The organism is Paenarthrobacter sp. NPDC058040, from assembly GCF_042885775.1.
Taxonomy (GTDB): Bacteria; Actinomycetota; Actinomycetes; order Actinomycetales; family Micrococcaceae; genus Arthrobacter.
This window is the reverse complement of sequence record NZ_JBHVRN010000003.1, coordinates 112,698-330,192: the sequence shown is the minus strand read 5'-3', so window position 1 is coordinate 330,192 and position 217,495 is coordinate 112,698. Positions and strand designations below refer to the sequence as shown.

At 63.6% G+C, this 217,495-nt stretch carries 216 protein-coding genes, 5 tRNA genes and 1 pseudogene (1 of these 222 running past the window's edge); 150 read left to right on the top strand and 72 right to left on the bottom strand.

The window, feature by feature from the left end; translation table 11 throughout:
* Positions 1–150: 150 nt before the first annotated feature.
* The 3 genes from ACFVSJ_RS06185 to ACFVSJ_RS06175 form a co-directional block, all read right to left on the bottom strand.
* Positions 151–492 (bottom strand): type II toxin-antitoxin system HicB family antitoxin, encoded by a 342-nt coding sequence (locus tag ACFVSJ_RS06185; RefSeq protein WP_387435184.1) that lies wholly within the window; start codon positions 490–492, stop codon positions 151–153.
* Positions 479–751: a toxin HicA gene (locus ACFVSJ_RS06180; protein ID WP_387435183.1), complete on the bottom strand. Its 273-nt coding sequence runs from the start codon at positions 749–751 to the stop codon at positions 479–481. Before ACFVSJ_RS06180 ends, ACFVSJ_RS06185 begins: the two co-directional genes overlap by 14 nt.
* 380 nt (positions 752–1,131) lie before the next feature.
* Positions 1,132–1,317, bottom strand: a complete 186-nt coding sequence (locus tag ACFVSJ_RS06175) for a hypothetical protein (protein ID WP_387435182.1) — start codon at positions 1,315–1,317, stop codon at positions 1,132–1,134.
* A 56-nt stretch (positions 1,318–1,373) separates the two neighbouring features.
* On the opposite strand from ACFVSJ_RS06175, the gene ACFVSJ_RS06170 reads away from it, so the two are divergent.
* The 3 genes from ACFVSJ_RS06170 to ACFVSJ_RS06160 all read left to right on the top strand — a co-directional run bounded on the left by ACFVSJ_RS06170 (position 1,374) and on the right by ACFVSJ_RS06160 (position 2,965).
* The gene (locus ACFVSJ_RS06170; RefSeq protein WP_387435181.1) at positions 1,374–1,616 is read left to right on the top strand and encodes a helix-turn-helix domain-containing protein; all 243 of its coding nucleotides are present in this window, start codon (positions 1,374–1,376) and stop codon (positions 1,614–1,616) included.
* Between the two features lie 73 nt (positions 1,617–1,689).
* Positions 1,690–1,932, top strand: coding sequence for a hypothetical protein (locus ACFVSJ_RS06165; protein WP_387435180.1), 243 nt, complete (start codon positions 1,690–1,692; stop codon positions 1,930–1,932).
* 421 nt (positions 1,933–2,353) lie between these two features.
* Positions 2,354–2,965, top strand: coding sequence for a hypothetical protein (locus ACFVSJ_RS06160; protein ID WP_387435179.1), 612 nt, complete (start codon positions 2,354–2,356; stop codon positions 2,963–2,965).
* 365 nt (positions 2,966–3,330) lie between these two features.
* On the opposite strand, the gene ACFVSJ_RS06155 is transcribed toward ACFVSJ_RS06160, so the two are convergent.
* Positions 3,331–3,648: a hypothetical protein gene (locus tag ACFVSJ_RS06155; RefSeq protein ID WP_387435178.1), complete on the bottom strand. Its 318-nt coding sequence runs from the start codon at positions 3,646–3,648 to the stop codon at positions 3,331–3,333.
* A gap of 319 nt (positions 3,649–3,967) precedes the next feature.
* On the opposite strand from ACFVSJ_RS06155, the gene ACFVSJ_RS06150 reads away from it, so the two are divergent.
* The gene (locus ACFVSJ_RS06150) at positions 3,968–4,150 is read left to right on the top strand and encodes a tyrosine-type recombinase/integrase (protein ID WP_387435220.1); all 183 of its coding nucleotides are present in this window, start codon (positions 3,968–3,970) and stop codon (positions 4,148–4,150) included.
* Positions 4,151–4,231: 81 nt separating this feature from the next.
* Here ACFVSJ_RS06150 and ACFVSJ_RS06145 read toward each other — a convergent pair whose 3' ends face one another.
* Positions 4,232–4,723, bottom strand: coding sequence for a YajQ family cyclic di-GMP-binding protein (locus ACFVSJ_RS06145; protein ID WP_387435177.1), 492 nt, complete (start codon positions 4,721–4,723; stop codon positions 4,232–4,234).
* Between the two features lie 200 nt (positions 4,724–4,923).
* Here ACFVSJ_RS06145 and ACFVSJ_RS06140 point away from each other — a divergent pair, with 200 nt between their 5' ends.
* Positions 4,924–5,190 (top strand): hypothetical protein, encoded by a 267-nt coding sequence (locus ACFVSJ_RS06140; protein ID WP_387435176.1) that lies wholly within the window; start codon positions 4,924–4,926, stop codon positions 5,188–5,190.
* Between the two features lie 129 nt (positions 5,191–5,319).
* Positions 5,320–5,401: transfer RNA gene (locus ACFVSJ_RS06135), tRNA-Tyr, on the top strand.
* Positions 5,402–5,448: 47 nt separating this feature from the next.
* On the opposite strand, the gene ACFVSJ_RS06130 is transcribed toward ACFVSJ_RS06135, so the two are convergent.
* Both ACFVSJ_RS06130 and ACFVSJ_RS06125 read right to left on the bottom strand, forming a co-directional pair.
* Complete coding sequence (locus ACFVSJ_RS06130) at positions 5,449–6,216, bottom strand: potassium channel family protein (protein ID WP_387435175.1); 768 nt, start codon at positions 6,214–6,216, stop codon at positions 5,449–5,451.
* 44 nt (positions 6,217–6,260) lie between these two features.
* Positions 6,261–6,482: a hypothetical protein gene (locus ACFVSJ_RS06125; RefSeq protein ID WP_387435173.1), complete on the bottom strand. Its 222-nt coding sequence runs from the start codon at positions 6,480–6,482 to the stop codon at positions 6,261–6,263.
* A gap of 179 nt (positions 6,483–6,661) precedes the next feature.
* Between ACFVSJ_RS06125 and ACFVSJ_RS06120 the strand changes: the two genes are divergently transcribed.
* Positions 6,662–7,261: an acyl-CoA thioesterase gene (locus tag ACFVSJ_RS06120; protein WP_387435218.1), complete on the top strand. Its 600-nt coding sequence runs from the start codon at positions 6,662–6,664 to the stop codon at positions 7,259–7,261.
* On the opposite strand, the gene ACFVSJ_RS06115 is transcribed toward ACFVSJ_RS06120, so the two are convergent.
* From ACFVSJ_RS06115 to ACFVSJ_RS06105, 3 genes are read right to left on the bottom strand one after another with little or no spacing between them, the layout of a single operon-like run.
* Entirely contained in the window at positions 7,258–8,058 is an 801-nt protein-coding gene (locus tag ACFVSJ_RS06115; RefSeq protein WP_387435172.1) for an ABC transporter permease subunit, read from the bottom strand. The two genes, ACFVSJ_RS06120 and ACFVSJ_RS06115, sit on opposite strands and share 4 nt — an antisense overlap.
* Positions 8,051–9,061: an ABC transporter ATP-binding protein gene (locus ACFVSJ_RS06110; protein ID WP_387435171.1), complete on the bottom strand. Its 1,011-nt coding sequence runs from the start codon at positions 9,059–9,061 to the stop codon at positions 8,051–8,053. The genes ACFVSJ_RS06115 and ACFVSJ_RS06110 overlap by 8 nt, the downstream gene beginning before the upstream one ends.
* Entirely contained in the window at positions 9,027–9,734 is a 708-nt protein-coding gene (locus ACFVSJ_RS06105; protein WP_387435169.1) for a TetR/AcrR family transcriptional regulator, read from the bottom strand. Before ACFVSJ_RS06105 ends, ACFVSJ_RS06110 begins: the two co-directional genes overlap by 35 nt.
* 246 nt (positions 9,735–9,980) lie before the next feature.
* On the opposite strand from ACFVSJ_RS06105, the gene ACFVSJ_RS06100 reads away from it, so the two are divergent.
* Positions 9,981–11,723: a GDSL-type esterase/lipase family protein gene (locus ACFVSJ_RS06100; RefSeq protein ID WP_387435167.1), complete on the top strand. Its 1,743-nt coding sequence runs from the start codon at positions 9,981–9,983 to the stop codon at positions 11,721–11,723.
* 162 nt (positions 11,724–11,885) lie between these two features.
* Positions 11,886–12,266 carry a thioredoxin family protein gene (locus ACFVSJ_RS06095; RefSeq protein WP_387435165.1) on the top strand — a complete coding sequence of 127 codons (381 nt, stop codon included), beginning with the start codon at positions 11,886–11,888 and terminating at the stop codon, positions 12,264–12,266.
* Between the two features lie 93 nt (positions 12,267–12,359).
* Here ACFVSJ_RS06095 and ACFVSJ_RS06090 read toward each other — a convergent pair whose 3' ends face one another.
* The gene (locus ACFVSJ_RS06090; RefSeq protein ID WP_385665677.1) at positions 12,360–12,638 is read right to left on the bottom strand and encodes a putative quinol monooxygenase; all 279 of its coding nucleotides are present in this window, start codon (positions 12,636–12,638) and stop codon (positions 12,360–12,362) included.
* An 83-nt stretch (positions 12,639–12,721) separates the two neighbouring features.
* Here ACFVSJ_RS06090 and ACFVSJ_RS06085 point away from each other — a divergent pair.
* Both ACFVSJ_RS06085 and ACFVSJ_RS06080 read left to right on the top strand, forming a co-directional pair.
* Positions 12,722–14,394 (top strand): annotated as a pseudogene (locus ACFVSJ_RS06085) (AMP-binding protein).
* A 132-nt stretch (positions 14,395–14,526) separates the two neighbouring features.
* Positions 14,527–15,447 (top strand): endonuclease domain-containing protein, encoded by a 921-nt coding sequence (locus ACFVSJ_RS06080; RefSeq protein WP_387435163.1) that lies wholly within the window; start codon positions 14,527–14,529, stop codon positions 15,445–15,447.
* 68 nt (positions 15,448–15,515) lie between these two features.
* Here ACFVSJ_RS06080 and ACFVSJ_RS06075 read toward each other — a convergent pair whose 3' ends face one another.
* Positions 15,516–16,490, bottom strand: coding sequence for a DNA-3-methyladenine glycosylase family protein (locus ACFVSJ_RS06075; RefSeq protein ID WP_387435162.1), 975 nt, complete (start codon positions 16,488–16,490; stop codon positions 15,516–15,518).
* Between the two features lie 131 nt (positions 16,491–16,621).
* Here ACFVSJ_RS06075 and ACFVSJ_RS06070 point away from each other — a divergent pair, with 131 nt between their 5' ends.
* The 6 genes from ACFVSJ_RS06070 to ACFVSJ_RS06045 all read left to right on the top strand — a co-directional run bounded on the left by ACFVSJ_RS06070 (position 16,622) and on the right by ACFVSJ_RS06045 (position 22,979).
* Complete coding sequence (locus ACFVSJ_RS06070; RefSeq protein WP_387435160.1) at positions 16,622–17,020, top strand: VOC family protein; 399 nt, start codon at positions 16,622–16,624, stop codon at positions 17,018–17,020.
* Between the two features lie 60 nt (positions 17,021–17,080).
* Positions 17,081–18,466, top strand: coding sequence for a cystathionine beta-synthase (locus ACFVSJ_RS06065; protein ID WP_387435159.1), 1,386 nt, complete (start codon positions 17,081–17,083; stop codon positions 18,464–18,466).
* Between the two features lie 49 nt (positions 18,467–18,515).
* Positions 18,516–19,685: a cystathionine gamma-synthase gene (locus ACFVSJ_RS06060; protein WP_387435158.1), complete on the top strand. Its 1,170-nt coding sequence runs from the start codon at positions 18,516–18,518 to the stop codon at positions 19,683–19,685.
* A gap of 4 nt (positions 19,686–19,689) precedes the next feature.
* Positions 19,690–20,994, top strand: a complete 1,305-nt coding sequence (locus ACFVSJ_RS06055) for a glycosyltransferase 87 family protein (RefSeq protein WP_387435157.1) — start codon at positions 19,690–19,692, stop codon at positions 20,992–20,994.
* Between the two features lie 150 nt (positions 20,995–21,144).
* Positions 21,145–21,657 carry a winged helix-turn-helix transcriptional regulator gene (locus ACFVSJ_RS06050; RefSeq protein ID WP_387435155.1) on the top strand — a complete coding sequence of 171 codons (513 nt, stop codon included), beginning with the start codon at positions 21,145–21,147 and terminating at the stop codon, positions 21,655–21,657.
* The gene (locus ACFVSJ_RS06045; protein WP_387435153.1) at positions 21,654–22,979 is read left to right on the top strand and encodes an MFS transporter; all 1,326 of its coding nucleotides are present in this window, start codon (positions 21,654–21,656) and stop codon (positions 22,977–22,979) included. The genes ACFVSJ_RS06050 and ACFVSJ_RS06045 overlap by 4 nt, the downstream gene beginning before the upstream one ends.
* A gap of 72 nt (positions 22,980–23,051) precedes the next feature.
* On the opposite strand, the gene ACFVSJ_RS06040 is transcribed toward ACFVSJ_RS06045, so the two are convergent.
* The 4 genes from ACFVSJ_RS06040 to ACFVSJ_RS06025 are packed head-to-tail and all read right to left on the bottom strand — an operon-like array spanning position 23,052 to position 27,617.
* Positions 23,052–24,218, bottom strand: coding sequence for an acyl-CoA dehydrogenase family protein (locus ACFVSJ_RS06040; protein ID WP_387435151.1), 1,167 nt, complete (start codon positions 24,216–24,218; stop codon positions 23,052–23,054).
* The gene (locus ACFVSJ_RS06035; protein ID WP_387435149.1) at positions 24,215–25,744 is read right to left on the bottom strand and encodes an APC family permease; all 1,530 of its coding nucleotides are present in this window, start codon (positions 25,742–25,744) and stop codon (positions 24,215–24,217) included. Before ACFVSJ_RS06035 ends, ACFVSJ_RS06040 begins: the two co-directional genes overlap by 4 nt.
* Entirely contained in the window at positions 25,741–26,949 is a 1,209-nt protein-coding gene (locus tag ACFVSJ_RS06030; protein WP_387435147.1) for a glutathionylspermidine synthase family protein, read from the bottom strand. The genes ACFVSJ_RS06035 and ACFVSJ_RS06030 overlap by 4 nt, the downstream gene beginning before the upstream one ends.
* A gap of 2 nt (positions 26,950–26,951) precedes the next feature.
* A complete protein-coding gene (locus ACFVSJ_RS06025) occupies positions 26,952–27,617 on the bottom strand; it encodes a Tat pathway signal protein (RefSeq protein ID WP_387435145.1) in 666 nt (221 codons plus the stop codon).
* 150 nt (positions 27,618–27,767) lie between these two features.
* On the opposite strand from ACFVSJ_RS06025, the gene ACFVSJ_RS06020 reads away from it, so the two are divergent.
* The 9 genes from ACFVSJ_RS06020 (at position 27,768) to ACFVSJ_RS05980 (ending at position 36,461) form a co-directional block, all read left to right on the top strand.
* Positions 27,768–29,270 (top strand): ATP-binding protein, encoded by a 1,503-nt coding sequence (locus ACFVSJ_RS06020; RefSeq protein WP_387435144.1) that lies wholly within the window; start codon positions 27,768–27,770, stop codon positions 29,268–29,270.
* On the top strand, positions 29,267–29,941 hold the full coding sequence (locus ACFVSJ_RS06015) for a response regulator (RefSeq protein WP_387435143.1): 675 nt from the start codon (positions 29,267–29,269) through the stop codon (positions 29,939–29,941). The genes ACFVSJ_RS06020 and ACFVSJ_RS06015 overlap by 4 nt, the downstream gene beginning before the upstream one ends.
* Positions 29,942–30,062: 121 nt before the next feature.
* Positions 30,063–30,719, top strand: a complete 657-nt coding sequence (locus ACFVSJ_RS06010; protein ID WP_387435142.1) for an MOSC domain-containing protein — start codon at positions 30,063–30,065, stop codon at positions 30,717–30,719.
* Between the two features lie 395 nt (positions 30,720–31,114).
* Complete coding sequence (locus ACFVSJ_RS06005) at positions 31,115–33,187, top strand: DEAD/DEAH box helicase (RefSeq protein ID WP_387435141.1); 2,073 nt, start codon at positions 31,115–31,117, stop codon at positions 33,185–33,187.
* Between the two features lie 98 nt (positions 33,188–33,285).
* Positions 33,286–33,744: a LysM peptidoglycan-binding domain-containing protein gene (locus ACFVSJ_RS06000; RefSeq protein WP_387435139.1), complete on the top strand. Its 459-nt coding sequence runs from the start codon at positions 33,286–33,288 to the stop codon at positions 33,742–33,744.
* Between the two features lie 117 nt (positions 33,745–33,861).
* Positions 33,862–33,933 (top strand) — tRNA-Thr (locus ACFVSJ_RS05995).
* Between the two features lie 59 nt (positions 33,934–33,992).
* Positions 33,993–34,066, top strand: a tRNA-Met gene (locus ACFVSJ_RS05990).
* An 83-nt stretch (positions 34,067–34,149) separates the two neighbouring features.
* Positions 34,150–34,806, top strand: coding sequence for an NAD(P)-binding oxidoreductase (locus ACFVSJ_RS05985; RefSeq protein WP_387435138.1), 657 nt, complete (start codon positions 34,150–34,152; stop codon positions 34,804–34,806).
* 83 nt (positions 34,807–34,889) lie between these two features.
* Positions 34,890–36,461 carry a Na+/H+ antiporter gene (locus ACFVSJ_RS05980; RefSeq protein WP_387435137.1) on the top strand — a complete coding sequence of 524 codons (1,572 nt, stop codon included), beginning with the start codon at positions 34,890–34,892 and terminating at the stop codon, positions 36,459–36,461.
* Between the two features lie 3 nt (positions 36,462–36,464).
* Here ACFVSJ_RS05980 and ACFVSJ_RS05975 read toward each other — a convergent pair whose 3' ends face one another.
* Positions 36,465–37,697 carry an ROK family protein gene (locus ACFVSJ_RS05975; protein WP_387435136.1) on the bottom strand — a complete coding sequence of 411 codons (1,233 nt, stop codon included), beginning with the start codon at positions 37,695–37,697 and terminating at the stop codon, positions 36,465–36,467.
* A 231-nt stretch (positions 37,698–37,928) separates the two neighbouring features.
* Between ACFVSJ_RS05975 and ACFVSJ_RS05970 the strand changes: the two genes are divergently transcribed.
* From ACFVSJ_RS05970 to ACFVSJ_RS05950, 5 genes are all read left to right on the top strand, one after another.
* A complete protein-coding gene (locus ACFVSJ_RS05970; RefSeq protein ID WP_387435135.1) occupies positions 37,929–39,200 on the top strand; it encodes an ABC transporter substrate-binding protein in 1,272 nt (423 codons plus the stop codon).
* Between the two features lie 21 nt (positions 39,201–39,221).
* Positions 39,222–40,136, top strand: a complete 915-nt coding sequence (locus tag ACFVSJ_RS05965; RefSeq protein WP_387435134.1) for a carbohydrate ABC transporter permease — start codon at positions 39,222–39,224, stop codon at positions 40,134–40,136.
* Positions 40,136–41,047 (top strand): carbohydrate ABC transporter permease, encoded by a 912-nt coding sequence (locus tag ACFVSJ_RS05960; RefSeq protein WP_387435133.1) that lies wholly within the window; start codon positions 40,136–40,138, stop codon positions 41,045–41,047. The genes ACFVSJ_RS05965 and ACFVSJ_RS05960 overlap by 1 nt, the downstream gene beginning before the upstream one ends.
* An 85-nt stretch (positions 41,048–41,132) precedes the next feature.
* The gene (locus tag ACFVSJ_RS05955; RefSeq protein ID WP_387435132.1) at positions 41,133–42,887 is read left to right on the top strand and encodes a glycoside hydrolase family 13 protein; all 1,755 of its coding nucleotides are present in this window, start codon (positions 41,133–41,135) and stop codon (positions 42,885–42,887) included.
* A 10-nt stretch (positions 42,888–42,897) separates the two neighbouring features.
* On the top strand, positions 42,898–43,851 hold the full coding sequence (locus ACFVSJ_RS05950; RefSeq protein WP_387435131.1) for an aldo/keto reductase family oxidoreductase: 954 nt from the start codon (positions 42,898–42,900) through the stop codon (positions 43,849–43,851).
* A 92-nt stretch (positions 43,852–43,943) separates the two neighbouring features.
* Here the strand turns inward: ACFVSJ_RS05950 and ACFVSJ_RS05945 are convergent, their stop codons facing one another.
* The 4 genes from ACFVSJ_RS05945 to ACFVSJ_RS05930 all read right to left on the bottom strand — a co-directional run bounded on the left by ACFVSJ_RS05945 (position 43,944) and on the right by ACFVSJ_RS05930 (position 47,763).
* Entirely contained in the window at positions 43,944–44,867 is a 924-nt protein-coding gene (locus tag ACFVSJ_RS05945) for a TauD/TfdA dioxygenase family protein (protein ID WP_387435130.1), read from the bottom strand.
* Positions 44,868–44,936: 69 nt separating this feature from the next.
* Positions 44,937–45,842 carry an ABC transporter permease gene (locus ACFVSJ_RS05940; RefSeq protein ID WP_387435128.1) on the bottom strand — a complete coding sequence of 302 codons (906 nt, stop codon included), beginning with the start codon at positions 45,840–45,842 and terminating at the stop codon, positions 44,937–44,939.
* The gene (locus ACFVSJ_RS05935) at positions 45,842–46,729 is read right to left on the bottom strand and encodes an ABC transporter ATP-binding protein (protein ID WP_387435126.1); all 888 of its coding nucleotides are present in this window, start codon (positions 46,727–46,729) and stop codon (positions 45,842–45,844) included. The genes ACFVSJ_RS05940 and ACFVSJ_RS05935 overlap by 1 nt, the downstream gene beginning before the upstream one ends.
* Positions 46,730–46,731: 2 nt before the next feature.
* Positions 46,732–47,763, bottom strand: coding sequence for an ABC transporter substrate-binding protein (locus tag ACFVSJ_RS05930; protein ID WP_387435125.1), 1,032 nt, complete (start codon positions 47,761–47,763; stop codon positions 46,732–46,734).
* A 380-nt stretch (positions 47,764–48,143) separates the two neighbouring features.
* On the opposite strand from ACFVSJ_RS05930, the gene ACFVSJ_RS05925 reads away from it, so the two are divergent.
* The 6 genes from ACFVSJ_RS05925 to ACFVSJ_RS05900 all read left to right on the top strand — a co-directional run bounded on the left by ACFVSJ_RS05925 (position 48,144) and on the right by ACFVSJ_RS05900 (position 52,342).
* The gene (locus tag ACFVSJ_RS05925) at positions 48,144–49,007 is read left to right on the top strand and encodes an HpcH/HpaI aldolase/citrate lyase family protein (protein WP_387435123.1); all 864 of its coding nucleotides are present in this window, start codon (positions 48,144–48,146) and stop codon (positions 49,005–49,007) included.
* An 18-nt stretch (positions 49,008–49,025) separates the two neighbouring features.
* Positions 49,026–49,946: a DUF2797 domain-containing protein gene (locus ACFVSJ_RS05920; RefSeq protein WP_387435122.1), complete on the top strand. Its 921-nt coding sequence runs from the start codon at positions 49,026–49,028 to the stop codon at positions 49,944–49,946.
* Positions 49,947–50,032: 86 nt separating this feature from the next.
* Positions 50,033–50,257: a DUF3188 domain-containing protein gene (locus ACFVSJ_RS05915; RefSeq protein ID WP_387435120.1), complete on the top strand. Its 225-nt coding sequence runs from the start codon at positions 50,033–50,035 to the stop codon at positions 50,255–50,257.
* 60 nt (positions 50,258–50,317) lie between these two features.
* Positions 50,318–50,779, top strand: coding sequence for a MaoC family dehydratase N-terminal domain-containing protein (locus ACFVSJ_RS05910; RefSeq protein WP_387435118.1), 462 nt, complete (start codon positions 50,318–50,320; stop codon positions 50,777–50,779).
* Positions 50,779–51,213: a MaoC/PaaZ C-terminal domain-containing protein gene (locus ACFVSJ_RS05905; protein WP_387435117.1), complete on the top strand. Its 435-nt coding sequence runs from the start codon at positions 50,779–50,781 to the stop codon at positions 51,211–51,213. Before ACFVSJ_RS05910 ends, ACFVSJ_RS05905 begins: the two co-directional genes overlap by 1 nt.
* Positions 51,214–51,274: 61 nt before the next feature.
* A complete protein-coding gene (locus ACFVSJ_RS05900; RefSeq protein ID WP_387435115.1) occupies positions 51,275–52,342 on the top strand; it encodes a UDP-N-acetylmuramate dehydrogenase in 1,068 nt (355 codons plus the stop codon).
* Positions 52,343–52,354: 12 nt separating this feature from the next.
* Here the strand turns inward: ACFVSJ_RS05900 and ACFVSJ_RS05895 are convergent, their stop codons facing one another.
* Positions 52,355–52,834: a hypothetical protein gene (locus ACFVSJ_RS05895; protein WP_387435114.1), complete on the bottom strand. Its 480-nt coding sequence runs from the start codon at positions 52,832–52,834 to the stop codon at positions 52,355–52,357.
* An 86-nt stretch (positions 52,835–52,920) separates the two neighbouring features.
* Here ACFVSJ_RS05895 and ACFVSJ_RS05890 point away from each other — a divergent pair, with 86 nt between their 5' ends.
* A complete protein-coding gene (locus ACFVSJ_RS05890; RefSeq protein ID WP_387435113.1) occupies positions 52,921–54,069 on the top strand; it encodes a winged helix DNA-binding domain-containing protein in 1,149 nt (382 codons plus the stop codon).
* A 79-nt stretch (positions 54,070–54,148) separates the two neighbouring features.
* Here ACFVSJ_RS05890 and asd read toward each other — a convergent pair whose 3' ends face one another.
* The 10 genes from asd to ACFVSJ_RS05840 form a co-directional block, all read right to left on the bottom strand.
* Complete coding sequence (asd, locus tag ACFVSJ_RS05885) at positions 54,149–55,291, bottom strand: aspartate-semialdehyde dehydrogenase (protein ID WP_387435112.1); 1,143 nt, start codon at positions 55,289–55,291, stop codon at positions 54,149–54,151.
* Positions 55,292–55,396: 105 nt separating this feature from the next.
* A complete protein-coding gene (locus ACFVSJ_RS05880; RefSeq protein ID WP_387435216.1) occupies positions 55,397–55,618 on the bottom strand; it encodes an NF038396 family protein in 222 nt (73 codons plus the stop codon).
* Between the two features lie 19 nt (positions 55,619–55,637).
* Positions 55,638–56,237 carry a dihydrofolate reductase gene (locus ACFVSJ_RS05875; protein ID WP_387435111.1) on the bottom strand — a complete coding sequence of 200 codons (600 nt, stop codon included), beginning with the start codon at positions 56,235–56,237 and terminating at the stop codon, positions 55,638–55,640.
* Positions 56,234–57,037, bottom strand: a complete 804-nt coding sequence (locus tag ACFVSJ_RS05870) for a thymidylate synthase (RefSeq protein ID WP_387435110.1) — start codon at positions 57,035–57,037, stop codon at positions 56,234–56,236. Before ACFVSJ_RS05870 ends, ACFVSJ_RS05875 begins: the two co-directional genes overlap by 4 nt.
* Complete coding sequence (locus ACFVSJ_RS05865; protein ID WP_387435109.1) at positions 57,034–57,432, bottom strand: GntR family transcriptional regulator; 399 nt, start codon at positions 57,430–57,432, stop codon at positions 57,034–57,036. Before ACFVSJ_RS05865 ends, ACFVSJ_RS05870 begins: the two co-directional genes overlap by 4 nt.
* Positions 57,429–59,072, bottom strand: a complete 1,644-nt coding sequence (locus ACFVSJ_RS05860) for a hypothetical protein (RefSeq protein WP_387435108.1) — start codon at positions 59,070–59,072, stop codon at positions 57,429–57,431. Before ACFVSJ_RS05860 ends, ACFVSJ_RS05865 begins: the two co-directional genes overlap by 4 nt.
* A gap of 71 nt (positions 59,073–59,143) precedes the next feature.
* A complete protein-coding gene (locus ACFVSJ_RS05855) occupies positions 59,144–60,112 on the bottom strand; it encodes an NUDIX domain-containing protein (RefSeq protein ID WP_387435107.1) in 969 nt (322 codons plus the stop codon).
* 8 nt (positions 60,113–60,120) lie between these two features.
* Complete coding sequence (locus ACFVSJ_RS05850) at positions 60,121–62,370, bottom strand: RNA degradosome polyphosphate kinase (RefSeq protein ID WP_387435105.1); 2,250 nt, start codon at positions 62,368–62,370, stop codon at positions 60,121–60,123.
* A 104-nt stretch (positions 62,371–62,474) separates the two neighbouring features.
* The gene (mshD, locus tag ACFVSJ_RS05845; RefSeq protein WP_387435103.1) at positions 62,475–63,446 is read right to left on the bottom strand and encodes a mycothiol synthase; all 972 of its coding nucleotides are present in this window, start codon (positions 63,444–63,446) and stop codon (positions 62,475–62,477) included.
* Between the two features lie 206 nt (positions 63,447–63,652).
* Positions 63,653–64,351: a response regulator transcription factor gene (locus tag ACFVSJ_RS05840; protein ID WP_216925061.1), complete on the bottom strand. Its 699-nt coding sequence runs from the start codon at positions 64,349–64,351 to the stop codon at positions 63,653–63,655.
* Positions 64,352–64,615: 264 nt separating this feature from the next.
* Here ACFVSJ_RS05840 and ACFVSJ_RS05835 point away from each other — a divergent pair, with 264 nt between their 5' ends.
* The 7 genes from ACFVSJ_RS05835 to ACFVSJ_RS05805 all read left to right on the top strand — a co-directional run bounded on the left by ACFVSJ_RS05835 (position 64,616) and on the right by ACFVSJ_RS05805 (position 70,737).
* A complete protein-coding gene (locus ACFVSJ_RS05835) occupies positions 64,616–65,350 on the top strand; it encodes a permease (RefSeq protein WP_387435102.1) in 735 nt (244 codons plus the stop codon).
* Between the two features lie 166 nt (positions 65,351–65,516).
* A complete protein-coding gene (locus ACFVSJ_RS05830) occupies positions 65,517–66,116 on the top strand; it encodes an FABP family protein (RefSeq protein WP_387435101.1) in 600 nt (199 codons plus the stop codon).
* Positions 66,117–66,173: 57 nt separating this feature from the next.
* Positions 66,174–66,896, top strand: coding sequence for a flavodoxin family protein (locus ACFVSJ_RS05825; protein WP_387435100.1), 723 nt, complete (start codon positions 66,174–66,176; stop codon positions 66,894–66,896).
* Between the two features lie 52 nt (positions 66,897–66,948).
* Positions 66,949–68,034 (top strand): YgfZ/GcvT domain-containing protein, encoded by a 1,086-nt coding sequence (locus ACFVSJ_RS05820; RefSeq protein WP_387435099.1) that lies wholly within the window; start codon positions 66,949–66,951, stop codon positions 68,032–68,034.
* On the top strand, positions 68,031–68,456 hold the full coding sequence (locus tag ACFVSJ_RS05815; RefSeq protein ID WP_387435097.1) for an ankyrin repeat domain-containing protein: 426 nt from the start codon (positions 68,031–68,033) through the stop codon (positions 68,454–68,456). The genes ACFVSJ_RS05820 and ACFVSJ_RS05815 overlap by 4 nt, the downstream gene beginning before the upstream one ends.
* A gap of 120 nt (positions 68,457–68,576) precedes the next feature.
* Positions 68,577–69,206, top strand: coding sequence for a PadR family transcriptional regulator (locus ACFVSJ_RS05810; RefSeq protein WP_387435095.1), 630 nt, complete (start codon positions 68,577–68,579; stop codon positions 69,204–69,206).
* Positions 69,190–70,737: a DHA2 family efflux MFS transporter permease subunit gene (locus ACFVSJ_RS05805; protein WP_387435093.1), complete on the top strand. Its 1,548-nt coding sequence runs from the start codon at positions 69,190–69,192 to the stop codon at positions 70,735–70,737. The genes ACFVSJ_RS05810 and ACFVSJ_RS05805 overlap by 17 nt, the downstream gene beginning before the upstream one ends.
* A 66-nt stretch (positions 70,738–70,803) precedes the next feature.
* On the opposite strand, the gene ACFVSJ_RS05800 is transcribed toward ACFVSJ_RS05805, so the two are convergent.
* From ACFVSJ_RS05800 to ACFVSJ_RS05780, 5 genes are all read right to left on the bottom strand, one after another.
* A complete protein-coding gene (locus tag ACFVSJ_RS05800; protein ID WP_387435092.1) occupies positions 70,804–71,553 on the bottom strand; it encodes a GNAT family N-acetyltransferase in 750 nt (249 codons plus the stop codon).
* A gap of 9 nt (positions 71,554–71,562) precedes the next feature.
* Entirely contained in the window at positions 71,563–72,588 is a 1,026-nt protein-coding gene (locus tag ACFVSJ_RS05795; protein WP_387435091.1) for a 6-phosphofructokinase, read from the bottom strand.
* Between the two features lie 188 nt (positions 72,589–72,776).
* Positions 72,777–73,025, bottom strand: a complete 249-nt coding sequence (locus ACFVSJ_RS05790) for a PspC domain-containing protein (protein ID WP_387435090.1) — start codon at positions 73,023–73,025, stop codon at positions 72,777–72,779.
* A 2-nt stretch (positions 73,026–73,027) separates the two neighbouring features.
* Positions 73,028–73,429 carry a hypothetical protein gene (locus ACFVSJ_RS05785; protein ID WP_387435089.1) on the bottom strand — a complete coding sequence of 134 codons (402 nt, stop codon included), beginning with the start codon at positions 73,427–73,429 and terminating at the stop codon, positions 73,028–73,030.
* A gap of 1 nt (position 73,430) precedes the next feature.
* Positions 73,431–74,942, bottom strand: a complete 1,512-nt coding sequence (locus ACFVSJ_RS05780) for a PspC domain-containing protein (RefSeq protein ID WP_387435088.1) — start codon at positions 74,940–74,942, stop codon at positions 73,431–73,433.
* Between the two features lie 125 nt (positions 74,943–75,067).
* On the opposite strand from ACFVSJ_RS05780, the gene ACFVSJ_RS05775 reads away from it, so the two are divergent.
* Together ACFVSJ_RS05775 and ACFVSJ_RS05770 are read left to right on the top strand one after the other, a co-directional pair.
* Positions 75,068–76,561: a PspC domain-containing protein gene (locus ACFVSJ_RS05775; protein ID WP_387435087.1), complete on the top strand. Its 1,494-nt coding sequence runs from the start codon at positions 75,068–75,070 to the stop codon at positions 76,559–76,561.
* On the top strand, positions 76,558–77,232 hold the full coding sequence (locus tag ACFVSJ_RS05770; protein WP_387435085.1) for a LuxR C-terminal-related transcriptional regulator: 675 nt from the start codon (positions 76,558–76,560) through the stop codon (positions 77,230–77,232). Before ACFVSJ_RS05775 ends, ACFVSJ_RS05770 begins: the two co-directional genes overlap by 4 nt.
* Positions 77,233–77,352: 120 nt before the next feature.
* Here the strand turns inward: ACFVSJ_RS05770 and ACFVSJ_RS05765 are convergent, their stop codons facing one another.
* Complete coding sequence (locus tag ACFVSJ_RS05765; RefSeq protein ID WP_387435084.1) at positions 77,353–78,582, bottom strand: pyridoxal phosphate-dependent aminotransferase; 1,230 nt, start codon at positions 78,580–78,582, stop codon at positions 77,353–77,355.
* A 255-nt stretch (positions 78,583–78,837) separates the two neighbouring features.
* Between ACFVSJ_RS05765 and ACFVSJ_RS05760 the strand changes: the two genes are divergently transcribed.
* The 9 genes from ACFVSJ_RS05760 (at position 78,838) to rplL (ending at position 85,353) form a co-directional block, all read left to right on the top strand.
* Positions 78,838–78,910, top strand: a tRNA-Trp gene (locus ACFVSJ_RS05760).
* 80 nt (positions 78,911–78,990) lie between these two features.
* Positions 78,991–79,272, top strand: a complete 282-nt coding sequence (gene secE, locus ACFVSJ_RS05755) for a preprotein translocase subunit SecE (protein WP_387435083.1) — start codon at positions 78,991–78,993, stop codon at positions 79,270–79,272.
* Positions 79,273–79,383: 111 nt separating this feature from the next.
* On the top strand, positions 79,384–80,220 hold the full coding sequence (gene nusG / locus ACFVSJ_RS05750) for a transcription termination/antitermination protein NusG (protein ID WP_387435081.1): 837 nt from the start codon (positions 79,384–79,386) through the stop codon (positions 80,218–80,220).
* A gap of 129 nt (positions 80,221–80,349) precedes the next feature.
* Positions 80,350–80,781, top strand: a complete 432-nt coding sequence (gene rplK, locus ACFVSJ_RS05745; protein ID WP_144659403.1) for a 50S ribosomal protein L11 — start codon at positions 80,350–80,352, stop codon at positions 80,779–80,781.
* A gap of 145 nt (positions 80,782–80,926) precedes the next feature.
* A complete protein-coding gene (rplA, locus tag ACFVSJ_RS05740; protein ID WP_347108088.1) occupies positions 80,927–81,634 on the top strand; it encodes a 50S ribosomal protein L1 in 708 nt (235 codons plus the stop codon).
* A 112-nt stretch (positions 81,635–81,746) separates the two neighbouring features.
* Positions 81,747–82,856 (top strand): GNAT family N-acetyltransferase, encoded by a 1,110-nt coding sequence (locus ACFVSJ_RS05735; protein WP_387435079.1) that lies wholly within the window; start codon positions 81,747–81,749, stop codon positions 82,854–82,856.
* A complete protein-coding gene (locus ACFVSJ_RS05730) occupies positions 82,835–84,004 on the top strand; it encodes a GNAT family N-acetyltransferase (RefSeq protein ID WP_387435077.1) in 1,170 nt (389 codons plus the stop codon). The genes ACFVSJ_RS05735 and ACFVSJ_RS05730 overlap by 22 nt, the downstream gene beginning before the upstream one ends.
* A gap of 292 nt (positions 84,005–84,296) precedes the next feature.
* Entirely contained in the window at positions 84,297–84,899 is a 603-nt protein-coding gene (gene rplJ, locus ACFVSJ_RS05725; protein WP_387435075.1) for a 50S ribosomal protein L10, read from the top strand.
* A gap of 76 nt (positions 84,900–84,975) precedes the next feature.
* Positions 84,976–85,353: a 50S ribosomal protein L7/L12 gene (rplL, locus tag ACFVSJ_RS05720; protein WP_387435074.1), complete on the top strand. Its 378-nt coding sequence runs from the start codon at positions 84,976–84,978 to the stop codon at positions 85,351–85,353.
* 118 nt (positions 85,354–85,471) lie between these two features.
* Here the strand turns inward: rplL and ACFVSJ_RS05715 are convergent, their stop codons facing one another.
* Both ACFVSJ_RS05715 and ACFVSJ_RS05710 read right to left on the bottom strand, forming a co-directional pair.
* Complete coding sequence (locus ACFVSJ_RS05715; RefSeq protein ID WP_387435073.1) at positions 85,472–85,954, bottom strand: aminoacyl-tRNA deacylase; 483 nt, start codon at positions 85,952–85,954, stop codon at positions 85,472–85,474.
* 14 nt (positions 85,955–85,968) lie between these two features.
* A complete protein-coding gene (locus tag ACFVSJ_RS05710; RefSeq protein ID WP_387435071.1) occupies positions 85,969–87,168 on the bottom strand; it encodes an acetyl-CoA C-acetyltransferase in 1,200 nt (399 codons plus the stop codon).
* Between the two features lie 388 nt (positions 87,169–87,556).
* On the opposite strand from ACFVSJ_RS05710, the gene rpoB reads away from it, so the two are divergent.
* The 8 genes from rpoB to ACFVSJ_RS05670 all read left to right on the top strand — a co-directional run bounded on the left by rpoB (position 87,557) and on the right by ACFVSJ_RS05670 (position 104,442).
* Entirely contained in the window at positions 87,557–91,063 is a 3,507-nt protein-coding gene (rpoB, locus tag ACFVSJ_RS05705) for a DNA-directed RNA polymerase subunit beta (protein ID WP_387435070.1), read from the top strand.
* A gap of 103 nt (positions 91,064–91,166) precedes the next feature.
* Positions 91,167–95,066: a DNA-directed RNA polymerase subunit beta' gene (locus ACFVSJ_RS05700; protein ID WP_387435068.1), complete on the top strand. Its 3,900-nt coding sequence runs from the start codon at positions 91,167–91,169 to the stop codon at positions 95,064–95,066.
* Between the two features lie 433 nt (positions 95,067–95,499).
* A complete protein-coding gene (gene rpsL, locus ACFVSJ_RS05695) occupies positions 95,500–95,874 on the top strand; it encodes a 30S ribosomal protein S12 (RefSeq protein ID WP_009358312.1) in 375 nt (124 codons plus the stop codon).
* 1 nt (position 95,875) lies between these two features.
* Positions 95,876–96,346, top strand: a complete 471-nt coding sequence (rpsG, locus tag ACFVSJ_RS05690) for a 30S ribosomal protein S7 (RefSeq protein WP_021472399.1) — start codon at positions 95,876–95,878, stop codon at positions 96,344–96,346.
* Positions 96,347–96,415: 69 nt separating this feature from the next.
* Positions 96,416–98,530: an elongation factor G gene (gene fusA, locus ACFVSJ_RS05685; protein WP_387435066.1), complete on the top strand. Its 2,115-nt coding sequence runs from the start codon at positions 96,416–96,418 to the stop codon at positions 98,528–98,530.
* Between the two features lie 235 nt (positions 98,531–98,765).
* Positions 98,766–99,956, top strand: coding sequence for an elongation factor Tu (tuf, locus tag ACFVSJ_RS05680; protein ID WP_224088318.1), 1,191 nt, complete (start codon positions 98,766–98,768; stop codon positions 99,954–99,956).
* A gap of 150 nt (positions 99,957–100,106) precedes the next feature.
* Positions 100,107–104,291, top strand: coding sequence for a hypothetical protein (locus ACFVSJ_RS05675; protein ID WP_387435064.1), 4,185 nt, complete (start codon positions 100,107–100,109; stop codon positions 104,289–104,291).
* Positions 104,292–104,316: 25 nt separating this feature from the next.
* Positions 104,317–104,442, top strand: coding sequence for a hypothetical protein (locus ACFVSJ_RS05670; RefSeq protein ID WP_387435063.1), 126 nt, complete (start codon positions 104,317–104,319; stop codon positions 104,440–104,442).
* 18 nt (positions 104,443–104,460) lie between these two features.
* Here the strand turns inward: ACFVSJ_RS05670 and ACFVSJ_RS05665 are convergent, their stop codons facing one another.
* Entirely contained in the window at positions 104,461–105,894 is a 1,434-nt protein-coding gene (locus tag ACFVSJ_RS05665) for a GH1 family beta-glucosidase (protein WP_387435062.1), read from the bottom strand.
* A gap of 385 nt (positions 105,895–106,279) precedes the next feature.
* On the opposite strand from ACFVSJ_RS05665, the gene rpsJ reads away from it, so the two are divergent.
* The 28 genes from rpsJ to map all read left to right on the top strand — a co-directional run bounded on the left by rpsJ (position 106,280) and on the right by map (position 124,740).
* On the top strand, positions 106,280–106,588 hold the full coding sequence (rpsJ, locus tag ACFVSJ_RS05660; protein WP_003803825.1) for a 30S ribosomal protein S10: 309 nt from the start codon (positions 106,280–106,282) through the stop codon (positions 106,586–106,588).
* A gap of 17 nt (positions 106,589–106,605) precedes the next feature.
* Positions 106,606–107,256 (top strand): 50S ribosomal protein L3, encoded by a 651-nt coding sequence (gene rplC / locus ACFVSJ_RS05655; RefSeq protein WP_387435061.1) that lies wholly within the window; start codon positions 106,606–106,608, stop codon positions 107,254–107,256.
* A gap of 4 nt (positions 107,257–107,260) precedes the next feature.
* Positions 107,261–107,878 carry a 50S ribosomal protein L4 gene (rplD, locus tag ACFVSJ_RS05650; protein WP_387435060.1) on the top strand — a complete coding sequence of 206 codons (618 nt, stop codon included), beginning with the start codon at positions 107,261–107,263 and terminating at the stop codon, positions 107,876–107,878.
* The gene (gene rplW, locus ACFVSJ_RS05645) at positions 107,875–108,180 is read left to right on the top strand and encodes a 50S ribosomal protein L23 (protein WP_021472408.1); all 306 of its coding nucleotides are present in this window, start codon (positions 107,875–107,877) and stop codon (positions 108,178–108,180) included. Before rplD ends, rplW begins: the two co-directional genes overlap by 4 nt.
* Positions 108,181–108,209: 29 nt before the next feature.
* A complete protein-coding gene (gene rplB, locus ACFVSJ_RS05640) occupies positions 108,210–109,049 on the top strand; it encodes a 50S ribosomal protein L2 (RefSeq protein ID WP_021472409.1) in 840 nt (279 codons plus the stop codon).
* A 12-nt stretch (positions 109,050–109,061) separates the two neighbouring features.
* Positions 109,062–109,343 (top strand): 30S ribosomal protein S19, encoded by a 282-nt coding sequence (gene rpsS, locus ACFVSJ_RS05635; protein WP_011775591.1) that lies wholly within the window; start codon positions 109,062–109,064, stop codon positions 109,341–109,343.
* A gap of 38 nt (positions 109,344–109,381) precedes the next feature.
* A complete protein-coding gene (gene rplV, locus ACFVSJ_RS05630; protein ID WP_021472410.1) occupies positions 109,382–109,747 on the top strand; it encodes a 50S ribosomal protein L22 in 366 nt (121 codons plus the stop codon).
* Positions 109,748–110,569, top strand: coding sequence for a 30S ribosomal protein S3 (gene rpsC / locus ACFVSJ_RS05625; protein WP_387435059.1), 822 nt, complete (start codon positions 109,748–109,750; stop codon positions 110,567–110,569).
* Complete coding sequence (gene rplP, locus ACFVSJ_RS05620) at positions 110,570–110,986, top strand: 50S ribosomal protein L16 (RefSeq protein WP_003803795.1); 417 nt, start codon at positions 110,570–110,572, stop codon at positions 110,984–110,986. It abuts the gene before it with no gap.
* Between the two features lie 2 nt (positions 110,987–110,988).
* Positions 110,989–111,309 carry a 50S ribosomal protein L29 gene (gene rpmC / locus ACFVSJ_RS05615; RefSeq protein ID WP_021472413.1) on the top strand — a complete coding sequence of 107 codons (321 nt, stop codon included), beginning with the start codon at positions 110,989–110,991 and terminating at the stop codon, positions 111,307–111,309.
* Positions 111,306–111,602 (top strand): 30S ribosomal protein S17, encoded by a 297-nt coding sequence (gene rpsQ / locus ACFVSJ_RS05610; RefSeq protein ID WP_144659419.1) that lies wholly within the window; start codon positions 111,306–111,308, stop codon positions 111,600–111,602. Before rpmC ends, rpsQ begins: the two co-directional genes overlap by 4 nt.
* Positions 111,603–111,955: 353 nt before the next feature.
* Positions 111,956–112,324, top strand: coding sequence for a 50S ribosomal protein L14 (gene rplN, locus ACFVSJ_RS05605; protein WP_003803789.1), 369 nt, complete (start codon positions 111,956–111,958; stop codon positions 112,322–112,324).
* A gap of 3 nt (positions 112,325–112,327) precedes the next feature.
* Entirely contained in the window at positions 112,328–112,687 is a 360-nt protein-coding gene (rplX, locus tag ACFVSJ_RS05600; RefSeq protein ID WP_141281625.1) for a 50S ribosomal protein L24, read from the top strand.
* Positions 112,687–113,265, top strand: a complete 579-nt coding sequence (gene rplE, locus ACFVSJ_RS05595; RefSeq protein ID WP_144659421.1) for a 50S ribosomal protein L5 — start codon at positions 112,687–112,689, stop codon at positions 113,263–113,265. Before rplX ends, rplE begins: the two co-directional genes overlap by 1 nt.
* Before the next feature lie 78 nt (positions 113,266–113,343).
* Positions 113,344–113,742 (top strand): 30S ribosomal protein S8, encoded by a 399-nt coding sequence (gene rpsH, locus ACFVSJ_RS05590; RefSeq protein WP_387435056.1) that lies wholly within the window; start codon positions 113,344–113,346, stop codon positions 113,740–113,742.
* An 18-nt stretch (positions 113,743–113,760) separates the two neighbouring features.
* Positions 113,761–114,297 (top strand): 50S ribosomal protein L6, encoded by a 537-nt coding sequence (rplF, locus tag ACFVSJ_RS05585; protein WP_347108069.1) that lies wholly within the window; start codon positions 113,761–113,763, stop codon positions 114,295–114,297.
* Positions 114,298–114,300: 3 nt separating this feature from the next.
* Complete coding sequence (gene rplR, locus ACFVSJ_RS05580; RefSeq protein ID WP_387435054.1) at positions 114,301–114,684, top strand: 50S ribosomal protein L18; 384 nt, start codon at positions 114,301–114,303, stop codon at positions 114,682–114,684.
* 29 nt (positions 114,685–114,713) lie between these two features.
* Positions 114,714–115,385, top strand: coding sequence for a 30S ribosomal protein S5 (gene rpsE / locus ACFVSJ_RS05575; RefSeq protein ID WP_387435052.1), 672 nt, complete (start codon positions 114,714–114,716; stop codon positions 115,383–115,385).
* A gap of 2 nt (positions 115,386–115,387) precedes the next feature.
* Positions 115,388–115,594 carry a 50S ribosomal protein L30 gene (gene rpmD, locus ACFVSJ_RS05570; RefSeq protein WP_347108066.1) on the top strand — a complete coding sequence of 69 codons (207 nt, stop codon included), beginning with the start codon at positions 115,388–115,390 and terminating at the stop codon, positions 115,592–115,594.
* Complete coding sequence (gene rplO, locus ACFVSJ_RS05565) at positions 115,594–116,076, top strand: 50S ribosomal protein L15 (RefSeq protein WP_347108065.1); 483 nt, start codon at positions 115,594–115,596, stop codon at positions 116,074–116,076. Before rpmD ends, rplO begins: the two co-directional genes overlap by 1 nt.
* 184 nt (positions 116,077–116,260) lie before the next feature.
* Positions 116,261–117,571 (top strand): preprotein translocase subunit SecY, encoded by a 1,311-nt coding sequence (secY, locus tag ACFVSJ_RS05560; RefSeq protein ID WP_387435051.1) that lies wholly within the window; start codon positions 116,261–116,263, stop codon positions 117,569–117,571.
* A gap of 5 nt (positions 117,572–117,576) precedes the next feature.
* Positions 117,577–118,146 carry an adenylate kinase gene (locus ACFVSJ_RS05555; protein WP_387435215.1) on the top strand — a complete coding sequence of 190 codons (570 nt, stop codon included), beginning with the start codon at positions 117,577–117,579 and terminating at the stop codon, positions 118,144–118,146.
* Between the two features lie 113 nt (positions 118,147–118,259).
* Positions 118,260–119,309 (top strand): 3-oxoacyl-ACP synthase III family protein, encoded by a 1,050-nt coding sequence (locus ACFVSJ_RS05550; RefSeq protein ID WP_387435050.1) that lies wholly within the window; start codon positions 118,260–118,262, stop codon positions 119,307–119,309.
* 29 nt (positions 119,310–119,338) lie between these two features.
* Positions 119,339–120,100, top strand: a complete 762-nt coding sequence (locus tag ACFVSJ_RS05545; protein WP_387435048.1) for a glycosyltransferase family A protein — start codon at positions 119,339–119,341, stop codon at positions 120,098–120,100.
* On the top strand, positions 120,097–121,284 hold the full coding sequence (locus ACFVSJ_RS05540; protein ID WP_387435046.1) for a cytochrome P450: 1,188 nt from the start codon (positions 120,097–120,099) through the stop codon (positions 121,282–121,284). Before ACFVSJ_RS05545 ends, ACFVSJ_RS05540 begins: the two co-directional genes overlap by 4 nt.
* Positions 121,274–122,971, top strand: coding sequence for a class I adenylate-forming enzyme family protein (locus tag ACFVSJ_RS05535; RefSeq protein ID WP_387435045.1), 1,698 nt, complete (start codon positions 121,274–121,276; stop codon positions 122,969–122,971). Before ACFVSJ_RS05540 ends, ACFVSJ_RS05535 begins: the two co-directional genes overlap by 11 nt.
* Positions 122,968–123,879, top strand: a complete 912-nt coding sequence (locus ACFVSJ_RS05530) for an NAD-dependent epimerase/dehydratase family protein (RefSeq protein ID WP_387435044.1) — start codon at positions 122,968–122,970, stop codon at positions 123,877–123,879. The genes ACFVSJ_RS05535 and ACFVSJ_RS05530 overlap by 4 nt, the downstream gene beginning before the upstream one ends.
* Before the next feature lie 33 nt (positions 123,880–123,912).
* Positions 123,913–124,740 (top strand): type I methionyl aminopeptidase, encoded by an 828-nt coding sequence (map, locus tag ACFVSJ_RS05525; protein ID WP_387435043.1) that lies wholly within the window; start codon positions 123,913–123,915, stop codon positions 124,738–124,740.
* 63 nt (positions 124,741–124,803) lie between these two features.
* On the opposite strand, the gene ACFVSJ_RS05520 is transcribed toward map, so the two are convergent.
* Genes ACFVSJ_RS05520 through ACFVSJ_RS05510 form a run of 3 tightly spaced genes read right to left on the bottom strand, consistent with a single transcriptional unit; the run spans position 124,804 to position 128,072 of the window.
* Entirely contained in the window at positions 124,804–126,150 is a 1,347-nt protein-coding gene (locus ACFVSJ_RS05520) for an ABC transporter substrate-binding protein (protein ID WP_387435042.1), read from the bottom strand.
* Between the two features lie 51 nt (positions 126,151–126,201).
* Positions 126,202–127,098, bottom strand: coding sequence for a carbohydrate ABC transporter permease (locus ACFVSJ_RS05515; protein ID WP_387435041.1), 897 nt, complete (start codon positions 127,096–127,098; stop codon positions 126,202–126,204).
* Positions 127,095–128,072 carry a carbohydrate ABC transporter permease gene (locus ACFVSJ_RS05510; protein WP_387435040.1) on the bottom strand — a complete coding sequence of 326 codons (978 nt, stop codon included), beginning with the start codon at positions 128,070–128,072 and terminating at the stop codon, positions 127,095–127,097. The genes ACFVSJ_RS05515 and ACFVSJ_RS05510 overlap by 4 nt, the downstream gene beginning before the upstream one ends.
* Before the next feature lie 223 nt (positions 128,073–128,295).
* Here ACFVSJ_RS05510 and ACFVSJ_RS05505 point away from each other — a divergent pair, with 223 nt between their 5' ends.
* The 8 genes from ACFVSJ_RS05505 (at position 128,296) to ACFVSJ_RS05470 (ending at position 133,586) form a co-directional block, all read left to right on the top strand.
* Entirely contained in the window at positions 128,296–129,276 is a 981-nt protein-coding gene (locus ACFVSJ_RS05505; RefSeq protein WP_387435038.1) for a P1 family peptidase, read from the top strand.
* A 196-nt stretch (positions 129,277–129,472) separates the two neighbouring features.
* Positions 129,473–129,694, top strand: a complete 222-nt coding sequence (gene infA, locus ACFVSJ_RS05500; protein WP_011775571.1) for a translation initiation factor IF-1 — start codon at positions 129,473–129,475, stop codon at positions 129,692–129,694.
* A 69-nt stretch (positions 129,695–129,763) separates the two neighbouring features.
* A complete protein-coding gene (gene rpmJ / locus ACFVSJ_RS05495) occupies positions 129,764–129,877 on the top strand; it encodes a 50S ribosomal protein L36 (protein ID WP_011775570.1) in 114 nt (37 codons plus the stop codon).
* Positions 129,878–130,073: 196 nt separating this feature from the next.
* Complete coding sequence (gene rpsM / locus ACFVSJ_RS05490; RefSeq protein ID WP_021472434.1) at positions 130,074–130,451, top strand: 30S ribosomal protein S13; 378 nt, start codon at positions 130,074–130,076, stop codon at positions 130,449–130,451.
* 51 nt (positions 130,452–130,502) lie between these two features.
* Complete coding sequence (gene rpsK / locus ACFVSJ_RS05485; protein WP_021472435.1) at positions 130,503–130,904, top strand: 30S ribosomal protein S11; 402 nt, start codon at positions 130,503–130,505, stop codon at positions 130,902–130,904.
* A 138-nt stretch (positions 130,905–131,042) separates the two neighbouring features.
* Entirely contained in the window at positions 131,043–132,053 is a 1,011-nt protein-coding gene (locus ACFVSJ_RS05480; RefSeq protein WP_347108054.1) for a DNA-directed RNA polymerase subunit alpha, read from the top strand.
* A 66-nt stretch (positions 132,054–132,119) separates the two neighbouring features.
* Complete coding sequence (rplQ, locus tag ACFVSJ_RS05475; RefSeq protein ID WP_387435036.1) at positions 132,120–132,677, top strand: 50S ribosomal protein L17; 558 nt, start codon at positions 132,120–132,122, stop codon at positions 132,675–132,677.
* A gap of 18 nt (positions 132,678–132,695) precedes the next feature.
* A complete protein-coding gene (locus ACFVSJ_RS05470) occupies positions 132,696–133,586 on the top strand; it encodes a tRNA pseudouridine synthase A (RefSeq protein ID WP_387435034.1) in 891 nt (296 codons plus the stop codon).
* A gap of 125 nt (positions 133,587–133,711) precedes the next feature.
* Here the strand turns inward: ACFVSJ_RS05470 and ACFVSJ_RS05465 are convergent, their stop codons facing one another.
* The 9 genes from ACFVSJ_RS05465 to ACFVSJ_RS05425 form a co-directional block, all read right to left on the bottom strand.
* Entirely contained in the window at positions 133,712–134,590 is an 879-nt protein-coding gene (locus ACFVSJ_RS05465; protein ID WP_387435032.1) for a type II secretion system F family protein, read from the bottom strand.
* Positions 134,591–134,599: 9 nt separating this feature from the next.
* The gene (locus tag ACFVSJ_RS05460) at positions 134,600–135,541 is read right to left on the bottom strand and encodes a type II secretion system F family protein (RefSeq protein ID WP_387435030.1); all 942 of its coding nucleotides are present in this window, start codon (positions 135,539–135,541) and stop codon (positions 134,600–134,602) included.
* 2 nt (positions 135,542–135,543) lie between these two features.
* Positions 135,544–136,995, bottom strand: coding sequence for a CpaF family protein (locus ACFVSJ_RS05455; protein ID WP_387435028.1), 1,452 nt, complete (start codon positions 136,993–136,995; stop codon positions 135,544–135,546).
* Complete coding sequence (locus tag ACFVSJ_RS05450; protein WP_387435026.1) at positions 136,992–138,191, bottom strand: CpaE family protein; 1,200 nt, start codon at positions 138,189–138,191, stop codon at positions 136,992–136,994. The genes ACFVSJ_RS05455 and ACFVSJ_RS05450 overlap by 4 nt, the downstream gene beginning before the upstream one ends.
* The gene (locus ACFVSJ_RS05445; RefSeq protein ID WP_387435025.1) at positions 138,188–138,955 is read right to left on the bottom strand and encodes a Flp pilus assembly protein CpaB; all 768 of its coding nucleotides are present in this window, start codon (positions 138,953–138,955) and stop codon (positions 138,188–138,190) included. The genes ACFVSJ_RS05450 and ACFVSJ_RS05445 overlap by 4 nt, the downstream gene beginning before the upstream one ends.
* A gap of 53 nt (positions 138,956–139,008) precedes the next feature.
* Positions 139,009–140,043 (bottom strand): pilus assembly protein TadG-related protein, encoded by a 1,035-nt coding sequence (locus ACFVSJ_RS05440; protein WP_387435024.1) that lies wholly within the window; start codon positions 140,041–140,043, stop codon positions 139,009–139,011.
* Positions 140,031–140,438, bottom strand: coding sequence for a TadE/TadG family type IV pilus assembly protein (locus ACFVSJ_RS05435; RefSeq protein WP_387435023.1), 408 nt, complete (start codon positions 140,436–140,438; stop codon positions 140,031–140,033). The genes ACFVSJ_RS05440 and ACFVSJ_RS05435 overlap by 13 nt, the downstream gene beginning before the upstream one ends.
* Before the next feature lie 105 nt (positions 140,439–140,543).
* Complete coding sequence (locus ACFVSJ_RS05430; protein WP_387435022.1) at positions 140,544–140,738, bottom strand: Flp family type IVb pilin; 195 nt, start codon at positions 140,736–140,738, stop codon at positions 140,544–140,546.
* Positions 140,739–141,081: 343 nt separating this feature from the next.
* Entirely contained in the window at positions 141,082–141,726 is a 645-nt protein-coding gene (locus ACFVSJ_RS05425) for a prepilin peptidase (protein ID WP_387435021.1), read from the bottom strand.
* Between the two features lie 283 nt (positions 141,727–142,009).
* On the opposite strand from ACFVSJ_RS05425, the gene rplM reads away from it, so the two are divergent.
* From rplM to glmM, 3 genes are all read left to right on the top strand, one after another.
* Positions 142,010–142,453 (top strand): 50S ribosomal protein L13, encoded by a 444-nt coding sequence (gene rplM, locus ACFVSJ_RS05420; RefSeq protein WP_347108042.1) that lies wholly within the window; start codon positions 142,010–142,012, stop codon positions 142,451–142,453.
* Positions 142,454–142,490: 37 nt separating this feature from the next.
* Entirely contained in the window at positions 142,491–142,997 is a 507-nt protein-coding gene (rpsI, locus tag ACFVSJ_RS05415; protein ID WP_387435019.1) for a 30S ribosomal protein S9, read from the top strand.
* Positions 142,998–143,122: 125 nt separating this feature from the next.
* Positions 143,123–144,487 carry a phosphoglucosamine mutase gene (gene glmM, locus ACFVSJ_RS05410; protein WP_387435018.1) on the top strand — a complete coding sequence of 455 codons (1,365 nt, stop codon included), beginning with the start codon at positions 143,123–143,125 and terminating at the stop codon, positions 144,485–144,487.
* Between the two features lie 75 nt (positions 144,488–144,562).
* Here the strand turns inward: glmM and ACFVSJ_RS05405 are convergent, their stop codons facing one another.
* Both ACFVSJ_RS05405 and coaA read right to left on the bottom strand, forming a co-directional pair.
* Positions 144,563–145,348, bottom strand: a complete 786-nt coding sequence (locus ACFVSJ_RS05405; protein WP_387435213.1) for a D-alanyl-D-alanine carboxypeptidase family protein — start codon at positions 145,346–145,348, stop codon at positions 144,563–144,565.
* A 79-nt stretch (positions 145,349–145,427) separates the two neighbouring features.
* The gene (gene coaA / locus ACFVSJ_RS05400) at positions 145,428–146,399 is read right to left on the bottom strand and encodes a type I pantothenate kinase (RefSeq protein ID WP_387435017.1); all 972 of its coding nucleotides are present in this window, start codon (positions 146,397–146,399) and stop codon (positions 145,428–145,430) included.
* A 139-nt stretch (positions 146,400–146,538) separates the two neighbouring features.
* On the opposite strand from coaA, the gene glmS reads away from it, so the two are divergent.
* From glmS to ACFVSJ_RS05360, 8 genes are all read left to right on the top strand, one after another.
* Positions 146,539–148,422: a glutamine--fructose-6-phosphate transaminase (isomerizing) gene (gene glmS, locus ACFVSJ_RS05395; protein WP_387435015.1), complete on the top strand. Its 1,884-nt coding sequence runs from the start codon at positions 146,539–146,541 to the stop codon at positions 148,420–148,422.
* Positions 148,423–148,426: 4 nt separating this feature from the next.
* Positions 148,427–148,774 (top strand): holo-ACP synthase, encoded by a 348-nt coding sequence (locus ACFVSJ_RS05390; protein ID WP_387435014.1) that lies wholly within the window; start codon positions 148,427–148,429, stop codon positions 148,772–148,774.
* An 18-nt stretch (positions 148,775–148,792) separates the two neighbouring features.
* Positions 148,793–150,370 carry an NAD(P)H-hydrate epimerase gene (locus ACFVSJ_RS05385; RefSeq protein WP_387435013.1) on the top strand — a complete coding sequence of 526 codons (1,578 nt, stop codon included), beginning with the start codon at positions 148,793–148,795 and terminating at the stop codon, positions 150,368–150,370.
* A 70-nt stretch (positions 150,371–150,440) separates the two neighbouring features.
* Positions 150,441–152,726: a glycogen debranching protein GlgX gene (gene glgX, locus ACFVSJ_RS05380; RefSeq protein WP_387435011.1), complete on the top strand. Its 2,286-nt coding sequence runs from the start codon at positions 150,441–150,443 to the stop codon at positions 152,724–152,726.
* On the top strand, positions 152,723–155,035 hold the full coding sequence (gene treY / locus ACFVSJ_RS05375) for a malto-oligosyltrehalose synthase (protein WP_387435010.1): 2,313 nt from the start codon (positions 152,723–152,725) through the stop codon (positions 155,033–155,035). Before glgX ends, treY begins: the two co-directional genes overlap by 4 nt.
* Before the next feature lie 62 nt (positions 155,036–155,097).
* Positions 155,098–156,861 carry a malto-oligosyltrehalose trehalohydrolase gene (gene treZ / locus ACFVSJ_RS05370; RefSeq protein WP_387435008.1) on the top strand — a complete coding sequence of 588 codons (1,764 nt, stop codon included), beginning with the start codon at positions 155,098–155,100 and terminating at the stop codon, positions 156,859–156,861.
* A gap of 83 nt (positions 156,862–156,944) precedes the next feature.
* Positions 156,945–157,982, top strand: a complete 1,038-nt coding sequence (mgrA, locus tag ACFVSJ_RS05365; protein ID WP_387435007.1) for an L-glyceraldehyde 3-phosphate reductase — start codon at positions 156,945–156,947, stop codon at positions 157,980–157,982.
* 168 nt (positions 157,983–158,150) lie between these two features.
* Positions 158,151–159,236 (top strand): inositol-3-phosphate synthase, encoded by a 1,086-nt coding sequence (locus ACFVSJ_RS05360; RefSeq protein WP_387435006.1) that lies wholly within the window; start codon positions 158,151–158,153, stop codon positions 159,234–159,236.
* A gap of 162 nt (positions 159,237–159,398) precedes the next feature.
* Here the strand turns inward: ACFVSJ_RS05360 and ACFVSJ_RS05355 are convergent, their stop codons facing one another.
* On the bottom strand, positions 159,399–161,087 hold the full coding sequence (locus ACFVSJ_RS05355; RefSeq protein ID WP_387435005.1) for a formate--tetrahydrofolate ligase: 1,689 nt from the start codon (positions 161,085–161,087) through the stop codon (positions 159,399–159,401).
* Between the two features lie 71 nt (positions 161,088–161,158).
* Complete coding sequence (gene mshA / locus ACFVSJ_RS05350; RefSeq protein ID WP_387435004.1) at positions 161,159–162,403, bottom strand: D-inositol-3-phosphate glycosyltransferase; 1,245 nt, start codon at positions 162,401–162,403, stop codon at positions 161,159–161,161.
* An 82-nt stretch (positions 162,404–162,485) separates the two neighbouring features.
* Here mshA and ACFVSJ_RS05345 point away from each other — a divergent pair, with 82 nt between their 5' ends.
* Entirely contained in the window at positions 162,486–163,004 is a 519-nt protein-coding gene (locus ACFVSJ_RS05345; protein ID WP_387435003.1) for a GNAT family N-acetyltransferase, read from the top strand.
* Here the strand turns inward: ACFVSJ_RS05345 and ACFVSJ_RS05340 are convergent.
* Positions 163,001–164,386 (bottom strand): 6-phospho-beta-glucosidase, encoded by a 1,386-nt coding sequence (locus ACFVSJ_RS05340; protein WP_387435002.1) that lies wholly within the window; start codon positions 164,384–164,386, stop codon positions 163,001–163,003. The two genes, ACFVSJ_RS05345 and ACFVSJ_RS05340, sit on opposite strands and share 4 nt — an antisense overlap.
* A 46-nt stretch (positions 164,387–164,432) precedes the next feature.
* Between ACFVSJ_RS05340 and ACFVSJ_RS05335 the strand changes: the two genes are divergently transcribed.
* From ACFVSJ_RS05335 to tsaD, 6 genes are read left to right on the top strand one after another with little or no spacing between them, the layout of a single operon-like run.
* Complete coding sequence (locus ACFVSJ_RS05335) at positions 164,433–165,527, top strand: carbohydrate kinase family protein (RefSeq protein ID WP_387435001.1); 1,095 nt, start codon at positions 164,433–164,435, stop codon at positions 165,525–165,527.
* Between the two features lie 50 nt (positions 165,528–165,577).
* Positions 165,578–166,819: an alanine racemase gene (gene alr, locus ACFVSJ_RS05330; protein WP_387435000.1), complete on the top strand. Its 1,242-nt coding sequence runs from the start codon at positions 165,578–165,580 to the stop codon at positions 166,817–166,819.
* Entirely contained in the window at positions 166,816–167,391 is a 576-nt protein-coding gene (gene tsaE / locus ACFVSJ_RS05325) for a tRNA (adenosine(37)-N6)-threonylcarbamoyltransferase complex ATPase subunit type 1 TsaE (protein WP_387434999.1), read from the top strand. Before alr ends, tsaE begins: the two co-directional genes overlap by 4 nt.
* Positions 167,391–168,062, top strand: a complete 672-nt coding sequence (gene tsaB, locus ACFVSJ_RS05320) for a tRNA (adenosine(37)-N6)-threonylcarbamoyltransferase complex dimerization subunit type 1 TsaB (RefSeq protein WP_387434998.1) — start codon at positions 167,391–167,393, stop codon at positions 168,060–168,062. Before tsaE ends, tsaB begins: the two co-directional genes overlap by 1 nt.
* Positions 168,062–168,574: a ribosomal protein S18-alanine N-acetyltransferase gene (gene rimI / locus ACFVSJ_RS05315; RefSeq protein ID WP_387434996.1), complete on the top strand. Its 513-nt coding sequence runs from the start codon at positions 168,062–168,064 to the stop codon at positions 168,572–168,574. The genes tsaB and rimI overlap by 1 nt, the downstream gene beginning before the upstream one ends.
* Complete coding sequence (gene tsaD / locus ACFVSJ_RS05310; RefSeq protein ID WP_387434995.1) at positions 168,571–169,689, top strand: tRNA (adenosine(37)-N6)-threonylcarbamoyltransferase complex transferase subunit TsaD; 1,119 nt, start codon at positions 168,571–168,573, stop codon at positions 169,687–169,689. Before rimI ends, tsaD begins: the two co-directional genes overlap by 4 nt.
* 49 nt (positions 169,690–169,738) lie before the next feature.
* On the opposite strand, the gene ACFVSJ_RS05305 is transcribed toward tsaD, so the two are convergent.
* Positions 169,739–170,890, bottom strand: coding sequence for a glutamate--cysteine ligase (locus tag ACFVSJ_RS05305; protein WP_387434994.1), 1,152 nt, complete (start codon positions 170,888–170,890; stop codon positions 169,739–169,741).
* A gap of 146 nt (positions 170,891–171,036) precedes the next feature.
* On the opposite strand from ACFVSJ_RS05305, the gene ACFVSJ_RS05300 reads away from it, so the two are divergent.
* The 3 genes from ACFVSJ_RS05300 (at position 171,037) to ACFVSJ_RS05290 (ending at position 173,223) form a co-directional block, all read left to right on the top strand.
* Entirely contained in the window at positions 171,037–172,167 is a 1,131-nt protein-coding gene (locus ACFVSJ_RS05300) for a GTP-binding protein (protein WP_387434992.1), read from the top strand.
* Positions 172,168–172,191: 24 nt separating this feature from the next.
* The gene (gene ykgO / locus ACFVSJ_RS05295) at positions 172,192–172,314 is read left to right on the top strand and encodes a type B 50S ribosomal protein L36 (protein ID WP_021472472.1); all 123 of its coding nucleotides are present in this window, start codon (positions 172,192–172,194) and stop codon (positions 172,312–172,314) included.
* Between the two features lie 78 nt (positions 172,315–172,392).
* Positions 172,393–173,223: a shikimate 5-dehydrogenase gene (locus ACFVSJ_RS05290; RefSeq protein ID WP_387434990.1), complete on the top strand. Its 831-nt coding sequence runs from the start codon at positions 172,393–172,395 to the stop codon at positions 173,221–173,223.
* On the opposite strand, the gene ACFVSJ_RS05285 is transcribed toward ACFVSJ_RS05290, so the two are convergent.
* Positions 173,220–174,452 (bottom strand): SAM-dependent methyltransferase, encoded by a 1,233-nt coding sequence (locus ACFVSJ_RS05285; RefSeq protein ID WP_387434988.1) that lies wholly within the window; start codon positions 174,450–174,452, stop codon positions 173,220–173,222. The genes ACFVSJ_RS05290 and ACFVSJ_RS05285 overlap by 4 nt on opposite strands.
* Before the next feature lie 68 nt (positions 174,453–174,520).
* On the opposite strand from ACFVSJ_RS05285, the gene ACFVSJ_RS05280 reads away from it, so the two are divergent.
* The 9 genes from ACFVSJ_RS05280 to ACFVSJ_RS05240 all read left to right on the top strand — a co-directional run bounded on the left by ACFVSJ_RS05280 (position 174,521) and on the right by ACFVSJ_RS05240 (position 188,347).
* The gene (locus tag ACFVSJ_RS05280) at positions 174,521–174,943 is read left to right on the top strand and encodes a hypothetical protein (RefSeq protein WP_387434987.1); all 423 of its coding nucleotides are present in this window, start codon (positions 174,521–174,523) and stop codon (positions 174,941–174,943) included.
* Positions 174,944–175,135: 192 nt separating this feature from the next.
* Positions 175,136–175,432, top strand: a complete 297-nt coding sequence (gene groES / locus ACFVSJ_RS05275; protein ID WP_011775524.1) for a co-chaperone GroES — start codon at positions 175,136–175,138, stop codon at positions 175,430–175,432.
* A gap of 86 nt (positions 175,433–175,518) precedes the next feature.
* On the top strand, positions 175,519–177,132 hold the full coding sequence (gene groL / locus ACFVSJ_RS05270) for a chaperonin GroEL (RefSeq protein WP_387434985.1): 1,614 nt from the start codon (positions 175,519–175,521) through the stop codon (positions 177,130–177,132).
* Positions 177,133–177,303: 171 nt separating this feature from the next.
* Positions 177,304–178,932: a LuxR C-terminal-related transcriptional regulator gene (locus ACFVSJ_RS05265; RefSeq protein WP_387434984.1), complete on the top strand. Its 1,629-nt coding sequence runs from the start codon at positions 177,304–177,306 to the stop codon at positions 178,930–178,932.
* 209 nt (positions 178,933–179,141) lie between these two features.
* Complete coding sequence (locus tag ACFVSJ_RS05260; protein WP_387434983.1) at positions 179,142–180,269, top strand: flavin-containing monooxygenase; 1,128 nt, start codon at positions 179,142–179,144, stop codon at positions 180,267–180,269.
* A gap of 264 nt (positions 180,270–180,533) precedes the next feature.
* Positions 180,534–182,597 (top strand): acyltransferase family protein, encoded by a 2,064-nt coding sequence (locus tag ACFVSJ_RS05255; protein WP_387434981.1) that lies wholly within the window; start codon positions 180,534–180,536, stop codon positions 182,595–182,597.
* Positions 182,597–184,663: an acyltransferase family protein gene (locus ACFVSJ_RS05250; protein WP_387434979.1), complete on the top strand. Its 2,067-nt coding sequence runs from the start codon at positions 182,597–182,599 to the stop codon at positions 184,661–184,663. The genes ACFVSJ_RS05255 and ACFVSJ_RS05250 overlap by 1 nt, the downstream gene beginning before the upstream one ends.
* A gap of 212 nt (positions 184,664–184,875) precedes the next feature.
* Positions 184,876–186,387, top strand: a complete 1,512-nt coding sequence (guaB, locus tag ACFVSJ_RS05245; protein ID WP_387434978.1) for an IMP dehydrogenase — start codon at positions 184,876–184,878, stop codon at positions 186,385–186,387.
* Between the two features lie 91 nt (positions 186,388–186,478).
* Positions 186,479–188,347, top strand: a complete 1,869-nt coding sequence (locus ACFVSJ_RS05240) for an ABC transporter ATP-binding protein (protein ID WP_387434976.1) — start codon at positions 186,479–186,481, stop codon at positions 188,345–188,347.
* 11 nt (positions 188,348–188,358) lie between these two features.
* Here ACFVSJ_RS05240 and ACFVSJ_RS05235 read toward each other — a convergent pair whose 3' ends face one another.
* Genes ACFVSJ_RS05235 through ACFVSJ_RS05225 form a run of 3 tightly spaced genes read right to left on the bottom strand, consistent with a single transcriptional unit; the run spans position 188,359 to position 190,578 of the window.
* Entirely contained in the window at positions 188,359–189,009 is a 651-nt protein-coding gene (locus ACFVSJ_RS05235; RefSeq protein WP_387434974.1) for a hypothetical protein, read from the bottom strand.
* Positions 189,010–189,014: 5 nt separating this feature from the next.
* Positions 189,015–189,644, bottom strand: a complete 630-nt coding sequence (locus tag ACFVSJ_RS05230; RefSeq protein WP_387434973.1) for a hypothetical protein — start codon at positions 189,642–189,644, stop codon at positions 189,015–189,017.
* 49 nt (positions 189,645–189,693) lie between these two features.
* Positions 189,694–190,578: a WXG100 family type VII secretion target gene (locus tag ACFVSJ_RS05225; protein ID WP_387434971.1), complete on the bottom strand. Its 885-nt coding sequence runs from the start codon at positions 190,576–190,578 to the stop codon at positions 189,694–189,696.
* Between the two features lie 170 nt (positions 190,579–190,748).
* Between ACFVSJ_RS05225 and ACFVSJ_RS05220 the strand changes: the two genes are divergently transcribed.
* From ACFVSJ_RS05220 to ACFVSJ_RS05190, 7 genes are all read left to right on the top strand, one after another.
* The gene (locus ACFVSJ_RS05220) at positions 190,749–191,885 is read left to right on the top strand and encodes a GuaB3 family IMP dehydrogenase-related protein (RefSeq protein ID WP_387434970.1); all 1,137 of its coding nucleotides are present in this window, start codon (positions 190,749–190,751) and stop codon (positions 191,883–191,885) included.
* A 103-nt stretch (positions 191,886–191,988) separates the two neighbouring features.
* A complete protein-coding gene (locus tag ACFVSJ_RS05215) occupies positions 191,989–193,743 on the top strand; it encodes a glycerol-3-phosphate dehydrogenase/oxidase (protein ID WP_387434969.1) in 1,755 nt (584 codons plus the stop codon).
* Positions 193,744–193,806: 63 nt separating this feature from the next.
* Positions 193,807–194,295, top strand: a complete 489-nt coding sequence (locus tag ACFVSJ_RS05210) for a PTS sugar transporter subunit IIA (RefSeq protein WP_387434967.1) — start codon at positions 193,807–193,809, stop codon at positions 194,293–194,295.
* 64 nt (positions 194,296–194,359) lie between these two features.
* Positions 194,360–195,220 (top strand): SURF1 family protein, encoded by an 861-nt coding sequence (locus ACFVSJ_RS05205; protein ID WP_387434966.1) that lies wholly within the window; start codon positions 194,360–194,362, stop codon positions 195,218–195,220.
* Positions 195,217–195,717, top strand: coding sequence for a DUF3817 domain-containing protein (locus tag ACFVSJ_RS05200; protein ID WP_387434965.1), 501 nt, complete (start codon positions 195,217–195,219; stop codon positions 195,715–195,717). Before ACFVSJ_RS05205 ends, ACFVSJ_RS05200 begins: the two co-directional genes overlap by 4 nt.
* A 109-nt stretch (positions 195,718–195,826) precedes the next feature.
* Entirely contained in the window at positions 195,827–197,416 is a 1,590-nt protein-coding gene (gene guaA / locus ACFVSJ_RS05195) for a glutamine-hydrolyzing GMP synthase (RefSeq protein ID WP_387434963.1), read from the top strand.
* Between the two features lie 148 nt (positions 197,417–197,564).
* The gene (locus ACFVSJ_RS05190) at positions 197,565–201,776 is read left to right on the top strand and encodes an AAA family ATPase (protein ID WP_387434962.1); all 4,212 of its coding nucleotides are present in this window, start codon (positions 197,565–197,567) and stop codon (positions 201,774–201,776) included.
* A 14-nt stretch (positions 201,777–201,790) separates the two neighbouring features.
* Here ACFVSJ_RS05190 and cpaB read toward each other — a convergent pair whose 3' ends face one another.
* The 3 genes from cpaB to ACFVSJ_RS05175 form a co-directional block, all read right to left on the bottom strand.
* Entirely contained in the window at positions 201,791–202,534 is a 744-nt protein-coding gene (gene cpaB, locus ACFVSJ_RS05185; protein WP_387434961.1) for a Flp pilus assembly protein CpaB, read from the bottom strand.
* Positions 202,535–202,598: 64 nt separating this feature from the next.
* Positions 202,599–202,868, bottom strand: a complete 270-nt coding sequence (locus ACFVSJ_RS05180; protein WP_387434959.1) for an FmdB family zinc ribbon protein — start codon at positions 202,866–202,868, stop codon at positions 202,599–202,601.
* 146 nt (positions 202,869–203,014) lie between these two features.
* Positions 203,015–203,614 carry a 5-formyltetrahydrofolate cyclo-ligase gene (locus ACFVSJ_RS05175; protein ID WP_387434958.1) on the bottom strand — a complete coding sequence of 200 codons (600 nt, stop codon included), beginning with the start codon at positions 203,612–203,614 and terminating at the stop codon, positions 203,015–203,017.
* 103 nt (positions 203,615–203,717) lie between these two features.
* Here ACFVSJ_RS05175 and galU point away from each other — a divergent pair, with 103 nt between their 5' ends.
* The 12 genes from galU (at position 203,718) to ACFVSJ_RS05115 (ending at position 212,009) form a co-directional block, all read left to right on the top strand.
* The gene (galU, locus tag ACFVSJ_RS05170) at positions 203,718–204,650 is read left to right on the top strand and encodes a UTP--glucose-1-phosphate uridylyltransferase GalU (protein WP_387434956.1); all 933 of its coding nucleotides are present in this window, start codon (positions 203,718–203,720) and stop codon (positions 204,648–204,650) included.
* 6 nt (positions 204,651–204,656) lie between these two features.
* Positions 204,657–205,283: a GNAT family N-acetyltransferase gene (locus ACFVSJ_RS05165; protein WP_387434955.1), complete on the top strand. Its 627-nt coding sequence runs from the start codon at positions 204,657–204,659 to the stop codon at positions 205,281–205,283.
* A gap of 152 nt (positions 205,284–205,435) precedes the next feature.
* Positions 205,436–206,305: a hypothetical protein gene (locus tag ACFVSJ_RS05160; protein WP_387435212.1), complete on the top strand. Its 870-nt coding sequence runs from the start codon at positions 205,436–205,438 to the stop codon at positions 206,303–206,305.
* Positions 206,306–206,311: 6 nt separating this feature from the next.
* Complete coding sequence (locus ACFVSJ_RS05155; RefSeq protein WP_387434953.1) at positions 206,312–207,112, top strand: SDR family oxidoreductase; 801 nt, start codon at positions 206,312–206,314, stop codon at positions 207,110–207,112.
* 37 nt (positions 207,113–207,149) lie between these two features.
* Positions 207,150–207,222 (top strand) — tRNA-Ala (locus ACFVSJ_RS05150).
* A 46-nt stretch (positions 207,223–207,268) separates the two neighbouring features.
* Positions 207,269–207,706, top strand: a complete 438-nt coding sequence (locus ACFVSJ_RS05145) for a VOC family protein (protein WP_387434951.1) — start codon at positions 207,269–207,271, stop codon at positions 207,704–207,706.
* Between the two features lie 93 nt (positions 207,707–207,799).
* Complete coding sequence (locus tag ACFVSJ_RS05140; protein WP_387434950.1) at positions 207,800–208,336, top strand: PadR family transcriptional regulator; 537 nt, start codon at positions 207,800–207,802, stop codon at positions 208,334–208,336.
* Positions 208,337–208,341: 5 nt separating this feature from the next.
* Positions 208,342–210,048: an ABC1 kinase family protein gene (locus ACFVSJ_RS05135; RefSeq protein WP_387434948.1), complete on the top strand. Its 1,707-nt coding sequence runs from the start codon at positions 208,342–208,344 to the stop codon at positions 210,046–210,048.
* Positions 210,049–210,085: 37 nt separating this feature from the next.
* Positions 210,086–210,601, top strand: a complete 516-nt coding sequence (locus ACFVSJ_RS05130) for a universal stress protein (protein WP_387434946.1) — start codon at positions 210,086–210,088, stop codon at positions 210,599–210,601.
* Positions 210,598–211,053 carry a fluoride efflux transporter FluC gene (locus ACFVSJ_RS05125; RefSeq protein WP_387434944.1) on the top strand — a complete coding sequence of 152 codons (456 nt, stop codon included), beginning with the start codon at positions 210,598–210,600 and terminating at the stop codon, positions 211,051–211,053. Before ACFVSJ_RS05130 ends, ACFVSJ_RS05125 begins: the two co-directional genes overlap by 4 nt.
* Entirely contained in the window at positions 211,050–211,421 is a 372-nt protein-coding gene (crcB, locus tag ACFVSJ_RS05120) for a fluoride efflux transporter CrcB (protein WP_387434943.1), read from the top strand. The genes ACFVSJ_RS05125 and crcB overlap by 4 nt, the downstream gene beginning before the upstream one ends.
* Before the next feature lie 57 nt (positions 211,422–211,478).
* Positions 211,479–212,009, top strand: coding sequence for a ferritin (locus ACFVSJ_RS05115; protein ID WP_387434941.1), 531 nt, complete (start codon positions 211,479–211,481; stop codon positions 212,007–212,009).
* Between the two features lie 33 nt (positions 212,010–212,042).
* Here the strand turns inward: ACFVSJ_RS05115 and zapE are convergent, their stop codons facing one another.
* Genes zapE through ACFVSJ_RS05095 form a run of 4 tightly spaced genes read right to left on the bottom strand, consistent with a single transcriptional unit; the run spans position 212,043 to position 215,166 of the window.
* Positions 212,043–213,212 (bottom strand): cell division protein ZapE, encoded by a 1,170-nt coding sequence (gene zapE / locus ACFVSJ_RS05110; RefSeq protein ID WP_387434939.1) that lies wholly within the window; start codon positions 213,210–213,212, stop codon positions 212,043–212,045.
* Entirely contained in the window at positions 213,209–214,204 is a 996-nt protein-coding gene (corA, locus tag ACFVSJ_RS05105) for a magnesium/cobalt transporter CorA (protein WP_387434937.1), read from the bottom strand. Before corA ends, zapE begins: the two co-directional genes overlap by 4 nt.
* Positions 214,205–214,214: 10 nt before the next feature.
* A complete protein-coding gene (locus tag ACFVSJ_RS05100) occupies positions 214,215–214,640 on the bottom strand; it encodes a DUF1761 domain-containing protein (RefSeq protein ID WP_385665657.1) in 426 nt (141 codons plus the stop codon).
* A 10-nt stretch (positions 214,641–214,650) separates the two neighbouring features.
* A complete protein-coding gene (locus tag ACFVSJ_RS05095) occupies positions 214,651–215,166 on the bottom strand; it encodes an Lrp/AsnC family transcriptional regulator (RefSeq protein ID WP_387434935.1) in 516 nt (171 codons plus the stop codon).
* A 170-nt stretch (positions 215,167–215,336) separates the two neighbouring features.
* Between ACFVSJ_RS05095 and ACFVSJ_RS05090 the strand changes: the two genes are divergently transcribed.
* Complete coding sequence (locus ACFVSJ_RS05090; protein WP_387434934.1) at positions 215,337–216,569, top strand: MFS transporter; 1,233 nt, start codon at positions 215,337–215,339, stop codon at positions 216,567–216,569.
* Between the two features lie 13 nt (positions 216,570–216,582).
* On the opposite strand, the gene ACFVSJ_RS05085 is transcribed toward ACFVSJ_RS05090, so the two are convergent.
* On the bottom strand, positions 216,583–217,089 hold the full coding sequence (locus ACFVSJ_RS05085; protein WP_387434933.1) for an Lrp/AsnC family transcriptional regulator: 507 nt from the start codon (positions 217,087–217,089) through the stop codon (positions 216,583–216,585).
* A gap of 52 nt (positions 217,090–217,141) precedes the next feature.
* A protein-coding gene (locus tag ACFVSJ_RS05080) for a TMEM175 family protein (RefSeq protein ID WP_387434931.1) crosses the window boundary here: on the bottom strand, positions 217,142–217,495 show its 3' portion. 285 nt of this gene lie beyond the right edge of the window; only the last 354 of its 639 coding nucleotides appear in the window; its start codon lies off the right edge, out of view; the stop codon is at positions 217,142–217,144.

Below are 217,495 nucleotides of genomic sequence, written 5' to 3'. Positions count from 1 at the left end.
TTATATTTATTCCCCTACCACATAAACAATAACTCTTTCACAAAAACTCCTTCGAGCATTTTGGCACTAGTACTAACTTAGCCCACAACACCCGCGGGGGCGCCCCCCGCTTCTCGCGGCCCCCCCCCCCGGCCTGGTTGCCCGTTATTACTACCCGGCGAGGCGTTCCACCAGGTATCGGTTCAGCGAGACACCTTGCTCCTGGGCGAGAATGACGAGCTGGCGATGCTTTGCGGGTGAAACCCGAACTCGAAGATTGCCGCTGAACTCACGCTCAACCAAGGGAACTGGTACTTGCTCACCCTCGCTGATCATGTCTTGTACTACTTCGTTGACCAGCTTTTCAAGACCGTGTAGAGCCTCGTCCTTGTCCGCGGCCAGCCAGGAAAGCGAGGGGAATTCCGTAACCTGCGCAACGTACTCCCCGTCCTCAGGGGACCAGGTCACGGTGTAGCGGTAGTGTGCCACCTTTGGTACTTCAGTTGTCGTCATCATCGTCTGCCTCCTCTGCTTCTCTGAGCCTGTCGATAGCCTGTATGACCTGCCGCACTTGGTACGGCTTCGCCTTGCCATGATCATCCTGGATATTCACCCGGGGGTCGCCTGGCCATGGCGTCTTGAAGACGTAATGGCTACTGCCAGAGTTTCGGGGTTCCCCGAAGTACTTCCTCGCGAGCTTTGCCAGGTCTGCGAAGGTCATGTTCTTCGGAGAATTGCGGGCTGCGGCTTCTATGTCCTCAACTCTGACCATGCACAATGGTCCCATTATTGGGACCAACTTGCCAAGGAGTCCAGAGTGGCTTGAACACCCAACCTCTCTGGCTAAACCGCGGGGAAGAAGCAAGAAAGAGGGCCGCAGGGAACAACGATGATCCTTGCGGCCCTCTATGAACGCTCGGGAGCGTGACGTCCCCGATAAACCTCGAGCGGGACTTAGCTGCGGAAGTTCACGAACTGAGGGTTGATGTTTGGCCGACCTTGGCTTGCGTTGCGGGCCCTTAGACGGCGGGGTTTTCGTCGTTGGTCGGCGTACCCCAAGGCCGGCCGCTTTGGGGTCTCTTGCGGACTTTTTGCGGACTAGACGAAGGATCTATCTCCCGACATGGTGTTCGACATGAAGTCGGGTGGCCGCTACGGTCGCTCGGTGGGAAGCGACTGCAGCCACTCGTTGAGCTCATCCGTGAGGATCACGGGTTTTGAGTTGGCGTAGCGCGCAACAAGGCCGTTGGCGCGCACTGCACGACGGATCGTGTCGATGCTGTAGCCAGTCGCTACAGCGGCTTCCTCGAACGAGTAAGCAAGTTTGGGGATGCTCATGGCATTGATCGTAGCGACAGGGCCCCTTCGAGCATTCGGCGAATATCCTCGATGGCATGAATACGACTCCAATGCTGACAGCGGCCGAGATCGCCGCACGGTTGAAAGTCTCCACAGAGACAGTCCGTCGAATGTGTCACGCGGGCAAGTGGCCCCATAGCAAGATCGGAAGGTTGTTCCGCTTTACAGAGGAGCACTACCAGTCCATCATCGCTACTCCCGGACCGCGGCCACCGTACACCCAGGAGCAACGGGTGGAAGTTGCCCGGGCGCTGCGAATCCTAAGTTCAAGAGAATGACTGCCCAGATTGTCGGTGCCGTTTGGCAAGATTGAGGTGTCCACTCACAATTAGATTTTGAAGGAAGAATCCCGTGCCAAACTTAATCGAGACTTTCACCTCGTCTCCGTACAAAACGCGGCGCTATCGCATCAAGGCCACCGGTGAAATAGGAACCGGTGTTGCCAGCAGCAACGGCGGTAGGAACGTCGGCCGCCTCGCCACGATCGGCGACAAGCTCAACATCTCGGTCATCGATCTGTGCCTAGATGCCACCGGCGAGATCCGCACGTTCAGGGCTGACGTAGTGGAACAAATCACCGAGGAAGAGGCCTGAACATGACGACTGCTGAGCAGGTCCCCGATCTGTGTCCGCAATGCGACGGCGATGTCCGCTTGCGCCCCCAGGTTGAGCAAACTCTCGGGAGCCGGGCAAAGGAATGGCGCTGCGCCAAGGGCTGCATGAGTTGGGGCACCGTTCGCTAGGCTTTGTCACACTATTTCCTTGCAAATAAAGGGAAGTAAGGTCATTCGAAAATTGAGCCGCACCACCCGCGGGAGCTTTTTCTGTGGGGGTCAAAAATGCCCTGCAAGCAAGCGGTGCAGCGGTCAAAATAGCTCCAAGAGCTTCTCAGTGACAGTCGAGCGCCCTGCGTGGGCAACCTCGGGGGAGATTTTCGCTATCGTTGGAGGGGCGACGCGACGAGGCAGGAGGAGGGGATGTCCCCGGGGTCAGAGTCGTCATAGATAATTGCACAATGACTGAGTTTGTTTCCCTTTCGTCGGCTGACGGCGAGCTCTATGCAGATCAAATGGAACGAATAAAGGCACGCATAGACGCAGCATTGGAATTCCTCCAGCAGCCACCCGTCTATGCGTCTGTCGAATCAGGCCTCTTACAGTTAAGATTAGCCCTTGAAATGGTCGCGTTGTCATCGCTGGTCACCAATAGGAAGGCCGTGGAAGCTGTGTCAACAGCTTTCGCAAAGAAGGAACACAACGACGCGTTGAAACTTGTACGGCAATTGAACCCGGAATTCTGGCCAGTTCCCTTCACACGAATCCCGAACGATACAGGTGAGCCGATCGAGATGCGCGCCCTCACCAGCGGGTACCTTACCGAGGATGAGTATCTGCCGACATGGGGTCGTCTGAGTGCGTGGTTGCACGCCTCGAATCCATATCAAAGCATGCCGGAACCGTCCGAGGGGGCGGCATTCGGATTGCAGGTAGCTGACAAGTTGATTGCTCTTCTCAACCAACATTATTTGTACTTGTTAGAACGCGGGGAGGGCGTGGCCTGCATAATGAATGAGTCCACTTCAGGCAGGGTGCTCGTCACTGGATTTGTGCGCGCTCAGATCAATTGACGATGCGCCGTGAGTGAGGGATCCGGCAATGCGGAAAGCTTTCCACACCTGGGCGCCTCGGAAACCGCTCTAGCAAAATGACCCCCACCCTTGCAGGGGTGGGGGTCATTCATTCTGCTACGGGAGTTCGGGATACCGGGACTTCATGTAGGCGTGGACTGCGTTTCGATCCGAAAGGCTCAGCTGGGTAGGCCAATAGATGAGCTCTCGGACGAATGAGACTTGCCCGGCGGTTGCAGACCCGAAGTAGATGCCACCGAAACTGGGGACTGTCGTGGCGCCGGTGGGGTCTGTGACTTCCGTAGAGTCGGCTCGGATGATGTACGAGAACCCTGCATCTGCCGCTTGGCAACGAGCATGAATACTCAGCCATCATGGTTGATACTTGTCGGCGTCGCACCGCCGGACGATCTTTGGTAATTGCCTGTTGCGGCGCGTCCCATCGTGGTTCCGGTCATGGCTGCGACGTCGGTGACTCCCGCGGCGGCTTTGAATACGGCAGCGATGGTCATGGGCCGCTGCGTCGTGTGGACTGGGTTGAGGAGTCGGCCGCCGGCGCCGGTTCCGCCTGGGGAGTAGAGGTTCCGGACTCCGTTCTCCGTGCCCAGCGTGACGGCTGGGGTGCCGCCTGCGTTGCTCAGGGTGGCGCTGAAGGTCGCCCCTGACTGGTTTGCGCCGTTCATTTCCGTGTGCGCCTTCGCTGGGCTGCGCCTGGGAGAAGCCGCCGTCCTGGCACTAGGGGACGTGGACTTCCTGCGCCGAACGATCTGTGTCTCCCGACAGATCCAAGGGAGCACCAAGGCGGAAGCCCAAATTGTCCCGCCAAAACACGGTTCAGAGCGCGTTGTTTACTTAGCGGAAGAACATATCCAGGAGCTTGCGCAGCATGTTCAGGAAGTCGGCGTCTTCGGCAAGGAGCAATAGCTCTTTGGGTACGGAGGGTCGTACTTCAATCGCAACTCCGCGGCTGACCGGTGGAAGCAGGTTCGAGAGGCATCCGGCATCGACGCATTCACCCTTCACGATTTGCGGCACTTCTACGCCTCCGGACTCATCGCGGTTGGCTGCGATGTCGTGACCGTCCAGAGGGCCCTCGGCCACGCGGCGCCGTCAATCACCCTGAATACTTACTCGCACTTGTGGCCGACTGCCGAGGACAAAACGAGGACCGCAGGATCAGGCTGATCGCTGCGGTCCTCGGAGATTTTGCGGACTCTGTGCGGACTACCGGGACAAACGCCCAGTAATCACGCGGTCAGATCCGTCTTAGCTGCGGAAGTTCACGAACTGCAGGTCGGCTTCCTCGAACTTCTTCAGGATCGCCATGGTTTCCTGCAGGTCGTCGCGGGACTTGGAGGTGACGCGGAGTTCGTCGCCCTGGATCTGGGACTTGACGGACTTCGGGGCTTCCTCGCGGATGATCTTGTTGATCTTCTTGGCGATGTCCTGCGCAATGCCTTCCTTGATGCTGCACTCCAGGCGGAATTCCTTGCCCGAGGGGAAGGGCTCGCCCTGATCCAGGGACTTCAGTGAGATGCCGCGCTTGATCAGCTTGGACTGGAAGACGTCCAGGACGGCCAGGACGCGGTCCTCCGAGTTGGCCTTCATGAGGATCTTCTCGCCGCTGAAGTCGATCTCCGCGCCGACGCCCTTGAAGTCGTAGCGCTGCGCGATTTCCTTCTGCGACTGGTTGAGCGCGTTGGCGACCTCTTGCTTGTCCACCTTGCTGACGACGTCGAATGTTGATTCGCCTGCCATGACTCTCCTTAGGTTGGGGGCCCGGTAAGGGCGGTTTGTCTGCCATCAAGCCCTGTTTGTCTGCCCTCAAGCCTAGTACGGAAGCGCCTTGGTGGGGCGGGAGTTACCTTTCACAGTTCGCTCACAGCACACGCATGGTTGGAACCGAGCCGGCTGTCCGAGAGTTGTACCAGTTGGAAAAGCCACCCCTGGAGGTAAGCATGAGCAACAAGGCCGTCCACTACGTCAGCAAGTCCGCATCCGCTGCGGCCGGCTCCATCGGCACGGCTGCGGTAGCCGCGGCAAGCGCAGTGGCCGCGGCCGCCGTGGCAGCGTCGATCGTCCTGAGCCCGGTCCCCAATGCCGCAGCACGGATGGACGGCGTTCACGCGGACCTGCAGCGGGCCGTGGAGCTCAACCAAATCACCGCAGAGCAGGCCGCGAAGTTTGAAGCGAAACTGGCTGGCCGGATCCTCGGCGAAGCCTGAAAATCCGGGCATTTCGGGACCTTCCACCCTCGATTAGATTCTTCGCAGAAACTTCTGTAAGGTTGTCTCTGCCTTCGGTTACCGGATCGAAAGAAATGGTCTTCCGGAAGTGATCTTCTTTTGAAGTTCGGCAGATTACCCGAGCGGCCAAAGGGGGCTGACTGTAAATCAGCTGGCACTGCCTACGGGGGTTCGAATCCCTCATCTGCCACCCAAACGGGAAATCCCCGGAACTAATGGTTCCGGGGATTTTTTGCGTCAAAGCTGCGGTCCACGCCCCGTGCTTTCACGCAGTTCGGCGATCTCCCCGCGCAACGCCGTGATCTCGGCAAGGAGCTTGGCCATTTCGGCGCGAACGGGCTCCTCCGCCGCGGCGGCTTTCTCCCCCGCAGCCGCGGCGACGTCCTCGGCGTTCTCTTCGATCCGCTGCACCAGCCATGAGGCAATCGACGCCGTGACAATACCCAGGACGGCGATGCCGCTCATCATCAGGGCCGCTGCGACAATGCGGCCAATCGGCGTCACAGGGTAGAGATCGCCGTAACCGACTGTGGTGATGGTGGTGATGGCCCACCATAGCGCGTCGCCAAACGTCACGATCTTCGCGTCCGGCGCTCCTTGTTCCACATCCAGGACGGCGAGCGCGCCCACCAGCACCAGCATGGCGGCGGAGCCGGCCACGTAGGTGGCGATGCGTCCACGAAGGGTTTCCCCGACCGTCCGGTGCAGCACCGAAAGGAGGGTGACCAGCCGGAGCAGCCTGAGGGGCCGGAAGAAGGGGAGCGCCACAATCAGGAGTTCGTGGAGGTTCCAGACAAACCATCGCTTGCGGTCTTCGGCGAGCCACAGGTTGGCGATGTAGTCCAGGGCGAAGATGCCCCAGGTGATCCACAGGATCACTTCGAAGGGTTGGGCCGCGGCGCCGTCGACGCGTCCAATGACCTGCCAGGCGTAGGCGGCCAGGAAGATCAGGGCCGTGATCATGAGGGGCCACTCGACGAGGTCCCGGTATCGCGCTTGCGTCATACGGGAATACTAGTCACGGCGGGTCCCGCCCGGACTTGGTGGCTTTACGCCGCCGGAGTTTCCAGCCAGTAGCCGTCCAGGTGATGGACCAGTTGGCGGCCCAGGCCACCCTTCAGTTGGATCCACAGCGTGCTGCGGTCATCGGTCATGCCGTCGATGGTTCCTTCGATCCGGTTGCCGCGGGCGTCGGCGAGGATCACTTCCTGGCGGATGGCGAGCTCGGGCCAGACGTCCCCGCCTGCCGTGGTGGTTTGCAGTGCGCTCAAAGGAGCCCCCCTGTTTTGTTCTGCGAGTTCATGAGTTCCAGATATTGTGCACGGTTTTCGTGAACCTGCGGTAAACGTTTGTGCAAACGTTGGACATAAAGCGGTCTTGACTGGCGCGCTCGGTCCGCCTGGTGGATGCCCCTGTCCGCAGCAGGTTACTCATGGGTAACATGGAGGCCATGCACTTGCTTCTCCGCACGATCATGCTGCTTTTCACGTCCGCCAAGCGGTCGCCACTGGGTGTTTGGGACACCTCGTCCCTGCCGTTGCGCGTTCTGCCCACTGACATCGACATAGCGATGCACGTCAACAACGGCATGTACTTCTCCCTCATGGATCTGGGCAGATTCGACCTCATGGTGCGCAGCGGCATCTGGCGGAGGATGCGCAAGCGCGGCTGGAGCCCGGTGGCCGCGGGCGAGACCATAGCGTTCCGGAAGTCGCTGCAGCTATGGCAGCGCTACACCGTTGAGACCCGCATCATCGGCTTGGACACCAAGGCCATCTATTTTGAGCAGCGCATGGTGGTGGACGGCGAGATTTATGCCCGCGCGCATATCGCCACCCGGCTGGTCAGCAAGGGAAAGCCGGTCAGCCAGGAGGACATCATCGCTGAGTTCGGGGCTCCGCCAGCGGACTTGGAACTTCCGGACTGGATCCACGAGTGGCGGGAAAACAACGCCCTCCCGGGCGCCCGTCGTCCGGCCCCGCACGCATGGGACCTGCCGGACGTCCGCGGACAACAACGCATCCAAGGCAAGAGTCACCGCCAGGGCTAGACCCCCACGTCGCGGCGCTGCAGGGCAAGGGCACCCACGGCGATCAGCGCGGCAGAGATGCCCAGAAGCCCGAACGCGGCTCCCCAATCCGCGCCGTTGGTCACGGGCGAATTGCCGTAGGCCCAGTGGTAGGGCGAGAGGTTCAGCAGCCATTCCATGTTCGGGCTCTGCCGGCCCACCGCGTTGAAGACGTAGCCCAGCACGGCGATGGCGGCACCCGCGGCGATCCCGTAGACCTTCCGGCCGGTCAGCGCCCCGACGCACAAGGCGGCGGTGCCGCTGAGCAGCGCCAGGGCCGCGAACAGCACCACGGCTCCGGCGAGATGCCCGACGTCGATCCCCAGTTGGGCTGGCCGGTTCAGTACCAGGACCAGGACGAAGACCAGCAGCGCCAGTGCCGCCACCCGGACGATCAATGCCAAGGCCCGTTCCAGGACCACTTGGATGCGTGTGACGCTGTGTGCCAGCGTGAGTTCCAGCAGTCCGGATTCCTCGTTGCCGCCAACGGCCGATGCGCCCCAACCCACCGAGGCCAGGGACATGAGCAGGAAGCCGATCAGTCCGAACAGGGTGGCCTGCGTGTAGCCGGTTCCAGTGGCGATTTGGTCGTAGTTCAGGGCCTTGGTCATTCCGCGGGGCAGGGCATCGATCATTTGCTGCATCTGCGAGCTGCCACCGATCGACGGGTAGAGCGGCAGGTAGAGCATGATGGCGCCAGTCAGTCCCAGCCCCCACGCGATGGTGGAGCGCCAGGAATCCGTCAGGGCCTTGGTAAACAGGGGCAGGATCCTAGGCATGGTGGGCTTCTTCCTTGGGTGCGGCGCTGCTGCCCGTCGCCGCCGGTTGTTCCGGTAAATGATGGCCGTTGCCGTTGTAGTGGCCCGTATAGAGCGTGAGTACCGCTTCTTCCAGGTCGGGCTCCTCCAGCACCAGGTCGGTGAGTTCCAACCTGGCCAATTCGCGGATCAGCGGTTGGACCTGGCCGGAAAGGCTGGCGGTGGCCTCCACCGCAGGGCGGGAGGCGCCGTCGGCGGTCACTTCCCGCAGTACCACGTTGGCGACGCCCGGCACCCGTGCCAGCAACGCGCCGACGTCGTGCGTTTGCGTTCCGGAGGCTGTGAACTTCAGCTGCCGCACGGCTGCGTTCCGCAGCGCCTCCACGGTGGAAATGGTGACGATGCCGCCGTCGCGCAGGATGGCCACGGCGTCCGCAGCTTGTTGCACTTCGCTGAGGACGTGGGAGCTGAGGAAAACGGTGGCGCCGCCGTCCACGGCTTCGCGGACCATGGCGTGGAACTCCTGTTGGACCAGGGGATCCAGGCCACTGGTGGGCTCGTCGAGCACCAACAGTTCAGGCCTGTGCATGAACGCCTGGAGCAGTCCCAGCTTCTGCTTGTTGCCCTTGGAAAGCTTGCGGGTCTGCCGGTCCAAGTCCAGGTCCAGCCTGTCCGCCAGGGCCTTTACATGGTTGCGGTCCACTGGGCCGCTGATGGCCTCGAAGTGCTCCACCACGCGGCGGCCCGTGGTTCGGTTCTCCAGATGCAGTTCACCCGGCAGGTACCCGATCCTTCGCCGCAAGGCTGTTCCTGCCCGCCTCGGGTCCTGGCCGAGCACGGAAATGGTTCCCGCGCTGGGGCGGATGATGTCCAGCAGGCAGCGCATGGTGGTGGTCTTGCCCGCGCCATTGGGCCCGATCACGCCGAACACAGTCCCGGCGTCCACGGCGAAGTCCAGTCCGTGCAGGACCTCGCGGTGGCCGAACTTCTTACGCAACCCCTCGACGACGATTGCCTGGGTCACGGGGCATGCTCCCTTCGGTGGTGCTTGGTTGTTGTTGGAGGGCTTCGCGGGCCGATTCGAGGAACCGCGAATCTGTGTAGAAGCCGTGGGTGTAGATGTCCAGGGCGGGCAATGTCAGGTGCCGCAGCAGTTCCGGGCCGATGCCGTGCGGTTCGGAGACTGGAGTGCCCAAGACCCGGGAAACGTGCCGGCCCAGCATCAGCATGGACAGGCTGTTTGATGCGATCACCACGGCAGTGGCCCGGACGTTCTCGAATTTCCGGATGGTGCCTGCTGTGATGCCGGAGTGGATGATGTCCTCCGTTTGGCTGACCACGCCGTCGAAGAAGGCATCTCCGGCGTCCGATTCATCGCCGAGGGACTGCCGGATGTAGGCAATCTCGTCCGCGTACTCGTGCGGGTTGTTCAGGTAGTCCTGGATGAGGAGCCGCGTGGTCCCGGGATCTGTCTTCTCGCGGCCCTGGCTGGCTGTTTGGGCCAGGACGTGCTGGTCGCAGACTTCGCGGAGGCCTGCCTTGCTGCCGAAATGATGGATGACCAGGCCGGGGCTTACTCCTGCCTCCGCTGCCACCGAGCGGACAGTGGCGCGGGCAAAGCCGTCCCGGCCGAACAGGCCGATGGCGGCGTCCCGGATGCGGGCCCGGGTGGTTAAATCCTCTGCGGTTGAACGCATGTTTCAAACACTAAACACTTGTTCAATGCACCGCAAGAGGCTGCGAAAAATAACGATGTTGCACCAATGGCCGCGTCGCAGTTTTGGTGATGGCCGCCGTCGAACATACTTGCCTGACTGTGTCCGGTGGGGAGGCAGCAGCCGGGCGTTTCGCCCAAGTTTTTATGGGGTAGCAGTATGGGTTCCACAGGGTCAAAAGTTGGCCATGCCCGACGCAGGCTTTCGGTCTGCGCAAGCATTCTTTTATTGGCAGGGAGCCTGTTCGGAGCAGCTGTTCCGGCATCGGCCACGGACACATCGACGCCGGCTGTGGCAGGTGCCATCGGCCAGTTGTACAACACCAGTACCTGGGCCCGCGGAGTTCTGCTCCGGCCGGTGGCTGCCGAGGAGTGCATCAGCACGGGCTGCGTCCAGAGGTTCGCAGGCGGGGACGTCGCCTGGTCGGCCAGGACCGGCGCCCGGGTGGTAGTCAACGGGCCGGTGCGTTCGGCATGGTGGGACGCGGGCGGACCTGCCGGCTACCACGGCTACCCGGTGGCCGACACTGCTACTGGCCTGCGCAATGGCGGCTCCAAGCAAATGTTCGAACGCGGCGCCATCAGCTCTTCGCCCGTGACGGGCACCCAGCGCACCACCGGTTCCATCCACCTGGCGTGGACCCGGGCCGGATCAGAAAGCGGCTATCTCGGCTACCCGGTGATTGGAGAGCGCACGGGACTGCCCGACGGCGGTGCGTACCAGGCCTTCGAACGCGGCTTCATCGTGTGGTCGGCGGCCAGCGGGGCGCATCCGTCCATGGGGGCCATCCGTGAGCGTTGGCGCCAGACCGGGCTGGAAAGCGGTGAGCTGGGCTACCCCACCACGGATGAGGCCACCGGACTCAGGAATGGCGGATCAGCCCAGCAGTACCAGCGGGGAACCATTGTGTGGTCACCTGCCACTGGCGCCCGGGTGTTGACCGGTGCGGTCCGGGCCTACTGGTCATCCACCGGCGGACAGAATGGAGCACTCGGGTATCCCGTGGGCGAGGAAAACCGCCAGGCGAACTTTGTGTACCAGCAGTTCCAAGGCGGCACGGTGTATTGGTCCGCGGCAACGGGGGCACACTCCACCACCCATGGAGACATCCACAACCGCTACGTGGCTCTTGGCGGCGGTGCGGGTCGGTTGGGGCTTCCGTTGACGGACAAGCTGCCGCGGGCCGGGGGACTGGTCCAACAGTTCGCCAACGGTTGGCTGGTCTGGGGTCCCGCCACGGGAACCCGGATCGTGGGACACTCCACCTACAAGGTGTGGTCCGCGAACCCGGGTGACTTCGGCTGGCCCGTGCGTGACACCTGGACCGATTCCAGGGGAGACCACGTCGCGTTCCAGAAGCTGGAGACCATCTGGAACCAGGCCACCCAGGAGCTGTACTCGGCCGAGGCAGTGGATGCTTCCACTGCGGTGTTCCTGGGCGATTCGCAACTGGACCTGGATTCGTGGGGCGAACAGGGTGCCCGCGCGGCAGGCTTCCCCCGGCAGGTGGTCCGCAGCATCGGCGGGATGGGCTACGTCTCCGGGAGCCCGGTCGGTTCAGCGACGGACGCCGTGCTCTCAGACCGGATCCTCCTTCCCCAGGGAAACCCCGGCGTGATTGTGGTGAACCTGGGCGGCAATGATGCCCGGATCATGGCCACGGACGCGGCGATCCTGTCCCAGGCCAACAAGCTGTGGGATGAGCTTCGGCGGAAGTACCCGCGCAGCACCATCGTGATCAACGGCGTGCTGTCGCGCTACGATTCCAGCCATTTCCAACGCCGGTGGGTGGATGGCATGTTGATGCGCGAGGCTGCCCTCCGGGGCTGGCCGCACATCTCCATGGCCGGCACCGCCACCATCGCCGGGGCCGACGGAAACTACCTCGACAACATCCACATGAACCAGATTGGCCACAACAAGGTGGCGCCGCTCTATGCCTCGGCCCTGCGGTACGTCCTGGGCAGGTAAACATCCCCGTTGCGGGGCCCGCTTTGCGTCCTTTGACGCGCAGATGGCGCGCACAGCGGGCCTCGCAACGGAGTATGCGGTGTGGTTATTCCCGGTGACGCGTGCAGCGAACACAAGACCCCCGCACGGGACTTCCAGACCATGGTCGCGTACGGTGGAATCATGGCTACAGTTGACATCACTGGAGAACAGTTCGCACAGACCATTGAGGGCAACGACATTGTCCTGGTGGATTTTTGGGCTGCATGGTGCGGCCCGTGCCGCCAGTTTGCCCCCGTTTACCAGGCGTCGTCGGACAACCACTCCGACGTCTTCTTCGCCAAGGTGGACACCGAGGCTGAGCAGCAGCTCGCCGCCGAGGCCGGAATTACCTCCATCCCCACCCTCATGGCCTTCCGCGAGAAAGTCCTTGTCTTCTCGCAGCCTGGTGCCCTCAACGGCCCGCAGCTGGAGCAGGTCATCGAGGCAGTCAAGGGCCTGGACATGGACGAGGTCCACGCCCACGTCGCCAAGCAGCGTGCCGCGCAGGCCGAGGAAAACTAATACTTCTTGCGGCGGTTCGTGAAACCGCCGGAAACGCATCGAGGTCGCCGGAAAAATCCGGCGACCTCGATGCGTTTGCGGCGAAAGGGTGTATCAGAGGCGTTCCAGCTGGACCGGCTCGGCCAGCAAGGCGCTCAGGGATTCGTTCAGGTCCTGGACGGCGATGCCCTTGGAATGCTTCTCCAGCAGTTCCTCGGACTCCCAACGCTCGGTCAGGACGAGCTTCTCCTCGGTGGCTTCGGTCAGTTCGTAACGGATGCAGCCGGGCTCGTTGACCACCTCATCGATCGCGATCTCAAGGGCGAGCTTCACGCGGAAAAATTCGCCGTCGTTGGGGATGAACGTTGCCTGCAGGTCGATGGGTGCACTCATGGCTTCAACACTACCGGGAGGACACGGTCACCTTTGAGCTGTTTACGGTTCTGTTGCGACGGCCGGCTTGGTAGCGTTCCGTCATGTTGTCCTACACCGCCGGAGACACTGACGTCCCGCTGCTCGAAGAGACCATTGGCGCCAACTTTGAACGGGTAGCGGCGCAGTTCCCGTTGCGGGATGCCTTGATCGAGGCGGCAGCGTCGCCGGGTGGGGAAGCCCGCCGCTGGAGTTACCAAAAGCTGAACGACGACGTCGATCGCCTTGCCCGCGCGCTCCTCGCCTTGGACGTCGCGAAGGGCGACCGGATTGGCATCTGGAGTCCCAACTGCGCCGAGTGGACCATCCTTCAATATGCCACCGCCAAGGTCGGTGCTGTTCTGGTCAACGTGAACCCGGCCTACCGAAGCCACGAGCTCGAATTCGTAGTGAAGCAGAACGGCATGCGGATGCTGGTAGCTGCTCCAACAGACAAGAACAGCGACTACGTCGGCATGGCCCGCGATGCCGCGCGTTCATGCCCGGAGCTCAAGGAAGTGGTGTTCCTCCCGGGTGATCCGCTCCTTGGCCTGCGCTACGGCATTCCGGAAACCAGCCACGAACGTACGCCGAACTGCTGACCCGGGCTGACGCCGTCGGGCCTTCCGCACTGCATGAGCGGATGGCAGAGCTGGACCCGCACGATCCCATCAACCTCCAGTACACCTCCGGAACCACGGGGTTCCCCAAAGGCGCCACGCTGACCCACCACAACATCCTCAATAACGGGCACTCCATAGGGAGGCTCCTCGGGTACACCGAACACGACCGCGTGGTGATTCCCGTGCCGTTCTACCACTGCTTCGGCATGGTGATCGGGAATCTCAACGCCTTCAGTTTCGGGGCGGCCACCATCATTCCGGGAAGGGGCTTCAATCCGTCGGCCGCGCTCGAAGCTGTGCAGGACTTCGGCGGGACGTCGTTGTACGGAGTGCCCACCATGTTCATCGCAGAGCTCGCGCTCGCTGATTTCGACTCCTACGATCTTTCGACGCTCAGGACCGGAGTCATGGCGGGCTCTCTGTGTCCCATCGAGGTGATGCGCCGGGTGATCTCTGAAATGCACATGGTGGATGTGGCCATTTGCTATGGCATGACCGAGACCTCGCCCGTATCCACCATGACCCGTGCCGGCGACACACTGGAACAGCGGACCACCACGGTGGGCCGGACCATGCCGCATTTGGAGAGCCGGATCATCGACCCCCTGTCCGGCGAAGTGGTGGAGCGTGGAATGATCGGGGAACTCTGCACGCGCGGCTACGCGGTGATGGACGGCTACTGGGGGCAGCCGGACAAGACAGCCGAGGCGATCGACGGCGACGGCTGGATGCACACCGGCGACCTCGCGCGCATGGATGAGGATGGGTACCTCGTGATCGAAGGCCGGATCAAGGACATGGTGATCCGCGGCGGGGAAAACATCTACCCACGCGAGATCGAGGAGTTCCTCTACCTGCATCCCTCCATCCAGGATGTCCAGGTGATCGGGGTTCCGGACGCCAAGTACGGCGAAGAGCTCATGGCCTGCATCATCCTGAAACCAGGCGCGTCTGTGCTTACCGCGGAGGACCTGGCGGAGTATTGCCGGGGAAAGCTGGCCCACTACAAGATCCCCAAGTACGTGGACATCCGGGAGAGTTTCCCCATGACGGTCTCGGGGAAGGTCCGGAAGATCGACATGCGCCAGGAAGCGGTGACCCGCCTCCACCTCTAAAAGCAACGCGGGGTCACTTACGGCCCATGTTTAGGGCCTTTATGGGCCCTGAGTGACCCCGCGTTGCCTTGCTCGCACCTGGCCCTGTGGATAACGCGGTCTGGCCCCTCTCCTGCAGACACACTGGAAAGCATGGTCCGAATCAATCCGCTGCCCGATGGACTCCGGTACAGGGCCTTCACCACTTACGAGTCGAGGAAACTCGGCGTTCCCGCCAAGAGGCTCAGGGCAAAGGATCTTGCCGACGGCGGTCGCCTGATCCATGTGCCAAACGGGAGTGAACTCGACTTGCTGGAGCGGGCACGAGTTGTCACGGCTGCGACGCCGGGCGCCTGGATTTCGCACGCAACTGCCGCTTTGCTGACCGGACTGGGGCTACCACCGTGGATGGATGACGAACGTTCCATCCATCTCAGCAAGCCACACACTTTGCCCAGGGTCCGCCGGGCCGGCGTGACCGGACACCGAGTGCGTGTATTCCCTGGGGAGGTCATGGAGTTCCAAGGCATACCGGTGTCCGGGCGTCCCCGGACATGGCTGGACCTGGCGAAGGAACTTCCTCTCAACTATTTGATTGCTATGGGAGACCAGTTGATCCGACAGCCGCGTCCCTCGCTGGAGCTGCGCGTGGAGCCATACGCCTATGTGTCCGGATTGCGTTTACTGATTCGCCAGCATCCAAACCTTCAGGGAGTGGAGAAGGCGAGGCTTGCGTTGGATGAGATGCGGGTGGGGGCCGATTCATATCCCGAGACATTTCTCAGGCTCGCCATGCGGGACGCCGGTTTACCCGAACCGGAACTCCAGGTACGGGTGAATCAACACGATGACCGTTCTCCGGCTGCCGATCTCGGTTATCGACGCTTCAGAATCGCCATCCAATATGATGGCGCCCATCACCGCACGCGGGAGCAGCAATCCAGGGACATCAGGCGGGACGAGGCTTTCTTGAGTGCTGGCTGGTCCTATTTCAAGGTGAACGCGGATGACCTCGCAGAGGATTTCGCCGGGGTCATCTCCAGAATCAAGAAAGCCAAATTACGGTCCCCCTAGGGGCAACGCGGGGTCACTTACGGCCCATTGCGGGGCTAAACATGGGCCGTAAGTGACCCCGGGTTGCTTTAGTGGGAGCGGTGGTCCTGGACCGTCATCCTCGGACCGAAGGTGGGCTTGCGGAAGCCACTCAGGTAGAGCATCCGGACCAGGCGCTGCCGTTGGCCCTGCCAGGGTTTGAGCAACTCAAGCATCCCGGCGTCGTCGGTCTTGCGGCCTGTGAGTGCGTAGCCCACGTAGGCGGCCAAGTGGTAGTCGCCCACGGAAATCGAATCGGGGCAGCCGTGCGTCCGTTGCACCACTTCTGCGGCCGTCCAGATGCCGATGCCGGGGATGGTCTGCAGCTTGGCTCCGGCCTCCGCCGCGCTCAACGCACCCAGCCGTTCAAGCGCGACGGCGGACTGCAGCGCGCGCATCACGGTTGCCGAACGCTGTGGGCCGACTCCCGCTTTGTGCCACTCCCACGACGGGACGGCCAGCCACTGCCGCGCGGTGGGCGGGACAAGGAGGCCCTGCGGAGCCGCCTTGCCCGGAGCCTTGGTTCCGTAGCGGTACATCAAGTACCGGTACCCACGGCGTGCCTCCAAGGTGGTGACCTTTTGCTCCAAAATGGTGGGCACCAGGGAGTCGACCACACGCCCGGTGGAGGGGAGCCGCAAAGCCAGGTTCCGGCGTCGTGCTTCAGTCACCAGGCGGGGGAGGGTGGCATGGAAGGTGGGTTCGTCGAAGGCCGACCAGTCATCGACGGCGCCCAACAGGCGGGGGACACCGGCGATGGCGTCCTCCGCTCCCGGTCCCCAGGCCTGGGCGTCCACGAAGGCATCAACTCCCAGTCCTCCGGCTGACAGCCGCAGGGTGACCGGGCCGGATCCCGTGGAAAAGGCGAGCCAGAACCCGCTGGGGTGGGCCGCGAACGAGGGATCGCCGTTGCCGCGCTGGAGCGGAAACAGGGTTTGATCGAGGCGGTACGAGGTTCCCGGATGCCACCTGAGCGATGCGTCCGCCGCGGCGGCAACAAGCGCCGGAGCTTCTGCAATGGTCATGTTTTCATGGTCCCACGCCCGGCTGACAATAACGTCAACGCCGGGCCTTACCGTCGCCCCGGGACGGGTCTAGACTCCCTGTTGTGGCGTGGGTGGGCCGCGCCCGAACCCTCACCAAAGGAGCGCCAACCATGGCCGCAATAGTGCACTTCGAGATCCCCACCGATGACAAGGAACGGGCCAACACCTTCTACCAGAGCACCTTCGGCTGGAATCTCAGCCCCATGCAGGGCATGGATTACACGATCGCCCTCACCACGGACTCGGACGAGCAAACGGGAGCGCCGAAGGAACCGGGGGCCATTAACGGCGCTTTGTTCCCTCGAACAGACAACCTGAAAACCCCCATCCTCACCATCGATGTTGACGATATTGACGCCGCGCTTGGCCAGGTGGAACAGGCAGGAGGATCGGTGGTGCAGGGCAAGGACGCTGTTCCAACCATGGGGTGGTACGCCTACTTCAAAGACACGGAGGGCAACATCCTGGGACTCTGGCAGACAGACCAGTCCGCGGGAAGCCCGTCCTGAGCGGCATGAGGCCCGCGACCGGTGCGGGACGTGCGCGGGGCAGGCGGTAACTTTGTACCTATGAAGTACGCCCAGTCCGTGTTGGACCTCATCGGCAATACGCCGCTCATCAAGCTCAACCACATCACGGACGGGATCAAAGCCACAGTCCTGGTGAAGCTCGAATACGTCAACCCCGGCGGATCCATCAAGGACCGGATCGCCGTGAAGATGATCGAGGAGGCGGAAAAGGACGGCCGGCTCAAGCCCGGTGGAACCATTGTTGAACCGACGTCCGGCAACACCGGAGTGGGCCTGGCGCTGGTCGCCCAGCAAAAGGGCTACAAGTGCGTCTTCGTGGTGCCGGACAAGGTTGGCGAGGACAAACGGGCGGTCCTGCAGGCTTATGGGGCCGAGGTCGTGGTGACGCCCACGTCCGTCGCCCCTGACAGCCCGCAAAGCTACTACGGCGTGTCCGACCGCCTGGTCCGGGAGATCCCGGGTGCCTTCAAACCGGACCAGTTCTCCAATCCCGCTGCCCCGGGCAGCCACTTCGAGTCCACCGGCCCGGAGATCTGGCGCGACACCGACGGCCGTGTCACGCACGTCGTCATCGGTGCCGGTACTGGCGGCACCATCACCGGCACCGGACGGTTCCTGAAGCAGGTTTCGGCTGACCGGCCAGAGTCCGACGGCGGCCGGGTCAAGGTCATCGGCGCTGACCCGGCGGGTTCGGTCTACTCGGGCGGAACCGGACGACCCTACTTCGTTGAGGGTGTCGGCGAGGACATGTGGCCTGACAACTATGACCGGTCCGTCCCGGACGAGGTCATCGCCGTCTCCGACGCGGATTCCTTTGCCATGACCCGACGCCTGGCCCGTGAGGAAGGGCTGCTGGTGGGCGGCTCCTCCGGCATGGCGGTTGTGGCGGCGCTGCAGGCTGCCAAGGACCTGGACGAATCCGCCGTGGTGGTGGTGATCCTGCCGGACTCGGGCCGTGGATACTTGGCCAAGATTTTCAACGACCAGTGGATGCGTTCGTACGGCTTCCTGTCCGGCGGCGAAGAAGCCTCGGTTGGGGAAGTCCTGAAATCGAAGACCGGGGAAATGCCGGACCTGGTCCACATCCACCCCAACGAGAGCGTCCGCGACGTCATCAACATCATGAACGAGTTCGGCGTCTCCCACATCCCGGTCCTGTCGCAGGAACCTCCCGTGGTGATGGGCGAGGTTGTGGGCGCCGTCGATGAGCGCAGCCTGACCAGCAAGCTCTTCCGCGGCGAGGCGAAGCTCACGGACAAGATCGCCGAACACATGGGGGAGCGCCTGCCCGTCATCGGCTCGCTGGAAACCATTTCCGCGGCGCGCGAGCTGCTCTCCGACGTCGACACCGTCATGGTCACATTCGTCGGAGCGCCTGTGGGCATCCTGACCCGCCACGACCTGCTCGCGTACCTGAGCAACTAATTCACGCTTTCCGCCGACCAGAGCCACCAGCACTGAAAGAGGAGCCAACATGCCTGCCAACAACAACGCGGGGTTCAACACGCGCGCCGTCCACGCCGGCCAGGACTTCGAACCCCGTACCGGTGCTGTGGTCCCGCCGCTGCACTTCAGTTCCACCTACGCCCAGGACGGTATCGGCGGCCTCCGCTCAGGCTACGAGTACGGCCGTGGCGGCAACCCCACCAGGGATGCCCTGCAGGAGCAGCTCGCGGCCCTCGAAGGTGGAACCGCGGCGTTTTCGTTTGGTTCCGGCCTCGCAGCCGAAGATTCGCTGATCCGGGCCATTGCCCGCCCGGGTGACCACATCGTCCTGGGCAACGACGCCTACGGCGGCACCTACCGGCTCATTAACCGCGTCCTGGGCGACTGGGGCATCGGCAACACCCCCGTGGACATGTCCGACCTCGACGCCGTTGCACGCGCCGTGGCCGCGAACAAAACCCGCATTGTGTGGGTGGAAACGCCGTCCAACCCGATGATGAAGATCACCGACATCGCGGCCCTCGCCGAGGTAGCGCACGACGCCGGTGCCCTCCTGGTGGTCGACAACACCTTCGCGTCTCCCTACTTGCAGACCCCGCTCGACCTGGGTGCCGACGTCGTGGTCCACTCCACCACCAAATACATCGGCGGTCACTCCGACGTGGTGGGCGGCGCCATTGTGGTGAAGGATGCGGAGCTGGCCGAAAAGATCGGCTTCATCCAGTTCGCCGTCGGCGCTGTGTCCGGGCCCATGGATGCGTTCCTGACCACCCGTGGCCTGAAGACACTGGGCGTGCGGATGGACCGGCACAGCGAGAACGGCCAGGCGGTGGCGGAATGGCTGTTGACGCGTCCCGAGGTGGAAGCCGTGCTGTACCCGGGTCTTCCCGACCACCCGGGCCACGAGCTCGCGGCCAAGCAGATGAAGAAGTTCGGCGGCATGGTGTCCGTCCAGTTCAAGGGCGGCGAGGCGGCTGCACGCGCGGTGGCCGAAGCGACCACCGTGTTCACCCTCGCGGAGTCCCTGGGCGGGATCGAGTCCCTCATGAACTACCCGTCCGAGATGACGCACGCCTCCGTCAAGGGAACCGAACTGGCTGTCCCTGTGAACCTCCTGCGCTTGTCCTGCGGCATCGAGGAGTCCGAGGACCTGATTGCCGACCTTGAACAAGCCTTCGCAAAGATCAGCAACGGCTGACATCGTGGCGTCTTCTTCACCTGCAGTTTCCCAACCGCTTCCGGCCTCGACGGTCAGGCGCGGCTGGGCCCTTACCGTTGCGGCCGCGCTCACCCTGGCTGTGGCTATCTGGTTCCTGTACACGGACTATGAGCCGGCGCTCAACGACTTCGAGGTCTACTACTACGGCGGTGGACGGGTCCTCGAAGGGGGCGACTTGTACTCCGTCCGGGATGGCCTGCCGTTTACGTACCCGCCCTTTGCCGCGCTCCTGTTTACAGGGCTTGCCGCGTTGGGCTTTTTCGGCGGCAGCCTGGTCTTCATCCTCGCCGCACTGTTTGGGGCCGCCGTGGTAGCTGCCTGGCTGGCCCGGCACTACTTCTTCGGCCTGACGTCCTGGCGTACGGCGCTGGCCGACTACCGGTTCCGGACCACCGCTTTGTTGGGAACCGGGGCCATCCTGCTTCTGGGCCCGTGGCGCGATACGTTCGTCTTCGGCCAGATCAACATTGTGTTGATGGGCGTGATCCTGGCCGATTTCGCCCTGCACGGGAAAGCCCGCGCAGGATTGATCCGCTGGCCGGCCGGCTTGCTGATCGGCATGGCAGCGGGTGTGAAGCTTACCCCCTTGGCCTTCGGCCTCTACTTCCTGGTGCGCAGGGACTTCAAGGCCTTGGGGTGGATGGCCGCCGGGTTCTTTGGTTCGATCGCCCTTGCCTGGGCAATCCTGCCCCAGGCGTCTTTGGCGTTCTGGACCCAGATCCTGCCGGACACCGGACGGATCGGCGGGCCGGGGTACGTGGACAACTTGTCCCTCAAGGGTTTCCTGATCCATTTCGGCATGCCGGATTCGTCCACCACGAGCTTGGTCTGGCTGGTCCTGTCCCTGGGCTTGGCTGCCCTGGCCGCGCTGATCATCAAGTGGGCAGTGGACGTCGAGGAGAACTTTGTGGCCGTATCCGCCACCGCTTTGTTGATGCTCCTTGTCAGCCCGGTCTCCTGGTCCCACCACTGGGTGTGGGTTGCCGTCGCCTTGCCCAGCATGGCCTTCGCGATGCACCGCGTGCCGTCCCGCAACGGCCGGATGAGGACCGCGGGTTGGATCATCGTGGCCTTCTCCACCGTCGCCTTCTACATGACTCCCAAGAATCTCGCCGTGTGGGCGGGGGCTGCTGAATGGGGCAAGGACCCGCAGACGCAGTGGCAGCTCATGGTGTCCAGCCTCGGTGTGGTCTGCGGGATCGCGATGCTGGTTTATTGGGCGTTCGCTTACCACCCCTCGCGGGCGGGTTTGCGGAACCAGTTGCCGGCTGCGGCCCGCCGGACTTAGTCTGCGGGCGTACCGTCACCACCTCCTTTGCCCAGGCAAACCGCTGAATTCAACCACACTTGGTTGTTTCTGGCTCCTGAACCAGCCAAAGTCGGTGCCAGCGGCCCGCCAGCCTAGCTTTCTTTAGAAAAGTCAGCTACGTTTCAGGGTATGCCTCTGCGATCTGACTGGTCTGCCCGCACGTGCAGCCTTGCCCGTGGCCTCGATGTCCTCGGCGACCCTTGGGGGAGCCTCGTCCTCCGCGAGGTCTTCTTCGGCAACGGACGCTACGACGCCATCAAGAAGCGCCTGGAAGTGGCGGACAACGTGCTGAGCAAACGGCTCGGCTGGCTGGTGGAGTCCGGACTCCTGGCCCAGCGGCCTTACAGCGATGGCAACCGGACCCGGCAGGAGTATGTCCTCACGCCCAAGGGGGAGGACGCACTGCCGGTACTGAACGCCATCATCATCTGGGCCGAGAAACACCTGGATGCCCCCAACGAGGTCTCCCACATGCGCGTGATCCACACGGATTGCGGTAAGCCGACCTCTTCCGCCGATACCTGCACCCATTGCGGCGCCCGACTGACGGCCGCAAACACGAGCTGGCACAGCCTCAAACGCAGTGACGGACCCGTTCCGCTGGCTGTCGCCCCCGCATCCGGAACGGAGATCCCCGTATGACTGCCCCCGAAACCACCGAGGTCCCCACCGTCAAGCGTCGGCGGCTGCACCCGGCCTGGATCGTCGCTGCCGTAGCGTTCCTTGCCCTGGTCGGAGCAGCCGGCTTCCGTGCAGCTCCCGGCGTCCTCATGGTGCCGCTGCAGCAGGAGTTCGGTTGGTCCACCACGGTCCTTTCCTTGGCGGTGAGCATCAACCTGGTCCTGTTCGGGCTGACTGCACCATTCGCTGCGGCCTTGATGGAACGGTTCGGCATCCGCAAAGTCACCGCCATAGCGCTGTGCCTGATTGGCTTGGGCTCCGCACTGACGGTCTTCGTCAACCAGTCCTGGCAGATCCTGCTGACGTGGGGCCTGCTGATCGGCCTCGGCACCGGTTCCATGGCCTTGGTCTTCGCCGCCACCATTGCCAACACCTGGTTCGCCAAGAGCCGCGGCCTGGTGATCGGTGTCCTCACCGCCGGCAGCGCGGCAGGCCAATTGGTCTTCCTTCCCCTGATCGCCGTGTTGGCGCAGGACCCCGGTTGGCGCGGCGCCTCGCTCCTTATCGCTGCCGGCGCGCTGGCGGTTGTACCGCTGGTGCTGCTGTGGTTGCGGAACTCGCCGTCCGACGTCGGCGTCCTGCCTTATGGGGCCGAAGAAACCACGACGGCGGATACCCCCGTTACGAACCAGGCATCGGTTCCGGAGGGGTCACCCAACGCGGCCGTCAGGGCGCTCCAGGTCCTCAAGCGTGCCAGCAAGGTCCGTACCTTTTGGGCCTTGGTGGCCGGTTTCGCGATCTGCGGCGCCACCACCAACGGCTTGATCGGGACCCACTTCATTCCGTCGGCGCACGATCACGGCATGCCAGAAACCACGGCGGCGGGTTTGCTGGCCGTCGTCGGAATCTTCGACATCGTGGGGACCATCGCGTCAGGTTGGTTGACCGACCGCTTCAACCCCCGGGTTCTTCTTGCTGTCTATTACCAGTTCCGTGGCATCGGCCTGCTGGTGCTTCCGCTGCTGCTTGGCTCCACGGTTGAGCCGAGCATGATCATTTTCGTTGTGGTCTATGGACTGGACTGGGTGGCCACCGTGCCTCCAACAGCCGCGATCTGCCGCCAGATGTTCGGCGCCGACGGCTCGGTGGTGTTCGGTTGGGTATTCGCCGCCCACCAGCTTGGTGCCGCGGGTGCTGCCCTCCTGGCCGGGTACATCCGCGACGCTACTGGGCACTACAACTACGCCTGGTTGGGCGCAGCCGCGATGTGCACGGTGGCTGCCGTGATCAGTGCGACCATCCGGAAGGACGCCGCCCGCAAGGAGCCGGTGGCCGTGTCCTGACCACGTTGTGGGGCCTGCTCTGCGCTGCATGCCTCCCGGAAAACGCGTAGAGCGGTCCTCGCAACGGCTGCACTAGCCGCGGAACGCCCCAATGCCCGTAATGTGCTGGCCAAGGATCAGGGTGTGGACCTCATCGGTGCCTTCGTAGGTCCGGACGGATTCCAGGTTGTTCGCATGCCTGAGCGGTGAGTAGTCCATGGTGACCCCGTTCCCGCCCAGGATGGTGCGGGCTTCGCGGGCGATCTTCAGGGCTTCCCGGACGTTGTTCAGTTTTCCCATGGAGATCTGCTGCGGTTCCAAGCGGCCCGCGTCCTTTAGCCTGCCCAGATGGAGGGCGAGCATCGTTCCCTTCTGGATTTCCAGGACCATGTTCACCAGCTTCTCCTGCGTGAGCTGGTAACCCGCGAGGGGTCGACCGAACTGCAGCCGCGTGCCGGCGTAGGCAAGGGCAGCCTCGTAGGAATCCCGGGCGGCGCCCATCGCTCCCCAGGCGATTCCGTAACGGGCTTCGTTGAGGCAAGAGAACGGTCCCCGAAGTCCTGTGGCACCCGGGAGGACGGCATCCGGAGCCAGCTTGACGGCGTCGAACCTGACATCGCACTGGATGGATGCGCGCATGGAGAGCTTCGGCTCGATCGGTGTGGCGGTGACGCCACGCGTCCCGGCCGGAACCAGGAAACCGCGGATGCCGTCGTCGGTCCGGGCCCACACCACCATGACGTCGGCGATCGATGCCAGCCCGATCCAGCGCTTGGCGCCATCCAGCACCCAGCCGTCCGCCGTTTGGCGTGCGGAAGTGGTCATGGCCGAAGGGTCCGAACCCGCCGTCGGCTCGGTCAGGGCGAAGCAACCAATGAGCTCACCCGCTGCCATCCGCGGCAGCCACTGCTCTTTCTGTTCTTCCGAGCCCCACTTGTGGATGGCCGTCATGGCGAGCGAACCCTGGACCGAGACGAACGTGCGGATGCCGGAGTCGCCGGCCTCCAGTTCCATGGAGGCCAGGCCGTATTCGACGGCGGTCCGTCCCGGACAGCCGTAGCCCTCCAGGTGCATGCCCAGAACGCCAAGCTCTCCGAGCTCGGGAACGATTTCGCGGGGAAACTCAGCCGCTTCATACCAGCGCGCGATGTTCGGCTTGATGCGCTGGACGGTGTAATCCCGTACCTTCTCGCGTAGCAGGAGCTCGTCGTCGGTCAGGAGGGAATCCAGGTCAAGGACGTCTGAAGCGGAAGGGCTCATGCTATTCGCCCCGCACAATTTCCCATGTCAGCGTGCTTGCCGGTGAAGTAGTCGCGCGTGGCCGGAGCGAAGCGGCACACGACGGCCAGCACCACGCCGAGGAGCAGGAGGAGTACACCGCTCACAAACGCACCGCCGATGCCGAAGATCTGTGTATCGCCATAGGCGGGATCCCACATCTGAACCGCCGAGACGAAGAATGCCACGGTCAAAGCCACTGCTCCGAGGAACGGCAGGATGCCACGGAACCACAGGTTGCGGGCTGATTCACGGAGCGTGGAACGGAAGAACCACACGCAAGCGAAACCGGTCAGGGCGTAATAGAACGCGATGAACAGGCTGATGGCGCTGATGGAGTCGGCCAACAGGTCCTCGCTGAGGAAGCTCATTGCGACGTAGTACACCACGGCTGCGATGCCCATGAACTGGGTGGAAAATCCCGGTGTCTGGAAGCGTTCGTGGACCTTGCCGAAGCGGGCGGGCAGGGCCCCGTGGACTCCCATGGAGAGCGTTCCGCGGGCGGTGGGAAGAATGGTGGTCTGCGTGGACGAAAGCACGGACGCCAGCACTGCCACCACGATCAGCCAACCCCACGGACCCAGCACCACGTCCTTCATCGCCAGGAACACATCGTCCTGGTTGGCGGAGTTGCCCAGCCCGATCCCGTCCGTGCCGATGGTCGCGTACATCATCACCAGCAAAGCCATGGAAACGTAGATGGCAACCAACACGAACGACGAGATCACCGCGCCACGGCCGGGCGTCTTGGTGGGGTTCTCGGTTTCTTCGTTAAGAGCCAGGCAGGTATCCCAGCCCCAGTAAATGAACAACGCCAGGAGCACACCGTGCACAACAGCGCTGGGGTCGTTGAAGGCCCCAACCGGGTTGAACCACTCAAAGTCGAAGGCCTGGCCCTCCGGTGCTCCGCCTGCGATCCGGATAATGATCGCCAAGGCAAAGATGCCCAGGGAGATGTACTGGACGTAAGTCAGGGTCCGTTGGACGTGCTCACCCAAGCGGATGCCGCGGTGGTTCACGAAAGTCATGAACGCGATGAACAGCACACCAGTGGCCGTGACGATCCACGTGTTTTCGGCCAAGGAACCATCGCCGATCAGGAGCCACAGATACTTCCCGGCAATCTGCGCCAAGTTGGCCAGGACCACGATGCCGGCGAGGGCCACACCCCAGCCGCCCAGCCATCCCGCCCAAGGACCAAACGCCCTGCGCGCCCAGATAAACGTGGTGCCGCAATCCGGCATGGCGCTGTTCAGTTCGCGGAAGGCATAGGCAATGAACAGCACAGGAATGAAGCCCAGCACCAGGATCAACGGTGTGTAGTTGCCATTCACCGCAACAATGAGTCCGAGGGTCGCCGCGAGCGAATAGACGGGCGCCGTTGACGCCAATCCCAGCATGACGGAGTCGCCGAGGTCCAGGATTCCGGCCCGCAGGCCCTTGGAAGGAACGACGGCGGTGCGGTCACCGCCGGGGGCGCCTCCCGGCGTCGAGGTTTCAGTGCTCATAATGCGGCTCCAAAGAGGGAAGTTGAGGGTGCGCTCTGGGGTGCGGGGGCGTCGATGGTGTTGGGTACGAAGCGGCAGAAGTAGTCCGTGATGGGCCCGTCCGATTCGCGGATCCCGCAGCCCACGGATTCGCCGTCAACTACCCACAGGCCAAGGACCGGGTGGTTTCCGTCGAAGTCGGGGAGGGAGTGGTACTGCTGGTAGCACCAGCCTTCGCGCCCGTAGCCGCCGGGCTGGGTGATATCGATGCCGGGAGCGTGGATGCGGATGTTGTCACCTTCGCGTCCGTGAAGCGGCTTGGCCACCCATTCCTTGAGCGGGCCGGGATCGCCCAGATACGCAGGGAGCAGATTCTCGTGGCCGGGGTAGAGGTGCCAGAGCGCCGCCAAGAGGGCCTTGTTGGAGAGCAGCATCTTCCACGCGGGCTCAACCCACCGAGGATTGTGGGCCCTCTGCAGAAGGCGGTGGCCGAAGGGCTCCTTCATCATCAGTTCCCACGGGTACAGCTTGAACATGGTACTGATCATGAAGTTGTCCAGGTCCACGAACCGGTTCAGGTTGGGGTCCCAGCCGATGTCCGACATGTTGATGCCGATGGTGGTCCAGCCACCCTGGCTGGCAACGTCCCGCATGTAGGCCGCGGTCATCCAGTCCTCGCCGGACTCCTCGGCCTCGGAATGCGCCACATGAAGGGTGCTCATGCCCGTGCGGAACTGCAGCTTTTTCCACTGCCTGATCAGGGCTTCATGGATGCCGTTCCACTGGTCCTTTTCGGGGAACACGTCCTGGAGCCAGAACCACTGGGCTACGGCCGCCTCGATCAGGCCGGTGGGAGTGTCCGCGTTGTACTCCAGCATCTTCGCCGGTCCGCCCTGGCCGTCATAGATGAAGTCGAAGCGGCCGTAAATGTCCATGTCTCCGGCCTGCAGCGACTCGGCCGCGAGGTCCAGGGCCTGCCTGCCGATGCCGATGTCTCCCATTGCACCGGTCGCCAGGTACTTCGCGGCCTCCAAGCACATGAGATGCATGTCCTCGGCGGTCTTCTCGAGCGTCTCCACCTCGTCCATGGTGAACTCGTAGTAGGCCGATTCGTTCCAGTATTCGATTTTCCGGCCATCGGGCATGGTGGTGGTGGAAAAAACCAGGCCCTGTTCTTCGATCTTCTTCTTCCAGTCCGGACGTGGCACGGAGGAGAATCGCCGCACGCCTAGCCTCCCGAGCTTCCGCCGCTTTTCGAGCTGCTGCCGAAGCCGCCCCGGCTCACGGTGCCGCCCTTGGTGCTGTAACCCGTGGAGGTCTTTGCTCCTTGGGGCACAGTCTTGGTTGCGCTGGGGTACGAACTGCGGTTCTGGCCAATGGCAGGCACACTCGCGCCGCGGGAGTAGAAATACCAGGCGTACACGCCCGAACTCCTGCCGGCCGAGCTGCTGTTGTTGCATTGATCGTCATCGACGCGCTCGCCGGTTTCCTCGTTGAAGCACACCTGTGCGTAATCGGCCTCAGCCTCGTTGCTGGCCACGATCGCCGTAATGGTTCCTGCCAGCAGGGCCGTGACGCCCAGGCCCACGACGACGGTGCGGCGCTGCGACCGCTTCTTACGCGCCGCCGCGTCGCGTTCTTTGCGTTCGCGCTCCTTTTCGAACGGGTCCACTACCGGCAGCGGCCCGCCTGGTCGCTGGGCTTTTCCGCTGTCGGGCTTCGCTCCGGCCGGAGCCCCTTCGGGGAGAGGGTTGCTCAGTTCCGGGTGGAGTTCGGGTTTCGGCACTTGCCACGGAGGTGGCTTGGGGGCGTTGTTGCCCGCGCCGGGCCCACCGTTGGCGCCCTGTCCATCGGCATTGGTGCCGGCGCCTTCAGGGCCTTCTTTCGGGTCCATGTGTATCCCCCTGGATAGACCGTAGGAGTGTCCGGCGCGCGCCGGAGCGGAATTCTGAAAGCAAGCCTAGTCCTTGCGGTGGTCGCGGGCACTGATGACATTGCCCGGTGGGTAGAACTACCCGTCTGCCGAACGTGCAAGGATGTAGCCATGCCAGCAGCCGACACCCACAGTGACGACGCCGAGGGTTTGCTGCTGCGGCTCCCGCCGGTGCGGGGCATCGGACGACGCCGGGTGCTCAGCGGCCTGGTCCTGGCCCTTTTGCTGCCTCCCGCCGTCGAACTCCTGGTGACGGTCCTGAACTTCCGCAACTTCTCCATGATCATGCTGTTGCAGCTGGCGGTTGCGGTGGCTGTCGCCGCCATCGGGGGACTCTGGCCCGCAGTGGTGGCGGCCGTGCTGGGCAGCTTTCTCCTTAATTACTTCTCGGCGGACCCTGTTGGCTCCCTTTCCATCGCCGATCCAACCACGTTGTTCACCGTGGTCGTTTTCCTTGCCGTGGCGTGTGGCGTCGCGCTCGCCGTTGGGTTGGCCACCCGCCGGGCCCAGGAAGCAGCCCGCTCCGGTGCGGAGGCCACGGCCCTCAGCGCATTGGCCCTCCGGATCCTCAGCTCGGACGGCAGCCTTGAATCCTTCCTCGAGAAGGTACGCGGCAACCTGGGAATGGAGGCCGTCACGCTGCTGGGCGCCGTCACTCCAGCCGCGGCCGGAGTTCCCGCCACGTGGCGGGTCCTCGCGAGTGCCGGCCCCAATCCGCCGGTAACCCATGCCGCCGCCGACCATGCCGCCGTCGTCGATCCCCACTACACGCTGTTGTTGCGCGGAGGTCCGCTGACGTTGCAGCACCAGCGGCTGCTGGCCGCTTTCGGCGCGTTCGTGGTGGCGGTGCGGGAGCGCCAGCAACTGGTGAAAAGCCGCAGGGACAATCTCCGGCTTGCCGAGGGCAACAAGATGCGGACCTCCATCCTGCGCGCGGTCTCCCACGACCTGAGGACGCCGCTTGCGGGTATCAAGCTGGCCGTCAGCAGCCTGCGTCAGGAGGATGTGCATTTCCCTCCGGAGGTGGAGCGCGAACTGCTGGAAACGATTGAAAGCTACGCAGACCGCCTGGACCACCTGGTGGATAACTTGCTGGACATGTCCCGCATAACCGCTGACGCCGTCAACCCGCTGCTCACCGGAATTGCGTGGGCGGAAGTGCTGCCTGACGCTCTCCGCGGCGTCCCGGCGGACAGGCTGCGCAACGAACTGCAGCCAAACCTCCCGCCGGTGCAGGCCGACGCGGGGATGCTGGAACGCGTGGTTGCGAACATTGCCGAGAACGCGGTGAAGTACGCTGCCGGTTCCGACGTTGTCCTGACGGCGCGCACCGGAGCGGGCATCACGGTGGGGGATACTCCGGCCAGCGAACTGCGCATCGTGGACCATGGCAGGGGAGTGGGCCAGGCTGAGGTGCTGGAGATGTTCCAGCCATTCCAACGCCTTGGGGATTCTGCCGGTGGCGGCCCCGGCGTCGGGCTGGGTTTGGCGGTGGCCAAGGGCTTCACCGAGGCAATGGGCGGCACACTGCGGGCGGAGCCGACGCCGGGTGGCGGCCTGACCATGGTGGTCACCCTTCCGCTGTGGACCGGCCACCAGGAAGGCATGGAATGACGCGGGTCCTGATCGTCGAGGATGAAGCCCAGATTGCCCGGGCCATGCAGATCACCCTGCAAGCCCACGGGTACCAGGCGTTTTCGGTGGGGACAGGGGCAGATGCCCTTGCTGCCGTCGCCAAGGAGAACGTGGACATTGTGGTCCTGGACCTCGGTTTGCCGGACATGGATGGAGTGGAGATCATTCGCCGCGTCCGCGGCTGGAGCAGCATGCCCATCATCGTGCTCTCGGCCCGGCACGCTTCGGAAGACAAAGTGGAAGCGCTCGACGCCGGTGCGGACGACTATGTGACCAAGCCGTTCGGTCTCGATGAGCTGCTCGCGCGGCTGCGGGTCGCCTCGCGCAGGCTCGTCACTTTGCCTGAGGAACCGATGCTCGCGACAGCCGATTTCATGGTGGACCTCGCCGGGAAAAAGATCATTAAGGACGGCGCCGAGGTCCGCCTCACGCCTACCGAGTGGAACATTCTGGAGCTGCTGGTCCGGAACAAGGGCAAGTTGGTGAGCCAGCAGCAGCTCCTGACACAGGTGTGGGGGCAGGCCTACGCGAAGGAGACCCAGTACTTGCGTGTCTACATTGCGCAGCTCCGGCGGAAGCTGGAAAGGGACCCCGCGGTGCCACGGCACCTGCACACCGAGGCAGGGATGGGCTACCGGTTCGATCCGTAGCCTTTCGGGATTCCCCGGTCCGACGCATGGCCGGGGAAAGGGGGGTGGCGAGAGAGGGATGGCCGGAAGGGGTGGTTTGGTGAGAGAGCGTCCGGGGGTGGGGTTCCGTAGACTGGTCCCCATGATCACAGCGTCACTCCTTGCCGTTTGCCGAGTCCACCAACTGCTGCCGGATCCGGAAGGCAGTGTGGGCGTCACCGCGATCGACAAACGCGCAGTGGAAGGGCCGGTCAAGGTCCACAAGCTGGGTGTCCACGGGGATGTCCAGGCCAGCCGCAAGGACCACGGCGGAGAGGACCAGGCCCTCTACGCATACTCGCAGGATGACGCGGACTTCTGGGCCGCTGAACTGGGGCGCGAGCTGCCGCCGGGAGTCTTTGGCGAGAACCTCCGCGTTGCGGGCATCGATGCCACCGGAGCGGTCATCGGGGAGCGGTGGAGGATCGGCCTGGACCTGGAGGTCGAAGTGACCTCGCCGCGCGTCCCGTGCGCTACGTTCCAGCGGGTGCTGGGGGAGTCGCAGTGGGTGAAGCGCTTCACCGCTGAAGGTCGGGTGGGGACCTACCTGCGCGTGATCAAGACGGGGAGCATCTCGGCCGGCGATCACGTCCACCGCCTGTTCGTTCCGAAGCACGGCATCACGGTGGGCCAGTGGTTCAGGGAACCGACCCCGGAGATGGTGCAGACCTTGCTGGACGCCGAAGCTGACGGGGAGATCCGCTTGCAGGACGAGTACCACTCCGAGTTTGAGAAGGTCTTGCGCCGCAACGGCCTCTGATCGGCGGCCTTCAGCACGGCGCCGGAGAGGAGTGTGCGCAAGCTCTCATGGCTGCCGGTGCAGTACAAGTCGCGGTGGACCCGCGTCGTGCCCTACACTGGATGTATCCCCCACTCCGGAATTCCCTTTATCCTGCCCAATTTTTGAGGCAGGACTGGTAAGTGTTGGGGCCCGCAAACTGTGTGCGGGCATTTTCATAGGGAGCGCCGGCTAAAGAAAACGCTGTACAGACTGCTGGGATAGCAGCCAAGAGATGCAGCGCGAAGTCCTGCCATGGGATTGCGATAGCGCCGGACTTCTGCGAAAGCAGGGCACCCTTGCCGGGCTTTCGCGTGTACTGCGGCCAAGCCCAACCGGGCCGCGCCGACGCCCTATGGATGAGGAATTTCCCCCAGATGTCAGAAACTCTCAACGAGAACCTCGACGCTACGAACGCTGAGCCTGCCGAAGCAGCAGAGACCACAACCGAAGCCCCGGCAGCCGCCCCCGCCGCCGTCGAAACCGCCGCACCCGCCCCTGAGGCAGAAGAAGAGGAAGGCGTCCGCTTCTCCGATCTCGGCCTTGACGGCCGCGTCCTCGCAGCCCTGCAGGATGTTGGATACGAGAAGCCGTCGCCCATCCAGGCCGCTACCATCCCGCTGCTCCTCGAGGGCCGCGACGTCGTAGGCCTGGCCCAGACCGGTACCGGCAAGACCGCAGCGTTCGCTGTACCTGCCTTGTCCCGCCTTGCCGAACTTCACGACCTCAACGGTCCTTCCCGCAAGACCCAGGCCCTGGTCCTGGCGCCGACGCGTGAACTCGCACTCCAGGTCGCGGAAGCCTTCACCTCCTACGCCAAGCACATGGACGACTTCACCGTCCTGCCGGTCTACGGTGGTTCGGCCTACGGCCCGCAGCTTGCCGGCCTTCGCCGTGGCGCGCAGGTTGTTGTTGGTACCCCGGGCCGTGTGATCGACCACATCTCCAAGGGATCCCTGGACCTGTCCGAACTCCAGTACCTGGTGCTGGACGAAGCCGACGAGATGCTGCGCATGGGCTTTGCCGATGACGTGGAGCAGATCTTCCAGGAGACACCGGAGACCCGCCAGGTGGCCCTGTTCTCCGCGACCATGCCCGGCCAGATCCGCCGCATGTCCAAGCAGTACCTGAACGATCCCGCAGAGATCTCGGTCAAGTCCAAAACCTCCACGGGTTCCAACATCCGCCAGCGCTACGTACAGGTCATGGGCCCGCACAAGCTGGACGCGATGACCCGCATCCTCGAGGTGGAAGAGTTCGACGGCGTTATCGCCTTCGTGCGCACCAAGATGGCTACCGAGGACCTCGCCGACAAGTTGAAGGCCCGCGGCTTCCAGGCTGCCGCCATCAATGGCGACATTCCGCAGCAGCAGCGTGAGCGCACCGTTGACGCCCTGCGTGAAGGCCGCATCGATATCCTGGTGGCCACTGACGTCGCCGCCCGTGGCCTCGACGTGGAGCGCATCAGCCACGTAGTGAACTACGACATTCCCCACGACACCGAGTCCTACGTCCACCGTATTGGCCGTACCGGCCGAGCAGGCCGCAGCGGTGACGCGATCCTCTTCATGACCCCGCGCGAGAAGTACTTGCTGCGCGCCATCGAGAAGGCCACCCGCCAGTCCGTGGAGCAGATGCACCTGCCCACGGCTGAAACGGTCAACTCGCTGCGTCTTGGCAAGTTCGCGGAGCGCATCACCGAAACCCTCGAGTCCGAGGACGTTTCGATGTTCCGCGACCTGATCGCTTCCTACGAGGAAGAGCACAAGGTCCCGGCTGCGGAGATCGCCGCGGCGCTGGCCGTCATGGCGCAGGGCGGCCAGCCGCTCCTGGTCAAGGATCTTCCGGCTGCCCCCGAGTTCCAGAAGCGCGAACGGTCCAAGGACGGCTTCGGCTCCCGTGGCCCGACCCGCCCGCTGACCGAAGGCAACGCCACGTACAGGATCGCCGTCGGACGCCGCCAGCGCGTCATGCCGGGCTCAATCGTTGGCGCCATTGCCAACGAGGGCGGCATCTCCTCGTCCCAGATCGGTGGCATCGACATCCGTTCGGACCACTCCCTGGTGGAGCTTCCGGCGGACCTCAGCCCTGAGCAGCTGCGGGCGCTCTCCCGTACGCGCATCGGCGGCGAGCTGATCCACCTCGAGCTGGACTCCGGCCGCAAGCCCAACCGTGACGGCGATCGCGGCGGTTACTCCGGTGGCCGCGGTGGTGGCAACTTCAAGGGCAACGGTGGCTTCAAGAAGGAATTCCGTCGCAACGACGGCGAGCGTTCCTCGGCAGACCGCGGAGGCCGCTCGTACAGCGACCGTACGTCCGGCAGCTACGGCGACCGTGACCGTGGCCAGTCCAGTGGATCGCGCTTCGGCGGTCACGGCGACGGCGCCCGCAAGCCCCGTGGTGGCGGCGAGGGCGGCCACCGCGACTTCAACCGCAAGGGCAAGTGGTAAACACCCAGCAGCATCCTGACCGAGGGGTCGGCTTTCGAGCCGGCCCCTCGGCCGTTTAACGGGTTCCCTGCCACAGGCGCCCGCCGTACCATCGAGCCATGGGATTCCTGGACAACGTGAAGAAGAACTTCGGCAGGGGACAGAAGACTCACGCTGCCGGGGAGCCGGCGGCTCGTCAGGCAGCGGAAGACGCTGCCGCCGTCGGGGTTTCCGCTTCGGGCACAGCGGCCGCTGAAGCCGCGGCAGCCCAGGCAGCCGTTCAACAGCAGGCGGCCACCTCCGCGGCCGCCCAGGAGGCGCACGACGTCGGGCTGGGGCCTGCGGACCCGGAAGTACGGCAGGCGGCCCAGGACGCAGCTGTGGAGGCCGCAGCGGCGGCTGGACAGGCCGGCCGGGTGGCCCCGAGGGTCACGGAGGTTGTGGTTGAGCCGGGGGACACCATGGCCGGCATCGCAGCCCAGTTCAACGTGGACCTCGGAGCCCTGATCGCAACCAACGCAGACAAGGTGCCAAACCCCGATGCGATCTACCCCGGACAGGTCCTGCGGCTGCCCTGAGTTGCTTCGATGTGGAACAGGAAATTGGCCCGTTCGCAAATTGTGTCGGGCCCGTTTTTCCCCGCCGTTGCGCCGATTTGTAGCTTCGGAAAACGTCCGGTAGAGTATTTACTCGTTGCCCCCCTAGCTCAGTGGTAGAGCGCGTTCTTGGTAAGAACGAGGTCACCGGATCGATTCCGGTGGGGGGCTCTGGATGAGGGCCTGCGTCAAGGCGGTTTGACCGGCTGACGCAGGCTTTTCTCATCCGTGGCGGTGTAGCTCAGTTGGTTAGAGCGCACGACTCATAATCGTGAGGTCGGGAGATCGAGCCTCCCCACCGCTACAAGGCAAGACCCCGCAGATTCTGTCTGCGGGGTCTTTTTTGTTGCCGGGACGTGTCCGGCCGATGTGGGACAGAATGGGTGCATGAGCCGAATTGCAATCATTGGCGGCCACGGCAAGGTGGCCCTGCACTTGTCCCGGATTCTTAGTGGCGAAGGTCACGATGTCACGTCGTTCGTGAGGAATCCCGATCATGTGGCAGATGTCACGGAAGCCGGGGCTGTCGCCGAGGTACTGGACGTGGAACATTCGACGACGGCGGAACTCGCCCAGGCGCTCAAAGGCCACGACGCTGTGGTCTGGTCGGCGGGTGCCGGGGGAGGCGATCCGGCACGGACCTACGCAGTTGACCGGGATGCCGCCATCCGCTCCATGGACGCCGCTTCGGAGGCCGGCACCGCCCGGTACGTCATGGTCTCCTACTTCGGCGCCTCAAAAAACCACGGGGTTCCCGAAGACCATGGTTTCTACGCCTACGCGGAGGCCAAGGCCGCTGCCGACGAGTACCTGCGGAACACCGGCCTGGACTGGACCATCCTAGGTCCCGGTTCTTTGACCGGGGACGCGCCCACGGGCTTGATCGAGGTGGATCCAGCCGATCCCGGCAACGGTACGCAGACCTCACGGGCCAATGTGGCACTCGTGGCCGCCGCGGTCCTGGAGCTTCCGCAGACAATCGGGCGCACCATCAGGTTCAAGGACGGCACCGTGGACGTGGTGGACGCCCTGACTGGGGAATGAGTCCGGGCCCCGGGATATGTTTGTAGGGAACTTTTGCGGACTGCTGCGCGAAAGGGCCACACAACATATGGGGAAGCGGGACTATGGATCAATTGGCGCTCATTGTCGGATTGCTGCTTGCAACGGTCGTGGCAGTTGGTTTGGGGGACAGGCTCCGGCTGCCCTACCCGGTGCTGATGCTGCTCCTGGCCGTCGCGCTGACTTTTATCCCGGGCTTTCCCGAATTTGAGATCTCCCCGGAGTTGATCCTGCCCATCTTCCTGCCGCCCTTGCTGTTTGCAACGGCCCAGAAGAGCTCGTGGGCGGTGTTCCGGGTGCGGTGGCGGACGTTGCTGCTGATGGCAGTGGCTTTGGTTGTGGTGTCCACGGCAGCCGTGGCCGGCGCGGCCTGGCTCATGATCCCGAGCATCGGCATCCCGGCAGCGATCGCCCTCGGCGCCATGGTGGCCCCGCCGGACCCTGTAGCTGTGGAGTCGGTGGCAGGACGTGTCCACATGCCGCGGCGCTTGATCACTACCCTTCAAAGCGAAGGCCTGTTCAACGATGCCGCCGCAATCGTGATCTTCCAGGCAGCAGTCGCGGCCACGCTGGCGGGCAGTGAAGTGGGCCCGGGGGTGATCGTCCAGTTTGTCATTGGTGCCGCCCTGGCTGTGCTGATTGGCATAGCCATGGGTTGGCTGACCAAGGTCATCACCAAACTCGTGGCTTCCATGGTGGCCCGCAGCGCAGTCACCTTGGTGGTGCCTTTCGCCGCCTACATCCTCGCCGAAGAGCTGCACGCCTCAGGTGTGGTGGCCGTCGTCGTGACTGCGCTGGAACTGCAGCGCCACGCCCGGCCGCAGGACGCCGCCGAGCGGGTAACCCGGAATGCTTTCTGGGACGTTGTGGAACTCCTTGCCACCGGTCTTGCCTTCGGCTTGGTGGGGCTGGAGATCCGCCATGTCATCAGGGACGAAGGGACGGCCATCTTTGGCATGATCGGCGTGGCTGTCGTGATCTGCGTGCTGGTGTTCGTGGTGCGGTATCTCTGGCTTGGGTTGCTCGCGCTCACGGGAAACCGGCGCAAGGACCTTCTGCAGCCAACCACGCCCAAGGAAGTCCTGATCCTGACATGGTGCGGCATGCGCGGGCTTGCCACCTTGGCTCTGGCGTTGGCGCTGCCGCTCACGTTGCCGGACGGCAGCGATTTCCCTGCCCGCCATGAGATCCTGGTCATCGCCTGTGCCGTGCTCCTGGCTACCTTGGTTGTACCGGGCCTGACGCTTCCGTGGCTCATGCGTGTCCTGAAGGCCACAGAGGATGGTACACACGAGAAGGATGCGGCGCGTTTGCTGGCCAAGCGTGCGCAGACGGCCGCAGTGGCCGCGCTCAAGGAGCATGACCTCATGAAGGAGCTGCCTCCGGAAAAGGTGGCCTTGGTCAAGGACAAGATGCGCCGCCTGCACGCGGAACTGCTTGACGGGACCCTGAAGAACGAATCCGCCGCGGAGAAGCGCGAGCGTGGCAGGGAGTTGGCCATTACGGTACAGACCATTGCTTTGGACGCTGCGCGGCTGGAAGTGGTGCAGGCCCGCAATGAGCCGGGGACGGATCCTGAGGTTGCAGATCGCGTGCTCAGGCAACTGGACCTCCGGACCATGTCCATGCCGGAGTAGTTCTTACTCCGGCGAAAGTTCAGGCGCCCGTTGCCGCAGCGACGAGGGAGAGAGATCCAGCGCGTGTTCTTCCACGTAGTCCAAGGCGTGGCGGATCGCCCCGAGGGACACAATGCCTTCGCCGAGGATAGAGGTTGCGAGCCGAGGGGGAGTGAAGGTGTAGTCCGGGAGATGTTCAGCGATGCCGGGGATCAGCGTTTCGGCGGAGGCCGCCACTCCACCTGCAATGACAACGAGTTCAGGGTTGACCAAGGTGCTGATGGTGCCGATGACCTTGGCCATGCGAAGGGCCACGGTCTGCAACGCGCTTTGGGCCGTCGCATCACCCTCGGCTGCGGCAGCGAAGACCATTTCGGCCGTCAGGGCCTCGGGATCTCCTCCACACAGCGTCCGGAGCTTGGTGTCGGCCTTGCTCCCGAGCGCTTCGCGGCCCGCCAGGACGGCTGAGTGGGCTATGCCGTACGTGTTTCCCACGCCGTCGACGTTGTTGAGGAATCCCAACTCTCCGAAGCCACCCACGCGGCCGTGGAGCAGGCGTCCCGATTCCAGGATTCCGGACCCCAGGCGGTCCCCGGCGAGCATGACCACCAGATGGTCCACTCCTTGGGCTGCCCCCTGCCACCGCTCAGCGAGGGCTGCGAGGTTGGCATCGTTCTCGAGGAGCACGTGCCAGCCATGCCGCTCGGATACGATCCGGCGAACATCGAAGGATTTCCAGAATTCCTGGACGGTGAGCACCTCACCATCCCTGCTGACAGGCGCGGCCACGCCAACAGAGACGGCAAGTACGGAATCAGCCGAAACGCCGGCCTTGTGGAGGGCGTCGGCAGCGATCTTGTCCAGGACATCGGCCCGTTCGGCAGCAGAGACGTTGTATGTCCGGAACGGCATGGTCACTTGGGACAAGGGAGTCCCCGCCATGTCGGCAACAATCGCAGTGATCTTGTTGGCCCCGATGTCGATTCCCAGGACGCTGGCAGCACCGACGTCGAAGACAAACCGGCGCGCTGGCCGTCCCTTGACGTAGTCGCCGGCGCCGCGCTGGTTTTCGAGCTCCTGTAGCCAGCCCAGCCGCACAAGTTCATCGCAAATCGAGATGACCGTGGCCCGTGACAGTCCGGTCAAGGCCATCAATTCGGTACCCGTGACGACGCCCGATCCCCGCATTGCCTTGAGCATGGCCCCGGCATTGACCCTGCGGACCAACTGTGTTGACGGCGCGGTTTCAGTCAGCATTCGGTGCTCCCAACTTTCCCGGCCGCCCGTAGGAGAAGTATCGGCCTCTCTAAATTTAGTACATAAATTTAGACTTCGCCGTATTACGACTGCGGGCTTGACCATGTGGCGCCGCTCACAGAATACTTGCGGCAGGTAATAAATTTATCTCCTATCTAAATTCTTGGAGTGATGACGCGCGCCGTCACCCCAGTACCTTGCGGCGCAGGGGCCGCACGACGAAAGGACTACGTGTCTGTGAAAGTGACACGCAAGAAACGGATGGCGGCCATGGTCTTGGGCCTGGCTTTGCTTGCCGGCCTCCTATCGGGTTGTGCCGGAGACCAAGGAAAAGAGACGATCCGCTTCACCTTCAGCAAGCGGGAGGCGATCGGCTTCATGACAAAACTCGTAGCCGACTACAACGCCTCGCAAAGCCACACGGAAGTGGTGCTGGATACATCGGGAGTGGACGTGGTGTCAGCCAGCTTCGTCCGGGGGAATCCGCCGGACATTGCCTTGGCGAACTACAACATGGAAACGTCCCGCTTCGTCCAGCGCGGCGCTTTGAGCGATTTAGCGGGCACCGAAGCAGCCTCCCGGATTCGCGAAGACCTGCAGCCGCTGATGGACCAGTACGGTTCCTATCCGGACCGGACCAGTGCCTTGCCGTATTCGGTGATGGCGTCCTCCGTGATCTACAACAAGGAGATTTTCGCTGCCCACAACATCGCGGTGCCCAAGACGTGGAGCGAACTGATCGCGGCCTGCGAAGCCCTGAAAGCTGCTGGAGTGACGCCGTTCTATGCCACGTGGAAGGACGACTGGACCATTGCCCAGGGCTGGTTCGACTATTCGGTGGGCGGCCAACTGGACACCCTCGGCTTCTTTGACAAGCTGGCAGCAGAGGGCACCGACGTCGGGCCCGGTTCCGAAGCGTCATTCCAAAAGGACTTCGACCAACCCGTGGCGAAGATGCTGACGCTCGCCGGGAACTACGTCAACAAGGACGCTTCCAGCCGGGCCTACGGGGATGGCAACCTCGCCTTCTCGCAGGGCAAGGCGGCGATGTACCTCCAAGGGCCATGGGCCTTCAGCGAGGTGGCCAAGACGGCTCCCGACCTCAAGCTCGGAACATTCCCGTTGCCTATGACGGATAACTCCGAGGACCTAAAAGTCCGCGTAAACGTAGACCTCGCGGCGTGGATTCCGGAAGGCTCCAAGCATAAGGAAGCGGCTCGGGAATTCCTCGAGTACTTGTACCGGCCGGAGATCATCGAGGGATACAACAAATCCCAGCTGGGTTTCACCCCCACCAAGGATGCCTCGGCAACTCCGGACTCCAGGATTGCAGGGATGGCCGGGTACTACGACGACGGCAAGGTCTACCAGGGTCCGTCCGTGCTGGTTCCAAAGACCATCCCGATCATGAATTACACGCAGTCGCTCGTCTTTGGAGCAGACCCCGCCTCCACCCTCCGCACACTCGACGCCGATTGGGCACGCCTGGCGTTCCGCCAGTAGCACATCAAGGGAGCCAGAATCATGTCCACCTCCATCCCGGCCCTCTCCGCCAAGCCTGGCAGAGGAACGCGCCGCGCCTCGCGGCGGGTCGAGCCGATCTATTACCTCTTCCTGCTGCCGAGCCTCGTCCTGTTCACGTTGGCCATCACGATCCCCGGCATTATCGGCATCTTTTTCAGCTTCACCGACTCCATTGGAATCGGCGACTGGGAGTTCACCGGCTGGACGAATTACATTGCCATCTTCAGCGATCCGGCTATCCTGCAGAGCTACCTGTTCACGTTCGGGTTCTCGATCGTCACCGTGATCGCGGTTAACGTGATCGCCTTCCTGCTGGCTGTGGGCCTCACATCGCGCATCCGGATGAAATCGGCGCTGCGGACCATCTTCGTCATTCCCATGGTGGTGTCGGGCATCATCATCGCCTACGTCTTCAACTTCCTGTTCTCCAACTCGCTTCCGATGGCCGGTGCTGCCGCCGGAATCCCCTGGTTGGAGACCAGCCTGCTGGCCAACCCGGATCTGGCATGGATAGCGATCGTTGTGGTCACTGCTTGGCAGGCCGTTCCGGGTTCGCTCCTTATCTACATCGCGGGACTGGTTGCAGTACCCGGCGACGTCTACGAAGCGGCAGACCTCGACGGTGCGGGCAAGCTCCAGCAACTGCTGAAGATCACGCTCCCGCTGGTTGCCGGCTACGTGGTGATCAATGTGATCCTCGGGTTCAAGGGCTTCCTCAATGCGTACGACATCATCGTCGGACTCACCAACGGCGGGCCCGGAACCTCAACCCGAAGCATCGCGATGACCGTCATCACGGGCTTTAACGGGGGCGACTACGCCTACCAAATGGCCAACGCAACCATCTTCTTCGTTGTCGCCATCCTTATTTCCCTCCTGCAGCTTTCGGTGACACGCGGACGGAGCGCACTCTGATGACGAAGCAAGCCACCCTCGAAACTGCCGTGCGGCAAACAGGGCCCGCTCCCGCCGTCGGGAGTTCCCGGCCTGCCGCGAAAGCCAAGCCGGAACGGATCAACTGGTCGGGAACCACCGTCCTTATCCTGTGTGCAGTAACGGTTCTGCTGCCCCTGTATGTCACGGTGTCCATGGCCTTCAAGACCCAAGGCCAAGCCGTGGACGGCAATGCCTTCTCCCTGCCCGCACCGTTCAGCCTGGACGGTTTCATCCAGGCCTGGACCTTGACCAACTTCCCCGTCGGTGCGGCGATGTCCTTGCTGGTCACCGCCGGGACGGTAGTGGCCACCATCGTCCTCGCCGCTTTCGCCTCCTATGCGATCGTCCGCAACTGGGACCGACGCCTGTTCCGGTACTCGTTCTTCTACCTGTTGGCCGCAATGTTCATCCCGTTCCCCGTCGTGGCGCTCCCGCAGATCCAACTCACGGGTCGCCTGGGACTGGACAATCCGCTGGGTGTGATCCTGCTGGCCACCATGTTCCAGCTCAGTTTCAGTGTGCTGCTCTTCACGGCGTTCCTCCGCTCGATTCCGATGGAGCTGGAGGAGAGCGCCAGGATCGACGGCGCCACCACATGGCAGACGTTTTGGAAGCTCATCTTCCCCTTGCTGGCGCCGATGAGCGCCACTGTGGGGATCTTCGCCTTCCTGTACGCCTGGAACGACTTCATGATGCCTTCGCTGATCATTTCCGATCCGGCCCTGCAGACGCTTCCGGTGCGGCAGAGCCTCTTCCAGACCCAGTTCAGCAACAACTACCACGTGTCCTTCGCCTCCTACCTGATGGCGATGGCGCCGGCGATCGTCGCCTACCTGTTTACCCAGCGCTGGGTCATGGCCGGCGTCACCCAGGGTGCCGTGAAGGGCTAAGCGGGCGTAGCGCTGTTGACCTCCCGCGCCAGGCGTCAGATACTGGTTCGGGAACTAAATTTAGAATCTAAATCAAAGGAGTTTCGTGAGCACCTCCGCCACCAAGGCAAACCTGTCCCACTCCGAGCGCATGGCCGATCCCAACTGGTGGCGCCAAGCGGCGGTGTACCAGATCTACCCGCGCAGCTTCTACGACGCCAACGGGGATGGGCTTGGTGACATCAAAGGCATCACAGCCAAGGTCCCCTACCTGAAGGAACTTGGCGTCGATGCCGTGTGGCTGAGCCCGTTCTACCCTTCAGCGCTGGCCGACGGCGGCTACGACGTGGATGACTACCGCAATGTGGACCCCAAGCTCGGAACGTTGGAAGACTTCGACGAGATGGCTGCTGCCCTGCACGCTGCCGGCATCAAGCTCGTGGTGGACATTGTCCCCAACCACTCCTCCGACCGCCACGAATGGTTCAAGGAAGCGCTGGCCTCGCCCAAGGGCTCAGCGGCACGCAACCGCTACATCTTCCGGGACGGCAAGGGCGAGAACGGCGAACTCGCGCCGTCGGATTGGGATTCAGTTTTTGGCGGTCCGATTTGGGAACGCATCACTGAACCGGACGGTACCCCGGGTCAGTGGTACATGCACATCTTCGCCAAGGAACAGCCGGACTTTAACTGGGAGAACCCGGAGATCCGCGAAGACTTCCTCAAGACGCTGCGCTTCTGGTCGGACCGCGGCGTGGACGGCTTCCGCATCGATGTGGCCCACGGCATGGCCAAGGACCTGTCCGAACCCATGCCCATGAAGGCAGACCTTGCGGCCAAGGCACACAACACCGATGGCTTCATAGACGGCTCGCACCCCTTCTGGGACCGCGACGAGGTGCACGAGGTCTACGCCGAGTGGCGCAAGCTCTTCAACGAGTACAACCCGCCCCGCACCGCCGTGGCCGAAGCTTGGGTCCACGAGTCCCGCCGTGCGCGTTACGCCAGCCCCGAGGGCCTCGGCCAGGCGTTCAACTTCGATCTCCTGCAGTCCGACTTCGATGCAGCGTCGTTCAAGAAGATCATCACGGAAAACCTGCTTGCCGCCAAGGAATCGGGTGCTTCCTCCACGTGGGTCTTCTCCAACCACGATGTTGTCCGCCACGCGACGCGTTACGGCCTGCCCAAGGGCGGATCCGTGGCCCAGGGAACCAACGCGGCACAGGACATCACCGGTTCCGAACCCAAGGGCCAGGACGGCAAGGGCTGGCTGCTCGAGGGTGCTCCTGCGGAAGAGCTGAACATTGAGCTCGGCCTCAAGCGTGCGCGCGCGGCATCGCTGCTCCTTCTGGCGCTGCCCGGCTCGGCCTACCTGTACCAGGGCGAAGAACTGGGCCTTCGGGAAGTCACCGAAATTCCGGACTCCGAACGCCAGGACCCTTCCTTCTTCCGGAACAAGGGCGTGGAGATCGGCCGCGACGGCTGCCGTGTCCCGCTTCCTTGGACCCCGGAAGGATCCTCATTCGGCTTCGGAGCAGGAACTGCGCACCTGCCGCAGCCTGCCTGGTTCAAGGACTACGCCGTATCCATCCAGGATGGCGTGGACGGTTCCACTCTGGAGCTGTACCGCAAGGCGCTCCGCCTCCGCAGCGAGCTCCAGACCGATGAGGAACTTGAATGGGTTGAAACCGGCGACGCCGACGTCCTGCACTTCAGCCGCCCTGGCGGCTGGGAGACGGTGACCAACTTCGGAACGGAGGCATTCGAGCTTCCGGCCGGGTCCGTCGTCGTCAGCAGCGGCCCGTTGGAAGACGGAAAGCTGCCCGCGAACACCACCGCTTGGGTCGTACGGAACGCGTAGCCCACAAACGATGGACATTGCGAACGGGCGGGGACGCCTCATATACGGCTGCATGGGCCTCGGCGGTCCATGGGAGGGTACCTCCTATGCTGCCGCGGACATCGACCAGGCAGCTGACGTCATCGACGCTGCCTTGGAAATCGGCATTGAACTGTTTGACCATGCCGATATCTACCGCAGCGGCAAGTCCGAGGCCGTCTTCGGGGAGGTCCTTGCCCGTTCGCAAGGTCTGCGCGACAGGATCCTGCTGCAGACCAAATGCGGGATCAGGCTGGGGGAGCGCGGGCTCGATACCCACTACGACCTCAGCCGGGAAGCCATCCTGGAGCGGGTCAACCAGAGCCTGAAGAGGCTCCAAACGGATTATGTGGACGTCCTCCTGCTGCACCGGCCGGATCCCCTCATGGACGCGCGCGAGGTGGCTGACGCCGTCGGGCAGTTGATGGCGGAAGGCAAGGTGCGGCACTTGGGTGTGTCCAACATGTCGGGTGCGCAGATCGGTTACCTGCAGGACCGTTTGGAGACGCCGATCGTTGCCAACCAGCTGGAGATGAGCCTTGCGCGCCGAGATTGGCTGGAAAGCACTGTGCTGGTCAACAATCCCGAGGGCCTCGACTACAGCTTCCCGCATGGAACGTTGGAGCATTGCATGGCCAACGGGATTGAGTTGCAGGCCTACGGCTCCCTTGCCCAAGGCCGCTACACGGGAGCGGGACTGGAATCACCGGCCGACGCCGCAACAGCCGCAATGCTCGACCGCCTGGCGGAGGACAAGGGCACCACGCCGGAATCGGTACTCCTGGGCTGGCTCATGAAGCACCCTGCCAAGATTTCGCCGGTGGTTGGCACTACCAATCCGAAACGGATCAAGGCCTGCGCCGACGCCGCAGCAACAGCGGCCAACATGTCCCGCGCAGAGTGGTACGGGCTCTGGACTGCGGCCCGCGGATCAAACATCCCTTAAACCCAACTGAGTCGCAGTAGTGCGCGTTACGGGAGCTCTAAACGCGCTTAACTGCGACTCAGTTGGGTTACAACAGCAACACATAAGACCCCCTAGGACAGTTCGGCCACTACGGAATACGTGCTCGAATCGCCCTGGATCGACTGGCTCAGCTTGCCGTCGATGCTGACCGGAATATCACCGGCAATGGTTACGCGGTTGAGCTTACGGGGCTGGCCGTCGTAGTTGTCCGGGGCGTAGTGCTGGGTGATGCGGTTATCGAACAAGACCACCTGGTTGGGCTCCCAGTTCACCCGGACCACGTTCTCCGGACGCGTCACGTAGGCCTGCAGCAAACGGATGATGTCCTTGGACTCCGTGTTGGACAGCCCCACAATCCGGAGCCGCTGTGCGAAGCCGCCAATGAACAGGCCGCGCTCGCCGGTCAGCGGGTGGACACGGACCACCGGGTGCGCGGTTTCAAACTTCAGCCGGGTGAACTCCTTGCGGCGTTCCTCGGCGTTGGCGTGCTCCAGGTTCTTGGGAACGGAGTAGTCGTAGTCGTTGGTGTGGATGGCCCAGAGGTTATCCGCGAAGTTCCGCAGTTCCTCCGGAAGGTCCTGGTAGGCACCTGCCGAGGAAGCGATCAACGTCTCGCCACCGTAGGCCGGGAGATCGATGCTGCGGAGCGTGGAAGCCTGCGGCGGGTTCACCACGAACGTGACGTCCGTGTGCCAGTTGTTGGCCGAGCCGTTCTCGCTGTCCACGGGCAGGACGTTCTCTTCGCCCTCGACGGAGGCCACGGTTGGGTGTGCCTTGGTCAGGGGTCCAAAGTGCGAGGCGAACTTCACCTGGGCTTCGTCCGTGAGGATGTTCGCTTCACGAAATACCAACGCCTTGTGCTCGTTGAGGGCAGAGCGGATCTGGGCCACGGTCTCCGCGCTGAGGTCTCCACTCAGATCGAGGCCACGGACCTCGGCGCCGATGCGTGAGCCGAGCTTCTTGAACTCGAGCTTGGTTTCGGTAATGACGGTCATGGGTTTTTCCTTTTCATTTCGGTGTTGGTGTGGCGGATGCCACGGGTCAAGCAGATACGGGTCAAGAGATCAGGCTGCGCCCGCGCCCACGGCGGTCCGCCAGCGGGAGAAGTGTCGTTCCAGGGCCACCAGGGCGAAGTTGACGGCCAGCCCCAGCAGGGAGACAGTGAGGATGCCCGCGTACATGTCCGGGATGAGGAAGCTGCTCTGGGCGTTGACAATCAGGTATCCCAAACCGGCCTTCGCGCCAACCATCTCGGCCGCGATCAGCACCAGGATGGACGCCGTTCCCGCCATCCGGATGCCGGTGAAGATCGTCGGCACCGCCGAGGGCAGGATGACTTTCTGGAACAGCCGGAAGTTGTTCAGCCCCAGGGACCGTGCAGCCCGGATGAGGAGCGGATCCACGGTTTTCACGCCGGCGATCGTGTTCAGCAGGACGGGGAAGAACGCTGCGTAGGCCACAATGCTGATCTTCGATTCCTCGCCGATGCCCAGCAGGAGCGTGAACACCGGGAGCAAGGCCAGGGCGGCCGTGTTGCGGAAGAGTTCCAGCAGTGGGTTCAGGACCGAGTTGAGTCGTCCGTACCAGGCAATCAGCAAGCCCAGCGACACACCCGCCACCAAGGCCGCGCCGAAACCTGCCACCGACCGGGTCAGACTGGCCGCGATATGGCCTTGGATGGTCCCGGCTTCGAACAGCTTGCCCCATGCGGCCAGGACTTCGTGCAGCGGCGGCAGGAATACCCTGGTGGACGGGCTGGCCAAATACGTCGGTCCGAGCTCCCACAGCAGCAGGAAGGCAAGGACTGCCGCGGATTTCCATATGGCGGAACCGGCAACTGCGGTGGCCCGACGCACCAAGGCGGGGACCGGCGTCGTGCGTTCAGTCGCCGAAGGGACGGAACGTTCGACGGCGGCAGCCGGCTGGGGCGCGACAGTTGCGGTTTCTGCCTGCGTGAGGGTGGTTGTCATCAGGCTGCGCTCCTCTCGGGAGTGGTTGCGGGTTCGTCGGGGGCACTGCCGTCTGGCAGGATCTTGCGGTGGCCGGCATCCTGCGCCCGCCGGACTTCGTCATGCAGGAGTGTCCAGACCTGGTGGCGGTGCTCCACGAAGGCAGGGTTGGAGCGGATGTCCTCATCACCGTCGCGGTCCGGAATATCGATGTCCACGATTTCCTTGAGCCGGCCCGGCCGGGCGCTGAGAACCGCAACCCGCTGGCCCAGGTACACGGCCTCATCGATACCGTGCGTGATGAAAACGATCGTCTTGCCCGTGGCCTTCCAGATCCGCAGCAACTCGTCCTGCAACTGCTCGCGGGTTTGTGCGTCCAGGGCAGCGAAAGGCTCGTCCATGAGGAGCACGTCCGGTTCGTAGGCCAGGCTGCGCGCGATGGCCACGCGCTGCTTCATGCCGCCGGAGAGTTCGTGCGGGAACCTGTCTTCGAAACCCGCAAGCCCTACCAACGCCAGGTACTCCTTGGCTTTCGCTGCGCGCTCGCGGCGGCTGAACTTCCTGCCGTCCGGCCCCTTGCCTTCCAATCCGATCGAGACGTTGGCCGAGGCCGTCCGCCATGGGAACAGGGCGTACTGCTGGAACACCACGGCACGGTCCTTGCCTGGGCCGGTGACGGGTTGGCCATCCACCAGGACGTCCCCGGACGTAGGCGTGGAGAGGCCGGCCAGCAGGTCCAGCAGCGTGGTCTTGCCGGATCCACTGGGTCCCACCAAGGTGAGGAACTCGCCGGCCCGGACATCCAGGCTGAGTCCATCGATGGCCGTGAGGCGGGTGGCCGCCGCACCCTTGGTGGCCCGGACAGTGAACTCCTTCGTGACGTTGCGCAGGCTGATTTTTGCCGTCATGGCTATCCCTTCTTCGCGAGATCGTTGAAGTCGTTGGTGTAGTACTTGGACGCCGTCAGCTTGCCCTTGAGAATGCCCGAGGAGTTCAGCCAGGCCTCCCAGCGGGTGAAGTCTTCGTCCTTGATCACTCCTGCGTCCGGTACGCCGGGGCTCTTCCAGAACTTGAGGTTGGCAGTGCTCTCGTTGCGGCCGCGGCTTTCGATGATCTTGGTGAAGCGTGCAATTACTTCTTCACGCGGTGTTTCCGCTGCCCACTTGATGGCCTTGGCTACGCCGGTGGTGAAAGTCCGGGTGGTGTTGGGGTTCTTCTCGATGAAGTCGTTGCGGAGGACGATCTGCCCGCCGGCGAAGTTGCCGAACAGTTGGACATCGCTGAAGAGTGACCGCAGTCCGCCTGCTGCAATGGCGTGGTCCTGCAGGACGCTGCCGAGCGTTCCTGCGTCCACCTGGCCGCGTCGGATGGCTTCCTCGGTGTCGTTCGGAGCCAGCGGAACCAGTTGGACTTGCTTGATCTCGTCCTGGCTCAGGCCGTTCTTTGTCAGCCAGGTGTTGATGACAGCCTCGTGGTGCGCGCCCAGGGTATTGACCGCGATCTTTTTGCCGATCAGGTCCTTGGGACCTTTGATATCGCTCTCAGCCTTGACGTAGTAGCCGCTGAAGGTTTTCTCGTCCGAACCGTAGTAGTTCACGACGCCCTTCACGGGGGCTCCGGCCTCGATCAGCTTCACCACTGCGCCGGAGAAGGCGCCGCCGAAGTCCGTCTGGTTGGTCGCCGCGGACTGGATATCCTGCGGACCGCTGGTGGTGTTACCCACCCAGTTCAACTTCAGGTCGCCAAGGTAGCCCAGGTCTGCGGCCAGCTCGGGGAAGGTCACGTTGTTGGCCGAGCCTTGGTAGCGGAGTTCCTTGACTTCGGTGCCGGCCTGATTGGCCTGGCCGCCTTGTCCGGCTTCGGCTGAACCGCCGCAACCAGACACCGTCAGCGCTAGTACGACGGCGGCCGCGACGCTCAGGAGTGGCAGTTTCAGTTTCATGGGAGCTACTTTCAGGTGGTTGGTTTGGGGTTGGGGTAACCGTCTGTGAAACGGCTTGGGAACGATGAAAGCCCATATCGACGGCGGCAGGGAAGTGATCGGGTAACGGCCGGAAACGCTGGGCAACAGCGGGCAACGCAACGAAATGCGGGGCCATTGAAGGCAACCAGGAGACACAAAGTACCCGTATTGAGCCCTGTGAAGCCTGTGTTCCGGCAGGTGACCTCCGGCGAAGCCACGGCCGAAAGCGACTGGTGCGTACCGGCGTCGGGCAGTCATACTGCTGGACCCCACAGCATTCGGGGGTTTAGTTCGTATTGATCCTCACAACCGGGCGCAATTCTTCGCTCCGTGGGCCGGTGGGCGGATACGGTAGATACATGACGTCTAGCATCGCCGCCGAGTCCGTTCGGCCTACCCGCAACATTCCTGCCGATATCGCCCGTTCCTGGCTCCTCGTGAACGCCATGAAAACAGAGCTTTTCGACGAATCCGCAGGCTCCCGGGCAGACGCCATCATCCTGGACATCGAAGACGCCGTTGACCCGTCACAGAAGGACACTGCCCGCGAGAACGTGGTGAACTGGCTCGCCGCCGGTGGCCAGGCCTGGGTGCGCATCAACGATGCCACCAGCCCTTTCTGGGCCGATGACCTCGCAGGCCTGCGCGGCACCCCGGGTCTGCTCGGCGTCATGCTGGCCAAGACCGAATCCGCGGACCAGGTCACCGAGTCCTACCACCGCATGGACGGCAAGACCCCCGTAATCGCGCTGGTTGAGTCGGCACTCGGCATCGAGGAGGCCAACCACATTGCCCGCGCTCAGGGTGCGTTCCGCCTGGCTTTCGGTTCCGGCGATTTCCGCCGCGATACGGGCATGGCAGCAACACCCGAGGCCATGGCCTACCCCCGTGCCAAGCTCGTCGTCGCCAGCCGCGTTGGAAACCTTCCGGGCCCCATCGACGGACCGACGGTGGGAACCAACCACCCGATCCTGCGCGAACAGACCGGCATCACCGTGACCATGGGCATGACCGGCAAGCTCTGCCTGGCGATCGACCAGACCACCGTCATCAACGAGGTCATCAGCCCCACGCCATCGGACGTCGCCTGGGCCACGGACTTCATGAACGACTTCGAAGCCAACGGCCGCGTCATCCGCGACGGCTCCGACCTGCCGCGTTTGGGCCGTGCAGAGAAGATCATGAAGCTCGCGGTGGCTTTCGGCGTCCAACCGTCCCTCTAGGGCGCTGGTCCGCTGAGCATGCTGGTCCACGGCGTCGTTTGGGACTCTTCCTCCCCGGTGCTGCGGCTCCACACCCCGGCGGGGGAGTTTACAGAGATTGCGTTGGCCCAGGGATCATCCCTGGGCCTGCGCGTTATCGCCGGTTTGTGGTGCCTCGGCCACGTCAAGGTACACGGACCAGGGAAGCGGACGCACGTCCCGTGCCGCTCGGGGTCTCCGGCAGAACGGGGCAAACAGTGCGGCGCCTGCTTTGCCAAGGACGATCCCCGGCTCATGCACGACTTCCATCGCGGAGGCTCCGTCCCGGCGGGGCTCCGGGCCTACCTCATGCAGCCGCACTGGCTCTACGTTGCCACCTTCGCCAACGGTGCCACCAAGATCGGCACCGCGTCCGCCCAGCGTAAATGGAACCGGCTCGCCGAACAGGGCGCTGTGCACGCCTCGTATGTGGCGAATGCCGAAGACGGCCGTGCGGTGCGCCTGCTCGAAGACCTCGTGACCAGGGAATTGGGGCTCGTCCAACAAGTCCGCTCCGCAGCCAAGGCGGCCTCCCTCGTGGAGCCGCGTTCCGGCGTCGAACTCCAAGCAATCAACCGGAAGCACGCCGTACGGGTGCGGGAGCTGCTCGGCGGATTGGCGATGACGGGCTACACCGTGGTGGACGAAGAGTGGGAGCGCCCGGCTTTGGCCGACGGCCTCTGCACTGCCCGCGCCGCCGGCGCCGTGCGGCACCCCTATCCAGCAGCGTTCGACGACGGCGGGCACGGACTGCGCGTCCGCTCGCTCTCTGGGGCGATCGCCTTGGCTGGCCTTCCGGATGCTGCCGGTGTTGAGGTGGAGGGCAGCTTCGTGGCCGACCTCGGCTCCCTGAAGGGCCGCAGGATCGAGCTCGGCGATCATGTCACCGAGATCCCTGCCCTACAGGATTCCCTGTTCTAACCCCGTTGTGTGGCCCGCTTTGCGGGGTATTTTGTGGTTTTGGGCCGTAGAGCGGGCCCCGCAACGCACGCCGGTAGACTTGAACGGTGCTGAACGAATTCTGGGCCACCGCCTCTACCGGTTACAAAGCGCTGGTCTTCAGTGCCATGGGCCTCATCGCCGTCGGACTCATCCTCTCCATAGCCGGCAACACCTCCGGTAACCAGGGCCTGGCTGTGGCTTCCCTTCCGGTCATCGGGCTGGGGCTGGTGCTCCACGTGGTGGGCATGGTGGTCCGCGGCCAAAAGATCCGCAAGAGCTACAAGAAATAACCGCTTCATCAGGCGGTATCCAACCTGCGGCCACACCCGGCAGGCCGATAGGGTTGGACCATGAGTATCAATCCGGACCTGCAGGGGCGAAGCTACCCTGCCGCAGAGGTTTACGACGTCGGCCGTGAAAAGATCCGCGAGTTCGCGAAGGCCGTGAAGGCCACCAATCCCGCGCACTTCGACGTTGAGACAGCACGGGCACTTGGCCACAGCGACCTCGTGGCGCCGCCGACGTTCGCCATCATCATTGCCCAGCGCGCTGACGCCCAACTGGTGGAAGACCCTGAGGCCGGGATCGACTTCTCCCGTGTGGTCCATGCCGACCAGCGTTTCACGCACCACCGTGCCATCGTGGCAGGCGACCGGCTGGTGGCCGAGCTCCACGTGGACGGTGTCCGCGCCATGGGCGGCGGCGCCATGATCACTACGCGCTCGGAAATCTATGCGCTGACCGACGGCGACGGCCGCGAGAAAGTCGCCACCACCACCTCATCCATCCTGGTCCGCGGAGAGGGACAGTAATGCCCAAGTTTGAAGACCTGGCAGTCGGCCAGGAAATTGGCACCCGCAGCATCGAGGTCACGCGCCAGGACCTGGTCAAGTACGCCGGTGCCTCAGGTGATTTCAACCCGATCCACTGGAACGAGGCCTTCGCCACGTCGGTAGAGCTTCCGGGTGTCATTGCCCACGGGATGTTCACCATGGGTTCTGCCGTTCAGTTGGTGAGCGACTGGGCAGGCGACCCTGCCGCCGTCGTCGATTACCAGACCCGCTTCACCAAGCCAGTCCTGGTCGCCGACACCACCGGCAGCGAAGAGGCAGGCGCCGTCATCGACGTCACCGGTGTGGTGGGAGCGCTCGACGCCGAGGCACGCACCGCCCGCATCGACCTCACCGTGGTTGCCGCTGGGCAGAAGGTCCTCATGAAATCCCAGGCAGTCGTGAAGGTTTCCTGAAACAAGGCCATACCCCCACGCTGCGGCGGAGGGCGTACCCAATCCCCGTTAGGCTTGATGGGTGACCCAGACGCTGCTTTCCGAACTGACCACGGCTGCCGTCGGCGGCCCCGCAGGTACTTACGTTGAGGCCCGCACCGAAGCTGAAATCATCGACGCCGTGCGCTCGGCTGATGCTGCGGGGGAGAAGCTGCTGATCATCGGCGGCGGATCCAACCTCCTCATTTCGGATGAGGGTTATCCCGGAACAGTCCTCAAGATTGCCTCGGAGGGACTCACCGTGGACTCCGAGGACAGCTGCGGTGGAGTCTCCGTGGTGGTCCAGGCCGGCCACAACTGGGATGCGCTGGTGGAGCATTCGGTCCTGCATGCCTGGTCCGGCCTCGAAGCGTTGTCCGGCATTCCGGGGGCCACGGGTGCCACACCAGTGCAAAACGTGGGCGCCTACGGTGCCGATGTTTCACAGACCATTGCCGCCGTGCGGACGTGGGACCGCCAACGCAACGCCGTGCAGACCTTCACCAATTCAGAGCTGAAGTTCGGCTACAGGGATTCCATCCTCAAACAGACCACCGTCGAGGGGTCGCCGCGATACGTGGTGCTGACGGTCGAGTTCCAGTTGGCCCTCGGGAGGATGAGTGCTCCGATCCGGTACGCCGAGCTCGCGAAGGTGCTCGGCGTCGAAGCCGGAAAGCGCGCCTACTCCAACGATGTCCGCCGGGAAGTCCTGAAGCTCAGGGCGTCCAAGGGCATGGTCCTTGACCCTGAAGACCGCGACACGTTCTCTACGGGCTCGTTCTTCACCAATCCGATCGTTCCCGCGGAGCAGGCTGCGGAGCTACCGGAGAACGCCCCGAAGTACCCCGCGGGGACGGATGGACTGGTGAAGCTTTCCGCGGCCTGGCTGATTGACCAAGCAGGCTTTACCAAGGGTTTCGGCCTGGATGAGTCAAGCGTCTCGGGCGGGCGGGCATCACTGTCCACCAAGCACACCCTGGCCATCACCAACCGCGGCTCGGCCTCCGCGGCAGACATGGTGGCGATCGCGCGCGAGGTGCGTGCCGGCGTCGTCGATCGCTTCGGGATTGAACTGCACCCGGAACCGTTGCTCATCGGGGTGGCGCTGTAACGCTCTAAGTCGCTAGCGGACGCGCCGCTCCGCGATGGGGAGAACCTTGTTGAGGAGAAGGAACGTCAGCCCGCAACTGACTGCCCCGAGCAGGAAAATCTGGCTGAAGGCGATGCTCTGCGGGGACGGCCCGCTGGGCAGGAAGAGCCCGGCCGCGGCGAACCCGACCAAACCAAGCAACATGACAATGGAGCCCAGCAGGAAACTGCGGACCTGCGCTGCGGCCGCCGGATAGAACCATGGTTCGGGGGCGTCGTCGTCGCGGTCGGAGACTGGCTGGCTCACGGCCGCGGTGCCGATCAGGAGGGCCGCGGCGGCGGTGGCGATGAGTCCGGCCAGCTGGATTCCCTGCATGGAAGGGGACAGGCTCACGCCCGTGCCGACTGCAACGATCAGTCCGGCGCCAAGCCCAATGGCGGTGCAGCACCAACCGGCGGCGGCAAGCCAACGGCTAAGCGGCCGCACCAGAGGGGCAAGATCACCAAAAAGCATGAAGCCATCCTAGGAAACGGTTCTGGAAGACCGCTGGGAGGCGCGGCAAGGTTCCCTGTGCCCCGGGAAGGCCCATAGGATGAAGCATGCCTGCGAAGCCGCTTTCCTCCAGCACGCTGTCCGTCCCGCCGCAGGTCATGGGCCGTCTGCGCATGGTCAGCCAGGGCCTGTTGGGCGGCGGGTTTCCCTCGGTTCCCGATGCTGTCCGCTGGATGACCGCCACGCAGGCGCAGGACCTTGGCCACGCGTTGTGGGCAGTGGGGCAGCGTGTGCCCGGGATAGCGGCTTCCCATGTGCGGGCTGCCCTGGATGCAGGGACCATCGTCCGTTCATGGCCCATGCGCGGAACCCTCCACCTGCTGGCGCCCGAAGACCTGCGGTGGATCCTGGCCATTACCCGTCCCCGCCTCATGAAGTCGCTGACCGCACGGCACCGGGAACTTGGCATCACCGCCGACGACGTGGGCCACGCCCGGGACATCGCCCTCAAAACCATGGACACGCTGAAGAACAGTGAAGGTTCAACCGGTGCCAGTCGTGAACAGCTCTTCGAGGCATTCGAGGAAGCCGGGCAGATCACCAAGGCCCAGCGAGGCATCCACCTCCTCGGCAGCCTCTGCCAGGAAGCATGGCTGGTCCAAGGCCCCATGGCAGGCACCAACGGCAGGGTAGGCGTCCAGCAGCTGTTCGTGCCCTTCGACGAGTGGATCAAGGAGTCCCGGGACCTCGACCGCGCGGAAGGCATCGCCGAACTCCTCTTGCGCTACATCCGAAGCCACGGCCCTGCCACCATCCGCGACTTCGCGTGGTGGAGCCAGGTGCCGCTCGCGGAGGCCCGGAAGGCCCTGGGCACAGTGCAGGAGCAGATGGTGGAACTCGCTTTCGACGGGACCAGCTACTGGCTCTCGCCGGAGACTGCCGCAATGCTCGACGCCGGTGTCCCCGGCTCCCGCTCGTTGCTGGCTCTGCCCGGGTTCGATCAATACCTGCTCGGATACCAGGACCGGAGCCTGGTTCTGGATCCTGGGCATGCCGAACTGGTGGTTCCGGGCCGGAACGGGGTGTTCAAACGGATCATTGTTTCCGGCGGCTCCGTGGTGGGGACGTGGGCGCGGGCGGGCAACGGGAAAGCAGCGGACGTGGTCCCTGAGCCTTTCAACGGTCAACTCGGTCCGGCCGCCGCCCGTTCCTTCCAGGCGCAGGGCAGGGCCTTCGCGAAGTTCATGGCGGGCTAGTGCCTTAACGTCGAAAACCCGCTCTTCCGTCGCTGCGCAGCAACGGAAGAGCGGGTTTGGGACGTGAATGCGGTGGAGCCTAGAGCTTGCCCGTCACAATGTTCAGCATGCGGCGCAGCGGCTCGGCTGCACCCCACAGGAGCTGGTCTCCGACGGTGAAGGCGCTGATGTACTCCGGGCCCATTTCGAGCTTGCGGATGCGGCCCACCGGGATGTCCAGCGTGCCGGAGGCTGCCACGGGGGTCAGGTCCGCCATGGAGGCTTCCTTGGTGTTGGGCACAACCTTGGCCCACTCGTTGTCCTTGGCCAGGAGGTTTTCGATCTCCGTGACGGACAGGTCTTCGCGGAGCTTCAATGTCAGTGCCTGCGAGTGCGAACGCATGGCGCCGATGCGGACACACAGTCCGTCCATCGCGATGTGTTCCTTGCCCGCGGCGCCCTTGGACGTGCCGAGGATCTTGTTGGTCTCGACTCCGGCCTTCCACTCTTCCTTGGACTGGCCGTTGCCGAGGTCGGCATCGATCCAGGGAATCAGCGAGCCGGCAAGCGGAACGCCGAACTGCGTGGCGTCCACGCCGGTGCGCTGGGTGGCGAGGACCTTGCGGTCGATCTCCAGGATGGCCGAAGCCGGGTCCTCGAGTTCGCTGCTGACCTCGTTGTTCAGGGTGCCGAACTGGTTCAGGAGTTCGCGCATGTGGCGTGCGCCGCCACCGGAAGCAGCCTGGTACGTCATGGACGTACCCCACTCCACGAGGTTGTTCTTGAAGAGGCCGCCCAAGCCCATCAGCATGCAGGAAACCGTACAGTTTCCGCCGATGAAGTCCTTCACGCCGCCGGACAGTCCGGCATCGATGACGTCGCGGTTGATGGGGTCCAGCACGATGATCGAATCGTCATTCATGCGCAGGGTGGAGGCGGCGTCGATCCAGAGGCCATCCCAGCCACGGCTGCGGAGTCCGCCGTGGACCTGCTTGGTGTAGTCGCCGCCCTGGGCGGTGACAATAATCGGCAGCTTGGCAAGCGTCTCGATATCGAACGCATCCTCGAGGTTACCGGCCCCATCAGCGAACGACGGGGCGGCACCTCCTGCGTTCGAGGTGGAGAAAAATACCGGGTTGATGTTGGCGAAGTCGTTCTCTTCCTGCATGCGGTGCATCAGGACGGAGCCGACCATGCCACGCCAACCGACCAGTCCAACGGACGGATTAGCTGCTGTAGTCATTCACCCAGTCTAAACTTTCGGACCCGGCCACCGCTGTTGGTTACGTCACCCGCACAACGTACGACGACGACACCCGCCACAGCGTCCGGAGGCACCGAAACGGAGCTACTGTCCGGCGTCGTGCTCCTGTAGCAGGGCTGCCTTCCGGGCACGCAGGGCGAAGAATGAACCGAAGGCGAAAACTTGCGTGACCACCACGAGGACGATGATGCCGGGGATCTTGTTGCCACCGATGATCATTGTCAGCCCCACGATTGCCGAGAGCAAAGCGAAGAGCGGCAGCAGCATGTAGCCCAGCACGAAGAGGGTTTCGGGTTTCTTGAGCATTGCCTGCATGTCCTGGTTCCTAGCTTTCAGTCCGGCGCCACGAGGTGAACCGGTAGTTCGTGCCGTTGTTGGCGGTGAGCCAGCCATCGGCCGGTGCCATGGTGTCAAAGGTCCAGTCGTCGCCGAGTTCCGGAGCGAAGGTGTCGCCTTCGAAGTCGGCGTCGATGATGGTGATGACCGCGAGGTTGGCCAGGCCCATGGATTGATCGAAAATTTCCCCGCCGCCGATGATCCACACTTTCTGCCCGCCGGGCGCGAACTGGGATTCGAGGAGGGCATCGTCCAGGGAGGACACCACGGTGGCGCCTTCAGCCTCGGGCGTCGATGCCCACTCCTCGTTGCGGGTCACCACGATGTTGGTGCGCCCGGGCAGGGGCCGGTACTTGTCAGGGAAGGATTCCCACGTCTTCCGGCCCATGATCACCGGGTGGCCGGTTGTGAGCTTGCTGAAGTGCTTCAGGTCCTCCGGCAGGTGCCAGGGCATGCTGCCATCTTTGCCGATCACGCCATTCTTGGTCTGCGCCCAGATCAAGCCGATGCCGGTCATGGCAGCAGCGGTTTCCTGGGTGAAGATGACGCCGGGAAGCTGCACGTTCGTCTCTTCTGATGGCGTGCTCATACGGCGATCGGCGCCTTGATGGTGGGGTGGTGGCGGTAATTGACCACCTCGAAATCGTCCAGTGTGTAGTCGAAGATCGAGTCGGGCTTCCGCAGGATGTTCAGCTGCGGGTACTCGTACGGCTCGCGGCTGAGCTGCTCCGTCACTTGCTCCACGTGGTTGTCGTAGACGTGGACATCCCCGCCGGTCCAGACAAACTCACCGGGCTCCAGTCCCAACTGCTGGGCCACCATGCGCGTGAGCAGCGCGTAGGAAGCGATGTTGAAGGGGACGCCCAGGAACGTGTCTGCCGAGCGCTGGTACAGCTGGCAGGACAACTTGCCGTCCGCAACATAGAACTGGAAGAAGGCGTGGCACGGCGGCAAGGCCATGTCCTTGAGTTCGGAGACGTTCCACGCCGACACAATGTGGCGGCGTGAGTCGGGATTGGCTTCCAGGCCCTTAATGAGCTCGGAGATCTGGTCGATGTGGCCGCCATCGGGCGTGGGCCAGCTGCGCCACTGGACCCCGTACACCGGGCCGAGTTCGCCGTCGGCGTCCGCCCACTCATCCCAGATGCTCACGCCCTGGTCCTGCATCCACTTCACGTTGGAATCGCCGCGCAGGAACCACAGGAGCTCCACTGCGACGGACTTGAAATGGATGCGCTTGGTGGTGATGAGCGGGAAGCTGGTGGCCAGATCGAACCTCAGTTGCCGGCCAAAAACGCTGCGCGTTCCGGTCCCGGTGCGGTCCGACTTGTGCGTGCCATTCGCCATGACATCGCGCAGCAGGTCTTCATAAGGGGTGGGAATGCTCACGAGTCCAGCTTACTTGTTTGGGCAAGCCGAGCCCGCAGCAGATCGATGAGTGTCTGCTCACGGACTCTCGCCTCCCGAGCCGCCCGGATCAATCCGTCGACGGCGGCCATGACCGCCGCGTCGCTCGCGCCTGTCCCGTTCGGGGCGGCAGGCGGGCCGACGACGACAGTCCCGTTCCGCCGTCGTGCCTCAATCAGGCCGGACTGCTCAAGTTCTTTGTAGGCGCGCGCCACGGTGCCTGCGGCGATGCCGAGATCAGCGGCGAGGCTCCGGACGGTCGGCAGCCGGCTGCCTGGTGCGAGCGCTCCGACGGTGATCAGCGAGCTGAGCTGCCTGCGGATCTGCTCGTAGGGCGGCACGGGATCGGCAAGGTCGATCGTGATCCCGGCAGTCATGGCGTTGCTTGGTTCTGCTTGGTGGCGCTGTCCCGGGGGATAGCGCGGAACAGGTTGCGGACAGGTGTGACGGCGGCAACCACGGCCAGCGCGAGAAGGACGGCGCCGATGATGGTTGACGGGCTCGGGGCGATCCTTTCGAACGCCGGGAAGAGTGCTCCCCAGGCTTCGACATTGACCAGCAACAACAATCCGGCGTTCGCCAGGAGGTAGGCGGCCAGCGTCCGGACGATCCGGAACATTGTGATGGCCCGAAGCGCGGCGTCCAGGCCGCGTTCGGCGTCACCCTCCGGAACAGCACGACGACGGCGGGGGGCCAGGATCGCGGCGGCCCCCACCAGCCCCACCCCGCAGGTCAGCAGCAGGGAAGCGGGCCACGACGGTGTACCCACCAGCATTGCCTGCCCAGCTCCGGTCAGGGCCATGGTCACGGCGAACACCGTTGCCGACGCGATGGTGAAGGCGAGCAGTCCCCTCGATACCGCTTGCCGCGGCCAGCGCAAGGGTGCTTCTGGGTCACCATAGTTGTGGGCGATCAGCAGTTCCCCGCCGATGATCACGAACAGGATCAACGTAGCTGTCACGGACACGACGATGGCCGGGCCCAGGGTTCCTTGTGTCTGTGCCGAAAAATAGCCAAACCACAGGCCCAGCGTCAGGAGGGGCAATGCCCCCACGATGCCCAGTACTGCGCCAAGGGAGATGCTGAGTTTCGCCGCGCCGTGCGTCCGCGGATCAGCCCGGAGGGTGTTGCCGCTCGTCGGCTTCCGGGACTCCTGGAGCGAGGGAAGCTTCGGCACTCGCCACCACCACATGACCAGCAGGACGGCAATATTGACGAAGCCGAGCGCATTGAGCCACGACGACTGCCAGGCGGCACCGGGCGCCGGAAGCACAGCAAAGTTGCCGGCGATGGCGCCCAGGCCCGCTGCAATGGTTGCAACTGTCCGGAGGAGGCGGTTGGCTGCGATGGAGCGCAGGACGCGGTTGTCCGCGCTGTCAAGGGTTTCGAGTTGGCGTCGCCGGGCGATGAGCACCAGTGCCAGCCATGTGCCCACCGCCAGGACGAACAGGGCACCGCCGAGCCAGGCAGCCAGTTCCCATCCGGCAATCCTCCCGTCCTGGTACCCCGAGTAACCGGTGTTGTACTCGGGAGGCTGGCCGGGGGAAGAGGGCGGGAGGACAGGAGCGTACGCCGGCAGCGTCGCGATCCAGGCGATGACCAGCGCTGCGTAGGTGAAGACGGACGCGGCAACCCAAGCCAGCTTTCGTGGGATGACGTCGCGGATCCTGCGGACGGTGAGTTCGGCGTACCTGCGCGGTGCTTTCGGTGCGGGATAGCTCCACTGGCCCAGGGCATGGACGGCCAAGGTAGCCAGGATCGGCCAGGAGAGGGCGTTGAGGAGTTGGCCGGGGGTAACGGGTGCAGCCGACGTTCCCGGGTTGGCCCGGATGATACCGGCGCTCATGGCTCCTTGGAGGGAACTGGCCATCCAGCCGATAATGCCCACCCACAGTCCATGCGATGCCACGGACTTTGCATCAGGCCGGGACCACACCTGCACCCGGAGGAAAACGTAAAGCAGAACTGCGCCGACGGCAGGCCAGAGCAACAGCAGCGGCGGTAGATCAAAGGACACGGTCAAGACCCCCCAAGTCTTCGAATCAATGTGTCAAGTATTTGATACAAAGACGCGGGGGTCAACCGGACTTAGTCGTCGAACGGCTTGACCTGCTCCACGGACACAATCTTCCGCTCGCTGCCCCGGACCACCTGGCACACGATCACTTCCCCCGGCGTGAGGAACGGATCCGACTCCGGGAGCAGCTTTCGCAGGGCGCCCGTCATGTGCAGGCCAAGTTGCTTCAGGACCGTGGGGAGGGCCGGCCGGTGGGTGCAGACCGCGATCGGCACCTGTTTGTCGAAGAGGGCTTCAACGGCGGCTGCGGTCTTCTTGGGTGACCGCTCGTGGTTGTGCTCCGTAAGTGCTTCGACCAGTTTGACCTTGGCTCCGCTGGCTTTGGCGTAAGGCGCAATGGTCGCCACGCAACGCACCCACGGGCTGGTCACGATCCGCTGTGGCTTCCATCCCTGCAGGAGGCGCTGCACCGCCACAGCCTGCCGCTGCCCCGTCGCGGCCAAGGGACGGTCGCCCTCGGCTTTGGTCCACGAGGATCGTGGCTTGGCCTTTGCATGGCGGATCAGCACCAGCGGCCACGTGTCCAGCTCACCTCGCACGTGGGCTTTCTCCAGGAACTCAAGTGGAGCAACGTCCGAGGGATTGCTCAGGAAGGATGCCGCCCTGTCCGGGCTGCACCACATCACGCTGTCTACCTCTTTCCCGTCGGGGCGCAGCAGGTCCCCGTTGACGCGAACGGCCCAGTAGTGGACCACTTTCAGGCCGGCGTTCACGTGATAGTGGATGGGTGGCAGGGGGATGCCCAGGATGCCTTCCAACCCAATCTCTTCGCGCACTTCACGGACAGCGCACTCCGGAACTGTTTCGCCGTCGTCGAGCTTTCCCTTCGGCCACGACCAATCGTCGTAGCGCGGGCGGTGGATGAGCAGCACCTCGAGGGTGCCTTTGTGGATGCGCCACGGAATGGCGCCGGCCGCGACGACGGCAACCGGTTCGCCCGGGTGGTCCGTCTGGTCTGCCACGGGGGTATCGCTGTTCAAGTCTTTCCTTACCGCCGTGCCGCTGCCCGCTGGCGGGAACGCGAAGCCAAAAGCCAGGACTGCATGTCCAGCAAGGGCTCGCCGTTCTCCGCCAGGTGGTGCCGGGTCCAGTGCCCTTGGTTGTCCAGGTGCCAGCTGGCGGTGCCATCGTCGACGTAGCGGCGCATGAGGTCCAGTACGGTGTTGACGTCGTCCTTGCTGGCCAGCTGGACCAGGGCTTCGACGCGCCGGTCAAGGTTGCGGTGCATCATGTCGGCAGAGCCGATGTACACCACGGGGTCGCCACCGTTCGCGAAGGCGAAAACGCGTGAGTGTTCAAGGAACCGGCCCAGGATGGAGCGGACGGTGATGTTCTCGCTAAGCCCCGGAACTCCGGGGCGCAGCGAGCAAATGCCACGAACCACGACGTCAACCTTCACGCCGGCCTGCGAGGCCCGGTAGAGGGCATCGATGATGGCTTCGTCCACCATGGAGTTGACCTTGATCTGCACGCGTGCCGGAACGCCTGCGCGGGCATTGCGGATCTCGGTCTCGATCCGGTCGATCAAGCCGGAGCGCACCGAACGCGGCGCGACGAGGAGCCTCTTGAACGTGGACTTCGGGGCGTAGCCGGAGAGCTGGTTGAACAGCTTGGAGAGGTCCTCACCCACCTGCTCGTTGGAGGTCAGCAGGCCCAGGTCCTCGTAGTAGCGGGCCGTGCGCGGGTGGTAGTTGCCCGTGCCGATGTGGCAGTAGCGGCGGAGGCCATCCACTTCCTGCCGGACAACCAAGGACAGCTTGCAGTGCGTCTTGAGCCCCACGATGCCGTAGACCACGTGCACGCCAGCCTGTTCGAGCTTCCGTGCCCAGGAGATATTGGCCTGCTCGTCGAAGCGGGCCTTGATCTCCACGAGCGCCAGGACCTGCTTGCCGGCTTCGGCAGCATCGATCAGGGCATCCACGATCGGGGAGTCGCCGGAGGTCCGGTACAGGGTCTGCTTGATGGCCTGGACCTTGGGGTCGGCGGCCGCCTGCTCAAGGAATGCCTGGACGGACGTGGAGAACGAGTCATACGGGTGGTGCAATAGGATGTCGCGGCGGCGCATGGCAGCGAATACATTGGCTGCCTTGGCCGTCTCGGATTCGTTCAGGTACCTGGACGTGTGCGGTACGTGCTTGGGGTAGTGCAGGTCCGGGCGGTCGATGCTGCCGATCACCGAGAGGCCCCGGAGATCGAGCGGCGCCGGGACGGAGTAGACCTCGGACTCCTCCACACCCAGTTCGCGGACCAACAGGGCGCGGATGTTCGGGTTGATGTCCGTGGTGACTTCAAGGCGCACAGGCGGACCGAAACGGCGGCGCAGGAGTTCCTTCTCCAGTGCCTGCAGCAGGTTCTCCGCGTCGTCCTCTTCCACCTCGACGTCTTCGTTGCGGGTGACGCGGAAGGTGTGGTGCTCCAGCACTTCCATGCCCGGGAACAGTTTGTCCAAGTGGACCGCGATGAGTTCTTCCAGGGCAATGAAGCGGGCTACGCGGCCGGGGATGGCGCCCGCGCGGGGTCCGTCGACGGAGATCAAGCGAGGCAGTTGGTCCGGAACCTTCACACGGGCGAAGAGTTCCTTTTCGCTGACCGGGTTGCTCACGATCACGGCCAGGTTCAGGGAGAGCCCGGAAATGTAGGGGAACGGGTGGGCCGGATCCACGGCCAGGGGAGTGAGGATCGGGAAGACCTTCTCCTGGAACATGAGGCTGAGCCGGTGGCGTGCTTCCTCGTCGAGTTCGTTCCAATGCATGATGTGGATGTGCTCGTAGGCCAGCGCGGGGCGGATCTGCTCTGCGAACACGCGGGCGTGGCGTTCCTGCAGCTTGTGGGCTTCCTCGCCGATCTGTTCGAGGACCTCGATGGGGCTCAGGCCTGCGGGGGAGGGGACGGCAAGGCCCGTGGCGATGCGGCGCTTGAGTCCGGCAACGCGGACCATGAAGAACTCGTCCAGGTTGGAGGCAAAGATCGAGAGGAAGTTCACGCGTTCCAGCAGGAAGAGGTCCGGATCTTCGGCAAGCTCCAGGACGCGCGAGTTGAACGCAAGCCAGCTGAGCTCCCGGTCAAGGAAGCGGTCCGGTGAGATGTCGCCTTCGGGTTCCAGGCTCGGCGCGAACTCGGGGATGTCGATGCGGTCCTGGGTGGCCCGCGCTGCCGGCACTTCAGATGAGCCGAAGCGCGCGGGCAACGTTGCGCCCTTGGAGGTGGATCCGGCGGTTCCGACGGGGTCCGGCTGCATGGGTTTCTCCTAAGCTCAGGACTGGGGTTTCCTCCCACATTACAAGCAATTGGGTGGCCCGAATCGAAGATGTCCAGGCCTTTCCGGCACCCGGACACAGTGGGTTAAATTTTGGTTAACGGTCCATACATAACGTCCGTGTCCCAGCGGACAAAGCCCAGTTTTTGGTATAGGGCAACGGCGGCCTGGTTGTCCGCGTCCACATAGAGCATCACGGAGTGCAGATCCTTGTCCTGGAGGTACCGGATGCCGGCCACGGTCAATGCCTTGCCCAGGCCCATGCCCTGCGCCTCAGGAGCAACGCCCACCACGTAAACCTCGCCCATGGCCGGGTGGGTTCCCTGCCGGGGGTGGATCTTGGTCCAGTGGTAGCCCAGGAGGTTGTCGTCGGGATCCACGGCCAGGAGGAAGCCCTCGGGATCGAACCAATCCTCGGCCTCGCGGGCCTGCAGATCGGCCAGAGTCATGGAGCCCTGCTCGGGATGGTGTGCGAAGGCGGCGCGGTTGGCCGCAAGCCAGGCCTGCTCATCCTGGCCCGGGACGAAGGCGCGCAGTGAAACCTCCGGCGGCAGGCCGGCGTCGGGCAGGGCGGCGGTGGAAGACATTAACCGCATCTTTCTCAGTTCCCGAACCGGTCCGTACCCGAAGCGGGCGGCGAGTTCGGCGGCGGCCTCGTGGTCGCCGTGTGACCACGCCGTCAGTCCCTCGAAGCCCCGCTTGTCCCGCAACGCCGCCAGCAGGCGGCCCGCTACTCCCTGGTTGCGGTAGCTGGGGTGCACGGCCAGTTCCAGGACGCCGGTTCCGTCGGGCGCTTCAATGACGACGGCGATGCCCGCGAGGTCGTCCGCGGTGGCGGGATCCGAATCCTCGTCCGGAGCATAGAGCGCCAGCGAAAGCAGGGAATGCCCGCCCCCGTCCGCGCCGCGCAAGGTGACCAGCGTCTGCTCCGAGAGCGGGGGGTTCCCATCCGCTTCGCCTGCCGCAGTCGCGAGCGTGGTGAAGTCCCTGAAGAGTCCGGGATCCAGGGCGCCGGTGATGAGCAGTACGGGCCAGTTCTCGGGGTGCGCGTGACTCATGATGCAAGGCTATACGCCTCGGGCAAGCCCTGCGATTTTGCTGTGGCAGGCGAACCGGGGTAGTCTCGATATCTCGTTCGGCCGTGAAAGCCGGATGCGAGGGGGATCCACCAGTGGGGTGGCTTCGATACGTTCGACCCGTATGTCCTCCACAACAAAAAGAAGGCCGGGAATCACTGGGATTCCCGGTCTTCTTTGCTTTCGTGTCAGGCTTCCGAGAGCTCGTCGTCCGGCAGCCGGACCAGCGTCAGGCGGTAGCCGACGTTGCGGACCGTGCTGATGAGGTTCTCGTGGTCCACGCCAAGCTTCGCTCTCAAACGACGGATGTGCACGTCCACCGTGCGCGTACCGCCGTAGTAGTCATAGCCCCAGACCTCGGTCAGCAACTGCTGGCGGGTGAACACGCGGCCAGGGTGCTGCGCGAGGTACTTGAGGAGTTCGAATTCCTTGAAGGTCAGGTTGAGCGGTTGGCCGCTGACGCGGGCGGTATAGCTCGCCTCGTCGATCACGACGCCGGCCGCGCGGATTTCGGTCTGCGTTTCCTCTTCGCCCGGTACGGCCCGCGCCATGGCAAGGCGGATGCGGGCTTCGACTTCTGCAGGACCGGCAGAGTCGAGCACGATGTCGTCGACGGACCAAGCCGAGGAAACGGCCGCCATGCCGCCCTCGGTCAGGATCAACATGAGGGGTGCGCTCAGGCCGGTGGCCTTGAGCAGTTGGGTCAGGGAGCGTGCGCCTACCAGGTCCTTGCGTGCATCAAGGAAGACGATGTCCGTGGGGTCTGTTTCAAGCAGGGCTGTAGGTTCTGCCGGAAGGATGTGCACACGGTGGTTGAGCAACTCCAAGGCAGGCAGGATGTCCACCGATGAGCCGGTGCTGTTCGTCAGGAGCAGGATGTGCGACATAGTTCCTCCAATGGGCTGTCCGCGCATCATCGGGCGTCGAAACCGGAGTTTCACCGGCCGGTCACGGTGAACTGCGATCGCCTTTGCCGTTGTAACGGGATCGAGGCAAACACAGTGCACTGTTGATGTCCGAGTATACCCACCAGGGCCCTCACAGTCAGGGATTCGTGACGGGCAGGCACCGCAATTACGACATATGGGGCCGCCATGAGGCAGGATTGTCGGAGGGTCGTTAGGCGCATCGAATCGAGGATCGGGCACACAGTGAAGTCTTGGAGCATTGGGGTATTCGGACTCGTGGCCCTCGCAGCCATTGTGGCCAGCACCTTCGTTTCCCGGGAAGCCATGGTGGGCGTGGGAATAGTTGCATCCGCCGCTGTGGGAATTGGATGGCCGCACTTCCTGGCCGTCCCCGCCAAGAAAACCCTTGCCTCCGTCATTGCTTTGGCTGGCGCCGGCTCAGCCATTACTGCCGCTTATATGCCTGCGCCGGGATTCCTGGACGGCACGCCTGCCTTTATTGCGCTGGGCGTGATGGCCGTCTTCGTCATTCAGCTCGTCAGGGGCACGGGACAAGCGCAGCGCCTTGAATCCACCCTCGGCTGTTGCGCAGGCGTCTTGCTTAATTGCCTCGGTGCGGGATGGATAGCCGGAGCCCGGTTCAATGGCGTCAAGGAAATGGTGGTGGTTGCCGGCCTCAGCGCCGCGGTTGCGTTGGTGGTGGGCATCATTCGCTGGCCGGACCGCATTGTTGCGCCGCTGGGCGTTGTCATGGCCGGACTGATGGGGCCGCTCGCCGGACTGGTTTTCTCCGACATCGCCGTTATCCCCGCCGCGTTGGTGGGCGTGGCCATGGGCTCGGTCCTGGTGTGCTTCCGCCGCATGACCACCCTCCGCCGTGGCCGCCTCAACCTCCCCGCGGTGCTCGGCATGGGGGTCGCACCCGTCTGGGCTGTGGGGGCGCTCGCATACTTCATAGACAAACTACTCATCTACTAACGGTTAGGATGGCATCATGTCTGTTCTCGCATTTGAAATCTTCTTCCTGGTCCTCCTCGGCCTCGCCAGCATCTCCATGGCCTGGTTCGCCGGTTTTGTTGTTTACCGTCTTTTCAAGGGCCAGAAGTAATCAGCCCCTTTCCGCAGTTCAACAGAGGTAGTTGTTGTGCCCATTGAGATCCCAACAGACCTGACCCCTGAACTCGTCCCCCTTTCCTGGCTCATTGGCGAGTGGGAAGGCCGCGGCCGTCTTGGCAGCGGTGACGAGGAATCGGAGCATTTCGTCCAGCATGTCTCCTTCACCCATAACGGACTGCCCTACCTGCAGTACCGGGCGGAGAGCTGGATCAGCGACGACGCCGGCACAAAGTTGCGCCCGCTGACCGTTGAGACGGGTTTCTGGGCGTTGGAACGCGAGCTCCAGGAGGGCGACGGCGGCCCCGGGCTGGTTCCCGCTGACATCGTCCCCGTGCTCAAGACCGCTGACGACGTCGAAGAGCGCCGCAACAAGGATGGCGGCTTCGACATCTCGGTATCGATCTCCCACCCGGGCGGTATCACGGAGTTGTACTACGGCCAGATCAAGGGCCCGCAGATCCAGCTCAGCACCGACATGGTGATGCGGGGGAGCCACTCCAAGGAATACACGGCCGCAACGCGTATCTTTGGCCTTGTTGACGGCAACCTGCTGTGGCGTTGGGATGTCGCGGCCAACGGAAAGGCGCTCGAAGCCCACGCTTCGGCATTCCTGCACAAGGTTTCCTGAAGCGCCGAGCGAGGTCTCACTGAACGTTCCATAAAGCAACCAGCAAAGGAGCAGCAAGTGACCACCAACCTCAAGCCCGGAGGCTATGAGGGCCTCAAAGCCGTGTTCTTCAACGGAACGCTCAAACCCTCTCCACAGCTCAGCAACACCGATGGCCTGATCCGCATCAGTCGGGACATCATGGAAAAGCAGGGCGTCTCGACGCAGTTGTTCCGGACCGTGGACCATGACATCGCCACTGGCGTATACCCGGACATGCGGGAGCACGGCTGGAAGAGCGATGAATGGCCGGAAATCTATCCCGCCGTTGCCGATGCGGACATCGTGGTGGTGGCGGGGCCCATCTGGCTGGGCGACAATTCGTCCCAGACCAAGAAGCTGATCGAGCGCCTCTATGCCCACTCAGGCGAACTCACCAGCAAGGGCCAGTGGGCGTTCTACCCCAAAGTGGGAGGCTGCCTCATCACAGGCAACGAGGACGGCATCAAGCACTGTTCCATGAATGTTCTGTACAGCCTCCAGCACATCGGCTTTACCATCCCGCCCCAGGCTGACGCAGGCTGGATCGGCGCCGTCGGTCCCGGGCCCAGCTACCTGGACGAGGGATCGGGTGGTCCGGAAAGCGACTTCACCAACAGGAACACCACGTTCATGAGTTGGAACCTGATGCATCTGGCCAAGCTCCTGCGCGACGCCGGCGGCATCCCCGCCTACGGGAACCTGCCCGAGGAATGGAAAGCCGGAACGCGCTTCGATTTCGAAAACCCCGAATACCGCTGAGGAACCGTACCCGGCAGGGAATACGACCGAACACCAAGGACTTCTACTACATATGACTTACAAGAGCCCTCTGTTGTCGCGCCCTGGCGCTGTCGAGGACACCGGCCTCGATGCCGGTGTCGCGGCCCACTACGGCGAGCCGCTGCGCGAGCAACGCGCCCTCGCAACCGGTACCGCCGTCGTCGATCTCTCGCACCGTGGCGTCGTGACCGTGACCGGACCAGACCGGCTCAGCTGGCTCAACACCCTGTCCTCCCAGCAACTCACCAACCTGCAGCCGAAGGTGGCCAGCGAACTGCTGCTGCTCAGCGTCCAGGGCCGCATCGAATTCGATGCTCGGGTTATTGACGACGGCGGCACCACCTGGCTGATCGTCGAGGCGGCAGAGGCCGAACCCCTGGCGGAGTGGTTGAACAAGATGAAGTTCATGCTGCGCGTCGAGATCGCCGATGTTTCGGCGGAGTGGGCCGTCCTTGGGTCCACCCGGCCGGTGGAACAGTTGGCCGGCCGCTTGGTCTGGGAAGATCCATGGCCGCATGTTGGTCCGGGCGGTTATTCGTACAGCCTGGTTCCCGAGGAATCGCATCCTGGGCTTGAGCGTCCGTGGTTCGAGTACCTCGTCCCCTCTGCCGAACTCGAAGCCGCCGTGGAAGGCCTGCCCCTGGCAGGTGCCATGGCCGCAGACGCCCTCCGGATCGCTGCGTGGCGGCCCCGTCTTGGCGCCGAGACCGACGACAAGACCATTCCGCACGAACTGGACCTGATCCGCACTTCCGTCCACTTGAACAAGGGCTGCTACAAGGGCCAGGAGACCATTGCGCGGGTGCATAACCTCGGGCATCCGCCACGGCGCCTGGTCTTCCTCCAGCTGGACGGGTCGCAGCACACGCTTCCTGCGGTGGGCAGCGTCGTATTTGCGGGGGAACGCAAGGTAGGTACTCTGACATCGGTGGCGCAGCACTTCGAGATGGGCCCGGTGGCTTTGGCGGTCATCAAGCGTTCAGTGTCGGCTGAGGATACTTTGACGGTGATGGACGGCGACGAGCCCTACGTCGCGGCCCAGGAAGTGATCGTCGCCCCCGACGCCGGACAGGTAGTCGGGCGCCAGACCGGATTCCTGAAGGGACCCCACCGATGACCCAGCCCACCAGCCCCGAGGCCGCCAGCCCGCAGGCTTCCCCGCAGGCCGACGACGAAACCCTGGCGCTGGCCGACGCCTTGTTCGACGCCGCCAGGGAAGGCGACTCCGAATTGTTGCGGGGTTACCTCAACGCCGGCGCTCCAGCGACGCTGACCAATGCCGCAGGGGATTCGCTGCTCATGCTCGCGGCTTATCACGGTCACGAGGAAACCGTTCAGCTCCTGGTGCACCACGGTGCGGACGTCAATGCTGCCAACGACCGCGGCCAGACCCCGCTCGCCGGAGCGGTCTTCAAGGGCTACGCCGGTGTTGCCCGCGTATTGGTGGACGCAGGTGCCGATCCCGACGCCGGAACGCCCAGCGCCCGCGACGCGGCGAAGATGTTCGCACGCACGGAGATCCTGGAACTGCTGGGTTAGTCCCGGCCTAAACCCTTCCAACAAGAAACCCTGTTGCCCGTGGCAACAGGGTTTTCTTGCATCTGACTATTCCACGTGGAATAGTTGTTATGGAATATTTGCTGTGGAAGGGGTTCTGCCGTGCCGAAAGCCGCCGACCTGACGCCCTTGGGGGTCGCTTCGTTGGCCCTCCTTGCGGAGGGGCCCATGCATCCATACGAGATGTACCAGGTGCTGATGGCCCGCCATGAGGACCGTTTGGTCAAGGTCCGCCCCGGGACGCTCTATCACGCCGTTGGACGCCTCGCCGAGAACGGGCTGGTGGAAGCTGCCGGTACCGAACGGGAAGGCAACCGTCCGGAGCGCACCACGTACCGGATCACGTCCGCCGGCCACGAGGCCCTGGATTCGCGGTTGCGTGACATGTTGGCGACGCCCATCAATGAGTACCCCACCTTTCCCCACGCCATAGCCGAAGCGCACCACCTTCCCGCAGATATTGTGACGCAATTGCTCGAGGGACGGCTGGCGGCCCTCGACGCGGACCTGGAGTTCCTCCAGCAGGCCGAGGTGGCCGTCATGGCCAAGGGCCTGGAACGCAAGTATTGGATAGACGTCACCTATCAACAAGCCATGCTTCGAACGGAGATCTCGTGGATCCGCGAGCTCCTTGCGGAGTTGCGCAGCGGACAGCTGCCCTGGGACAACCCCCAGCCAACTCCGTCCGACCTTTCCCACAAGCCAAAGGAATCCCTTGGAAAACGTAGCTAAGCCGTGGCCGGCCCTCTGGTCACTCGTGGTTGGCTTCTTCATGATCCTGATCGACACCACCATTGTCTCGGTGGCCAATCCACGGATCATGGAAGGCCTGAATACAGATATCAACGCCGTGATCTGGGTGACCAGCGCGTACCTCCTGGCTTACGCTGTGCCCCTCCTGATCACCGGCAGGCTTGGTGACCGCTTCGGTCCCAAGAACCTGTACCTCATTGGCCTGGTGGTCTTCACCCTGGCCTCGCTGTGGTGCGGCCTCTCCGGAGACGTCACCATGCTGATCGCCGCGCGGGCCGTCCAAGGCCTCGGGGCAGCCATGATGACGCCGCAAACCATGGCAGTCATCACCCGCATCTTCCCGCCGGACCGCCGCGGTGCGGCCATGGGCTTGTGGGGCGCAACGGCCGGGATGGCCGTCCTTGTGGGCCCCATCCTGGGTGGCGTGCTGGTGGACGGCCTCGGCTGGGAGTGGATCTTCTTCGTCAACGTGCCCATCGGCATCGTGGCCTTCATCCTGGTGACGCGCTTCGTGCCCAAACTGACCACGCACAGCCACTCGTTCGACATCCTTGGCGTGGTGCTCTCGGCCCTTGGCATGTTCCTGCTGGTGTTCGGCATACAGGAAGGCCAGACCTACAAGTGGGGCGTGGTCAACGGTTTCATTACGGTGTGGGGCCTGATCATCGCGGGCCTGGTGGTCTTGGCGGCATTCGTTGCCTGGCAGTGGCAGCTGGAACGCCGCGGCGGTGAGCCGCTCCTGCCGCTTGGCTTGTTCAAGGACCGCAACTTCTCCCTGGGCAACTCCACCATCATGGCCGTAGGCTTCACCGTTACTGCCTTCCCGCTTCCCACCATCTTCTACTACCAGGTGGTCCGTGGCCTCACGCCGACGCAATCGGCGCTGCTGATGATTCCCATGGCCGTCATATCAGGTGGCCTGGCACCGTTCGTGGGCAAACTGATCGACCGGGCCAACCCTCGCTGGTTCGCTGCCTTTGGACTCGTATGCCTTTCCGCGGCCCTCTCCTGGACGGCATCGCTCCTGGGACCGGACACTCCGATCTGGATGTTCCTCCTGCCCAGCGCCCTTCAGGGCGTGGCGAACGCCTTCATCTGGGGCCCGGTTTCCAATGCGACCACCAGGAACCTTGCACCTCGTCAGGCCGGCGCGGGGTCCGGTGTCTTCAACACCACCCGGCAGATTGGTGCAGTGCTCGGCTCGGCCGCCATTGCCGCGCTGATCCAGTCCCGGTTGGCCGCTGAACTGCCGACTGCGCAGTCCGGTGCCCCCGTGGGGGAAGCGTCCATGACCGGTGCGCTTCCCGAGTTCCTGCACGCTGGATTCTCGACGGCGATGAGCCAGTCCATCCTGCTGCCAGCCTTCGCGATCCTGTTGGGTGCAGTCATCGCGCTGTTCTTCGCCAAGCCGAAGCCGGCGGAAGGCTGGGGCGGTGGCAAACCTGCATCGGCCCCCGCGCGTGAGGACGCCGAATCCGGTGATCCCGCCGCGCAGGAAGCCCACAAGTAACAGCCAACAAAAGGGTGTGCACCACTGTTGCCTCAAGAGGGGCATCAGTGGTGCACACCCTTTGGCTTAACCGAGCAGCACTCCCGCGTGCAGCCCGCCGGTAGCAAAACCAAGGCTGCGGGCCATGGCCAAGGCGCCGGTGTTGCTGACGTCGGCCTTCCACTGAAGGGTGAGCCCGGCAGCCAATGCTTCATGGGCGGCAATTGAAGCGGCAAGCTTTCCCACTCCCCGGCGACGCCATGCCGGTGCCACCAGGACGCCCATGTTCGCCAGGAGGCCTTCCCACTCCGCATAGGCGCCGCACGCCACCGGCAGGGTTTGCTCGTCCTCGGGATGCATGATGGTGAAGCGGTGCTCCAACGCCTGGAGCCCTACTTCGTTCACGTCGTCGGGCGGGCACAGGCCCTCCAAAGCGATGGCTTCGGGATTGCCGCGGGAGACCGTCAGGTCCTCGGATGGCTGGCTCAGCGGAAGATCGTCCGCGAAGAACAGCGCCGATGAACCCAGACCGTGCCCACCGTGGGACCTGGTCAGCGTCAGCAGTGTGACGTGTTGGGCGAGTTCGGCATCGGGAACGTCCGCGGCTGCGTCAAGGGCCCATTGGGGTCCCACCAGCGCGGAGACACCGAACAAACGGAGGAACTGGAAGGCGCGGGCTGACTCATCAGCCAGTGTGATGCGGTTGCCGGGGTCGCCCAGGTCCGCCGATGATGAGGCGAGCCGGTCCGCTGCGGTGGCGAAAGCGGCGTCGTCGAGCCTTAAACGGCGAGCCCACGCCAGCTGGATAATGGCAGCGGACGTGGGCTCGAGAGTCATGGATTCAGCCTAGCCGAACAGTACCGACGCTTCGTCGTAGCGGTGCTGTGGCACGGTCTTGAGCTTGCCGAGGGCCTCTTCGAAGCCGACGTGGGAGATGTCGGTGCCCTTGAGGGCAACCATGGTGCCCCAGCGTCCGTCCACCACGGAGTCGATCGCGGCCATGCCCAGGCGCGTGGCCAGGACGCGGTCGTAGGCGGTGGGGACGCCGCCGCGCTGGATGTGGCCCAGGATGGTGGCCCGCGTTTCGATGCCGGTGCGGGCTTCGATTTCCGGGGCGAGCTGGTCGGCGATGCCGCCCAGGCGGGGACGGCCGAACGTGTCCAGGCCGCGCTCGGAGTGGGGGGATTCCATATGGTCGGGAACGAATCCTTCGGCCACTACAACCAGCGGGGCACGGCCACGATCGTGGGCTTCCTGTACCCATTCGGCGATCTGTTCGATGCTGACCTTCTGCTCGGGGATCAGGATGGCGTGCGCACCGGAGGCCATGCCGGAGTGCAGGGCGATCCAGCCGACGTGCCGGCCCATGACCTCGGCAATCATGCAGCGGTGGTGTGACTCGCCGGTGGTGCGGAGGCGGTCGATGGCTTCGGTGGCGATTTCGACGGCGGTATCGAACCCGAAGGTGTAGTCGGTGGCGTCGAGGTCGTTGTCCACGGTCTTGGGGACACCAACGATTTTCAGCCCGGCGTCGGTGAGTCGCTTGGCAGCGGCGAGGGTGCCTTCACCGCCAATCGCGATGATCGCGTCGATGCCCAGGCGTTCCATGTGCTCTTTGATGACCTCGGGACCGCCACCGTTTTCGAACGGGTTGGTGCGGGACGTGCCCAGGATGGTGCCGCCTTGTTTGGCGATGCCGCGGACCATGGTGCGGGGGATGTCGATGACATCACCTTCCACCACGCCGCGCCAGCCGTCCCGGAAGCCTACGAACTCCTGGCCGTGGATGGCGATGCCCTTCAGGACAGCACCCCGGATCACTGCGTTGAGGCCGGGGCAGTCGCCACCGCTGGTAAGGATGCCAATTTTCATGTTTGCTCACTCATGGCTTGGAGGAATACGTGCCGAGCGCCACGCTGAGCTCCCCACGATTCTAGACGTGCATGTGGGGTGGGACACAAATGGTTACTTTTGAACCCTGCGGTGCGGTATTGGAAATCTGCCGGAAAAGGGAAACGCCCCGCCGCGTGGCGGAGCGTTTCCCTTGTGAAGTTCGGGTCTCAGCGCGAACGCTGGCTGATGAACGACTCCAACGCGATCTTGTTGCCCTGGTCCGGAAGGATGAGCCAGGCCAGGACGTAGAACACGATGGCCGGGCCCGGGAGGAGGCAGAAGAGCAGGAAAGCCACCCGGACATATGCCACATCAACTTTGAGCTTGGCGGCGATGCCACCACACACGCCACCCAGCCAGCGTTGTGGTCCGCGCTTCAGGCCGAAGCCCCTGACGATGCTGAAGAACTTGTCCATGACTACACACTTCCTTGTTGGGAGCTCTTTGTCACTTGTTTGGAGCCCCTGCGGGCCGCGAACAGGCCGCCCACCACGAGGGCGGCTCCGGCGCCAATCATGAGGCCGATCAGCACATAGGTTCCGTTCAGGACCACCCAGCCCAGGGTGGAGACCAGAAGCAAGGCGGCCAGGGCCATCACGATCAACCCCCACACCACGGTGCCGATGCGCGCTTGCCGGGGTTCGTCGTCGTCCGTCTCCCGGTCTGCCTTGTAGGTGGGTTCCAGATGGGGCGTGAGCGGGATCTGTTGCAACCGGGGCGAGGGGAGCGGCTCGGTGGGCCGGGTCTCGCGGGGCAGCGGTGCCGTGGGGGCTTCGGTGGCCTCGGAATCGTGGGTTCCGTTTGGCTGGTTCGTGCTCATGTCAGTTTCCTTCCTGGATGGTCACGTTGCTGAAAGTGCCGTCGATCTTCACCACGAGGTTGGCTCCGGGCTTGTCAGTGTTATAGAAGGTGCTGTCGTCCTGGAGCCTGCCGCCGCGGTCCGTGCCGTGTTCGTTGAGGTTGCCGAAGGTCATGTCCGCCTGGATTTCCACCGGCACATTGTCCGGGATGATCACAGTTACGTTGCTGGCCGTGGCATCCACCGGGACGGTTACTTCGGTGGTCAGCGGCGTACCCCGGTTCAGGTCCGTGAGATCCACTGTCCCGCGGGCTCCCGTGACGTTCAGCCCCGAGCGGGCCTGTTCGATACTGACGGGCGCCCAATTGACGTCGTGGAAGGTGAAGCGGTCGCCGCCCCGCGGGATGACGTTGAAGATGCCGCCGATCACCAGAGCAACGATGGCCAGGAAGCCAAGGAATCCGGAGGTGCGTCCTCGAAGGCCTGCGACCAGGATGCCAAGGCCCAGGATGGCGGCGCCGACGGCCCAGACCACGGCGTTGGCGGAGTTGCCCAGATCGATCACGTTTCCCGCGTCCAGGGCCTTCAGGGTGCCGCCGGCCAGGAGCGCGGTCCCGGCAGTCACGGCAATGATGGCTGCACCCGGGCCCTTCCTCTTGGGCCGGGCCGGCTTGGGCTGTTCTCCGTGCGGGGGTGTGGGCCCGTAGGGAGGCCGCGGACCGGACGGGTTGTAGGGGCCGGCAGGGTTGGCTGGGCCTGCAGCTGGATAGGACCCGCCCGGCGCTGAGGACGCGCCGGGGCCAGCAGGCCTGCTGCCTGTTCCATACACGGGGACGCCGGTGTTCGCTCCCGCAGGCCGCGTTACGGTTGGTGCGGCACCGGCAGCACCGTAGGCCATGCCGGCCTGCGCCGGTGCGCTGAATTCCGGTGCGCTGAAGTCTTGCCGGTTCATGGGCTGCGCAGCTCTCTGGTTCTTGTTGCGTTGCACGAGGTAGTAGACCAAGTAGGCCACGGCGCCTATCCAGAAGAGGGTCCAGAACAGTCCGGGGAGCCCGTTCCAGCCCCAGCCCCAGAAGCCGCGGCCCAGGCTGGGGAGGCCGATGATCGTGGTGATCAACGCGCCCGTCATGCCCCCGGACCAGCGGCCGGCGCCGGCTTCCTGAACGTGGATGCGGCCGTCAGGTTCGGGCAAGAGAGCCCACGCGAGGCCGTAAAGCAGGACGCCAACGCCGGCGAACAGCGCCAGGACAATGAAGATGCCGCGGACAATAAGCGGATCGATGCCAAAGCGGTGGGCAACGCCGCTGGCGACGCCACCGATCCAGCGGTCCGGCCCGCGGCGGATGCCTTGGTTGCGGATCCAATCGAAGAAGTTCTGCTGTGGTGCGGCAGGACCGCTGCCGCCCGGGTTCCAGGACCGCCCGGAGGGGTCCTCGGGTGCGCCGGTAGTGGCACCGCTGGTGGCGTCGGGATCCGGGGTGCCGGTGTTGGCGGCGGTTCCGGATTCCTCTGGGTTCATGCTGTTCGCGTTCATACTTCGATCCTGCCGTTTGGGCCTGTCTGCCCTCTACTGGGGGATACCCTGAATGATCCCTGAGGGACCCCCGAACAACGCCGGTTTCCGGTCCGGGGACCCCTGAACCGTGTTTGGATTGGTACATGAGCACTGCTGTACAACGCCCGCCGCTGGTCCGCAGCAGCGACCGCATGATCGCGGGCGTCTGCAGCGGACTCGCCGTGCACCTGGGCTGGCCAGTGAAGTATGTCCGCGTGGGTATGGTCCTCGCGTGCTTCGCCGGGGGCGCCGGCTTGGCCTTCTACGCGTGGTTGTGGACCATGGTTCCCACGGCGGATGAGAGCGCGCGCCGCAATGCCAGGCGTCCGGCGTCGCCCATTGCTCCGGCGGTGAGCCAGCCGCCGGTTGCCGGCCAGCCAAAAGCGTACGACGGCGGGAACCCGTCCCGGTTGTTCGGCCCGCCAGCCGGTGGCGTACCGCAGGGGCAAGGTGGACCCAACCCGCTCGGCGCCGAAGGATTGCGGGCACCGGGATTCCGCCCGGCGACGGACGAGGCTGACGGTACCGCCGCCCAGCCAGGCGGAGCTGCTCCCGGTTGGGGTGGCAACGCGGGTCCCGTGCCTCCTTGGTTCACCTTCCGCCGTATCCAGTACGGCAAAGAGATCCTGTTGGGAGCGGGCCTGTTGCTGGTGGCGGCCATCCTGGTGGCCCGGCAATTCGGTGTGGACCTTCCGCTGGGGACGCTGATTCCCGCGGCGGCGATCCTGGGCGGTGCGGCCATTGCGTGGATGCAGCTCGATGAGACCCGCAGGGCCGGTTTGGTGGACAAGACCAAGGCGGACCAGGCCGGGGGATGGGTCCGGCTGGCTGCAGGCTTGGCCCTGGTGGTTGCCGGAGTCCTGGTGATGGTCTCCGGCTCGGGGTCTTGGGAGCAGACCTGGCTGGCTTTGCTCGCCTCGGTTGCGGTCCTCGGTGGAGTTGCGCTCGTGCTCCTGCCGTGGGGCCTGAAGTTCTGGAAAGATCTTGAAACGGAGCGCGCCGGGCGGGTACGGGAAACCGAGCGTGCGGAGATCGCTGCGCACCTGCACGACTCCGTCCTCCAGACCCTCGCGCTGATCCAGCGGCGGGCCGGGTCCGAACAGGACGTAGTCCGGTTGGCGCGCGCCCAGGAGCGTGAGCTGCGTTCCTGGCTCTTCAGCGACTCCACCAAGGAATCCGGCCTTCTGGCCGAACGGATCAAGGCTGTTGCCGCCGAAGTGGAGGATGCGCATGGCCACGCCGTGGAAGTGGTGAGCGTGGGCGATACGGAGATGACGGACAGGCACGAAGCACTGGTGCAGGCAGCCAGGGAAGCGATGCTCAACGCTGCCCGGCACGGCGGTGGGACAGTTTCGGTCTATCTGGAAAGCATGGCCGGCGGTACGGAAGTGTTCGTCAAGGACCGTGGTCCCGGTTTCGATATAGATGCAGTTCCGGATGACCGGATGGGCGTCAAGGAGTCGATTATTGGCCGCATGAAGAGGCATGGTGGCACAGCAAAGATCATCAGCAGCCCCGACGGCACGGAAGTCCGCCTGGCCATGCCGGTGGCGAACGCCGAGAACGGCGAATCACGGAACGGAGAGACCAAGCAATGAACACCACCAGCCAAGACGGTGCCGGGAGGAGCGTGCGCGTAGTGATCGTGGACGACCACACCATCTTCCGGTCCGGGCTCAAAGCCGATCTCGATGAACGGATGCACGTCGTAGGCGAAGCCGGCACGGTGGAACAGGCCATCGCTGTCATTTCCGCGACGCGGCCCGAGGTTGTGCTGCTCGACGTGCATTTGCCGGGCGGGCTGGGCGGCGGTGGACGCGAGGTCATCGCGGGCTCCGCAGCGTTGCTGGGCACCACGAGTTTCCTGGCGCTCAGCGTTTCCGATGCGGCCGAGGACGTTGTTGCCGTAATCCGGGCCGGCGCGCGCGGATACGTCACCAAGACCATCTCAGGTGCGGAGATCTCCGACGCCGTGATCCGGGTGGCCGACGGAGACGCAGTCTTTTCCCCTCGGCTTGCCGGATTTGTACTCGACGCCTTCGGGACCGCGCCCGCGGATATTGCCGACGACGAACTGGACAAGCTCTCGGCCCGTGAATTGGAAGTGATGCGGCTCATCGCGCGGGGCTACAGCTATAAGGAAGTGGCCAAGGAACTCTTCATCTCCATCAAGACCGTGGAAACCCACGTGTCCGCGGTGCTGCGGAAACTCCAGCTCTCCAGCCGCCACGAGCTCACCAAGTGGGCCGCCGAACGCCGCCTCCTCTAACCCCCCTCGGACGCTCTCTCACCAAAACGCCCCTTCAGCCCGATCCTCTCCCACCAAAACGCCCTTAAACGGAAACGCTCTCTCACCCATACCGGCGAGAGAGCGTTTCGTTGTGGGAGGCTACTTGGCCTTGCCCAGGAATTCCTGGATCCGGCGCACGCCCTCGGCGAGGTCGTCATCGCCCAGCGCGTACGAAAGGCGGACGTAGCCCGACGGGCCGAAGGCCTCACCCGGAACAACAGCCACCTCGACTTCGTCAAGGATCAGCGCGGCGAGTTCAGCAGAAGTCGTCGGACGGGCGGTACCGTTCGCCGTCTCAAATTCCTTACCGAGCAGTCCGCGGACGTCCGCGTACACGTAGAAGGCGCCGGTCGGCGTCGGGCATTCAACCCCGTCGATCGCGTTCAGGCCGGCCACGATCGCCTTGCGGCGACGGTCGAAGGCAACCTTCATCTCGTCGACGGCGGTCAGCGGACCGGTGAGTGCGGCGGCAGCGGCCACCTGCATGATGTTCGAGACGTTCGACGTCGCGTGCGACTGCAGGTTGGTTGCGGCCTTGATGACATCGGCCGGGCCGATCATCCAGCCCACGCGCCAGCCGGTCATGGCGTAGGTCTTGGCGACGCCGTTGAGGATGACTACCTTGTCGCCCAGCTCGGGAGCCGCGGTGGCGATGGAGGTGAATTCCACACCGTCGTAAGTCAGGTGCTCGTAGATTTCATCCGTGACGACCCAGAGGCCCTTGGACGCTGCCCACTTGCCGATCTCGGCAACCTGCTCCGGGCTGTATACGGCGCCGGTGGGGTTGGACGGGGAAACAAACAGCAGGATCTTGGTCTTGTCCGTCAGCGCGGCTTCGAGCTGTTCGATGGTGACCAGGTAACCCTGCTCCGGACCGGCGAAGACCTCGACGGGAACGCCGCCGGCCAGCCGGATCGCCTCCGGGTAGGTGGTCCAGAACGGCGTGGGGATGATGACCTCGTCGCCCGGGTCAACCAAGGTGGCGAAGGTGTTGTAGACGGCTTGCTTGCCGCCGTTGGTCACCAGGACCTGCGACGGGTCGACTTTGTACCCGGAGTCGCGCAAGGTCTTGTCCGCGATGGCCTTCTTCAGCTCAGGCAGGCCGGATGCGGGGGAGTACCGGTGGTACTTCGGCTGGCTGGCGGCTTCGATGGCAGCCTGCACGATGTAGTCCGGAGTGGGGAAGTCGGGTTCACCGGCACCGAAGCCAATCACGGGGCGACCCGCGGCCTTCAGTGCCTTGGCCTTGGCATCAACGGCAAGGGTGGCGGACTCGGCAATGGCGGAGATTCGTTGTGAAATGCGGGCGGCAGGTGTTCCGGCAGACATCTATGTACCGTTCTTCGCAGGCAGCTCGTGGGCTGGATGATGGGATTCGACGTAAACTACCTTATGCTGTTCTGCGGAGCTCCCGGGTGACTGGCAGGCAATGTGACTGATGGTGCTGGTCACAGCGTTTGCAACACGCCGGAAGCCCCGGAATCGAGCCGGTTCGACTATCGCGAAATTCTTGCGTAGACTGGTTCACCGGTGTTGAAAAGCATCACAGGCTGTTCTGCGGCCTGAAACATGGATTCGATCCATAGGGTAGTGGCGCAATTGGTAGCGCAGCGGTCTCCAAAACCGCAGGTTGCAGGTTCGAGTCCTGTCTGCCCTGCGCAGGCTGTTCCGGCGGAAACGCCGGGGCACGCGCAGCAACCATGGCTCTGATCAGGGCCGGGTCAACGACTTTTCAAGGTGAGTGAGGACCAGGTGACCGAAACAGCTGCCAGCAGCTCGAAGGGCCGTCCCGCCAAGAAAGCCGAAGCCGGGTTCTTCGCCCGGATTGCGCTCTTCGTCCGCCAGGTCATCGGCGAACTGAAGAAAGTCGTCGCTCCGACCCGCAAAGAACTGATCAACTACACGCTCGTGGTGCTGGTGTTCGTCGTCATCATGATGGTCATCGTGACTCTCCTGGATCTTGCCTTCGGCACAGGTGTCAGCTGGGTCTTCGGAGGGTCAGGCGCTACGGACCGCTAAGCGGATCTGTCCGCAAGCCGTGTGAAACCCCTGGAACCAGGGATTTTGCGGGGCTTGCGGAATTGAGCCATTTAAATAGGCATGTTAGGCAATGAGGAAGCAGGAGACCAAGTGTCTGAGCAGGAGCTCGAGGTAAACGAGACTGAGCTGGATGGGACCGAAGAGAACACGACCGCAGCCGCGGACGAGTCCGAGGTCGATTCCGCTGCACCCGAAACTGCCGACGTCGAGGATTCCGAAGAGGCCTTCGAGGCTGACGTAGACGACGAATCCGACGACGAGTCGGACAGCGACGACGACGAAGCAGAGGGCGTTTCCCTGGAAGCTGCCGCTGCTGCCGCGCCGGCGGACCCCGCCGAGGAGTTCAAGTCCAAGCTGCGCCGCCAGGAAGGTGACTGGTACGTCATCCACTCCTACGCCGGTTACGAGAACCGCGTGAAGGCTAACCTGGAGACCCGCATCCAGACCTTGGACATGGAAGACTACATCTTCGAAATCCAGGTCCCGATGGAAGAGGTCGTCGAGATCAAGAACGCGCAGCGCAAGGTGATCAACCGCGTGCGCATCCCCGGCTACGTCCTGGTCCGCATGGACCTGACCGATGCTTCCTGGGGCGCCGTCCGCCACACGCCCGGTGTTACCGGCTTCGTGGGCAACGCCCACAACCCCGTGCCGCTGCGCCTGGACGAGGTCTTCTCCATGCTCGCCCCGGTCTTCGAAGAAGAGCAGGCTGAGAAGGGCAAGCCCGTCAACAAGCAGAACCAGGCTCCCGTGGCCGTCGACTTCGAAGTTGGCGAGTCCGTCATCGTCAAGGAAGGTCCGTTCGAGACCCTTCCGGCAACGATCTCCGAGATCAAGCCCGAGTCGCAGACCCTCGTGGTGCTTGTTTCCATCTTCGAGCGCGAAACCCCGGTTACGCTCGCTTTCAACCAGGTCACCAAGATCTAGTTGATTCCAAGATTTCGCTCCCTGCCGCCTGCTTAGCGGCCAGGAAGCGGCCGGCCGCCTTGCCATGGCGGCCACCAACCTGGGACGCGCTCCTGTGCCCCAGGAAGCTATTGAGAGAAGGACCCTACATTGGCTCCCAAGAAGAAGGTCACCGGCCTCATCAAGCTGCAGATCCAGGCAGGTGCCGCCAACCCGGCCCCGCCGATCGGTCCTGCGCTTGGCCAGCACGGTGTCAACATCATGGAATTCTGCAAGGCGTACAACGCTGCAACGGAATCCCAGCGCGGAAACGTTATCCCGGTGGAAATCACGGTCTACGAAGACCGCTCCTTCACCTTCATCACCAAGACCCCGCCGGCTGCAGAGCTCATCAAGAAGGCTGCAGGCGTTGCCAAGGGTTCGGCTACCCCGCACACCGTCAAGGTTGCCAAGCTGACCCAGGCACAGGTTGAGGAAATCGCCACCACCAAGATGGAAGACCTCAACGCCAACGATGTCGCGGCAGCTGCCAAGATCATCGCCGGTACCGCCCGCTCCATGGGCATCACCGTAGAGGGCTAGTCACCTCGAAGGCTCCTTTGAGCCTTATCGCCGGGCAACCGGCATCTGAAACATTGAAATGTCGCAGGATCCTTGCCGGATCCACGACTGTGGCAGGGCCCAGCGCGGTCCGCAGACCACAACTGCACAAGGAGAAACAAGCAGCATGGCAAAGCGCAGCAAAGCATATGAGGCAGCCGTAGCCAAGATCGAGGCAGACAAGGTCTACGCCCCGTTCGAGGCCATCAGCCTGGCAAAGGAAATCAACCCGTCCAAGTTCGACGCAACGGTTGAGGTCGCTTTCCGCCTCGGCGTTGACCCCCGCAAGGCTGACCAGATGGTCCGCGGCACGGTCAACCTCCCCCACGGCACGGGCAAGACCGCCCGCGTCCTGGTTTTCGCAACCGGTGACAAGGCTGAGGCAGCAATCGCAGCCGGCGCCGACTTCGTTGGCTCCGACGACCTCATCGAAAAGATCGCAGGCGGCTGGACCGACTTCGACGCAGCCGTTGCCACCCCTGACCTCATGGGCAAGGTTGGCCGCCTCGGTAAGGTCCTCGGCCCGCGTAACCTCATGCCGAACCCGAAGACCGGTACGGTTACCCCGGATGTCACCAAGGCTGTCAACGACATCAAGGGCGGCAAGATCGACTTCCGCGTCGACAAGCACTCGAACCTGCACTTCATCATCGGCAAGGTTTCCTTCGACGCCGTGAAGCTGGCCGAGAACTACGCAGCAGCACTGGAAGAGGTTCTTCGTTTGAAGCCGTCCGCTTCCAAGGGCCGCTACATCCAGAAGGCCACCGTTGCCACCACGTTCGGTCCGGGCATCACCGTCGACCCGAACGTCACCAAGGTTCTCACCGAGGCGTAAGCTTCGCGAGCATTGGCTCTGAAAGGACCGTCCCGGCTTTTTGCCGGGCGGTCCTTTTTGTTTGCCGGAACTGGTCTTGTCCCGCTGGAAGGCGGGCCATAGGCTGTGGGGCGTGACGGCGTCGAACGCTTCCCATAACAGCCAGCCGACCCTGGAACGCATCCGCGTTCCCGAAGGCCCGGACGCTGACGTGTCCACGGACTTCTTGACGTTTCACCGGATGCGCGTTGCCCACGAAGTCGCCCTGTGGGGGAACGCCGACCGGGCGCCCACCTTGCCCGAGGACGTCATGTTCTGGCTGGGCAACGAGTACGAGGAGCGGCACGTGTACCTCGCACGGCTCAACGGCGTGGTGGTAGGCAGCGGCACCTTGACGCTTCCGTTGAGCGAAAATACGACGACGGCGGGGGTGGACGTTCTGGTGGACGCCGCTTTCCGGAGACAAGGCATCGGGACGGCCATCCTCGAGCATCTGGAAAGCGCGGCCAGCGCCCGGGGCCGCGTATCTTTCGACGCATACTGCGGTGAACCCATAGCGCCTGTTCTTGGGGGCGCTCCGCTGTTGGAGGCGAAGTCGGGAAGCGGTGGAGTGCCTTTGGGCACCGCCTCGACCCGTTTTGCCCTGCACCACGGCTATTCACTGGAACAGGTGGAGAGCAACAGCACTCTCGCGCTGCCTCCGGACCAGGAACTCCTGGCCAGTCTCGAGTCGCAGACCCTGCCGCATGCTGCCGGGTACGGCGTGGTTGCCTGGCGGGGCAGCTGCCCGGAGGAGCTTGTGCACGCGTTTGCCACGTTGAAGAGCCTGATGAGCACCGAGGTTCCCATCGCCGGACTTGGCTGGGAAGGCGAGTATTGGGACCCCGCGCGTGTCCGCCAGGAGGAAGCGACATGGCGGGCCAGCGGCATCGACGCGATGGTGGCTGTTGCCCGGCAGGATGGCACTGGGGAATTGGCGGCGTACACGGTGCTGATCCATCGTGATTCCGCACCTGCGGTTGTCTATCAGGAGGACACGCTGGTTGCGCCCGGCCACCGAGGACACCGGCTTGGCATGCTGGTGAAGATCGCCAATCTCCGTCAAGCCGGCACGGCGTGGCCGGACGCCACATCGGTCATGACATGGAACGCCAGTGAAAACCGGCATATGCTGGCCATTAATATCGCCCTGGGATTCAAGCCTTCCGGCTTTGAAGGCAAATGGCAGAAACGGCTGGGATGACTGTAGACGAGGCGAAGACCGTTCAGGTCGAGCAGGTGTGGGTGCCGGACAAGCTGGACAGCCCCGATGCCAAGGATTTCCTGGACGCGGTGGAAGTAGGCCGGCGGGTCCGCATGCAGACGTGGGGGAGCGACGACCTCGCGTACACGCCCCTGGAGAAACTACTGGAGTTCGCCGACCCCTATGAACGCCAAATCATCCTGGTGGCCAAGGTCGACGGTGAGATCGTGGGCACGGTGGACATCGCACTTCCCTTGATGGACAACATGGACCTCGCCGAGTTCACCCTGGACATCCTTCCCGAGTACCAGAGGCAAGGCGTTGGCCGTCAGCTCCTGGAAGCTGCCGAACAACTGGCCCGGGCAGAGGGTCGCACCATGATCCTGGTGGACACCAACCATCCGGCGACGTCGCTCACCGAGATCCCCGAGGACCAACTGATCCCCGGCAGCGGTCCGGGATTTGTTCCGGTGAGCAGCCGGGAAGTGGATTTTGCCCAACGCGCTGGATACACCCTGCAACACATTGAGCAGTTCAGCTCCTGCATCCTGCCTCTGGACACCAAGCTTGTGGCAGATCTCCAGGCTGAAGCAGAGGAAGCCAATGCCGGCCGCTACGCTTTGCACCACTGGACGGACCGTTGCCCGCCTGCCTGGCTGGAGGCAGTTGCGGAGCTCGAGAATGCGGCCGGTGAGGTAGTCCACGGCGAAGACGAGGAACCGGACTCCGCCGCCGGCGCTCCGGGAATGGTCTTCGACGTCGGCGTGCTGCGCGAAACCGAAGATGCCGCATTGGCGCAGGGACGACGCACGGTGGTGACCGCCGTCGAACATCTCGCGTCAGGGCGGCTGGTGGGCCTGACAACCATCAGCGTCCTGGCGCACCGGCAGGATGTGGTGTTCCAGGACGACACGCTGGTGTTGCAGGAACACCGCGGAAACAAGCTGGGCCTGCTCATCAAGGTGGCCAATATGGAACGCCTTAGCGAACAGTTCCCGGACGCCCGGGTGATTTACACCTGGAACGCGCCGGAGAACCGGTACCTCCTGACCGTGAACAAGCAGCTGGGCTTCACCACGGCCGGAGTCACTGGCTTGTGGCAGAAGGAGCTTCCGGACAGGGGACCGAAAGTCACCTCGTCGGAGTAGCCCGATTTGGTTTGCCGAGCACTCTCCCGTAACCTTGAAGTACCAAAGACCGTCGGTTGATGGGAATCCACCCTTTCGAGCGCAGCTCAACTCTGTAGCCACGCCCGTGAGAACCAGGTGAATTCCTTGACGAAGGACCCTGACATAGGGCGGCCAACGCAGGTGAACGAGTTGAGTCTCCACAGTGAAGCTGTGTTGAGCCAAGCCCCGTGCATCTGCGCGGGGCGTTTTTAGTTTTAGCTCTCGTGAGCGGGGACCCGGAAGGCCGGCTTTATTCCCCGGAAGGAGGGTTATGACAACGCCTAGCAAGGTCTCCGCAGTTGCTGAGATCACCAACGATTTCAAGGAATCGACCGCGGCTGTCCTGACCGAATACCGTGGGCTCTCTGTTGCGCAGCTCAAGGAACTCCGTGTTGCTCTCGGCCAGGACACCAAGTTCTCGGTCGTCAAGAACACCCTGAGCGCCATCGCAGCCAAGGAAGCTGGTGTCGATGCATTCGACGGTCAGCTCTCCGGCCCCACTGCGATCGCCTTCATCAAGGGCGACGCCGTTGCTGCTGCAAAGAGCCTTACGGACTTTGCCAAGGCCAACAAGCAGCTGGTCATCAAGACCGGTCTGTTCGAAGGCAAGGCACTTGACTCCGAGGGTGTCGCCGCACTGGCTGCCCTTGAGTCCCGCGAGTTCCAGCTTGCACGTGTTGCCGGTGTCCTCAAGGCTCCTGCATCCGCTGCTGCACGCATCATCGATGCCCTGCGCCTCAAGCTTGAAGAAGAGGGCGGCGCACCTGCTCCGGCCGCTGAAGAAGCACCGGCCGCCGAAGAGGCTGCTGCAGAGGAAGCTCCGGCTGCTGAAGAAGCACCGGCTGCCGCCGAAGCCGCAACCGAAGAGAACTAAGTTCTCCCCCCAATCAAACTCCGGTGCATGGACCTCCACGGTCCGGATCAGCACCACTTAATGGAAGGACGCCACCATGGCGAAGCTCAGCAACGAAGAGCTCATTGAAGCTTTCAAGGAACTGACCATCATCGAGCTCTCCGAGTTCGTCAAGCTCTTCGAAGAGACCTTCGAAGTTACGGCTGCTGCTGTTGCAGTTGCTGGCCCCGCTGCCGGCGGTGCCGCTGAAGCTGCTGAAGAGAAGACCGAATTCGACGTCATCCTCGAAGCTGCTGGCGACAAGAAGATCGCAGTGATCAAGGAAGTTCGCGCCATCACCTCCCTCGGCCTCAAGGAAGCCAAGGACCTGGTTGACGGTGCACCGAAGGCTGTTCTCGAAGGCGCCAACAAGGAAGCCGCAGAGAAGGCAAAGGCTCAGCTCGAAGAAGCTGGCGCAACGGTTACCATCAAGTAACTCGTTCTGCTTGGGGAAGCCCCGTCCGGTTCGCCGGGCGGGGCTTCCTGCTGTTTAATCACCCAACTGGGTCGCATTTGTGCGCGTTCTGACCGCTGAAAACGCGCACAAATGCGACCTAGTTGGGTTCGCTGATGTCCGCTACCACGGCACCCAGGGCGGATGTCAGGGCGTCGGCGTCGACGAAAGCGCTGCGGCCGTGCGCCCCGGCGCCCATGGAAATCCGGCGGCCCGTGATGGTGGCGTCCGCGTAGACCGGCCATGCCGTGGTGCTGCCGAGGGGAGTGATGGTTCCCCGCTCGTAACCGGTTGCGGCCAGGGCCACGTCTGCGTGCGGCAAGGACAGTTTGTTGACGCCCACCAGCGCCCGCAACTTGGGCCAGGAGATCTGCCGGTCACCGGGGATCAAGGCGAACAGGAAGCTGCCGTCCCGGTGCTTGACCACCAGGGACTTGACGATGTCGCCGGGGCTGATGCCCAGGATGCCGGCCGCCTCTTCAAGGCTGCGGGCGGCAGGACGTTCGACGACGTCAACGTCCAGTCCGCGCGCGGCGGCATCCTCGAGGAACCGTTGGGCTCCGTCCATTTCCACCTCAGGCATGCGTCAGTTTCCCGTCAGTCGCGGTAGAGGAGGAGGGCTTCACCCTGGCCGCCACCGCCGCAGAGGGACACCGCAGCCTTGCCGGTTCCCCGGCGCTGGAGCTCGTGGGCGGCATGCAGGGCCAGGCGTGCACCGGACGCACCGATGGGGTGGCCCAGGGCGATGGCGCCGCCGTGGATGTTGCACTTCTCCAGCGGGTACCGGAGGTCCTTCAGCGACTGGACTGCGACCGATCCAAAGGCCTCGTTGATCTCGATGAAGTCGAGGTCCTCCGCGGTCCAGCCGGCCTTTTTCAGTGCCTGCGCGATCGCGTTGGATGGTTGCGAGTGGAGCGAATTGTCAGGGCCGGCCACCTGGCCCGGCTTTCCCACAACGGCGAGGTAGTCCAGCCCGTTGTCCTTGGCAAAGCGGCGACTGGTCAGCACCAGTGCGGATGCGCCGTCGGAAAGCGGGGAGGAGTTGCCGGCGGTGATGGTGCCATCCGTGGCGAAGGCCGCCTTCAGCGGGGCCAGGGTTTCAAGCGTTGTGCTGGGTCGGATGCCTTCGTCCGTGGTGAGGACCAGCGGATCTCCCTTGCGCTGCTTGACGCTCACCGGGGCGATTTCGACGTCGAAAATTCCGTCCGCAGCCGCGGCGGCGGCGCGTTGGTGGGAAGCTGCAGCCACCTCGTCCTGTGCGCGGCGGTCAATGCCGAGCGTTACGTTCTTGGATTCAGTGGAGAGTCCCATGGATTGCCCGTCGAAGGCATCCGTGAGGCCGTCGTGGGCGGCCACATCCAGGGCCTGGATGGAGCCGTAGGTCCAGCCTTGGCGTGAACCGGGCAGCAGGTGGGGAGCACGTGTCATGGACTCCTGTCCGCCGGCGACCACCACCGTGGCATCACCGCTGCGGATCATCCGGGCTGCGTCAATGACGGCCGTGAGCCCGGACAGGCAGACCTTGTTGATGGTCACGGCCGGGATGTTCCAGCCGACGCCGGCTGCGATGGCGCTCTGCCGGGCCGGGTTCTGGCCCGCGCCCGCCTGCAGCACTTGGCCCATGATGACGGCGTCCACCTGCTCGGCTTTGACGCCGCTGGTTGCCAGCGCGGCTGCGATGGCATGGGCGCCAAGATCGACGGCGGTAAAGCCCGCCAGCTGCCCGTTCAGGCGGCCCTGCGGTGTGCGGGAAGCGGCAAGGATGACAACGTCATTGTCGTCAGCGGAGGTGGTCATGGTCTCTCTTCCAGTCCGGCGGTATTTACTGCAAGGCTATCGCGGGGTGGCCGCATCTGTTCCAACGATTGTTGGGGGTCCTGCATTCCACGTCTTAGGTGCCTGCAGCAACGGTGCTTGCAATCACGGACGATCTGGGGTAGACAGGAAGGCTGCTTTGCCGTATTGTAGATATTTGCGTCTTCCCTGTTAACCTTCAGCCTTCATATAGCGGTGGGCTTTACCTCTCAGCTGCGTCAATTGGCATGCCGTCCATAGCGTGCGAATGCCTTTGCAGGGCTGGGTCCGGGTCATATAGCGGAACCGGATTAAGTATCCCGCGGAGCACTCCGCAGGATGCAAACGGGGGAGATCTGAAAACGCCTGAAGGTCTGTGGAAGGATCCCTCTTGGTCGCCTCGAGCACCTCTAATAACGAAACCGCTAACACGGCAAGCACCGATGGTGCCACCCGCCGCCTCTCATTCGCAAAGATTCACGAACCCCTTGATGTTCCGAATCTTCTCGCCCTGCAGACAGACAGTTTTGACTGGCTGGTCGGAAACGAACGCTGGCAGGCGCGGGTAGCGAAGGCCGTGGAGGAAGGTGACCTCAGCGTCGCCACCACCTCCGGACTTGCTGACATCTTCGAAGAGATCTCCCCGATTGAGGACTTCCAGGGCACCATGTCCCTGAGCTTCTCCGAGCCGGAGTTCGCTGACCCGAAGTACACCATGGCCGAATGCAAAGACCGTGACGCCACCTACTCGGCTCCCTTGTACGTCAAGGCCGAGTTCATGAACAACAACACGGGCGAAATCAAGCAGCAGACCGTGTTCATGGGCGACTTCCCGCTCATGACCGAAAAGGGAACCTTCGTGGTCAACGGCACCGAGCGTGTTGTTGTTTCCCAGCTGGTCCGTTCGCCGGGTGCCTACTTCGAGCGCGCTGCTGACAAGACCAGCGACAAGGACATCTTCACCGCGAAGATCATCCCTTCGCGTGGTGCTTGGTTCGAGCTCGAAATCGACAAGCGCGACCAGGTCGGCGTCCGCCTCGACCGCAAGCGCAAGCAGTCCGTCACCGTTCTGCTCAAGGCCCTCGGCTGGACCGAAGGCCAGATCCTGGAAGAGTTCGGCCAGTACGACTCCATGCGCGCAACGCTGGAGAAGGACGCCACCGAAACCCGCGAAGACGCCCTTCTGGACATCTACCGCAAGCTTCGCCCGGGCGAGCCGCCCACAGTCGAGGCTGCACAGTCGCTGCTGGACAACCTGTACTTCAACCCGAAGCGCTACGACCTCGCCAAGGTTGGCCGTTACAAGATCAACCGCAAGCTTGGCATCGACCGCTCCCTTGGCGACAAGGAAGCTTCGGTCCTGCACGTTGAAGACATCGTTGCCATGATCAAGTTCCTCGTTGCGCTGCACGCCGGCGAGAAGACCATCATGGGCAAGCGCGATGGCGAAGACCACGAGCTCCGCGTCGAGATCGATGACATCGACCACTTCGGCAACCGTCGCATCCGCGCCGTGGGCGAACTGATCGAGAACCAGGTCCGCACCGGCCTCTCCCGCATGGAGCGCGTCGTCCGCGAACGCATGACCACGCAGGACGTCGAAGCGATCACCCCGCAGACCCTGATCAACATCCGCCCGGTTGTCGCAGCCATCAAGGAGTTCTTCGGAACGTCCCAGCTGTCGCAGTTCATGGACCAGAACAACCCGCTCTCGGGTCTTACCCACAAGCGCCGTCTCTCGGCCCTTGGCCCGGGTGGTCTGTCCCGTGACCGCGCCGGCATGGAAGTCCGTGACGTGCACCCGTCCCACTACGGACGTATGTGCCCCATCGAAACTCCTGAAGGCCCGAACATTGGTCTGATCGGTTCGTTGGCTTCCTACGGCCGCATCAACCCGTTCGGCTTCATCGAGACGCCGTACCGCAAGGTTTCCAACGGTGTTGTGTCGGACGACGTCGAATACCTGACGGCCGACGACGAAGCAGAGGTCCTGATCGCGCAGGCCAACGCTCCGCTGGATGCTGACAAGCGCTTCTCCGAAGAGACCGTCCTTGTCCGTGCACGTGGTGGTGGAGGCGAGCCCGTCCTGGTGCCCGCTGCCGACGTTCAGTTCATGGACGTTTCCCCGCGCCAGATGGTGTCCGTGGCAACGGCCCTGATCCCGTTCCTCGAGCACGACGACGCCAACCGAGCACTCATGGGTGCCAACATGCAGCGCCAGGCTGTGCCGCTGGTCCGTTCCGAGGCTCCGTTCGTGGGCACCGGCATGGAGCGCGCCGCAGCAGTCGACGCCGGTGACGTTGTCATCGCGAAGAAGGCCGGTGTGGTCACCGAGGTTTCCGCCGAGCTGGTTGTCATGCTCAATGACGACGGCACGGAGACCAACTACCGCATCAACAAGTTCGCCCGCTCCAACCAGGGCAACTGCTACAACCACCGTGTCCTGGTCAACGATGGCCAGCGCCTGGAAGTTGGCGGCATCATCGCTGACGGTCCCGCAACGGACCAGGGTGAACTCGCCCTCGGTAAGAACCTGCTCGTGGCATTCATGTCATGGGAAGGCCACAACTTCGAGGACGCCATCATCCTTTCGCAGCGCATTGTTGCCGAGGACGTCCTTTCCTCCATCCACATCGAAGAGCACGAGATCGATGCCCGCGACACCAAGCTTGGTGCCGAGGAAATCACCCGTGACATCCCGAACGTGTCCGAGGAAGTCCTCGCAGGACTGGACGAGCGTGGCATCATCCACATCGGTGCCGAGGTCGAAGCCGGCGACATCCTGGTCGGAAAGGTCACCCCTAAGGGTGAAACCGAACTGACTCCGGAAGAGCGCCTGCTCCGCGCCATCTTCGGCGAGAAGTCCCGCGAAGTCCGCGACACCTCCTTGAAGGTTCCCCACGGCGAGTCCGGTACGGTCATCGGCGTACGCGTCTTCGACCGCGACAACGACGACGAACTGCCCCCGGGCGTGAACCAGCTGGTCCGCGTCTACGTTGCAGCCAAGCGCAAGATCACCGACGGCGACAAGCTCGCCGGCCGTCACGGCAACAAGGGTGTTATCTCCAAGATCCTTCCGGTCGAGGACATGCCCTTCCTTGCAGACGGTACCCCGGTGGACATCGTCCTGAACCCGCTTGGTGTTCCGGGCCGTATGAACGTTGGACAGGTCCTGGAAACCCACCTCGGTTGGGTAGCCAAGACCGGTTGGAAGATCGAGGGCGAGCCGGAGTGGGTCAAGAACCTCCCGAACCTGCCCCGTGAAACCGGCCAGACCACCGTTGCCACCCCGGTGTTCGACGGTGCCCGCGAAGAAGAAATCACGGGCCTGCTCGATTCCACCAACGTGACGCGCGATGGCGACCGCCTGATCGACTCCTCCGGAAAGACCCGTCTGTTCGACGGCCGCTCCGGCGAGCCGTTCCCGGATCCCATCTCGGTCGGTTACATGTACATCCTGAAGCTCCACCACCTGGTGGACGACAAGATCCACGCACGCTCCACCGGTCCGTACTCCATGATCACGCAGCAGCCGCTGGGTGGTAAGGCACAGTTCGGTGGCCAGCGCTTCGGTGAAATGGAAGTGTGGGCGCTCGAAGCTTACGGCGCCGCCTACACCCTTCAGGAACTCCTCACGATCAAGTCGGATGACATCCACGGCCGCGTGAAGGTCTACGAAGCCATCGTCAAGGGCGAGAACATCCCTGAGCCTGGCGTTCCCGAGTCCTTCAAGGTCTTGATCAAGGAAATGCAGTCGTTGTGCCTGAACGTGGAAGTCCTTTCCACGGACGGCACCACGATCGAAATGCGTGACTCTGATGACGCAGTCTTCACGGCTGCGGAGGAACTGGGCATCGATCTGTCTCGTGCAGAGCCCAGTTCCGTAGAAGAGGTCTAGCAGCCGTTCCGGCAGGCGGCGCCAAAAGGCCGCCTGCTGGGCAGCTCCCTCTTTCCGTAACCAAGACTTCAGAATTTAGAGAACAAGAGAGAACAGGGACCACATGTCCAGCGAATCCTCCTTCGGCCTCATGCAGATCGGCCTCGCCACCGCGGAAGACATCCGTGGTTGGTCTTACGGTGAGGTCAAGAAGCCGGAAACCATCAACTACCGCACTCTCAAGCCTGAGAAGGACGGTCTTTTCTGCGAGAAGATCTTCGGACCTTCCCGCGACTGGGAATGCTACTGCGGCAAGTACAAGCGTGTCCGCTTCAAGGGCATCATCTGTGAGCGTTGTGGCGTCGAAGTCACCCGCGCCAAGGTACGCCGTGAGCGCATGGGCCACATCGAGCTGGCCGCTCCCGTAACCCACATCTGGTACTTCAAGGGCGTTCCGTCGCGCCTTGGCTACCTCCTGGACCTGGCTCCGAAGGACCTCGAAAAGGTCATCTACTTCGCTGCCTACATGATCACCAGCGTTGACGAGGAAAACCGCCACGCTGAACTGCCCAACCTCCAGGTCGAGCATGACCTCGAGAAGAAGCAGATGGTGGACAACCGCGACAGCGACATCGCCCAGATCGCCCGCGACCTTGAAGACGAGCTTGCCCGTCTTGAAGGCGAAGGTGCCAAGGGTGCGGACAAGAAGAAGGCCCGCGACTCCGCCGACCGCCAGATGGCGAACGTGCGCAAGCGTGCCGACGCCGACATCGAGCGCCTTGAGCAGGTCTGGGACCGTTTCAAGAACCTCAAGGTTGCCGACCTCGAAGGCGACGAAGGCCTGTACCGCGAACTGCGTGACCGCTACGGCATGTACTTCGAGGGCTCCATGGGTGCAGAGGCCATCAAGAAGCGCCTCGAAACCTTCGACATGCAGGCTGAGGCCGAGTCCCTGCGCGACACCATCCAGAACGGCAAGGGCCAGCGCAAGACCCGTGCGCTCAAGCGGCTCAAGGTTGTCAACGCATTCCTGACCACCAACAACAGCCCGCTCGGCATGGTTCTCGACGCCGTCCCGGTGATCCCGCCGGAACTGCGCCCGATGGTCCAGCTGGACGGTGGCCGCTTCGCGACCTCCGACCTCAACGACCTCTACCGCCGTGTGATCAACCGCAACAACCGACTCAAGCGACTGCTTGACCTCGGCGCGCCGGAGATCATCGTCAACAACGAGAAGCGCATGCTTCAGGAAGCTGTTGACAGCCTCTTCGACAACGGCCGTCGTGGCCGTCCCGTCACCGGTCCGGGCAACCGTCCGCTGAAGTCCCTGAGCGACATGCTCAAGGGCAAGCAGGGCCGTTTCCGCCAGAACCTGCTCGGCAAGCGTGTTGACTACTCCGGCCGTTCGGTCATCGTCGTCGGCCCGCAGCTGAAGCTGCACCAGTGTGGCCTGCCCAAGCAGATGGCACTGGAGCTCTTCAAGCCGTTCGTGATGAAGCGCCTGGTTGACCTCAACCACGCCCAGAACATCAAGTCGGCCAAGCGCATGGTTGAGCGTTACCGTCCGCAGGTCTGGGACGTGCTGGAAGAGATCATCACCGAACACCCGGTGCTGCTCAACCGTGCACCTACCCTGCACCGCCTCGGCATCCAGGCCTTCGAACCGCAGCTTGTGGAAGGCAAGGCAATCCAGCTTCACCCGCTGGTTTGTGGCGCCTTCAACGCTGACTTCGACGGCGACCAGATGGCAGTCCACCTGCCGCTGAGCCCGGAAGCCCAGGCCGAAGCCCGCATCCTGATGCTGTCCTCGAACAACATCCTGAAGCCGTCCGATGGCCGTCCGGTGACCCTGCCTTCGCAGGATATGATCATCGGCCTGTACCACCTGACCACCAAGCGCGTCGGCTCTGCCGGCGAGGGCCGCGTGTTCTCCTCGGTGTCCGAGGCCATCATGGCCTACGACGCCCGCGAACTTCACCTGAACTCCCAGGTCAAGATCCGCTTGGAGGACTTCGTTCCCTACGCAGGTTGGGAAGCCCCGGAAGGTTGGGAGCCCGGTCAGCCGGCGCTCGTTGAAACCTCCCTTGGCCAGGTCATCTTCAACCAGACGCTGCCTGAGGACTACCCGTGGGTTGAGGCTGTGGCCGACAAGGGCGAACTGTCCCGGATCGTCAACGACCTCGCTGAGCGCTACCCGAAGGTTGTCACCGCCGCAACGCTGGACAACCTGAAGGATGCCGGTTTCTACTGGGCAACCCGTTCGGGCGTCACCGTGGCTATCTCGGACATTGAGGTTCCGTCCACCAAGCCGGGCATCCTGGCTGGTTACGAGAACATGGCTGCAAAGATCCAGGGCCAGTACGACAAGGGCCTGATCGACGACGACGAGCGTCGCCAGGAACTGATCGAGATCTGGAACAAGGCCACCAACGAGATCGCCCAGGCGATGCGCGACAGCCTGTCCCCGATGAACACCATCAACCGCATGGTGTCCTCCGGTGCACGTGGTAACTGGATGCAGGTCCGCCAGATCGCGGGTATCCGTGGTCTTGTGGCCAACCCGAAGGGTGAGATCATCCCGCGTCCGATCAAGTCCTCCTACCGCGAGGGCCTGTCGGTGCTGGAATACTTCATCGCCACGCACGGTGCCCGTAAGGGTCTGGCCGATACCGCTCTCCGTACCGCCAACTCGGGTTACCTGACCCGTCGTCTGGTGGACGTCTCGCAGGACGTCATTGTCCGCGAAGAGGACTGCGGTACCGAGCGCGGCCTGGTCACGCCGATTGCCGTTCCGGACTCCAACGGTGAGTTGGTCCTGGACGAAAACGTCGAGAACAGCGCCTACGCACGTACCCTGGCCGTCGACGTCGTCGACTCCGAGGGCAACGTCCTGGCTCCGGCAGGCACCGACTGCGGCGACGTCGTCATCGACCAGCTGCTGGCGGCCGGCGTCACCGAGGTCAAGGTCCGCTCCGTACTCACTTGTGAGTCCAAGGTGGGAACCTGTGCACTCTGCTACGGCCGTTCGCTGGCCACCGGCAAGACCGTGGACATCGGCGAGGCCGTGGGCATCATCGCCGCACAGTCGATCGGTGAACCCGGTACCCAGCTGACCATGCGTACGTTCCACACCGGTGGTGCTGTTTCCGCGGGTGGTGGCGATGACATCACCCAGGGTCTGCCCCGTATCCAGGAACTGTTCGAAGCCCGTACTCCGAAGGGTGTGGCACCGATTGCGGAAGCAGCCGGTCGCATCACCATCGAAGAGTCCGAGCGCCAGATGCGCCTGGTGATCACTCCGGACGATGGCTCCGAAGAGATCGCCTACCCGGTACTGCGCCGGTCCCGCCTCCTCATCGAGGACGGCGACCACGTCAGCGTCGGCCAGAAGCTGATCAACGGTCCGGTGGACCCGAAGCAGGTTCTCCGCATCATGGGTCCGCGTGCCGCACAGAAGTTCCTCGTGGACGAAGTGCAGGGCGTGTACCGCAGCCAGGGTATCGGCATCCACGACAAGCACGTCGAGGTCATCGTCCGCCAGATGCTGCGCCGCGTCACGGTCATCGAGTCGGGCGACTCCGATCTGCTCCCCGGTGAGCTGGCAGAGCGCGCCCGCTTCGAGGACGAGAACCGCCGCGTCGTGTCCGAGGGCAAGGCACCGGCTTCCGGCCGTCCGGAACTCATGGGTATCACCAAGGCTTCCTTGGCTACCGAGTCCTGGCTGTCGGCAGCTTCCTTCCAGGAGACCACCCGCGTCCTGACGCAGGCGGCCATGGAAGGCAAGAGCGATCCTCTGCTCGGCCTCAAGGAAAACGTCATCATCGGTAAGCTCATCCCGGCTGGTACGGGCCTGCCCCGCTACACGGAGGTCACTGTGGAGCCGACGGAAGAAGCAAAGGCAAGCCTGTTCACGGGCCCCAGCGCTTTCACCGACTTCTCCTATGACGCCCTGGGTGGCGACGGCGCTCCCGAGTTCCACGCCATCCCGCTGGATGACTACGACCTCGGCAACGACTTCCGCTGAAATTCCCGGCAGTAGTCATTGACTGACAGCCCGGCCCCGCACTCTGCTGAGTGCGGGGCCTGGCTCGTTAAACGCAGCGCCCATGACGCGCCTCGAGGCGGCGACCCGGGGGAGTGGAGGACGACGGCGGCACGTGCCTGCCGCCGTCGTCCTCCATACACCCGATTAAGGTGCCGGATCAAGCCGTGCTAGACTTTTGGTAATTGTTCTGTGTGGCAGTGGATGAAGGCCGCCGCAGCATCATTTCGGTTTTGTTCTCATGGTGCTGGGTGGAGTCTGTTTCCGGGTTGCGGGCAACTTGCGCAACGAATGCCGCACTTTTGCACGCCTACCGGGAGTTCCGGCCGGCCGCAAGAGCAACGCCAAAGTTCCCACTGAGCACAGGCTGGCGCCTGTGTGTGGGGGCAGAGATCAAACAACGGAGAACACGAAAGTGCCTACGATTAACCAGCTGGTCCGCAAGGGCCGCACGCCGAAGGTCTCCAAGACCAAGGCTCCCGCGCTGAAGGGCAGCCCGATGCGCCGCGGTGTTTGCACCCGCGTTTACACCACCACCCCGAAGAAGCCGAACTCGGCTCTCCGTAAGGTTGCACGTGTGCGCCTTAACGGTGGTGTGGAAGTTACCGCCTACATCCCCGGTGTTGGCCACAACCTGCAGGAGCACTCCATCGTGCTCGTCCGTGGTGGTCGTGTGAAGGACCTCCCGGGTGTCCGCTACAAGATCGTCCGCGGTGCCCTCGACACCCAGGGTGTCAAGAACCGCAAGCAGGCCCGCAGCCGCTACGGCGCAAAGATGGAGAAGAAGTAATATGCCTCGCAAGGGTCCGGCCCCGAAGCGGCCGCTCGTTTCAGATCCCGTCTACGGCTCCCCGTTGGTCACCCAGCTGATCAACAAGGTCCTCATCGACGGCAAGAAGTCCACCGCAGAGCGCATCGTTTACGGTGCCCTTGAAGGTGCCCGCGCCAAGACGGGCGGCGACCCCGTCGCAGCCCTGAAGAAGGCCATGGACAACGTCAAGCCTTCCCTCGAGGTGCGCTCCCGCCGTGTTGGTGGCGCCACCTACCAGGTTCCGGTTGAGGTCAAGCCGGGTCGCTCCACCGCCCTCGCACTGCGTTGGCTCGTGGGCTACTCCAAGGCCCGCCGCGAAAAGACGATGACCGAGCGTCTCCAGAACGAGATCCTGGATGCCTCGAACGGTCTCGGTGCCGCTGTCAAGCGTCGCGAAGACACCCACAAGATGGCCGAGTCCAACAAGGCCTTCGCACACTACCGCTGGTAAAACTTCCCGGACGCCGCCGGCTCAACCGAGCCGGCGGCGAACGTGTAGTCCATCCGAAAGGGAGACCCCGTGGCACAGGACGTGCTTACCGACCTTAACAAGGTCCGCAACATCGGCATCATGGCCCACATCGATGCCGGCAAGACCACCACTACCGAGCGCATCCTGTTCTACACGGGTGTGAACCACAAGATCGGCGAAACGCACGACGGCGCTTCGACGACCGACTGGATGGAACAGGAAAAGGAACGCGGCATCACCATCACGTCCGCGGCCGTGACCTGTTTCTGGAACAAGAACCAGATCAACATCATCGACACCCCGGGCCACGTGGACTTCACGGTTGAGGTTGAGCGCTCCCTGCGCGTCCTCGACGGTGCAGTTGCTGTGTTCGACGGCAAGGAAGGCGTGGAGCCGCAGTCCGAGACTGTTTGGCGCCAGGCTGACAAGTACAACGTTCCGCGTATCTGCTTCGTCAACAAGATGGACAAGCTCGGCGCTGACTTCTACTTCACCGTGGACACCATCATTTCCCGCCTTGGTGCCAAGCCGCTGGTCATGCAGCTGCCGATCGGTGCCGAGAACGACTTCGTTGGCGTCGTCGACCTCCTTGAAATGCGCGCGCTGGTTTGGCCCGGCGACGCCAAGGGCGACGTGACCATGGGCGCTTCCTACGAGGTCCAGGAAATTCCTGCCGACCTCAAGGAAAAGGCCGAGGAATACCGTGCACAGCTCGTTGAGACTGTTGCCGAGGCTTCCGAGGAACTCATGGAGAAGTACCTCGAGGGTGAAGAAATCTCCCTCGAAGAGCTCAAGGCCGGCATCCGCAAGATGACCATCAACTCCGAGCTCTACCCGGTCTTCTGTGGTTCTGCGTTCAAGAACCGCGGTGTCCAGCCGATGCTTGACGCCGTTGTGGACTATCTGCCGAACCCGCTTGACGTTCCGGCGATGATCGGTCACGATCCCCGCGACGAAGAGAAGGAACTGACCCGTAAGCCTTCAGCTGACGAGCCGTTCTCCGCTCTCGCGTTCAAGATTGCTGCGCACCCCTTCTTCGGCCAGCTCACCTTCATCCGTGTGTACTCCGGTCACATTGATTCCGGTGCCCAGGTGGTCAACTCCACCAAGGGCAAGAAGGAGCGCATCGGCAAGCTTTTCCAGATGCACGCCAACAAGGAAATGCCCGTTGACGACGCAACTGCGGGCCACATCTACGCTGCAATCGGCCTCAAGGACACCACCACCGGTGACACCCTGTGCGATTCCAACGAGCAGATTGTGCTCGAGTCCATGAGCTTCCCGGAGCCCGTGATCTCGGTTGCGATCGAGCCGAACACCAAGGGTGACCAGGAGAAGCTCTCCACGGCCATCCAGAAGCTCTCCGCTGAGGACCCGACCTTCCAGGTCTCCCTCAACGAAGACACCGGCCAGACCATCATCGCCGGCATGGGCGAGCTCCACCTGGACATCCTGGTGGACCGCATGCGCCGCGAATTCAAGGTTGAGGCCAACGTCGGCAAGCCGCAGGTTGCCTACCGCGAAACCATCAAGCGCGCCGTAGAGCGTCACGACTACACGCACAAGAAGCAGACCGGTGGTTCGGGCCAGTTCGCGAAGGTCCAGATCGCGATCGAGCCGATGGACACCTCTTCCGGCGAACTGTACGAGTTCGAGAACAAGGTCACCGGTGGCCGCGTTCCCCGCGAGTACATTCCTTCGGTTGACGCCGGTATCCAGGATGCGCTTAACGACGGCGTCCTGGCCGGTTACCCGGTTGTTGGCATCAAGGCCACGCTGATTGACGGCGCGTACCACGATGTTGACTCCTCGGAAATGGCGTTCAAGATCGCCGGACGTATGGCTTTCAAGGAAGCTGCACGCAAGGCGAACCCTGTCCTGCTTGAACCGCTGATGGATGTTGAGGTCCGCACACCTGAGGAATACATGGGTGATGTGATCGGTGACCTGAACTCCCGTCGCGGCCAGATGCAGTCCATGGAGGACGCAGCCGGTGTGAAGGTTATCCGTGCACACGTTCCGCTGTCCGGCATGTTCGGCTACATCGGTGACCTTCGGTCGAAGACCCAGGGCCGCGCTGTGTACTCCATGACGTTCAACAGCTACGCGGAGGTCCCGAAGGCTGTAGCCGACGAGATCATCCAGAAGACCCGCGGCGAGTAATCACCCCGGTAGCGGATGCAATTCCGGTTCCGGGAAGGCATCTTAAGCGTGTGGGGCAGGGCCACGGCGAAAAACCGTGGCCCGGCCCCCTGCGCGAACAGAGTCCAGGAACTAAGATTGGTTCCTGAATCTGCAATTTCACCAAAACCAAGCCCCCAAGTAGACTTGCTAGAGTTTCTGCCGCGAAAAGCGCGGCCGAGGAGCACGTCACTTGAAATCGTTCTAGGAGGAACCTGTGGCAAAGGCAAAGTTCGAGCGGACTAAGCCGCACGTCAACATCGGCACCATTGGTCACGTTGACCACGGTAAGACGACGCTGACTGCCGCCATTTCCAAGGTGCTGTACGACCAGTACCCGGACATCAACGAGCAGCGCGACTTCGCGTCGATCGACTCTGCTCCGGAAGAGCGCCAGCGCGGTATCACCATCAACATCTCCCACGTGGAGTACCAGACCGAGAAGCGCCACTACGCACACGTAGACGCCCCGGGTCACGCTGACTACATCAAGAACATGATCACCGGTGCTGCCCAGATGGACGGCGCAATCCTCGTGGTTGCCGCTACCGATGGTCCGATGGCACAGACCCGTGAGCACGTTCTGCTCGCCCGCCAGGTTGGTGTTCCCTACCTGCTGGTCGCCCTGAACAAGTCGGACATGGTTGATGACGAAGAGCTCCTCGACCTCGTCGAAATGGAAGTTCGTGAGCTCCTGAGCTCGCAGGGCTTCGATGGCGATGAGGCTCCGGTTGTTCGCGTTTCCGGTCTGAAGGCTCTGGAAGGCGACCCGGTTTGGGTCAAGTCCGTCCAGGACCTGATGGCAGCTGTCGACGAGTCCGTTCCGGACCCCGTACGTGACCGCGACAAGCCGTTCCTGATGCCGATCGAAGACGTCTTCACCATCACCGGCCGTGGAACCGTTGTTACGGGCCGCGCCGAGCGTGGCACGCTCGCCATCAACTCCGAGGTTGAGATCGTCGGCATCCGCCCGGTCCAGAAGACCACGGTTACCGGTATCGAGATGTTCCACAAGCAGCTCGACGAAGCATGGGCCGGCGAGAACTGTGGCCTGCTGCTCCGTGGCCTCAAGCGCGACGATGTCGAGCGTGGCCAGGTTGTCGTCAAGCCGGGTTCCATCACCCCGCACACCGACTTCGAGGCAAACGTCTACATCCTTTCCAAGGACGAAGGCGGACGTCACAACCCGTTCTACTCGAACTACCGCCCGCAGTTCTACTTCCGTACGACGGACGTTACCGGCGTTATCACCCTGCCCGAGGGCACGGAAATGGTTATGCCTGGCGACAACACTGAGATGACCGTTGAGCTCATCCAGCCGATCGCTATGGAAGAGGGCCTCGGCTTCGCTATCCGTGAAGGTGGCCGCACCGTTGGTTCGGGACGTGTTACCAAGATCATCAAGTAGTTTCTGCTTGTAGATCGGGTAGCTTCCGTTTACGGAGCTTTCCGCAGAAGAACCCCACTGCCTCGGCGGTGGGGTTCTTCTTTGCTATGATTAATCCATCGTCTGGATTAATGCGGGCAGCGCCATGCCCGGGCACAGTTGGGAGCTGCCATGTACGGATTCGTGGGCCTTGTTTGGGCGCTGTTCTTTGTGGCCGTGACCGGCGGCGCCGGATACGTGTGGGGACTGGTGCGCGGTCGTCGCCAGGGTTCGGGCAAGACCGCAACGCCAATGGACGACGCCGGCGCGTACCGTGCAGGGTATCTCGCCGGTCACGTGGCTGGCTGGCGGGACGCAGTCAGCAGGGGGACAGGTGGCGGACCCGCACCCGGGCACACTCCTTCGCCTGCCGTGGCTCCGGCGGGGGGCCCATGGCAGCCCCGTGTGGCTGTTCCGCCGGTTCAACCGTCCGTGGGTTCGCCACCCCCGCTGCAGCCGCCGAGGACGGCGGCGGCCCAACTGGCGCCGTCGTCGTTTCCCGGGCAGCCGCTGCCCGCATGGGGGCCTCCAGCCGTGCAGTTAAGGCCCGCGCAAGCGCCTGTCCCGCCGGTCCGAAGGGAAACTCCTGCAGAGGCTGCGGCACGCAAGGAGAAGCGCGACCGCCAAAACATCAACATCACGCTGTACATCGCAAGTCTCCTGCTGGTGGCTGCAGGTGCGCTCTTCGTGGGTACCAGCCTTCCGGAAATGTTCAGGTTCGTGGCGATGTGGGGGATTACGGTCCTCTTCTACGTCACGGGACTGGTCCTCTATCCCCGCGTTGCGCGGCTTCGTCCCGCGGCCATGGCTTTCACGGGAACGGGTCTTGCCCTCGTGCCGGTCACCGGCGTGGCCATGTACAACTTTGCGCTGCACAACGGTCCGCTGGCCTGGCTGGTCACCTCATTGCTGGGTACGGCGGCGTACGTTTTTGCCGCGGTACGCCTGAATAACACAGTGCTTGCGTGGCTGTCCTTGAGCTTTGCAGTATCTACTGCCTGGTCGGGCGTCTCGGTGTTGGGCGGTGCGCTTGTTTGGTATTTCACGGCGTTGATCGGCCTCGCGATCGTCCTGACGCTGTTCGCCCTGGTCCGTCCGCGCTGGTTGCCATCGCTGTACCTGCGGCCCCTGGTGGTGTTGCATCCCTTTGTGGTGCCCACGGTAGGGCTCGCCGCAACGTTGACCCCAAACTTCCTGGGCAAGGGGGAGTACGCACTCATCATGGCGATGTGTGGCCTCTATTTCGCGGTGATGCTGTTTGTCCCCGCCGTGAAGTACCGTGTGGAGCACTTCTTCGCCGCGAGGGCAGCTTTTAGCCTGGCGATCATCGGCGCCGTCTGGGATGCGTCTGCCGATGCCAGCCAGGCCCTGTTCGCTGCCATCCTGGTCCTGGGCGTCCAGTCCCTTGGCATGGCTTTTGGTGGTGGCAGGATCACGCCCGGCTCGTGGTGGAATGACGCTGTCTCCTGCTTGGGACTGCAGTTCATCGCCGGGTTGATCCTGAGTTTCGTACTCGGTACAGGCACCTTTGATTTGCCGGTATACCTGCCCTTCTTTGTAGTGCTGGCCACGGCCATGACCTTGGGCTGGAAGTTGCGCGAAGCTGTGGCCTTCGCGCCCGGGGCGGTGCTCGGAGGATCCCTGGTGCTTGTTCCCTTGCTTGGAGCCTGGTCCGTGGCCCTGATGTTTGCCACGGCCGCCGTGTACTGGCTTTCCTTGGCGGCAGTGGTCCGGGGAGCCTTTGGCAGGGCGTTCGTTCTCTCTGCGCGTATCGCGTTCACTGTGGCAGTTCCTGCTGCCGTTGCGGGCTTCTCCATGGGCCACACCGAGCGGCCAGCTTTCACGGTCCTGGCCTGCGCCATTGCTGCGGGGTTGCAGCAAGTCGTGGGCGGTCTGTTCGAGCGAGGAGGCATCCCGGCACTGGCTCCCCGGGTGACCACCGGGCTGTTCGGCTTTGCCGCCTCTGCAGCCCTTGTGGCGTTGTCCTTCCTGGACGCCCTTCCAGGCCATCCGATCGTGGTGGCGGGGGTGTTGGCAGTACTGTCCTCCGGCATAGCTGCAGGCTGGCTGGCCTTCCCACGGAATTTCCTGCGGAAGACCGCGGGCGTTCAAGGCCCTGTGCGGTGGCGCCTGAACACCGCCGAATTGCTTGCGCCCGCCGCAGCCGTGGTGTCCTTGGTGGTCTCTGCCGCCGTGGTCTCGCGCGGTTTGGCCAACCTGGTCTTGGCTGCCGTCCTGGCTTACGCCGTGGCGACGGCTCTCCGCCTTCCCATTTCCCTGCACCGGAGAATCTATGGGTGGCTGGCCCGGGCGGCTGCGACCGTCCTGGCCGGCTCGGCCTATGCCGATCTGCTGAATAGCGGATTCGGTCTGCACTTGGCAGGGGAGGACCTCGCAGTCGCAACGATTGTCCTGTCGGTTCTTGCCGCCCAGATTCTTCTTGTCCTGTTTGCTTGGGGGCGTGGAAGGCAGCAGGGGGCGGCCACGGCAGATGTGGGCCTCCTGCTCGCCGGCATGGCAATGGTGACTACGTCCTTCAACGACTGGACGGGCTTGCCCGCCCTTGGCAGCTTCGGTGGGTGGCAACCGGGGGCTGGAGCAATCCTGACCGCCGCTGCTGCTGCAGTCTGCTCCGCAGTGTTGCGTCGACGCACTGTGGCCTGGGTCTTTGCTCCGGCTGCGATGGTCTTGACGCTGCTGCTCCGCGCCGGACATCTTCCCGACGCCGAAATCCTGTTGGGAATCTTTGTAGCCTATGGCTGCCTCATGGTGGTTGTGAACGGGCAGGAATTGGTACGGGGAAGCTATCTCCTGGCCGTTCGGGTCTTGTCTACGGCGTTGGTCGCAGTTGCAGCCGTCGACCTGTCGGATTCGAGCGCGGTTGCCTGGGTGGCTGTGGCAGCCTTCCTCTTCCTGCAGATTGCACTGCATGCTGGGTTCCGCACGTGGCTGCGTGAGATTCCCTTCCAGCGCCCAGCGCTCTGGTGCACGCTGGGCCTACAGTTGGTGATTCCCTTTGGCTACTTACTGGCAGGGGACTACGACGGCGGTGGCCGGTGGGTGGTTCTTCTGGCGCTGGCCCTTGCCGGCCTTGCGGCCGTGCTGGTGCGCATTACCCTGCAAACGCCAAACGCGCTTTACGTCTTGATGGCGGCAGCCACCGCGATCGTCGCGGCCGCCGGACCCACCCTGGTCTTTCCTTCCACTACCTTCCTGCACCAAGCCGTTCTGGACCGGTTCCAAGTACCGATTGCCTTCATGGCGTTGGCTGCTGCAGTAACCCTTGCGAAGGTGTTCCTGCGTCAGCGCGATCCTGGTGCGGGCACTGCCGTCCGCTGGATGTGGTTCACGGCCGCCATGGTGTTCGCAGGGGCTGCTTGTTTGTTCTCGCTCGAGGCTACGTCGGGCCTTACCGGTGCCGCCATGCTCACAATCTCCCTTGTCTTCTTTGTCGGCTCCCACGTCGGGTCTGCGCCCTCCTTCTATGCCGGCGCCGCCCCAAGCGCCCTCGTGGGTGCCGTGACAGCCGTCGACGGTGTGCTCTTTACAGGGGCCGGGGGCCCTTGGCGGGATTTCCTGCCGTGGCTCGTTGGGGGAGTTGGTGCTGGCCTGGCCATGTACGGGCTGGCCCGTCTGGGCGGAGCTGCCGTGGTGGGCCAGCCCTGGCGGCGGAATGCTTTGGCCGCCACAGCCTTGGCAGCGTTCGCTGCCGCGGCTGCCGTGGGGCTTGGCCATGACGCGACCGCGCTTGTGGGAGCCTTCCTCGTTGTGATGGCCGGTGCTGTGGTGGTGGCGGAGGTACCGGCCGGCAAGCACGCAGCGGCCGAAATGTGCGCCGTGGTTGCAGTGGGCGCATTCCAACGGGCAGTGCTGTTTACGGACGGCGCCCAGCCTGACTGGTTCTGGTTGGCGCAGTGGTATGTGGTGGCCGGCGTTGTTGTAGCAGGGGTGCGCTATCTGAGGGGCCATCGGGACGAGGCCAACCTGCGGCTGGGTACCACGTCCGGAATCCTGTCGCTCAGTTCGGTGGCAACCATTTTCTTCGGAACCCCTACGCAGCAGGTCTATGTCCTGGCGGCGCACGCCGTACTGCTTGGGGTGGGCTTGCTGCTGTCAGAACGGCTCTTCACGGCGTGGGGCGCGGCAGGTGTGGCCGCGAGCGTCATGTGGGCCTTGAGATCGTATGCCTTTGCCCTTCTGGCGCTGGTTGCTCTGGCCCTCATCGTCCTCGCCGTTTGGCGGTTGAACCGGAGGCCCCAGACCCCCGAACGTGGCCTGTCCAGCGGCAGCGGGCGCAGCGGCAACGGAGTCGGATAATGTTGCTTGGGTAGAAAGGATCAGCATGGAATTCCTGATTTTCCTGGTCATCATCGTTGCCATCGGAGGCGGCGTCCTTTGGGGTCGCAAATACTTCCGGAACGAAATCGACCGCGCCAAGCGCATCAACCGTGCCAACAAGAACAAATAGCGTTTTAACCTGCCTGGGCTAGGCATGGTGCCGGCGGGCACGCTCCAGGGCCCGCAGCCAGTAGAACGACTCCTTGGGCGTCCGCTCCAAGGTTTCGAAGTCCACGTGCACCAGCCCGAAGCGCTGGGAGTACCCGGCGGCCCATTCGAAATTGTCCAGCAGCGTCCACACGTAGTAGCCCCGGAGATCCACCCCCTCGGCTTGCCCGCCCGGTCCTGTGGCGGTGAGGGCGTGGCCAAGGTGCTCAGCCAGGTACGTGATCCTGTCGGTGTCCTGCACCGGGCCGCTCACATGGTCCGGCTCAGGGAAGCTTGCGCCGCCTTCGGTGATGTAGACGGGCGGGAGTGATTCCCCGTACCGCTGTTTCATCTCCTGCAGCAGGGTTGCCAACTGCTCGGGGGCCTCGGGCCAGCCGAACCCCGTCACGGGATATTCCTGGTACGCCGCAAGATGGAAGGGGACATTGACCATTTCCTCGGCCGTGCCTGTGGGTATCTCCGCCGGACCCCGACCGGAGGCCACCTTGATGGGGTAGTAGTAGTTGACCCCATAGAAGTCCAGCGGTTGGGCGATGACCGCGAGGTCGCCGTCCTGGACAGGTCCCAGGGACCGGAACCAAGGCCAGAGCGCGAAATGCGGCTTGGGGTACTGGCCGAGGAGAATGGCATCCGCATAGATACGGTTGAGGATCAGGTCCAGCGCTTCGGCCATGAGCCGGTCGGAAAGCTTGTTGGTGGCGGGGCGGACCGGGGAGTGCATGTTGGAAATGCCGATCCGGCCGGAAACGCCCGCTGCCCGCAGGGCCTGCACTGCGAGGCCGTGGCCCAGGAGCTGGTGGTGGGCTGCAGGCAGGCAATCGAACAGGAGCTGGTGCCCCGGGGCGTGTGCGCCCAAGGCATAGCCCTGCAAGGTGACTGACACCGGTTCGTTGACTGTCACCCAGGCATCCACCCGGTCGCCGAACCGCTCTGCTGCGACGGCACTGTAGGCAGCAAAGCGCAGTGCCGTCTGCCGGTTCAGCCAGCCCCCGGCGTGCTCCAGGGGAAGTGGCGTGTCCCAGTGGTAAAGCGTGACCATGGGGGAGATTCCAGCGGCGAGGAGCTTGTCGATCAAGCGGTCGTAGAAATCCAGGCCGCGCTGGTTGATGGGTCCTTGGCCATCAGGCTGGATCCTGGGCCACGACAAAGAGAACCGGTATGAGTCCACCCCGAGCTCCTGCATCAGGGCGATGTCCTGGTCTGCGCGGTTGTAGTGGTCGCACGCAATGGCGGGGGAGCCGCCGTCGACGATTGCTCCTGGCTTTTCCGAGAAGGCGTCCCAACCCGACGGGCCGCGGCCGTCCGTGGTGAGGGAGCCTTCGATCTGGAACGCGGCGGAGGCGACGCCGATGGTGAAGCCCGGACGAAGGCGCGCGGCAAGATCTTCCACGGAACCCGTATCCTGGACGGTCATTCACCTATCATCCATACCTTGGCTCGGCTGTGGCAATGGGCCGAAGAGGCCCGATTGGCCATCGGCTGCGAATTCCGGCATACTGGATGAGTTGTTCAAGCGCTTCTTCGCGTCCCGATCCGGATAATGCCGGGTGCCAGGGTCCAAGCTGAAGCCCAAACATAACCCTGAACCCCATGGAATGCGGTCGAGTTTGCGTGAAAATCGCGACACGCCCGACCGCGGGGGTCGGTGCGTCGGCAGGTTGAGGAACCCGGAAACTTCCGGATTCAGCTTGTGCGGCGTGTGGTGGTAGATCCTCAAACGCTTCGGCGGCCACAACAACAGGTAAGTAAACAGAGCAGCCCTAACTAGAGCAGCACTAGCTGAAAGAGAGTCAGGCGACATGGCGGGACAAAAAATCCGCATCCGGCTGAAGTCATATGACCACGAGGTCATTGATGTTTCAGCGCGGAAGATCGTTGAGACGGTCACGCGCGCAGGCGCAACGGTAGTCGGCCCGGTGCCGCTGCCCACGGAGAAGAACGTTTACTGCGTTATTCGCTCTCCTCACAAGTACAAGGACAGCCGTGAGCACTTCGAAATGCGTACTCACAAGCGTCTGATCGACATCATCGACCCCACGCCGAAGGCCGTTGACTCGCTTATGCGTCTCGACCTGCCTGCCGACGTGAACATCGAAATCAAGCTCTAGGGAGGTGCTGAGAGACTATGACCGCAACCCGTAACGTAAAGGGCCTGCTGGGCACGAAGCTCGGCATGACCCAGGTCTGGGACGAGAACAACAAGCTCATCCCGGTAACTGTCGTCCAGGCTGACTCCAACGTCATCACCCAGCTGCGCAACGCAGAGGTCGATGGCTACGTCGCCGTCCAGATCGGCTACGGCCAGATCGACCCCCGCAAGGTCACCAAGCCGCTGGCTGGTCACTTTGAGAAGGCCGGCGTAACTCCTCGCCGCCACGTCGTCGAACTGCGTACCGCAGACGCCGCATCCTACGAGCTGGGCCAGGAGCTCTCTGTTGAGATCTTCGAAGCCGGCCAGAAGATCGACGTCGTCGGCACCTCCAAGGGTAAGGGCTTTGCCGGTGTTATGAAGCGTCACGGCTTCTCCGGTGTTGGCGCTTCCCACGGTGCCCACAAGAACCACCGTAAGCCTGGCTCCATCGGTGGCGCATCCACCCCGAGCCGCGTCTTCAAGGGTCTGAAAATGGCCGGCCGCATGGGCGCCGAGCGTCACACCACGCTGAACCTCACGGTTCACGCTGTTGACGTTGAGAAGTCGCTGCTCCTTATCAAGGGTGCCGTCCCCGGTGCCCGCGGCCAGGTCGTACTCGTACGTTCCGCCGTGAAGGGAGCCTAGTTCAATGACTAGCACTGTCAAGGTTGACCTGCCTGCAGAGATCTTCGACGTCCAGACCAACGTGCCGCTGCTGCACCAGGTTGTCGTCGCCCAGCTCGCTGCTGCTCGCCAGGGAACCCACAAGACCAAGACCCGCGCCGAGGTTTCCGGTGCAGGTCGCAAGCCGTTCAAGCAGAAGGGCACCGGCCGCGCCCGTCAGGGTTCCATCCGTGCTCCCCACATGACCGGCGGTGGCATCGTCCACGGTCCCACCCCGCGCGACTACAGCCAGCGCACCCCCAAGAAGATGAAGGCTGCTGCTCTCCGCGGCGCCCTGTCTGACCGCGCCCGTAACGGCCGCATTCACGTCATCGAAGCCCTGGTTGCCGGCACCAAGCCGTCCGCCAAGGATGCCCTGGCGTCGCTGCGTGCAGTCTCCGAGCGCAAGAACCTGCTCGTCGTAATCGAGCGCGCCGAAGACGTTGCCGCACTGTCCGTGCGCAACCTCGCAGATGTTCACGTTCTGTACGCAGACCAGCTGAACACCTACGACGTGCTGATCTCCGACGACGTGGTCTTCACCAAGGCTGCTTTCGACGCGTTCGTCGCTGACAAGGCAAAGAACGAGGAGGCCTCCAAGTGAGCGTAACCACCATCAAGGACCCGCGCGACGTCGTGCTTGCACCCGTCGTTTCGGAAAAGAGCTACGGTCTGATCGACGAAGGCAAGTACACCTTCCTGGTGGACCCCCGCTCGAACAAGACCGAGATCAAGCTGGCCGTGGAGAAGATCTTCTCCGTCAAGGTCGAATCGATCAACACCATCAACCGTGCCGGTAAGCGCAAGCGCACCAAATTCGGCTGGGGACAGCGCAAGAGCACCAAGCGTGCAATTGTCACCCTCAAAGAAGGCACAATCGACATCTTCGGCGGTCCGCTCGCGTAGCGGAGACCACTTTAACGAGGAAATAAATTATGGGAATCCGTAAATACAAGCCGACTACCCCGGGCCGTCGTGGCTCGAGCGTAGCCGACTTTGCTGAAATCACGCGGTCGACTCCGGAAAAGTCGTTGCTCCGCCCGCTGCACAAGACCGGCGGCCGTAACAACACCGGTAAGATCACCACCCGTCACAAGGGTGGCGGACACAAGCGCCAGTACCGTCTGATCGACTTCCGTCGTCACGACAAGGACGGCATCAACGCCCGCGTTGCCGAAATCGAGTACGATCCGAACCGTACGGCTCGCATCGCCCTCCTGCACTACGTTGATGGCACCAAGCGTTACATCATCGCGCCCAACAAGTTGTCCCAGGGTGACTTCGTCGAGGCTGGCCCCGACGCTGACATCAAGCCGGGCAACAACCTGCCGCTGCGCAACATCCCCGTCGGTACCGTTATCCACGCAGTTGAACTGCGTCCGGGTGGCGGCGCCAAGATGGCCCGCTCCGCAGGTGCTTCGGTTCAGCTCGTCGCCAAGGAAGGCCGCTTCGCACAGCTGCGCCTGCCCTCCGGCGAAATCCGCAACGTTGACGTGCGCTGCCGCGCAACCGTCGGCGAGGTCGGCAACGCCGAGCAGTCGAACATCAACTGGGGCAAGGCCGGCCGTATGCGCTGGAAGGGCGTCCGCCCGACCGTCCGTGGTGTAGCCATGAACCCGGTTGACCACCCGCACGGTGGTGGTGAAGGTAAGACTTCCGGTGGTCGTCACCCGGTCAACCCGAACGGCAAGCCCGAGGGCCGTACCCGCCGTCCGAACAAAGAGAGCGACAAGCTTATTGTTCGTCGCCGCCGTACTGGCAAGAACAAGCGATAGGAGCCTGGACACATGCCACGCAGCCTGAAAAAAGGTCCTTTCGTTGACCAGCACCTCTTTGTGAAGGTCGCACGGGAAAACGATAAGGGCACCAAGAACGTCATCAAGACCTGGTCCCGCCGTTCGATGATCATCCCCGACATGCTCGGGCACACGATCGCCGTACACGACGGACGCAAGCACATCCCGGTGTTTGTCACTGAGTCGATGGTCGGGCACAAGCTCGGCGAATTCGCTCCCACGCGGACATTCCGCGGCCATGTTAAGGACGACCGTAAGGGCAAGCGCCGCTAGGCGCCTGACTTTACGTCTTAGACGAGAGAAGGAAAGCAATGGAAGCCAAGGCAATTGCGCGTCACATCCGCGTAACGCCTATGAAGGCCCGGCGCGTCGTCAACCTTGTTCGTGGTAAGCAAGCGAATGAGGCTCTGGCAATTCTGAAGTTTGCCCCGCAGGCAGCTTCGGAGCCGGTATTCAAGGTACTTCAGTCGGCAATGGCCAACGCACGCGTCCTCGCGGACCGTGACGGCGTTGCATTCGACGACAGCGACCTGTTCATCAGCGAAGCATTCGTTGATGAAGGCCCGACCATGAAGCGGTTCCAGCCGCGTGCCCAGGGCCGCGCCTACCGCATCAAGAAGCGGACCAGCCACATCACCGTGGTCGTCGCAACCCCGGAGAAAGAGGAGGCTCGCTAAGTGGGACAGAAAGTAAACCCGCACGGGTTCCGACTCGGCATCACCAGCGACCACGTTTCACACTGGTTTGCTGACAGCAACAAGCCGGGACAGCGCTACAAGGACTTCGTCCGCGAGGACATCAAGATCCGCCAGCTCATGTCCACCGGCATGGAGCGTGCCGGCATCGCCAAGGTCGAGATCGAGCGCACCCGCGACCGTGTCCGCGTGGATATCCACACGGCACGTCCGGGCATCGTCATCGGCCGCCGCGGCGCTGAAGCAGACCGCATCCGCGGCGAGCTCGAAAAGCTCACCGGCAAGCAGGTCCAGCTGAACATCCTCGAGGTCAAGAACCCGGAGATCGAAGCACAGCTCGTTGCCCAGGGCATCGCAGAGCAGCTGACTTCCCGCGTGGCTTTCCGCCGTGCGATGAAGAAGGCCATGCAGTCCGCACAGCGCGCAGGTGCCAAGGGTATCCGTGTTGCTTGCTCGGGCCGTCTGGGTGGCGCAGAAATGTCCCGCTCGGAGTTCTACCGCGAAGGCCGTGTGCCCCTGCACACCCTCCGCGCGAACATCGACTACGGCTTCTACGAAGCCAAGACCACCTTCGGCCGCATCGGTGTGAAGGTTTGGATCTACAAGGGTGACGTCACCGCCAAGGAACTGGCACAGCAGGCAGCTGCTGCTCCGTCCCGTGGCCGTGGAGGGGACCGTCCGGGCCGCCCGGGTGGCGACCGCCGTCGTCGTAACGACCGTCCGGCAGCTGAGGCAGCACCTGCTGCCGTTGAAGCACCGGCCGCTGAAGCTGCTGCTCCGGCAGCAGAAGGAGGACAGGCTTAAATGCTTATCCCACGTCGAGTCAAGCACCGTAAGCAGCACCACCCGGGTCGTTCCGGCGCTGCAACGGGCGGCACCAAGGTCAGCTTCGGTGAGTACGGTATCCAGGCCCTGAGCCCGGCATACGTTACCAACCGTCAGATCGAGTCGGCCCGTATCGCGATGACCCGCCACATCAAGCGTGGCGGCAAGGTCTGGATCAACATCTACCCGGACCGTCCGCTGACCAAGAAGCCTGCTGAAACCCGTATGGGTTCCGGTAAGGGTTCCCCGGAATGGTGGGTCGCAAACGTCAAGCCGGGCCGGGTTCTCTTCGAACTCTCCGGTGTCAATGAAGAGGTAGCTCGCGAGGCCCTGCGCCTGGCAATCCACAAGCTCCCGTTGAAGGCACGCATTGTGCGTCGCGAAGGTGGTGAATAGAAATGGCAGTAGGGTCGAAGGATCTCGCACCCGCACAGCTGGACGGTTTCGACAACGAGCGTCTCGTTGAAGAACTCCGCAAGTCCAAGGAAGAGCTGTTCAACCTGCGTTTCCAGTCCGCCACCGGTCAGCTGGAGAACCACGGTCGTCTGCGCGCGGTAAAGAAGGACATCGCACGCATCTACACCGTTCTCCGTGAGCGCGAGCTGGGCATTCGTGCCGAGGTTGCCGCACCGGTTGTGGAAGCCAAGGAAGAAAAGAAGTCCAAGAAGGCTGCCAAGGCAGAAACTGCCGAGGTTGAAGCTGGAGAGGACGCCAAGTGAGCGAGAAGGAAAACGTGACGGAAGCAGCAGCCAGCGCTGAACAGCGCGGTTACCGTAAGACGCGTCGCGGCTACGTAGTCTCCGACAAGATGGAAAAGACCATCGTTGTTGAGGTTGAAGACCGCGTGAAGCACGCTCTGTACGGCAAGGTTATTCGCCGCACCTCGAAGATCAAGGCTCACGACGAGCAGAACACCGCCGGCATCGGCGACCTCGTTCTGATCGCCGAGACCCGCCCGCTGTCCGCTACCAAGCGGTTCCGCCTGGTGGAGATCCTCGAAAAGGCCAAGTAAATCCGACGCCGGGCATGCCCGGCAGGGCTTACTGGAAGGGCCCGCGTTCCATCTGGAGCGCGGGCCCTTCCGCTTTTCCAGCCAGTTATGGTATGGCCTCAAAGCATGCTAAGATTTTGAGTTTGTATGGCGCCATTTGTGCGTCATCAACCACCTCGTAAACAATCGTGCCACTGCATACTGCCCCGCGCAGGGTTTTCCTGCAAGGGAAGCTGATGCTTGTGGCACGGGCGTTTAGGCCTGTTCTGGCAAAATCCAGGCAGGTCCAGAGACACCCCGATCAACCGTTCCGCAAGGCTCATTCCGTATGCATGTTTTCGGTCTGAGAACCGGCGCGACGCAAGGAGTAAAAATTGATTCAGCAGGAGTCGCGACTGAAGGTCGCCGACAACACGGGTGCTAAGGAAATCCTTACCATTCGCGTTCTCGGTGGATCCGGCCGTCGCTACGCAGGCATTGGCGACGTCATCGTCGCAACCGTCAAGGACGCTATCCCGGGCGGCAACGTAAAGAAGGGTGACGTCGTCAAGGCTGTCATCGTTCGTACCAAGAAGGAACGCCGCCGTGCGGATGGTTCCTACATCAAGTTTGACGAGAACGCAGCTGTGATCCTGAAGAACGACGGTGACCCCCGCGGTACCCGTATCTTCGGCCCGGTTGGTCGTGAACTTCGCGACAAGAAGTTCATGAAGATCGTTTCGCTGGCCCCGGAGGTGCTTTAGTCCATGGCTAAGATCAAGAAGGGTGACCTGGTTCAGGTCATCACCGGCGCCAAGCAGGAACGCGGCGGCGACCGCGGCAAGCAGGGCAAGGTCCTGCGCGTATTCCCGGACACCAACCGCGTGCTGGTAGAGGGAATCAACCGCGTCACCAAGCACACCAAGGTTGGTCAGTCCCAGCGCGGCACCAAGACCGGCGGCATCGAGGTTGTTGAAGCCCCGATCCACGTGTCCAACGTTGCTCTGGTAGACCCGTCGACCAAGAAGCCGACCCGCGTTGGTTTCCGTCTCGACACCGTTGAGAAGGACGGCCGCTCCAAGACCGTTCGTATCCGCGTGTCCAAGGCCACCGGGAAGGACATCTAATGACTGAGACTCTCGAGACTCCAGTGAAGATCGTTCCGCGTCTGAAGACGAAGTACGCAGAGACCATCAAGAAGTCCCTGCAGGACGAGTTCAACTACGCGAACGTGAACCAGGTTCCCCGCTTGGTGAAGGTTGTTGTGAACATGGGTGTTGGAGATGCCGCCAAGGACTCCAAGCTGATCGACGGCGCTGTCCGCGACCTCACCCTCATCACCGGCCAGAAGCCGCAGGTAACCAAGGCCCGCAAGTCGATCGCACAGTTCAAGCTGCGCGAAGGCATGCCGATCGGTGCACACGCAACCCTGCGTGGCGACCGCATGTGGGAATTCGTGGACCGTCTGGTTTCGCTGGCACTGCCGCGTATCCGTGACTTCCGCGGCCTCAACGGCAAGCAGTTCGATGGCAACGGCAACTACACCTTCGGTCTGACCGAGCAGGTTATGTTCCACGAAATCGACCAGGACTCCATCGACCGCGTTCGCGGTATGGACATCACGGTTGTCACCACCGCCAAGACCGACGACGAAGGCCGCGCGCTGCTCAAGGCGCTTGGTTTCCCGTTCAAGACTGAAAACTAACTACGTAACAGGTCCGGCCGCGCCGGCTCGTAAGAGCAATCGCAGCGGAAACCATTACGAGGAAGGGCTATAGCCCAAATGACTATGACAGATCCTGTCGCAGACATGCTCACGCGTCTGCGCAATGCAAACTCGGCATACCACGACTCCGTGACCATGCCGTACAGCAAGCTGAAGGCACGCGTTGCCGACATCCTGAAGGCAGAAGGCTTCATCGCCGGCTGGAAGGAAGAGGACGCCGAGGTTGGCAAGAAGCTGACCATCGACCTCAAGTTCGGTCCCAACCGCGAGCGTTCGATCGCTGGTGTCCGCCGCATCTCCAAGCCGGGTCTCCGCGTTTACGCGAAGTCCACCAACCTGCCTCACGTGCTGGGTGGCCTGGGTATCGCAATCCTGTCCACCTCTTCCGGCCTCCTGACTGACAAGCAGGCCGGCAAGAAGGGCGTGGGCGGCGAAGTCCTCGCTTACGTCTGGTAACGGGAAAGGAAGAGAATAATGTCACGTATTGGACGTCTCCCCATCACCGTTCCCGCCGGCGTTGAGGTCAAGCTCGATGGCTCCGTCATCAGCGTCAAGGGTGCCAAGGGCGAGCTGAGCCACACTGTTGCCAGCCCGATCGAGGTTTCCCTCGAAGAGAACACCCTCACGGTTACCCGCCCGAACGACGAGCGCAACTCGCGTTCGCTGCACGGCCTGACCCGTACCCTGATCGCCAACATGATCCAGGGTGTCACCGAGGGCTACGAGAAGAAGCTTGAAATCGTCGGTACCGGTTACCGCGTTCAGGCCAAGGGCGCTGACCTGGAGTTCGCTCTGGGCTACAGCCACCCGGTCAACGTCTCGGCTCCCGAGGGCATCACCTTCGCAGTGGAGGGCCCCACCAAGCTCTCTGTTTCGGGTATCTCCAAGCAGCAGGTCGGCGAGGTTGCTGCCAACATTCGCAAGCTGCGCAAGCCCGACCCCTACAAGGGCAAGGGTGTCCGTTACGCCGGCGAAGTCATCCGCCGCAAGGTCGGAAAGGCTGGTAAGTAAACCATGGCCATCGCAATTAACAAGAAGCGTTCGAACAAGAGCAAGTCTGCTGCACGCAGCCGCCGCCAGCTTCGTATCCGCAAGCGCATTTCGGGCACGGCTGTACGTCCCCGCCTGATCGTCAACCGTTCGGCACGTCACGTGTTCGTCCAGGTCGTCGATGACAGCAAGGGCGTAACCGTTGCTTCGGCTTCCACCCTCGAAGCCGATCTCCGCGCATTCGACGGTGACAAGACTGCCAAGGCAAAGCGCGTCGGCGAACTCGTTGCCGAGCGTGCCAAGGCTGCAGGCATCGAAGCTGTTGTCTTCGACCGTGGCGGTAACAAGTACCACGGCCGCATCGCCGCCGTCGCTGACGGTGCTCGCGAAGGTGGGCTGGCACTGTGACCGCTGAAAACAACGAAAAGGACATTCAGGTGACTGAAGCTGCAGCTGCTGAAGCAACTGAGACCGCTGCCGCTACCGACGACCGCCGCGGCGGACGTCGTGGCGAGCGCGGCGAGCGTGGCCAGGGCCGCGGCGACCGTGGTGGCCGTGGTGGCCGCGACGGCGGCCGTGAGGCTGAGAAGAGCCAGTTCGTAGAGCGCGTTGTAACCATCAACCGCGTTGCCAAGGTCGTCAAGGGTGGTCGTCGCTTCAGCTTCACCGCACTCGTCGTCGTCGGCGACGGCAACGGTCTGGTTGGCGTTGGCTACGGCAAGGCCAAGGAAGTTCCCGCAGCTATCGCCAAGGGTGTTGAAGAGGCCAAGAAGTCCTTCTTCCGCGTTCCCCGCGTTGGCAGCACCATCCCGCACCGCGTGCAGGGTGAGGCTGCTGCAGGCGTTGTCCTGCTGCGTCCGGCTTCCGCTGGTACCGGTGTTATCGCCGGTGGTCCGGTCCGTGCAGTACTGGAGTGCGTGGGCATCCACGACATCCTCTCCAAGTCGCTCGGTTCCTCCAACGCGATCAACATCGTTCACGCGACCGTTGACGCCCTGAAGCAGCTCGAAGAGCCCGCTTCCGTGGCAGCCCGCCGTGGCCTGCCGCTGGACGAGGTTGCTCCGGCTGCCCTGGTGCGTGCGCTCCAGAACCAGAAGGCAGGTGTTTAGTCATGGCTAAGAACCTGACTCCTTCCGACGCAAAGTTGGAAATCACCCAGATCAAGGGCGTCATTGGCGCCAAGCAGAACCAGCGCGACACCCTTCGGTCGCTCGGCCTGAAGCGCATCGGACACACCGTTGTCCGTGACGCTGACGCCGTGACCGTTGGCATGCTCAACACGGTTCCGCACCTCGTGAATGTTGAGGAGGCGAAGTAATGGCAGAGAACAAGACCGCCGCAGAGGCTGCTGAGAAGCAGAACGCTCTGAAGGTCCACCACCTGCGTCCCGCCCCGGGTGCCAAGACCGCCAAGACCCGTGTTGGTCGTGGTGAAGGCTCCAAGGGTAAGACCGCTGGTCGCGGTACCAAGGGTACGAAGGCCCGCTACCAGGTGAAGGCTGGCTTTGCCGGCGGCCAGTTGCCGCTGCACATGCGCCTGCCGAAGCTGCGCGGCTTCAAGAACCCGTTCCGGGTTGAGTTCCAGGTTGTGAACCTGGAGAAGCTCAACGAGCTGTTCCCGGAAGGTGGCGCTGTCACCGTTGAGTCCCTGGTTGAGAAGGGTGCCGTTCGCAAGAACCAGCCCGTCAAGGTGCTGGGCACCGGCGACATCACCGTCAAGGTTGACGTCACCGCCCACGCATTCTCCTCCAGCGCGGCTGAAAAGATTGCAGCAGCAGGCGGAAGCACCACCGCTCTCTAAGAGTTGGCGGGGCAAATGCCCGTTGTGAAAGGATCCCGGTTTGCGGGGCTTCGGCCCCGCAGGCCGGGATTTTTTTCGTGGTTGTGCACTCTCGATTATTACGACGGCGTCACAAGCGGCTAGACTCGGTTGTTGGGTTTCATTGAGCCCATCCACATCCTTGTACTTAAACTCAGGAGGACGCTTGCTAAGCGCATTCGGACGGGCGTTTCGGACGCCCGATTTGCGACGCAAGTTGTTGTTCACGCTGGGAATCATCACAATCTTCCGCTTGGGAGCTTTCATCCCCTCGCCTGGTGTGAACTACCAGAATGTCCAGCAATGCTTGAATAACGGTGACACCTCGCAGGGCATCTACCAGCTGGTGAACCTGTTCAGCGGCGGCGCTTTGCTGCAGGTATCCATCTTCGCCCTCGGCATCATGCCGTACATTACGGCGAGCATCATCGTCCAGCTGCTCCGGGTGGTCATTCCCCGGTTCCAGCAGCTTTACGAGGAGGGCTCTTCCGGCCAGTCGAAGCTGACCCAGTACACGCGGTACCTCACCATCGCACTGGGCCTTTTGAACGCCACTACGCTGGTGTCCTTGGCCCGCTCGGGCCAGTTGCTGCCTGGCTGCAACCTGCCGATCATCCCCGATGACAGCATCATCACCACGATCCTCATCATCATCACCCTGACGGCAGGTACCGGCCTCATCATGTGGATGGGCGAACTGGTTACGGAGAAGGGCGTGGGCAACGGTATGTCCCTGCTCATCTTCACCTCGATTGCTGCCGGCTTCCCGCGGTCGCTCGGCGCCATCTGGGAGTCCAAGGGTCCCGGTACGTTCTTCATCGTCCTGGCCATCGGCCTGGTGACCGTCGCGTTGGTTGTTTTCGTGGAGCAATCCCAGCGCCGCGTTCCGGTGCAGTACGCAAAGCGCATGATCGGCCGCCGCACGGTGGGCGGCACCAGCACCTACATTCCCATCAAGGTGAACATGGCCGGCGTCGTGCCCGTCATCTTCGCTTCCTCCATGCTTTACCTGCCCGGCCTGATTGCTCAGTTCAACCAGCCCAAGGCGGGGGAGCAGATGGCGCCCTGGGTTGAGTGGATCAACAACAACCTCACCCGTGGCGACCACCCCATCTACATGGCGCTCTACTTCGCCATGATCGTGTTCTTCACCTACTTCTACGTGGCCATCACCTTCAACCCTGAAGAAGTGTCGGACAACATGAAGAAGTACGGCGGGTTCATTCCGGGCATCCGGGCGGGTAAACCGACCGCGGACTACCTGCAGTACGTGCTTTCCAGGATCACCTTGCCTGGAGCCCTTTACCTGGGCTTCGTCGCGCTGATCCCGCTGGTTGCACTCGTCCTGATCAACGCCAACCAGAACTTCCCGTTCGGTGGCACATCAATCCTGATCATGGTGGGTGTGGGCCTGGAAACCGTCAAGCAGATTGATGCGCAGCTACAACAACGTCACTACGAAGGGCTTTTGCGATGACGAGAATGCTGATTATTGGACCTCCGGGTTCAGGCAAGGGTACGCAGGCTGAGCGGATTTCCGAGCGCCTTGGCGTAGTCGCCATCTCCACCGGCGACATCTTCCGGGCCAACGTCAAGGGCGAAACCCCTTTGGGCATCGAGGCCAAGAAGTACATGGACGCGGGCGACTTCGTTCCGGACAGCGTCACCAACAAGATGGTCCGTGACCGCTTGAGCGAGTCCGATGTAGAGAACGGGTTCCTCCTGGACGGTTACCCGCGCACCACGGCCCAGGTGGATTACCTGGACCACATCCTCGCCGAGGGTGAGCAGGAGCTCGACGTCGTGCTCCAGCTGACCGCCGACGACGAAGAACTGGTGCAGCGCCTTCTCGGCCGTGCCAAGGAAACCGGCCGCTCTGACGACAACGAGGCCGTCATCCGCCACCGCCTTGACCTTTACCACGAGCAGACCGAGGCCGTCGTAGCGAAGTATGCCGAGCGTGGCATCCTGACGCAGGTGGACGGCATCGGCGGCATTGACGAGGTCACTGACCGCGTCCTCACCGCCATCGAGTCGGCGAAGGCTGTCTGAGCAGGGTTTCCACATAGCCGGTTAGACGGCTCCGGAGGCAAAGGGTGTGTCCCGTACGATGGTGCGGGACACACCCTTTTTCCTTTTTCGCGGCAGTTTTTTGGGGGAACCGCATGCATGGAGTCTTTTCCGGGAACAGCCGGATCGCGGGCTTGGAGGTCTACCTGCCACCCGCACGCCTGGACACTGCCGCCGTCGAGCGGCGCATCGCTGAATCGAGCCCGGGGTTCCGTGTACCGAAAGGCCTGATCGGTCGGGTCACAGGCATACGGACCCGCAGCGTCATGGCCGAGTCCGAGCAAGCTTCGGACCTTGCCACGAACGCCGCCGCCAAGGTCCTTGCGGAGTGCGGGCTGCAGGCGCCGGATGTTGACCTCCTGATTTTCGCTTCGGCCAGCCAGGACATGGTGGAACCGGCCACCAGCCACATGGTCGCTGCCAAACTGGGATTGATGTGCCCGGTCATGGACGTCAAGAACGCTTGCAACAGTTTCCTGAACGGTCTTGAAGTTGCGGACTCGCTGATCGCCGCGGGCCGCTACGCCCGGGTTTTGGTGGTCACGGGGGAATCGCCCTCACGGGCGGTGCGGTGGTCGGTTCCGGATTTCGAGACGTTCGCGGGCAGCTTCCCGGGCTACACCATGAGCGACGGCGGTGCTGCTGTTCTGCTCGAAGCTGCGGTTCCGTCCGGCACGGTGCCCGCGGGTGTGGGCCTGGACGGCATCATCGCCATGGCGTTTACGGCGAAGAGCAGCCACTGGTCTGTTGGAACGCTGGCTGGCGGCGGTTCGGCTTTTCCGCGTGACCCCGAAGCAACGTACTTCAGCATGGACGGCGAGAAGCTCAAGGACGCCTTTCTGGACGTTGGCTGCGAGGTGCTTGACCAGACTTTGCAGAGCCTCGGCCTGGGATGGGAGGACTTCGCGGTGGTCTGTGTCCACCAGGTCAGTGCACCCTACCGGGAGGTCTTTGCTGAGCGCGCGGGAGTGCCGCGGGCAAAGCTGGTTCCTACGGTGGAGGACTTCGGGAACCTCGCGTCCGTGAGTTTGCCGCTGCAGCTCAAAGTGGCTTTTGATGGAGGACGCTGCGGCCCTGGCGACCTCGTGGCGCTGGTTGGATTGGCCGGCGGAGTGAGCCTTGGGATGGCGGTGGTGCGGCTGTGAAGACTGGACAATCCGGATCCTTGTCCAGCGTGTCTCCCACCCGAAGCCTGTGCATCGCGGTGCCCATGCTCAACGAAGAGAAGCTCGTCCGCCAGACGTTGGAGTCGCTGGCGGCCCAAGACTACCGCGACTTCACGGTGGTAGTGGTGGACAACGGCTCCACGGACGGCAGTTGCCGCATTGTGGCGGCGTTTGCCGAGGAGAACCCCGGTATGGATATCCGCCTGCTGCATGAGCCGGAGAAGGGCACCGGCGCTGCGGCCGATACCGGGATGCGCTTCGGGGTAGACCACGGTGCCAGGTGGCTGGCCCGGACGGACGCCGACTGCCTTGCCGCGGACGATTGGACGGCCCGCATCGTTGCGGGATTCGAGGCTGGGCTTGAACTCATTGCGGGGCAGCTCGTGCCACGCAATGACGAGGGGATCACCGCCGGAGAACGGCGGATGATGCTGCTGGCTGTTGAGGTGGCGTCATTCTTCGGCAGGATCCGGCCCGGCAACAAGGGGGAGGGCTACTTGGGCCCCTATCAAATGCTGCCCGGCTGCAACATGGCGATCACTGCTGACATGTACCACCGTTCCGGGGGCTTTCCCCGGACCCGGATCGAAGATCTGCATGAGGACCGTGCACTGTCCAACGAAGTGCGGAAGCTGACGCGCAACTATGCGCTGCGCCGGGACATGGTGGTGTACGGATCGTCCCGGCGGGTGAAGGCCTGGGGCCTGAGGAACACCCTGGCCTGGTACGCGGACCACCGTTACCGCCCCGAGCACGTGGATATCCGGTGACTGGTTCCGTTGCCGTCGCAGAACGCTGGGAACGCCGGATCCATGTGGGCGCCCACCCGGTGTTGTATCCGCTGATCCGTTACCTGGGTACGTTGCGTCCCGTGCTGCGTCTGCCCGGGGTGGGTATCCTGGTCAGCGAAGCCTCCCTGGTTCGTGAGGTGCTCATGGACGGGGAGCTTTTCGTGAAGAACGGAGCATCCGCATCGGGCGGACTGTGGACGCCTGTGGTGGGTCCCAGGGCGCTGGTCAACATGGACGGCAAGGACCACCGCGAACTGCGGCGGAAGCTGGCCGACCTGTTCACCCCGGGGTCCGTTGCGGCCATCGTGGAACCGGCCAAGGAAAAGTTTCGGTCACGCGTGGAACACGGGCTGGACACCGCAGGCACCGTGGACGTGGTGGACTGCGTCAAGGAATTGGCAGGAGGAGTGATTTCCCGGCTTCTGGGTGTGCCGGAAGACGCGGCCGGGCGCTTGCCGGACAAGGAACTTTTCGATCTCGGTTCCTCGATTTCCTCGCTGGTCCGCTTGGGCAGGCCCAGCCTTACGCCACGCCAGGCCGCGAAGGGCCGGGCCGCCGTCGAGCTTCTCGCCGGACCTGCGAGGGCCGCCTTTCACGACGACCACCCCGCGACGTTTCCCGGGCGCCTGCGGCGGCTGGGCATGACCGAGGAAGAAGCGCTGGGCATTATCAGCGCTTTCGTCATGGTGGGGACGGAGACACTGGTTTCGTTCGTGCCCCGGCTGGTGGCGTTGCTCGCCGATTCCGGGCGGATTGGCGGGCTCGCGGCTGATCGTTCCGGCCTTCCGGCAGCGGTCAACGAGGCCTTGCGTTACACCGTACCGTCGCCGATGATGCTGCGGAATGCAGTGGCTGGCGGAGCCATTGGAGGACAGGCAGTCCGTCCGGGCGACCGGATCCTGTTATCCACCATCCATGCCGCGAAGAGCCTGGGAGGGTTCCGCCCGGACCAGCCCACTCCGCCGCAGGCCCGGCAGTTGTGGTTCGGGGCCGGGCCGCACTTTTGCATCGGCATGCCGTTGGCCATGGCGGAAATCAACGGTGCCTTGGACGTGTTGTTGGACAGGTACCTCGAGGAACCTTGGACCATCCCATCCAGGAAGGTCAGCACAGGCGTGCTGATCCCGGGCTATCGCAAACTGGAGGTGGCCAATGCCGGCTGAGACGCGCGCGGATTTGGTGGAGGCGGTGTACGCAGCAGCTGCAAGGGTCCCGGACCATCCCGCAATCACCGCGCCCGGACGGGCACCACGAAAGCGTGGTGGGTTGCGTCCCGGAAAGACCATCAGCTACCGCGAACTCGTGGCCGGAATCGAGGCCACTTCCATCCGGCTCCGGGACGATGGCTTTGGCCCGGGGGAACGGATGCTCTTTTCGGTCAGGCCGAGCCCTGCGGCGTTCATCCTGGCCCTGGGCGCTGTGAGGGCGGGTGGCTCGGTGGTCTTCATTGATCCAGGCATCGGTCCTGCCCTTTTCCAGGACCGTGCCGAACTCGCCGCTCCCGGCTGGGCGGCGGCGGAATCGCTGCTCTATGCGTTGAGTACCAGGAGTCCGCTGCGGCCGCTGGCCCGTCGGCGCGGCCTCCTGCTTCCCGATTATGGAGCCATGGACGTCCGGCACTACTACTCGGGGCCGTGGCTGCCCGGCGTTCCGCGTGGGGCGGCGCCCGTAACACGCTTGCGCCGGCCACTGCCCGCTGGTGGCCCGGACTTGGAACCGGTGGTTGGTGATGCGGCCCAGGAGGCGGTCATCATCTTCACCTCCGGGACCACCGGATCCCCGAAGGGCGTAGTCCACACCCGGGGCTCCTTGGCCGCGGGCTTCAGTCAACTCACGCGGCGCTGCACCTTCAGGGAAGGCGACCGTATCCATTCAGAGCAGCTCATGATGGGCCTGCCTGCCCTCATCGCGGGTGCGCACTGGACCATGCCGGCCTACGGCTTTTCCGCGCACATCGACCCCGTCCGCTTGGCGCGCGAACTGGGGCCGGTGGCCGGGAAACGGGACGCGTACGACGCCGCCACGCACCTTTTCCTGGTCCCCTCGCAATTGGCGCCGATCCTGGACGCTGTGGAGGACGGGTCTGTCAGGCTTCCGGAAACGCTCAGGACGGTGATGCTGGGCGCGGCTCCTGTCCTGGCGCCCTTCCTCAGACGGGCCATGGACCTGCTTCCGGGTGTGGACTTCAAACTCATCTACGGCATGACGGAACTGTTGCCTATCGCCATCGCGGACGGCACGGAAAAGCTGGCATTTGCTGCGGGCACCGACGCCGAGTTCACTGCCGCCGATGGGAGCGGTGAAGGCGACTTCCTCGGGGAGCCGCTTCCCTCCGTCGAGGTTCGAGTGGGTGAGGACCACGAGCTGTTCGCTCGCGGACCCAATATGTGCCGCGGGTATCTTGGCGACGAGCCCATGGTGGAGCACGCTACGGGAGACCTGGTCCGCTTGGACCGTGGGAAGGGCGGGCAAGGGGCGCCGGCACGCTTGGTGATGATCGGCCGGAAGAAGGACATGATCATCCGCGGCAAAACCAACATCTATCCCGCCCTGTACGAGCCCGTGATTGCTGGTGTCCCGGGGGTGCAGCAGGCAGTGATGATCGGGGTGCCCGATGCCATTGGCGATGAATCCGTGTGGCTCGCCGTCGTGCCTGCTGCCGGCCACAGCGCTGAAATGCTCACGGCACGGCTCAGCAAGGACCTTCCCCGGCTGATTGACGAATCCGCCCTTCCGGACCGTGTGGAGATACTGGGCAGCATTCCGGCCAGCGGACGCCACCGGAAGCCTGACCGCGTGGCTCTTCGGCGGGCGTTCGCTGAAGCCATGGTTGCCGCGGAACACGCATGAGGATCGCCGTGACGGGGGCTACGGGCTTCATTGGGGGCGCCGTGGCCAAAGCAGCCGAGGCCCGCGGCTGGGAGGTCGTCCGCTATGCCCGGCGTGCAGGGGACGGCCTTGCTTACTGGGATCTCACCGGCCTTCCCCCCACCCACCTGCCGCACGTCGACGCCGTCGTCCATGCGGGAGCCTATGTTGCCGACTGGGGCGACGCGCGGCAGTTCCACCGCGCAAACGTGCTCGGGACACGGGCCGTGGCTGAGGCGTTCGCCGGAACGCGGCTGGTTCATGTGTCGAGCTCCAGCGTCTATCCGTGGTGGGAGCCCTGCCGCAACCGGGGCGAGGAGGAGCCGGCAACCAGGCACCTCAATGCCTATGGGCGAAGCAAGGCGCTCGCGGACATCGAAGCCTGCAGGCATGGCAATGCCGTGGCGCTGCGGCCGCACGCTGTGTACGGCCCCGGGGACCGGACGCTCCTGCCACGACTCATTGGCACCATCCGTGGCGGACAGCTTCTGGGCGTGGGCCACCCAGCAGTCAGGCATCAACTCACGCACATCAGCAACCTGGTCCAGGCTGCGCTCGCAGCCTGCCCGTCGGATGTCCGCGGAGCCGTCAACGTGGCGGATAAGGAACCAGTGGAGCTAGGCACCGTGCTGCGGCAAGTACTGGATGCGACCGGTCACGAGGGCGTCCAGATCCGGTACATCCCGCTGCCCGTGGCCATGGGCCTGGCCGGCGTCTCGGAAGCGGCCGCGGCCGTCAGCCGGACGGTGCCGAAGCTCACGCGGTACGCCGTGAGCCAGTTGGGGCGGGAGCGGACATACCGTTTGGACCGGCTCCGCGGCGAGCTGGGGATCGAGCCAATTTCTACCACGCTGGCAGATGCTGGAAAATGGTTGGAGCATGGGGCCTGATCGGCACCCGTAGAAGACTTTCCAGAGGAGAACATGGCGTTCGGTCAGCCCCGCATTGAATACAAGTCCAACGAGCAGATGCGCAAGATGCACGAGGCCGGCTTGGTCCTCAGCCGTGCGCTGGACGCTGCAGTTGCGGCGGCGAAGGCAGGTGTCACCACCAAGGACCTGGACAACGTGTTCGCAGCTGTCCTGAACGACGCGGGCGCCAAGTCGAACTTCCTCGGCTACCACGGCTTTCCCGCCACCATCTGCACATCCGTGAATGAGGAAGTGGTGCATGGTATTCCCGGCGGCCGGGTGCTGCAGGACGGCGACATCATTTCCATTGACGGCGGCTGCATCGTGGATGGTTGGCACTCAGACTCGGCCCGCACGGTGATCGTGGGCGCCGCTGATCCCGAGGACCAGCGCCTCTCGGACGTCACGCAGGCAGCAATGTGGCGCGGAATCGCCGCACTTGCCAACGGGAAGTTCGTCGGGGACATCGGCAACGCCATTGACGACTACGTCTCCTCCGTTCCGGGCAAACCCCTGGGCATCCTTGAGGATTACGTCGGCCACGGCATCGGTTCGGAAATGCACATGGCACCGGACGTCCTGAACTATCGCACCAACCACCGGGGACCGAAGATCCGGCCGGGGCTGTGCCTGGCGATCGAGCCGATGCTTGTACGCGGTGGCATTGAGACCGCCACCCTTGACGACGACTGGACGGTGGTGACCACCGACGGCAAGCGCTCCTGCCAGTGGGAGCATTCCGTCGCCGTACACGAGAAGGGCATCTGGGTCCTGTCCGCACCGGATGGAGGCGCGGAACAGTTGTCGCCGCTCGGCGTCGTTCCCGTCCCGATCCCTTAGCAACAACAAATAGAAGCGCGGGGCTGCCAAGCAGCCCCGCGCTTTTTCGTGCCACGCGGCAGGCTACGCCTTCAGCTTGGGCTTCACATCCTTCGTGTAGATGCCCTCGAGGGTCTTCTTGAGCTCAGTCATGATCGCCTTGACGTCGCCCTGCTGGGTGAGGATCTTCGCGGCAGCCTTGGCCATCTCCTGGTCGGCGCCGGGCAGGAACACGCGGGCGTTGTCCTGGACGCGGGTGACGGCGAGCTGGTCCATGGCGGTCTTGATCTGCGGCGTGGCAGCCAGCACAGCCGACATGTCCGCTGAAAGACGCGTGGGCATGTAGCCCGTAGCGGCGGAGAACGCGGCCGTGTTCTCCGGCTCGGTCATGAACTTCAGGAATGTCGCGGCGGCGAGCTGCTCTTCCTTGCTGATTCCGCTTGGGATGCCCAGGCCTGCGCCGCCAGTGGGGCACACGCCCGTGGCAACTTCGGGGCCGCCGGGCAGGAAGCCGACTCCCACGTTGAACTTGGCGGCCTTCAGCACGCCGAGCAGCGAACCCGTGGAGGAAATCGTGGCCGACGCGATGCCCGCGGCGAAGTCGTCCGCAGCTTCCTTGGAGGAAACTCCGGCCCAACCATCCTTGTAGATGGAGTCCTGGGCCCACTGGAGCGCAGCCACTGCCTTGTCCGAATCGCAGGTGATGTCCCAGTCCTTGGACCAGCTGCCACCCCAGCCCCACAGGTTGTTCTGGAGGGTCCAGCCTGCGTAGCCGGCCAGGGCCGGGTACATGTAGGCGTGCTGGGCGCCGGAGGATGCCTTTAGCTTGGGAGCCCACTCGGCGAATTCCTGCCAGGTGGCCGGAGCCCGGTCCGGGAGGCCAGCGGCCTTGAAGTGGTCCTTGTTGTAGTAGAACAGCGGGGTGGAGCGGCCGTAGGGGAGCGCCCACTGCTGGTTGTCGTATTTGTAGTCCTCAACCAGGGACTTCTGGAAGTCGTCCAGCTTGATGTCCAGCTGCTTCACGAGGCTGTCGATCGGGATGATGCTGCCGTTGGAGAAGTAGCGGAACCACCACACGTCGGAGAGGACTACCAAGCCCGGCAGCTCGGTCTTGGCGGCTTGGGAGGTCTGGAACTTCTGGGCAATTTCCTCGTAGTTGGCGCCGGCCGTGACGAGGTTGACCTTGATGTCCGGGAACTTGGCGTGGAACTTATCGATGATCGACTTCTCCACGTCCTGGGACTTGCCCGGGTGGTTGGTCCAGAAATCGATCGAGGCGGCGGGCTTGACGCCGCTGAAGTCGACGGCCGCCGATTCGACGGCGGTTCCCGGACCCGCCGTCGACGGTCCACCGCAAGCGGCCAAGGCCGCTGCTCCGGCGCCCAGGCCTGCGAGGCCAAGGAAATGCCGACGGTCAAGATTCGTGCGCATGGTGCTTCCTCTCAATAACTTTCTTCGATGCGAAATGGTGGTTGGACTTTGTTAGCCGGTGACGCTGCCCTGGGTGAGGCCCGCGACGATGTAGCGCTGAAGGGCGGCGAACACCAGCAGGATGGGGACGATCACCAGCACGGCGCCCGCCATGAGGATGCCCCAGCCCGCCCCGTTGCCCTCCGAGTTCTGCAGCAACGTCAGGCCCACCGGGAGCGTCATGGTCTCGGGCCTGTCGGTGATGATGAGTGGCCAGATGTAGTCGTTCCATTCGCTGACCACAGTCACCAAGGCCACCGTCGCCACCGACGGCAGGGACACGGGAACGATGATCTGCCACAGCCGGCGCCAGTGTCCGGCCCCGTCGATCTCGGCGGCTTCCAGGATGGAGGGCGGCAGGGTCAGGAAATGCTGCCGGAGCAGGAACGTACCGAACGCCGTACCGAGGCCGGGGAGGATGATGCCCCACAACGTGTTCTTCCCGCCCATGCCCGCGATCAGGATGTAGTTGGGCAGGATGGACACCTGCGCCGGCACCATGAGCGCCACGAGGATCAGCACGAAGATCACGTTCTTGAAGGGGAACCGGACAAACACCAGCGCGTAGGCCGTCAGGATGGCCAGGACCACCTTGATGGTGGAGCCGACGGACGTGACGATCAGGCTGTTGGCGAAGAACTGGGCGAACGGGACCGTGGTCATCGCGGTGGCATAGTTCTCGAGGTTCAACGACTCAGGAAGGATCTTCAGGTCCGTGGTGACAATCTCGCCGGGTTGCTTGAACGAGCTGAGCAGCATCCACAGCAACGGCAGGAAGACCACCAGAGTGGCAACGATGAGCGGGACGTACCCGGTTGCCAGCGTCTGGACCAGGTTGGTCCTGGACAGCGGCTTTGCGTGTGGCTGCTCGGGTGAAGGTACGACGACGGCGGGAGACTGCGCGCTCATGAGTAGTGGACCTTTCGCTCAACAAAGCGCAGTTGGAGGACGGTAATGACCAGCAGGATCGCGAAGAGGACCACGGAGATCGCTGCCGAGTATCCAGCCCTGTTGTAGGCACCGAACGCCTGGAGGTAGGCCTCGTAGATCAGAGTGCTGGTCCCGTTGCCCAAAGGTGTCATGATCCGGATCAGGTCGAAAGCCTGCAGCGAACTGAGCATGGTGGTGATCAGGAGGAAGAACGTGGTGGGGGACAGCAGCGGGACCGAGATGTTGAAGAACCGCCTCATGCTGTTGGCCCCGTCCAACGCGGCGGCTTCCATCACGTCGCGGGGGAGCGACTGGAGCCCGGCCAAGTACACTACGGCGCAGTAGCCCAGGTTCTTCCAGACGTACACGATGATGACCATCACCAAGGACAACTGGGGATCGTTGATCCACTGTGGGCTCTGCTGTCCCAGGCCTCGGAGGATCCACGCGAGGACGCCGTAGCCGGGATCGAAGATGAACAGCCACACCAAGCCGACGCCCACTCCGGACAGCACATACGGCGCAAACACCGCAGAGCGGGCAAACGTGGTGCCCCTGACCTTTGAGTTCAAGGCCAGGGCGACGAGCATGCCCAGGATCATGGAACCGCCTACGGTCACCACGGTGAAGATGCCTGTGGTCCCGAGTACTTTGACGGCGTCCTCGCTGGTGAAGAAGGTGACGTAGTTCTGTAGTCCCACCACCGTGGCCGAGGCCGAACCCAACGTCCAGTCCAGCGTGGAGTAGTAGATGTTGTTGATCAGGGGCCAGTACGTAAACGTGGCAATAAGGGCCAGGTTCGGCAGGGCCATGGCAAGGAAGACGACGAAATCCTTGCGGCTGCGGCCGGACCAGCGTTTGGCCTTGCGGACAGGTGCAGGCCTGCGTTCAGGCGGCACTGTGCTCGGTGCTGCCGCAGGCTCGGTGCGGCTGTTATCGAGTCGGGTAGTCATGGATCTCTTAGGTTGTGAGGCGAACTTTTGGGTGCCGGCCCGGATCGGGGCGGCGGGAGACAGCCCTAGCTCACCACAGCGAAATGGCCCGATGGCACCAATCGGCGCTTCCGAAGCGATAGTTGGCTAACCTTTTCTGAGCCGTTTGCAAACAGTTACCTGACTGTTCGTATTTGAGGCCAGGCTCCCGGTTCCTGTCTGTTGCCGGGTGGAGAATGGAGCCATGAATGCGATCACCGATGTAGCTGGTATCCGAATCGGCCAGGTCCAGAAGACCAGCGAGGGGTGGCTCAGCGGGGTGACCGTTGTACTGCCTCCGCCCGGAACCGTCGGGTCCGTGGATGTCCGGGGTGGGGGACCGGGGACGCATGAGACAGACGCACTGGATCCAACGACGCTCGTATCCACGGTGGATGCGGTTGTCCTCACCGGCGGCAGTGCCTTTGGGCTCATTTCTGCCCATGGGGCGCAGCGCTGGTGCGAGGAGCAGGGGAGAGGCTTCGCAGTTCCGGGGACCGTGGTCCCTATCGTTCCGGCTGCTGCCATCTTCGACCTCGGCCGTGGTGGTGACGTACGCGCCCGACCCGACGCTGACATGGGGTACCAGGCAGTCGCCTCAGCTTTCGCCTCAGGCGACCATGCCGCCGTCGTGCGTGGAAACGTCGGTGCGGGAACCGGTGCCGTGATCGCCCGCGGACAGTACAAGGGGGGAATAGGAACCTCCTCGATCACGCTTGATAGTGGGGTCATTGTGGGAGCGATTGCCGTGGTGAACGCGCTCGGGATGCCAGTGGGGCTGGGACCCGGCAGCGCGCGTCTAAGGGAGGAACGACCGAGCGCGCAGAGGGTCGCAGACCCGCTGGCCCCACCGCAGGGACTCAACACCACGCTCGTCGTGATCGCTACGAATGCGATTTTGGATGTAGCGGAGTGCAAGCGGACTGCTTCGTCGGGGCACGCGGGGTTGGCGCGGGCGCTGGATCCGTCCCATACCCTCGCCGACGGTGACACCGTGTTCGCCTTGGCGACTGGCGCCGTCGGGCTTGACCGCAGTACGGAACAAGCGCGGCAGGTGTCGCTCATTACGCTCCAAAGCGCCGCGGCCGAGACGGTCCGCTTGGCCATCCTCGACGGCGTCGAGGCAGCCGAAAGCGTAACGACGGAGGCGGGCAGCTTCCCTTCCTTCGGCACCTCCGGGGCGTGACGAGTCCGCCCACGTGCGCTACCATGATCGGATTTAACTTTCGCGCCCGAGTGGCGTAGAGTTGTCTGTTGGTTGTCTGTACAGCCACGCCCTTTTTGGTGTGGTGGTTCCAAGAGGGCCAAAGCAAACAAAAAACGTCCGCTGGATCGCCGGTGCCTAACCGGAGGACTGCGGCAAACAACAGTTAGCGGAGGATATGGCCAAGAAGGACGGGGTCATTGAGATCGAGGGCGTTGTGACTGAGGCGCTGCCCAACGCGATGTTTCGTGTTGAGCTCACCAACAAGCACGTCGTTCTCGCACACATCTCTGGGAAGATGCGTCAGCACTACATTCGAATCCTCCCCGAGGACCGGGTAGTGGTGGAGCTGAGCCCGTACGACCTCACACGTGGTCGTATCGTCTACCGCTACAAGTAAATTGCTGGGCGGCAGGGCATGTCCCACGCCGCTCCAGCTGATCAACTGCAAAACACGCAAAGGAACGCCATGAAGGTCAAGCCGAGCGTCAAGCAGATCTGCGACAAGTGCAAAGTGATCCGCCGTAACGGCCGGGTCATGGTGATCTGCGAGAACCCGCGCCACAAGCAGCGCCAGGGCTAATTCCCCGCAAGGGAATCAGCGCCCGCGAGGGCAAACCTGGGTTGCTAACCCACGCAAGTAAATAAAGGCAGCACAAGCTGAGCTGGGACAGAATTACAGAGCCTGGACAGCGTACCCCCGGTCGGAGGCTGGGGCCGTACTGAACGTGCGGGTGTACTGCCTACGACCTCCGGTTTATTCAAGGAGTACCGCCACTATGGCTCGTCTCGCTGGCGTAGACATTCCCCGCGAAAAGCGGTTGGAAATTGCGCTTACTTACATCTACGGCGTGGGCAAGACCCGTGCACACGAAACCCTGGCTGCCACCGGCATCAGCCCTGACGTCCGCGTCAAGGACCTGACTGACGCTGAGTTGGTCCAGCTGCGTGACTACATTGAAGGCAACTACAAGGTTGAGGGTGACCTTCGCCGCGAGGTAGCCGCTGACATCCGCCGCAAGGTTGAAATCGGCAGCTACGAAGGCCTGCGCCACCGCAAGGGCCTGCCCGTACGCGGTCAGCGTACGAAGACCAACGCTCGTACCCGTAAGGGCCCGAAGCGCACCGTCGCCGGCAAGAAGAAGGCCGGACGTTAATCCCTCGGGATTGACCTGGTTTTCCCCCGATAACTTTCTGTAGGAGAAACAATGCCCCCGAAGACTCGTGGAGCGGTCCGTAAGCCGCGTCGCAAGGATAAGAAGAATATTGCGCTTGGACAGGCGCACATCAAGAGCACCTTTAACAACACCATCGTGTCCATCACGGACCCGACCGGTGCTGTGATCTCCTGGGCTTCCGCCGGTGAGGTTGGCTTCAAGGGCTCCCGTAAGTCCACCCCGTTCGCTGCCCAGATGGCTGCCGAAGCTGCTGCAAAGCGCGCCCAGGAGCACGGTCTGCGCAAGGTTGACGTTTTCGTCAAGGGACCGGGTTCGGGACGCGAAACCGCAATCCGTTCGCTCCAGGCTGCTGGCCTCGAGGTTGGCTCCATCCAGGACGTCACCCCCAGCGCCCACAACGGTTGCCGCCCGCCGAAGCGCCGCCGCGTCTAATTAGGTTCTACCTGTCTGACGGCCGGGCCCTGCTTGTGGATCCACAAGCATGGTCCGGCTGGTCAGGCTGGAAACCGAAGCCGATTTCCACCACCTGTGTTGCGTCATATAGCGGATGCTCGCCGAAAGGAAACCTAAGTGCTCATTGCACAGCGCCCCACTCTGTCCGAAGAAGTTGTAGCCGAGAACCGCTCCCGTTTCATCATTGAACCGCTGGAGCCGGGCTTCGGTTACACCCTCGGAAACTCCCTCCGCCGTACCCTGCTCTCCTCCATCCCCGGTGCCGCTGTAACCAGCATCCGGATCGATGGCGTGCTGCACGAGTTCACCACGGTTCCGGGTGTCAAGGAAGATGTCACCGAGATCATCCTGAACATCAAGAACCTTTCGGTTTCCTCCGAGCACGATGAGCCGGTTGTTGCGTACCTGCGCAAGCAGGGCCCCGGAGTCGTCACCGCCGCGGACATCGCTCCGCCGGCCGGCGTCGAATTCCACAACCCGGATCTGCACATTGCCACCCTCAACTCGAAGGGCAAGTTCGAACTCGAACTGACCATCGAGCGCGGCCGTGGCTACGTTTCGGCAGCTCAGAACAAGTCCGGCGACTCCGAGATCGGCCGTATCCCGGTCGACTCGATCTACTCGCCGGTCATGAAGGTAACTTTCCGCGTGGAAGCTACCCGTGTTGAGCAGCGCACCGACTTCGACAAGCTCATTGTCGACGTCGAGACCAAGCAGGCGATCGCTCCGCGTGACGCTGTTGCTTCTGCAGGCACCACCCTGGTGGAACTGTTCGGTCTTGCCCGTGAGCTGAACACCGCAGCTGAAGGTATCGAGATTGGCCCGTCGCCGACTGACGCTGCCCTGGCAGCTGACATGGCTCTGCCGATCGAGGATCTGGACCTCACGGTCCGTTCCTACAACTGCCTCAAGCGTGAGGGCATCCACACCGTGGGTGAACTCGTTGCCCGCTCCGAGGCTGACCTGATGGACATCCGCAACTTCGGTGCCAAGTCCATCGACGAGGTCAAGGCAAAGCTCGTTGAACTGGGTCTGTCCCTCAAGGACTCCCCTCCCGGTTTCGACCTCGCAGCCCGCGCCGCAGCCATCGAAGAGGACGACGCCGCGTTCAGCGACGACGAGCTCTAAAAAGCAGATCTTGGCCGCCGGGTCCAGTGATGGAACCGGCCGGCCTCCACAACAGGAGAAATAACTATGCCTACCCCCACTAAGGGTCCGCGCCTCGGAGGCGGCCCGGCTCACGAGCGCCTGATGCTCGCGAACCTGGCAGCATCGCTCTTCGAGCACAAGCGCATCACCACCACGGTTACCAAGGCCAAGCGCCTCAAGCCGTACGCAGAGCGTCTGGTCACCTTCGCCAAGCGTGGCGACCTCGCTTCCCGCCGTCGTGTTCTCGGCCTGATCAGCGACAAGGGCATTGTCCACGAGCTGTTCACCGACATCGCCGGCGCCGTTGCCAACCGTGAAGGTGGCTACACCCGCATCACCAAGATCGGCAACCGCAAGGGCGACAACGCGCCCATGGCTGTTATCGAACTGGTTCTCGAGCCCGTTTCCCCGAAGCAGGCCGTAGTTGCTGAAGCAACCGCTGCCGCTGCCAAGGCTGCTCCGGCTGCCGAAGCTCCTGCTGAGGAAGAGGTTGTTGAGACCGAAGCTGCTGAGACCGAAGAGGCTCCGGCCGCTGAAGCTGAAGCTGCCGAGACTGAAGAAGCTCAGACCGAAGAGGCTCCGGCCGAAGAGGACAAGAAGTAATTCAGTAGACTTGGGTCTATGAACGAACAAAAACCCGCTGCCCCCGTTTCGGAGGGCGGCGGGTTTTTGCGTATCCGGATGGATCTCTCATACGACGGCGGCCCCTTCAGTGGCTGGGCCGTCCAGCCGGGGCTCGTGACCGTCCAGGGAGCGTTGGAGGAAGCGCTGGCCTTGTTGGTGCGGCGTCCCGTGCGGGTCACCGTTGCCGGACGGACCGACGCCGGCGTCCACGCCCGTGGGCAGGTGGTCCACGTCGACTTCACGTCCGAAGAATGGTCCGGCCTGACGCGGGGGCACGACGTCGACCCTGCCGTTTCGCTGCTGCGTCGCCTGCGTGGTGCGTTGAGCCGCGTCCTGGGCGACCTCACCGGTGCGATTGAAGTGCACGACGCCGGCCTGGCGCCTGCGGGTTTCGACGCCCGGTTCTCTGCCTTGTGGCGACGTTACAGTTACCGGATTGCCGACGGTCCGGAGCGTTGGGATCCTGTGCTCCGTGGCATCACCTTGTGGCACAAGGTGCCGTTGGACGTAACCCTGATGAACACGGGTGCATCCATGTTGCTCGGGTTGCAGGATTTCCGTTCCTACTGCAAGCCACGTGAGGGTGCCACAACCATCCGTGAGCTGCAGCAGTTCTCTTTTGGGCGCGGGCCTGACGGGATCATTGTGGCTACGGTGCAGGCCGATGCCTTCTGCCACAACATGGTGCGCTCACTGGTGGGTTCTGTCTTGCGGGTAGGGGAGGGGCAGGAATCGCCTGCCTGGCTGCATGAACGATTGCTGGCTCGCGCCCGTGACCCGAAGTCGTTGTTGGCGGCACCTCATCCTTTGGTGTTGGAGGAAGTGGCTTATCCGTCTGATAGCGAGCTGCTGGCCCGGGCCGAGCTGACGAGGGCCAAGCGGGAGTAGTTTGCTTCGTTGTTCGGTTCCAGGCATTGGAGGACCCCCTCCCGGCTCTGGGTACCGGAAGGGGGCCGTTGTGACCGTCCGCGGTCTGGGATCCGTGAACGGCCGGTCTACTGCCGGCTTCAGGATCAGCTGAATGCCTGTGCGATCTTGATGGCTGCCGGCCCCAGAAGGACTATGAAGAGAACAGGAAAAATAGAGAACAACAACGGGAAGAGCACCTTGACAGGAAGCTTCATTGCCTTCTCTTCAGCAATCTGACGGCGCTTGACCCGGGCTTGCTTCGCTTGGGCGCGAAGCACGTTGGCGATCCCAATGCCGTATTTGTCTGCCTGGATCACGGCGAGGACAAAACTGCGGACATCGCTGACCGTGGATCGTTCCGCCAACGCCGCGTAAGCGTCCTGGCGGGGCCGGCCTACCTGGATATCCTGCAGCGTCCTCATGAGCTCCTGGGCCAGCGGGCCTGCTCCATAGACCGAGGCCCGCTCCATGGCTGCTTCAAAGCCAAGCCCGGCTTCCACCGAAATCAGCATCTGATCCAGTGTGTTGGGAAATTCCAACTGGATGGCTTCCTGGCGCTTGAGTCCCGTGTTGTAGACCAACAGGTCCGGCAGGAAGTACAGGAGTGCGGTGACGAAGATGGTGAAGCCAATGCTTAGAGGACCGGGTCCCGCGAAGATCAAGAGTAAGCCGAAGACCGCACCGCCTACCGCGAGTGCCGGTTTGAGGGCAATCAGTTTGGTCAGCGGCATGGACTTTGGCCGTCCCGCGAGCGCGAGCCACTGGTCCAGTTTGGCCTCGTAGCTGCCAGGGGTCAGTTTTCGGGCCACACCAAGGAGCAGCGGTGGCCGCTGGATGGTGACGCCGGCACCTTGGGCAAAGCCGGAACCGAGGTTGGTTTGAATGGCGACGATGCCCTTGCGGTCGATGCTGGCAAGGCTCCAGACAAAGTAGCCGAAGGGCAGGACAATGGCGGCGATGATCAGCCACGCAATAAGAGACATGACGTTCTCCTAGAACTTGATCTTCACGGTGCGGCTCATCCAGAAGCCGCCAACAACGAACAAGATGGCACTGACGATGAGCATTCCAATGCCCCAGACATTCGTCACGAAGATGGACATGTACTTCGGATTCATGATCGTCAGGAGGAGGCCCACGCCCACCGGCAAGGCCATGAGGATGTAGGCCGACATCTTGCCTTCGGCGCTGAGCGCCTTGACGTGCGCCTTGATCTCGCCGCGTTCGCGGATGGTTCCGGCAACCTGTTCAAGGACCTCGGCCAGGTCGCCACCGACTTCACGGTTGATCTGGATGGCCTGGCCGATCCACCGGAAGTCTTCGCTGTCCATGCGGGCAGCGCAGTCTTCGATGGCTTGGCGGGGATCCTTGCCCACGCGGACCTCGTTGACAATCCGGTTCAGTTCCTCCGAGGCGGGGGCCTGTGCTTCCTGTGCCGCCGCTTCAAGGGACCGCATGATGCTGTGGCCCACTCGCAGGCCACCGATCAACATCTGGATGGTGTCCGTCAGTTGCGCATCGAATTTTGACCGCCGCTTGTCGGTCTTGAAGACGAGGACCAGTTTGGCAACAAAGGGCGTGGCCAGGGCCAGCAGCAATCCCAGGACCAGATTCACCAGCAAGGTAGCCAAGACTCCCACCAGGACAGTGGCAATGACCACAACCACTGTGACGTCGGCAGGTGCCTGCTTCACTCCTGCCATGTAGAGGACTTCCCTGTTGAAGGGGCCACCGGAGCGGCCAATCGCGGTGTCGACGAACTGCACGGCGGACTGGGAAACCCTCCCCACGGCCGAATCGTCCTGAACGGTCCCGGTGCGGCGTCGCGACAGTGGAATCGTGCCATTCCGCGGTTTGAGGACCACCAACACCACTACAAGCAGGGCCGCTACGCAGATTCCCAGGGCGGCGTAGAACACGATGGGTGAGTCCATGGCTATCGCCTCCCCACAGGAACGGGAGCCACACCGAACACAGACGGCGAGACGTGGATGCCCAGCTCCGCAAAACGGTCCAGGAACCGCGGCCTGATACCCGTAGGGAGTGCGCGTCCGAGGAAACGTCCCTGGGGATCCAGCCCTGCCGAGTAGTCGAACAGGAAGGCATCCTGGAGTGTCACGACGTCACCCTCCATCCCTTGGACCTCGGTGACGTGCGTAACCCGGCGGGTGCCGTCCCGCAGGCGGGTCACCTGCACAATCAGGTCCACGGCCGAGGACACCTGTTCCCGGATGGCACGGAGCGGGAGATCCATGCCTGCCATGAGGACCAGTGTCTCCAGCCGCGCGATCGCATCGCGGGGTGAATTGGCATGGACCGTGGACAGCGAACCATCATGGCCGGTGTTCATGGCCTGGAGCATGTCCAGGGATTCCCCACCGCGGACCTCGCCGACGATGATTCGGTCGGGACGCATGCGCAGCGAGTTCCTGACCAGGTCGCGGATGGTTACCGCGCCTTTGCCTTCGATGTTTGGCGGGCGGCTCTCCAGGCGCACCACGTGCCGTTGCTGGAGCTGGAGCTCCACTGCGTCCTCGATGGTGACGATCCGGTCCGATTCCGGAATGAAAGAGGACAGGACGTTGAGCAGCGTCGTCTTTCCGGTACCGGTACCACCGGAGACGATGACGTTCAGCCGAGCCATGACACAGGCGCTGAGCAACTCGGCCATTTCGTGGCTCATGGAGCCCCACTCGATCAGGTTCCGGACTGTGAGGGGCACGTGGCTGAACTTCCTGATGGTCAACGATGGGCCGTTGACGGCCAGGGGCGGGATGATCGCGTTGACGCGCGAACCATCCTCCAAACGTGCGTCCACCAGGGGTGAGGACTCATCGATGCGGCGCCCCACCTTGGAAACGATCCGCTCGATGACCTTCCGGAGATGGTCGTCGGAACTGAACTGCAGGTCCGTCAAAGCCAAGTGGCCATGGCGTTCCACGTAGATCTGGTCGAAGCGGTTCACCATGACTTCGGTGACTGAGGGATCTTCCAGCAGCCGCTGGAGTGGCCCATAACCCATGACCTCGTCCGAGATTTCCCGGATCAGCCGCCGACGTTCTTCCGGAGACAGCGGCACCTGCTCGTCGTCGATGAACGTTGAGAGTTCATCCACGGCGAAGGACCGGAGGTCTTCTTCCGAGGCCGATGCGTCGCTGCTGCGGGTGCCCATCCTTTCGAACAGTGCTGCCGCGGCCCGATGCTTCAAACCGGCCAGGGCATCCACAACAGGAACCGACGGAGCCCCGCCCAGCATCGGCGCAGCCGGAGCCGGCAGGATCAGCGCGGGGGCAGCCGCCTGCTCGCTGCCCGAGGCGTTGTCGGCCTCTGCCGGGCCTTCCACTGCGGCAAGCGGATTGTTCTTGGACAACCTCTCTGACAGTTTCACGAGACCACCACCCTTCTGTGCAGTTTGTTCTGGGGCGCGGTGGCCAGGCGCGGATCGAACCGTTCCACCAGCTTCTTGAGGCCCTTGAACGCGGAGTCCTTCGTGGTTCCTTGCAGGACCGGAACTCCCCGGTTGGTTGAGAAGGGAAGGTTCCGGGAGCGCGGGATCACGGTGTCGATCGGAACGCCGATGGTTGCCTCGACGTCCTGAACGGAGAGCCCGCTCTTCCTGTCCGCGAAATTGAGGACGGTATGCCTTCCCTGGGGCAGGAGCTGCAATTCCTTGAGGACGCTGAAGGACTTGCGCAGCCCGCGGATGCTGGGGACGTCCATGCCGCAGACCCACACCCCATCGGTAGCCAGCTCCAGCGTGGCGAGGCAATGCTCGCCGAGCCCGGGAGCGGTGTCCACCACGACGTACTTGAACTCGGTTGCAAGCTGATTGATCAGCCTGGTGACGTGTTCCGCGGTGATGTAGTCCGACTCCGAGGGTTTGCGCGGCGCGCAGAGGGCGTAGATTCCGGCCGGGTGGACGGTGAGGAACGCCTTGAGCACCATGGAGTCCTGCGCAGCGGGTCCATGGACGGCTTCCGTGATGGAGTGCTCCGGCTCAAGCAACAAGCCGGACGCCACATCACCGAACTGCAGGTCCAGGTCAACAATGACCACTCCCATGGGGGCCACTGCCCCGAGTCCTACGGCCAGGTTGGTGGCCACGGTGGTCTTCCCAACTCCGCCCTTGGGTGACATGACGGCGATGACCCTGCCACGATCCTGGCCGGATTCCGCAGCGGGTTGCATCCCACGGCGGCGGCTGGCCGCTGCCAGGCAAGCCCGCTCCAACAGCACCCGCAGCTCGTTGACCTCGATTTCCGGAGAAACGATGTCGCGGACGCCGGCATGCATGGCCCGGAGCACGATGTCCGGATCGGGTACGGAAACCAGCAACAGGCTGATTTCCGGGTATTGGAGGTCGAACACAGTGGCCAGTTTGAGGGCGTCGTCCGGATTAACTCCCGGACCCAGGATCATGACTTCCGGTGGCGCACCTGTCAGCTGCTTGAAAACATCGTCGGTGCCGCCCTGCAAAACCTCGGGGGAGAGGGTTTGCAGGTCACCGTGCAGTGCTCCAGTGATGGCCTGGCGAACCCGGCCTTCGAAGTCACGGACGGCCGTCACGGCTACGAATCGGGTCATTTCAACACGCCTCCCAGGGTGGTGACCGGCGGGTCGCTCTTGGCGGTCTTGTCGGTCTGCTTGGACAGGTAGAGGGTCCCAAACTCGGCGCCGAACACCATCTTGGCCGCGTTGGCATCGTTGAGGGCCACGGTGACGTATGCGGATCCGTTGGGGAGCGCCACGCTGCTGTCACTGTTGGCGGACTTTTTCTCCGTGTCTGGTGCTGCCTGCTGGACGGCTGTGACCAGGACATCGTGGTAAAGGAGCTTGGTGTACTGCTTCCACATCTTGACGTCGGCAGACAGGTCTGCGCCGGCAGGGATGTCGTCAGTCTTGAACGAGGCAAAGACCGTCACGGTATCGCCGGCCTCGAGCCGGCCGCCGAGGATGCGCTCGGGTGCCAGGATAAAGGTTTGCTCCTGCAATCCGTCAGGTACCGGAACTGTGCCCGGCGCCAGGTCCTTGGGGCTGACCAGTTTGACGCCGAGCAACTGCTCGCCGGGCTGGAGGTCAACCGAGGTGACCTTGCCGTTCTGGTCACTCAACGCGGAGATCGTTCCTGGTGCCACGGCTGTTTGCGGAAGCGTCTCTGTCTTCACTTTGGATGCGAGATCCTCGGCCTTGGTGCCGGCCGGAATGCGTTCTTTAGCTACGAGAACGTTGACGGGATCGAGCCCTTGCTGCGCACGCTTGTCGGCTCCCTGAACGTAGGTAACCAGCAAAACGGTGCCGATGACTGCCAAAAGCAGTGCTGCAATGCCTCCCAGTAGGCGTGCTTTCACTTTTCCAACTCCCTTCGGGATTATTTGAGTTTCGTAGCGCCCATTGGGGGCAACTACTTGGTGAGCGTCACGACTGACGCTCCGTAATTGGGGATTCCACTGCCTGCGGTCATGCCCTCGTCAAGCGAAACGAACCGCTCGAAGTAGCCTTGGAGTCCACGGCAGTTGCCGTTGCAGTTCGGGGCTGCGGGGTCCAGGATGGCCCCGGACCCGCTGAACTTGTAGCCGGTGACCTTGAAGGCCGCGAAGCCCACCAAGGTGTACGTGGCATTCGAACCATTGCCGACTGCCTTGTTGAAAAGCGGAATCAAGGCCGGCTCGTCCATGAGGTGGGCGAGGACCGTGTTGCAGGCCGCAGCGTTGGGAAAGTGGTTGCCCGGCTGTCCCTGCACCGTGGCATTGATTGAAATGTCCGTTGAACATCCGGACGTAGTGACCAGCCAGCCGAAGCCGCCTGGTTGATAGCCGTTTTGGGCCGCGCAGCCAGAGACTGTCGGGGCGTTCGTGTCGTAGCGCAGCAGGATGTGCGTGGGTGTCGGATCGCCGGTGAAGTTGCCGGTCGAGTTGAGCGATGCGAGCTGCGAGGGTGAGAGATATTTCTTGAAGACACACTCGCTCACAGTCCACGGCAAGGTTGTGGCCTTGGAAGGAGCACCCCACTTGGCTTCCGCGACGGCGTTCACCGGGGTGGTGTCAAAGCCGAGCACCCGTGCGAAGTACAAGGAAAAGCTGTTCTGGCCCGAGGTGTCCCTGGCATTCGTGGCCACGCGGACGGTGGACGTTGCCGGGAAACTGACGGTTGCACCGCTGGTGTTGTCGTTGGCGTTGCTGTTGGCAAACTGGTTTCCGGTGGCTGTGCTGTTGCCGCAGCTGCCGTTGGCGCAGTCCGTGGCGATGGCCAGGGCTGCCGCGTCCGCACCATTCTGCAGTTGGGCCTTTTCGGAGTAAAGCGCGCCCACGTCAACTGCAAGGGCGGCAAAGCCGAGCAGGACGACCATCGCGGCGGCCACCAGGATGGCGGCAGCACCACGCTCGTTGGAGTCCTCAGGGTGTGGCCGCCGCGTCAATAGTCCCTTTACCCACCGCATCGCATGACTCCTACGCCTTGCATGTTGAGTGGGAAGATGCCCGGTGCACCAAAAAATCCAGCGTCAAGGAACCCTGACATTGAAGGCAGGGAGACGCTGGTGGTTACGGTGACGTTTGATCCAGGTGCGCAGCTGGACGCGTTGTTTGTGACAGAGACACCGAGCCCATTGAGTGATGGCGCGGCGGCAAGCGCCTTTCCTGTGACATCCAGGCTGCCGTCTTTGTAGTGGACCGCAGCGTACCTGGCGCCTTCGCGTGCAGCCTGCGTCAGCGACACCTGCACATTCAGTGCGCGTCCAAATTCAACTATTCCAACCAGGATCAGCAGTAGTACCGGCAAGAGAATTGCCATTTCCACGGCTACTGCGCCGCGCTCGTTCCTTTTCGGTTTCATGACCGTCTCCCAGACCCAGAATGACGGGCAGGTAACTGCCCTAAAAGAAAACGGTTGGCTGCGGCGGCGACGGGAGTCGCCATCGCAGCCAACCGTCCGTGTGCCTTAGAGGTTGCCGGCAACACCTGTGAAGAGGTTGGCGATTGCCGGGCCCAGGATGAGCAGGGCGGCGATGACGACCACTGCGATCAAGGAGACCATCAGGCCGTACTCCACCATGGTGGCGCCCTTCTCTTCCTTGGTGAAGCGGGTCTTGACGCCGGCGATGAACGAGGTGACGGAGAGCATAAGAGCAGACATTGGAAAATCCTTCCCAGAATGAATTTTGATTATTTTGATGACTTTTCAGTTATAGGTCCGCAAATTATGTGAATTTGCTACGTCCTCCGAACTACCCCCATGTTTCCTTTAGCGGTTCGGATTTCGATAAATCAAGAATTCACCCTGGGTGTGCAGCTGGACAATGCGTAGCGGTACTCGAATTCATCAGGCAATGAATACCGGCCCACTCGCACGGCGGCGGGGGAGTACTCAGTTTTGGACCAAAAACCAACGAAGGACTACTTGGTTTCGGCAGCAGCCTTAGTTGTTTGATGGCAGATAGAGCCCAAGGCGGGTGACGGAATCAACGGGTTAGGGCGTACTACTGAAGTACCAGGACGACGCCCAGTGCGGCCGCGACCATGGCCGGTCCGTGGGCTGTTTCGACCGGCTTTTCCGCGGATCTCAGGCGTAACATCAGCACCGTGAGCACCCCGCCCACCACGAATCCCAGTAGTCCGCCGTACAGTACTTGCTGCCAACCCAAGTAGCCCAAGTACAGTCCCAAGGGCGCCGCGAGCTTTACGTCGCCCATTCCGAGGCCTCTTGGCGAAATAATTCCCAGAATCAGGTAGCCGGCGAACAAAATCAGGCCTCCAAGGAGGCCTCGGAGGAGCTCCGGCCATCCGGGAGCCACCCAGGAAGACACCGTCAGCAGCAGCAGGCCACCACCCAATAGGGCCAAAACCAGGCCGTTCGGGAGCAAATGCAACGCGAAATCAACGCGGGAAAGCTGCACGCCGAGAAGTGCCAATAAAAGGTATGCAGGCAATTCAGGGGAAAAGCCAAATCGCCAGGCGAGCAATCCGAACAGCAGCGCGGTGACTGCCGCCGTCGTGATCCTTACGCCCAAGGCGGGCACTGAACCGAGCCGGGGCAGCGATCGGGCAATGAGCAGTTCGCACGCCGGACTGAGCAGCAGGCCGGCAACGGCAAGCAGCAGTGGCAGAGTAGGTCCGTCAGTCATGTGCTCCCTCATTAACACAGTCGCCCCCAGGTGCGGTCACCCCATTTTGACCCGGGCATGCCGTTGAAGGTATTGTTTATAGTCGTTGTGCGTGTCCTAACTCGATGACACATGCCCACTAGGGGACCCAGTTGCAGGGTCAGTAACCCAGGTGGCATTTCGAGACTCCTGGATGACTGGTCTATAGAGCCCTCACCTCTGCTCCGGTAGCGCATACATAGTAGGTGCACGTCTTACTGCGTGCCCTGAAACATGAACGCCAGAACAAGAACGAGGCCAAACCGTGCGTACGTACACCCCGAAGCCCGGCGATATCAACCGCCAGTGGCACGTCATTGACGCCACCGATGTTGTCCTTGGTCGTCTTGCCAGCCAGACCGCAACACTGCTGCGCGGAAAGCACAAGCCGACCTATGCGTCCCACATGGACATGGGCGACTTCGTCATCATCATCAACGCTGAAAAGGTTGCCCTTACCGGTGCCAAGCTGGAGCAGAAGCGGGCCTACCGCCACTCCGGTTACCCGGGCGGCCTGACCTCCGTCAACTACGCCGAACTGCTGGAGAAGAACCCGGTTCGCGCTGTTGAGAAGGCCATCAAGGGCATGCTCCCCAAGAACTCCCTCGCCGCTCAGCAGCTGGGCAAGCTCAAGGTCTACGCAGGCTCCGAGCACCCGCACGCTGCACAGCAGCCGAAGACTTTCGAAATCACCCAGGTCGCCCAGTAGTCCTGGCCACCAAACAACTTTTTATTCAAGGAGAATCGTGGCTCAGAACGAAGAACTGACCGCCGAAGCCGTCGAGGCTGAGGAAAACCTCACCAGCTACACCTCTGAAAGCGCACCCGCCGAGGACGCGCCCAAGAAGGAGCGCCCGGCCCTGACGGTTGCCGGTGCAGCTGTTGGCCGTCGCAAGGAAGCCGTTGCACGCGTTCGCGTTGTTCCGGGTTCCGGCAAGTGGATCATCAACGGCCGCGAGCTGGCCAACTACTTCCCGAACAAGCTGCACCAGCAGGATGTCAACGAACCGTTCCGCGTTCTTGACCTCGAAGGTGCTTACGACGTCATCGCCCGTATCCACGGCGGTGGCCCCTCCGGCCAGGCTGGCGCACTGCGTCTCGGCATCGCTCGTTCGTTGAACGAGATCGACGTCGAGAACAACCGCCCCACCCTCAAGAAGGCTGGCTTCCTCACTCGTGACGCCCGCGTCATCGAGCGTAAGAAGGCCGGTCTCAAGAAGGCACGTAAGGCTCAGCAGTACTCCAAGCGCTAAACCGCGCTTCGCAGGAAGCCCGTCCCACTCAGGTGGGGCGGGCTTTCGCCGTTAAGCACCCGGTTGTGACGCTCCGGAACGCGCCCTGGCCGGGCGGTGTGCCGTCGTCGTCTAAACTTGACCCGATGTCTAGATTATTTGGAACAGATGGCGTGCGCGGTCTCGCGAACGGATTACTCACCGCCGAGCTGGCTATGCAGCTTGCCCAGGCCGCCGCCGTCGTACTTGGCCATGACCGCACAACCGACGGCAAACGGCCCCGAGCCGTCGTCGCACGGGACCCGAGGGCCAGCGGCGAATTCCTCGCCGCCGCCGTCGAAGCAGGGCTCTCCAGCTCCGGCGTGGATGTCTATGACGCCGGCGTGCTGCCCACCCCTGCTGCGGCGTACCTCGTGGCCGACCTCGACGCCGATTTCGGCGTCATGCTCTCGGCCTCGCACAACCCCGCCCCGGACAACGGCATTAAGTTCTTCGCCCGCGGCGGCCAGAAGCTGCCGGACGACGTCGAGGACGCCATCGAGGCGCAGCTCGGCCAAGAGCCGCAGCGCCCGGTGGGCGGCGACGTGGGACGCATCCAGCGCTTCTCGGACGCGGAGGACCGCTACATCGTCCACTTGCTGGGCACCATTCCCAAGCGTCTTGAGGGGCTGAAGGTTGTCCTGGACTGCGCCCATGGTGCTGCGAGCGGCTGCTCGCCCCAGGTATTCAAGGACGCCGGTGCGGATGTTGTTGTCATCGGCGCGGAACCGGACGGCCTCAATATCAACGACGGCGTCGGCTCCACGCACTTGGGCCCGCTGAAGGAAGCCGTAGTCAAGCACGGCGCGGACCTCGGGATCGCCCACGATGGCGACGCCGACCGCTGCCTCGCCGTTGACCACGAAGGCAACGAAGTCGATGGCGACCAGATCATGGCGATCCTGGCCCTTGCCCTGAACAAGGCAGGCAAGCTTAAGGACAACGTCCTGGTGGCAACCGTCATGAGCAACCTCGGACTCAAGCTCGCGCTCCGCGACGCCGGAATCACCATCCGCGAAACCGCTGTTGGGGACCGCTACGTGCTGGAAGAAATGCGCGACGGCGGTTACAACCTGGGTGGCGAACAGTCCGGGCATGTGATCTTCTCCGATTACGCCACCACCGGCGATGGCGTGCTCACCGGCCTGCAGCTGGCAGCCCAGGTAGCTCTCACCGGCCGCAGCCTGCAGGAGCTGGCCACGGCGATGACCAAGCTTCCGCAGCTTATGATCAACGTCAAGGGTGTGGACAAGGCCCGCGCGGCCACCGACGAAGGCGTGGCTGCTGCCGTGGCCGCGGCGGAAGAGGAACTCGGCGAAACCGGCCGAGTCCTGCTGCGCCCGTCCGGCACGGAAGCCCTGGTCCGCGTCATGGTCGAAGCTGCCGACATGGAGACCGCCGAGCGTATCTGCAAGGGTCTCGCAGCCGTCGTCAAGGAACGGCTCAGCGTTACCAGCGATATCGCTGTCTGATACTCCGCTTACGCAAGAGGCGGCCTGCTCCGGAAGGAAGCAGGCCGCCTTTTGGGTGCGGTCGGAAAGCCGCGGCTACGCCAGGTAGTCCTGTGCCGCTTCCAGCCCGAAGTACTCTTCGAGGGTTGCAATGCCTTTGGCCGCCATCGCGGTGGCTGCTTCCACCCCAATGTAGCGAAGGTGCCAGGACTCGTAGAAGTAGCCCGTGATCTCATGGAACATCCATGGGTAGCGCACTACGAAGCCATACTTGTGTGCGTTGGCCTTGGCCCAGACTGCTGCCGGCTGATCGGCGAAGCACGGCTGGAAGCTGCAGGCTCCTCCTCCGTCCGCAATGTCGAAGGACCAGCCGGTCTGGTGTTCGGAGTAGCCCGGGCGGGCCGAGGCCCGGTCCGCGGCTGCCTGCCCGCTGCTGGCAACGTATCCGTTGTACGTGGTGATCTGCGTGGAGTAGGAACGGTAGCCCGAAGCCAACGCCATGACGACGCCTCCGGAGGCCGCCGCGCCGAACATCGATTCCGCGGCAGCCGCCGTCGTGCTGTTGAGGAGGGTCGCTTCGCCGCTGACGGCGAGGCGGATCTTCGGCTGGACCAGGTCTGCCGGGACGTAGTTCTGCGGGTTGAGCGGCCGGTGCTTGTTGACCACCACCCATGGGCTGGTGGGGTCCGTGAGGGAAAACTGCGTGGTCGCGGTGCTCGACGGCGATGGGCTGGCTTGCGCGCTGGTGGCGGCTGCCGCCGGGGTCACGCTGGGCGTCGGGCCGGGACTGGTACTCGACGGGCTTGGCGAACCCGTCGGAGCTTCCGCTACGGCAGGGGAGGGGGCCGCGTTGTCAGGGGTACAGGCAGTCAGGGCGAACATGCCGGCCCCCGCGGTGAGGAGGCCCGCGAAGGCGCGGCGGCTGGGCTGTGGGCTGATCGGCTGTGGGCTGGTCAAGGGCTCAGACCTTCCGCAGGAGCATGCGCCGGATCGAGTGGTCCGCGTCCTTGGTCAGGACCAGTTGCGCCCTTCCACGGGTCGGCAGCACGTTCTCTTCGAGGTTGGGCTCGTTGATGCGCTTCCAGATGCCGCGGGCAGTGGACTCGGCGTCGTCGTCGGAGAGCGTGGCGTAACGGTGGAAGTAGGACTCCGGTTGGGCGAAGGCCGTGGAGCGAAGCTTGCGGAACCTGTCCACGTACCATTCCTCGATGTAGGAGGTCTTGGCATCGACGTAGATGGAGAAGTCGAAGAAGTCGCTCAGGGCCAGGCCCTGCTTGCCGTCGATGCGGGGCCTTGCAGGGGCCAGCACGTTGAGGCCCTCCACGATCAGCACGTCGGGCCGGCGGACCACTACTTCCTTCCCCGGGACGATGTCATAGGTCACGTGGGAGTACCACGGCGCCCGGACTTCCTCCGCTCCGCCCTTGACCTCCGACACAAAACGCAACAGCGCGCGGCGGTCGTAGGACTCGGGGAAACCCTTGCGTTCCAAGAGGTGGCGGCGCTTGAGCTCGGCCAAGGGATAGAGGAATCCGTCCGTGGTGATGAGCTCGACGTTCGGGGTTCCTGGCCAGCGGCGCAGCATTTCGCGAAGCACGCGGGCAATGGTGGACTTGCCCACGGCCACGGATCCGGCCACGCCGATCACGAAGGGGGTGCGCTGGGTCTGCTCTCCGAGGAACGTGGTGGTTGCGGCGTGGAGTTGATGGGAGGCCTCGACGTAGAGGTGCAAAAGCCGGGAAAGCGGGAGGTAAACCTCCCGGACTTCCTTCATGTCCAGGGGATCGCCCAGGCCGCGGAGACGGAAAATGTCCTCTTCATTAAGGGGCTGCTCCATCTGGGCCGCGAGCCGGGACCAGGTGTGTCGATCGAGCTCAACAAAGGGAGAAGCGCCGTCGCCGTTTGCTTCGGTGCGTTGCAAAGTCACGCTCACGATTCTGCCCTTCACGAGGCGGAACAGGAAATGCGCGACGACGGCAAAGTGAATTGTCCGTGATGCGGGTCTCATGAGCAAGATCCGGAGGGAGGATGTCCCACATCAGTTGTTTGACTGAGCCGGTAGGCTTGGACCCATGTGTGGAATCGTAGGCTATGTTGGCAATTCGTCTCGTAAGGCAGCTGGACACAGCGCCCTTGACGTCGTTGTGGAGGGGCTGCGTCGTCTTGAGTACCGCGGCTACGACTCCGCCGGCGTCGCAGTAGTGGCTGACGGGACCATCTCGTCCCGGAAGAAGTCCGGAAAGCTGAGCAATCTGGTCAGCGAACTTGAAGCAAACCCGGTCCCTGAGTCCCTGACCGGCATTGGCCACACCCGCTGGGCCACCCACGGTGGACCCACCGATGGCAACGCCCACCCGCACCTCTCCGACGGCGGCCGGCTCGCGTTGATCCACAACGGCATCATCGAGAACTTCGCCGAGCTCAAGCAGGAGCTGCTCGCCAAGGGTGTCACCTTCGAGTCCGAAACCGATACCGAAGTTGCTGCCGCCCTCCTGGGCGACATCTTCCGCAACCAGCTCAACGGCGACGCCGGCAACCTCACCGAGGCCATGCGCCTGGCCTGCCAGCGCCTCGAAGGAGCCTTCACGCTCCTGGCCGTCCACGCCGACCAGCCCGACGTCGTCGTGGCCGCCCGCCGCAACTCTCCGCTGGTTGTGGGCCTCGGCGAAGGCGAAAACTTCCTCGGTTCCGATGTCTCCGGCTTCATTGACTACACGCGCCGTGCCGTGGAGCTGGGCCAGGACCAGATCGTCACCATCACTGCCGAGTCCGTTGAGATTACCGACTTCTTCGGCGCTCCCGCTGAAGGCAAGGAATACCACGTTGACTGGGATCCGGCTTCTGCCGAAAAGGGTGGCTTCAGCTCCTTCATGGAGAAGGAAATCCACGACCAGCCTGACGCCGTGGGCCAGACCCTCCTGGGCCGCTCGGACCTCAACGGCAAGCTGACGCTGGACGAGCTCCGGATCGATCCCGAGCTGCTCAAGCAGGTCAACAAGATCATCGTCCTGGCTTGCGGCACCGCAGCCTACGCCGGCCTGGTGGCCAAGTACGCCATCGAGAACTGGTGCCGCATCCCCACCGAGGTGGAGCTCGCCCACGAGTTCCGCTACCGTGATCCGATCGTGGACGCCAACACCCTGGTGGTCTCCATCAGCCAGTCCGGCGAGACCATGGACACCCTCATGGCCGTCCGCTACGCCCGCGAACAGGGCGCCAAGACGATCTCCATCTGCAACACCAACGGCTCCACCATCCCGCGTGAATCCGACGCCGTGCTCTACACGCACGCCGGCCCGGAAATCGCCGTTGCTTCCACCAAGGCATTCCTGGCGCAGATCACCGCCGCCTACCTGCTTGGCCTGTACCTGGCCCAGCTGCGCGGCAACATCTTCAGCGGCCAGATCAAGGATGTCCTGGCGGACCTCGGCAAGATTCCCGCCAAGATCCAGCACATCCTGGACACCGCCGGTCCCTTGCGTGAGCTCGCCCGCAGCATGAAGGACGAGAAGTCCGTGCTGTTCCTGGGCCGTCACGTTGGTTTCCCGGTGGCCCTTGAAGGAGCCTTGAAGCTCAAGGAAATTGCCTACATCCACGCTGAGGGCTTCGCCGCCGGCGAGCTCAAGCACGGTCCCATCGCCCTGATCGACGATGGCCAGCCTGTTTTCGTGGTGGTTCCGTCCCCGCGTGGCCGCGACTCCCTGCACTCCAAGGTGGTCAGCAACATCCAGGAAGTCCGCGCACGTGGTGCCCGCACCCTGGTGATCGCCGAAGAGGGCGACGAGTCGGTCAAGGACTACGCAGAGCACGTGTTCTACGTCCCGGAGACGCCCACGCTGCTCATGCCGCTGCTCACCACGGTTCCGCTGCAGATCTTCGCTGCCGAGCTTGCCGGAGCGAAGGGCTACGACGTGGACCAGCCTCGTAACCTCGCCAAGAGCGTCACCGTAGAATAACCGCATGATTGTTGGCATTGGCGTAGACGTCGTAGACATCGAGCGGTTCGGACGGCAGTTGGAACGGACACCCGGGCTAAAAGAACGGCTGTTTGTTCCGGCTGAACGGGAACTCAACACCCGCTCCCTCGCTGCCCGTTTCGCGGCGAAGGAAGCCGTGGCCAAGGTTCTCGGCGCTCCGGCCGGCATGAACTGGCAGGACTGCTGGATCGGCCTTGATGAGAACGGTCCAACCGTCCAGGTCAAGGGCACGGTTCTTGCGGTGGCCGAAGGCAAGGGCGTCAAGCGCTGGCACCTGTCCATCAGCCACGACGGCGGCATCGCCACGGCGACTGTCCTCGCCGAAGGCTAGAACGGACACAAGAGAATAATGATCAGCGCCTTCACCGGACAACAGATCAGGGATGCGGAAAAACCGTTCCTGGATGCCGGTGGGGGCGCTGTTCTCATGCAACGGGCCGCTTATGGCCTGGCGCAGCAAGTGGTCCGCGAGGTGCGGAAACGCCGCAAGCTGGCCGGAGCCAGCGTCACTGTCCTCGTTGGAAAGGGCAACAACGGCGGCGATGGCCTCTTCGCAGCGGCCATGCTGGGCCGGCGTGGAATGCGTACGACGGCGGTACTCGCCTCCGAGGGGGCACACACCGACGGTTTGGTTGCCTTTCAGGCAGCAGGTGGCCGGGTTCTCCGTCTGAACCGGGACAATGCCGAGGAACTGGCCGTTGCCTGCGCGGGGAGCGACGTGATTATCGACGCCTTGCTGGGCACGGGAGCCCGTGGTGGCTTGCGGGATGCCTCAGCGGAGCTGGTGGCCCTGCTCCAGGAACTGAGACCAGCCTGCGTGGTTGCCTGCGACGTTCCCAGCGGTCTGGATGCCAACACCGGCGAAGTCCATTGGCCCGTGCTCGATGCCGATGTCACCGTCACCTTCGGGGCCTCCAAAGCGGGGCTCATGGTGGATCCCGGCGAAGGCTGCGCGGGTCGCGTGGTGATTGTCGCGATCGGGATCGAGGACTCCCTGCAAAGCCTGCCTCCCGAAGTGCGCCGCCTGACCGTTGCGGACTTGGGTTTTTTGCTGCCGAGGCCGCAGAGGCGTTCGCAGAAGTACTCGCGCGGCGTGCTCGGCGTCGTGGCCGGCTCAGCGCGCTACGTGGGAGCAGCCGCTCTGTGCGTCCACGCCGCAGCGGTATCCGGCGTCGGAATGGTCCGGTACCTCGGACCCGAAGCCGCCGCCCGGCACGTCCTGACCCGGACGCCCGAGGCCCTCTGGGAATCCGACGAGCCAGGCCGGGTCCAAGCCTGGCTCGTGGGGCCCGGCGTGGACGGTGCGGAACAACAGGACCGTGTGCGAGGGGCCATGCAAGCGGCACTCGATTCCAGCCTGCCGGTGATCGTCGACGCCGGCGCGCTCAGCCATTTACCGGACCGGTGCCCACCGAGCTGGATACTGACACCGCATGCCGGGGAGCTGGCCACGCTGCTGGGCTCGCTGCCTTCCGCCGGCGAGGTCGCCGTCACCCGCGACGACGTCGAATCGCGCCCGCTGCACTTTGTACGGCAGGCTGCCGGACTCACCGGTGCCACAGTCCTGCTGAAGGGTGCCACCACACTGGTGGCATCGCCGTCGGGCGTTGTTTTCAGCCAGTCGGAGGGCACGCCGTGGATGTCGACGGCGGGAAGCGGGGACGTGCTGGCCGGTGTTTTGGGCGCCTTGGTGGCCCAGACCGCTCAGACGTTGACGGACGACGACGGCGCTTACGCCCTCATGGGACTGAAGCCGGACGACCGCTGGGCTGCCGTTGCGGCCGTGGCAGCGAGCGTCCATGGCCGCGCAGGCTCCGCAGCTTCACGGGATTTCGAATCAGGACCCCTTACTGCCTCGGCGATCATGGCAGCGGTACCCCGCGTCATAGGTTCGCTGAACGCGGAATGCGACCGGACCGGAACGTAAGGTTACTGTCCGTGTCATAGGTCATGAGTAGGCTTGCAGCAGTTGTTCGCATCACCCAAGAGGAGAACGCATGGAAGTCTGGCCTGGATCGGCTTATCCGCTCGGTGCCACCTTTGACGGTACCGGTACCAACTTTGCGCTGTTCAGCGAAAAAGCAGACAAAGTAGAACTATGCCTCTTCGACGACGACGGCGCGGAAGTCCGCGTCGAGCTCAAGGAAGTGGACGGCTACGTCTGGCACTGCTACCTTCCCCAGGTGCAGCCGGGACAGAAGTATGGCTACCGGGTACACGGACCCTACGACCCCGACTCCGGTCAACGCTTCAACGCCAACAAACTCTTGTTGGACCCTTACGCGAAGGCGATCCACCGGCAGATCGACTGGGACCCCTCGCTCTTCGCCTACAACCTCGGGGACCCGGACTCCCGCAATGACGAGGATTCAGCGCCGCACATGATGCTTGGCGTCGTCATCAACCCGTTCTTCGATTGGGACGGCGACAAGCTGCTGCGGGTTCCGTACCACAAGTCCGTCATCTACGAAGCCCACGTCAAAGGCCTCACGCAGCTGCACCCGGAGGTTCCCGAAGAGCAGCGCGGTACCTATGCCGGCGTCGCGCATCCCGCGGTGATCTCCCACCTGCAGAAGCTGGGCATCACGGCGATCGAGCTCATGCCCGTGCACCAGTTCGTCAACGATGGCATTCTCCAGGACAAGGGCCTCAACAACTACTGGGGCTACAACACCATCGGCTTCTTCGCCCCGCACAACAGCTACAGCTCCAAGGGCGATACCGGCCAGCAGGTGCAGGACTTCAAGGCCATGGTCCGCTCACTCCACCGTGCCGGCATCGAAGTGATCCTGGACGTCGTCTACAACCACACGGCAGAAGGCAACCACCTGGGTCCCACGCTGTCCTTCAAGGGCATCGACAACTCTGCCTACTACCGCTTGGTGGAGGACGACCAGAAGTACTACATGGACTACACCGGCACGGGCAACTCCCTGAACGTCCGCAGTCCGCACTCGCTGCAACTGCTCATGGACTCCCTCCGGTACTGGGTCACCGAGATGCACGTGGACGGCTTCCGCTTCGATCTCGCCTCCACCCTGGCCCGCGAGTTCTACGACGTGGACAAGCTCTCGAGCTTCTTCGAACTCATCCAGCAGGATCCCGTGGTGTCGCAGGTGAAACTGATCGCCGAGCCGTGGGACGTTGGTCCCGGCGGATACCAGGTGGGCAACTTCCCACCGCAGTGGACGGAGTGGAACGGAAAGTACCGGGACACGGTCCGCGACTTCTGGCGCGGCGAGCCCTCCACCTTGGGCGAATTCGCTTCGCGGCTTACCGGATCCGCTGACCTCTACGAGCATTCCGGCCGTCGTCCGGTGGCATCCATCAACTTCGTCACAGCACACGACGGCTTCACGCTCGCGGACCTGGTCTCCTACAACGAGAAGCACAACGAGGCCAACGGCGAAGGCAACAACGACGGCGAATCCCACAACCGTTCGTGGAACTGTGGAGTGGAAGGCCCTACGGACGATCCCACGGTCCTGGGACTGCGCGCCCGCCAGCAGCGCAACTTCATCGCCTCGCTGTTCCTCTCACAGGGCGTCCCCATGCTCCTGCACGGTGACGAACTCGGCCGGACCCAGCAAGGCAACAACAACGGGTACTGCCAGGACTCCGAAATCACGTGGATCAATTGGGAGAACGTCGATCAGCCATTGATCGAGTTCACGGCGGCTGTCTGTGCCCTCCGCGCCAAGCACCCCAGCCTGCGCCGCAGCCGTTTCTTCGACGGACGCCCGGCAGTTCGTGGCGAGGGTGAGCGCCTGCCGGACATTGTCTGGCTGGACGCCGACGCCAGCACCATGACACCGGAGGACTGGGACACGGCCCTTGGCCGTTCCGTCGGCGTGTTCCTCAACGGGGACGGCATCCGAGGCCGGGACCACCAGGGCCGCCGGATCACGGACGTGAACTTCCTGCTCTACTTCAACGCAGACCAGGAGGAAGTGGGCTTCCGGATTCCCTCGGACGAGTACGCCCCTGCCTGGGACGTCATGATCGATACCGGTGGTGAGGGTGCAGACGCCGACGTGGTGAAGGCGGACCAGATCCTGATGGTCGCAGGGAAGTCGCTGGTGGTGCTCCGTGCCCACACCGCTCCCGAAATAGAACCGGACCACTCCGTGGCGGCCTCCTTGGCTGCCCTGACCCAGACCAGCACTCCGGAAACCGCCTCGATGACGGCCCCGGCGGTGACGTCGCTGCCGTTGGACTACAAGGAGGACTCTGCCCACACCGGCGACGCCGGCGCTGCCGACGCCGGGAAGGATAAGGCGTGAAAAGCCCTGTCTCCACCTACCGGCTCCAGATCCGCCCCGGCTTCACGCTGCAGGATGCTGCCGCACTGACGGAATACCTCCAGAAGCTCGGCGTCGATTGGGTCTACGTTTCTCCGATCCTCACGGCAGAAGAAGGCTCGGACCACGGCTATGACGTGACCGATCCTTCAACCGTGGACCCGGCCCGTGGGGGAGAGGAAGGCCTGGCTGCCCTGTCCAAGGCTGCCCGGGAGCAGGGACTAGGGGTCTTGGCGGACATTGTTCCCAACCATATGGGTGTTGCCACCCCGGGGCAGAATGCCTGGTGGTGGCAACTCCTCAAGGAGGGGCGCTCTTCGAAGTACGCCGAGGCTTTCGACGTCGACTGGGACTTTGGCGGCGGGAAGATCCGCATCCCCGTGCTGGGCAGCGACGAGGACGTTGACCAGCTGACTCTTCACGACGGCGAACTGCACTACTACGATCACCGCTTCCCGTTGGCCGAGGGCACGTACAGCGAGGGGGACAGTCCCCGGGACGTCCACGCCCGCCAGCACTACCAGCTGGTGGGATGGCGGCGGGCGGACGCCGAGCTGAACTACCGGCGCTTCTTCGCCGTGAACACCTTGGCCGGGGTCCGCGTCGAGATCCCGTGGGTGTTCGATGAGGCCCACCAGGAGATTGTGCGTTGGTTCCGCGAAGGCCTGGTGGACGGCCTCCGGATTGACCATCCCGACGGTTTGGCCGACCCCGAGGGATACCTGGCCCGGCTGCGCGAAGCGACAGGTGGCGCGTACTTGCTGGTGGAGAAGATCCTCGAGCCGGGAGAGAAGCTACCCGGCACTTTCGAGTGTGAGGGCACCACAGGCTATGACGCGCTCGCCGACGTCGATCGGTTGTTCGTGGATCCTGCGGCGGAGCCTTTCCTGAACGATCTTGACGCGCGGCTTCGCGGTGAACCGGAAGCTGCCGATTACCAGGCCATGATCCACGGCACCAAGCGCCGGATTGCCGATGGCATCCTCCGCTCGGAAATTCTCCGGCTGTCCCGCCTGGTGCCGGAGTCCGGAGCGCTGCCTCGCCCGGAGGTGGCGGACGCACTGGCTGAGGTCATCTGCTGGTTCCCCATCTACCGGACGTACCTTCCCTACGGCCAGGAGGTCCTGGAAGAAGCGGTCCGGAAGGCAGCGGAACACCGGCCGGAACTGGCCGGGGTGTTGGAAGCACTCCAACCGCTGCTCGCGGATACCACCGGGGAATTGGCCCGCCGATTCCAGCAGACCTCCGGCATGGTCATGGCCAAGGGCGTGGAGGATACGGCGTTCTTCAGATACACGCGCCTGGGCACACTGACCGAGGTGGGAGCGGACCCCACCGAGTTCGCGATCTCCACGGAGACGTTCCACCACCGCATGGGTCGCCGCCAGGCAGAGCTGCCGCTGTCCATGACCACCCTGAGCACCCATGACACCAAACGCAGCGAGGATGCACGTGCCCGCATCTCCGTCATTTCGGAGTCGGTGCCCGAGTGGGAGTTGTTCCTGGGTACGGTGCAGGAACGCGTGCATATCCCGGACGGTCCGCTGGCGGCACTCATCTGGCAGGCGATCGCGGGGGCCTGGCCCGCGGATCGCAGCCGCCTCCAGTCCTACGCCCTCAAGGCAGCACGCGAGGCCGGCAACTCCACCAACTGGACCGATCCGGACCTTGAGTTCGAGCGCCACCTGGCTGCCGCCGTCGACGCCGTCTTTGACGACCCCGAAGTCGAAGCCGCGCTGGACAACTTCGTGGCCGAGTTGGAACCCTACGGCACCTCGAACTCGCTGTCTGCCAAGCTCGTCCAGCTGACCATGCCCGGCGTCCCGGATGTCTACCAAGGCACGGAGTACCGTGACGGATCGCTGACCGACCCGGACAACCGGCGCCCCGTGGACTTCGAGGCCCGAATGACCGCACTGGCGGACCTGGATGCGGGTGCCCGGCCTGAATACACGGAGGAAGAAGCCAAGCTGCTGGTGGTCTCCAGGGCCTTGCGCCTTCGCCGCGACAGGGCCGAGCTGTTCGACGGCTACCACGCCGTTGAGGCAAGCGGTCAGGCCGCGGACCACGTGGTTGCTTTCCACCGCGGCGGGAACGGTCGTGGCGCGTTGACCGTTGCCACAAGGCTGCCGAAGCGGCTGGCGGGGGATGGCGGCTGGCGGGACACGGTTCTTGAGCTGGCTGGGGAGTACCGCGACGAATTGACCGGAGCCACCTACCCGGCAGGCCAGTTGAGTCTTGGCACCCTGCTGGCGCAGTACCCCGTGGCCCTGTTGGTCCCCGTCGACTGAAATTTCCCGACTGAAATCCTGACAACACAGACAACGCACGCTTTACGAGCACAGGGAGCATGATGCTGGAGCACGCTGGAAAAGGTCTTTTCGATGTCTGGGCGCCGAACGCCGGTTCGGTGACATTGCTCGCGGATGGCCGAGAGCACCCGATGGAGCAAAACCACGACGGCGGTGCGCGGGGTTGGTGGCGCGCCCCGGCTGACGTCGTGGCCCACAATAACGTGGCCTACGGCTATTTGGTGGATGGCGAGGGTCCCTTCCCGGATCCGCGTTCGCGACGTCAGCCGGACGGTGTCCATGGCTTGTCCGCAGCGTTTGACGCCTCCGCCCATGAATGGAACGACGCTGAGTGGAAGGGGCGGAGCCTCAAGGGCGCCCTCATCTACGAGTTGCATCTGGGCACGTTCACGCCCGAGGGGACGCTGGAAGCTGCAGCCGGGAAGCTGGACTACCTGGTGGAGCTTGGCGTGGACTTCGTCGAACTGCTGCCGGTGAACGCCTTCAACGGGGTCCACAACTGGGGGTACGACGGCGTCCTGTGGTACGCGGTCCACGAAGCCTACGGTGGGGCGGCTGCCTATCAGCGGTTTGTTGACGCAGCCCACCAGGCTGGCCTGGGCGTGATCCAGGACGTGGTGTACAACCACCTCGGACCCAGCGGAAACTACTTGCCGAAGTTCGGACCATACCTCAAATCGGGGGAGGGAAACACGTGGGGTGACTCGGTGAACCTTGACGGGCAGGACTCGGACGAGGTCCGTCGCTACATCCTGGAAAACGCAGCCATGTGGCTCCGCGATTACCACGTGGACGGACTCCGCCTGGATGCGGTGCACGCCCTTCGCGATGAGCGTGCCGTGCACATCCTGGAGGACTTCGGCGCCTTGGGAGACGCGATCGAAGGCGAGACCGGAATCCCGCGGACCCTCATCGCCGAGTCGGACCTGAACAACCCGCGGCTCATCTATCCCCGCAAGGACAACGGCTACGGCCTGGAGGGGCAGTGGAGCGACGACTTCCACCACGCACTCCATGTGAACCTCAGCGGAGAAACGACCGGCTATTACGGAGATTTTGACTCCCTCGCTGTCCTTGCCAAGGTCCTGGAGCACGGCTTCCTGCATGACGGCAGCTACTCCAGCTTCCGAGGACGCCATCATGGGCGGCCCATCCGCCATGACTTGGCGCACCCCTCGGCCTTGGTGGTCTGCCTGCAGAACCATGACCAGATAGGCAACCGGGCCATTGGCGACCGGCTCACGGCAACGCTGTCCGATGGAAAGTTGGCCATTGGCGCGGTTCTGACCATGACCTCGCCCTTCACTCCAATGCTCTTCATGGGCGAGGAATTCGCGGCGTCCACCCCGTGGCAGTTCTTCACCTCCCACCCGGAGCCGGAACTGGGCAAGGCCACGGCTGAAGGCAGGATCAAGGAATTCGAACGCATGGGCTGGGACCCCGCGGTGGTTCCCGATCCCCAGGATCCGGAGACCTTCCTCCGTTCGAAGCTGAAATGGGAAGAGGCCGGCCACGGCAGGCATGCACGGTTGTTGGAGCTGTATCGGGATTTAGCACAGCTGCGCCGCAAAACCCCGGAACTCGTGGACGGGGGATTCGCCGAAACGTCGGTGGAGTACGACGACGATGAGCGTTGGCTCCAACTCTCCCGTGGCAGCGTCCGGGTGGTCTGCAACTTTGGCAGCGAGGATCTGGCAACGCCGTTGGAAGGGTCCTTGCTTCTGGCTACCGACACTGCAGCAGCCCTGGCTGAAGGTGAGCTGACCCTCCCGGGTGAGAGCGCCGCCGTCGTACGCGTCATCTGAAAGCCGCGCAGCCCAACACGTGACGGCGCCCACATGGCGGACGGCGCCGTCACGGTTGGTGGGGCGGTGGCAGGATGGTGCGTATGACTTATTCGGCTGCGGAAAACCGCTACGAAAACATGCCCTACCGCCGCGTCGGACGCAGCGGTCTTAAACTTCCCGCCATCTCGTTGGGCCTTTGGCACAACTTCGGCGACGACAAAAGGTTCGACGAACAGCGCGCCATCCTGCGCCGGGCGTTCGACCTGGGCGTCAACCACTTCGACCTCGCCAACAACTACGGGCCGCCGGACGGCTCTGCGGAGACGAACTTCGGCCGTCATTTGAAGGACGACTTCAAGCCGTACCGCGATGAACTCGTCATCTCCACCAAGGCGGGCTATTACATGTGGCCTGGTCCCTACGGAGAGTGGGGCTCCCGCAAGTACCTCATCTCCAGCCTGGATCAGTCCCTGCAGCGCATGGGCCTGGAGTACGTGGACATCTTCTACAGCCACCGTCCGGACCCCGAGACGCCGCTCGAGGAAACCATGGGTGCCTTGGACTACGCCGTCAGGTCCGGCAAGGCTCTGTATGCCGGTATCTCCTCCTACACGCCCGAGCAGACCCTCGAGGCTGCCCGGATCCTGAAGGAGCTCGGCACGCCCCTGCTCATCCACCAGCCCAGCTACTCCATGCTGAACCGCTGGACGGAAGACGGCACGCCCAACCTGTACGAAGCGCTGGACCAGGTGGGTGCGGGCTCCATTGCCTTCTCGCCGTTGGCCCAGGGGATGCTGACCAACCGTTACCTCAATGGTGTCCCGGCTGATTCGCGTGCGGCCAAGGAACGCTTCCTGTCCGAGGCATCCCTGACCGAGGACCGCTTGGACCGGGTCCGTGGCCTCAATGCCATCGCCGAAGGCCGCGGCCAGACGCTGGCCCAGATGGCCATCGCCTGGATCCTGCGGGAGCAGCCGAAGGGATCGCCTGTCACCTCCGCACTGGTGGGCGCCTCCAGCGTCGCGCAGCTCGAAGACACCCTGGGCGCCCTCCACAACCTCGCATTCACTGACGATGAGCTCACCGCGATCGACGAATTCGCCGTGGAATCGGACATCAACCGCTGGGCACAAAAATAGCCTGAAGCAACTGACATATTTACAGAGGGGCCTGCCGGGAATAACGGCGGCCCCTCTGCTGTTGGCTACAATGCAAAAGTGTGCGCCGACTGGCGCCGTGCCAATCAGCCGCTTTCCGGGCTCGACCGGACCAGCGCGTGGCACCTGAGGTTTCCCCAAAGGAGTTCCGTGTCTTCACATCCGATTCGTGTTGCCATTGTCGGTGTAGGTAACTGCGCCGCGTCGTTGGTCCAAGGTGTTGAGTACTACCGTGACGCTGACCCCAAGGCCACGATTCCGGGTCTGATGCACGTCGAGTTCGGCCAGTACCACGTCAATGACGTCCAGTTCGTAGCTGCTTTCGACGTCGACAGCAAGAAGGTGGGACTGGACCTCGCGGATGCCATCGGTGCCAGCGAAAACAACACCATCAAGATCGCCGACGTTCCGGCCACCGGTGTGAAGGTCCAGCGCGGCCACACCCTCGACGGCTTGGGCCGCTACTACCGCGAGACCATCGTTGAGGCACCCGAGGACGCAGTCGACATCGTTGCCGCCTTGCGCGAAGCCAAGGCCGACGTCATGGTGTGCTACCTGCCCGTCGGTTCGGACCAGGCCGCCAAGTTCTACGCCCAGTGCGCCATCGACGCCGGCGTTGCTTTCGTGAATGCCCTCCCCGTCTTCATTGCCGGCACCAAGGAATGGGCTGACAAGTTCACCGAAGCCGGTATCCCGATTGTCGGCGACGATATCAAGAGCCAGATCGGTGCCACCATCACGCACCGCGTCATGGCCAAACTCTTCGAAGACCGCGGCGTCACGCTGGACCGCACCTACCAGCTGAACGTTGGCGGCAACATGGACTTCAAGAACATGCTTGAGCGCGACCGCCTGGAGTCCAAGAAGATCTCCAAGACGCAGGCTGTCACGTCCAACGTCGAAGCCGAACTGCACGCCGACGACGTCCACATCGGCCCGTCGGACTACGTTGCCTGGCTGGACGACCGCAAGTGGGCCTTCGTCCGCCTCGAGGGCCGCAACTTCGGCGACGCCCCCGTGTCCCTCGAGTACAAGCTTGAGGTCTGGGACTCCCCGAACTCTGCCGGCGTGATCATCGATGCCATCCGCGCCGCTAAGATCGGCCTGGACCGCGGCATCGGCGGCCCGCTGCTCTCCGCCTCGAGCTACTTCATGAAGTCCCCGCCGGAGCAGTTCAACGACGACATCGCCCGCGAGAAGGTTGAAGCCTTCATCCGCGGCGACATCGAGCGCTAAACCTTCAGCCGGATATTCCGGATTAACAACGAATGGCCTTCCCGCGCAAACGGGAGGGCCATTCGCCGTTTCGGACCCTCTCCCACATAAACGCCCCTTCCAGCCGACGCTCTCTCATCCGGTGAGAGCGTCGGTTGGAAGGGGCACTTTGGTGAGAGAGGGTCAGTGGAGGCCGGTGGGGTTGCCGGAAGCGTCCACGTCCATGCGCATCGCCGCGGGCTCCTTGGGCAGTCCGGGCATGGTCATCACGGCACCGGTCAACGCGACAATGAAGCCGGCTCCGGTCTTGGGAATCAGCTCCCGGACGTGCACGCGGAAGCCCTTGGGCGCTCCCAGTTGGGAAGCGTCGTCGGTGAATGAGTACTGGGTCTTGGCCATGCAGACGGGGAGTCCGCCCCAGCCGTTCTTCTCGATGTCTGCCAGCCGTTTGAGCGCCGGCACGGAGAACTCGACGCCGTCGGCACCGTAGATCTCCTGTGCGATGGTCCGGATCTTGTCTTCCACGGACATCTCCAGCGGGTACAGGTGGTGGAAATGCGACGGTGTGTCCAGTGCCGCTGCCACCTTCGCCGCGAGTTCGTCCCCGCCGTCGCCTCCGCCGCCGCGGCCCCACACGTCGGCGACGGCGGCTTGCACGCCTTCCGCCGCGCACCAGGCAAGCAGCCAGTCGAGCTCTTCGGGCGTGTCCGTGGCGAACTTGTTGATGGACACCACCGGCGAGATCCCGAACTTGGCCACATTGCCCACATGCCGTTTGAGGTTCTCGACGCCTGCGGCCAACGCCTCCACGTTCGGGACGGCCAGTTCCTCCTTGGGCACCCCGCCTTGCATCTTCAGCGCGCGGATGGTCGCCACAACCACGACGGCGGAAGGGGCCACGTCCGCGATTCGGGACTTGATGTCCATGTACTTCTCGGCGCCGAGGTCCGCTCCGAAGCCTGCCTCCGTGACCACGACGTCCGCCAACTGCTGGGCCGTGCGCGTGGCGATGAGTGAGTTGCAGCCGTGGGCGATGTTGGCGAACGGCCCGCCGTGGACCAAGGCAGGGGTTCCCGCGATGGTCTGCACCAGGTTCGGCTTGATGGCGTCCTTCAGCAGGAGGGTCAAGGCGCCCTCCACGCCAAGGTCCGCGACGGTAACGGGCTTTCGTTCAAAGGTGTAGCCAAAGGTGATCCGGCCCAGCCTCGAGCGGAGGTCATCCAGGTCAGTGGCGAGGCAGAACACAGCCATGATTTCGGAGGCCACGGTGATGTCGAAGCCGTCCTGCCTGGGGACTCCCTGTGCCGGCCCGCCGAGGCCGATGACGACTTCGCGAAGGGCACGGTCGTTCATGTCCAGCACGCGTTTGAAGGTCATTCGGCGGGGGTCGATGCCGAGCTCGTTGCCTTGGAAGATGTGGTTGTCCACGAGTGCCATCAGGGCGTTGTTGGCGGAGGTGATGGCATGGAAGTCGCCGGTGAAATGGAGGTTGATGTCGTCCATCGGCAGTACCTGGGAATAACCGCCCCCGGTTGCACCGCCCTTCATGCCCAGGATGGGGCCGAGGGAAGGTTCACGGAGGGCGATCATCACTTTGTGCCCGGCCCGCGCGAGCGAGTCTGCCAAGCCCACGGTGGTGGTGGACTTGCCTTCACCGGCCGGGGTTGGTGACATTGCCGAGACGAGCACCACTTTCCCGGCAGGCCTTGTGGCGGGAAGGCTGAGGAGCGCCCGATTGATTTTGGCCTTGTAGGGCCCGTAGAGCTCGAGGGCATCCAGGTTGATGCCCGCATCCGCGGCGATTTCCTCAATGGGCCGGATCCGGGCCCGCTTGGCGATCTCCAGATCTGACAGGACGTTGTTTTCAGACATCGTTGTCCTTCGACTCGGTGCTTACGCTGTGCGCGACAATCTACCAGCCGGGACACCCGCACCAAGGGATGTCAGCGTCCGGGAACCAGCAGCCCCGCAACGGATTCGCGGTAGCTTTCCAAAGTGATGGCGGCGGTGCGTTGCCAACCGAAGGACTCGGCGTAGGTGGCCGCTGCCCGGCCCATGTCCTCCCGGGTCCGGAGATCGTCGTAGAGGTCTTCCAAGGCGTCGGCCCAATCGGAGGGATCGTGCCCGTCCACCAGGATCCCCGTCCGGCCGTCGGATATGGCACGGCTGAGCCCGCCAACATTGGTGGCCACCACCGGGGTACCGCACGCCTGTGCTTCCAAAGCCACCAGCCCGAAGGATTCACTGAAAGAGGGCATCACCACGACGTCCGCCGAGCGGAACCAGCCAGCCAACTCGGGCGCCACCACCGGCGGCCGGTGCGTGACGACGTCGTTCAATCCGGCTTCTTCGATGTAGTGCTGGAGATCGAAATCCTTCGCGCCGCTGAGCGAACCGAGAATGGTCAGTTCAAGGTCAATGTCCGGCCGCCGCTGGCGCAGCAATCCTGCGGCCTTGACGAACACCTGTGGCCCCTTGAGGCGTTGGATGCGGCCCGCGAAGACCAAGTGGAAACTGTCCGGCCGGACATCCCGGTCCTTCCGCGATTTGCGCCGGAAGGACGGCGTAAACACTCGAAGGTCCACTCCCGGGGGTGCGATGTCGATCCGGTCGAAATCGGCACCGTAGTGCGATACGAGTTCCTCGGCCTCGGCCGGCGTGTTCGCGATGAGGCGGCTGGCGCCGTCGACAATCCGCTGCTCACCGTCCTCGCGGCGCCGCGGTTCCGGGCGCTCGCCGGATTCGAGCACGAGGTTCTTGACCTTGGCCATGGTGTGCATGGTGTGGACCAGGGGAATGTCCCAAAGCAGCGAGAGTTCCAATCCTGCAACGCCGGATACCCAGTAATGGGAATGGATGGCGTCGTAGCGGCCGTGTGGTTGCTGCTGCCGGATCCGGTCGATCTCCGCCACCATCTGGTGCAGCAGCGCCGGCAGTTCTTCCTTGGGCAGCTTGCGTCGGGGCCCGGCCATGACGTTATGCACGCAGACGCCCGGCCCGGGATGTTCGACGGCGGGTTGGCCGGCTTTGGTGGACCGGGTGAAGATCTCCACCTCCACCCCGGACTCAGCCAACGCCATGGCCAATGCACGCACGTAGACGTTCATGCCGCCGGCATCCCCTGCCCCAGGCTGCTCCATGGGGGAGGTGTGCAACGACAGGAACGCGACCCGACGGATCAATGTCACGGCTGACTCCTGCCCTTCATCGCAAAACCGGCTTTCCCTGCAGAAAACACTACTCCTGCCCGAAACCCACAAGGCTGCTACCGTGTCCGCTGTGAGCCAAGAAAACACCTACGACATCCGCCCCGCAACAGCCCAGGACTGGCCGGGCATCTGGTCGGTCCTGGAACCCGTCATCCGCGAGGGCGAGACCTTCACGTGGGACAGGGACACCGACGAAGAAACCGCCCGCGCCAAATGGATGAAGGATGCTCCGGGCCAGACCTTCGTGGCTGCCCGGACGGAGGACGGCACCATCCTTGGCACAGGTGAATTCCACGCCAACCAAGCAGGCGGCGGCAACCACGTGGCGAACGCGGGCTACATGGTGGGAGCGCAGCACTCGGGCCAAGGCATTGCGCGGGCGCTGTGTGCCTACTCCTTGAAGGAAGCCAAGGCAGCCGGGTTCCGGTCAATGCAGTTCAACGCCGTGGTGGAAAGCAACGTCCGGGCCGTGTGGTTGTGGCAGTCCATGGGCTTCAAGATCCTCGCGACCGTCCCTGAGGCCTTCAACCACCCCGAGATTGGCTACGTGGGCCTGCACGTCATGTATCAAAAGCTCTAGCGGCCCACCCACAACCGCTTCAGCTCAGGGAAGCCTTCCTCATACCCTTCCAGCAACTGCCGGCCCAGCTCCTCCGAACCCACCAATGGATGGGCGGCGAACGCCTGGAGCGCCGCCTCCCGGTCGCCCTCCCGGACAGCCTGGATCGTCAATCGCTCCACCTCCTTGACGTGCCGCATCAAGGTGAGGAACTGCCCGCCGGGACGGTCCTGCGCAAGCGGCAACGCGCCGTCGGGCGTCACCTGGCAGGGAACCTCGACGACGGCGTCCGCCGGCAAACCGGGCACGGCAACGTCCGCTGGGGGAACCCCGGTGACGGGGGAGTTGGGCACGTTGAGGATCAGCTGCGTGGCTCCGCCGGATGAAGCACCGGACAGCGCCCGCATCACGGCCAAAGCAACCCGTTCGTAGCCACCTCCGGCCAGGTCCCACTCGTCCCTCTGTTCGCCCTCTTCGCGCGACTCGGCAAGGTAGCCCTCCTCGCGGGCCAGCCGGGCGGCGTCCCATTGGGCATAGGCGTCGGGCGACCCGGCCAAGGCAGGATAGAGGGCTGCTTGCTGGTGGTGGATGGACTCACCGCGAGTGCCGGCCTGCCGGCGGATGGCCTCCGTGGCGTGGTGGGTTTCGTAGTAGTAATACAGGTACTCGTTGGGGAGGCAACCGAGCAGTTCCAGCATGTGCTGCCCAAACAGCCGCCCCTCTTCCATCGAGGCCAGTGCGTCGTGGTTGGAGAGCAACCCCGGCAGCAGGTCCTTGCCTTCGGGGGCCAGCCGGTAGAGCCAACCCAGGTGGTTGAGACCGTAGTAGCCCACGCCGTCGAGCCTTCCCTCTGCCAGCGACGTTCCCGCAGCCGCAGCGGCCCGCTTAACCAACCCACCGGCCGAATCGCAGATGCCGATGACGCGCCGGCCAAGTACGGGGACCAATGCTTCGGTGACCATTCCGGCGGGGTTGGTGAAGTTGATGAGCCAGGCTTCGGGACAGTTCAGCCGCATGGCCTCGGCGAGCTCAAGCATCCGCGGAATCGACCGCAGCGCGTAGGAGATGCCGCCCGCCCCCGTGGTCTCCTGGCCCAGGACGCCCAGGTCCAAGGCCACGCGTTCGTCGATCATCCGTCCGGCCGTTCCGCCGGGACGGATCGCCGCGAACACCATCTGGGTTCCGGCCAGCGCCTGCGAAAGATCCGTGGAAACCACGACGGTGGGGCGGGAACCTTCCGGGACCGGCATGGCCCGAAGGACCGATTCGATGGCCCCCAGGCGGGACGGATCGACGTCGTACAGCACCAGCTCGTCCACCAGCCCCGCGAAGGGACCTGAACAGAGTGCACGGTACACAAGGGGAACCCGGAATCCGCCGCCGCCGGCGATCATGAGCCGCATGGTCCGAGTCTATGCAGCCCTGAAGGCGCAGCGTAGTCTGCCGTGCATGGATGCCATGCCCCAGCGTCGCTATGATCCCCTTGCCTCCGTGCGCTCCGACGGCGAGAACCAGTGCGATCTCCTGCTCACCGGAACGGTTTTCCAGGACATCATCTTTACCGGCCTTCCGCACGCACCCGAACCGGGCACGGAAGTGTGGAGCGAAGGCATGGGCAGCTGCCCCGGGGGAGTGGCCAACCAGGCGATCGCGGCGGCCCGCCTCGGACTGCGGACCAACCTTGCCGCAACCTTTGGCGACGATGGCTACGGGGACTACAACTGGCAGATCCTGGAAACCCAGGAACACGTGGACCTTTCCTTGTCCCGCCGCGTTCCTGGCTGGCATTCGCCGGTGACGGTCTCCATGTGCGTCAACCAGGACCGGTCGATGGTGACCCACGGGCATCCTGCTCCGGTGAACGCCTCCGACCTCATTGGACTGCCGCCCAAGGCGCTCGCGGCCGTCGCCGACCTTGGCGAGGAACTGGAACCGTGGATGCTAGCCGCCAAGACGGCCGGGACAAAGCTCTTCGGAGTGGTGGGCTGGGACCCCAGCGGCGAGTGGTCGCAGCGCAGGCTGGAGCAGCTGGAGCACTACCACGCTTTCCTGCCCAATGCCCCCGAAGCCATGGCCTTCACCGGGAAAGCAGACCCGTGGGCAGCCCTCTATTCCTTGGCCGACAGGGTGCCCGTGGCCGTGGTGACGCTCGGACCGCAGGGTGCCATGGCCGTGGATTCGGAGACCGGCGAGGAGGAGTGGGTGCCGTCGTTGCCGGTTTCCGCGTCCGATCCCACGGGCGCCGGGGACTGCTTCGGCGCTGCGTTCATTGTGGGCAGCCTCGCGGGCTGGAAGCTGGGGGACCGCCTGCGCTTCGCCAACCTCTGTGCGTCCTTGGCCGTGCAGCAGGTGGGCGGTTCCCTGGCAGCGCCTGGTTGGGGCGACATCGCCGATTGGTGGCAGCGCGCGAACGCAAGGAAGGAACGCCAGTCGAGCCAATGGCTGCGGCGGTTCGCTTTCCTGGAACCGATCGTCAAGGATATTCCGGCCGAGGCACAGCGCCGGGCCAGGGCAACCATCGCGCACTTGTCCGACGCGCAGTAGGGCCTCGCCGCAGTTATCCCGTCTTCACCGACACCACTAGAATCTCTAGGGTGACTTACGAAGCAGCAGCAGACATCGGGATCGGTTCCAAGCCCTCCATAGCAAAGTCGGCGGTGCTTGAACGCTCGGCCGTTATCGACCTCGAAGCTGTTCGGCACAATGTTCGTCAATTCGTCGGTATTGCCTCTCCCGCCTCCGTCATGGCCGTCGTCAAGGCCGATGCCTACGGCCACGGCGCGGTTCAGGTTGCCCGGGCAGCGCTCGATGCCGGGGCATCCTGGCTGGGCGTTGCCCACATTTCCGAGGCACTCGCGCTGCGCGCTGCCGGCATCGACGCGCCGTTGCTGGCTTGGCTGCACACCCGCGAGAGCAACTTCCAGGCGGCCGTCGCCGCCGGCATCGACGTCGGAATTTCAGGCTGGGAACTGGACGCGGTGGTCGCGGCTGCCCGCGAGCAGGAACGCCCGGCGCGGGTGCACCTCAAGATCGATACGGGCCTTGGCCGCAACGGCTGCACCATCGCTGACTGGGACCAACTCCTCGGGCAGGCCATGGAACACCAGGACGAGGGATTGCTGCGGGTGGTGGGGATCTTCTCGCATCTGGCCGTAGCCGATGAGCCGCATCGACCGGAGACCGACGAGCAGCTTGCCGTGTTCCGCGAGGCCCTGGCGATGGCCGAGGACGCGGGCGTGGACACCGAAGTCCGGCACATCGCCAACACCCCGGCAACGTTGTCCCGTCCGGACTCGCATTTTGACCTGGTCCGCGTGGGCCTGGGCATCTACGGGCTCTCGCCGTTCCAGGGAGCGACGTCCGCCGAGCTTGGCCTTCGCCCGGCCATGACGGTCCGCACCCTGCTGTCCAATTGCAAGAAGGTTCCCGAAGGCCAGGGCGTGTCCTACGGCCTGAACTATCACACCGCCTCGGAGAGCACCCTGGGCCTGATCCCGCTGGGCTACGCGGACGGCGTGCCGCGGGTGGCCACAGGCGGCCCCATCAGGGTGAACGGTGTTACCTACCCCGTGGTGGGCAGGATCGCCATGGACCAGATGGTCATTGACCTTGGCCCCTTGGCGGCCGAGGAAGCAGCGGCCCTCAAAGGCAGCGAAGCCGTGATGTTCGGCGACGGCGCCGATGGCGGGCCAACCGCCGATGATTGGGCTGCCGAAGCCGGCACCATCAACTACGAGATCGTCACGCGGATCAGCCCGCGCGTCCCGCGAACCTACGTCAATGAGGTTCCTTCGGCTGCTGAGGTCGCAGCGGCGTCGAAGGCAGCTGCCCTGTGAACAGCCCCGCCAACTGGGAACGCAGCGTCAAAGTCACGACGGCGGAAGAGACCCACGCGCTCGCCGCAGCGCTCGGTGGGGTGCTTGGGCCCGGAGACCTGTTGGTCCTGACCGGCGAGCTGGGGGCCGGAAAGACTACCTTTACCCAGGGCCTTGGCGAAGGCCTCGGTGTGCGGTCGGGGATCATCTCGCCCACGTTTGTCCTGGTCCGGATCCATCCGAACCTCGCTGATGGTCCCAGGCCCGGCGGTCCGGACCTGGTCCACGTTGACGCCTACCGCTTGGAGTCGTCCGCGGAGATTGACGACATTGACCTTGAGAACACCTTGGACAGTTCTGTGACTGTGGTGGAGTGGGGCCGGGACCGCGTGGAGCACCTGTCCGAGAGCCGCCTGGAAGTGGAACTGCACAGGGCCGTGGGCGGCCAAGCTGCCGTTGGCCGGGAAGCGGTCCTCGATTTCGACACCGAGGACGACGATGAGCCGCGCACCATCGTTTTCCGCGGTTTCGGCCCGCGCTGGCCGGAAGCCCCGGCGCTCCTTGAAACCCCGTTCTCCGAAGGAGGCAACTGATGCTTATCCTGGCCATAGATACCTCGGCAGTGGCGAGTGCCGCCCTGATCTCCGAAGACGCCATGGAAGGCGTGGTGGACTCCTTCGCGACTGAAGATACCCGCAGCCACGCGGAAGTCCTTGCTCCGGGAATCGAGAAGCTCCTGGCCGGCGCGGGTGTCACGGGAGCCGATATCGACGCGATTGTCACCGGGGTGGGCCCGGGCCCGTTTACCGGACTCCGTTCCGGAATAGCCACGGCCCGGACGCTGGCCTTTGTCTGGAACAAGCCCCTGTATGGCTTGATGAGCCTGGACGCGATTGCCTTGGAAGTGGCGGAATCCACGGCCGGGGTCCCGGAGTTCCTCGTGGCAACCGATGCCCGGCGCAAGGAGGTGTACTGGGCCCGCTACACCCTGGTGGAGGGCCAGTTGCCTCAGCTGGTGGACGGGCCGCACGTAGGCTTCGCAGCTGACCTGCCTGCACTTCCCGTCTTCGGTGCCGGTGCCGGGCTCTACCCCGACGTCCTCAGCGCCAACGAGGACTTCGCGGAGACGCAACCGGACGCGGCATCGCTGGGCCAGTTCGCCTTGGCCAAGCTCACGGCGGGGCAGGACCTCCTGGATTCAAGTCCCCTGTACTTGCGGGAGTCCGATGCCCAGGTCCCCGGACCGCGGAAGCGTGCACTCTGATGAAACTTTCGCCCAAGCCCGGCATCGACGGCGTCTCCCTGCGGGACATGACCGAAGCTGACGTCGCCGCCGTCGAAGCCCTGGAACGCCGGTTGTTCCCCGTGGACGCCTGGCCGCTGCAGATGTTCTTCGATGAACTCTCCCAACCGGAAACCCGCCGGTACGTCGTGGCAGAAGCTGCCGGAGAGATCGTCGCCTACGCCGGTCTGATGTGCATCGAGCCCATCGCGGACGTCCAGACGATCGCCGTCGTTCCTGAATTCGAAGGCAAGGGCATCGGCTCCGCCATCCTGGCCGAACTCATCGAGGAAGCAAGGCGCCGCCGGGCGGCGGACGTCCTGCTCGAGGTGCGGGCTGACAACCCCCGTGCCCAGCAGCTCTACCTGCGTTTCGGGTTCGAGCAGATCCACATTCGTCCCCGCTATTACCGCGATGGAACGGATGCCTTGATCATGAGGCTGCCACTCAACGAGCCGAAGAGTCCCACCCCTACAGAAGGAGTCCAGGCGTGAACGCCGCACTTCCTGCGCAGCCGCTGGTGCTGGGCATCGAGTCCTCCTGTGACGAGACCGGCGTCGGGATCGTGCGCGGAACCACCCTCCTGACCAACACGGTCTCTTCCTCCATGGACGAGCACGTGCGGTTTGGCGGCGTGATTCCGGAGATCGCCTCGCGCGCCCACCTGGACGCTTTTGTGCCCACCCTGCAGGAGTCCCTGCAGGAGGCCGGCGTCACCCTGGCGGACATCGACGCCATCGCCGTGACCTCCGGGCCCGGCCTGGCCGGGGCGCTCATGGTGGGCGTTTGTGCTGCCAAGGCACTTGCCGTCGCCACCGGCAAACCGCTCTATGCGATCAACCACCTGGTGGCCCACGTCGGCGTCGGGCTGCTTGATGCGAAGAACGACGCCGGTGCTGCCGCCGGGCTGGGGTCCGGGGAACTGCCGGAGAACCTCGGTGCGCTCCTGGTCTCGGGCGGCCACACGGAAATCCTGCGGATCCGCAGCATCACGGACGACGTTGAGCTCCTTGGATCCACCATCGACGATGCCGCGGGCGAGGCCTACGACAAGGTGGCCCGCATCCTGGGCCTGGGCTACCCGGGTGGGCCGGCCATCGACAAGCTGGCGAAGCAAGGCAACCCGAAGTCCATCCGTTTCCCGCGGGGCCTCACGCAGCCCAAATACATGGGCACTGCCGAGGAGAAGGGCCCGCACCGCTATGACTGGTCATTCAGCGGGTTGAAGACCGCGGTGGCACGCTGCGTGGAACAGTTCGAAGCCCGCGGCGAGGACGTCCCTGTGGCAGACATCGCCGCAGCGTTCCAGGAAGCCGTGGTGGACGTCATCACTTCCAAGGCCGTACTGGCCTGCAGGGAGCATGGGATCACGGATCTCTTGCTGGGCGGTGGCGTGGCTGCCAATTCGAGGCTGCGGGAGCTGACCGGACAGCGTTGCGCCTCGGCAGGCATCAAGCTTCACGTTCCGCCGTTGAACTTGTGCACGGACAACGGTGCCATGGTGGCTGCGCTTGGAGCGCAGCTGATCATGGCAGGAATCGGGCCAAGCGGTGTTTCCTTTGCCCCGGACTCGTCCATGCCGGTTACCACGGTGTCGGTGCCCGCTTAGGATCGGCGCCTGTGCCGCTCCGGTGTGGGAACGGCACAGTCAGCGTGTTTCAGGCGTCCGGTCCTTTGCGCATTTGCTGGACGAGGTCCATCACCACGGCCTGGAGGTCTCCGTTGTGCTCGGCTGCCACCCGTCGCTGGCGCTGGTAGCTTGCACCCCGCTCGATGATCCTGGCTACATCCGCGAGTTCCTCGGAGCACCCCAGTTCAGCGGCGATGGGCTCGAGCCGGACGAGGGTTTCGGCCAGGTGCTCGGTGACAAGCTTCTCGTTGCCTTCGGCGTCCAGGATGATGATCGCTTCCATGCCGTAGCGGGCCGCGCGCCACTTGTTTTCCTGGACGTGCCACGGAGGCATGGTGGGGATGGTTCCGCCGGCATCCAGGATGCCGGAGAATTCGTGGACCAAGCACTGGGTCAGTGCCGCGATCGCGCCCACTTCCTCAAGGGTGGCCAGCCCGTCGCAGATGCGCATCTCGATGGTACCCAGTGCGGCGACAGGCCGGATGTCCCAGCGGATCTCCGAGATCGCGTCAATGACACCCGTGGTAAACATGTCCTGGACGTAGGCCTCGTACCCTTCCCAGGCGTCGAACTGGAAGGGGAGTCCCGCCGTCGGAAGCTGCTGGAACATCAGGGCGCGCTGCGATGCGTAGCCCGTTTCCTCGCCCGCCCAATAGGGGCTGGACGCGGACAGCGCCTGGAAGTGCGGGAAGTAGTTGACCAGGCCATCCAGGATGGGGAGGACCTTGTCCTTGCGGTCGATGCCCACGTGGACGTGCACGCCGTAGATCACCATCTGGCGCCCCCACCACTGGGTGCGCTCGATCAGCTTTGCGTAGCGCTCCTTGTCGGTGACGGGCTGGAGCAGGGGAGGGCTGAAGGGGTGGCTGCCGGCGCAGAACACTTCCACGCCCATGGTGTCGGTGACTTCGCGGACGGCGGCCAGCGAGCGGCTGAGGTCCTCTTTGGCCTCCTTGACCGTCTCGCAGACTCCCGTGACCAATTCCACGGTGTTGAGGAGGAGTTCGCGCTTGATGTGGGGGTGTTCGTCGTCCTCGTTGAGGTCGGGGTGGTTGGCGGCGACGCCCTTCAGGACATCGTTCGCGACTGAGACCAGTTCCCCTGTCCGTGCGTTGACGAGCGCCAGCTCCCATTCCACACCCAGTGTCGATTGCCTGGATGGCGCAAACTCAATCTGCACGTAGTCCCCTCGTTGTGTTCGTTCTGCTACCCCGCTGCGGGGCCGCCAGCGGTCGGCTCAAGTCTAGTGCAGCGGCCCAGTGTGGAGTTGCGGAAGTTAACGTCCATGAATTGCTAATGAGAATGATTCTTAACTAGAATGCTGGCATGCATCTCACCATCGTCAGCTCACTGGATAGTCAATGCCGCGAAGTGGCCGCAACGCGGCTCGGCCGGACGCACGGCAACTCGGCCGTTGTGTTCCACGATCTCCTCGATGGCTCGATCGTTCTTCGGCGCGTCTACAGGAATGGCCAGCTCTTTGAGCGCGAGACCACGGTCCTCGAACACGGTTGCCTGAGTTGCACCGTCCGCCTGGACATTATTCCGACGGCGGAGCGGCTCGCCTCTTGCGGCTTCGACCATGTGGTCCTTGGCCTGCCGCCGGGCGTGGCCGCGGGCATGGTGGTGGCGGAGCTGCGTCAGGGTCCGGGGAGCGCCATGGTGATCGACAATGCTGTCCTGGCGCTTGATCCTGCAGACGTGGAGGACCATGTCTGGGACCGTCATACCTTGTTCGAATCCGGATTCACGTCCATGCCGCAGGACGACCGGACCAGTGGGGAGTTCCTCGTTGGTGAGTTTGGCCAAGTGGACACGGTCATGCTGTACCCGGGCCTGAGCGCCGAGCTTGCGGGTGATCCGCGGGTGGAATCTGAGGCGTGGTCCGCCGGAGTCCAATTGCTCGGTGAGCTGGCGCCGCATGCGGCCGTGGTGGGCTCGTCTGATGACTTCAGTCCGGGGTGCTACGACGACGCTGAGGCGGCCGCCCGGACCAGGCCCGGCGTCGTTCGTGTTCCTTTGGACGACGCACCCGGTCTCTTCAGTACCGTCCTGCATAAGGCGTCAAGGCCGCTCCATCCAGGGCGGTTCCGCGAGGCCCTGCCGCAATTGGCCGCCGGTACCCACTGGATGCGGGGCAGGCTGTGGATCGCTTCTGCCGCGGGAGTCCGGATTGCCATTCAGGGTATTGGCCCTCGCGTTTGGCTCGAAAGCACGGGCCCCTGGTTGGCGGATGCGGCCGGTACCGTTGGTCCGGGAGCCGACGTCGACGCCGTACTCGACTGGCATCCGCGGCACGGTGACCGCGGTACCGTACTTGCCATCACCGGGCGCTCGGAAGACGTGGATCCAAGCGAGATCCGCCGGCTGCTGGACAGTTGCCAGGTCACCGAGGCGGAAATGGCGCTGAATCCAAGTGAGTGGAACGATCCGTTCGAGCTCAGCGAGACCCTTTAGTCCCTACAACAAAGGAGAACACCCATGAAAGTCAGGAACTCACTGCGCGCACTGAAGAAGATTCCGGGAGCTCAGATCGTTCGCCGTCGCGGCCGCACCTTCGTGATCAACAAGCAGAATCCGCGCATGAAGGCCCGGCAGGGCTAGCTGGCACGGGCGGGCACGTCGGGAACATAAATATGACTTATTCTCCCGGCTGGCCCGCCCGGGCTGTTTAATGAGTACATGCCCATCCTGAACAAAGACATGGCCCTCTGCATTTCGCTTGCTGCCCGCCCCAGCAACATCGGAACCAGGTTCCACAACTATCTCTACGACCTGCTCGGCCTGAATTTTGTCTACAAGGCCTTCGCGCCTGCCGACATCGCCCTTGCCGTGTCCGGCATCAGGGGCCTTCCTATCCGTGGGGCAGCAGTATCCATGCCCTACAAGGAGGCCGTCATTCCGCTGGTGGACGTCATGGACCCGTCCGCGAAGGCCATCGATTCGGTCAATACCATCGTCAATGACCACGGCGTCCTGACGGCGTACAACACCGACTACATCGCCATCGCCCGGCTCCTTAAGGACCACGAGGTACCTCCCACGCACACCGTGCTTTTGCGCGGGGCCGGTGGAATGGCCAAGGCAGTTGCCGCTGCTTTGCGGGATGCGGGCTTTGCAGCCGTGACCATCGTGGCGCGGAACGAGACTACCGGCCGGGCGCTGGCCGACCTCTACGGATTTAGGTGGCGGGATGACGTCAATGGCGCCACGGCGGACCTCATCATCAACGTCACTCCGCTGGGCATGGCCGGCGCCGATGAGACTGCCCAGTCCTTCGACGACGCCACCATCGCTGCAGCGAAGGTTGTTTTCGACGTCGTCGCTTTGCCTTCGGAAACCCCGCTGATCGCCGCGGCCCGAGCCGCCGGCAAGCCTGTGATCACTGGAGCCGAGGTCATATCGATCCAGGCGGAGGAACAGTTCGTCCTGTATACGGGCGTGCGCCCGACGCCGGAGCAGGTGCGTGAAGCTTCGGAGTTTTCGCGGCGCCCGGAGCCTGAAAAGTCCTAGGCGGTAACCGGCTCTACCACTACAACCACCCGTTCCTCGCCGATCCTGGTGAGCACCAGGGTCGCCGTCTTCGGCTTGCCGGCCTTCCCCGAGGGCTTTGCGGGGAGGAGTTGCTTCCGGAGTTCCTCGGGGGTCACTGCGGTACCGCGCTTCTTGATGTCCAGCACGGTGATGCCGTTCTCCTTGACCCATGCCTTGAGGGCCTTCATGTTGTAGGGCATCACGTCGAGGACCCGGTAGGCGCGGGCGAACGGGGTGTCGTGCAGCTCGGGGGCGCAAATGTAGGCGATGTGCTGGTCCACCAAATGGCCGCCGAGCCTTTCCGCGACGTCTGCAACCAGTCCGGCGCGGATCACCGCACCGTCGGGTTCGTACAGGAACCCTTCAACCGGCCCGACGGCGGCGGCCGGACCGCCGTCGAAATCCTCGCCGCTGGTGATTTCGGCAGCGCCCTGGGCGCCGATCAGCAATGCTGCGCGGCGGACGCCTGGGCGGGCAACGGCGTTGAACCACAGGGTCACTTCGGTGACATCGCCACCAACCGATACCCATTGGGCCTCGCAGTTGGCAGGGACGGAATCGTGCGGCATTCCGGGGCCCATCTTGACGCCAATGGCCCTCCCGGTCGCAGCCAGGTTCTCCACGAAGGACAACGGAGGAGAGAACGCCTCGGGGTCCCAGATCCTTGTGGTCCCGGAAGTGGATGTGGTGCGCCGTGCGGGATCGAGCCATACCCCGTCCATGCCGTCCAGATCCACGGTGGTGGCATCCGAATGCACCACCGTGGCATGCGGGAACGGCATCAGGTTGATGGTGGCGCAGGCGGCCGTGGTTTCGTCCATCTCCACGGCGGTGACGTTGACATCCATGGACGCCAACGCGAGGGAATCGGCGCCGAGCCCACACCCGAGATCCGCCACATGGGAGATCCCGGCTTTGACGAAGCGCTCGGCATGCCGGGCGGCCACGTTGAGGCGGGTGGCTTGTTCGAGGCCCGCCTGGGTGAAAAGCATCTGGTGGGCAAACTCGCCGAACTTGGCCTCGGCCTTGGTCCGCAGTCGCGACTGCGTCAGGACAGCGGCCACGAGTTCGGGGGAGTGTCCTGCCTTGCGCAGCGACGCGTTCAGCGCCAGTGCGTCGGCCTCCCGGTACGGTCCCAGCGAGGCCAGCAGCTCCCATCCTTCGGTGGTCAGCAAGGGCGCGAGGTGTTCCTGGGGAGCGTTGGGCATGGCACCCAGCTTAACCTTTTCGCGCCTCGGGATGAGAGCGGGCCGATCAGCCCGATAGGGTTGATTTCATGGAAGACACCGCAGCTCCGCAGCCCTCCCACGCCGACAACCCGGACAATAACCAGCCCGTCCGGCCCGGAGTCGATGGACATTCCGCCGGCCGGTCCCTTTCCACCTATGCGCGGCCTGCCCTGATCGCCGGCGTGGTGATCGCCGTGATCTGCGCCGGTCTGCTCATTGTCATTTTTGCCCTGGATTCCTTCAACGCCGCCGCGTACTCGGTGACGGGCAAGAGCGTCAACGATGCCACCGACGAGGCCCGCGACATCCGCGAGTTGTACAGCGGAGTCCGCGCAGGCGGAATCATCGGCCTGGTGGTTTCCGGCGTCGTGGCCGTTGCTGCCGGGATCGCGCTGTACCTCAACCGCGGAGCAGCGGCGCTGGATGGCGATGACGAGGACTACGACCTGGACGACCTCAGGGACCAATAACCAGGTTCACCCATGACGAAATGCTGGCACTCACCTTGACCGAGTGCTAACGCCTTACATAGAGTCTTGTTAGCACTCTCCCCGGGAGGGTGCTAACCACGCCAAGCGTCATCCGGCACCGCGACGACGGTTGCACGCCTCGGCACCCTTGTTCTTAGTCCATGAATCAGCTCATGAAAAGGAGAGATCCGAGTGTCGGTCTCGATTAAGCCTCTTGAGGATCGTATTGTTGTTCGCCCGCTCGAAGCAGAGCAGACCACGGCTTCCGGCCTGGTCATTCCGGACTCCGCACAGGAGAAGCCGCAGGAAGGCGAAGTTGTTGCAATCGGCCCCGGCCGCTTCGATGACAACGGCAACCGCGTACCGGTGGACGTAGCTGTTGGCGACGTCGTCATCTACTCCAAGTACGGTGGAACCGAAGTCAAGACCGGTGGCAACGAGTACCTCGTGCTGTCCGCCCGCGACGTCCTCGCGATCGTCGTCAAGTAACTTCCTGGAACCCCGCACCGCAGGCATCGTTGGAACACCATCCAGCCGCCAGTGGTGCGGGTTTTCCGTTCTGAAAGGACACAACCATGGCAAAGCAGCTTGCGTTTAACGACGCTGCCCGCCGGTCCCTCGAGGCCGGTATCGACAAGCTCGCCAACACCGTCAAGGTGACCCTTGGCCCGCGCGGCCGCAACGTGGTGCTGGACAAGAAGTGGGGCGCCCCCACCATCACCAACGACGGCGTGACCATCGCCCGCGAAGTGGAGCTGGACGACCCCTACGAGAACCTTGGCGCACAGCTGGCCAAGGAAGTCGCCACCAAGACCAACGATGTTGCCGGTGACGGCACCACCACGGCCACCGTGCTCGCACAGGCCTTGGTCAAGGAAGGCCTGCGCAACGTCGCAGCCGGCGCCGCTCCGGGCGAAATCAAGCGCGGCATCGAGGTTTCCGTTGAAGCCATCGCCGCCCGCCTCCTGGAGAACGCCCGCGAAGTCGAAGGCACCCAGGTTGCCAACGTCGCAGCGATCTCCGCCCAGAGCGACGAGGTTGGCGAACTGCTGGCCGAGGCTTTCGGCAAGGTAGGCAAGGATGGTGTCATCACCATCGAAGAGTCCTCCACCACGCAGACCGAACTGGTCCTCACCGAGGGCATGCAGTTCGACAAGGGCTACCTTTCCCCCTACTTCGTCACCGACGCAGAGCGCCAGGAAGCCGTCCTCGAAGACGCGCTGATCCTGATCAACCAGGGCAAGATCTCCTCGCTGCAGGACTTCCTGCCGCTGCTGGAGAAGGCCCTGCAGGCTTCCAAGCCGCTCTTCATCATCGCCGAAGACATTGAAGGCGAAGCCCTCTCCACGCTGATCGTCAACCGCATCCGCGGCACGCTCAACGTCGTGGCCGTCAAGGCACCGGGCTTCGGCGACCGCCGCAAGGCCATGCTCCAGGACATCGCCACCCTCACCGGTGCGCAGGTTGTTTCCCCGGACCTCGGCCTGAGCCTGGACACCGTTGGCCTCGAGGTACTGGGTACGGCACGCCGCATCACGGTTACCAAGGACAACACCACCATTGTGGACGGCGCCGGCACCGAGCAGGACGTGGCTGACCGCGTTGCACAGCTCCGCGCCGAACTGACCCGCACGGATTCCGACTGGGACCGCGAGAAGCTGCAGGAACGCCTGGCCAAGCTTGCCGGCGGGATCGGCGTGATCAAGGTTGGCGCGGCCACTGAGGTGGAGCTCAAGGAAAAGAAGCACCGCATCGAGGACGCTGTGTCCTCCACGCGTGCCGCCCTTGAAGAAGGCATCGTTTCCGGCGGCGGTTCCGCCCTCATCCACGCTCTCAAGGCACTGGACGAGGCTCCGGCCGTCACGGCCCTGGAAGGTGACGCGGCTGCTGCTGTTGGCATCGTCCGCCGTGCCCTGACCCAGCCGCTGCGCTGGATCGCCCAGAACGCAGGCTTCGACGGCTACGTGGTGGTTTCCAAGGTTTCCGAACTGGACGCCAACCACGGCTTCAACGCCAAGTCCGGTGAATACGAGGACCTGATCGCCGCCGGCGTGATCGACCCCGTCAAGGTCACCCGCTCCGCTCTCCGCAACGCCGCTTCCATCGCTGCTTTGGTTCTCACCACCGAGACCCTGGTTGCCGAGAAGCCGGCCGAGGAAGAAGACGCACACGCAGGCCACAGCCACTAGGCTGCCTGCTCGAAGGAACCCCGGTCACGCCCTGCGTGGCCGGGGTTTCTTTGTGCCTGCGGTGGGGTACGGAACGGCTATTGTCCGCGTACGACGGCGGGCGGTACCCTGACGCTTGAAGCGGCCCGTTGGGTTCGCCAAGAGTGCCGCTTCCCGCCGGAAAAGTGAGATATGACAGTACCCGTCACCGCCCTGGATCTGGGTCGCTCGGCATTCACGGAACGCCGCTGGAGCGACGCTTTGGAGTGCCTGGTCCAAGCCGAGTCTGAAGGCGGGCTGCCACCCCAGGACATGGAATTGCTTGCCTCGGTTGCCATGCTGCTGGGGCTCAACGGCGAAGGCGTCGACTATCTCACCCGGGCCCATGGCGAGTACCTGACCGTGGGGGACACCGACAGCGCTGCCCGTTGCGCCGCCTGGCTGGTGATGTTCCTGATGGACTTGGGCGAGTATGCCCGCGGCAATGGCTGGCTCGCCAAGGCCAGGCGCCTGATCGAGGAAATGGACCGGCCTTCCGCCGGCGAAGGCTACCTGCTCATCCCCACCGGGCTTGGCACCTTGCGCGGGGGCGACCCGGACGGGGGCTACGCAATCTTCAGCCGGGCCCTGGACATCGGGCTCTCCTTCGGCGAGAAGGACCTCCAGGCCATGGGACGGCTGGGCCTTGGAACCTCCCGCCTGGCACTCGGTTTTTTCGAGGAAGGCCTGCAGCTCCTGGATGAAGTCATGGTGTCGGTCACGGCGGACGAAGTTTCCCCCATTCCGACGGGGATCATTTACTGCGCCGTGCTTGGCAGTTGCCGTCTTGCCCAGGACGTTGGACGCGCCCAGGAGTGGACGGCTGCACTGGAACGTTGGTGCGGCGAGCGTCCGGACATGGTGATGTTCGGGTCGCAATGCCAGGCGTTCCGTGCCGAGCTCCTCATCCTCCATGGGGCCTGGGATGAAGCCTTGGCCGTGGCCCGCGCCGCTGAGGGACGGCTTCGCAAAGGGGACCCGGATGCAACCTTCGGTGCTTGGTACCAGGAAGGCGAAGTGCTCCGGTTGCGTGGCCATGTCAAGGAAGCCGAGCAGGCCTTCAAGATGGCTGCGGAAACCGGCTTCGAGCCGGAACCGGGGCTTGCGTTGCTCCGGTTGGCCGCCGGGAAGACCACCGAAGCCCAAGCCCGCATCCAACGTGCCGCAGCCGGTGCCGACCCCGCGAACCGGCGAAGGCTGCTGCCCGCCGTCGTCGATATTGAACTTGAGGCGGGAAACCTGGCAGCGGCCAGAACCGCCGTCGACGAACTGACCGGCCGGATCAACGCTGCGAGCCGGCCCCTTGAACTGGCACTGGCGGCACAGTCCGAGGCGGCCGTCCTGCTGGCCGAGGGGGACGCGGCCGCAGCAGCAGTGGGGGCACGACGGGCCTGGCGCCTTTGGTACACCCTCGAAGCGCCGTTCCACGCAGCGAAAGCGCGCGTGCTGGCCGGCAAGGCGTGCGCGGCGCTGGGAGACACGGACTCGGCGGCAATGGAGTTCGAAGCTGCCCTTGCCGATTTCGCGGATCTCGGTGCCGGGCCGGCGATGTCGGAGGTCCAGGACCTGTGCGGTGCCCGAGGCAAGCCGCTGTTGTCGCCGCGGGAGTCGGAAGTCCTGGCGTTGGTCGCCGCCGGCCACTCGAACAAGTCCATTGCCCGGCTGCTGTACCTGAGCGAAAAGACTGTGGCGCGGCACGTCAGCAACATCCTGGCCAAGCTTGAGGTGCCCTCCAGGGCAGCCGCAACAACCTACGCCTTCGAACACCACCTCATCCCCTGACGCTCTCTCACGTATCACCCCCTTCAACCGGACGCTCTCTCACGTATCACCCCCTTCAACCTGACGCTCTCTCACCCACCGGTCCTGTGGGTACTAATACCCACACCCGTTCTGCCGAAAATGGGCAATCCTCCCGACGCGGCGGGGGAGGCCCGCGCCATAGCTTTGCTGTATCAACACACGCTGAACCATTCAGGAGGACAGCAGCCATGGAAGATCATCAGCACACCGAGGTGGACACGGTCATAGTGGGCGGCGGACAGGCCGGACTCGCGATGGGCCACTACTTGGCCAAGCAGAATCGAAATTTCGTCATCCTTGACCAGAACTCCAGGACCGGAGCGGCCTGGCGCGGCCGGTGGGATTCCCTCCGGCTGTTTACTCCTGCCAAATATGACGGCCTCCCGGGCATGCCGTTCCCGGGCGACCACCTTGCTTTCCCCACCAAGGATGAGCTGGCGGACTACCTTGAGGACTATGCCCGGAACTTCGAACTCCCGGTGGTCCTGGACACAAAGGTTGATGGCGTCCGGCAGGATGGCGACGGCTTCCTTGTGGGTTCGGGGGAGCGGAGTTGGCGTGCGCGGAACGTTGTAGTGGCCACCGGCGGCCACCAGCTTCCCAAGAGGCCGGCCTTCGCCAAGGAACTCGGGGAAGGCATTGCCCAACTGCATTCCACCGAATACCGGAACCCGGAACAGTTCCGGCCAGGTCCTGTACTGGTGGTGGGCCTGGGCAATTCGGGTGCAGAGATTGCCTTGGAGGCCAGCCGTACGCACCAAACGTACGTTGCGGGAAAGCCAAGTGGTGAGCTTCCGGTCCGTCACGGGCGCAACGGTGCGCGGTTCTTCCTTCCGGTGATCCGGTTCCTGGGATTGTATGTGCTGACCTTGAACACGCCGGTTGGCCGGAAAGCAGCCCCGGGGTTCAAAGCCATGGCCGCGCCGTTGATCCGCACCCGAACCAAGGAACTTGGCGCGGCGGGCGTCCGCATGGTGTCCAGGGTGGCCGGCGTGGCTGCGGGCAAGCCGCGCCTCGACGACGGAACACTCGTGGACGCGGCGAATGTGGTGTGGTGCACCGGTTACCGGGAAGACTATTCGTGGCTCAACCTTCGCGCCCCGGGCATGCCGGAGCACCATCGGGGTGTGGTGGAGTCTGTGCCCGGGCTCTACTTCCTGGGGCAGGAATTCCAGTTCGCTGCCGCCTCCGCCACCCTCCCCGGTGTCGGCAGGGACGCACGGTACCTCGCCGGGATCATGGCAGCGTCCCGTCCTGGCGCCCAGCAGGAAACCACGGCCCGGCGACGCCAACCCGCGGAGCAGGAAAGCGCATGAGGGCGCATTAATGTCCGTGGAATACATCACATGATCATTCAGTACCATTGAAGTAAGGCAACTTAGGATCGTTTGCCCCTTTCAGACCCGGAATCCGGATGGATTGGCACAGCCAGGACACAGGTTCAGCTGTGCTGATCCATAGCCGCAGATGAACTAATTGACCTCCGGAACCTGGTCCGTCTGGCCCACTTGACTGGGTCACATGCGCTGAAACGCATATGATGGAACCTTTGTGAATGAGCCTTTGAGGAATCGCCTAACGTGACTGCACCAACGATCCAACAGCCCGCCCGTCCCAACTGGCGGGCCGCCGGACCCGTTGCAAAGTCCAAATTCCGCCCGGAAATCCAAGGCCTTCGCTCCCTCGCAGTCCTCATGGTGGTCAGCTACCACATTTGGATCGGACGCGTGTCCGGAGGCGTGGATGTGTTCCTGCTGATCTCTGCATTCCTGATGACGTTGCAGTTTACCGGCCGCTATAAACAGCGGAGGTCCATGGACCTCATCCGGCACTGGCTCCACCTGTTCCGCCGCCTGATCCCGGCCGTGGTTGTTGTCCTGCTCAGCACCCTTGCCGCAACGTTCCTGTTCCTTCCACCGACGCGGTGGGTGGAAGTGGTCAACCAAGCTTGGGCATCGCTCTTCTACTACGAGAACTGGCTGCTCCAGACCCTTGCGGTCAACTACTACGCCACCGACCACAGCCTCGCCAGCCCCGTGCAGCACTTCTGGTCGCTCTCCATCCAAGGCCAGGTGTTCATCCTCTGGCCGGTCATCTTCGCAACCATGGCGATCATCTGCCGGAAGTTCAACCTCCGCTACCGCGCCTCGCTGGCCTACATTTTCGCCATCATCTTCATCGCATCCCTGACGTACTCCATCATCTTTACGGCCAACAACCAGGCCGTGGCCTATTTCGACACGTTCGCCCGGTTGTGGGAATTCGCATTGGGCACCCTGGTGGCACTCATCCTGCCCGCCCTCAACTTTTCAAAGCCTGTCCGCGTCATCATGGGATGGGTTGGCGTCGCGGCAATGCTCAGCTGCGGCATCATCCTGCAGGTGCAGACCGCATTCCCGGGCTTCGTCGCCCTCTGGCCCACACTTGCCGCCGTCGCCGTCATTGCCGCCGGACAAACCGGGAGCCGATTCGGCGTGGACCGCATCCTCAGCTCCAAGTTCCTGGTCCGGCTGGGTGACAATTCCTATGCCCTCTACCTCTGGCACTGGCCCATCCTGGTGATTGCGCTGGCCTGGAGCGGCAAGGACCACGCCGGCTGGCTGTCGGGATCGGCGATCGTGGCCTTGGCCCTGGTCCTGGCCTTCCTGACCACCAAGTTCGTGGAGAAGCCCTTCCGTGAGTGGAAGTGGCCCGAAGTGAAGAAGTGGCGGGCGGCGGTTTCGATTGCTGCGTGCCTGGCCATCGCCTGCACGCCGCTGCTCGGCTTCCAGTACAAGCAGTACCTTGACCAGAAGGCTGCCGAGACCCAGGCCTTCAACGACAATCCCGGCGCGCACGCCCTCCTGCCCGGCTACGTGGACCTGGTGAGTGACGGCGCGAAGACGCTTCCGACGGCGGAACAGTTGCCTGAGGACTGGGCGCACCTTTCGAACTCCTGCGAAGGCGATACGAAACCCGACGACAAGCTGCTGGCGGAGAACTGCCAAACCAACGATGTCGGCGCAGATGCCGTCAAGAACATCGTGGTGCTGGGAGATTCGCACTCCCAGCAATGGCTGGCAGCGATCGGTCCCTTGGCCGAGGCCGAGCATTGGAAGGTGACGGCCCTCTTGCTGGGCGGTTGCCACTTCATGCCGCAGAATCCCGATGCCGAAGCACAATGCAACGACTTCAATGCCGCGGCTTTCAAGTACGTGGCCTCGAAGACGCCGGACGCGGTGTTCATGGTGGGAACCATGGCTTCGCCGTCGTCGCCGGACGAAAAGCTCGTTTACGGCTTTGACCAGACGGTAACCAACTTCAACGATCTGGGGATCCAGGTTGTTGCCATGCGGGACAACCCCCGCTACGACTACAACGTCACCGAGTGCGCCCTGGCCAAGGGCGTGGACAGCTCCGAGTGCAAGTCGGACGAGCCGGACGTGCTCGCCGCCGAAAGCCCGTTCGCTGCCGTGCAGGCAACTTTCGGCAACGCCGCGTTCATGGACATGACCGACCTCTTGTGCGACGGCGTGACGTGCCCCAGCGTCATTGGCAATGTCTTCGTCTATTTGGACGACAACCATTTGTCCAGGACGTACGTGACCAGCATGGGGGACATGTTTGATGAGAGGTGGTTTGCCGCTACGGGGTGGACACGATGATGGCTAAAGCAGCGATGGGTACGGCACAAAGAACGACGGCGGAACGCACCTTCCGTCCGGAGGTCCAGGGCCTCCGGGCCTTGGCGGTGCTGATGGTGGCTTCGTACCATATCTGGCTGGGCCGGGTGTCCGGCGGAGTGGACGTCTTCCTGCTCATCTCGGCATTCCTGCTGACGCTGTCCTTCACCCGAAAGCTGGAGAACCACAAGCCACTCCAGCTCTTGCGGCACTGGCTGCACGTCTTCAAGCGGCTGCTGCCCGCCGTCGTCGTGGTTTTGCTTGCGGTGCTGACCGCCACCTGGACCTTCGTTCCACAAAGCCGCTGGCCCGATGTCCTCGCGGAGGCCTGGGCGTCCCTGCTCTACCGGCAGAACTGGCAGCTCGCGGAATCCGCGGTGGACTATTACGCGCAGGACCACTCCGGCGCGAGCCCGTTGCAGCATTTTTGGTCGCTGTCCGTCCAAGGCCAGGTGTTCATTCTCTGGCCGTTGATCTTTGCCGCTGTGGCGCTGCTGCAGCCGCAGCTGGCCAGGCTGTTCCGGGGCAGGAAGGCCGTGGCCCACAGGCCGTTGCTGTTCATGGCGTTCGGCTTGGTCTTCGTGGCTTCGCTCATTTTCTCGATCGACCAAACCGCCAACAACCAGGAGCTCGCCTACTTCGATACCCGGACCCGGCTGTGGGAGTTCGCACTCGGCTCCTTGCTGGCCCTGGCGCTGCCCTACCTCAAGCCGGGACGCCGCCTGCGTGTGTTCCTGGGCTGGGCAGGGCTTGCAGCCATGCTGTCCTGCGGGCTGATCCTGACCGTCGACCGCTCCTTCCCAGGTTTCGTCGCGTTGTGGCCCACCTTGGCTGCCGCGGCCGTGATTGTCGCCGGGCAAAGCGGCAGCCGCTTCGGAGCGGACCGCTTCCTCAGTTCGAAGCCGCTGGTCCTGGTGGGGGACAACTCCTACGCCCTCTATCTATGGCATTGGCCCGTCCTGGTGTTCTTCCTGCTGGTCACCGAAACCAGTGCCCCCAACCTCCTCCAGGGCCTGGCCATCATGGCTGGCTCCATGGTCCTTGCCGTCGCCACTACCCGCTACGTCGAAAAGCCCCTGCGCCGCTGGGAGTGGCCGAACGTGCGATCCTGGCGTGCCGCCGTCGTTATTGCTTCCTGTGGTGCGCTGCTGGCTGTGCCGGTGACGGTCTGGCAGGGGGCGATTTCCTCCGAGAACGCCGCGATCGCGGACCAGCCCATGGAGTTGACGCCCGGCGCGGCGGCGTTGGCGCCCCAGAATGCCGGCCAGCCAACACCTGAAGCCATGATCATTCCGGCGCCTGCCGCCATGAAGGACGAATGGGCGGACATCGACGGGCTCTGCACGGGGGAGAATGTGCCGTCCGATCCGGTGTTGCAGGGCTGCCTGCAGAACGACGAGCCCGAGGTGGTCACCAAGAGGATCGTGGTCCTTGGCGATTCGCACGCCCAGCAGTACATGGCGGCGCTGGGTCCCATTGCCAAGGCACATGGCTGGGAAGTGGTGACCCTCCTGAAGGGCAGTTGCCGTTTCGGCGCCGAGGCCTCCGAACGGGATGCGGAGTGCAATGAGTTCAACAAGGCCTCGGCCGCGTACGTCATGGAGCACAAACCTGATGCCGTGTTCACGGTGGCTTCGCTGACCCATGCCACCGCTCCGTTCGAGACCGAGGTGCCGGGCTATCTGGATGGCATCAAGCCGTTCACTGATGCCGGGATCGACGTGGTGGGGGTCCGGGACAACCCGCGCTTCAGCATCAACATGCCCGAGTGCGTCCAGAAGAAGGGCCCGGATTCACCGGATTGCAACGCCCCGCTGGAAGAGTCCCTGGCAGCGTCCTCGCCGCTGGACGACTACGTGGGCAAGGTGGACCGGCTCTATCTGATGGACATGAGCGATTTCATTTGCGAGCAGGGAACCTGCCCGGCCGTAGTGGGCAATGTCTACGTCTATAAGGACGACAACCACCTCACCAAGACCTACGTGCAGAGCATGATCCCCATGTTCGAGGAACGTCTGCTGGCAGCGACGGGCTGGTCCGCGAACTAGCCCACCTGCCGCTTGCGCACCACGGGAAGCACGACGGCGGCCTGCCGCCAGTGCTGTTGCTCACACTCGGCCGCCGCGGAATATGGCGATGGGCGCAGAGGTTCTAGTATTTATCCAACACTTCTGCACAGGCCAGTCCCGTAATGACGGGCTGGTCATCAGTTGCAACCCCTACCAGTTCCAGTCCCCACACCCAGGTAAGAGGCGCACTCATGACCCAGCCCGAACACGATCCCTTTGGCTTCATTGGCCTGACCTACGACGACGTCCTGCTGCTCCCCGGACACACGGACGTTATTCCGTCCGACGCCGATACTTCGTCCCGCCTGTCCCGCCGCATCAGCGTCCAGACGCCCCTGTTGTCGGCAGCCATGGACACCGTGACCGAGTCCCGCATGGCCATCGCCATGGCACGCCAGGGTGGCCTTGGGGTGGTCCACCGCAACCTGTCCATCGATGACCAGGCCGACCACGTGGACCGCGTGAAGCGCAGCGAGTCCGGCATGATCACCAACCCGCTGACCATCAACCCCGAAGCCACGCTGCAGGAGCTCGACGAGCTGTGTTCGCGCTACCGCGTTTCCGGCCTCCCGGTAGTGGATCCCGAGGGACGGCTCCTGGGCATCGTGACCAACCGCGACACCCGGTTCATTCCGGAGTCCGAGTTCCCGTCCCGCCGCGTCAGCGACGCCATGACCAAGATGCCGCTGGTCACGGGCCACGTGGGCATCAGCCGCGAAGAAGCTTCCCACAAGCTCGCCACCAACAAGATCGAGAAGCTCCCCCTGGTGGATGACCAAGGCCGCCTGAAGGGCCTCATCACCACCAAGGACTTCACCAAGGCCGAGCAGTACCCGCTTGCCACCAAGGACGACGAGGGCCGCCTGCGCGTCGGTGCGGCGATCGGCTTCTTCGGTGACGGCTGGGAGCGCGCCATGAAGCTCATCGACGCCGGCGTTGACGCCCTGTTCGTGGATACCGCGAACGGCCACTCCCAGGGCGTGCTGGACATGATCGCCCGCCTGAAGTCCGATCCCGTGGCCGCACACGTGGACATCATCGGTGGCCAGGCGGCCACCCGCGAAGGTGCCCAGGCCCTGATCGACGCCGGCGCCGACGGCATCAAGGTGGGCGTGGGGCCGGGTTCCATCTGCACCACCCGCGTGGTGGCCGGAGTTGGCGTTCCGCAGATCACCGCCATCTACGAATCCGCGAAGGCCGCCATTCCGGCCGGCGTGCCGCTGATCGCCGACGGCGGCCTGCAGTACTCGGGCGACATCGGCAAGGCCCTCGTGGCCGGTGCCGACACCGTGATGCTGGGCTCCTTGCTGGCTGGCTGCGAGGAGTCCCCGGGCGACCTCATCTTCGTCAACGGCAAGCAGTTCAAGAGTTACCGCGGCATGGGCTCCCTCGGTGCCATGCAGTCCCGTGGCAAGAACACGTCCTACTCCAAGGACCGCTACTTCCAGGCCGACGTCTCCGGCGACGACAAGCTCATCCCCGAGGGCATCGAAGGCCGTGTGGCCTACCGTGGCCCGCTGGCATCGGTTGCCTACCAGTTGGTTGGCGGCCTCCGCCAGACCATGTTCTACACCGGCGCCCCGACGATTCCGGAACTGAAGGCCCGCGGCAAGTTTGTCCGCATCACGCCGGCCGGCCTGAAGGAATCGCACCCGCACGACATCCAGATGACCGTCGAAGCGCCGAACTACAACTCGCGCTGACACAACTCAGGTTCCCCGTGGATTTTCCACGGGGAACCTTTGTTTTGTGACACCCGCCTTCGGCCCGCGGGGGCGGGCATAGGCTGGGCACATGTCTGGAATACCCTCGGGGCCACGCCACCCGGAATCCGTCCGGGTGACCAAGGCGCCGCCCCGCAAGCTGGCCCTCCGCCCGTACGCACGCGCCGTCGGGCAGGTCCTGAAAGTGAGCTTCAAGGCCTCGCCGGCAGCAGTGGTCATGAAGGTGGCCGGCTCCCTGATCTCGGCCACCCTGCCGTTGGTCACCACCTACTTCGCGGCCCTCACCACCACGGCTTTGGCAGCCGGCTACGCGGGGGATCCCGACGCCGGTCCGCGGGCGGTTTTGTACGTGGTCATCACCGCGGCGCTGGGGTTGTTCTGGGGCGGGTTCAGCAGCGTGGACCGCTACATCCAGCAACTCATGAGCTTCCGCGTTGGCGCGATCGTGGGGGACCTCATGTACCAGAGGTTCCTCGCCCTGGAGTTCTGGCGCTATGACGACAAAGAGACCGTAGACCTCTACGACCGCGCCAAACGCTTTTCCGATTCCTACGCCCGGGTGCTGGACCGGATTGCCGCCATCTTCACGCAACTCGTTTCCGTCATCCTGGCCATTGGCGCGCTGGTGCTGGTGAGCTGGTGGATTGCCGTGATTGTCCTGGTAGCGATTGTTCCCAGCGTCTACCTGCAGTTCAAGCTGTCCCGTGAGCAGATTGCCCACTGGAACACCCAGGTCGATTCACGGCGGCAACGCAGAATGATCGAACAGAACCTGCTCCGGCCGCAGCACATCGCAGAGATGCGGCTGTACGGGATCGTGGGATACCTCATGGAGTTGAGGTCGCGCCTGAGGGACGCTGACGAACGCCGGCGGCTCGATTTCCAGAAACGGTACATCCCCAAGCAACTGGCCGCCGACTCCCTGCAGTACGGCGCCGAAGTAGTTTCGCTCGTCTGGGTGGTGGGCCAGATCATCGCGCGGGCCCAACCCGTAGGGCAGTTCCTGTACGTCCAGCAGATCGTGAGCCGGGCCCTGTCCACCGCAAACAACCTTGTTTCGTCCCTGAGCTCCATCGATGAGGATCTCGCGAACCTCAAGGACTACGAGTTGTTCATGACACTTCCTGTTCCCAGCGGGCATGAGCCTCCGCTGCGCCGCTCCCCGGAAACCGTGGAAATGCGCGACATCCGCTTCAGCTACACGGGTAGCGACATTGAGGTGATCAAGGGAATTTCGCTGACCATCAAAGCCGGTCAACACATCGCGATCGTGGGGGAGAACGGCGCTGGAAAGTCGACGCTGATCCGTATCCTGGCAGGACTGTACCGGCCGGATTCGGGGCAGGTACTCCTCGACGGCGTGGATCTGGCCGGTATCGATGTGACCAGTTGGCACCGGCACCTCGCCGTCCTGAGCCAGGAGTTCCTCCGGTACGAGTTCGCCACTGCCGCGGAGAACATCTACCTCGGCGACGTTGAGCAGCCGCGCGATGACCAGCGCATCCGGCGCGCGGCCTCGGACGCCGAGGCGATGGAGTTCATCGGCAAGCTGCCCAACGGCCTGGAGAACCATGTGAGCAACTGGATGGAGGATCCACGCGGGCGGAAGGGCAGTGGATTATCCGGTGGCCAGTGGCAGCGGCTGGCCATGGCCCGGAATTTCTACAGGGATGCGTCCTTCATGGTCATGGACGAACCCACATCCGCCATCGATGCCTTGGCTGAGCACCGGATCTTCACGCGGCTGTTCGCCGACCGCAGCAGCACCATCATCGCCATCAGCCATCGCCTGGCCACCATTGAGAAGGCCGACGTCGTGTACATGCTTGAGGACGGGCGGATTGCCGAGCAAGGGACGCACAAGGAGTTGGTGGCACTGCGCGGCCGCTACTACAGGATGTTCGAATCCCAGCTCACAGTAGACGAGACCAGCCGGTAGGGTACCGAGGCCTAGAGAGGTCCGTATCCGGCATTGCCATAAGGATCACGCCAGGTGGCGAGGTCTTGTTCCAGGAGTGCGCGGAAGCGTGGATCATTTGCGGTCTTGGTGCGAAGGGATTCCCGCGATCGGCCCATGATGGTGGCCGGGATAATGATCCCGGCCACGAGAAGGCAGATGACGAACGCCAGAACCATGGCCAGCGTCAGCAGGAGCCCGGGATCCTGCCACGTCGATGGTTTGGCCGTGAAGGCGAACAGCCCTATGAAGACGATCAGGATGAACGCCACGAAGGACACCGCCCCCCGCAAGTTCCCTGGCCCACGATTGATAAGAGCCCTGCTTGTTCGCGGCAACCGGTCCCGCACCCGTCCATAAAAGACACCGCACAGCACCATGATCGCCAAGCCGGGAACGCCGAGCGCCGGAACCGGAACGAACGTGCCGAGCCGGGCGGCGAGGAGAGCTCCCAGGAGGATGAGGTTTGCACCGATACCGATTCCTGCCGCCCAGGCGCCCATAAAGGCGCCACGCGCTCCGGCGATTTCGCGAAGACGGGAGCGCACATTCGGGGGAGTGATGGCGGAGAGCTCAGGGGAAAGCCAATAATCCAAGGGGCGGTCAGGAGGCGAAAGGGGAGAGGGGCTTGTCTGGTAGCTCACCCTGGCTACTGCTTCAGGCCTGCGCGGATACGGGAATCGAGGTCCTCACGCGCGAAGGGTGACGAATTGAGGTTCTCGCCTTCCCCCGTGGCGATCGAAAGGGAACCGTCTGCCTCCGCTTTGACGTGGACTGCGCGGGAGGTTCCGTTAGGGAAGTGCTGGCGGGTTGTGGCTGCCGCCGGGAAACCGTCCGGTGCTTGGCTCAAATAGTAGTCAGCCATCTGGACGGCCGTGGTGATCATGCCCTCCGTGCCCGTGATGGGGTGGAGTTCGTGAACGCCGTACTTGCTCAAGTTGAGCAACAGGGCGCCTTGTTCTGCGCCGAACATGAAGGAAACGTGCTCCGAGGACGGGGTGACAAGCGCTGTTTCCAACCATGCCGTGGCATCCGCCAGGACGGCCGTAACCGTGGCAGCCGGCCCCACCGGCAAGAGTGCGTCGTTTTCGACCTTCATCAAACCACGCTCCAGCAGGGTGGAGACACCGGCCTGTTCCAGCGGTGACCCGGCGGCGTGGTCGAGGCGGAACAGGGTTTGGCACCTCAGCGCGCCGTCGGTGCCAGCCATCGCGATCAAAGCAATGAGCTCGTGTTCCGTGATGAGCAATGCCTGGGTTTCTTCGGTCTGGGTGGTCATTTCTGCCCTCTCTTGAGCGATTCTGTGTCCAGTCTAGGAAATGGGGCGATCATGTGAGCCATCCCCAGACCTTCTTTGCGCCGTCGGCCACTGCTCCGCCAACGTCCTTGGCGCCTTCCCAGACGTGCTTGGCTCCGTCAGCCACCATGGAAGAAGCGGAGTCGTAACCCATATGGGTGGCGAGGAGGCCCAGCCCGCCCCAGGCAATGCCGGCGACGGCGCAGGCAGGGCCAATGACCGGAACAAAGCTGCCCACGGCCAAGGCAGCGGATATGCCGCCATCCACGGCAACGCCGGGATGTCCCGTCTGGATCCCTTGATAGACCTGCAACCCACCGGTGACGATGCCCAAGGCTCCGGAGAGACGGCCCAGCATGGACGTGCCGTTGAGCAACCGGGTGCCCTTGACATACCCGACGCCCGCGGCCTGGCCGTATTGGGCACTCAGCCTAGGCCAGCTCGTCAGTTCCGTGACCAACCCGCCCTTGGCCATCTGGGCCAGGATGTTGTCCGCAAACAAGCCGCCTGCGGTCACGAGTCCGTTTCCGGCCCACCATCCCTCGCTGCCGGTGACGCCGAACAGTCCTTCCAAACCAGTGACAGGCGTTGGTTGGTTTCCGCCGCCGGGACCTTGCGGATCAACCGGTCCACTTGGTCCATAGCCAAGGGTGCTGGCCTTGTCCTGTTCATCGGCCTGGGTGCGGAGGGTCTTGGACGCGTCATCCAAGGAACGCGCCGTTTTGTGCAGGAGGGGCCGCAGGGTGCTGCTCCATTCGCGGCGGAAGCGGTCGCCGTCGGTTCCTTTCCACGCAACGCTGGAGATCAGGCCGTTGATCTGGAGTTCCTGGTTCTGGAGCCGGCTGCCGGCCTGTCCCATTTGTTTGGATAACGAGCGGAGCTGTTCAATGTCGGCTCCGTAGAATCCAGGCGCCACGGGTCCCCCCTTGCATGGTGTGAATGTGTTTTCGCAGGCTAGCGGATGTGTCGAGGACCCTGCCATGGGCACCTCTGCCCATGGGGGCGGGCAGTTCCCGCGCGCTTTGTGAAGTGCCCCCTTTGATGGGCGAACCGGGGTTCCGGGAGCGGTCCAGTAAAGTAAGAGCCGTGACTTATGAGATTGAGATTGGCCGTGGCAAGCGTGGGCGTCGTGCCTACTCCCTGGATGACATCGCGATCGTCCCGAACCGCCGGACGCGCGACCCGAAGGATGTCTCGGTCTCGTGGCAGATCGACGCCTATAAGTTCGACATGCCGGTGATCGGCGCTCCCATGGACTCCGTGATGTCTCCGGAGACCGCGATTGCCCTGGGCCGCTTGGGTGGCCTGGGTGTCCTTGACCTCGAGGGCCTGTGGACCCGTTACGAAAACCCGCAGAAAATCCTCGACGAGATCGCCGGCCTGGCCGACGAAACCAGCAGCCCGGCCGTCACCCGCCGGATGCAGGACCTGTACCAGGCCCCGGTCCAGCCGGAGCTCATCAGTTCGCGCCTGGCCGAGATCCGCGCGGCCGGCGTCACCGTGGCCGGCTCGCTGACTCCGCAGCGCACGCAGGAACACTATAAGACCGTGGTTGCTGCCGGCGTCGATATCTTCGTTATCCGTGGCACCACAGTCTCCGCCGAGCACGTCTCCAAGAACCACGAGCCGCTCAACCTGAAGCAGTTCATCTACGAGCTCGATGTTCCCGTCATCGTCGGTGGCGCGGCCGGTTACACCCCGGCCCTCCACCTGATGCGGACCGGTGCGGCCGGCGTCCTGGTCGGATTCGGCGGCGGCGCCACCACCACTACCCGCCGTGCGCTGGGTATCCATTCGCCCATGGCATCGGCTATTTCCGACGTCGCCGCTGCCCGCCGCGACTACATGGATGAGTCCGGCGGACGTTACGTGCACGTCATTGCCGACGGCGGCATGGGCAGCTCGGGCGACATCGTCAAGGCGATCGCCATGGGCGCAGACGCCGTTATGCTGGGCAGCGCGCTTGCCCGCGCTGAGGAAGCCCCCGGCCGTGGCTGGCACTGGGGTCCCGAAGCCCACCACCTCGAATCCCCGCGTGGCGACCGCGTCAACGTTGGCACGGTCGGTCCGCTCGAGGAAGTCCTGTTTGGGCCTGGTCACCATACAGACGGCACATCCAACCTGATCGGCGCCCTCCGCCGTTCGATGGCCACCACAGGGTACTCCGACCTCAAGGAGTTCCAGCGCGTGGACGTCGTTGTGTCACCTTACGCAGGCAACTAGTCCTTCAGCACCATGCTTCCCCCGCCAGGTCCGGGACTGCCCACGACGGCGGGCAGCAAGTAGGGTAGGGGACTACCAGCAATTGCGTTTGAGGAGGAGTCCGATGAGCAATGTCGCAGGCGGCCCACAGGTGAACCCCTCCGGAGCCCTCAGCCCGGAGTCCCGTGCCGCTTCCATCGAAGCCCTGAAAGCCACCGCCGAATCCGGCAAGGAGCTCGACATCCTGATCGTCGGTGGCGGCGTTGTGGGTGCCGGCGCCGCCCTTGATGCCGTGACGCGTGGCCTCACGGTGGGCATAGTGGAAGCCCGCGACTGGGCCTCGGGGACATCGTCGCGTTCTTCCAAGCTCATTCACGGCGGTTTGCGCTACCTGGAGATGCTCGATTTCGCCTTGGTCCAGGAAGCCCTCCAAGAGCGCGGCCTGTTGATCCAGACCATCGCTCCGCACCTGGTCCGGCCCGTTCCGTTCCTGTACCCGCTGACCCGCCGGGTGTGGGAACGCCCCTACGTGGGTGCCGGCATCATGCTCTATGACACCCTCGGCATAACATCCGGCCATAGCCGCGGCGTCCCCATGCACAAGCACTTGTCCAGGCGTGGCACCTTGCGGGCCGCGCCCAGCCTGAAGGACGACGCCTTCGTCGGTTCCATCCGCTATTACGACGCGCAGGTGGACGATGCCCGCCTGGTGGTGAACGTCGTCAGGACCGCCGCCCACTACGGTGCGTACGCGGCCAACCGGGTCCGCGTGGTCGATTTCCTCCGCGAAGGCGAACGCGTGGTCGGAGCCAAGCTCGAAAACCAGGAAGACGGCAGCGTGTTTGAAGTCCGTGCCAAGCAGGTTGTCAACGCAACCGGCGTTTGGACCGACGAGACGCAAGCCATGGTCACCGACCGGGGCCAGTTGAAGGTACGGGCTTCCAAGGGCATCCACCTGGTGGTCCCGCGGGACAGGTTCCAATCCACCGTCGGGCTCATTCTTCGTACCGAAAAGTCCGTGCTCTTCGTCATTCCCTGGGGCCGACACTGGATCATCGGCACCACGGACACCGACTGGAAGCTGGACAAGGCTCACCCGGCGGCTTCCAGCAAGGACATCGACTACGTCCTGGAACACGTCAACCGCGTCCTCAAGCGCCCATTGACGCGCGAAGATGTGGAAGGCGTCTACGCCGGCCTCCGGCCGCTGCTCGCCGGTGATAACGACTCCACGGCCAAGCTCTCACGCGAACACGTCGTGGCCCACCCGGTTCCCGGGCTCGTGGTGGTTGCCGGCGGAAAGTACACAACGTACCGGGTCATGGCCAAGGATGCCGTGGACGAGGCAACCCGGGCCATGGACGAGCGCGTTCCCTCCAGTTGCACCGAGACCATACCGCTTCTCGGTGCCGAGGGCTTCAAAGCGGCATGGAACCGTCGCGCCCGTTCGGCTGACGAGGCCGGGGTTCATGTGGCCAGGGTGGAGCACCTGCTCAACCGGTACGGATCGATGGCCTCGGAGGTGCTTGAACTGATCGCAGGACAACCCGGACTGGCCGATCCGCTTCCCGGTGCGGACGACTATCTCGCCGCGGAGGTGGTGTACGCCACCACGCACGAGGGAGCACGTCATGTTCATGACGTTTTGACGCGCAGGACCCGCATTTCCATCGAAGCCTGGGACCGGGGTGTGTCCGCCGTGCCCGTAGTGGCTAAGCTGATGGGAGAAATCCTCGGCTGGAGCGAAGCCCAGCGCGAAAGCGAAATCAAGCATTACCTGGCGCGTGTGGAAGCCGAACGGCTCAGCCAGGAACAACCCGATGACGAATCGGCGGATGCCGCCCGTATGGGAGTCGACGACATCGTGCCCCTTCGCTGACGCGCCGGGAAAGCAACCAGTTGGGGAGCTGCGGCCGGGAGGCCACACTGGAGGGAACACGACTTGGCCGAACCACTTGACCGGTATGACGCGGAACTGACCACGCCGGACACCGTCATTCTTGAACTTGTAGCAGCAGACAAGATTGACGCTGCGGCACAGCTGGCGGAAAGGCTTCACGCTGCCGGCCGCATCTCCAACCTGGAGGGCTTCCTGGAGACGGTCAACTCGCGGGAACATCAATTGGCCACCGGCCTGCCCGGAGGCATTGGGCTTCCGCACGCGCGCAGCGAGTTCGTGGACCGTATTTCCATTGCCGTCGGCGTGACCAAGTTCGGGCACTCGCTCGATTTCGGCGCAAGCGACGGACCGGCGACCGTCGTCCTCCTGATCGCCACCCCGGCGAGCTCTTTCTCCGACCATTTGGAAGTCCTGGCAACGTTGGCCCGGTCCTTATCCAAGGAATCTTTCCGTGAGTCGCTCCGCCGTGCCCACGATCCCGAGGTCATCTCCGAACTCATCAACTCCTCCCTGGTGTTCTTCGACCACTGAGATTGGGCCCCGCGCCCCGAACCTCGTTTCGTTGTTCTACAGCCGGACGAAGTACGGTTAAGGGGTGTTGAAAACTGCGCTGAAACCCCGCTGGATCGCAGGATTGGTCTTTGCGCTCCTGCTGTCCGGGGTGTTTGTGCTGCTCAGCCAATGGCAGCTCAGCCGCTCAACGCAGCATGACCCGCCGGAACCGTCCAGCGTAGAGGACGTCAAACCATTGGTGGATGTCCTCCAGCCCGGACAGTTCTTCCCCGGATCGGTCCAGGACCAGATGGTCAGTGCCACGGGACATTACGACGCCGGCAAGCAGGTTCTGGTTGAAGGCCGGCTCTACGACAACCAAAAGGGCTATTGGATCGTCTCCGCATTCGCCGTGGACAACGCTCCCAAGCTCAGTGGCGTCGCCGCGTCGCCCCAGACCTGGATTCCGGTTGCCCGTGGTTGGGTGGCGGATCCCGCCCAAGCCGACCAGCCGCCGTCGGGCGCCGTGACGCTGACCGGCCGCCTGTTGCCGTCCGAGGCGCCCGTACCAAACGTCGACGCCGGTCCAGGCCGTGCGTCCGCCGTGGCCGTTGCGGAACTCATCAACGACTGGGGAGTTTCCAGCTACCCCGGATTTGTTGCTGCAACCTCCCAAACCACGGCTGCGGGACCTGTCGCCGCCAATGGCGATGTCAAGGCCCTGAACATCCCGGCACAGCCCCCGGCCCAGCAGGTCAATTGGCTCAACCTGTTCTACTCCGTGGAGTGGGTGGTCTTCGCTGGCTTCGCGCTGTACATCTGGTGGCGGATGGTGGCCGACGACTACCGCCGTGGACTCGAAGGCGACGACGAATACGACGACGAACCGGACGATGGACCCGCCCCGGAACAACAAACAACTGAGCCAAACCACAGTGAGCCAGAACAAAAGGTGCAACCATGATTGAGCCCAAACCGGCAGTCCAGCCCGAGCAGTCGGGACCCAAGCCCAAGAAGCGGCGGTTCGGCGGAACGGAAGCCCAAATCCGTTCGGCGTTGAAGTTCTACAAGGTCATGGCGTACCTCACCGGTGCCATGCTCCTCCTCCTTTGTGCTGAGCTCATCGCCCGCTACGGCTTCGGCGTCTCGCTGTTTGCCGGCGGCACGGATGCCGTGACCGGCCAGCCGTTCGGATTCGGCTTCGCGGAATCGGAGCCCAAGGGTGTGATCGGCGGATTCAACATTTCCACCACCGTCCTGATCGTCCACGGCTGGATGTACGTGGTCTACCTCATCTCCAACTTCCGGCTGTGGTCCCTCCTGCGCTGGCCATTCTCCAAGTTGGTCCTGCTGGCGCTGGGTGGCGTCGTTCCGCTGATGTCCTTCATCGTGGAGAAGAAGTTCCACGCACAGGTCGAAGCCGAATTGGCAGCCAACCCGCAGGCATCGAAGCGTTACTAGCACGTCCTGGAGGCCCCGGGTGTGAGATGCCTTACGGACACGCCGGATTTGCCGCTCCCGAGGCTGTCCCGGTGTGCGCCGGGGCGGCCCGGCAAAGTAGTCTTGTTTGGTGACTACTCCCACCGCACCCCAGACTTCACAGAAGCCGGTGCTGGTTGTTGACTACGGTGCCCAGTACGCGCAGCTGATTGCCCGCCGCGTCCGTGAAGCGAATGTGTATTCGGAAATCGTTCCGCACACCTTCACCACCGAGCAGCTTCTGGCCAAGAACCCGGCAGCCATCATCCTTTCCGGCGGACCCTCCAGCGTCTACGCCGAGGGAGCTCCGAGCGTCGGAGCGGACCTCTTCGAGGCCGGCGTTCCGGTCTTCGGCATCTGCTACGGCTTCCAGGCCATGGCAAACGCCTTGGGTGGCAAGGTTGCCCAGACCGGCCTGCGGGAGTACGGCGCAACCGAAGCTTTGGTTGTTGGCGACGCCCGCTCCATCCTGGACGGCGTCCCCGCATCGCAGAACACCTGGATGAGCCACGGTGACTCAGTGCACGAGGCGCCTGAGGGCTTCGAAGTGCTGGCGACGACGGCAGGCGCACCCGTTGCTGCCTTCGCCAACGAGGACAAGAAGCTCTACGGCGTCCAGTGGCACCCGGAGGTCAAGCACTCCGTCCACGGGCAGCACGTCCTGGAGAACTTCCTCTTCAAGGGTGCGGGGCTGAGCCCCAACTGGACCACCGGCAACATCCTTGAGGAGCAGGTGGATCGTATCCGCCAGCAAATCGGTGACTCCAAGGTCATTTGTGGCCTGTCCGGCGGCGTCGATTCCGCCGTCGCAGCAGCACTGGTTCAGCGTGCCGTGGGGGACCAGCTGACTTGTGTGTTCGTCGACCATGGACTCCTTCGCGAAGGCGAAGCCGAGCAGGTTGAGCGCGACTTCGTGGCCGCAACCGGCGTCAACCTCTACGTTGCCAACGAGCAGGAACGCTTCCAGTCAGCACTGGCCGGGGTCAGCGATCCCGAAACCAAGCGCAAGATCATCGGCCGGGAATTCATCCGCGCCTTCGAGGAGGCGGAGCGGGCCATCATCGCCCAGGCCGCTGCCGAGGGCGAGAAGATCAAGTTCCTGGTCCAGGGCACCCTCTACCCGGACGTCGTCGAATCGGGCGGCGGCGAGGGCGCTGCGAACATCAAGAGCCACCACAACGTGGGCGGTCTCCCCGAGGACCTGCAGTTCGAACTCGTGGAGCCCCTGCGGGCACTCTTCAAGGACGAGGTCCGCGCCGTGGGTGCCCAGCTTGGCCTGCCGCAGGAAATCGTCGGCCGCCAGCCCTTCCCCGGCCCCGGCCTGGGAATCCGCATTGTTGGCGAAGTCACCAAGGAGCGGCTGGACCTGCTGCGGAAGGCCGACGCCATTGCCCGTGCCGAACTGACCGCTGCCGGACTCGACAACGATGTTTGGCAGATGCCGGTAGTGCTGCTGGCAGATGTCCGCAGTGTCGGTGTGCAGGGCGACGGCCGTACCTACGGCCACCCGATCGTGCTGCGTCCGGTGTCCTCCGAGGACGCCATGACTGCTGACTGGTCCCGTTTGCCCTACGACCTCCTGGCCCGGATCTCCAACCGGATCACCAACGAGGTGGACGGCGTGAACCGCGTGGTGCTGGACGTGACCAGCAAGCCGCCGGGAACCATCGAGTGGGAATAGCATTCTGAATGGCCGGTCTCCGTCGGGAGGCCGGCCATTGTGCTGCCCGCCCCAACCTTGCTTTGCGGAACTGTGAAATGACGGCGAATTTTGCCATGTCCAGTGTTGCGGAGCGGGCTCGGCGCGTATTCCCGCTACCCTCGAAAGTATGCCGGTATGGTCCAAGGCGTCTAAAGCTAGTTCAGAAAAGAAGGCAGAAGTTGTGTCATTAGGTCAAGGCCACGAAGAGGACTCCGAAGAGCTCCGGAAATGGCTGTCTGGACTTAAGCCCGTCACTGGGGCGGACACCATGCTTCGCTTCGTCAAGACGCCGGAAGGCGCCATAGACCTCAGCACAGCGCACCCGTCCGGTCTGGCACAGTTGCTCGCCGGCCGTCGAACCCGCTTGTCCACGCTGATCCGGGACCGCCAGCAATACCTGGTTGCCGCCCGGGCGGCGCGCAATATCCGCTCCAAGATCTTTGAACTGGGCAACGACCGCGGCATCGAGGCAGGTTACTTGTCGGCCGGGACCGTGGTGTGGACCTCTGCCGTCGGTGGCAAGCCCCAGCGCGTTTCGGCCCCGGTCATGCTCACCGCAATCACGCTCACCGTCCGTCCAGGAGAGGACGACTTCGAGCTGCAGCTGACCGAACAGGCCCGGATGAACCCTGCCTTGGTGCGGCACCTCAAGTCCGTCCACGGCATCGTGTTCGACGTCAACGCGGTGGCCCGGATGGCGTACAACACCGCGCGGCTGGACCCGCAACCGGTCCTGGACCGCCTCGCCACCCTGGTACAACCGATCCATGGCGCGGACGTAGAGTTCAATCTCTTGGTAACTACCCTCGCGGACCTCTCGGGCAACCTCGACGATCCTTGGATCAACATGAACAACCCCACCGTGGCCGCCTTGGCAACGGCTGCCAACGGCGGCGACGTGGAGCCCGAGCCCATCAAGGCCGGGCGGTTCCCCAGCCTGGACGAGCGCGATCCCGCCGATGAACTCCTGCTCCTGGACGCTGACACTGACCAGCAGTACGTGGTGGATGCTGTCCGGGCCGGCGATTCGCTGGTGGTCAGCACGCCTCCCGGCAGCGGACAAACGCAGACGGCCATCAATGCCATTGGTGCCTTGGTGGCGGAGGGTAAATCCGTTCTGGTGGTGGGGGAGCGGCAATCGAGCCTCGCTGCCCTTTCTGCGCATCTGGACACACTGGGGCTCGAATCGATGCTCTTCCGTCCCGGAAACGGCACCACACCGCAGCAGCTCAAGGGCCAGTTGGTCCGTGCCATCATGCGGAACGAGAAAGCCCTTGAACCCCAACTGGGCAATCTCCACGAGACACTGACCGGGCATCGCCATGCCCTGACAGACCACGTGGCATCGCTGCACAACGTGCGTGAGCGGTGGGGCTGCTCGCCGTACCAGGCCATGCAATCCCTCGCCGAGCTGACGTCCATCCACCCGGCTCCGTCCACCACCGTGAGGCTCAAGCGCAGCGTCCTGGACAACATCAAGGACCGCGAAGAACTTGCCGGCCGCCTGCGCCGTGCCGCCGAGCTGGGCAGTTTCAGCCGGGCATCCACGTCGAGTCCTTGGTACGGGGCGCGGCTGGTTACGCGCAAGGAAACCGAAGAAGCCCAGCAGCTCGCCCGGGTGGCCGAGGAAAAGCTTCCCGTGCTTCGGGAGCGCATGAAGCAGTTGGCTGACCATGCCGAAATCCGCCTGGGGGACACGTTCACCGAGTGGGGTACCCAGCTCGAGCTTCTGATCGCCGTTCGCGAGAGCTTGGACAAGTTCACTCCGGATATTTTTGATCGCCCCGTCCACGACCTCATTTCCGCTACGGCGAGCTCTGCCTGGCGGCGTGAACGCAACCTCGAGATGCCGTCCATGCAGCGCTCCCGCTTGCGCCGGGTGGCCAAGGAATACGTCCGTCCGGGTGTCCACATCGCCGATCTCCACAGTTCCTTGGTCCTGGTCCAGGAACAGCGCGCGCTGTGGGCCGGTTACGCCACCACCCAGCGGCACCCCGCCGTCCCTTCCGGCCTTGCGGACCTTGGCGCGCTGTACCGCGAGCTGGATGGCGAACTCCGGCGTCTGGGTGAATCCCTGAAGCACACCTCCAATGGTGGCTCCCTGCACGGAACTCCGTATCCGGAACTCATGGAACGCCTGGAACGGCTGGTAGCTGATACCGCCACCCTGGAGACCCTCCCCGAACGCACTCTCCTGATCGAGCAGATGCGTGAGCACGGACTTGGGGAACTGCTGACCGACCTTGCCGCGCGTGAAGTTCCTGCGGCGTCGGTGGCAGCCGAGCTGGACCTGGCTTGGTGGCAGTCCGCATTGGAAGCCATGATCAGCGGCGACGACTACCTCGCCATGTCCGACGGCGATTCGCTGCGCCAGTTGGAAGCCGAATTCCGTTTGGCCGACCAAGCACACATCGCCAGTGGTGCCGCGCGCCTCCGGTGGCAGCTGGCCAGCAGGTGGCGCCAAGGAATCGTGGAACACCCCCGACAGGCGGAACTGCTTCGTGCGCTGCTCAAGGACGGTCGCGTGACCCTCCCGGCGTTGAGCGCCCAGGCTCCCGAGCTGGTACCTCTGCTGGTTCCCGTGTGGTCGGTCAGCCCGTATCTACTCACGGGTGTGCTTCCGGCCGAGCAGAAGTTCGATGCTGTTGTGGTCATCGACGCGGAGTCGACGTCCCTCCAGGCAGTACTTCCAGCCATTGCCCGTGCACGGCAAGTCATTGCCTTCGGCGATGCAAAGATCGCCAATGCCCGCACCTTCAGCGTGGCAGTGGAGCCTCCTGTGGCGGGCGTTGCCAGCCACGAACCCGTGGACAGCGCCTTCACGGCCTTGGCGCGGGTCCTGCCCACGTGGCAACTGAACTGGGTGTACCGCGCTGTGGACGAGGACCTGGTCCTCCAGCTCAGCAAGAATTATTACGACGGCGGGTTGCGGCGCCTCCCTGATGGCAATTCCGTGACGGGCCTGGACCGGTCGATCCTGGTTGAGTACATCCCGGACGGTACGGGACTTCCTGGAGCCGACCACGAAGGCGTTGAGTCCGTAACGGCAGAGGTCAACCGCGTGGTGGACCTCGTCTTCGAACATGCACGGCTCCGTCCGCGCACGTCGTTGGCCGTCGTCACCGCGAGCCTGAGGCATGCTGCCCGGATCGGCGAAGCGATCAGGCTGCAACTGCCCAACCATCCTTTGCTCTCGGCGTTCTTCGGCGCTGGGCCGGAGTCCTTCCGGGTCGTGGACCTGGAACGGGCGCAGGGACTGGTGCGGGACCACGTCATCTTCTCCTTGGGATATGGGCGCACCCCGCATGGACGGGCCCTGCACTCCTTCGGACCGCTGTCCTCGGAAGGAGGGCGCAACCGGTTCGCCCTCGCGATGACCCGCGCGCGGCGGTCCCTGCACGTCCTGAGCTGCTTCCGTCCCGAAGATTTGGACCTGGACCGTTTGTCGCACGGAGCAGTCGATTTCTACGAGTTGCTGGACCGGGAGTTGTCCGGGAACAGCAACCTGGGCACACCCGCGTCCCGTGCCGTGGCCAGTGAACAGGCCCTCGGTGAAGATCCATTGGTTGCCGATCTTGGCGACCGCCTTCGGGCCCGGGGAGCCCGCGTGTGGCACCTCTATGACGGAGTGCTGGACATCGCTGCCGCAGCTGATCCCGTTCACACGATCGGCCGGGAAGGTGCCGAAGTCCCCACGCCGGTGGCCATCGAGTCCGACGGCACCGAACGCTACCGGCGCATGAGCGTCCGCGAACGCAGCAGGTTGCGCCCCCAATTGCTGGAACGCATGGGCTGGCGGTACATGTCCCTGTGGACCATTGAGGTCTTCACGGATCCCTCGTCTTGCGCCGACAGGATCGGTTCCTACCTTGGGCTGGAGAACCACGTTCCGCAGTCCACCTCGGTGCCGCAGCATGGCTTCCTGGACATGGACGTAGAACAATTGGAACTGGGCAGCGTCCAGGCCGCTGCTGCCCGCCCGTCCGCTGCATGGTCCACGGACCGAGCGGGCGCCCCTGAACCGGAAGTCGCGAAAGAAGTACCAGTGAGCACGCAGGAACCCGCCATCGAACCCGCGCCGGCAGCCGATCAGCCGGAGCAGCCAAGCCAGGATCTGCGCGAGGACTCCGGCGCGCCGGAAGAAGCGTTCTCCACCGGGATGGAGGCAGCTGAGGACTCCACTGAGTCCGGGGACTCGACGCCGAAGGACGGGAAGCCCGCTTCCGCCGGCATCCTGCCCAACAAGGCCTCGGAAGACGACCCCCGCCGGTGGGGCGACGAGTCCGGATATGACCACGACCAGTGGTTGAAGGAGCAGCGACCCCCGCACTGGGGCTGACCACGGGACAGTCATCAAGAGGAACTGACCAGCACGAAGAAGAGCTTGCCTTGCGTCGATGCGCCGGCAAGCTTTTCTGCTTGCTGTGGGTCGGCCGCGACTACAACCAGACCTTCCGTATCGCTGGTTCCCAGCCATGGCCCGGCTTTCCCGCCTTGGCCTGATGTCCATAGCACGGGGACCGGCCCGGCGAGGGTCTGGTTCCGGCGGGATTCGTCATAGGAGCCGGCCGAGGTCAGCACCACGTTGACAAGTTGTCCCGGGGATAGCAACTGGATGGACGAGGGATCTGCCATTCTCAGCGGCACAGCTGCGGAGCCTGCGGGTGCCCCTGTGAGGAGACCGGGTCCCAGGAGGTTCGCCTCCGTAGGTATTTGCCCCTTGGCCAGGGGAGAGGCCAATTGGCGCCCGGCCAGGGAAGCAGGATCTTCGATGGCACCGGAGATTGCCATCTCTTGGGGGACGCCCATGCTGATGAAGTCGCCCTGGCTGAGGCTCGTCCCTGCCGGGAGGTCGCGGGCGGCAACAACAATGCTGATGCGGTGCAGAGGCGGCGGCGTGAGTTGTTGGACAGTGATGCCGGCGGCCACGCACAACAGAAGCGCTACAACCAGTCGACGGTGGCGGAGAACGCCGGAAAGAAGCAGCAGCCGTGCGCGGCTGCCACGCGCCGGGGTTGGCGGCCGCCCGGACCTGTGGGGAGCGCGGCTTGCGTGGCGTGTTCGGCCAAGGAGGTACGAGGGCGGTGTCTGTGGCATGACGCCACGCTAATCATCGGCCTCAGCCGCCGGACAGTGGCCGGCGACCGTATGTGGATAAGTGCTAGCTGGCAGCGGCGGCGGGAGCAGGCGTCGCTGCTGGAGCGGGGGCCGCCGGAGCCGAAGGGGCAGCGGAAACGGTGCTGCTGCCCTTGGAATCGCGGGAATCCGTGCGGTAGAAGCCGGAGCCCTTGAAAACAACGCCGACGCTGTTGAACTTCTTGCGCAGGGAGCCCTGGCATTCCGGGCACTCCGTCAGCGAGCTGTCCGAAAACGACTGGACGATGTCAAAGGCATGGTCACAGTCTTTGCAGGCGTATGCGTATGTGGGCACTGAATTCCTCCTCAGGACAAACGTCAGGTCCTGTGCAGCCTTGGCGGAGTGGTTTCCGCCTTAGCAGTCGCAGGGCCTGAGTGCCAATTCTATCATCCGGCCGTTCAGCCGCCACCCCTGGGTTGCGCGACCGTACGCCACCATAACTACCTGCCGAGCCGCACAATTCCCGACGGGGTGAGGACCTCCCGGACGGGCTGGTCGAAAGGCTCGGCCGGGATGGCGCCGGAAGGCAACACATCGTCGTCGTACGTCACCGCAATGGTGCGGGGCCGCTTGCCTGAGTCGTCGAGGCCCTGGAGAAAGCGGTCGTAGTAGCCGCCGCCTTGGCCAATCCGGTTGCCGTCGCCGTCCACCGCGGTGGCCGGCATGAAGATGCCATTGGCGCGGGATGCCACCTCCGGGCCGTGCCGTTCGCCCTCCGGCTCATCAATCGGCGCGTAATGCGAGCGGAGGAAGACTGTCTCCGGGCTCCAGAAAACCCAGCTCAGCTGCCTGTCGGGCTCGCACACCGGAAGCAGGATCCGGTGGCCGTCCTGGTGCAGCGCCTCGATCAAGGGAAGCGTTGGCGGTTCGAAGGCAACACCCAAATAGACAGTGAAGGTGCCCGGGGCGCCGGCAGCAACCTCTTTTGCCCAGGCCATGCCATGGCCCGCGAGGGCGTCACCGGCGATCGCTATCTGCTCCGGAGTCAGCGTGCGGCGGTGCAGCTTGCGGGCAGCACGGATTTCTTCCTTCGAGGCCATGTTCATCCGTTCCGTCGGTGGGTTGCCGGTAGGGCAGCAGCGCCCATGCCAGCCAATTCACCGACTATTTGTACGTCCCGGCACGGCGGGGGTTTACCTTTTGATGTGTTCCGTCCGTTACATTAGTCCGGTGACTCACCATAACAATGCTGTCCGTAAGGCCGTCATCCCCGCAGCGGGTCTTGGTACCAGGTTCCTCCCCGCGACAAAGGCGATGCCGAAGGAAATGCTGCCCGTGGTTGACAAGCCAGCCATCCAGTATGTGGTCGAAGAAGCCGTGAAGGTCGGGCTGCACGATGTCCTGATGATCACCGGCCGCAGCAAGCGTGCGCTGGAGGACCACTTTGACCGTGTTCCTGCCCTTGAGGCCACCCTCGCGGAAAAGGGTGACACGTCCAAGCTTGAAGCCATCCAGTCGGCCACCAACCTCGGTGACATCCACTACGTACGCCAGGGCGATCCGAACGGCTTGGGCCACGCCGTCCTCCGTGCGAAGCAGCACGTGGGCCACGAACCCTTCGCCGTCCTGCTCGGCGACGACCTGATCGATCCCAAGGACGATCTCCTAAGCGAAATGATCGCCGTGCAGCAGAAGACCGGCGGCTCCGTGGTTGCCCTCATTGAGGTGGAACCATCCAAGATCAGCGCCTACGGTTGCGCGGACGTCGAGGAGAACGGCGAGGAGGGGTACGTCCGCATCAAGCAGTTGGTGGAGAAGCCTTCCGTTGAGGAAGCTCCCTCCAACCTGGCCGTGATTGGTCGGTACGTTCTCCACCCGGCGGTCTTCGATGTCCTTGAGAACACGGCGCCGGGCCGTGGCGGAGAGATCCAGTTGACTGACGCGCTCGAGGTCCTGGCCCGCGGCGAGGGCGAAGGTTACGGCGTCTACGGCGTTGTTTTCCGCGGCCGCCGCTATGACACCGGCGACAAGCTGAGCTACTTGAAGGCCTGCATCGAGCTGGCGTGCGAACGCGAAGACTTGGGCCCAGAGCTCCGCGAGTGGCTGCCGGACTTCACCGCTACCCTTCCCAAGTAACACCGGATGTACGGCTCTGCGATCTGGCCGGTGACGCTGGAAAGCGGAGAACTGGTACTCCGGCCCATCCGTTACCGGGACAAGCGGGAGTGGTCCGAGGTCCGTTCGCGGAACAGTGAATGGCTTGCCCCTTGGGAGGCGTCCAACCCTGCACCGGGTGGAAGCCTCCCAAGCTACCGCCAGATGGTGGCATCCCTGAACCAGCAGGCACGCCAAGCCACCGCCTTGCCGTTCATCATCGCCGAGCGGACCCCCGGCTTCCGTGAGGCGCGCATTGTGGGCCAGTTGACGGTTTCCTCAATCGTTTGGGGGTCGGCGATGATGGCAACCCTGGGTTATTGGGTGGACAAGGACCGCGCCGGACACGGCATAGCTCCGACGGCCGTCGCGATGGCAACGGACCACTGCTTCGGGACATTGGGCCTGCACCGCATGGAAATCAACATCCGGCCGGAAAACGCACCCAGCCTCCGGGTTGTGGAGAAGCTCGGTTTCCGGGATGAGGGATACCGCGAAAGGTACCTCCACATCAACGGCGAATGGGCGGACCACCGTTCGTTTGCCTTGACCTCGGAGGAAGTTCCGCACGGACTCCTGGAAAGCTGGCGCCAGGGAAGAACGGGCAGGTCATAGGCCCTTTTAGGTGCTGCCGGGAATCATTTAGGGACTCTCGGGCGACACACCGGCAGGAATGCCGCGGCACCTGACAATTTGCTTCTACGGTTTTGAATGTGGACTTCCCTCTCAGCAGCTCAGTGATACTCGTTGTCACTGTCGCGCTCTGGATGGTGTGGGTGGCGCCCTATGTTCTTCGGAACAAGCGTCCCCAGGTCCAGACGGCCGCCGGGCCGGCAGAGGCATTCGAGGATGAACCGGACCATACGCAGCCAGGGGTGGTATTGGCATTGGCACCTCAGCAGGAGAAACCGATGGAGACCATGCACAGCAAAGCACAGGCGTCGCCCCTGGAATCCCGCGTGGCTGCTGAGCCCATCCGGAAACCATCCAGCACTCCTTTCACTATCCGGTATGCGAGGCTGACCTTGGCGTTGGCCGGACTCGCCCTGCTGCTGACCGCTGTGGTCTCCGGCGTGGTGAGGCTCTTTGGAACGGGCTCCGTCTGGTTGCCCTTGGTCTCGCTTGTGGGTGCCGTGGTGGCAGTGATCGTCCTGCGGAAGCTCGCCCTGCGTGACTTGCGCGAACGCCGGGCGCGCCGCGCGGCCCAAGCGGCTCCCATTCCGACGCCGGCACGGTACCTTCCGAAGGAACCGGCGGTGGAAGCGAAGGAAACACCGGTTTTCGACGCCGAAGCCGCCAGCCGCGAATCGGCACGGCTTTCCGCCGTCGAACTTCGCCAAGCGGCCCTGGCCGTTGCCCTCGCCGCTGGCGACACATCCGCTGAAGCCGCGCCCGAAAGCGAAGGCGCTCCGTGGAAGCCGGTTGAGGTTCCCAAGCCCACCTACGTCGGGGCAGCCAAGGCCAATCGGCCTGCGCCGGAGCCGCTGGTTCTGCCCGAGGCCCCCAAACCAGTTGGGAAGCCGGTTCTCAAGCAAGGGGCGGAACAGGCCGAGGCGGCAGCGCAAGCGCGCACTTCCTCGAAGGGCCAAAGCGCACTGAGCAACCTCGACGACGTCCTTCAGCGTCGCCGCGCCTAGCCTCCCATGGCTGTTGTCTGCGTCGCGGGCGGCACGGGTCAAGCAGGCCGTGAGGTGGTGCGGCTCGCACTGGAGCAGGGGCACGCTGTCAAAGTCCTCAGCCGCCATGTGCCGGCCGCCGGCACCGTAAAACACCACGACGGCGCTACCTACTTCGCGGGCGACGTCACCACCGGCGTTGGCCTCCCAGCCGCCGTGGCGGGTGCCGACGTCGTGATCGACTGCTTGGAAGGCCAGTTCGGTAAAGCGAAAAAGCAGTTCGCCGACGGCGGCGCGCGGCTCCTGGAGGCCGCCCGCCTGGCAGAGGTTCCCCGGGCGGTGGCGTTGTCCATCATCAACTGCGACCGGAGCAGCTACTCGTTCTATGTTTCCAAGGCGGCGAAGGAGCGCGTGTACGCAGCGTCGGCACTCGATACTGTGGTGGTACGCGCCACGCAGTTCCACAGCCTCGTGGCAATGGTGTTTGCAGCCGGTGCCCGGATGCGGTTGATACCGGTGTTCAAGGGGGTGAAGTTCCAGACGATCCCGCCCACAGATGTGGCACGGGCACTCCTGGAAGAAGCCCTGGCGCCGCGTTCCCCGGAAAACCACCGGGTGAGAACCGTGGGTGGTCCGGAGATCCTGGGCATGACGGACATGGCCCTGTCTTGGAAGGCAGCCACGCGATCACGCGGCCGGGTGGTCGAGCTCCCATTGCCCGGTCCCATGGGGCGCTACCTGCGCGCCGGGCTCAACTTGGCTCCCGGAGAAAAGTACGGGACCGAGACGTTCGTGTCGTGGTTGGAAAAGCGGCGGGAAACTTTATAGCCTAGGGACACTGGCCGCGCTGCAGAAGCGCGGTCCGGGGGCTATAGCTCAGTTGGTAGAGCGCTTCGTTCGCATCGAAGAGGTCAGGAGTTCGAATCTCCTTAGCTCCACACACCTCCCTTACCCTTCACCGCAGCCTCGGCTAGCCTTGGCACCATGTCTTTCGTAAAGCACTTCGACCACGTTGGCATCACGGTGGCGGACCTCGACCAAGCCATTGCCTTCTTCGAAACCCTGGGCCTGGAAGTCGAGGGCAGGATGCACATGGAGGGCGAATTCGTTGACACCGTGATCGGCATCCCCAACTCCCGCAGCGAAATAGCCACCCTGCGTGCACCTGACGGCGGCACGGGCGTGGAGTTGTCCAGCTTCACGCATCCGGACCATGAGCCGGGTTCTCCAGCGGCGATGTCCACCGAGTTGGGACTGCGCAACGTGGCCTTTGAAGTGGATGACCTGGACGCGGCCTTGGAACGTCTGGCCGCCGACGGCTACGGTTTGGTGGGTGGCGTGGGCCAATACGAAAACATGTGGCGCATGACCTACGTCCGGGGGCCGGAGGGCATCATCGTCGCGCTGGCACAGCGCCTCTGATGGCCAAGCAAAACGGCATTGTTGGGGGACGGGCCCGGGTATATCGTTTGGGCTATCGTTCAGTATCGTTCGCGACGATTTGAGGTGGGCACAATGCGTGAGTCATTCCCGGCAGGCGGCTTCATGGGGAACGGTTTCGAGGGTATGTGGCAGGCGATGGAGGACTTCCGGTCCCGGTTCGAGAAACGCAGCGGGACACGCGCGGGCCGGGGTGAGCTGCGGACAGCGATCCTGGCCCTCCTGGCCGAGCGTCCCATGCACGGATACCAGATCATCCGCGAGATCGAGGAGCGCAGCGGCGGCAATTGGAAGCCCAGCGCCGGCTCCGTGTACCCGACGCTCCAGCTTCTGGCGGATGAGGGATTTGTCAGGGCCGAGGAGTCCAACGGGCGGAAGATCTACTCCCTGACCGAAGCGGGCCAAGAGGATGTGGAGCACGCCGAAACGTCTGGCCTGTGGAACGCGCAGGGCGAGAACAGGGGCTTCGCTGCGCTGCCCAAGGCAGGCATCGATCTGGCCCAGGCCGCGGCCCAGGTGGGTCGTACCGGAACGCCGAAACAGGTCCAGGACGCTGTGACCGTGCTTGAAGAGGCCCGCCGCCGGATCTACGCGATACTCGCCCAGGACTGAAGCGGGTGGCATCGGTTCGGGGAGACCGGGCAGCTGACCAGGCTGGCCCGGTTGACACCCGTGCCCGCTACCGCCGGATCCTTCGGTTTGCTGCCTGGCACCTCACGGTGACCTGGTGGTTCGAACTGATCCTGCCCCGGTTCGGCCTGCGCCGGATGGCCGAGCGGAACCGCGCCCGGAGGATGCGCCAGTTCGCACGGCGGTTCCACGGACTTGCCGTGGAGTTGGGCGGCCTGATGATCAAAGTTGGCCAGTTCATGTCCTCCAGGCTGGATGTCCTTCCGCCTGAAATCACCAAAGAGCTTGAAGGACTCCAGGACGAGGTCCCGCCTGTTCCTTTTCCTGCCATCAAAGCCCTGGCAGAAAGGGAACTCGGAGCTCCCTTGGAAGCTGTCTTCGCGTCCATCGATGAAACGCCCGTAGCGGCGGCCTCGTTGGGCCAGGCGCACCGCGCCATGCTCCTTGGTGCGGACCGTGAGGAGACCGGCTTCAACAGCGTGGTGTTCAAGGTACAGCGGCCGGGGATCCAGTCGATTGTCGACGTCGACCTGGCCGCCTTGAGACGGGTGGGCGGATGGCTCAAACGCATCCGGATCGTGTCGGAGCGGGCCGATGTTCCCGCACTGATCAAGGAGTTCGCGCAGACCAGCCTCGAAGAAATCGACTACTTGAACGAGGCAGCCAACGCCGAGCGCTTTGCCGTCGAGTTCGCAGATGACGGGAGAGTGGCCGTTCCTGGAATTGTCTGGGAACGGACGTCACGCCGGGTCCTTACGCTGGAGGACGTCACCGCCATCAAGATCACGGACGGGGACGCGCTCCGGGCTGCGGGCATCGATCCCGTAGCTGTGGCTCCGGTCTTTGCCTCGGTGATGTTCGAGCAGCTCTTCACCAATGGCTTCTTCCACGCCGACCCGCATCCTGGAAACATCTTCATCACCCCCGCTGCCGATCCTGGAGCGGAGCATCCCTGGAAGCTGACGTTCATCGATTTCGGCATGATGGGCCAGGTCCCGGCAAAAACCCGCAGCGGCCTCCGGAAGCTGCTGATCGCGGCGGCCGCCCGGGATGGCCAAGGCCTGGTCGCAGCGATCAGCGACATCGGCGTGTTGGTGCCCTCGGCGGACACGCGCAAGCTGGAACGGGCCATGACCCAACTCTTCGCCCGCTTCGGCGGCATGGGTTTCGCCGAACTTCGCGAAGTGGACCCGCGGGAGTTCAGGGATTTTGCAATGGAGTTCGGGGACGTGGTGCGTTCCCTGCCGTTCCAGTTGCCGGAGAACTTCCTGCTCATTATCCGTGCCATGTCGCTGACCTCCGGGGTTTGCAGCTCACTGGATGCCCGGTTCAACCTGTGGGATTCCGTGGAGCCCTACGCCGCCCGGCTGCTGCGGGACGAGCGCGGCAACGTGGTGAAGGACGCGGCCACCCAGGCGCTTGAGATCGCAGCAGTGGCCATGGCGTTGCCGAAGCGCCTGGACGGAATCATCAGCAGGATCGACGAGGGAACGGTGGAGGTAGCCAATCCCCGGATGGAAAGGCACCTGGGCCGTTTGGCCAGGACCGCCCAGCGCGCGGTGGGTGCGCTGATCTTCAGCGGCGTCCTGATTGCCGGTGCGTTGGTCCGGGCAGAGGACATTGTGCTCAGCAACATCCTGATGATCGCCTCGTTGGTGCCGCTGCTCTATGTGCTGAGGCCCGGACGCCGCTAGCCCGGAAAGCGGAATCCGGCGTCGTAGACTTTCCCTTGTGACCCACGCGCCTGATCATCCCCTTCCCACGCAGAACGTGATGACGGGCCCTTTGCTCGCAGGTGTAGCGCCAAACCAGCGGGCAGCGGTGGTGGAGCATGCCGCGGCATTGGCGGCCGCCGCAGGGCTGCCCTTGGTGTGTGCTTTTGTGGACGTGACCGTGTATCCGGTGGATGGCACCACGGGCGGTCCCATGGCTCCGATCGATCCTGATGGGGTGGACGAGGATGCCGGGCCCATTCCTGCGGCCCTCCAAGCGGCAATCGCGGAGCAGCTTGCCGGATCCAGCGTTGAATGGTCGGTGGTGGCCCTGGCCGGCGAACCGGCCCATGCGCTCGCGCGCCATGCCGCAGAGATCGGTGCGGCGCTGATCGTGGTCGGTTCCAGGGAACACAGACTGGGCTCGACCATCAAGGAAATGACCGGTGGCTCCGTAGCCAGGCAGTTGCTGCACCGGCAGGAGCACCCGGTGCTGGTGGTTCCGGTCAACCCGCGTGTGCCTGACGAGCAATGACTGCAAACACCACCAGACGCCCGGTACACCTCCACTGGGGATTCATCGGGATTGTGGCTGCCGGTGGGGTCTTCGGCGCCCTTGCCCGGTTCGCGTTGGGACTCGTTATTCCTGCACCCGGCGCTTGGCCGCTGCCCACCCTGCTTATCAACCTGTCGGGTGCCTTGGCGCTCGGGGCCTTGCTGGAGGGGCTCTCGCGAAGAGGGCCCGACGTCGGCACCCGCCGGGTCCTGCGCCTCGCCTTGGGCACGGGGTTCCTCGGCGCCTACACGACATACAGCACCCTGGCCCTGGATGCCGTGCACCTGCTCATGGGCGGCTTATCCACTGGCGCTGCCTGGTATCTGGGCCTGAGTCTCCTGGGTGGGGCAGCAGCGACGACTGCAGGCATCGCCCTGGGCGCCTGGCACCACAAACGAACCCGCAGGCAAAGTGACGGGGGTCCGTCGTGACGGTGGTCCTGCTTGCCCTGGCCGGCGGCATCGGGGCAGCGTCGAGGTTCGTCCTGGACGGCTTCATCCGGGGGAGGGCCCGTACGGCGCTCCCGTGGGCGACAATTTTCATCAACGTTTCGGGATCCTTGTTGCTGGGCTTCATCGCCGGGCTGGTGATGCGCGGGCATGCCCCGGAGTCGCTCCAAATGATCCTGGGCACCGGCTTCCTTGGCGGTTACACCACGTTCAGCACCGCCAGCTTGGAGACCATCAGGTTGGTGCAGAGCGGGCGGACCGGCCTCGCGCTCCTCAACGGCATCGGGTCCATGGTGGCCAGTGTCGCCGCAGCGGCGTTGGGCGTCTGGATCGCCCTGCTCCTGCCGTGATTGCAGCCCTCGGCGAACAGCCGGATGGGGCCCGTTCATGTCTGTAGGATCAGTGCCATGGCTAAGAAGACTTTCAATGAGTTGTTGTCCGCCCAGGTCGCCAATGAGTTCGCGGCCTCCCAGCAGTACATCGCCGTGGCCGTGTACTTCGATGGTGAAGACCTGCCCCAGTTGGCCCGCCACTTCTACCGCCAGTCCTTGGAAGAGCGCAACCACGCCATGATGATGGTCCAGTACATGCTGGACCGGAACCTGCACGTGGAGATCCCGGGCATCGCCCCGGTCCGCAACAACTTCACCAATGCCAAGGAGCCTATTGCCTTGGCTTTGGAGCAGGAGAAGGAAGTCACCAGGAACATCGAGGACATGTTCCGCGCTGCGCGTGCCGAAGGCGACGCCTTGGGCGAGCAATTCATGCTGTGGTTCCTGAAGGAGCAGGTTGAGGAGGTTGCCTCGATGACCACTCTCCTGAACATCACCGAGCGGGCCGAGAACCTCTTCGACATCGAGAACTACGTTGCCCGTGAGACCGTCGGCGATGGCGGACACGACGCCGGTGCCCCCTCGGCGGCCGGTGGCGCCCTGTAGCCGGGGAATACCCAGTGACGGGTCCGTTGGGAGTCAGCTTCCGGCGGACCCTTCGTTTTCCGGGTCCGTTTCGGACCTGCCCAAGAGGGACAGCCGGCTGGCGATCCGGGCCAGGTCTACGGGCTGGACGCTGCCCGTCCCGGCTGCGTCCCAATCGAGTGGTCCGGCACCGATCAGGAACACGGTGATGTCCTGGTCGTACAACACGTCCACAGCGTTGCTGAACCGCTGCCAGGCGGGCGCCGTGGAGGCGTCGGCGAGAGCGGGCGATGGCACGTCGTCGATCACCCAGGTCTTGTAGGCATCGCTGAGGGCCAGGTAGTCCGCCGTCGATGTCAGTCCCGCAAACAGGGCCTCGAAGCTGACCCACAGGAGGTCCGGATCGGCGTTTTTCACCACAATGGGTTGGGTGGTGGGAGTGAGGACTCGGCTGTGCGAAGCCTGGGGCCGGAACAGCCCCAAGCGACCCAGCTGCTGCGGAGTGCCGGGTGAGATGATCCGTCCGGACGTGAAGGCGCGCGGCGTGGAATCGGGTGGTGAACCAGCAGCCGGAAACCGCCGGAAGTCCGAGGGCCCATCGATCAACACCACCTCCATGATTTCCTTGATGGCCTCAATGGTTGGAAGAAAGTGGTCGTGCCACAGGGGATTGGGCAACAACTCGTCGGGGGCGTAGTTCGAGGTGACCACCAAGGGAATCCGGCGCTGCGCGGCGGTGCGAAGGAGCCGGGCAATGAACATGCCGTCGCCAACGTCGTGCACGTGGAACTCGTCGAAGAACAGCACTTCGATGTCCGCAAGAAGGGCATCGACGGACTGTTGGATGGCTGTTCCGTCACCCGTGCCCAGCTGTGCGAGGGTGCCCCGGTGCAGGGTCCGGAAGAAATCATGGAAGTGGACCCGGCGTTTGCGTGCGTGGAGGCCGCGGTAGAAGCTGTCCATGAGCCAGGTTTTGCCACGGCCAACAGGGCCGTGAAGGTAGATGCTCCGGGGCGTCCTGCCCCGCGTCACCGCTGGCGGAAAAGCCCGACGCCGGCCGGTCACCGATGCCCCGAAAGCCGCCAACCGCTGAGCCGCCTGGCGCTGGCTCGGCTCGAGCGCGAAACCCCGGCGTCCGGCGTCGTGCTCTATTCCGGCAAGCAGGGCAGCGTTCACAGCCTCGGGCAGTTGGCGGTTCCGGGCGCCGGGAAGCGATGGCGTCAAAGCCAACCCTTCCGTTTGAAGATCGCGTACATCAGGAGCGCAGCGCCTACCATGAGGCCGATGGCCATGGGATAGCCATACTCCCAATGCAATTCAGGCATGACGTCGAAGTTCATGCCGTAGACCCCGGCCACGAAGGACGGGGCGAAGAAGATCGCGGCCCAGGAGGAGATTTTCTTGACCTGCTCGTTCTGTGCCGCGCTGGCCTCGTTCTGCCGGTTCGCGGTCAGGGTGCCGTCCAGGGTCAACGCGTTTTGCAGGAGGTCCCGGAAGGAGTTGGCGCGCGAGATCAAGTGCTTGACGTGGTCTTCGACGTCGCGCAGGGAACGCTGGAGTTCGATGTCCACACCATACTTTTCGAATCCCCGTTCCAGGAGTGTCATCATTTCCGGCAGCGGGTGGATGGCGCGCTGGAACTGGATCACTTCGCGGGCGAGTTCGTAGATCCGTCGGGAAACGGTGGAGTCGCCGCTGAAGAGCTGGTCTTCGATCTCGTCGATGTCGTTCTCCAGCCCGGCCACCACAGGTGCGTAGTCGTCAACCACCTGATCCAGGAGTGCGTAGAGCACCGCCTCGGGTCCGTGGCGCAAGAGGTCGGGGCGGTCCTCCAGGCGATGCCGGACCTGGGCGACGCCCGCCGTTTCGGCGTGGCGGATGGTGACCACGAAATTTGAACCCGTGAAGACGTGGAGTTCGCCGAATTCCACGGATTCAGTCTCGTCCAGGTACCTCGCGGGCCGGAGGACAGTGAAGAGGTTGTTGTCGTACCTTTCCAGCTTGGGCCTCTGGTGGGCTGAGATGGCGTCCTCGACGGCGAGTTCGTGCAGGCCGAACTCCGCGGCGACGCCCGCCATTTCCTGCTGCGTGGGGCGGTACAAGCCGATCCAGGCCATACCACCATGTTTGGCCAGGGTCTCGAAGGTTTGCTCGAGGCTTTGCGGGGTGGCGGTGCGTACGCCGTCTACGTAAACGGCGTTGTCAATGATGGTCACTGGCAGAACGCTACTGCATGGCCCCGATGATGGCGCCCGCGATGGCGAGGGCGACGACGTCGTGGCCGGAGTCGATCACGGTGACTGCCGTCGGACGGCCGGCGAAGCCGTTGTGGATCACGTGGCCGCCGGCCCGGAAAACCAAGGCAATGATGATGCCGAAGAAGGCGCCCGCCCAGAAGGTGTTGAGGTCCAGGGCACTGATCAGTACGGCGAGGAGGATGCTGGTCAGCGCGGAAGCCAGCATCATGGGGACCCAGATGCCCACGCCACCGTCGATGTTCTTGAGGTCCTCTTCGGTCTTGCCGATTGCCTGCATCCATCGCTTGCCCAGGACGGATGGCATGTACCAGACGAACCCCACAACCATGCTGGAAACGAAAGCAAGAAGTACGGCCAGCCAGTTGATCTGCGAAATGTGTGAAAGCCAATCCATGCTCAAAATCCTAGGACGCGGAACCGGGGTTGGAGCGCTCCTGCTTGCTGCGTGTTGGCGTCGCCGTCATCCGGCTGATCAGCGGTTCAGTCCGGTAGGGGATGTGGGTATGGAGGGCGAGAACTGTCTCGGTACGGATGACGCCCTTGGTCCTGAGCACAGACCGGAGGGCCGATTGGAGGTTGTGCGTATCCGTGGCCACGACGCGGCACCACAGGTCGCCCCGCCCTGAGATCTCGTGCACTTCCAGGACCTGGGGGATCAGGCGGAGAGCGCCGATGACGCCGTCGAGTTCCCGGTGGGTGACTTCGATGGTCACGAACGCCACGACGTCATATCCCACCTTTTCCAGGTCCACTTCGCGGCCGGCGGCTTGCAGCACTCCTGCGCGCAGCAGGCGCTTCAACCGGCTTTGGGCGGTGTTGCGGGCGATGCCCAATGAATCGCTGAGTTCGGCGATCTGGACCCGGGGGTCCTTGACGAGCTCCAACAGGATCTTCAGGTCCAAGGGATCAAGGCTGTTCAAATGGTCACTCCGGATCACTTCGGTGATGCATGTTTGAGTATTTCGCTCAATCTTCTCATCCATTCACTGCGTTGCGCTCAGCAATGAGACATTCTATTGCCACCACTACACGGCCTCGCCATCCCTCCCACAAAGAGACGCTGGCGCGGCACCTGATCGAAGGCATGGAAATGACTGTCTTGAGCGAACTCCGCATGCGTCCGGCCACCGCCGAACGGTGGGGCTGGAATGCCAGTACTACTGCGCGGCTGGTCCTCGCGGGCGTGGTGATCTTCGCGCTGCTGGTCGGCGCCAACCTTGCGACGCCCTTGTATCCCTTGCTGCAGGCACGGCTGGGCTTGTCATCCCTGGACGTTACCGTGGCATTTTCCAGTTATGTCCTCGCTTTGGTGGCCGTCCTGATCCTGGCCGGCCACTGGTCGGACCACATCGGCCGGCGGGCGGCCCTGGTCCTTGCCGTCCTGGTGGGCCTGGCAGGCGGTGCCATTTTCGCCGCTGCCGACAGCCTGGTGATGTTGTCAGCCGGCCGTGCCCTCCAAGGAGTGGCCGTGGGCTTGGCTACAGGCGCAAGCTCTGCTGCGTTGCGGGAATTGTTGCCCCACAGGCCGGACTGGGCTTCACGCTTCACTTTGTTGTCCTCGGCCGGTGGCGTCGCGGCGGGTCCCGTCATCGGCGGCTTGCTCTCGCTCCTGCCGGACCCCACCCGGACTCCGTACTACGTCCACTCCGGGGTGCTCCTGGCGGCGCTGGTGCCGTTGTGGCTGCTCAAAGCCCGGCCGGCCATTGCGCCGGCTCCGGGCAAGCCCGCCTTCAAGGTCCTTGCTCCGCGGCGTCCGGCAGTTTCGCGGAACGCGCGTGGTGCCTTCTGGATGGCCTCCGCCGTGGGTTTCCTGAGTTTCGCGGTCTTCGGATTCTGCCTGTCGCTGGCCCCGGGCTACTTCGCCACTGTGGTCCATGCCGACTCCCGGCCGCTGATCGGGCTCCTTGCGGGCCTGACGCTGGGCGCCTCGGCGCTGAGCCAGTTGCTGGGTACCCGCGGGAGGTTCCAGGTTCCTCTGTCCTTGGCTGTCCTTGGCGTTTCGATCGTCCTCGTCGGCGCCGCGGCCGCGTGGTCCAGTCCTCTGTTATTGGTCGCAGCCAGCATTGCGGCCGGCGCGGGCCAGGGCGTCGCGTTCCGCCATGTCTTCAACGACGTCGCCGGGAAAGTGGAAGCGGCCCGGCACGCACAGGTGATCAGCACGGTGTACGTCATCACGTACTTGGGAAGCGCCGTCCCGGTGATGGGGCTGGGACTTGCCGTGGCCGCGGTGGGGCTGCAGGCCGCCGTCGTGGGTTTCACGGTCCTGTGCGGAGTGGCGGCGCTGGCGCTCGCCGGTGTGGCCCTGCGCGCAGTCCGTGCCTGAGCGGCTTCCGTTCCTACTCGGGAAGAGGTCCCCGGTTGCCGGGGATGTGCTGGAACACCATGGTGGTTTCCGTGTGGCCCACCACCGGGTCCGTTGCCAGGTTGTCCAGGAGCCAGTTGCGGAGGTCGTCAGTATTGGCCACCGCGATGTGCAGCAAATAATCCACCGAACCGGTTGTGTGGAACGTGGAAATCACGGCAGGGAGCTTGGGGACGCGTGCGGTAAACCGGTCGATCTGGTCGCGGTCGTGGGCGCGCAGGCGAACGGCAATGAGAGCCTGGACCGAGCGGCCGATTGCAGGCAGGCTTAGCACTGCCTCGAAGCCTTCGATGATGCCGCGCTCGGAGAGGGCACGGGTGCGCATGAGGGCAGTGGACGGGGCAATGCCCACGAGTTCGGCGAGTTGCTTGTTGGAGATGCGGGCATCGTCCACCAGCGCTGCAAGGATCCGTTCGTCGATGGCATCCAGTGGCTCTGCGTTGCCCGATGCGGATCGAACATTCTTCGGGGTGGTGCTCACGGATCCTCCTGAAATTGCCGTCCACCCATCATAACGGTGAATTCCCTGCGATCTAGGCCGTTTTCACGTTCCGGAGTTGTCTGTTCGAGAGCCGCTGCAGCGGTTCACTTAACACCATCAGGATGAGCGGAAGGTTGCCGATATCGGGGGCGATGACAGCCACAATGAGTGCCACAAGGAAGAGGCCGGCGACGATCGTTCCCGCCCGGGTGCCCGCTACGGCCTCCGCCTCGTCCAAGGTATGCAGCTCGGGGTGGCGGCGGAGGTAGAGCCGGGCGGCGAGGAGCGTCACGCTCGTGGCCAGGAGCGTGCCGATGTACACCAGGGGCTGGGCCCAATCAGCGTGCATCTGTGTTGACAGGGCGGTTGCCACGGGCATGCACACGATGGTGAACATCCAGGCCAC

What these genes read in the sequence shown, in the direction of transcription:
- ACFVSJ_RS05230 (WP_387434973.1), bottom strand. Translation starts at nt 189,644, where the DNA reads ATGACCACCCAGACCGAAGAAACCCAGGCATTGCTCATCACGGAACAC.
- ACFVSJ_RS05425 (WP_387435021.1), bottom strand. Translation starts at nt 141,726, where the DNA reads ATGACTGACGGACCTACTCTGCCACTGCTGCTTGCCGTTGCCGGCCTG.
- ACFVSJ_RS05980 (WP_387435137.1), top strand. Translation starts at nt 34,890, where the DNA reads ATGGATCAATTGGCGCTCATTGTCGGATTGCTGCTTGCAACGGTCGTG.
- ACFVSJ_RS05125 (WP_387434944.1), top strand. Translation starts at nt 210,598, where the DNA reads ATGACTGCAAACACCACCAGACGCCCGGTACACCTCCACTGGGGATTC.
- ACFVSJ_RS06180 (WP_387435183.1), bottom strand. Translation starts at nt 751, where the DNA reads ATGGTCAGAGTTGAGGACATAGAAGCCGCAGCCCGCAATTCTCCGAAG.
- ACFVSJ_RS05115 (WP_387434941.1), top strand. Translation starts at nt 211,479, where the DNA reads ATGGCTAAGAAGACTTTCAATGAGTTGTTGTCCGCCCAGGTCGCCAAT.
- ACFVSJ_RS05935 (WP_387435126.1), bottom strand. Translation starts at nt 46,729, where the DNA reads ATGACGGCAAAAATCAGCCTGCGCAACGTCACGAAGGAGTTCACTGTC.
- rplF (WP_347108069.1), top strand. Translation starts at nt 113,761, where the DNA reads ATGTCACGTATTGGACGTCTCCCCATCACCGTTCCCGCCGGCGTTGAG.
- ACFVSJ_RS06015 (WP_387435143.1), top strand. Translation starts at nt 29,267, where the DNA reads ATGACGCGGGTCCTGATCGTCGAGGATGAAGCCCAGATTGCCCGGGCC.
- ACFVSJ_RS05950 (WP_387435131.1), top strand. Translation starts at nt 42,898, where the DNA reads ATGGACATTGCGAACGGGCGGGGACGCCTCATATACGGCTGCATGGGC.
- ACFVSJ_RS05300 (WP_387434992.1), top strand. Translation starts at nt 171,037, where the DNA reads ATGCATCTCACCATCGTCAGCTCACTGGATAGTCAATGCCGCGAAGTG.
- ACFVSJ_RS06175 (WP_387435182.1), bottom strand. Translation starts at nt 1,317, where the DNA reads ATGAGCATCCCCAAACTTGCTTACTCGTTCGAGGAAGCCGCTGTAGCG.
- rplX (WP_141281625.1), top strand. Translation starts at nt 112,328, where the DNA reads ATGGCTAAGATCAAGAAGGGTGACCTGGTTCAGGTCATCACCGGCGCC.
- rplD (WP_387435060.1), top strand. Translation starts at nt 107,261, where the DNA reads ATGACTAGCACTGTCAAGGTTGACCTGCCTGCAGAGATCTTCGACGTC.
- ACFVSJ_RS06090 (WP_385665677.1), bottom strand. Translation starts at nt 12,638, where the DNA reads ATGAGTGCACCCATCGACCTGCAGGCAACGTTCATCCCCAACGACGGC.
- ACFVSJ_RS05790 (WP_387435090.1), bottom strand. Translation starts at nt 73,025, where the DNA reads ATGGACAAGTTCTTCAGCATCGTCAGGGGCTTCGGCCTGAAGCGCGGA.
- ACFVSJ_RS06050 (WP_387435155.1), top strand. Translation starts at nt 21,145, where the DNA reads ATGCCTCTGCGATCTGACTGGTCTGCCCGCACGTGCAGCCTTGCCCGT.
- ACFVSJ_RS05780 (WP_387435088.1), bottom strand. Translation starts at nt 74,942, where the DNA reads ATGAACGCGAACAGCATGAACCCAGAGGAATCCGGAACCGCCGCCAAC.
- ACFVSJ_RS05930 (WP_387435125.1), bottom strand. Translation starts at nt 47,763, where the DNA reads ATGAAACTGAAACTGCCACTCCTGAGCGTCGCGGCCGCCGTCGTACTA.
- ACFVSJ_RS05700 (WP_387435068.1), top strand. Translation starts at nt 91,167, where the DNA reads ATGTCCAGCGAATCCTCCTTCGGCCTCATGCAGATCGGCCTCGCCACC.
- ACFVSJ_RS05890 (WP_387435113.1), top strand. Translation starts at nt 52,921, where the DNA reads ATGCCTGCGAAGCCGCTTTCCTCCAGCACGCTGTCCGTCCCGCCGCAG.
- rpsH (WP_387435056.1), top strand. Translation starts at nt 113,344, where the DNA reads ATGACTATGACAGATCCTGTCGCAGACATGCTCACGCGTCTGCGCAAT.
- ACFVSJ_RS05815 (WP_387435097.1), top strand. Translation starts at nt 68,031, where the DNA reads ATGACCCAGCCCACCAGCCCCGAGGCCGCCAGCCCGCAGGCTTCCCCG.
- ACFVSJ_RS05850 (WP_387435105.1), bottom strand. Translation starts at nt 62,370, where the DNA reads ATGCAGCCGGACCCCGTCGGAACCGCCGGATCCACCTCCAAGGGCGCA.
- ACFVSJ_RS05340 (WP_387435002.1), bottom strand. Translation starts at nt 164,386, where the DNA reads ATGCGGCTCATGATCGCCGGCGGCGGCGGATTCCGGGTTCCCCTTGTG.
- infA (WP_011775571.1), top strand. Translation starts at nt 129,473, where the DNA reads ATGGCCAAGAAGGACGGGGTCATTGAGATCGAGGGCGTTGTGACTGAG.
- rplQ (WP_387435036.1), top strand. Translation starts at nt 132,120, where the DNA reads ATGCCTACCCCCACTAAGGGTCCGCGCCTCGGAGGCGGCCCGGCTCAC.
- ACFVSJ_RS05820 (WP_387435099.1), top strand. Translation starts at nt 66,949, where the DNA reads ATGACTTACAAGAGCCCTCTGTTGTCGCGCCCTGGCGCTGTCGAGGAC.
- ACFVSJ_RS06160 (WP_387435179.1), top strand. Translation starts at nt 2,354, where the DNA reads ATGACTGAGTTTGTTTCCCTTTCGTCGGCTGACGGCGAGCTCTATGCA.
- ACFVSJ_RS06080 (WP_387435163.1), top strand. Translation starts at nt 14,527, where the DNA reads ATGGTCCGAATCAATCCGCTGCCCGATGGACTCCGGTACAGGGCCTTC.
- ACFVSJ_RS05160 (WP_387435212.1), top strand. Translation starts at nt 205,436, where the DNA reads ATGGTGTGGGTGGCGCCCTATGTTCTTCGGAACAAGCGTCCCCAGGTC.
- rpsG (WP_021472399.1), top strand. Translation starts at nt 95,876, where the DNA reads ATGCCTCGCAAGGGTCCGGCCCCGAAGCGGCCGCTCGTTTCAGATCCC.
- ACFVSJ_RS05090 (WP_387434934.1), top strand. Translation starts at nt 215,337, where the DNA reads ATGACTGTCTTGAGCGAACTCCGCATGCGTCCGGCCACCGCCGAACGG.
- ACFVSJ_RS06120 (WP_387435218.1), top strand. Translation starts at nt 6,662, where the DNA reads ATGCACTTGCTTCTCCGCACGATCATGCTGCTTTTCACGTCCGCCAAG.
- ACFVSJ_RS05470 (WP_387435034.1), top strand. Translation starts at nt 132,696, where the DNA reads ATGAACGAACAAAAACCCGCTGCCCCCGTTTCGGAGGGCGGCGGGTTT.
- ACFVSJ_RS05960 (WP_387435133.1), top strand. Translation starts at nt 40,136, where the DNA reads ATGACGAAGCAAGCCACCCTCGAAACTGCCGTGCGGCAAACAGGGCCC.
- ACFVSJ_RS05450 (WP_387435026.1), bottom strand. Translation starts at nt 138,191, where the DNA reads ATGACCCGATTCGTAGCCGTGACGGCCGTCCGTGACTTCGAAGGCCGG.
- groL (WP_387434985.1), top strand. Translation starts at nt 175,519, where the DNA reads ATGGCAAAGCAGCTTGCGTTTAACGACGCTGCCCGCCGGTCCCTCGAG.
- ACFVSJ_RS06070 (WP_387435160.1), top strand. Translation starts at nt 16,622, where the DNA reads ATGGCCGCAATAGTGCACTTCGAGATCCCCACCGATGACAAGGAACGG.
- ACFVSJ_RS05905 (WP_387435117.1), top strand. Translation starts at nt 50,779, where the DNA reads ATGCCCAAGTTTGAAGACCTGGCAGTCGGCCAGGAAATTGGCACCCGC.
- ACFVSJ_RS06065 (WP_387435159.1), top strand. Translation starts at nt 17,081, where the DNA reads ATGAAGTACGCCCAGTCCGTGTTGGACCTCATCGGCAATACGCCGCTC.
- ACFVSJ_RS05535 (WP_387435045.1), top strand. Translation starts at nt 121,274, where the DNA reads ATGCCGGCTGAGACGCGCGCGGATTTGGTGGAGGCGGTGTACGCAGCA.
- ACFVSJ_RS05215 (WP_387434969.1), top strand. Translation starts at nt 191,989, where the DNA reads ATGAGCAATGTCGCAGGCGGCCCACAGGTGAACCCCTCCGGAGCCCTC.
- ACFVSJ_RS05875 (WP_387435111.1), bottom strand. Translation starts at nt 56,237, where the DNA reads ATGAGCACGCCATCAGAAGAGACGAACGTGCAGCTTCCCGGCGTCATC.
- rplO (WP_347108065.1), top strand. Translation starts at nt 115,594, where the DNA reads ATGGCAGAGAACAAGACCGCCGCAGAGGCTGCTGAGAAGCAGAACGCT.
- treZ (WP_387435008.1), top strand. Translation starts at nt 155,098, where the DNA reads ATGCTGGAGCACGCTGGAAAAGGTCTTTTCGATGTCTGGGCGCCGAAC.
- ACFVSJ_RS05555 (WP_387435215.1), top strand. Translation starts at nt 117,577, where the DNA reads ATGCTGATTATTGGACCTCCGGGTTCAGGCAAGGGTACGCAGGCTGAG.
- ACFVSJ_RS06020 (WP_387435144.1), top strand. Translation starts at nt 27,768, where the DNA reads ATGCCAGCAGCCGACACCCACAGTGACGACGCCGAGGGTTTGCTGCTG.
- ACFVSJ_RS05880 (WP_387435216.1), bottom strand. Translation starts at nt 55,618, where the DNA reads ATGCTCAAGAAACCCGAAACCCTCTTCGTGCTGGGCTACATGCTGCTG.
- rplV (WP_021472410.1), top strand. Translation starts at nt 109,382, where the DNA reads ATGGAAGCCAAGGCAATTGCGCGTCACATCCGCGTAACGCCTATGAAG.
- ACFVSJ_RS05730 (WP_387435077.1), top strand. Translation starts at nt 82,835, where the DNA reads ATGGCAGAAACGGCTGGGATGACTGTAGACGAGGCGAAGACCGTTCAG.
- ACFVSJ_RS05435 (WP_387435023.1), bottom strand. Translation starts at nt 140,438, where the DNA reads ATGAAACCGAAAAGGAACGAGCGCGGCGCAGTAGCCGTGGAAATGGCA.
- ACFVSJ_RS05165 (WP_387434955.1), top strand. Translation starts at nt 204,657, where the DNA reads ATGTACGGCTCTGCGATCTGGCCGGTGACGCTGGAAAGCGGAGAACTG.
- ACFVSJ_RS05715 (WP_387435073.1), bottom strand. Translation starts at nt 85,954, where the DNA reads ATGCCTGAGGTGGAAATGGACGGAGCCCAACGGTTCCTCGAGGATGCC.
- ACFVSJ_RS05710 (WP_387435071.1), bottom strand. Translation starts at nt 87,168, where the DNA reads ATGACCACCTCCGCTGACGACAATGACGTTGTCATCCTTGCCGCTTCC.
- ACFVSJ_RS05250 (WP_387434979.1), top strand. Translation starts at nt 182,597, where the DNA reads ATGGCTAAAGCAGCGATGGGTACGGCACAAAGAACGACGGCGGAACGC.
- ACFVSJ_RS05405 (WP_387435213.1), bottom strand. Translation starts at nt 145,348, where the DNA reads ATGTTCGCCCTGACTGCCTGTACCCCTGACAACGCGGCCCCCTCCCCT.
- ACFVSJ_RS05975 (WP_387435136.1), bottom strand. Translation starts at nt 37,697, where the DNA reads ATGCTGACTGAAACCGCGCCGTCAACACAGTTGGTCCGCAGGGTCAAT.
- ACFVSJ_RS05240 (WP_387434976.1), top strand. Translation starts at nt 186,479, where the DNA reads ATGTCTGGAATACCCTCGGGGCCACGCCACCCGGAATCCGTCCGGGTG.
- rpmC (WP_021472413.1), top strand. Translation starts at nt 110,989, where the DNA reads ATGGCAGTAGGGTCGAAGGATCTCGCACCCGCACAGCTGGACGGTTTC.
- ACFVSJ_RS05260 (WP_387434983.1), top strand. Translation starts at nt 179,142, where the DNA reads ATGGAAGATCATCAGCACACCGAGGTGGACACGGTCATAGTGGGCGGC.
- tsaB (WP_387434998.1), top strand. Translation starts at nt 167,391, where the DNA reads ATGCTTATCCTGGCCATAGATACCTCGGCAGTGGCGAGTGCCGCCCTG.
- rplE (WP_144659421.1), top strand. Translation starts at nt 112,687, where the DNA reads ATGACTGAGACTCTCGAGACTCCAGTGAAGATCGTTCCGCGTCTGAAG.
- ykgO (WP_021472472.1), top strand. Translation starts at nt 172,192, where the DNA reads ATGAAAGTCAGGAACTCACTGCGCGCACTGAAGAAGATTCCGGGAGCT.
- ACFVSJ_RS05385 (WP_387435013.1), top strand. Translation starts at nt 148,793, where the DNA reads ATGATCAGCGCCTTCACCGGACAACAGATCAGGGATGCGGAAAAACCG.
- ACFVSJ_RS06185 (WP_387435184.1), bottom strand. Translation starts at nt 492, where the DNA reads ATGACGACAACTGAAGTACCAAAGGTGGCACACTACCGCTACACCGTG.
- ACFVSJ_RS05895 (WP_387435114.1), bottom strand. Translation starts at nt 52,834, where the DNA reads ATGCTTTTTGGTGATCTTGCCCCTCTGGTGCGGCCGCTTAGCCGTTGG.
- ACFVSJ_RS05355 (WP_387435005.1), bottom strand. Translation starts at nt 161,087, where the DNA reads ATGTCTGAAAACAACGTCCTGTCAGATCTGGAGATCGCCAAGCGGGCC.
- ACFVSJ_RS05840 (WP_216925061.1), bottom strand. Translation starts at nt 64,351, where the DNA reads ATGTCGCACATCCTGCTCCTGACGAACAGCACCGGCTCATCGGTGGAC.
- ACFVSJ_RS05460 (WP_387435030.1), bottom strand. Translation starts at nt 135,541, where the DNA reads ATGGACTCACCCATCGTGTTCTACGCCGCCCTGGGAATCTGCGTAGCG.
- glmM (WP_387435018.1), top strand. Translation starts at nt 143,123, where the DNA reads ATGTCTAGATTATTTGGAACAGATGGCGTGCGCGGTCTCGCGAACGGA.
- ACFVSJ_RS05670 (WP_387435063.1), top strand. Translation starts at nt 104,317, where the DNA reads ATGGAATTCCTGATTTTCCTGGTCATCATCGTTGCCATCGGAGGCGGC.
- ACFVSJ_RS06035 (WP_387435149.1), bottom strand. Translation starts at nt 25,744, where the DNA reads ATGAGCACTGAAACCTCGACGCCGGGAGGCGCCCCCGGCGGTGACCGC.
- cpaB (WP_387434961.1), bottom strand. Translation starts at nt 202,534, where the DNA reads ATGCCACAGACACCGCCCTCGTACCTCCTTGGCCGAACACGCCACGCA.
- rpsJ (WP_003803825.1), top strand. Translation starts at nt 106,280, where the DNA reads ATGGCGGGACAAAAAATCCGCATCCGGCTGAAGTCATATGACCACGAG.
- ACFVSJ_RS05785 (WP_387435089.1), bottom strand. Translation starts at nt 73,429, where the DNA reads ATGAGCACGAACCAGCCAAACGGAACCCACGATTCCGAGGCCACCGAA.
- ACFVSJ_RS05465 (WP_387435032.1), bottom strand. Translation starts at nt 134,590, where the DNA reads ATGTCTCTTATTGCGTGGCTGATCATCGCCGCCATTGTCCTGCCCTTC.
- ACFVSJ_RS06140 (WP_387435176.1), top strand. Translation starts at nt 4,924, where the DNA reads ATGAGCAACAAGGCCGTCCACTACGTCAGCAAGTCCGCATCCGCTGCG.
- ACFVSJ_RS06105 (WP_387435169.1), bottom strand. Translation starts at nt 9,734, where the DNA reads ATGCGTTCAACCGCAGAGGATTTAACCACCCGGGCCCGCATCCGGGAC.
- rplA (WP_347108088.1), top strand. Translation starts at nt 80,927, where the DNA reads ATGGCAAAGCGCAGCAAAGCATATGAGGCAGCCGTAGCCAAGATCGAG.
- rpmJ (WP_011775570.1), top strand. Translation starts at nt 129,764, where the DNA reads ATGAAGGTCAAGCCGAGCGTCAAGCAGATCTGCGACAAGTGCAAAGTG.
- ACFVSJ_RS05910 (WP_387435118.1), top strand. Translation starts at nt 50,318, where the DNA reads ATGAGTATCAATCCGGACCTGCAGGGGCGAAGCTACCCTGCCGCAGAG.
- ACFVSJ_RS05265 (WP_387434984.1), top strand. Translation starts at nt 177,304, where the DNA reads ATGACAGTACCCGTCACCGCCCTGGATCTGGGTCGCTCGGCATTCACG.
- ACFVSJ_RS05550 (WP_387435050.1), top strand. Translation starts at nt 118,260, where the DNA reads ATGCATGGAGTCTTTTCCGGGAACAGCCGGATCGCGGGCTTGGAGGTC.
- mshD (WP_387435103.1), bottom strand. Translation starts at nt 63,446, where the DNA reads ATGAGTCACGCGCACCCCGAGAACTGGCCCGTACTGCTCATCACCGGC.
- rpsK (WP_021472435.1), top strand. Translation starts at nt 130,503, where the DNA reads ATGCCCCCGAAGACTCGTGGAGCGGTCCGTAAGCCGCGTCGCAAGGAT.
- ACFVSJ_RS06145 (WP_387435177.1), bottom strand. Translation starts at nt 4,723, where the DNA reads ATGGCAGGCGAATCAACATTCGACGTCGTCAGCAAGGTGGACAAGCAA.
- ACFVSJ_RS05155 (WP_387434953.1), top strand. Translation starts at nt 206,312, where the DNA reads ATGGCTGTTGTCTGCGTCGCGGGCGGCACGGGTCAAGCAGGCCGTGAG.
- ACFVSJ_RS05285 (WP_387434988.1), bottom strand. Translation starts at nt 174,452, where the DNA reads ATGCCCAACGCTCCCCAGGAACACCTCGCGCCCTTGCTGACCACCGAA.
- ACFVSJ_RS05200 (WP_387434965.1), top strand. Translation starts at nt 195,217, where the DNA reads ATGATTGAGCCCAAACCGGCAGTCCAGCCCGAGCAGTCGGGACCCAAG.
- galU (WP_387434956.1), top strand. Translation starts at nt 203,718, where the DNA reads ATGTGTTCCGTCCGTTACATTAGTCCGGTGACTCACCATAACAATGCT.
- ACFVSJ_RS06005 (WP_387435141.1), top strand. Translation starts at nt 31,115, where the DNA reads ATGTCAGAAACTCTCAACGAGAACCTCGACGCTACGAACGCTGAGCCT.
- ACFVSJ_RS05280 (WP_387434987.1), top strand. Translation starts at nt 174,521, where the DNA reads ATGGAAGACACCGCAGCTCCGCAGCCCTCCCACGCCGACAACCCGGAC.
- ACFVSJ_RS06115 (WP_387435172.1), bottom strand. Translation starts at nt 8,058, where the DNA reads ATGCCTAGGATCCTGCCCCTGTTTACCAAGGCCCTGACGGATTCCTGG.
- rplB (WP_021472409.1), top strand. Translation starts at nt 108,210, where the DNA reads ATGGGAATCCGTAAATACAAGCCGACTACCCCGGGCCGTCGTGGCTCG.
- ACFVSJ_RS05925 (WP_387435123.1), top strand. Translation starts at nt 48,144, where the DNA reads ATGACGTCTAGCATCGCCGCCGAGTCCGTTCGGCCTACCCGCAACATT.
- mgrA (WP_387435007.1), top strand. Translation starts at nt 156,945, where the DNA reads ATGACTTATTCGGCTGCGGAAAACCGCTACGAAAACATGCCCTACCGC.
- rpsS (WP_011775591.1), top strand. Translation starts at nt 109,062, where the DNA reads ATGCCACGCAGCCTGAAAAAAGGTCCTTTCGTTGACCAGCACCTCTTT.
- ACFVSJ_RS05145 (WP_387434951.1), top strand. Translation starts at nt 207,269, where the DNA reads ATGTCTTTCGTAAAGCACTTCGACCACGTTGGCATCACGGTGGCGGAC.
- ACFVSJ_RS05800 (WP_387435092.1), bottom strand. Translation starts at nt 71,553, where the DNA reads ATGACTCTCGAGCCCACGTCCGCTGCCATTATCCAGCTGGCGTGGGCT.
- ACFVSJ_RS05335 (WP_387435001.1), top strand. Translation starts at nt 164,433, where the DNA reads ATGGATGCCATGCCCCAGCGTCGCTATGATCCCCTTGCCTCCGTGCGC.
- ACFVSJ_RS05940 (WP_387435128.1), bottom strand. Translation starts at nt 45,842, where the DNA reads ATGACAACCACCCTCACGCAGGCAGAAACCGCAACTGTCGCGCCCCAG.
- ACFVSJ_RS06155 (WP_387435178.1), bottom strand. Translation starts at nt 3,648, where the DNA reads ATGAACGGCGCAAACCAGTCAGGGGCGACCTTCAGCGCCACCCTGAGC.
- rplP (WP_003803795.1), top strand. Translation starts at nt 110,570, where the DNA reads ATGCTTATCCCACGTCGAGTCAAGCACCGTAAGCAGCACCACCCGGGT.
- ACFVSJ_RS05390 (WP_387435014.1), top strand. Translation starts at nt 148,427, where the DNA reads ATGATTGTTGGCATTGGCGTAGACGTCGTAGACATCGAGCGGTTCGGA.
- rimI (WP_387434996.1), top strand. Translation starts at nt 168,062, where the DNA reads ATGAAACTTTCGCCCAAGCCCGGCATCGACGGCGTCTCCCTGCGGGAC.
- ACFVSJ_RS05675 (WP_387435064.1), top strand. Translation starts at nt 100,107, where the DNA reads ATGTACGGATTCGTGGGCCTTGTTTGGGCGCTGTTCTTTGTGGCCGTG.
- ACFVSJ_RS05795 (WP_387435091.1), bottom strand. Translation starts at nt 72,588, where the DNA reads ATGAAAATTGGCATCCTTACCAGCGGTGGCGACTGCCCCGGCCTCAAC.
- asd (WP_387435112.1), bottom strand. Translation starts at nt 55,291, where the DNA reads ATGACTACAGCAGCTAATCCGTCCGTTGGACTGGTCGGTTGGCGTGGC.
- ACFVSJ_RS05430 (WP_387435022.1), bottom strand. Translation starts at nt 140,738, where the DNA reads ATGTCTGCTCTTATGCTCTCCGTCACCTCGTTCATCGCCGGCGTCAAG.
- ACFVSJ_RS05945 (WP_387435130.1), bottom strand. Translation starts at nt 44,867, where the DNA reads ATGACCGTCATTACCGAAACCAAGCTCGAGTTCAAGAAGCTCGGCTCA.
- ACFVSJ_RS06045 (WP_387435153.1), top strand. Translation starts at nt 21,654, where the DNA reads ATGACTGCCCCCGAAACCACCGAGGTCCCCACCGTCAAGCGTCGGCGG.
- ACFVSJ_RS06010 (WP_387435142.1), top strand. Translation starts at nt 30,063, where the DNA reads ATGATCACAGCGTCACTCCTTGCCGTTTGCCGAGTCCACCAACTGCTG.
- ACFVSJ_RS05665 (WP_387435062.1), bottom strand. Translation starts at nt 105,894, where the DNA reads ATGACCGTCCAGGATACGGGTTCCGTGGAAGATCTTGCCGCGCGCCTT.
- ACFVSJ_RS05515 (WP_387435041.1), bottom strand. Translation starts at nt 127,098, where the DNA reads ATGAGCGCGCAGTCTCCCGCCGTCGTCGTACCTTCACCCGAGCAGCCA.
- ACFVSJ_RS05765 (WP_387435084.1), bottom strand. Translation starts at nt 78,582, where the DNA reads ATGTCTGCCGGAACACCTGCCGCCCGCATTTCACAACGAATCTCCGCC.
- ACFVSJ_RS05985 (WP_387435138.1), top strand. Translation starts at nt 34,150, where the DNA reads ATGAGCCGAATTGCAATCATTGGCGGCCACGGCAAGGTGGCCCTGCAC.
- ACFVSJ_RS05505 (WP_387435038.1), top strand. Translation starts at nt 128,296, where the DNA reads ATGAATGCGATCACCGATGTAGCTGGTATCCGAATCGGCCAGGTCCAG.
- glgX (WP_387435011.1), top strand. Translation starts at nt 150,441, where the DNA reads ATGGAAGTCTGGCCTGGATCGGCTTATCCGCTCGGTGCCACCTTTGAC.
- ACFVSJ_RS05100 (WP_385665657.1), bottom strand. Translation starts at nt 214,640, where the DNA reads ATGGATTGGCTTTCACACATTTCGCAGATCAACTGGCTGGCCGTACTT.
- ACFVSJ_RS06130 (WP_387435175.1), bottom strand. Translation starts at nt 6,216, where the DNA reads ATGACGCAAGCGCGATACCGGGACCTCGTCGAGTGGCCCCTCATGATC.
- map (WP_387435043.1), top strand. Translation starts at nt 123,913, where the DNA reads ATGGCGTTCGGTCAGCCCCGCATTGAATACAAGTCCAACGAGCAGATG.
- rplL (WP_387435074.1), top strand. Translation starts at nt 84,976, where the DNA reads ATGGCGAAGCTCAGCAACGAAGAGCTCATTGAAGCTTTCAAGGAACTG.
- ACFVSJ_RS05175 (WP_387434958.1), bottom strand. Translation starts at nt 203,614, where the DNA reads ATGGCCTCGAAGGAAGAAATCCGTGCTGCCCGCAAGCTGCACCGCCGC.
- ACFVSJ_RS06060 (WP_387435158.1), top strand. Translation starts at nt 18,516, where the DNA reads ATGCCTGCCAACAACAACGCGGGGTTCAACACGCGCGCCGTCCACGCC.
- ACFVSJ_RS05920 (WP_387435122.1), top strand. Translation starts at nt 49,026, where the DNA reads ATGCTGGTCCACGGCGTCGTTTGGGACTCTTCCTCCCCGGTGCTGCGG.
- guaB (WP_387434978.1), top strand. Translation starts at nt 184,876, where the DNA reads ATGACCCAGCCCGAACACGATCCCTTTGGCTTCATTGGCCTGACCTAC.
- ACFVSJ_RS05290 (WP_387434990.1), top strand. Translation starts at nt 172,393, where the DNA reads ATGCCCATCCTGAACAAAGACATGGCCCTCTGCATTTCGCTTGCTGCC.
- ACFVSJ_RS05770 (WP_387435085.1), top strand. Translation starts at nt 76,558, where the DNA reads ATGAACACCACCAGCCAAGACGGTGCCGGGAGGAGCGTGCGCGTAGTG.
- ACFVSJ_RS06000 (WP_387435139.1), top strand. Translation starts at nt 33,286, where the DNA reads ATGGGATTCCTGGACAACGTGAAGAAGAACTTCGGCAGGGGACAGAAG.
- ACFVSJ_RS05865 (WP_387435109.1), bottom strand. Translation starts at nt 57,432, where the DNA reads ATGACTGCCGGGATCACGATCGACCTTGCCGATCCCGTGCCGCCCTAC.
- ACFVSJ_RS06075 (WP_387435162.1), bottom strand. Translation starts at nt 16,490, where the DNA reads ATGACCATTGCAGAAGCTCCGGCGCTTGTTGCCGCCGCGGCGGACGCA.
- rpmD (WP_347108066.1), top strand. Translation starts at nt 115,388, where the DNA reads ATGGCTAAGAACCTGACTCCTTCCGACGCAAAGTTGGAAATCACCCAG.
- ACFVSJ_RS06170 (WP_387435181.1), top strand. Translation starts at nt 1,374, where the DNA reads ATGAATACGACTCCAATGCTGACAGCGGCCGAGATCGCCGCACGGTTG.
- glmS (WP_387435015.1), top strand. Translation starts at nt 146,539, where the DNA reads ATGTGTGGAATCGTAGGCTATGTTGGCAATTCGTCTCGTAAGGCAGCT.
- rplC (WP_387435061.1), top strand. Translation starts at nt 106,606, where the DNA reads ATGACCGCAACCCGTAACGTAAAGGGCCTGCTGGGCACGAAGCTCGGC.
- ACFVSJ_RS06025 (WP_387435145.1), bottom strand. Translation starts at nt 27,617, where the DNA reads ATGGACCCGAAAGAAGGCCCTGAAGGCGCCGGCACCAATGCCGATGGA.
- ACFVSJ_RS06095 (WP_387435165.1), top strand. Translation starts at nt 11,886, where the DNA reads ATGGCTACAGTTGACATCACTGGAGAACAGTTCGCACAGACCATTGAG.
- ACFVSJ_RS05190 (WP_387434962.1), top strand. Translation starts at nt 197,565, where the DNA reads ATGCCGGTATGGTCCAAGGCGTCTAAAGCTAGTTCAGAAAAGAAGGCA.
- ACFVSJ_RS05520 (WP_387435042.1), bottom strand. Translation starts at nt 126,150, where the DNA reads ATGCGCACGAATCTTGACCGTCGGCATTTCCTTGGCCTCGCAGGCCTG.
- ACFVSJ_RS05440 (WP_387435024.1), bottom strand. Translation starts at nt 140,043, where the DNA reads ATGCGGTGGGTAAAGGGACTATTGACGCGGCGGCCACACCCTGAGGAC.
- ACFVSJ_RS06040 (WP_387435151.1), bottom strand. Translation starts at nt 24,218, where the DNA reads ATGAGCCCTTCCGCTTCAGACGTCCTTGACCTGGATTCCCTCCTGACC.
- rplJ (WP_387435075.1), top strand. Translation starts at nt 84,297, where the DNA reads ATGACAACGCCTAGCAAGGTCTCCGCAGTTGCTGAGATCACCAACGAT.
- ACFVSJ_RS05530 (WP_387435044.1), top strand. Translation starts at nt 122,968, where the DNA reads ATGAGGATCGCCGTGACGGGGGCTACGGGCTTCATTGGGGGCGCCGTG.
- ACFVSJ_RS05965 (WP_387435134.1), top strand. Translation starts at nt 39,222, where the DNA reads ATGTCCACCTCCATCCCGGCCCTCTCCGCCAAGCCTGGCAGAGGAACG.
- ACFVSJ_RS05510 (WP_387435040.1), bottom strand. Translation starts at nt 128,072, where the DNA reads ATGACTACCCGACTCGATAACAGCCGCACCGAGCCTGCGGCAGCACCG.
- rplR (WP_387435054.1), top strand. Translation starts at nt 114,301, where the DNA reads ATGGCCATCGCAATTAACAAGAAGCGTTCGAACAAGAGCAAGTCTGCT.
- rpsM (WP_021472434.1), top strand. Translation starts at nt 130,074, where the DNA reads ATGGCTCGTCTCGCTGGCGTAGACATTCCCCGCGAAAAGCGGTTGGAA.
- ACFVSJ_RS05140 (WP_387434950.1), top strand. Translation starts at nt 207,800, where the DNA reads ATGCGTGAGTCATTCCCGGCAGGCGGCTTCATGGGGAACGGTTTCGAG.
- ACFVSJ_RS05775 (WP_387435087.1), top strand. Translation starts at nt 75,068, where the DNA reads ATGAGCACTGCTGTACAACGCCCGCCGCTGGTCCGCAGCAGCGACCGC.